The sequence below is a fragment of the Streptacidiphilus sp. BW17 genome (assembly GCF_041262485.1).
GTDB lineage: Bacteria > Actinomycetota > Actinomycetes > Streptomycetales > Streptomycetaceae > Streptacidiphilus.
In genome coordinates, this window is record NZ_JBGCCR010000007.1 from 57,041 (window position 1) to 287,726 (window position 230,686).

Below are 230,686 nucleotides of genomic sequence, written 5' to 3' on the forward strand. Positions count from 1 at the left end.
TCCACGGCTATCCGGCCGCCGTAGGGCGCGATCGTCTCGACCTGCGTGCAGAGCGCCAGATGCCGACCGACCAGCTCCTCGCCCCGGCAGAAGAACTGCACGTCGACATGGCTGCACGGCTCCAGCCGGGCGCCGAACTTCGACTTCGTCTTGCGCACACCGCGCGCGACGGCACGGACCCGGCCGTGCTCCCGGGTCAACAGGGTGATGATCCGGTCCGCCTCGCCCAGTTTCTGGGTGCGCAGCACCACTCCGTCATCCCGGATCAGACTCATGGGACCATTCTGGACCCTGCTGGAGACCTACCGGTTCAGGAGGCCTAACGGTTCAGGAGCGCGGGGTCCGGGCGGCGGCGGCCAGGGTGGCGTCGATCTCGTCGCTGCTGAGCCCGAGGCACTGCCCGACCGCCCGCAGCGTGGCCCGCTCGTCGGGCCGGTAGGGCCCGTCGGCGAGCGCGATCACCGCGCCCTGGGTCAGTAGCCGGGTCAGCCCCGGCCCGAGCAGGTGCGGCGCGAGCGGCTCGATCGCGGTGTGCAGTTCGACGACGAGGGCGCTGCCGCAGCCACAGAGTTCGCCGAGCAGGTCGTCCCCGTCCTCGTCCAGGTCTGCGCCGCCCTCCCCGTCGCCCTCGCCGTCCGACTCGGCCATCCCGGCCAACCCGGCCAACCCAGCCAGCAGCCCGTCCGCGTCCAGGTCCGTGAAGCCCGCCTCGCGCAGCCCCGCCAAAGCCGCGTCCCGCACCGCGGGCGCGGCGGAGTCGCCGCCGGACGCGGCCAGGACCGCGAGCGCGACGGCATGGTGGGCGTTGCGCAGCATCGACAGCAGCTGGCTGGAGGTCGGATGCGCCAGGGTGTCCAGCCCGTAGCGCGCCCGGCACGAGGTGCACTGGAGCGTCGCGGCCGCCCGCCGCAGCGGCAGCAGCGGGATCCCCGCCACCCGCAGCCAGTTCCGCCCGCGCTGTCTGCGGTAGTTACGGTCGCCTCCGCAGGCGAGGCAGTAGAACTCCCCAAGAAGCTCGGTGTGCCACCGGGCTGAGACAGCGACCACGTGCGTCACGGCGCGCTCCCGACTGCGTCGGCCGACCTCGATGTCGGTTGACCAAAGATGCTGCCACGCGGATGACGGCCTGTCAGTACCCCGGGAACGCTTTGGGACGGCAGGTCTCGGGCCTTGTGTCGCCCCGCCCGGACGCGCACCAGGGGCGCGGGACCGCGCGGTGTGCGGGATCCCACGCCCCTGGTGCGGGCGTACGTACGGGGTGACTACCGCTGTGCGCGGTTGACCGCAGAGACGATCGCCTTGATCGACGCGCGGACGATGCTGGTGTCCATGCCGACGCCCCAGACGACCTTGCCGTCGACCGCGCACTCCCAGTACGCCGCGGCGCGGGCGTCCGCGCCCTGGCTCATGGTGTGCTCCGCGTAGTCCAGGACCCGTACGTCGACGCCGACCTGGGCCAGCGCGGCGACGAACGCGTCGGCCGGGCCGTTACCCGTGCCGGACAGGGTGATGTCCGCGCCGTCGACCGTCGCGTCCACGGTGATGGTGTCGGTGCCGTCGGCCGTCGAGGACGCCTGGTGCGAACGCAGCTGGATCCGGCCCCAGGGGGTCGCCGGGGTGGGCAGGTACTCGTTCTCGAACGAGTCCCAGATCTGCGTCGGGGTGACCTCGCCGCCCTCGGCGTCCGTCTTGGCTTGGATGATCCGCGAGAACTCGATCTGCATCCGGCGCGGCAGGTCCAGGCTGTGGTCGTTCTTCAGGACGTAGGAGACGCCGCCCTTGCCCGACTGGCTGTTGACCCGGATGACCGCCTCGTACGAGCGACCCACGTCCTTCGGGTCGATCGGCAGATACGGGACGCCCCAGGTGTGCTCCCCGACCGGGTGGCCCGCCGCCTTGGCGTCGGCCTCCAGCGCGTCGAAGCCCTTCTTGATCGCGTCCTGGTGCGAACCGGAGAAGGACGTGTAGACCAGGTCGCCGACGTACGGGTGGCGCTCGGCGATCGACATCTGGTTGCAGTACTCCCAGGTGCGCCGGACCTCGTCGATCTGCGACAGGTCGACCTCGGGGTCGACTCCCTGCGAGAACAGGTTCAGCGCGACGTTGACCAGGTCCAGGTTGCCGGTCCGCTCGCCCTGCCCGAACAGGCAGCCCTCGACGCGGTCGGCGCCGGCCATCACGGCCAGCTCGGCGGAGGCGACACCCGTACCGCGGTCGTTGTGCGGGTGGGTGGACAGCGCGACGAACTCGCGGCGCGACAGGTTGCGCGACATCCACTCGATCTTGTCGGCGTAGACGTTCGGCGTGGAGCGCTCGACCGTGGTCGGCAGGTTCAGGATGATCTCGCGGCCCTCGCCGGGCTGCCAGACGTCCATGACGCCCTCGCAGACGTCCAGTGCGAAGTCCAGCTCGGTGTCGATGAAGATCTCCGGCGAGTACTGGTAGCCGAAGATCGTGTCGTCGCCCAGGATCTTCTCGGCGTACTCCATCACCAGACGGGTGCCGTCGACGGCGATCTGCTTGATCTCGTCCTTGGAGGCGTGGAAGACCACCCGGCGGAACAGCGGCGAGGTGGCGTTGTACAGGTGGACCGTGGCCCGGGGCGCGCCGCGCAGCGACTCCACCGTGCGCTCGATCAGCTCCTCGCGGGCCTGGGTCAGGACGGAGATGGTCACGTCCTCGGGGATCGCGCCCTCCTCGATGATGGAGCGCACGAAGTCGAAGTCGGTGGCGCCGGACGAGGGGAAGCCGACCTCGATCTCCTTGTAGCCCAGCTTGACCAGCAGGTCGAACATGGCCCGCTTGCGCGCCGGCGACATCGGGTCGATCAGGGCCTGGTTGCCGTCCCGCAGGTCCGTGGACAGCCAGCGCGGCGCCTTGGTGATGACCTTGCCCGGCCAGGTGCGGTCCGGCAGGTCGACGGCGCCGAACGGTACGTAGCGCTGGAACGGCATCCCCGAGGGCTGCTGCCGGACGGTCGCGGCGGTGATCGGGGTGGGGCGCTCGTTGAAGGGCTGCTGGGTCATGGTGGGTTCGTCTCCTGTGGCGTCTGTCGCTCCGAGAGGCGGCCGACGAGCTGCGGAGTCACAAACGCGCAGCACCCACCCCCGCGGCGAGGGAGTCGGCCTCGATCAACTCGGGCCCTCGCCGCGGCAGCTAAGAAGAAGCAGCCCGTAACGCATGATGCAGCCCAGAGTAACCCAACGACTTCGCGACACCGAGTTCATGAGGCGAGCGTTCCGCTCTGTGAGACGCCCGTCCGGAACGGTCAAGCGGTGAGCGAGTCCTGAGCGATTGGTGATCGAGTGATCACTCAGCAAGAGTCAAGGCCTTTCGGGGCTCCATTTTCGTTGCTGCACGGAGCACACTGATTACTATGCGCATCTTGGTCACCCGTACGGACGGGTCCGCCGCGAACGAGCACCGGGCCCTGCTGGACACGGAGGGGCGGCCGGATGCCCCGCACATCCACGCCATCGTCCGGGAGGCCCTCGGCGCCTGCACCCGCAACCCGATCCTGGCCGGGCCGCACGGCTACCAGTACGCCATCACGGTGGACGGCCGCCCCACGGGCTACTGCACGGAGCCACAGCTGACGGAGAGTCAGCGCTCCCTGATAGGACTGGTCCTGAGCACCGTCTGATCCGGAGGGCCCTGGAGAACTCCGCACAACTCCGGAGAACGCGAGAGGTGGAACCGGAACCGGTCCCACCCCTGGGCCAGGCACTGCTCAGGGACGGGTCCGGTCGCCGGGCGTCAAACCCGGGAGAGGCACCTCCGGGGTCGTCTCCCCGTCATCCTTTCGTGCTCCCCCGCACTTCGCCAAACCGGCTGCGCAGCAGCGGTTTTGACCGTGCGTCAGAAGCCGAGCTTGCGCAGCTGCTTCGGGTCGCGCTGCCAGTCCTTGGCGACCTTGACGTGGAGGTCCAGGAAGACCGGCGTGCCGAGGAGGGCCTCGATCTGCTTACGGGCGACCGTGCCGACGTGCTTGAGCCGCGCGCCCTTGGCACCGATGACGATGGCCTTCTGGCTCTGCCGCTCGATGTAGACGTTGGCGTGGATGTCGAGCAGTGGGCGGTCGGCGGGACGGTCCTCGCGCGGGAGCATCTCCTCGACCACGACGGCGAGCGAGTGCGGCAGCTCGTCGCGGACGCCCTCCAGCGCGGCCTCGCGGATCAGCTCCGCGACCATGACCTGTTCGGGCTCGTCTGTCAGGTCGCCGTCCGGGTACAGCTGCGGGCCCTCGGGCAGCAGCGGGACCAGGAGGTCGACGAGCAGGTCGACCTGGTGGCCGTCCTTGGCGGAGACGGGGATGATCTCGGCCCACTCGATGCCGAACTCCGCGCCCAGCTGCGCGACGGCGAGCAACTGCTCCGCCAGGCGCTTGGAGTCGACCAGGTCCGTCTTGGTGACGATGGCGACCTTCGGCCGGCGCTTGATCCCGGCGATCTCCTTGGCGATGAACTTGTCGCCGGGGCCGATCTTCTGGTCGGCGGGCAGGCAGAAGCCGATGACGTCGACCTCGGCCCAGGTCGCGCGCACCACGTCGTTGAGACGCTCACCGAGGAGTGTGCGGGGCTTGTGCAGGCCGGGCGTGTCGACCAGAACGAGCTGCGCCTCGGGGCGGTGCACGATGCCGCGCACGGTGTGCCGAGTGGTCTGTGGACGGTCGGAGGTGATCGCAACCTTGGTGCCGACGAGCGCGTTGGTCAGCGTCGACTTGCCGGCGTTGGGCCGCCCGACGAAACAGGCGAATCCCGAGCGGTGCTGCTGGGTGGAGCTAGAACTCATGCGGCCATTGTCCCCTACGCGGGGAGCGGACGTGATCAGAGCCGCCAAGGCGCCGACCGGAACACCCGCCGAGGCACCGGCTACTTCCCCCGCCTACTTCCCCCGCTGGAAGAGGGAGACGAGCGTGAACAGGGCGACCGCGATCGACGCCGCGAGCCAGCCCCAGTTGTGGTTCTGCTGCCAGTGGCCCATGCCCATGAGCACGAACAGCACTCCGCAGACGATCCCGACGCCCCGCACCCGTCCCCCTCGCCGACCGTCACCGACACCGAGCCACACTGGAAATAAGCCGCACTGACACCGAGCCATCGGCCCCGACCCTGAACGGACCGGGGCTCCCGACAAGAGACCTACACCGGACTCGCCCTACTCCACGACGACCGTCTGCCGCACCACGGCGTCGGTACCGGCCAGGAAAACGGACGTCCCGGCACCGCCGAGGTCGCGGACCGCGGCGACGTCCTCGTCGGCCGGGTGATTGGCGTCGGAGACGACCGCGGCTGCCTCCAGGCCCTTGGCGCCGCTGGCGACGGCCATGGCCACGGCCGTCTGCAACGCGCTGAGGTGCAGCGACGGCAGCGCGACCGTGCCGGCGACATAGGTGCGGCCGGTCTCGTCACGGACCGCCGCGCCCTCGGCGACGCCATTACGGGCCCGGGCGGACCGGGCCAGAGTGATGATCTTCTTGTCTTCTGCGTCAAGCTCGACGGGCTGCTCGCTCATGGCACGAGAATACGGGCATGACTGACCTTCGGATCGGTGTGATGTTCGACCGCTCGTGGGACCCGGCCGGGTTGGCCGCCTTCGCCCGCGATGCGGAGGCGCTCGGGGTGGACGATCTGTGGGTGGTCGAGGACCTGGGCTGGAACGGCGGTATGACCGCCGCAGCCGTGGCGCTGGGGGCGACCGAACGCATACGGGTCGGGCTCGGCATCGCGCCTGCACCCCTGCGCAGCCCCGCCCTCCTGGCCATGGAGATCGCCACGCTAGCGCGCGCCTTCCCCAGGCGGTTCACGGCCGGGATCGGGCACGGCGTCCGCGAGTGGATGCGGCAGGTCGGCGTCGCGCCGCGGTCACCGCTCGCGCTGCTGGAGGAGACGGTGACCGCCGTCCGAGGACTGCTGCGTGGCGAACGGGTGACCGTCGACGGCCGGGAGCTCCGGATGGACGGTGTCGAGCTGGTCCACCCGCCCGCGCCGGACGCGATGCCGCCGGTGCTGGCCGGCGTGGTCTCGCCCAAGTCGCTGGAGCTGGCGGGCCGGGTTGCCGACGGGACGCTGGCCGTCGAGGGCATGGGCCCGGACGACCTGCGCGCCGCCCGTGCCCTCGCCGAGCGCGGCGGCGCGGGACCTGCGTACCTGCTGGCCGTCCTGGCCTACCTCGGCGTCGGCGCGGACGCCGAGACCGAGCTCCACCGCGCCGTGGCCGAGCACGCCGCCTGGCTCGGACGCCCGGTGGAGCAGACCTTCGCCCTCTCCGGCACCCCGGCCAAGGCCGCGGCAGGGGTCCGCGCGCTCGGCGCGGCGGGCGCCGGAACGGTGGTGCTGCGGCCCGTCGGCCCCGACCCGCTCGGGCAGGTCGCCACCGTGCTCAAGGAGCTGCGCGGCTAGGCCCAGGCACTAGCTCTCGCGACTGAGCCGACCGAGCGCGAGCTGGGCCAGCAGGGCGGCGCCGTCGGCGAGGACCGAGTCGTCGAAGAGCGCCTCCGGCGAGTGGTTGTAGGCGGCCGTCTCCGGGTCGCCGCCCGGCGGGCAGGCGCCGAGGAAGAAGTACGCGGACGGGACCCGCTCGCAGACGAAGGAGAAGTCCTCCGCGCCCGCGAGCGGCTGCGGCATCGGCCGGAAGCGGTCCTCGCCGAGCAGCTCACGGACGGTCCGGGCGGCGAACTCGGCCTCGGCCGGGTCGTTCATGGTGACCGGGTAGAGCCGCTCGTAGCGCGCGTCCACCTCCAGCCCGTGCGCGGCGGCGACCCCGCGCACCACCCGCAGCGTCTCCTCCTCGGCCCGGGCCCGTGCCTCGGGTGAGAAGGAGCGGACGGTGGCCTCGAACGACGCGTCGTCCGGGATGACGTTGTTGATGGTGCCGCCCTGGATGTGTCCGACGGTGACGACGACCGGGTCGAAGGCGTCGAACCGCCGGGTCACCATCGTCTGCAGCGCGGTCACCGCCTCGCAGAGCGCCGGGATCGGGTCCAGCGCGGCCTGCGGGGCCGAGCCGTGGCCGCCGCGACCGCGCATGGTGACGTAGAGGCTGTCGGCCGCCGCCATCGCCGGTCCGGGGCGGCCGGAGACCACACCGCCGGGCAGCACCCCGGCGACGACGTGCAGCCCGTAAGCGGCGACGACCTCGACCCCGGCCGCGTCGAGCAGGCCCTCGTCGAGCATGATCTTCGCGCCGCCCTGACCCTCCTCGCCGGGCTGGAACATGAAGACCACCGACCCGGCCAGCTCCTCCCGCCGCTCCGCCAACAGCCGCAGCGCGCCCACCAGTCCGGCCACATGCAGGTCATGACCGCAGGCATGCATCGCGCCCGCGATCTGCGAGGCGAACGGCAGACCACTCGTCTCCTGCACCGGCAACGCGTCCATGTCCCCGCGCAGCACGACCGCAGGACCCGGACGCCCGCCACGCAGCACCGCCGTCACGCTGCTGAGCTTCTGACCCAGCGTCACTTTCAGGCTGTGCTGGTCCAGACCCAGTCCCGCGATCGCCGCGAGGATCCGGGCCTGCGTCTTCGGCAGGTCGAGGCCGATCTCCGGCTCCCGGTGGATCTCCCGCCGCAGCGCGGCCAACTCCGGCTGCAGCGAGGCGGCGGACTCGCGAAGGGCGGCGGTGGGTGTCGTGGTCATGGACGGACCTCCCGAGCTCGATGATCACATCGATTCCGAGGCTAGCCCTCGCGGGCCCGGAGGGACACGGTTCGTGCAGGGACACCGTTCGAGTGTGGACACCGTTCGTGCGGGGACACGGCAGTACGGATCGGCCATCATGGCGGCTGTGATCGACGAACTGGACCTGGCCCTGGTCGACGCGCTGCGGGCCGACCCGCGGGCGCCGTGGTCCCGGCTGGCCGGGCCGCTCGGCGTCGACCCCGCGACGCTGTCCCGGCGCTGGGCCCGGCTTTCCGCCGACGGCGACGCCTGGGTGACCTGCTACCCGTCCGCAGAGCGGATCGGCAGGGGCCTCACGGCACTGGTCTCGGTGGAGTGCCGGGCCGACGCCGTCACCCAGGTGGCCGCGACGCTGGCGAGGGACCCGCAGGCGCCGACCGTCGACCTGGTGAGCGGCGGCGCGGACGTGATCGTCACCGTGGCCGCGCTGACCCCGCATCAGCTCACGGCCTACGTGCTGGACCGCGTCAGCCACGTCCCCGGCGTGCTGCGCACCCGGACCGCCTTCGTCGAACGCACCCTGCGCGAGGGCAGCACCTGGCGCGACGGCGCACTCGACCCGGAGCAGCGCGAGGCCATCGGCGACCGGCCCGACGGGGACCTGCTCGACAGCGAGCGGCCCGCGACCGACGGCAGCCCCGCACGCCTCGGCCCGACCGACCGGGCGCTGATGCAGGCGCTCGGCGCGGACGGCCGGATGACCTTCGCCGAGCTGGCGGAGCGGACCGGGCTGCCGCCGACCACGGTCCGCCGCCGCGTCGACGAACTGCGCCGCTCCGGCCGCCTGGTGCTGCGTTGCGACGCGAGCCCGCGCCTGGGCGGCCACGCGGTCGGCACCACGCTGTGGCTGGACGTCCCGTCGGCGGACCTCGACGCCGCCTGCCGCTGGCTCGGCGACCTCGCCCAGACCCGGATGTGCGGCGTGGTCGCGGGCGCGGAGGCCAATGTGGTGGCGTATGTGATGACCCACCAGGTCGGCGAGGCCCGCCGGGTGGAAGCCGCGTTCGGCCACGCGTTCCCGACGGCCCGGGTGATCGACCGTCAGGTCACGCTGCGCACGGTCAAACTCGTCGGCCGCCTCCTCGACCCCGAGGGACGCGCGGTCGGCTATGTGCCGATCGACGCCTAACCCGACCTCAACGCCTGTCTGACCTCGGCGGCTAACCTGGCCCCAACGCCTGGACTGACCTCGGCGGCTAAGCCAAGCGGTCGAAGGCCAGCGCGGCGAGCAGCGCGGCGCCGTCGGCCAGGACGCCGTCGTCGAAGGCCGCCTCCGGGGCGTGGTTGTAGGGGGCCGCGAGGGGATCCCGGTCCGCCGGACACGCGCCCAGCATCACGTACGCGGACGGCACCAGCGCGCCGATGACGCCGAAGTCCTCGGATCCGGCCACCGGGTGCGGCATCTCGGCGTACCGGCCCTCCCCCAGCGTGCTCGCCACCGTCCGGGCGGCGAAGGCGGCCTCGGCCGGGTCGTTGACGGTGACCGGGTAGCCGGGCTCGATCTCGGCCTCCACGGTCAGCCCGTGCGCCTCGGCCACGCCGCGCACCACGCGCAGCGACTCCTCGAAGACCCGTGCCCGCGCCTCGACCGAGAACGAGCGGATGGTCGCGGCGAAGGTCGCCGTCTCCGGGATGACGTTCTCCACGCTGCCCGCGTGGAATGTGCCCACGGTCAGCACCACCGGGTCGAAGGCGTCGAACCGCCGGGTCACCATCGACTGGAGCGCCAGCACCGCCTCGCACGCCGCCGGGACCGGATCCAGGGCGGAATGCGGGCTGGAACCGTGCCCGCCGCGACCACGCAGGGTGACCTGCAGCTTGTCGCACGCGGCCATGATCGGCCCGGGACGCCCCGCCACCCACCCGGCCGGGAGCAGCGCGGCGGCGACGTGCAACGCGTAGGCGGCGACCACGCGTTCGCCTGCCGCGTCCAGCACGCCCTCGTCGATCATCTGCTGCGCGCCGCCCTGGCCCTCCTCGCCGGGCTGGAACATGAAGACCACCGACCCGGCGAGCTCCTCCCGCCGCTCCGCCAACAGCCGCGCCGCGCCCACCAGTCCGGCCACATGCAGGTCATGACCACAGGCATGCATCGCCCCCGGGATCTGCGAGGCGAACGGCAGACCGCTCGTCTCCTGCACCGGCAACGCGTCCATGTCCGCCCGCAGCAGCACCGCAGGACCCGGACGCCCGCCACGCAGCACCGCCGTGACGCTGCTCAGCTTCCGCCCGAGCGTCACCTCAAGGCTGTGCTCGTCCAACCCCAGACCGTCCAGCGCCGCGACGATCCGCGCCTGCGTCTTCGGCAGGTCCAGGCCGATCTCCGGCTCCCGGTGGATCTCCCGCCGCAACGCGGCCAACTCCAGTTGCAGGAAGGCTGCGGACTCGGCAAAGGTGGGGGCCATGGACGTCTCCGGCGACTCGTGCTGACTGCTCGTGCGGCTGCTCGTGCAGGCACATGCTCCTCCGCCGCCCATCGGGCACCACCTCTGTGCACGGATCAACCGGACGAGGCCGCCACATGCACGGATCAGCCCGCGAGCGGCCGGAACGTCGAGCGGCGGCCCTCCGGGGAGGCGAGCCACTCCAGCTTGGCCATGGTGTCCGTGCCCGGGACCGCGTTGTGCAGCACGACGGTCAGGTCCGGCCGCTCCGGCACCCGCAGCTGGGTGCTCTCGAAGTGCAGGTCGCCGACCAGCGGATGGTCGATCAGCTTGGAGCGCGTGCCCGGACGGCGGACGTCGCCGCGTGCCCAGAGCGCGGCGAACTCCTCGCTCGTTCCCGCCAGTTCCTCGACGATCTGGAGGAACCCCTCGTCCCCGGGGAACTCCGCCGCGACCGCTCGGTACTCGGCCGCGGCAGCCGCCGCGTCCTGGTCCCAACCGACGTTCCGGGCGCGGTAGATGGGGTTGGTGAAGTACGCGATCAGGCAGTTGCGCCAGGAGTCGGTCATGTCGAAGACGGACCCCGCCGCGTCGTTGACCGCGATGCTGTTCCAGTACCGGTCGATGACGTTGGCCGGCATCGGCATCCAGGAGTCGATCAGCCGTCGGATCGACTCGGCCACCGGCGTGTTCGTCTCCGGGACCGCCTCCAGCGGCGGGTTGATACCGGCCAGCACGTAGAGGTGCCGCCGCTCCGGCTCGTCCAGGCGCAACACCCGCGAGACCGAGTCGAGCACCTGGCCGGAGACGGTGATGTCGCGGCCCTGCTCCAGCCACTGGTACCAGCTCACGCCGACCCCGGCCAGCACCGCGACCTCCTCGCGGCGCAGCCCCGGCGTCCGCCGCCGCGCTCCGCCGTCCGGCAGCCCGGCCTCGGCGGGGCTGACCCGCGCCCGTCGGCTCATCAGGAACTCGCGCAGATCCGCCCGGCGGCGTGCGTCAGCAGTACTGGTACGAACGTCCACGGACTCCCCTGTTCCCCCATGCCGTCCGGCTGCGTGCCCAGACTAACCGACCCTGGTTGCCTGGTGTTCCCACCAACAGGACAAGCGCCCTCTCTCCACCACCTGTTGAACCGCAGCACGATGCTGGTCATGGCGATCGACTCGACACTCTCCCGCACCAGTGGCCCTCTGACCGAAGACGCTCTCACCGAAGACCCCTTCGCTCCGTCCACAGGCAGGCTCTCCGGACGGACCCGGCTGGTCCTCTTCGTGCTCTGTGCCGCCCAGTTCGCGGTGGCGCTGGACTTCTCCATCCTCAACATCGCGCTCCCCACGCTGGGCCGCGCGCTGCACCTGTCGCAGGCGAACCTGCAGTGGGGCATGACCGCCTTCGCGCTGCCGTCCGGCGGGTTCCTGCTGCTCTTCGGGCGGATCGCCGACTCGGTCGGCCGACGCCGGATCTTCCTGACCGGGCTGTCGCTCTTCACCGCGGCGTCCGTGCTGGCCACCCTCGCCTGGTCACCGACCAGCTTCCTGATCGGCCGGGCGCTCCAGGGACTCGGCGCGGCGGCGATCGTACCGTCCGGGATGGCACTGCTGACCACGACCTTCCGTGAGGGCCCGCAGCGCGACCGGGCGCTCGGCATCATGGGCAGCCTGATGGCGATCGGCTTCACCTGCGGCATGGTGCTGGGCGGGGTGCTGACCCAGCTGCTGACCTGGCGGTCGACCATGGGCCTGAACGTGGTGATGGGCGCGGCCGTGCTGGTCGCCGCGCCGCTGCTGCTGACCGAGTCGCGCAACGAGGTGCGTCCGCGGATCGACGTGCCCGGCGCGGTGACGGTCACCGGCGGCCTGCTGTCGCTGATCTACGCCCTCTCCACGGCCGCGCAGCACGGCTTCGGTGACACGTCCGTACTGGTCACCCTGATCGCGGCGGCCGTGCTGCCGACCGCCTTCGTCGTGATCGAGGCCCGTACCGCCGAGCCGCTGGTCTCGCTGCGGATCCTGCGTCGCCCGACCGTGGCCTTCGGCAACCTCGGCGGCCTGGCCACCCTCGCGTCCATGCCCGGCGCGGTCTTCCTCGGCACGCTCTACCTGCAGCAGGTCAACCACCTGTCGCCGGTGCTGACCGGGCTGGTCTTCGGCGCCCTCGGCGTGGTCTGCGCGGTCACCGGGACGGTGGCACCGCGTCTGGTCTCCCGTCACGGCTCCGCCAAGGTCCTGGTCGGCGGCCTGCTGCTGCAGGCGGCGCTCACCTTCGGGCTGCTGGGCATCAGCGCCGGAACGCGCGGCACCTGGCTGTTCCTGACGGTCATCTCGCTGGCGGGAATCGGCCACATGGCGGCGATCGTCGGCTACAACGTCACCGCGACCTCCGGCCTGCCGGACGCCGAGCAGGGTCTCGCGACCGGACTGGCCACGACCACGCAGCAGGTCGGCATGACCGTCGGCATCCCGCTGCTGAGCGCGCTCGCCTCGACGCACGCGGACGTGCTGGGCGGCGTCAAGCTGGGCCTGGGCGCGGACGCCGTGGCGCTGGCCGTCCTCGCCCTCGCGGTGGCCGCCGGCCTGGGCGCCGCGGCCCGCAGGAAGTGATCAGTCCGCGTCGGCGCCGGATTCGGCCTCGTCCGCGAAGTGGTGGGCCGCCCGCAGGACCGGGGACGCCAGCAGCGTCCCGATCCGGTTGCGGCGGCCCGCCGTGCTCTCCGCAGTCAGGCGGATCGCCGCGATCGGCAGCCCGTCTGCGGCAGGGACCAGGACCTCGGCTTGGGAACCGGGGATCGGGACCCTGCCCAGAGCCTTGGCCAGCAGACCGCCGACGGTCTCCACGTCCTCGTCGTCGAGTTCTATACCGAACAGCTCGCCCAGCTCCTCCACGGGCAGCCGGGCGGTGATCCGGTAGGAGCCGTCCGGGAGGGGCTCGACCGGCGGGGCCTCGCGGTCGTACTCGTCGGTGATCTCACCGACGATCTCCTCCAGGATGTCCTCGATGGTGACCAGACCCGCCGTCCCGCCGTACTCGTCGATGACGACCGCGACGTGGATCCGGTCCCGCTGCATCTCCCGCAGCAGGTCCGCGACCGGCTTGCTGTCCGGGACGAAGGTGGCCGGGCGCATCACCTGGCCGACCGGCTCGGATTCCGCGTCACGGTTGGTGTGGGTACGGCGGACCAGGTCCTTCAGGTAGGCGATGCCGACGACGTCGTCCTCGTTCTCGCCCACCACCGGTATCCGGGAGAAGCCGCTGCGCAGCGCCAGCGTCAGGGCCTGCCGGACGTTCTTGCCGCGCTCGATCAGCACCAGGTCGGTGCGCGGCACCATCACCTCGCGGACGATGGTGTCGCCCAACTCGAAGACGGAGTGGACCATGCGCCGCTCGTCGTCCTCGATCAGGTCGTCCTTCTCGGCCAGGTCGACCAGGGCACGCAGCTCCGCCTCGGATGCGAACGGGCCCTCGCGGAAGCCCTTGCCCGGCGTCAGCGCGTTGCCGAGCAGGATCAGCAGCCGCGGGATCGGGCCCATCACCCGGGCCAGCGGCACCAGCACGTAGGAGGCCGCGGTCGCCGAGTTCAGCGGGTGCTGGCGGCCGATGGTGCGCGGCGAGACGCCGACGGCGACGAAGGACACCAGCACCATCGCGCCGATCGACACCAGCACCGCCTGCCAGGTGTGGTGGAAGCCGCGCACGCAGACCACGGTGACCAGCACGGCCGCCGCCATCTCGCAGGTGACCCGGATCAGCGTGGCCAGATTGAGGTAGCGGATCGGGTCACGCGCGAGCGCCAGCAGCCGCTCCGACCCGCGCTTGCCCGCCCGGACCGCCTCCTCCGCCCGGAACCGGGAGACCCGCGAGATACCCGCCTCGGCGCACGCGGCCAGCCACGCGCAGATGACGAGCAGCACCGCCCCGACGAGGAAGCTGGTACTGAAGCCGCTCATGTCCGACTACCCCGCGTTATCGGGTGGTCGGAGCCGGGGACGGGCCGGTCTCGCCGCGTGCGGCGCGCCAGTCGTCCAGGATCCGCTTCTGGAGGCCGAACATCTCGCGCTCCTCCTCCGGGTCCTCGTGGTCGTAGCCGAGCACGTGCAACACCCCGTGGACCGTGAGCAGTTGCAGCTCCGCGTCCATCGAGTGCCCGTTGGCGGCGCCCTGCGTGGTCGCCACCTCCGGGCAGAGCACGATGTCGCCGAGGAGACCCTGCGGCAGCTCCTCGTCCTCCTTGCCGGGCCGCAGCTCGTCCATCGGGAAGGACATCACGTCCGTCGGGCCGGGCTCGTCCATCCACTGCACGTGCAGGGCTGCCATGGCCTCCTCGTCGACGACGATGACGGAGAGCTCGGACAGCGGGTGGATGCGCATCCGGTCCAGCGCGAAGCGGGCGACGTCGAGGAGCGCCTCCTCGTCGACCTCCGTGCCGGATTCGTTGTTGATGTCGATCGCCATGGCGGGTGCGGGTCTCGGCTTTCTGAGTTCTCGTCGGGAAGCGGGGTGGTGCCTGGGTTGTGTGTTGTGGCGGTGCTGTTCGTTGTGCCGGGGCTACTTGGAGTGCCGGGCCTGGTGCGGCGCGGCGCCGTTCGTGCCGGGTCGACCTGACTCGCCCAGCGCGTCGTAGCGGCTGTAGGCGTCGACGATCCGGCCGACCAGCTTGTGACGGACGACGTCGGCGCTGGTCAGGCGGGTGAAGTGGATGTCGTCCACATCGGCCAGGATGTCCTGGACCACGCGCAGACCGCTGGTCGTACCGCCCGGCAGGTCGATCTGGGTGATGTCACCGGTGACCACGATCTTGGAGTTGAAGCCGAGACGGGTCAGGAACATCTTCATCTGCTCGGCGCTGGTGTTCTGCGCCTCGTCGAGGATGATGAACGCGTCGTTGAGGGTCCGTCCACGCATGTACGCGAGCGGGGCGACCTCGATGGTCCCGGCGGCCATCAGCCGCGGGATCGAGTCCGGGTCGATCATGTCGTGCAGCGCGTCGTAGAGCGGGCGCAGGTACGGGTCGATCTTCTCGTAGAGCGTGCCCGGCAGGAAGCCGAGCCGCTCGCCGGCCTCGACGGCCGGGCGGGTCAGGATGATCCGGTTGACCTGCTTGGCCTGCAGCGCCTGGACCGCCTTGGCCATGGCCAGGTACGTCTTGCCGGTACCGGCCGGGCCGATGCCGAAGACGATGGTGTGCCGGTCGATGGCGTCGACGTAGCCCTGCTGGTTGAGCGTCTTGGGGCGGATGGACCGGCCCCGGTTGGAGAGGATGTTCGCCGTGAAGACGGCGGACGGACTCTCGTGAGCCTCCGGGCTGTTCGGGTCCTCCACCGCCTTGCGCAGCATGGCGATCGAACGCTCCACGGTGTCCTCGGTCAGGGGCTGGCCGGTGCGCAGCACCAGCATCATCTCGTCGAACACGCGCTGGACGAGAGCCGTCTCGGCCGGGTCACCGGTGGCGGTCACCTCGTTGCCACGGGCATGGATGTCGACGGCGGGGAAGGCTTTCTCGATCACGCGGAGGAGTGAGTCCCCGGTGCCGAGCACGGTCACCATCGGGTGCTTTTCCGGAATGACGATGCGTGCCTGGTTCTGCTTCGGCTGCGCATCCGTCTTGGTGCGAGTCTCGCCAGTTTGAGAAACCATGGGTCGGCCGCTCGGGCCTGCCTCATCCCATTTCACTGTCGGGTCCGTCTGATAGGGAAAGGGTACGACGGACGGAACGGCCGGGAACAATGATGCTGCGCTGCTCAGCGCGGATTCGCCAGTGGTTTACGGCCCGTTGTACGGGCGGGAACCGGCACCCGCATCAGGTCCTCGGCGACCACGATCTCGCCGTCGAAGTGCTTGCGGGCCTCGGTGAGGTGACCGTCCAGGTCCGGGTAGCGCTGCGAGAAGTGCGTCAGCACCAGCGTCCGCACGCCCGCCTCGGCGGCCACGCGGGCGGCCTGGGCGGCGGTGAGGTGGCCGTGCTCCTCGGCCAGGTGCGCGTCCGCGTCCAGGAAGGTCGCCTCGATGACCAGCAGGTCTGCTCCCTCGGCCAGGGCGTGCACGCCGTCGCAGAGCCGGGTGTCCATGACGAAGGCGGCCCGCTGCCCCGGCCGGCCCTCGCTGACGTCGTCCAGCGTCACCGGTGCCTGGCCGTCGCGCTGGAGCCGGCCCTCGCGCTGGAGCTGCCCGACCTCGGGACCGGCGATCCCCAGCTCGCGCAGCCTCCCGGGCAGCATCCGGCGGCCGTCCGGCTCGACGAGGCGGTAGCCGTAGGACTCGACCGGGTGGGAGAGCCGGATCGCCTGGAGCTCGAAGCGCGGGCCGGGGAAGGCCGCTCCCTCGCCCGCGACCGGCTCGGACCCCAGCGGCACCGTCTCGTGGAAGGCGCTCGCATGCCGGAGCCGCTCGAACCAGTGACCGCCCGACTCCGGGTAGTAGGCCGTGACGGGGTGCGGGACCCTGTCCAGGTTGATCCGCTGGATCACGCCGGGCAGGCCCAGGCAGTGGTCGCCGTGGAAGTGGGTGACGCAGATCCGGGTGATCTGGTGGGCGCTGACCCCGGCGTGCAGCATCTGCCGCTGCGTGCCCTCGCCCGGGTCGAACAGCAGGCCCTCGCCGTCCCAGCGCAACAGGTAGCCGTTGTGGTTCCGGTGGCGCGTGGGCACCTGGCTGGCCGTGCCCAGCACGACCAGCTCACGAGCCGACACCCCGTCAGACCAGCCGCTCGTGCAGCTCGCCGTTGCCGCCGCCCAGCACGTGCACGTGGGCGTGGAAGACGGTCTGCCCCGCGCCGCTGCCGGTGTTGAAGATCAGCCGGTAGCCGCTGTCGGCCACCTTCTCGTCCCCGGCCACCCGCCCGGCCTCGGCCAGCACCGTACCCGCCAGCGCCGGGTCCGCCTCGGCCAGCGCGGCGGCGTTCGGGTAGTGGGCCTTCGGCACCACCAGCACGTGGGTCGGCATCTGCGGGTTGATGTCACGGAAGGCGAGGGTGTGCTCGGTCTCGCGCACCTTGGTGGACGGGATCTCGCCCGCCACGATCCTGCAGAACAGGCAGTCCGCCTGGACCTCGCCGATCATCCCGCACGCTCCTCGCGTCAGCAGTCCTCGCTACGCGTGCATCGTACCGAGGACTGCCGACAGACTGGGCCGGAGCTCCGAAGAGGCTGCCTGAGGTCTGAAGGGACTAGAGCTCCGGCAGGGCCGGGGGTTGGGCCGCCGGGTGCTCCGTCAGGGCGGCGAGGGCGATCCGGACCGCCTCGTCCAGCTGCGGGTCGCGTCCCGCCACCCAGTCCTGCGGGGTGCAGACGACCTCGACGTCGGGGTCGACGCCGTGGTTCTCCAGGCCCCAGCCGTAGCCCTCCATCCAGATCGCGTAACGCGGCTGGGTCACACCCGTGCCGTCGACCAGCTGGTAGCGGCCGTCGATGCCGACCACGCCGCCCCAGCTGCGGACGCCCACGACCGGACCGAGTTTCAGCGCCTGGAAGGCCGCCCCGACGATGTCCCCGTCCGAGCCGGCGTACTCGTCCGTCACCGCCACCATGGGTCCCCGCGCGGCGTCGAACGGGTACGTGGTCGGGACGCTGTCGCGCGGGAAGTCCCAACCGACGACCCGGCGGTGGAGCTTCTCGATCACCAGCTGCGAGGTGTGGCCGCCGCGGTTCTCACGGACGTCCACGACCAGGCCCTCGCGCCCGATCTCGGTGCGCAGGTCGCGGTGCAGCTGCGCCCAGCCGTTGCTCACCATGTCCGGCACGTGCAGATAGCCGAGCCGTCCGCCCGAGACGGCGTGGACGTGGGCCCGGCGGTCCGCGACCCAGGCGTGGTAGCGCAGCGGCTCCTCGTCCGCCAGCGGGACCACGACCACCGTGCGGGAGTCGCTCTCACCGCTGCGCCGGACGGTCAGCCCGACCGGCTTCCCGGCCGTGCCGACCAGCAGCGGGGCCGGGCCGGTGACCGGGTCGACCGCCCGACCGTCGACCGCGAGCAGCGCGTCCCCGGCCCGTACCGCGACGCCGGGGGCGGCCAGCGGGGACCGCGCCTCCGGGGCGGAGGACTCGGTGGGCAGCACCCGGGCCACCCGCCAGACGCCCTGCTCGTCACGGGCGAGGTCGGCGCCGAGGAATCCCTGCCGACGCGCCTTGTCCGGTCCCTGCCCGCCTCGTGCCCCACCGCCCGGCGGGGTCACGTAGGCGTGCGAGGTGCCCAACTCACCCTGGAGTTCCCAGAGCAGGTCGACCAGGTCGCCGTGGCTGCCCAGCCGCTCCACCAGCGGTCGGTAGCGGGCCTGGACCGCGTCCCAGTCGACGCCGCCGAGGTCGGCGCGCCAGAAGTTGTCGCGCATCAGCCGGGCGGCCTCGTCGAACATCTGCCGCCACTCGGCGGTCGGGTCGACGGTCACCCGGATCCGGCCGAGGTCCACCGCGACCCGGTCGTCCTTCTCGTCCTTGTCGACCTTGCGGTCGGCGGGCAGCACCGTCAGCTCACCGTGGTCCCTGACCACCAGTCGGCTGCCGTCACCGGAGACCGCGTAGCCGTCCAGCGCGTCGACCAGGGTCTCGACCCGCAGCTTCTCGAGGTCGAACCGCTCCAGCGAGCTGCGCTCGGCGCTCGCATCCGGCGTGGCCCTGCCGGTGCCCAGGCTGCCGACCAGTGGGTGGTGCAGCCAGGCGACGCCGCCCTTGACCGCCTTCAGCTCTCCGTAGCGCCCGGACGGCACCGGGAACGGCACGATCCGGGCCGCAAGGCCGTCGGTGTCGACCACCGTGTCGGCCGCGGTGGCTGCCACGGTCCGGGGCGCGGCGCTGTCGCCGTCGCTTCCGGCGTCGGCCGTGGCGTCCGCTCCCCCGCCCGTGGCCCGGCCGTCGGGCTGCGGGCCGAACGGGGACAGCGTCTCCGCGGCCAGCGTGAGCAGGTACGGACGGGCGGCCAGCGGGAACGACAGGTCGAAGACGTGCTGGTCGTAGACCGGGTCGAAGTCACGGGCGGAGAGGAAGGCGAGGTGCTTGCCGTCCGCGGTGAACGCGGGCGACCAGTCGCGGAACCGGACCGGCGTCACCTCGATCGGCTCGGTCGACTCGCTGCCACCGACCGTGCGCGCCAGCCGGATCTGACGCATCATCCCCTCGGCCGCGGTCGAGTGCGACCAGGCCAGCCAGCGTGAGTCGGGCGAGAAGGCGAGCCCCTCGGCCTGCTCGAAACTGCTGCGGTCGACCTCGCGCAGCGCCTCCGGCTCCGCGACCGGGACGAGCAGGATCCGGCCGAGCCGGTCCGCCACCGCCAGCAGGCTGCCGTCCGGGGAGACGGCCAGCTCCTCGACCCGCCCCAGCCGCCCGCCCAGCACGCGACGGCCGTCGGAGAACTCCAGCGCGTCGTCGCCCTCGGCGTCGGTGACCCACACCGACGAGCCGTCAGGAAGCAGCTGCGGCAGCCGGTTGCGCACACCCGACGTGACGGCCAGCGCGCGGCTCGGGCCGTCACGGTGGGTCAGCAGGTGCACGGTGCCGCGCACCTCGACCACGCTGGCCCGCGCCTGCGCGTCCGGGGCGACCGTGCCGAGGTGGTCGGACGCGGCGATCGGGTACGGCTGCCGATCGGTCCGCGGCCCGCCCAGGGCGATCTCCAGCCGCTGCGGCCGGGTGCCCTCGTCGAGGTCGTTCAACAGCCAGAGCTCACCGGCGCAGTGGTAGACCACGCGACCACCGTCGGTGGCGGCGTTGCGGGCGTAGAAGCCGTGCTCGGTGTGGCAGCGCAGATCGCTGCCGTCCGGCAGGCTGGACCAGAGCCGGCCCACCGGCTCGCCGTCGTCCTCGCCGGCCGCGTGGTCGGAGAGGAACGCGATGCGGTCGCCGACCCACATCGGCGAGTCGATGTTGCCGTCCAGCTCCGCGTGGATCCGGCTGAACTCGCCGTCCTCCCCGGCGGAGATCCAGAGCCTGCCCGCCGTGCCGCCGCGATAGCGCTTCCATTGCGCGGGCTCGCGTCCCATCCCGGCCGAGGCCAACAGCACGCCGCCGGCCCCGAAGGCCACGCCGCCCACGCGGCCGTAGGGCAGCGTCCGGGCCGGGCCGCCGTCCAGCGGGACCGCGTGGGCCCAGGTGTGCGCCCGGGAGCGCCGGCCCTGAGTGCTCAGTGCCAGCACCTCGCCGGTCTCGCTCCAGCCGACGACGCTGGTCTTGGCGCTGCCCCAGTGGGTCAGGCGTCGGGCCGGGCCTCCGGCAACGGGCGCGACGTGCACCTCCGGCGCGCCGTCGCGGGTCGACGCCCAGGCCAACTGGGTTCCGTCCGGCGAGAAGCGGGGCCGAGCCGCCGGAACCCGGTCGGCGCTGACCCGCCAGGCACGGCCGCCCCCGACCGGCGCCAGCCAGATGTCGTCCTCGGCGACGAAGGCGACCAAGCCACCGTGGATGTCCGGGTAGCTGAGATATCCGTCTGTTGTAAGCATCACGCGCAAGCTAGCCGAGGCACCCGCTCCGCGCACGCGCATTTAGCGCACGCGAGTTGCCGCACGCGTAGTCGGCGGTTACCCCCAGCGCCCGCTGCGCCCCAGCAGCAGCGCGCCGGCGGCCACGCCCGCCGTGGAGGTGCGCAGCACGGACGGCCCGAGCAGGTACGCCCCCGCACCGGCGGTGGTGAAGGCGTCCAGCTCGTCCGGGGAGACGCCGCCCTCCGGCCCGACGACGAGGACCACCGAGCCCAAGACCGGCAGCGGCGCGGAGGCGAGCGCAGCGGCGCCCTCCTCGTGCAGGACACCCGGGACGGTGGCCGAGGCGAGCAGCGCGCAGACCTGACGGGTCGTCATCAGGTCCTGCACCACGGGGAAGCGCAGCCGACGCGACTGCTTGCCCGCCTCGCGCGCGGTGGCCCGCCACTTGGCCAGCGACTTGGCGCCCCGGTCGCCCTTCCACTGCGTGATGCAGCGCGACGCGGCCCACGGCACGACCTCGTCGACGCCGACCTCGGTCATCAACTCGACGGCCAGCTCGCCCCGGTCGCCCTTGGGCAGCGCCTGGACGACGGTGATCCGCAGCTCCGGCTCCGGCTCGTCCAGCACCTCAGTGACGGTGACGGCAAGGACGTCCTTGCCCTCCACCGAGGCGACGGCGCCGCGCACGCCCCGGCCCGCTCCGTCGGTGAGGACGACCTCCTCACCGACGGTCAACCGCTTGACCGAGACGGCGTGCCGCCCCTCCGCCCCGTCCAGGCGGACCAGCCCGCCCACGGGTGCGAAGCGGTCGGCGTCCAGCAGGAAGACGGGCGCGGTCACGTGCGTGCTCTTTCCGACGTGCTTCTTGAGGGTTGGTCAGCGACCGTTGAACGCGTCAGCGACCGTTGAATGCGTCTTTGAGGCGCGAGAAGAGGCCCTGCTGACCCGGTGCGAACTGGCCCGACGGGCGCTCCTCGCCGCGGAGCTTGGCGAGCTTGCGCATCAGGTCCTCCTGCTCGGCGTCGAGCTTGCTCGGCGTCAGGACCTCGACGTGCACTATCAGGTCGCCGCGTCCGCCGCCGCGCAGGTGCGTGATGCCCCGGCCGTGCAGCGGGATGGACTGGCCGGACTGGGTGCCGGGACGGATGTCGATCTCCGCCGCGCCGTCCAGCGTCTCCAGCGGGACCTTGGTGCCGAGCGAGGCCGCCGTCATCGGCAGGGTCACCGTGCAGTGCAGGTCGTCGCCGCGCCGCTGGAAGATCTCGTGGGCGTTCTCGGAGATCTCGACGTAGAGGTCACCGGCCGGGCCGCCGCCGGGGCCGACCTCGCCCTCGCCGGCCAGCTGGATCCGGGTGCCGTTGTCGACACCGGCCGGGATCTTGACGGTCAGCGTGCGGCGGGCGCGGACCCGGCCGTCGCCGGCGCACTCCGGGCAGGGGGTGGGCACGACGGTGCCGAAGCCCTGACACTGCGGGCACGGACGCGAGGTCATGACCTGGCCCAGGAAGGACCGGGTCACCTGGGAGACCTCACCGCGACCGCGGCACATGTCACAGGTCTGCGCGGAGGTACCGGGGGCCGCGCCCTCGCCGTTGCAGGTGTTGCAGACGACGGCGGTGTCGACCTGGATTTCCTTGGTGGTGCCGAAGGCCGCCTCCTCCAGATCGATGTCGATCCGGATCATGGCGTCCTGACCGCGCCGGGTCCGCGACCGCGGGCCGCGCTGGTTACCGGCTGCGCCGAAGAAGGCATCCATGATGTCGCTGAAGCCGAAGCCCGCGCCGGTCCCGAAGCCGCCGGCCCCACCGGCGGCGCCCGTGGACGAGAGCGGGTCGCCGCCCAGGTCGTAGACCTGGCGCTTGCTCGGGTCCGACAACACCTCGTAGGCGGCGTTGATCTCCTTGAACCGCTCCTGGGTCTTCGGGTCCGGGTTGACGTCAGGATGCAGCTCACGCGCCAGTCGGCGGAAAGCCTTCTTGATCTCGTCCTGACCCGCGTCCCGTCGGACGCCGAGTACCGCGTAGTAGTCCGTGGCCACCAAAATGCTCCGCTGTTCTCCGTCTGAGGCTCGTGCGCCTGCCGTGCGCCTGCCGTGCACCTGCGTGCTACTGCCGTGCTGCCACTAGGACGCGGCCAGGATCTGACCCACGTACCGTGCAACCGCCCGGACGGCCCCCATGGTTCCCGGGTAGTCCATCCGAGTCGGCCCGACCACCCCGAGCTTGGCGACGGTCTCCTCGCCGGAACCGTAGCCCACCGAGACGACGGACGTGGAATTGAGCCCTTCATAGGCGTTCTCGTGACCGATCCTGACCATCACACCAGGATCAGCGGTCTCCCCGAGTAGTCGAAGGAGTACCACCTGTTCCTCCAGCGCCTCGAGCACCGGCGCGATCGTGAGCGGGAAGTCGTGCGGGAACCGGGTCAGGTTGGCCGTGCCGCCCATCACCACGCGCTCCTCGGTCTGCTCGACCAGCGCCTCGTAGAGAGTGGAGAGCACGGTCGTGACGGAGGCCCGGTCCTGGAGCGCGAAGGTCTCGGGCAGGTCCTGCAGCAAGGTCGGCACCTCGGCGAAGCGCTGTCCCGCCGCCCGGGCGTTGAGCCTGGTCCGCAGGTCGGCCAGCATGACCTCGCCCACCTGCCCCGGGCAGTCGACGATGCGCTGCTCGACCCGGCCGGTGTCGGTGATCAGCACCAGCATCACCCGGGTCGGCGTCAACGGGACCAACTCGACGTGCCGCACCGTGGAACGGGTGAGCGAGGGGTACTGGACCACCGCCACCTGTCTGGTGAGCTGCGCCAACAGCCGGACCGTGCGCGCCACGACGTCGTCCAGGTCGACGGCGTGGTCGAGGAAGTTGGTGATGGCCCGGCGCTCGGCGACCGACATCGGCTTGACCTCCGTCAGCCGGTCCACGAACAGCCGGTACCCCTTGTCGGTGGGCACCCGGCCGGCGCTGGTGTGCGGCTGGTGGATGTAGCCCTCCTCCTCGAGGACGGCCATGTCGTTGCGGACCGTGGCCGACGAGACACCGAGGCTGTGCCGGTCCACCAGCGCCTTGGAGCCGACCGGCTCCTCCGTGCCGACGTAGTCCTGGACGATGGCCCGCAGCACCGCAAGCTTGCGGTCGTCGAGCCGGCGCTCCTCGGGCACGGTACGCACCTCCAGTCGGTCCGGTCGGCTTGCTGTGCTTGTCGCAGCGCTGCTCTTGCTGCAAGCACCGCTCGTACTGATCTCGTCACTACATCAGCTCTGGCACTCTGGACATACGAGTGCCAGGATCGGTCAGCTGTCAGTGTAAAGCGCGACGGTCCGCGACCGGAACGACTGGACCTCGTCAGACGTACCACATACCGAGGGCGGCCCACATACCGAGTGCGGCAAGGCAGAATTGCAGCCGCAGTTCACCGCCCAGGAGGGACACCATGTCCAGGACTCGTTTCGCGCCGGACCGCGGCCTGACCAGCCGCATGCTGATCACGATGTTCTTGATCGGCCTGCTGTTCGTGGTCTTCGTGGGCGTGCTGCTGGTCGTGCTGCGTGGCGCGTGGCCGATCGTCGTCATCATCGCGGGCGGCCTGTTCGTGGTGCAGTTCTGGTTCAGCGACAAGATCGCCGCGTTCAGCATGGGCGCGCGCGAGGTGTCGCCACAGGAGTACCCGGAGCTGCACGGGGCGGTCGACCGCCTGTGCGCACTGGCCGACATGCCCAAGCCGCGCGTCGCCGTGGCCCAGAGCGACATGCCCAACGCCTTCGCCACCGGCCGCAACGAGAAGAACGCTGTGGTGTGCGTCACCACCGGTCTGCTGCGGCGCCTGGAGCCGGAGGAGCTCGAGGGCGTCCTCGCGCACGAGCTGTCCCATGTCGCGCACCGCGACGTCGCGGTGATGACCATCGCCGGCTTCCTCGGCGTGCTGGCCGGCATCATCACCCGCGTCGGCCTGCAGTTCGGCATGTTCGGCGGCTTCGACCGCCGGGACAACCGCGACAACGACAACACCGGCATGGCAATTCTGGCCGTGATCGCGGTCAGCGCGATCGTCTACGCCATCAGCTTCCTGCTGACCCGCCTGCTCTCCCGCTACCGCGAGCTCTCGGCGGACCGCTCGGCCGCGCTGCTCACCGGCAAGCCGTCGGCGCTGGCCTCCGCGCTCACCAAGGTCACCGGCGACATCGGCGCCATCCCGACCCAGGATCTGCGCAAGTCCCAGCCGTTCAACGCCTTCTACTTCGCCCCGGCCCTCTCGGCCCGCGAGGCGGTCGGCAACGCCTTCTCCAGCCACCCGACGCTGGACCAGCGCCTGGAGCAGCTCGGCAAGATCTCCGCCGAGCTGGGCCGGAGCTGAACACTCCTGACTGCACTCGCGTAGTAGAGAGGACCACTGAGCGATGGGTTTCCTGGACGCCCTGCTCGGCCGCACCAAGCCGGTCAAGCCGGATCTGGACCAGCTCTTCGGCCTGCCCTCGGCGGCCATCACCCTGGAGGCCGCGGCCGGCTACAAACCCACCGGCGTCGGTTCGGTCTGCTTCGCCCCCGCTGAGGGCGGGGCGTTCGCCGAGGTCCAGCAGGAGGTCCAGGCCCTGCTGGACGCCGACACGGGCCGTGGCCGCCGCCCTGTGGAGGTCACCCCGCGCGACTCGTACGGCTACTCCTGGATCACCGCCCGCCAGGACCCGGACGACATCGTCTCGCTGGTCAACGACGTCCATGCGGTCAACTCGGCGCTGGAGTCCCAGGGGTTCGGCCCGCAGCTGCTCTGCACCCTCGTCAACTTCGAGAACGCGCAGGGCCGCCGGTTCGCCCTGGTCTACCTCTACAAGCGCGGCGCCTTCTACCCGTTCGCCCCGCTCCCCGGCGAGAAGCGGGACAACCCGCTGGAGCTGCAGATCAAGGCGATGATCGGCAACGACCTCCGGATCGAGCAGGACCTGACCCGCTGGTTCCCGGTCTGGGGCGCGCCCGGTCTGTAATGATCGTCCCGTGAGCCGTTACGACGCCCGTGGCATGACCGATCTGACGCCCCCGTGGAAGCGCCCGAGCGCGGTGCCGGAGGTCCCCGCCGAACGGGACCTGGTGGTGGAGGAGCCGTCCACGGGCTTCTGCGGCGCGGTCGTCCGCTGCGAGAAGACGGCGGAGGGCTTCACGGTCACCCTGGAGGACCGCCACGGCAAGCACCGCGTATTCCCGATGACGCCACGCGGCTTCCTGATCGACGGCCGACCGGTCACCCTGGTCCGCCCGACGGGCGGCTCGGCTCCGGGTCCCGCGGGTGGTTCCGCAGGACCCGGCCGGACCGCGTCCGGGTCGGTCGCGGTCCGGGGCGCGAAGGCACGGGTCGCGCTGCCGAGCCGGATCTACGTCGAGGGCGTCCACGACGCCGAGTTGGTGGAGAAGGTCTGGGGCGACGACCTGCGCATCGAGGGCGTCGTGGTCGAGTACCTCCAGGGCATCGACGATCTCCCCGCCATCGTCGCCGAGTTCGGCCCCGAACCGGGCCGCCGCCTCGGCGTGCTGGTCGACCACCTGGTCCCCGGCTCCAAGGAGTCCCGGATCGCCGCCCAGGTGACGGGCGACCACGTGCTGGTCGTCGGCCACCCCTTCATCGACATCTGGGCGGCCGTCAAACCCGCCGCTGTCGGCATCCCCGCCTGGCCGGACGTCCCGCGCGGTGAGGACTGGAAGACGGGCATCTGCTCCCGCCTCGGCTGGCCCCTCGACACGTCCGCCGCCTGGAAGCGCATCCGCGGCTCGGTCCACTCCTACAAGGACCTCGACCCGGCCCTCCTCGGCCGGGTCGAGGAGCTCATCGACTTCGTCACCAGCTGACCCCTGGCTCCCTACTCACCCTCTTCGGCGGCCAAGGACTCCCAGTAGTCCACATAGGCCCGCTCGTGCGCGGCGGCCAGCGTGAGGATGCGCCGCCGGGCAAGGCTCTGCTCGCCGTCGTGCTGCGCCGCCTGGTCGAGCTCGGCGAGGCGGCCCTCGTAGAGGTCGAGCCAGCGGCGGTGCTGGGCCGCGCGGGCCTTCGCCAAGGCGACGACGTCGCCAGGGCCGCCGAGATCGGCGAAGAAGAGCTTCAGCTGGGCCGGGTCGCGCGTCTCCGGCTCCGGCGCGTGCGGGTTCGCCAGCCAACGGGCCAGCGCGGCGTGTCCGGCGTCGGTCAGGTGGAAGACCCGACGTCGGCGCCCGTCCTCCTCCGCCTCCTCGTGCAGCAACCCGAGCTCGGCGAGCCGCGCCGGGATGCGGTAGAGCTGCGCGTGCGGGATCGGCCAGAAGAACTGGACGCTCTCCTCCGTCCGCGCCTTGAGCTCGTACGGCGTCATCGGCCCGTGCCGGGCGATCAGACCCAGGACGACGTATCCGGAGGGGCTGCACTCCTCCTGCTCATCCGCTGCCACGCTGCCTCCTCCTACCCCTTCGATAACCTCATTGACACCGTATCATTGAGACCATAGTCTCGATATCAGCGCGACCGTATCAGTGAGACTATTCAACGACCGCGGAGGCTGACAGCCGTGATGTCCTACGTTCACCCCGAGCTCGCCCCTGTCCTGGACAAGCTCCCCGAGCGTCCCGAGAACCCCGTTGTCGACATCCAGGCGACCCGGGACGGATTCAAGGCATTGATGGCACCGTGGATGGAGGCGGTCGCCGCCGACACGACCGTCGAGATCGAGGAAGCGGCCTGCACCGGGCCCGACGGCAACCGGATCGACCTCCAGATCGTGCGACCGACAGCACTGCCCCGCGACGCGGCGAACCCGCTCCCCGCTGTGCTCTACATCCACGGCGGCGGCTTCTCCTTCGGCGAGCTGGATGGACCGAGCCCGATGGCCCGTCAGGCAACCGTCGCTGCAGGCGCGGTGGTCGTCAACGTGCACTACCGGCTCGCGCCGGAGCACCGCTACCCGGCCGGGGTGGAGGACTGCTACGCCGCGCTGGTCTGGATCGCCGCCCACGCGCAGCGGCTCGGTATCGACCCCGACCGGATCGCCGTCACCGGGGCGTCGGCCGGTGCCTCACTGACGGCGGCGGTCTGCCTGATGTCCCGCGACCGGGACGGCCCGGCGGTCGCCTTCCAGGGCCTGCTGATCCCGCTCCTGGACGATCGGGACGACTACCCGTCCCGGCGGCGGGTGACCGACCGGCGCTTCACCAACGGCCCCGGCATCCCCCGCACTTGGGACACCTACCTCGGCGCGGACCGCGGCGACGCCCCCGCCTACGCCGCACCCGCCCGTGCCACCGACCTGCGCGGCCTGCCCGCCGCCTACGTGCTGACCTGCGGCCTGGATCCGCTCCGCGACGAGGGCCTCGACTTCGCGCGCCGCCTCATCGAGGCGGACGTCCCGGTCGAGATCAAGGACGTCCCCGGTGCGTGGCACCTCTTCGAGGCCTACGCGCCGGAGACGTCTGTCACCCGACGGACGACGGCGCACTGGTTGCGCGCCCTGCGCGACGCGCTCAACCCTGCCTGATCCCGCTCGATCCCGCCTGGTCACGCCCAATCCCGCCTGCTCAGTCGACCAGGTCGCGGACGACGGCATCGGCAAGGAGGCGACCGCGCAGGGTGAGGACGGCGCGGCCCTGAGCGAAGGGCTCGGGCTGCAGCAGGCCGTCGGCGAGGGCGCGGTCCGCCGCAGTGCGGCCGTCCGGCTGGAGGAGGTCCAGCGGGCAGCCCTCGGAGAGGCGGAGTTCCAGCAGGATCCGCTCGACGCGGCGGTCCTCCGACGCGAGCCGCTCGCGTCCCTGCGCCGGAGTTTCACCCGCCGCGAGGGCTGCGGCGTAGGCGGCGGGGTGCTTGCGGTTCCACCAGCGGACGCCGCCGACGTGGCTGTGCGCGCCCGGTCCGGCGCCCCACCAGTCCGCGCCGGTCCAGTACAGCTCGTTGTGGCGGCAGCGCGCGGCCTTCGAGGTGGCCCAGTTCGAGACCTCGTACCACTCCATTCCGGCAGCGGTGAGCCGCTCCTCGGCCTGGAGGTAGCGGTCGGCGTGGACGTCGTCGTCCGTCATCGGGATCTCCCCGCGCCGGATCCGGGCCGCCAGTCGGGTCCCGTCCTCCACGATCAGCGCGTAGGCGGAGATGTGGTCCGGCTCCGCCGAGAGCGCCGCGTCGAGCGAGGCGGCCCAGTCGTCGTCCGACTCCCCCGGCGTGCCGTAGATCAGGTCGAGGTTGACGTGCTCGAACCCGGCTTCCCGTGCCTCCGCGACACAGGCCTGCGGACGCCCGGGAGTGTGGTGCCGGTCGAGCAGCTGCAGCACGTGCGGGCGGACGCTCTGCATCCCGAAGCTGAGCCGGTTGAAGCCGCCTTCGCGCAGCTCCGCCAGGTACGCGGGGTCCACCGACTCCGGGTTGGCCTCGGTGGTCACCTCGGCTCCGGGCGCGAGGCCGAACTCCTCGCGGATCGCGGCCAGCATCCGGACCAGGTCGGCGGCGGGCAGCAGCGTCGGCGTGCCACCGCCGAGGAAGACGGTTTCCACCGGCACGTCCGCGTCCCCGAGCAACGTGCGCGCGAGGCGGATCTCGGCGACCAGATGCTCGGCGTACGTCTCCTGCGACGCCACTGTGCCGGAGGAGCGCAGCTCCGTCGCGGTGTAGGTGTTGAAGTCGCAGTACCCGCAGCGGGTGGCGCAATAGGGCACGTGGACGTAGAAGCCGAACGGACGCGTCCCGAGCCCGGCGAGGGCGGTTTCGGGAAGCGAACCGTCAGCCGGGACGGCTTCGCCGTCAGGCAGAGCGGAAGGCATGACACCCATTGTCCGTGATCACGCGCGTGGACATGCCGACGGGCCGCTCCCCGAGGAGGTGGGACGGGGGTTTCCGCCCCACCGGGCCGGGCTCAGGCCTCGCGCGAGCCCTCGTACATCGCCTCGATCAGCGCCGCGTTCTCGCGCTCCACGACCGGGCGCTTGACCTTCAGGCTCGGCGTCAGCTCGCCGTGCTCGATGTCCAGGTCGCGCGGGAGGACGGTGAACTTCTTGACCGTCTGCCAGCGCTGCAGCTGGCCGTTGAGCTCGTCGACGTAACCGCCGATCAACGTGTGCGTCTGCGGCGAGGTGCAGACGTCGGCGTAGTCCTTGCCGGCCTGGCCGTTGTCCGCCGCCCACTGCATGATGGCCGGCTCGTCCAGGGTGATCAGCGCGGCGCAGAAGTTGCGGCCGTTGCCGATGACCAGGATGTTGCTGACGAACGGGCAGACCGCCTTGAACCGGCCCTCGACCTCACTCGGGGCGACGTACTTGCCACCGGAGGTCTTGAACATGTCCTTCTTGCGGTCGGTGATCCGCAGGAAGCCGTCCTGGTCGAGCTCGCCGATGTCGCCGGTGTGGAACCAGCCGTCGGACTCCAGGACCTCGGCGGTCTTCTCCGGCTGGTTGTGGTAGCCGCGCATGACGCCGGGGCCGCGGAGCAGGACCTCGCCGTCCTCGGCGATGCGGACCTCGGTGCCCGGGAGCGGGCGACCGACCGTGCCGACGCGGTAGCCCTCGCCGGGGTTGACCGTGGAGCCGGCGCTGCTCTCGCTCAGGCCGTAGCCCTCGAGGATGTGGACGCCGACACCGGAGAAGAAGAAGTTGATGTCCGGTGCCAGCGCCGCCGAGCCGGAGACGCAGGCGCGGAGCCGACCGCCGAACGCGTCGCGGATCTTTGCGTAGACGAGCTTGTCCGCGACCGCGTGCTTGGCCTGGAGCGGGAAAGGAACGGTCCGCGAACCGGTGGCGATCTGGTTCTTCTGCGCCGTCTCGGCGTACTCGCGGGCGACACCGGCCGCCCACATGAAGATCTTGTACTTGGCGCCGCCCTCGGCCCGGGCCTTGCTGGCGATGCCGTTGTAGACCTTCTCGAAGATGCGCGGCGCGGCAGCCATGTACGTCGGCTGGACCGCCGGCAGGTTGGTGATGATCTTGTCGACGCGACCGTCGACGGCGATCACCGAGCCCTGCTGGATGTGACCCGAGGTCAGCGTCTTGCCGAAGACGTGCGACAGCGGCAGCCACAGGTACTGCACGTCGGTGTCGTCGGTCAGGCCCAGGGAGCTCTGCGCCGCGGCCTGGTAGGACCAGCAGTCGTGGACCAGGCGGACGCCCTTGGGGCGACCGGTGGTGCCGGAGGTGTAGATCAGCGTGGCCAGCTGCTCGCGCTTGATCGCGGCGACGGCGTCGGTGACCTCGTCCGGATGGTCCTTGAGGTGGGCGGCCCCGCGCTCCTCGAGCTCGGACAGGCCGAGCACCTCGACGCCCGCGGCAGCGGCGGCGGAGGCCGCCTCGGCGTCGGGCTTGCTGCCGTCGATGGTGACGACCGTCCGCAGCTCGGGCGTCTCGGCCAGCACGCTGAGGATCTTGGCCAGCTGCTTGGCGTCCTCGACGACGATGGCGCGGCTGCCGGAGTCGGAGACGATGAACGCCGTCTCCTCGGCGTTGGTGCTCGGGTACACCGCGGTGACCGCCGCGCCCGCGCACATGATGCCGAGGTCGGCGAGGATCCACTCGACCCGGGTGGAGCAGGAGATGCCGACGCGCTGCTCCGGCTCGATCCCCAGGGACATGAGCCCGGCCGCGATGTGCTGCACGCGCTCCGCAGCCTGGCCCCACGTCATCGGCCGCCACTGCTCCGCGCCCGGGGCACCGTCTGCGGCATGCTCGTCCACCGGCACGGGGTAGCGGTAGGCGACCCGGTCCGGGGTGGCTGCCACGCGGGCCAGGAAAAGCTGGGCAACGGACTCGGGGCGGTTGTCCAGCAGGGGTTCTGCGACGAGCGGCTTCAAGCTCACGGCTTCCTCCGGTGCCCGTCCGGCCGGTATGGGGCGGCGGGAGGGCTGATGCGGTGCGGACGGCGGGGGCGTTGCTGAGGTGGGGCGGTACTACGTAAGGCGGTGCCGAAGTGAGGCGGTGTGATCCCGGGCTGACCCCGAGGATGCTGTGCCTGCTGATGTTTATTTAACTCACCAGTAACTGGCAAGCAACGATCAGAGTAGGCCGTTATCGCCCCGTACGTAAGGGGGGAATTGTGGTGTGGACCACATTGCTTGCCGGTCGGCAGGTAAGCTATCTACGATGAGCCGCCGCGCACCGGAATCCGACCGTACACCGCGCGCACGTAGCATGCGCTCCCGCGAGGCGCAATAAATGCATAGCCGCCCGCCCGTCAACCGGGTACGGTGTACGCAGATGGGGATCGCTCCATCGGCCCCGTGTGACATCCACACAAACTCCGCCCACCGGCTCCACGAGCAGCACGCCCGAAATGCCTGAACTGTCTGAGCTTCCTGAACCGCCCGCACGCCCCATACGCCCGAGCACTACCGAGCTTCACTGAGAGACCCGAGTGCTGATCCGACTCCTGCGCGCCCACCTGAGGCCCTATTCCAGGCCGATCACCCTGCTGGTACTGCTCCAGCTGGTCCAGACGATCGCGACCCTCTACCTTCCCACCCTCAACGCCGACATCATCGACAACGGCGTGGTCAAAGGCGACACCGGCTACATCCTGCAGACCGGCGGCGTGATGATCGGGGTCACGCTGGCCCAGGTCGTCTGCGCCATCGGCGCGGTGTACTTCGGCGCCCGTACCGCCATGGCCCTCGGCCGCGACATGCGCGCCTCCGTCTTCACCCGGGTCCAGGAGTTCTCGACCCGCGAGGTGGGCCAGTTCGGCGCGCCCTCGCTGATCACCCGCAGCACGAACGACGTGCAGCAGGTGCAGATGCTGGTGCTGATGACCTTCACGCTGATGGTCTCCGCGCCGATCATGTGCGTCGGCGGCATCATCATGGCGCTCAACCAGGACGTCCAGCTGTCGACGCTGCTGGTGGCCATCGTCCCGATCCTGGGCATCATGATCGGCATCATCGTCAGCCGGATGCGTCCGCTGTTCCGCTCGATGCAGGAGCGGATCGACACGGTCAACCGGGTGCTGCGCGAGCAGATCAGCGGTCTCCGCGTGATCCGGGCCTTCGTCAAGGACACCCACGAGAAGGACCGCTTCCGTGCCGCCAACGACGACCTGACCGACACCGGTCTGCGCGTCGGTCGGCTGATGGCGCTGATGTTCCCGCTGGTCATGATGGTGGTGAACCTGTCCAGCGTGGCCGTGATGTGGTTCGGTGCGCACCGGATCGACAGCGGCGGCATGCAGATCGGCGCGCTGACCGCGTTCCTCAGCTACCTGATGCAGATTCTGATGTCGGTCATGATGGCCACCTTCATGTTCATGATGGTGCCGCGCGCCGAGGTCTGCGCCGAGCGCATCCAGGAGGTGCTGGACACCGAGACCACGGTCGTCCCGCCGAGCAGCCCGGTGCGCGAGCTGTCCCGTCGTGGCTTCCTGGAGCTGCGCGGTGCGGAGTTCCGCTACCCGGGCGCCGAGGCGTCGGTGCTGCGTGACGTCAGCTTCACCGCGCGTCCGGGCGAGACCACGGCGATCATCGGCTCGACCGGCGCGGGCAAGACCACGCTGCTCAACCTGATCCCCCGGCTCTCCGACGCGACCGACGGCTCGGTCTTCGTCGACGGCGTCGACGTGCGCGAGCTGGAGCCGGCGCTGCTGGCCCGGACGGTCGGGCTCGTCCCGCAGAAGCCGTACCTCTTCAGCGGCACCGTCGCCTCCAACCTCCGCTACGGCAACCCGGAGGCGACCGACGAAGACCTCTGGGCCGCGCTGGAGACCGCGCAGGCGCGGGACTTCGTCAGCGCGCTGCCCGAGGGTCTCGACGCCCCGATCGCGCAGGGCGGGACGAACGTCTCCGGTGGTCAGCGGCAGCGCCTGGCCATCGCCCGCGCGCTGGTCCGCAGGCCGGAGATCTACCTGTTCGACGACTCGTTCTCGGCGCTCGACTACGCCACCGACGCCCGACTGCGGGCGGCGCTGTCGAACGAGACCTCCGAGGCGACCGTCGTCATCGTCGCCCAGCGGGTGAGCACGATCCGCGACGCGGACCGGATCATCGTCATGGACGAGGGCGCGGTCGTCGGCGAGGGCACGCACCACTCACTGATGGACGACAACGAGACGTACCGCGAGATCGTCCTTTCGCAGCTGACCGAGGAGGAGGCCGCATGAGCGCGGGGGGCGACGAAGCCAAGGCGGCGGCGAGCCGCCGACCCGGACCGGCCATGGGCCCCGGGCGGTGGATGGGCGCGCAGCCCGCCGAGAAGTCGATGAACTTCAAGGTCTCGGGCAAGCGGCTGCTGGGCCGCCTGCGGCCCGAACGGCCGCTGATCCTGGGCGTGCTGGCGCTGGCGACGGTCGGCGTCGCGCTTCAGGTGATCGGTCCGAAGATTCTCGGTCACGCGACCGACCTGATCTTCGGCGGCTACATCGGCAAGCTGCTCGGCAAGCACCCGTCCGGCGCGCCGGGCGCCACGGCCGGGCACCCGCCGACGCACCAGCAGCAGGAACTGCTCTCCACCATCCACTTCACGCCGGGTGTGGGCATCGACTTCGGCGCGGTCGGCACGGTGCTGCTCTGGGTGGCGCTGATCTACGCGGTCGCGGGCCTGTGCGGCGTGATCCAGGCGCGGCTGGCCAACGTGGCGGTGCAGCGTGCCGCCAACCGGCTGCGCAGCGACATCGAGGACAAGCTGTCCCGGCTGCCGCTGAGTTACTACGACAAGCAGCCGCGCGGCGAGGTGCTGAGCCGGGTCACCAACGACATCGACAACATCGCCACGACGCTGCAGCAGACGATGTCGCAGATCATCGCCTCACTGCTGACCGTGGTGGGCGTGCTGGCGATGATGTTCTACATCTCCTGGCTGCTCGCGCTGATCGCGCTGGTGTCGATCCCGGCCTCGGCCGTGATCGCGGCCAAGGTCGGCAAGCGGGCGCAGCCGCAGTTCGTCCAGCAGTGGAAGTCCACGGGCAAGCTGAACGGCCACATCGAGGAGATGTACACCGGCCACTCGCTGGTCAAGGTGTTCGGCCGTCAGGAGGAGTCCGCGGCGCAGTTCCACGAGGAGAACGAGAAGCTCTACGCGAGCAGCTTCCGGGCGCAGTTCATCTCAGGTCTGATCCAGCCCTGCATGATGTTCATCGGCAACCTCAACTACGTCGCGGTCGCGGTGGTCGGCGGTCTGCGGGTGGCCTCCGGGGCGCTGTCGATCGGTGACGTCCAGGCGTTCATCCAGTACTCGCGGCAGTTCAGCCAGCCGCTGACGCAGGTCGCGGCGATGGCCAACCTGGTGCAGTCCGGTGTGGCCTCGGCCGAGCGCGTCTTCGAGCTGCTGGACGCACCCGAGCAGTCGCCGGAGCCGGAGCAGCCGGAGCGTCCGGAGATCGTCCAGGGCAAGGTGGCCTTCGAGCACGTGGCCTTCCGCTACGAGCCGGAGAAGCCGCTGATCGAGGACCTGTCGCTGGTCGCCGACCCCGGCCACACCGTGGCCATCGTCGGTCCGACCGGAGCAGGCAAGACCACGCTGGTCAACCTGCTGATGCGGTTCTACGAGGTGACGGGCGGTCGGATCACGCTCGACGGCGTGGACATCGCGGCCATGAACCGCGAGGAGCTGCGCAGCCACATCGGCATGGTGCTCCAGGACACCTGGCTGTTCGGCGGCAGCATCGCCGACAACATCGCCTACGGGTCCGAGGGCGCCACCCGTGACCAGGTCGTCGCGGCGGCGAAGGCCGCCCACGTCGACCGCTTCGTGCGGACCCTCCCGGAGGGCTACGACACCGTCATCGACGACGAGGGCACCGGCGTCAGCGCGGGCGAGAAGCAGCTGATCACCATCGCGCGGGCGTTCCTGGCGGAGCCGTCGATCCTGGTCCTGGACGAGGCGACGAGCTCGGTCGACACCCGCACCGAGGTGCTGATCCAGCGCGCCATGGCCAAGCTGCGCGCGGGCCGCACGGCGTTCGTGATCGCGCACCGGCTCTCCACGATCCGCGACGCGGACACCATCCTGGTGATGGAGAACGGTGCGATCGTCGAACAGGGCGACCACACCTCGCTGCTGGAGCAGGACGGCGCGTACGCCCGGCTGTACAAGGCGCAGTTCGCGCAGGCCGTGGCCGAGGTGGACTGACGCCACGTCACTTCCGTGACACCGCAGGACCGGTGCCCGCTTCCTTCCCGAAGGAGGCGGGCACCGGTGTTTGTGTACGGTCGGTGCACGAGCGACCCTTTCCGGAACCGCGTCTACCTGCGTAGCATTCAGGTGGCATGACCGCGCCACGGCTGCCGTGTCGCATGCCGGCGTGCCGTCAGTTCAGCGTTCTCGCAAGTGCTTTGCCGTCCTGCACGACGACACCACGGAGGCGCGACGCAATGAACACCCGTAACTTCCGGCACAGACACGGCCGTCGACTGGGAGTGGCCTCGACCCTGGTCGGGGCACTGCTCCTGCTCGCTCTCGCACCCACCGGCGCGGCGAACGCCGCCGCCCGGTCCCCCAGCGCCAAACTCCCGCGCGGCTCCGCGTACATGGGCATCGGCGTGCGCGCACACGGAGGCGGTGGCCGCGGCCGAACCGTCCAGCCGCTGGTGACGCAGACCGAAGGCGTCGACGTCTCCAGCTACCAAGGCACGGTGGACTGGACGACGCTGTGGAACAGCGGGGTCCGCTGGGCCTACACCAAGGCCACCGAGGGGACCTACTACACCAACCCCGACTTCGCCCAGCAGTACAACGGCCCGTACGACGTCGGCATGATCCGCGCCGCCTACCACTTCGCCACCCCGGACACCACGACGGGCGCGGCCCAGGCGGACTACTTCGTCGACCACGGCGGCGGCTGGTCGGCCGACGGCAAGACGCTGCCGGGGACGCTGGACATCGAGTGGGACCCGTACGGCGCGGCCTGCTACGGCCTGTCCCAGAGCGCGATGGTCAACTGGATCTGGAGCTTCGTCGACGAGTACCTGAACCGCACGGGCCGGTACCCGGTGATCTACACCGCGACCTCGTGGTGGACGGAGTGCACCGGCAACTACTCCGGCTTCGCCGCGAACGACCCGCTCTGGATCGCCGACTACAACGGCACGCCTGGCACCCTCCCGGCCGGCTGGGGCTACTACACGATGTGGCAGTACACCGACTCCGGGCCCACGGTCGGCGACCACGACAAGTTCAACGGCGACATCACCCGCGTCCAGGCCCTGGCACTGGGCTGAGCGGGCGTCGAGCCGAACCGGCAGCCGGGGCCCGCGCCATGGGGAGCGGGCCCCGCTGTGGCGTTCTACTTCTTGGCGGCGGCCTGGATCCGGACGGTGTTGCCCGAAGGGTCGTGGAAGGCGCAGTCGCGCGGGCCCCAGGGCTGGTCGATCGGCTGGCGCCCACGCCAGGTCGCGGCCACGTCACCCGACTTCTCGATTCCTGCTCATCCGGTCACCACCGCCGTGGCCGACGGGGGTGGCAACGGCGCAGGTCCGGACGGGTTTCCGCCGGTCCCGTGGGTGAGCAGCCAGGCGATCGCCGCAGCGGCGACCAACATCCCGCCGGCGCCCGCCAGGCGCGGGTCCAGCAACGGGTTGCGCGGGGACTCCGGCTCCTGCTGGTCGCGGGTGCTCCTGCCGGGGCTTCTGCTGTCCATGCCGTGAGGCTAGTGCGGACGGCCGCGCGTGTAACGGGCCGGGGAGACGCCGACGACGGCGGTGAAGTCGCGGGTGAGGTGGGCCTGGTCGGCGTAGCCGAGGTCGGCGGCGAGGGCGGCCCAGTCGATGTCGGCCTCCCCGTCCGCGCGCTGCGCGGCCTCGTGCAGACGGGCGCGGCGGAGGGTCCACTTCGGCGACACCCCGACGTACTCGGCGAAGAGCCGTTGCAGCGTGCGCGGTGAGGTGTTGAACCGGTCCGCCAGCTGCTCGACCCGGAGCAGGGCCCGGTCCCGCGTGATCTCGTCGACGACGGTGGCCGCAAGCGCCGCCTGCGGATCGGGGAGCGCGGTCGGGAAGGTCGGCACGGTCGGCAGGAAGTCCTCGACCAGCCGGACCATCTCGTCCGTTTCGGCGCAGGCGAGCACGCGCGGGCAGAGGGCATCGATCTCCGGGCCGAGGAAGCGGGCGGCCGGGAGCACCTGGTCGACCAGGTCCTGCACCGGCCGGTCGCTGAAGCCCCGGAATCCGCCGGGCCGGAACCTGACGCCGTGGACCTGCCCCGCGCCCGTCAGCCGTCGCGTGTAGACGCCCCGGATCACGCCGTAGACCAGCGGGCCCGACTCCTCGAAGACCAGGTGGACGTTGGGGTGGGAGAGCACCTGCTGCTCGTAGGGCGGCTGGCCGGTGACGTCCCAGCGGACGATCCAGTGGTACTCGAGGTAGGGCACGAGCGTCGGGCCCGGAGCCACGGGCGTCACCGTGAACCGGCTCGCCCCCTGCTCGGGATGGAGCACGCCGCGCCGCCCGCCGGTTTCCGCCGCTGCCACATGATCGAGCTTAGGGCTCAGCTGTCGCGTTTCTTCAAGACAGCAGCGTCACGGGTTCCTAGATTCGTGTGTATGGACGTGAATGACGCACAGCACGAGATGCACGAGCACCTGACCAACGCGGCGACGGAGACCGTCCGCGTCATCCGGGGCATCAAGCCCGAGCAGTTGGGCTCCCCCACTCCGAGCGCGGAGTGGGACCTGCGCGCCGTGGTGAACCACCTGACGCTGTGGACCGCGTACAACTTCGCGCTACGCGCCGAGGGCGGGTTGGTGCCGTCGGAGTGGTACGAGCGGGACTTCACCGCCGAGCCGGGCTGGGCCGAGGACTACGCAACGCAGGTGGAGAAGGCGCTCCAGGCGTGGTCCGAACCGGCCGTCTGGAAGAGGGAGATGAAGGTGGGCGACAGCACGATGCCCGCGACGGCGATCGCGGGCATGATGCTGCTGGAGTTCGCCCTCCACGGCTGGGAAGCCGCCCGGGGCTCCGGCCAGCAGTACGTGCTGGACGACGTGACGGTCGCAGCCGTGCTCGCGCAGGTCGAGCAGTACGCGCCGATGTTCCGGCAGTACGACGGCTTCGCCGAGGCGGTCCAGGTCGCGGACGACGCCCCGGCCTTCGACCGTGCGCTGGCCCTGTCAGGGCGGAGGCCCGGGTGGAGCCACTAGCAGTTGGAGCTGCTCCGGAGGGCCGGCCAGGTCTGCGGACCGACGCCGCCGTCGACGCTGAGGCCCATGCAGCTCTGGAAGTCCTCGACCGCCTGCTTGGTGCCATTGCCGAACTGGCCGTCGATCCCGCCGCTCGAGGTGATGATGCTCTGGTACCTGCCGCCGCGGTACCAGAGCAGGCACTGCACCTCCTGCACCCGGGCACCGGTCGTGCCCGGGTCGGTCTCAGCGCTGCCGGAGTAGTACGTGCATTTCTGGTCCCAGACGGGGGTCGGGGGCGGGGGCGGCGGGGTGTTGCCGCCGGAAGTGCCACCGGACGTCCCACCGCTGGCGGTCCCACCGCCCGAAGTGCCGCCACCGGACGTACTACCGCCGGAAGTCCCACCGCCCGAAGTGCCGCCGCCAGAGGTCCCACCACCCGAGGTGCTCCCACCGGTCTTGCCGCCACCAGAGGTGCCGCCCTGGGAGCCGGAGCCGGAACTGCCCGACGATCCTGACGCGGTGGATCCGCTCGGGCCCGGGTGGGTGGCCGACGGGGAGCCGGGCGAGGCGGACGCCGGGCCGGAGGCGGAACTGCTCGGCGCGGCGGAGCCGGAGGCCGTGTCGCTGCCCGCGCTGCCGCTCGGCGTGCCGCCGCCGGTGGTGACGGACGCGACGGGGTGATTGCCGGGGCTTCCGCCCGTCAGGGCGATCGCGGTACCGGTCAGCGCCCCCACGACAAGCACGGCGGCGACGGCGAGCAGCACGCCGCGTCGCTTGTTGCGGTTCGGCTGCTGCTCCGGCGGCGCGCCGTCGGGCGAGACGTGCACGTAGGCGGGCAGCACCGGTGCGGGGCCCTGGCCCGGCATACCGCCCTGGCCCGGGAAGCTCCCCTGCCCCGGCATACCGCCCTGCCCGGGGTAACCGCCCTGGCCCGGGAAGCTGCCCTGCCCGGGAAAGCTCCCCTGCCCCGAATAACCCGGCTGGGCCGGATAACCGGCCGCGGTCGGGGCGTGGTTGTCCACGACGGGAACGGTCGGCGGGGTGCCTTGTACCGGCGCCTGCGCGGTCGGCGGGGTGTGCTGGCCCATGTGCGGGGGCGTGTGCCCCATGGGGGGCGTGCCCGGCATGCCGAACGCCGCCGCTGCGCCGACCGCTCCCGCCGCTCCTGCCACGCCACCGGCACCCGCGTCGCCGCGACCGCCGAGCAGCATGGTGCCCTCCGGCGGCGCTGCCGGGAGCGGCAGTTGCTGCGCGGCGATGGCCACCTCGACGCGGGTCATGATCGCGCCGCTGAGCTCGGCCGACCAGGGCGCGGCCACCTGCCGCGAGGCCGCGCGCTCGACGACCGCCTCGGCGGTCGGGCGGCCGTCCGGGGTCTTGCTCAGGCAGGAGCGGACCAGTTCGGCCAACTCCTGGTCGATCTCGGCAAGTTGGCCGAGGATCTCCTCCTTCGGCTCCTCGAAGGCGACCCGGTGCAGCACGTCCACAGTCGTGCCGTCCCCGAAGGGGCCGTGGCCGGTGACCGCGAAGGCGAGCACGGAGCCGAGCGCGAAGATGTCCGAGGAGGTGGCGACCGACTGGCCGCGCACCTGCTCCGGCGACATGTAGGCGGGGGTGCCGACCTGCTGGCCGGTGGTGGTGATGGAGCTGGTGTCGGCGGCCTGCGAGATGCCGAAGTCGATGACCCGGCAACCGGCCGGTCCCAGAATGACGTTGGACGGCTTGATGTCGCGGTGGACCACCCCGACGCGCTCCATCGCGGAGAGCGCCTGGGCGAGTTCGAGGGCGACCCGCCAGGCCGCGGTGGAGCTGAGCGGACCGAAGCCTACGACGGCCTCGGAGAGGCTCGGGCCGGGGATATACTCGGTGGCCATCCAGAGCAGGTCGCCGTCGTAGCCACTGCCGAGCAGCACGGCCGCCTGCTCGCCGCGCACCCGGGCCAGGGCGGCGGACTCGCGCTCGAAGCGCTTGCGGAAGCCGGAGTCCTCGGCATACTCGGGACGGATCACCTTGACCGCAGCCAGACCTGACGACCCGTCAGTCGGGCGCCCCAGGTAGATGCGTCCCATCCCGCCGCCGCCCAGCAGCGCGAGCACGGAGTAGGGGCCGACCCGGCGGGGGTCCATCGCCCGCAGCGGGGACGCGCCGACGCGGTCGAGCCCGGTCGAGCCGAAGAGTCTGGGGTCGGCGAACACGTCCGGCGACATGTTGTTCGGCTCGGTCATAACGGCAGGCCCCCGGCTTGGGCGCGGCCCCTGCCGCGCGCGCTAACGGTCATACAGAAATACGGTCATTCAAGCAGGGGGAGGTTACCGCAGTCGTGCAGATCATCGGACAAAGGTGAGACCCCCGCACAACTTCCGTGCGGGGGTCTCACCAACGGTCCGGTACGAACGCTCCCGGCTACTTCTTCTTCTCGACGGCGGCAGCGTTGTCGTCGGTCGACAGCGCGGCGATGAAGGCCTCCTGGGGGACCTCCACGCGGCCGACCATCTTCATACGCTTCTTGCCTTCCTTCTGCTTCTCCAGCAGCTTCCGCTTACGGGAGATGTCACCGCCGTAGCACTTCGCGAGGACGTCCTTGCGCATGGCGCGGACGGTCTCACGGGCGATGACGCGCGAGCCGATGGCGGCCTGGATCGGCACCTCGAACTGCTGGCGCGGGATCAGCTTCTGCAGCTTTCCGGCCATCATCACGCCGTAGCTGTAGGCCTTGTCCCGGTGGACGATCGCGGAGAAGGCGTCGACCTGCTCGCCCTGGAGCAGGATGTCCACGCGGACCAGGTTGGCGCTCTGCTCGCCGATGGGCTCGTAGTCGAGCGAGGCGTAGCCGCGGGTCTTGGACTTCAGCTGGTCGAAGAAGTCGAAGACGATCTCCGCGAGCGGCAGGTTGTAGCGGATCTCGACGCGGTCCTCGGAGAGGTAGTCCATGCCCTGGAGCACCCCGCGTCGGGCCTGGCAGAGCTCCATGATGGCGCCGACGAACTCGTTGGGCGCGAGGATCGTGCCGCGCACGATCGGCTCGTGGACCTCGGCGATCTTGCCGCTGGGGAACTCGCTCGGGTTGGTGACCGTGTGCTCGGACTCGTCCTCCATGACGACCCGGTAGACCACGTTCGGGGCGGTGGAGATCAGGTCGAGGTTGAACTCGCGCTCCAGGCGCTCCCGGATGATCTCCAGGTGCAGCAGGCCGAGGAAGCCGCAGCGGTAGCCGAAGCCGAGCGCCACGGAGGTCTCCGGCTCGTAGACCAGCGCGGCGTCGTTGAGGCGCAGCTTGTCGAGGGCGTCACGCAGCAGCGGGTAGTCCGAGCCGTCCAGCGGGTAGAGGCCGGAGAAGACCATCGGCTTCGGGTCCTTGTAGCCGCCCAGCGCCTCGGTGGCGCCCTTGTGCATCGAGGTGATGGTGTCACCGACGCGGGACTGGCGGACGTCCTTCACACCGGTGATCAGGTAACCCACCTCGCCGACGCCGAGACCCTGGGACGGGATCGGCTCGGGCGAGATGACGCCGATCTCCAGCAGCTCGTGCGTCGCGCCGGTCGACATCATCTGGATGCGCTCGCGCTTGTTGAGCTGGCCGTCGATCACACGGACGTAGGTGACCACGCCGCGGTAGGCGTCGTAGACCGAGTCGAAGATCATCGCGCGGGCGGGGGCGTCCTTGACGCCGACCGGGGCCGGGACCTTCTCGACGACGGCGTCCAGGATGTCCTCGACGCCCAGGCCGGTCTTGGCACTGGCCCGCAGCACGTCGGTCGGCTCGCAGCCGATGATGCGGGCGATCTCGTCCGCGTACTTCTCCGGCTGGGCGGCCGGCAGGTCGATCTTGTTGAGCACCGGGATGATGGTGAGGTCGTTCTCCAGCGCCAGGTAGAGGTTGGCGAGGGTCTGCGCCTCGATGCCCTGCGCGGCGTCGACCACGAGGAGGGTGCCCTCGCAGGCCGCCAGCGAGCGGGAGACCTCGTAGGTGAAGTCGACGTGGCCCGGCGTGTCGATCATGTTGAGGATGTGCGTGGCGCCGGCGCTCGCACCCGTGCGCGGGGCCCAGGGGAGCCGGACCGCCTGCGACTTGATGGTGATGCCGCGCTCACGCTCGATGTCCATCCGGTCCAGGTACTGCGCCCGCATCTGGCGGGGGTCGACCACGCCGGTGATCTGCAGCATCCGGTCGGCAAGGGTGGACTTGCCGTGGTCGATGTGGGCGATGATGCAGAAGTTGCGGATCAGCGCCGGATCGGTGTTGCTCGGCTGCGGAACGTTGGACGGAATGGCGGACACTAAGGATCCAGTTCTTCTGATCGGCCGGGACAAGTTTTTCCCACCCATCGTCCCATGGCCCGGCCGTGCGGCAGAATCCTGGGCCATGATCATGGAATCCGCTCTGCTCGACGTCCGCCCCGGCCAGGAGGACGCCTTCCTCGCCTCGTTCGCTGAGGCCCGGCCGCTCATCGCGGTACAGCCCGGATTCCGGTCCCTGGAGCTGCGCCGCTGTGTGGACGAGAGGGCCGAGGGGAGCAGCGCACGCTTCCTGCTGCTGGTGGAGTGGGAGCGGCTCACCGACCACACCGAGGGCTTCCGCCGGTCGGCCGAGTACGAGCAGTGGCGCGCGCTGCTGCACCGCTACTACGACCCGTTCCCGCTGGTCGAGCACTTCGGCGAGTCGGTGCTCTGACCGAGTCACGTCTGACCGGGTCACGTCCGACCGGGTTGCGTCTGACCGGGTTACGGGGGCCCTGAACAGCTCTGGTATCGTGGAGCACCGTGTCTGTGCTGTGCCATGCCCTCTAACCTGGCCCGGCGCAGACGCAGTCCCGGAAGACAGAAGAATCAACTCAGACTGAGGCTCATTCGTGGCGAACATCAAGTCCCAGATCAAGCGCATCAAGACCAACGAGAAGGCTCGTCAGCGCAACAAGGCTGTCAAGTCCTCGCTGAAGACCGCCATCCGCAAGACCCGTGAGGCTGTGGAGGCCGGCGACTTCGCGAAGGCCGACGAGCTGGCCCGTGTCGCGTCCCGTGAGCTGGACAAGGCCGTCAGCAAGGGCGTCATCCACAAGAACCAGGCCGCGAACAAGAAGTCCGCGCTGGCCACCAAGGTTGACGCGCTCAAGGGCTGAAACTCCTTGATCGACCGCCCGACCGGACTGCGTTCCCTCTCAAACGCGCCGGACGGGCCGCACAACCAGCAGCCCACGCGGCCTGCGTTCGCCACGCGGGTGGGCTGCAGTAGCTGAAGCTGACGGAAGGGCCCCGTGATCCACTCGGATCACGGGGCCCTTCTGGTTTTCCGTCCGGGCGCCCCTACCGACGCGGCTACCGGCTCTGCGTGGAGCGGGCGGCGCGGGAGACGGCGACGACGCACTGCTCCAGTGCGTACGCCGGGTCGCCGGAGCCGCCCTTGACGGCGGCGTCCGCCTCGGCGATGGCGCGCAGCGCGGCGGCGACCCCGTCGCCGGTCCAGCCACGGACCTGCTGGCGGACCCGGTCGACCTTCCACGGCGGCATGCCGAGCTCGCGGGCGAGGTCGGCCGGGCGCAGCGAGCGGTCGGCGGTGGCCACGCGGCCGATGGCCCGGACGCCGGAGGCGAGCGCGAAGACGATGCCGGTGGGCTTCTCCCCCACCGCCAGCGCCCAGCGGAGCTGGCCCAGCGCGTCGGCGGTGCGTCCGGCGACGGCCAGGTCGGCGACCTGGAAGCCGGTCGACTCGGCGCGGCCGGTGTAGTAGCGGGCGACGACGGTCTCGTCGATGGTGCCCTCGGTGTCTGCGGCCAGCTGGCTGCAGGCCGAGGCCAGCTCGCGCAGGTCACCGCCGACGGCGTCGAGCAGGGCTCGGCAGGCGTCCTCGCTGGCGGAGCGGCCCGAGGCACGGAACTCGGCGCGGACGAAGGCGAGCTTGTCGGTGGGCTTGGTCAGCTTGGGGCAGGCCACCTCGCGAGCCCCGGCCTTCTTGCCCGCGTCGAGCAGTCCCTTGCCCTTGGCGCCGCCCGCGTGGACCAGCACCAGCATGACGTCGGGGGCCGGGTCGTCGATGTAGGCCTTGATCTCCTTGACCACGTCGGCGCCGACGTCCTGGGCGGCGCGGACCGCGATGACCTTGCGCTCCGAGAAGAGCGACGGGCTGGTCAGCTCGCTCAGCATGCCGGGCTGCAGTGTGCCGGGCACGAGATCCCGCACGTCGGTGTCCGCGTCGGCGGCCCGCGCGGCGGCGACGATCTCCGCCACGGCGCGGTCGAGCAACAGCTCCTCCTGACCGACGATCAGCGTCAGCGGGGAGAGCAGGTCTACGGTGGGTTTCCTGGCCATCGCACCCCACCCTATCCGGGGCCACCGACAGTCCGGCCCCGGACGGGGTTCGGTCCACCCGCTGGGTTCAGCTCTCCAGCCAGCCGTCGTGGTCGGCGGCGAGGGCGTCGAGCGCGGCCGGGGTCAGCCCGGAGGGGAGCGGCGCCTCCAGCACGACCAGCCACTGCGCGTCCTCGGCGTCGTCCTCACCTGCCAGCGCGTCGCGGTGCAGCTCCGGCTCGGGCAGGCCGGGGTACTCGGCGGCGAGCTTCTGCGCGAGCTCCCCGGCGACGTCGCGGTCGGGCAGCACCAGCACGTAGTGGTCATTCGAGTTCACAGGACTCATTCTCCGGCACGCGTCTACTCCTTCCGCACAGCGACCGCGAGGTGGCCGGAGGAGTCGAGGACGGCGAGGTCGCCGGAGACGTCGGTGCGCAGCACGGTCGCGCCGAAGGCGTGGAGCAGCTGGAGGGTGCTCGGCGCCGGGTGACCGTAGGTGTTGTCGGCGCCGACGGAGATCAGGGCGAGGCGCGGGTGGAGGGCCGCGAGGAGCGCCGGGTCCTGCTTGGCGGAGCCGTGGTGGGCGACCTTCAGCACGTCGACGTCGCGCAGTTGCGGGTAGGCGGGCAGGTCCGCGAGCAGGCGCTGCTGGGCGGGAGGTTCGAGGTCGCCGAGGAGGGCGATGCGCAGCGGCGGCAGGTGGGAGCCGGGGTCGCCGAGCGCGAGGGTGACCAGGAGGGCGACGGAGGCGTTGTTGGGCCCGTGCGGCGGAAGCCGGGCGGCGTCGGGCCAGAGGACCTGCCAGCGGAGCCGCCCCATGCTCCGGTTCTCCCCGCGCGAGGCGCGCAGCACCGGGACGCCGTCGGCCGCCGCCCAGCGGCGGACGCGGGCGTACTCGGCGGGCGGGTCGTCGACCGTGGTGGTCTCGATCGCGCCGACGTGGCGGTCCCGCAGCACGCCAGGCAGGCCCTCGACGTGGTCCGCGTGATCGTGCGTCAGGATCACCAGGGCGAGGGTGGTCACGCCGAGGGTGCGCAGGCAGGCATCGACGGCGTGGGGATCGGGACCGGCGTCGACCAGCAGCGCCGTGGACGGCTCGTCCCCCGACGACAGGACGAGTGCGTCCCCCTGGCCGACGTCACAGGCGACCAGCCGCCAGCCCTCCGGCGGCCAGCCGGTGGCGAAGCGGGTCAGCGGCGCGGGCCGGAGCAGGGCGAGCACCAGGGCCAACGCGAGCACGCCGGCGACCACCGGATGACGCAGCACGGTCGCGGCGGCGACCAGCGCGCAGGTGACGGCCACGAGCAGCAGCGCGCCCCACCAGCCGCCGGGCCAGGCGATCTCCGCGCCGGGCAGCGAGGCCCCGAACCGGGCCAGCGCGATGAGTGCGGCGACGGGAAGCGCCGCGAGCCTGGCGATCCACTGGGCGAGGGTGAGCGAGACGGGGGCTGCCGCGAGGGCGGCGAAGCCCAGCACGGTGGCAGGGGCGACGCAGAGCTCGGCCAGCAGGTTGCAGGGGATGGCGACCAGGCTGATCCGTGCCGCGCGCAGCACCAGCAGCGGACCGACCCAGGCCTGGGCCGCGGCCGCGGCGCCGAGGGGCTCGGCGAACCGCTCGGGCATGCCGTGCCGGTGGAGCGCAGCCGTCCAGCGCGGGCCGACGGTGATCAGCCCGGCCGTGGCCAGGGCGGACAGGGCGAAGCCGTAGGAGTGCGCCAGCGCCGGATCCGCGAGGATCAGCAGCAGCGTCGCGCCGGAGAGGGCGGGCAGCGGCGCGGCCCGGCGGCCGGTGGCGAGGCCCAGCAGCATCACCAGGCAGGTGGCGGAGGCCCGCAGCACGGACGGCTCCGGGCGGCTGAGGACGACGAAGCCGCCGATGAGCAGCACGCCGCCGACCGCGCCGACGCGCAACCGCAGGCCGAGCCGGGCGGCGAGGCCACCACGCTCCGGGGTCCGGGCGCGGGAGGCGCGTCCGATCAGCAGCACCATCAGGATCGACAGGTTGGATCCGCTGACGGCCACCAGATGGCTGAGGTCGGTGGCGGAGAAGACGTCGTCCAGGTCGGCGGTCATGGCGCTGGCGTCGCCGTCGACCAGGCCCGGAAGCAGCGCCCGTTCGTCCGGGTCGAGCGGCGCGACGGCGCGACGCAGTCCGGCGCGGAGTGATCCGGCGGCGCGCTCGACGACGTTGGGCGGGCCGAGCACGCGGGGCTGATCGGTCGTCAGCAGGGTGGCGACCAGGTCCGGTGTGGCGTTCGGACCGGGCGGCCGGGCACGGGCGGTGACGACGACCTCGGTGGACGGCAGCAGCCCGAGCCAGGCGCGGGCGGCCTGGCCGCGCACCACCACGGCGACGGGCGAGCGGGTGGCCGTCCCGCCGACGCGGACCACGGCCGCCCGCAGCGCGGTGGAGCCGTCGGCGTCGCGGGTGTGCGGGTCGGTGTTGACCAACAGCCGCACCTCGGCGGGGCGTCCGGTCCTGGCCAACTCCGCGACCGGGCCCCGGTGCAGCGCCACCCCGGCGAGGCCGGTACTGAAGCACGCGGCGGCGGCGCTGAGCAGCAGCGCGCCGACGGAGCGCCAACGCGCCCGTCGCAGCAGCAGGGCCGCGCCGACGGCGAACGCACCCGCGGCGACGAACATCGCGTCGGTGTGGGAGCCGTGGAGACAGAGCAGCAGGGCGGTCACCGCCCAGACGACGGCAGCGGGCCCGGTGAGCCGCAGGTCCAGCGGCGGCGGCTCGGCCTTCGCCGTCGCGCGGGTGGCCTTGCCGCGCGTGGCCCTGCCGCTCACAGCTTTGCCGCTCATGGGCGGAGCTGGGAACGGAGGTCCTCGAGTCGGCGCTCGCCAAAGCCGGGGACCTGGCGGAGCTGGTCGACGGACTGGAAACCGCCGTGCTGCTCCCGGAACTGGATGATGCGCCCGGCCAGCACCGGGCCGACCCCGGGCAGCGCATCGAGCTGGGCCCCGGTGGCCGCGTTGAGACTGAGCGGCCCGGAGGCGCGCGACGCTCCGGGCCCGCCCTGACCGGCCGGAGCGCCCGGGCCGACGATGATCTCCTCGCCGTCGTTGACCTTGCGGGCGAGGTTCAGCCCCGTCAGATCGGTGCCGGGGAGCGGGCCTCCCGCCGCGTTGATCGCGTCCTGGACCCGTGAGCCCGGCGGCAGCGTCCGCAGGCCCGGCGCGCGGACCTTGCCGGAGACGTCGACGACCAGCTCGGCGATGGCCGTCGTCGACGGCGCGGGCGATCCGGGCGGCCCGGGCTGCGCCGGCGGCACGGGCGCTCCCGCCGCCGGCGAGCTCGTCGAGGTCGGCGCCACCGCCACGGCCGCCCCCTCCACAGCCGGGGCAGGCACGGCGACCGGCTCCGGCCGCCCGGCCCAGAAGTGCTGCACGCCGTACCCGAGCGCCAGGACCAGCAGCACGGCCAAGCCGATGACGGCGCGCCGGTCCAGATCCCAGCGCTCCTTGAGCGCGAGCCCGAAGGAGAGACGAACGCGCGGTGAGGTGGGCGCATGCGGTGAGGTGGGCGAGTGGGGTGGTGACGGCGAGTGGGGAGGATCCGAGGTCGCCGGGCCCAGGGACGGCTGGGCGAGGGACGGCTGGTCGATGGGCGGGCTGACGGACGGGAGCGGCTGCTGCGGGCCGAAGAGGGTGTCGACGCGGTGGCGGACCAGCGCGGCCGTCTCCTCGCGACGGGCCCGGGCGGCGGGGGTGAGCAGGGTTCGCATGCCGCAGACGTTAGGAGCCGCGACCCCCGTTCCGGGCAGGTGAACTGACGGCCTGTGGACAACCTGGCCCTGTGGAAAACCCGCTCACCCGCAGGGGTGAGGAACGCGGGGAGAACGACTACAACACGGCGTCCTCCGGCAGGAACTGGCAGGCGCAGTGGCGGCAGTAGAGCTGCCGCTCCCAGTCGGCGCGGATCCGCCTCGCGCCGTCCACCGCACGGGACACGACGAAGCCGACCACCGCGCCGGTGAGCAGGAGCAGCATCCCGAGCACCGTGTTCCCCGAGGCGAAGGCGAACACGCCCAGCACGGCGACCGCAGCCGGACCGGCGTAGCCGACCGCACGGGTCGGCGGCGGCGCGAGGGCGGCCTTGAGTTCGGCGTCCTGCGCCAGCGACCGCCAGAAGGCGTCCAGTTTGAAGACCTGTCCGGGGAGACCGCACCGGGGGCAGGCGAAGGCCATGGGTTCCTCCCTCCTCCTGCGAGGAGGTTGCCCACTCCTGTGCCGCACGATGCGCACGGCGGGACGCGCAGCGCGCGAAGCGGCTCAGCGCGGGGAGACGACCACCGCGAGCAGCCCCGGGCCGACGTGCGCGCCGATGACCGCGCCGACCTCCGAGACCGTCAGCTCGCCGAGGTGCGGGATCTGCTCGCGCAGCCGTTCGGCGAGCGCCTCGGCACGCTCGGGGGCGGCGAGGTGATGGACCGCCAGATCGACCTCGGCGGCGCCCGCGTGGGCGACGGCGAGCTCCTCCAGGCGGGCGATGGCGCGGCCCGCCGTGCGGACCTTCTCCAGCGGCTGGATCCGGCCGTCGGCCAGGTGCAGCAGCGGCTTGACGGCGAGGGCGGAGCCCAGCATCGCGCGGGCCGCGCCGATCCGGCCGCCGCGCCGCAGGTACTCCAGGGTGTCCACGTAGAAGAAGCCCGCCGTGCCCTTGGCACGGGTGGACGCGGCCTCGACCGCCTGGTCGGCGGTGCCGCCGGAGCGGGCGACCTCGGCCGCCGCGAGGACGCAGAAGCCGAGCGCCATGGCGACCATCCGCGTGTCCACCACGCGTACCGGCAGCGGGGCGTCTTCCGCGGCCAGCAGGGCCGCCTCGTAGGTGCCGGAGAACTCCGCCGACAGGTGCAGTGAGACGATCTCCGTCGCGCCGCGTTCGGCCGCCGCGCGGTAGGCCGCCGCGAACTCCTCGGGGTTGGGACGCGAGGTGGTGACCGGTCCCTTGGCGCGCAGCGCGGCGGCGACCTCGCCGGGCGAGACCTCGGTGCCCTCCGCCAGGACCCGGTCGCCGATCACCACGCTGAGCGGGACGACGGAGATCCCGTAGCGGTCCACCGCGTCGGCCGGAAGGTACGCCGTGGAGTCGGTGAGGATCGCGAGGGACATGGCCTGGAGGTTACCCGCCGATGGACCGGAAGGGACAGGCGAACCTGCCCCTTCCGGAGGGATATTTATCGTTTTCTCCGACCGGCTTGCGACGGCCGGACACGAGATCGAACCGGCCGAGAATTCGAGCCGGACCGACGAGCGAGCCGGACGGGAGAGCGAGCCGGACGACTCAGATGACGATGTTGACCAGCTTCGGCGCGCGGACGATCACCTTGCGCACCTCCGCGCCGCCCAGGGCCGCGACGACGGCCGGGTCGGCCAGCGCCAGCGCCTCCAGCTCGGCGTCGCCGATCGCCGGCGGGACCTCCAGGCGGGCCTTGACCTTGCCCTTGACCTGGACGACGCAGGTCACCGAGTCCTCGACCAGGTACGCCGCGTCGGCCTCGGGCAGCTGGGCGTGGACCAGCGAGTCCTCGTGGCCCAGCTTCTCCCACAGCTCCTCGGCGATGTGCGGGGCCAGCGGGGCGACCAGCAGCACCGCCTGCTCGGCCACGGCACGCGGCGTCGAGCCGCGCTTGACCAGGAAGTTGTTCAGCTCGGTGGCCTTGGCGACCGCCGTGTTGAAGCGCAGGTTGGCCATGTCGGTGCGGACGCCGTCGATCGCCTTGTTCAGCGCGCGCAGTGTCTCCTCATCCGGAGTCTCGTCGGTGACGACGACCGCGCCGGTCTCCTCGTCGACCACGGTGCGCCACAGACGCTGCAGGAAGCGGAACGAGCCGACCACGGCGCGGGTGTCCCAGGGACGGGAGACGTCCAGCGGGCCCATCGCCATCTCGTACAGGCGCAGCGTGTCGACGCTGTACTCGGAGGTGACCTCCTCCGGCGCGACGACGTTCTTCAGCGACTTGCCGATCTTGCCGATCTCGCGGCTGACCGGCTTGTCCTCGAAGTACCAGACGCCGTCCCGCTCCTCGACCTCGGCGGCCGGGACCGGGAAGCCGCGCTCGTCGCGGTAGACGTAGGCCTGGATCATGCCCTGGTTGAACAGCTTGTGGAACGGCTCGCAGGAGCTGACGTGGCCCAGGTCGAACAGCACCTTGTGCCAGAAGCGCGCGTACAGCAGGTGCAGCACGGCGTGCTCGGCGCCGCCGACGTACAGGTCGACGCCGCCGGCCTGCTTGGCCTCGGTCGGGCCCATCCAGTAGGACTCGTTGACCGGGTTGACGACCTCGGTGTCGTCCTCCGGGTCCACGTAGCGCAGCTCGTACCAGCACGAACCGGCCCAGTTGGGCATGGTGTTGGTCTCGCGGCGGTACTGCTTCGGCCCGTCGCCCAGGTCCAGGGTGACGTTGACCCACTCCTCGGCGCGCGACAGCGGCGTCTCCGGCCGGGTGTCGGCGTCGTCCGGGTCGAAGGTGCGCGGCGAGTAGTCCTCGATCTCGGGCAGCTCGACCGGCAGCATCGACTGCGGCAGCGAGTGCGCGACGCCGTCCTCGTCGTAGACGATCGGGAACGGCTCGCCCCAGTAGCGCTGACGGCTGAACAGCCAGTCGCGCAGCTTGAAGTTGACGGTGCTTTCGCCGATGCCCTGGGAGTCCAGCCACTCGGTGACGGCCTTCTTGGCGTCTACGACGCCCAGGCCGTCCAGCGAGACGAAGTCGTTCTTGGAGTTGACGATGGCGGCGTCGTAGGAGTCGAACGAGTCGTCCCACGTCGACGGGTCGGTGCCGCGCTCGTCGCTCGGCTGGACGACGCAGCGCATCGGCAGCCGGAACGCGCGGGCGAAGGCGAAGTCGCGGCTGTCGTGCGCCGGGACGGCCATGATGGCGCCGGTGCCGTAGCCCATCAGCACGTAGTCGGCGATGAAGACCGGCACCTGCTCGCCGCTGACCGGGTTGACCGCGTAGGCGCCGGTGAAGACACCGGTCTTGACCTTGGCGTCGGCCTGGCGCTCGATGTCGGACTTGGCGGCGGCGGTACGGCGGTAGGCGGCGACGGCCTCGGCGGGTGTGGCGAAGCCGCCGGTCCACTCGGTCGGCAGGTTCCCCGACGGCTGCGTCGGCCACGCGGCCGGCATGATCGACTCGACCAGCTCGTGCTCGGGCGCCAGCACCATGTAGGTGGCGCCGAACAGGGTGTCAGGACGGGTGGTGAAGACGGTGATCGCCGCCTCGCCGTCCGCTGCGCCGTCGGCCCCGGCGGTCCGGTGGACCGTGAAGTCGACCTTGGCGCCCTCGGAGCGGCCGATCCAGTTGCGCTGCTGCAGCTTGATGGCCTCGGGCCAGTCCAGCAGGTCCAGGTCGTCGATCAGACGGTCCGCGTAAGCGGTGATCCGCATCATCCACTGGCGCAGGTTGGCCTTGAAGACGGGGAAGTTGCCGCGCTCGGAGCGGCCGTCGGCGGTGACCTCCTCGTTGGCCAGCACGGTGCCCAGGCCCGGGCACCAGTTGACCGGGGCCTGCTTGACGAAGGCCAGGCGGTACTCGCTCAGCACCTCGTCCCGCTCGGCCGGGGTCAGCGCGGACCACGCGCGGCCGTCCGGGGTGGCCTTGGCGCCGGAGGCGAACAGCTCGACCAGCTCGCTGATCGGGCGCGCCGAAGCGGCCTCGGGGTCGTACCAGGAGTTGAAGATCTGCAGGAAGATCCACTGGGTCCACTTGTAGTACGACGGGTCGATCGTGGAGATCGAGCGCCGCAGGTCGTGGCCCAGACCCAGGCTGCGCAGCTGCTCCCGGTACTTGGCGATGTTGGCCTCGGTGGTCACCCGCGGGTGGGTGCCGGTCTGCACCGCGTACTGCTCGGCCGGCAGGCCGAAGGCGTCGAAGCCCATGGTGTGCAGCACGTTGTGACCGGTCATCCGCAGGTGGCGGGCGTAGACGTCGGTGGCGATGTACCCCAGCGGGTGACCGACGTGCAGACCGGCGCCCGAGGGGTACGGGAACATGTCCATGATGAACGCGTGCGGACGCTCGGCGGTGTCGTGGCCGGCGGCCTCGGCCAGCGGTCCGACCGGGTTCGGGGCGGCGAAGACGCCGTCCTTCTCCCAGCGGTCCTGCCAGCGGGCCTCGATCTGCGCCGCCAGGGCGTGGGTGTACCGGTACGGAGCGGCGGCTGCCGCCTCGGGGGTGCTCTCGCTCATCGTCCTCAGACTCCAGGGGTGCCAGCTCGGAAAGAAGGATTTAGCCGGAAAACGAAAAAACCCCTCGCCCAGGAGGGGTCGCCACGCTGACTCCGGCCGTCTCTTCTTCCTGGCCGGTCCTTGTCAGCGCGGCCGGCTAAGGAGCAGGCGCGCGGTTCGCATGGCGCAAGGGTAGCAGGGCGGTCAGTTGCACAGTTTGGGGGCGCGGGGAACTGCGCGGGCCTCACGCCCCCAAACGACGTGCGGCTACCTCGCCGCGGGAACGCCCTTGCTCGCGCCGAAGGACGCCAAGTAATCCTGCGACGGGGAGCCGACGCCGGTGACCTCGTCGTAGCCCGCCGTCGCGTGGAGCGACGAGTCGTGGCCCAGCGCACGCAGCGACGTCACCGTGCCGTCCGTCGCGTCGACGCTGTTGCGGTAGTCGACGCGGACATCCGCCAGCTGGACGTTCTTGCCGTACGGGGTGTCGGTGACGTCGTGCAGCGCCTGCGTGCCGTACCGCTGGTAGATCGCCGGGTCGGCGAAACCGAGCGGGCGGCCGGCGGCCTGCTCGGCGAGGGCCTGCATGCCCGCGAACAGCGGGGCGGCCAGGCTCGTGCCGCCGATGCGGTACTCGCTGTAGGCGGTCGTGTTGTTGGGGAAGGTCTGGGTCTGGCCGACCACGAAGCCGGTGTTGGGGTCGGCGTCCGCCGCGACGTCGGGGACGGTGCGGTGGCCGCCGGCCAGGGTCGACGGGACCACACCCTGTTGCCAACTCGGCTCGGCCGTACGGGCGCTGACCCCGCCGCCGCCGCCGGAGAGGAACGCGCCAGGCAGGCTCGCCCAGGTCTTGCCGGACGCGGAGAGCAGCGCCTTGTCGGTGCCCCAGCCGGTCTCGAACTCGTACTGGCCGTTGGCGCCGACAGCGAGCGAGGTCCCGCCGACGGCGGTGACCCACGGGAGCGATGCGGGGACGTCCGTCTGCTTGGTGCCGGTCGCGGCCTGCTCGTCGCCGTTGTCGCCGCTGGAGAAGTAGAAGCCGACGCCCTCGTTGGCGCCGGTCTCGAAGATCTGGTCGTAGACGGGGTCCTGGGAGGGGTCGCTGGCGTTCTCCGGCTCGCCCCAGGAGTCGCTGACGATGGTCGCCAGCTTGCTGTCGACGATCTTGTTCAACGCGTCGACCAGGTCATTGTCCTGGCAGGAGGCCGCGCCGACGTAGGTGACACCGGCGGCGGGAGCCATCGCGTGCAGGGCCTCGACGTCGAGCGTCTGCTCGCCGTACCAGCCGGAGGCACCGCAGCCGTCGGGCGTCTTCGGGGTGTTGGGCTCGGTGTTGGTCCAGGTCGGCGCGTCGTCGCGGACCAGCTGGCCCGCGGTGTACGCGGCGTCGCCGTGCGCGGAGGCGTACCGCGCGGCGTCGGAGAGCAGCGTCGGGGAGTCGTAGGCGTCGACCACCGCGACCCGGACGCCCGCGCCGGTCAGGCCGCTCGCCGTGGCGCCGTAGGCACTGCGCAACTGGGCGCCGGTGTAGCCCTTGACCACGTACGGCATGGTGCGCCCGTACGCCTTGGGGGTGCTGCTCGCCGGGTTCTGCCCGTAGTAGGCGGACGTCGGCGGGGCGTTGACGAACGCGGTGGCCGGGCCGGGGAGGGTGTCGCGGCGGCCGTGCCGGACCTCGTGCGGGGAGGTGTCCAGACCGGTGACGGCCAGGACGTCGCCCGCGACGATGGCGGGGACGCTGGCCGGCCCGTCGGGAGCGGTCCAGACGTGGCCGTGCTTGCGATAGGCGTGCAGCCGGGCGCCGAAGGCGCGGAGCGCGGAGCCCGCGTCGCCGTGGACCGTCACGTAGTGGGCGTCGGTCGCGACGACGCGGAAGCCCGCGCCGGTGAGCCAGGCGCCGACCGCGTCGCGCTGGGCCTGGGTCGGCGCGTACCGCTGCTGGATCTGTTGCGGCGTCAGATAGTGCGCGTACATGTGCGATCGGGGATCGGAGACGGCGCGGGCGCGGGCCGCCAGCCCGGCACTGTCGCGATCGGCGAGGTAGACGCGGACGGTGACCGCGGAGGAGGCGGGGACCCGGCCCTCGTCGTGAGCCTGCGCCGCGGTCCAGGCGGGGGCGGAGCCGGGCAGCGGAATCCGCTCCGGGCGGGACGAGTCCGCGGCGGCGCCCGCGGGAAGCGCGGCAGCGGCCGTGACGCCCGCGCACACCAGGGCGGCCGTGACCGCCAGGAGCCTTACACGTCGCATGGGACGAACACCTCTCTTGTCGTGCAGGTCCGACCCGGTGCGGACATGCGATCGACTGGAGGATGCGCTTTGTGAGGGGGGTCGCTGCAGCGCTGCGGCTGATCGCGCCGATGATCGACTGATTATTCATCAGTTCGTGCTACTTGTCGGCCTGTCTGCACGGACGCTCCCGCAGGCCTGCCCGCACGCGCATCGGGACGCATGCCGGCACACATGCCGAAGGGCCGACATCCGTATCGGATACCGGCCCTTCGATCTCGTCTTGTGGAGCTATGGGGAATTGAACCCCAGACCTCTTGCATGCCATGCAAGCGCTCTACCAACTGAGCTATAGCCCCGCGTTTCCGCCTCCCGGCGATGCGCCTACTGTACACGTTCGCAGACACCGCCCACCAATCCGTTTCGGGCGCGAGGGAGCCGCCGCCGTCAGCTCCGTCGTGGTCAGATCCGCCGCTGTCAGTGGGGTCCGGCAGGATGGAGGGCATGACGACCGTCTCAGTCGATCGCCGCGCGCAGCTCGCCGAGTTCCTCAAGGCCCGACGGGCGCGGGTGACGCCCGAGCAGGTCGGGATGGCTCCCGGGCCGCAGGCGCGGCGGCGGACGCCGGGTCTGCGGCGCGAGGAGGTGGCGCAGCTCGCCGGGGTCGGGGTGACCTGGTACACGTGGCTGGAGCAGGGGCGGCCGATCAACGCCAGCGAGCAGGTGCTGGCGGCCATCGCGCGCACCCTCCAGCTGGACCTGGCCGAGCAGGCCCACCTCTTCCGGCTGGCCGGCCTGCGCCCGGACGTGCCGGACTCGGACGAGTGCGCCACGCAGCCCCAGGTGCAGGCGATCCTGGACGCGCTGGACCCGCTGCCCGCGGCGATCAGCAGCGCCCGCTACGACATCCTGCGCTGGAACGCGGGCTACGAGGCGATCTTCCCGGGCGCGACGCTGACCGACGCCTACCGCCGCAACGCGCTCTGGGCCGCCGCCGTGGTCCCGGAGTGCTGCAGCGTCTTCGTCAACCGCGACGAGGAGCTGCCGCGCATGATCGCGGTACTGCGGTCCGCCTACGGCGAGCACGTGGGCGAGCCGGAGTGGGAGCGGTTCATCGCCGACCTCACCGCCGCCAGCGCGGATTTCGCGCGGCTCTGGGCGCAGCAGGACGTCGCGCTGCAGTCGTCGCGGCTGAAGATATTCCGGCACCACGCCGTGGGCGAACTCCGGATGACCGCGACCAGCATGCAGGTGCTCGGCATGCCCACGGCCCGGATGGTCGTCTACACGCCCAACGACGCAGAGACGCAGGAGCGGATCACCTTCCTCCAGTCCCACCCCGGCCTGGCGAGGGTGGACCACACCCACTGAACGACAGCGCCCACTGGACGACCGCACCCGCCGAACGCAGAACCGCCCCCGGCGGGAGCCGGAGGCGGTTCATTCGCTGTGGAGCTATGGGGAATTGAACCCCAGACCTCCTGCATGCCATGCAGGCGCTCTACCAACTGAGCTATAGCCCCGTGAGGGTACCGACGATGTGCAATTGTTTTGCGTGGAGCTATGGGGAATTGAACCCCAGACCTCTTGCATGCCATGCAAGCGCTCTACCAACTGAGCTATAGCCCCGCGTTCCTGCGAACGAAGAAGACTTTAGCGGTTGTGGGGCCGAACTGTGAAATCCGACCCCGCCCGCGACCTGCGGAAGCTCTCAGGTGTCGTCGCCGATGACCGGCTCCGGGAGAGTCCCCGCGTTGTGCTCCTCCAGGCGCCAGCCGCGGTAGCCGCGGCCCAGCACCGACCAGCAGCAGTTGGAGAGGCCGCCCAGCGCCTCCCAACTGCTCGGCTCCAGGCCGATCATGCGGCCGATGGCCATCCGGATCGTGCCGCCGTGGCTGACCACGACGAGCGTGCCGCCGTCCGGCAGCCCCTCGACCGCGTCGGCGACCACCGGGACCGCACGGTCGGCGACCTCCGTGTGGAGCTCGCCGCCACCGCGGCGGACCGGCTCGCCCTGCTTCCAGAGCCGGTACTCCTCGGCGTACTGCGCCCGGATCTCCTCGTTGGTCAGGCCCTGCCAGGTGCCCGCGAAGGTCTCCCGCAGGCCGGGGTCGTGCTTGACCCCCAGGCCGGTGACCTCCGCCAGCTGCTGCGCCGTCGCGGCGGCCCGCTGGAGGTCGGAGGAGACGATCGCGTCCGGGTTCAGCGCGGCCAGCAGGCGCGCGGCACGGCGCGCCTGGGCCAGACCGGTCTCCGTCAGCGGGATGTCGGTGCTGCCCTGGAAACGACCTTCGAGGTTCCACGACGTCTGGCCGTGCCGCCAGAAGACGACACGGCGTCCGCCGTTCCGGCCGCTCAGCGCCGGACCTTCGCTGCCTCGGCGGCGAGCACCGCCTCGACGTGGGCGAACTCACTCGGCTGCTCGACCGGGGCCTCGTCCGACTCCTCGGCGCGCTTGCGGCTGGCCTTGGCGTCCTCCGGCAGCTCCAGCTCGGGGCAGTCCTTCCAGAGCCGCTCCAGGCTGTAGTAGGCGCGCTCCTCGGAGTGCTGGACGTGGACGACGATGTCCAGGTAGTCGAGCAGGATCCAACGACCCTCCCGCTCGCCCTCGCGGCGGACGGGCTTGGCCTGGTGGTCCTTGGCCAGCTTCTCCTCGATCTCGTCCGCGATGGCCTTGACCTGGCGGTCGTTGGGCGCGGAGGCGAGGACGAAGGCGTCGGTGATGGCGAGGACCTCACTGACGTCGAAGGCGATGATGTTGTGGGCCAGCTTGTCGGCGGCGGCCTGGGCGGCTGCCTCGACGAGTTCGAGGGCCCGGTCAGTTGCGGTCACAAGGATCTCTCCGCTAGGGGACACGATCTGTCCAGGATCTCACGAACCGCGGACAGCCCGCGAAGGCGTTGGCTCACACCCCGGTCCCCACCGGGAGGAGCAGCACCTTCGCGGGCATCCACGCGACCGTGGGCAGGCCCGTCGGCTCAGTCGCCGACCATGCCGACTTCGAACATCGGCTAACTGCCGACCTTGAAGTCGTGGCCCAGCACCACCAGCAGGTCGACCGACTGGCTGCCGGGGGAGACCTTCTTGATCGCCGTAGTGGACAGACCCAGGTAGTTGGCCAGGGTCTGTGCGTCCTTCAGGCGGGAGTCGTCGGTGTAGGTGATCTCCGAGCTGCTGCGCTCGGACTGCTTGCCGCCGCCGGGAACCAGGGTGAAGCCTCCGTTGGTGACCGCGGCGTCGGCGTTGGTCAGCGCGTTGGACTTCCCCGAGGCGTCGACGATCTGTACCCGGGCTGCGACCTGCGCGCCGTTCTGCTTGACCTTGCCCGCGAGCAGCCCGGAGACCATGGACGCCGCGTCGCCGCCGAGCGTCCCGTTGCCCTGCACCGGCAGGGTCTCGGTGGAGTATGAGCCGGAGCGGGCGTCCGTGGACAACCGGGCCAACAGCGCGCCCAACTGGCTGTCGGAGAACGACGGGTCGGCGACCGCGCCCATCTCGTCGATCTTCGTCGCGGCCGACGTCGGGTCGGTCGGCATCGCCTTGATCAGCGCGGCCAGCACCTGGCCGAAGCGGTTCAGCTGCGCCTGCGCCGGCTCGCCCTTGCCCTGGTAGGTGGCGTAGGTCATGGCCGCCTGGCCGTTGAGGAGGTTCTGGCCCGGCGTGGCGACCTCCTTGCCGTTGACGGTGATGGGGACGTCGTTCTGGACCTGGACCCCGCCGACCAGGTCGACCAGGTTCTGCAGGAACGGCTCGTAGACGTCCCAGGTGCCGGAGACGTCGGTGCCGAGCAGCGCGTTGATGCCGGTCCTGGTGGCGTCGGTGCCCTGGCTGTCGACGGCTGCGGAGAGCGGCAACAGCGTGCTGGACGAGTCCTGCGGGATGCCGAGCGTGCCGGGCAGCAGCATGGTCACGCCCTTGTCGGAGCTGGGCTCGGAGACCAGCAGGGCGCTGTAGACGTTCTTGTTCAGGTCGTGCAGGTGGACCGCGATGACCTCGCGCTGCGTGCTGGCTGCGACGGCGCCGGGCGAGGAGGAGAGGATCTTGCCGGTGGCCCAGAGGTAGCCGACGCCGCCGACGGCGATCAGGGCCAGCGCGACCAGGAGCGCCGTTCCCCTGCTGCGCATCTTGCGGCGCCGCTCGTCCCGGCGCTCGCCTCGGGTCTCGGAGAACTTGACCCAGTCGATGACGTCCTGGGAGTCCTCCTCCTCGTCGTCGACGAAGGTGAAGGAGTCGTCGGTGTAGGACTTGTCGTCGAGCGGCCCGGGGGCCTTGGGGGCCGCGGGGCCGGCGCTGGTCGGCGCGGCGGGGGGCTCGGGCTCGGTGACCCGGTACTGCTGCTCGGCGGTGTACTGCGGCTGCGCCGGCGCCTGCGGTGCGCTGACCGGGGGCGCGAACGAGCCGGTGTCGGCGGGACCGTAGTCCTGGTAGTAGTCCTGGCCCTGGTAGGACTGCTGGCCGCCGTAGCCGTTCTGCTCGCCGCCGTAGCCGCCCTGCCCGTAGCCCGGCTGCTGCTGGTAGGCCTGGCTGTAGCCGGGCTGCTGCTGGTAGCCGCCCTGCTCATGGCCCGACTGCTCATGGCCCGGCTGCGCGTACCCCTGCTGCCCGTGTCCCGGCTGCTCGTACCCCTGCTGCGCGCCGTACTGCACCTGCGCAGGCCGCTGCTGCTGCGAAGGGAAGACCCACTCGCCCGTGTAGGGGTCCTGGTACCCCTGCTCGTAGGAGTTCTGCTGCGGCACGCCGCCGTAGAACTCCTGGCCCTGGTCCCCCGGTCCCCTGCGGTCTGCGGTTCCGGTCACGCCGCCCCTATCCCAGTTCCCTTGTTCGGCCCGGTCGGCACTGTGTCTGCGTCCTCCTGGTCGAGATCGTCGACCAGGTCGGCGTAGAGGCGTCGCTTGTCGATGTAGCGCACCACGCCGTCGGGGACGAGGTACCAGACCGGTTCGCCCCGGGCGACCCGTACGCGGCAGTCGGTGGAGGAGATGGCCAGCGCCGGGACCTCCACCAGTGACACGCCGCCCTCGGGCAGACCGGGGTCCGTCAAAGTGTGCCCTGGCCGGGTCACTCCGATGAAGTGCGCCAGGTCGAAGAGTTCCTCGGCGTCGCGCCAGGAGAGGATCTGCTCCAGGGCGTCCGCGCCGGTGATGAAGAAGAGGTCCGCGTCCGGGTGCTCGCCCTGCAGCTCGCGGAGGGTGTCGATGGTGTACGTCGGCCCGCTGCGGTCGATGTCGATCCGGCTGACCGAGAACTGCGGGTTGGACGCCGTGGCGATGACCGTCATCAGATAGCGGTCCTCGGCGGGCGAGACCGGGCTGCCGGACTTCTGCCACGGCCTGCCGGTCGGCACGAAGACGACCTCGTCCAGCTGGAACAGGCTCGCCACCTCACTTGCGGCGACGAGGTGGCCGTGATGGATCGGGTCGAAGGTGCCGCCCATCACCCCGAGCCGCTTCTTCAGCGGCTCGACGGCACCGGCGGGAGCCTCGGCGTGCTCTCTCATAGGCGGCCACCCTACGCGATCCCGCCGGGCCACGACGCTGGGGTCTGTGGCCCGGCCCGGCGACCCTGCGGCGGGCCGCCGTCGCGGTGAACACGCCGTCAGGATCGCGCGAGGTTCTAGCGGTCCTTGTTGAAACGCGTGGTGATGAAGAGCAGCGTCAGCAGGATCAGCAGGGCGCCGCCACCGGTGAACCACGGCTGGAGCGAGTCGTGCATGCCATTGCCCTCGGCGAGCTGGGCGATCGCGGCTGTGGCGTGTGAGGTCATCTGAAGTCGGACTTTCTGACTCGGCGGCAGGTCTGGCTGGTGATGCTCATGCTACGCACTTCGCTCAGTCGCGGTAGCCGCGCAGCAGCACGAACGCCATGACGACCACTCCGACGATGGCAGCGATCACGAGCACCCGCAGGAACATGCCCGGACCGCTGCCGTTGGAGATGGCGGCGAGCTGGAGCAGCGCGTCGTTGGTGTGCATGGGGAAGCCCTTCGAACGGAGTGGTGGCGCCCTCCGAGAGTAGTCCTGGCCGACCGGGAACCCGACACCGGCCCGGAACGTCTCCCCCGTGAGGGGACGAGCAGTAGCGTGACCGCAGCGCACATGCAGCGAACACAAGTCGAGTCACAGGACGGCGGGGGCCGGTGGCAGAAACCGGGGTCCGCGGTCATGCCGGGAGGAACCAGCAGATGACCCAGCCCAACGACAGCAAGGTGCCGAGCCGCGCCCGCAAGCGCTTCCCCGGCATCTCCACCCGCGCCTGGGAGCACCCCGCCGACCGTTCGGCGCTGGTGGCCCTGCGCAAGCTGAGCGGTTTCGACGACATCCTCAAGAAGCTCGGCGGCTTCGTCTCCGAGCGCGCGGTCCGGCTGATGTTCCTGGCCTCCGCCGTCCGCGCCAGCGAGCGGCAGTTCCCGCAGCTGCACGAGATGGTGCGGGACGCCGCCTACATCCTGGACCTGGAGCAGATCCCGGCCCTCTACGTCACCCAGGACCCGCGCCCCAACGCCATGTGCATCGGCATGGACGCTCCGGTGATCGTGGTGACCACCTCGCTCGTCGAGCTCCTCGACGAGGAGGAGATGCGCGCGGTGGTCGGCCACGAGGTCGCGCACGCGATGTCGGGCCACGCGGTCTACCGGACCATGCTGCTCATCCTCACCAACATCGCCACCCGGATCGCCTTCATCCCGCTCGGCGGCCTGGCGATCGGCGCGCTGATCACCGCGCTCAACGAGTGGTTCCGCAAGGCCGAGCTCTCCTGCGACCGGGCCGGGCTGCTTGTGGGCCAGGACCTGCAGGCCTCGATGCGCGGCCTGATGAAGCTGGCGGGCGGCCACCACCTGCACGAGATGAACACCGACGCCTTCCTGGAGCAGGCCGAGGAGTACGACCGGGCGGGTGACCTGCGCGACGGCGTGATCAAGCTGCTGCAGGTGCTGCCGCAGCAGCACCCGTTCGCGGCCGTCCGGGTGGCGAAGATCAAGAAGTGGGCCGAGGGCGACGAGTACCGCTCGATCATGGCCGGCGCCTACCCGCGACGGGAGGAGGACTCCGACGCCTCCTTCCGCGAGCAGGCCAAGGCCGCGGCGGACTCCTACGCGCAGTCGTTCAAGGACACCAAGGACCCGCTGATGGGCCTGATCCGCGACGTCGCGGGCGGCACCGCCGACCTGGGCGGCAAGCTGCGGGACGTCTTCGCCGGCCGCACCTCGGGCCCGGCGTCGGGCCCCGAGGGCGACGGCGAAGCCCCCGTGGACGGCGACGGCACGCACTGACGCACCGCACGAACGAGGCCCTCCGGAGCTGCTCCGGAGGGCCTCGTTCGTGTCAGAGGTTGCCCTGGAGGGTGCCGCAGACGGTCCAGGCGTTGGACTGGTGGTCGAACGGGTCGATCCCGGTCGGGCTGGCGCTGGCGCTGGGGCGCGCGGTGGGCGACGCCTTGGCGGCCGAGCCGCTCGCGTGCTGCTGCGGGAAGAGCGGCTCCAGATAGGCGCTCTGGTCGACCTGGCAGCTGGTCGCACCGGCCTGGACGACGGAGTCGACCAGCTGGACCCGGCGGCTCATGATGTCGTCCGGCGTCAGCCAGTACGTCAGCGAGCGGCGCACCGCGAAGTAGACCACCGGCTGGACCTGCGGCTCGGCGGCCTTGGCACCGCCCGCCGCCGAAGCCCCCGCCGAACCGGACGCGCCCGGGGTCGACGACGCGGCTGCGGTGGACGACGGCGACGGCGTGACGGAAGGCGAGGCGGACGGCGAGGCGGAGGCGCTCTGCTTCGGGGTCAGCGCGTAGAGGAACGTGTAGTCGCTGGTCACCTGGAGCGTCTGGGCGTCGAGCTCGCTGTAGGTGATCTTGCCGGGGCCGACCAGCACCTCGTCGGTGGCCAGCTGCGTCGTCGTCGGGTCGAAGCGGACCATCCAGCCGGTGGCCTCGTGGCGCTGGTCGTCTGTGGGACGGCTGACGCTCTGGTCGAACTGCGGGTACTGACCCGGGGAGATCCAGAGCCGGACCGCGTCGGTGTCCTGGCCGGACAGCACCTCGGGGTCGAGCGAGGAGGCCTTCAGGTAGTCCTGGACGGTGGTGAGCGCGGCCAGCACCTGGTCGTGGGTGAAGTGGTCCGTGTGCCGGGTGTTGGGCAGGTTGAAGCCCTGGTCCCCCACCGCCAGGAACTCCTGACCCGGCAGCCCGGCGAAGGGCCCGGTGGTGTCCCCGCCGGACGGCGAGGCGGAGGCGGAGGCGGAGGGCGAACCGGAGCCGGACGCGGACGACGAGCCGCTCGGGCTGCCAGTCTTGCTGCCACCGGTGGGCTTGCTGCTGGTCGTCGGCTTACTACCGGTCGTGGCCGTGCCAGGGGGGAGGGTCGCCCGGCCGGTGGGGATGCCGTTCGGGCCCGGCTGCAGCGGGATGATCTGGACGCTCAGGTTGGCGGCCACGCCGGAGACCGGCGTCGGGTACGGATGACGCACGCCCATGTAGACGGCCGTGGCGAAGGCGAAGCCGATCAGGAGCATCAGCGCGAGCGCCTGGCGCGGCAGGCCGCCGCCACCGTGGCCGTGGTGGGTCGACCCCTCGCCGCTGCCGCCGCCCCGGCCGCTGCGGCGGCGAACCGCCCGCTGCCCGCTGGAGAGCCGCTCGCTGGCGGAGAGCTCCTGGATCCGGGCAGCACGGATGAACGATTCGTCGAACACGACGGATCGGAACTCGTCCTCGCCCCCGGCGTTGCCCTCCGGCCCGCCCTCGGGGGGCTCTGTCGGGCCGCCCATGAACCTAGAGTAAGTCGCTTCCGGTAAGTGGGAGATGCCCGGCCCGGCAAGTTCTCGGTGGGAACTGGCCTTGATTGTTCGTCAGCTGACGGACAAATGAGACATTCGCCACAAACGGGCCGTGGCCGGTGCGCTCGGATGTGCTCAGCTGTGCGCCAACGCAGCAGGTGAGCTGGACGAAGACGGCGCCGAGGGCCCCGGTCCCCGATTGGTGCCGGGGGCCGATCCGCCCGAGGCCCGGTAGACCGCGGCGGCCGCGCCCAGCACGGCCACGATCCCTATGACGACCAGCATCACCCGGGCCACCACCCGCTGCCAGCGAGCGGAGTGACGGTCGGCGTAGGGCAGCGGCTTGAGTTCGAGCGGCAGGCCGTCCGGGTCGTCTTCCTCGTCCACGTCGGCGTACTCGATCGGTGTGCGGGTGCCGGTCGCCAGGGTGCGCTCGGTCGCCGACGGCTCGTGCACCAGCGCCGCGCGGACGAAGGCCTCGTCGAACACCACGGCGGTGAACTCCCCGTTCACCAGGCCGTGGTCGTCGTCGCCTGCGCCGTCGAACGGATCGGCGTCGCGGTCGGGACCGTCGGACACAGCATCAGCCTAGGGCAGCGCGCCCGCTTTGTCTGCGGGTTGCGAGGCGCTTCGTGGTGCTGCGTCGGCCCCTCGGCGGCCCTTGGACGGCCTGCCGCCGCGCTGCCCTGTGCCAGGTCAGCGGCGGATGTGGCCGTCGCCGGTGACGATGTACTTGGTGGACGTCAGCTCCGGCAGCCCCATGGGGCCACGGGCGTGCAGCTTCTGCGTCGAGATGCCGATCTCCGCGCCGAAGCCGAACTGGCCGCCGTCGGTGAACCGGGTCGAGGCGTTGACCGCGACCGTGGTCGAGTCGACCAGCTGGGTGAAGCGGCGCGCGGCGGCCTGAGAGGTCGTCACGATCGCCTCGGTGTGACCGGAGGACCAGAGCCGGATATGCGCGACCGCGTCCTCCAGGGAGTCGACGACGCCGGCGGCGATGTCGTAGGAGAGGTACTCGGTCTCCCAGTCCTCCGGCGTGGCCGGGACCACGACGGCCTTGCTGCCCTCGCGCTCCGCCGCCGCCTGCACCCGCGCGTCGGCGTGGACGGTGACGCCCGCCTCGGCGAGCGCGGTCAGCGCGAGCGGCAGGAACGCGTCGGCGATGTCCTTGTGGACCAGGAAGGTCTCGGCCGAGTTGCAGACGCTGACCCGGTGCGCCTTGGAGTTGATCAGGATCTCCACGGCCATGGCCAGGTCGGCCTCGGCGTCGACGTAGACGTGGCAGTTGCCGGTACCGGTCTCGATCACCGGCACGGTGGACTGCTCCACGACGGTGCGGATCAGCGAGGCGCCGCCGCGCGGGATCAGCACGTCGACCATGCCGCGCGCCCGCATCAGCTCCTGCACGGAGTCGCGGCTCTCCCCCGGCACCAGCTGGACCGCGTCCGCGGGCAGCCCCGCGCCGCCGACGGCGTCGCGGATCACCTCGACCAGCTTCCGGTTCGACGCGATCGCGGAGGACGAGCCGCGGAGCAGGACGGCGTTGCCGGACTTCAGGCAGAGTGCGGCGGCGTCGACGGTGACGTTGGGACGCGCCTCGTAGATGATCCCGACCACCCCGAGCGGCACCCGCACCTGGCGGACGTCCAGCCCGTTGGGGAGGGTGTACCCGCGCACCACCTCGCCGACCGGGTCAGGCAGCCCGGCCACCCGCCGCACGTCCTCGGCGATGGCGGCGACCCGCTCCCGGGTCAGCGTCAGCCGGTCCACCACGGCCTCGTCCGTCCCCGCGGCCCGCGCCCGCTCCACGTCCTCGGCGTTCGCCTCGACGATCTCCCGCGTGCGCACCTGCAGCGCGTCCGCGACGGCGAGCAGCGCGTCGTCCTTCGGCGTCCGCGGCAGCGGAGCGAGGGTCGCGGCGGCGGCACGCGCCCGGTAGGCGGCCTGCAGCACCGGCGACTTCGGCAGCGGCGAGGGCAGGTCGGGCGAGGGGAACTCGACGGAGTGGCTGCTCATACGCACAGCGTAAGGCCTCCAGCGGGGGTGGCTGTTGGCACTTTCAGTGGGTGAGATCAGGTGGTTTCGGACGACGGGGAAGTCGCACTCACCTGAGGGGCACGGGGAGCGGCGCGGGTAACCACCCGGTGCGGATGGCCCTGCTCGTTCGGCGCACCACCCGGGTGGGTGGCTTGTCGCGCAGTTCCCCGCGCCCCTGACGTTTGCAACTCACCCTCAGTAGGGATGCACTCCCCCGAGGAACGCCGGAGGCTCCCCGTACCCCTCGGCGATGCGCTTGTGGTACGTCGGGCGGTCCACCACCTCCAGGCCCACGACCTCCCACGGAGGCAACTGCGCGCTGACCCGGTGCTCGCCCCAGAGCCTGAGCGCCAGCGCCGCCGCGTCCTGGAGGTCGTCGGCCTGTTCCCAGTAGCGGATCTCCGCGTGGTCCGCGGCGTAGCGGGCCGTGAGGAAGGGCGGGTGTTCGTGGGCCAGCTGTTCCAGGCCCTGCTTCAGCTGGGGCAACGGGGTGACCCGGCCGGCGACGTTGAGGACCACGTGCCATATCCGGGCACGCTGCCCGATCTCCGCCGCGCTGGAACCGGGCTGGACCCGGCCCGCATGCTCCGGCGCCTCCGCGCGGTCGTGATCGTCACGCGCGTCGGCGTCGGGCGCGCCCGCGCCGCCGGGGATGCTGGTCAGCACCGCCCGCGCGCGGCCCTCACCGCTTCCGCTGCCTCCGCTTCCCCCACTGCCCACGGGTCGCGCTCCCTGGCGCCTGCGTCCCACCGGCGGCCTCCCTGTCGGCGATTCGTCCCCGCGGTCTGAGCCCCTTTACCCCGGGCAGCCACCGTAGGCACCTCAGCCGGTCAGGACGACGAGGTCGTCGCGGTGCACGACCTCCCGCTCGTAGGCGGGACCGAGCTCGCGTGCCAGGTCCCGCGTCGACCGGCCGAGGAGCCGGGGAAGCTCCCTTGCATCAAAGTTGACCAGCCCACGCGCGACGATGTGGCCGTTTTCGTCAAGAAGGTCCACCGGATCGCCAGCAGCGAAATCTCCCTCAACTCCGGTCACACCAGCGGGGAGCAGCGATGTTCGCCGTTCCACGACGGCTGCGACGGCCCCCGCGTCGAGGGTGACCGCGCCCCGGGGCGAACTGGCGTGCTCCAGCCAGAGCAGCCGGTCGGCCGCACGCCTGCCCGTACGGTGGAAGAGCGTTCCCGTGTCCCGGCCCGCGAGCGCGTCCGCCGCGTGGCGGGCGGCGGTGAGGATGACGGGGATGCCCGCGCCGGTGGCGATCCGCGCGGCCTCGACCTTGGTGACCATGCCGCCGGTGCCGACCCCGGCCTTGCCCGCACTGCCGATCTCGACGCCGTCGAGGTCCTGCGGGCCGCGCACCTCGGTGATCCTGCTGGTCCCGGGCTTGCTCGGGTCGCCGTCGTAGAGGCCGTCCACGTCGGAGAGCAGCACCAGCAGGTCGGCACGGACCAGGTGGGCGACGAGCGCGGCCAACCGGTCGTTGTCGCCGAAGCGGATCTCCGCGGTGGCGACGGTGTCGTTCTCGTTGACGATCGGGACCGCGCCCATGGCCAGCAGCTGCTCCAGCGTCCGGTACGCGTTGCGGTAGTGGGCCCGCCGGGACGCGTCGTCGGCGGTCAGCAGCACCTGGCCGACGCGCAGTCCGTAGCGGGCGAAGGAGGCCGTGTAGCGGGCCACCAGCAGGCCCTGCCCGACGCTGGCTGCGGCCTGCTGCCGGGCCAGGTCGGAGGGGCGCTTCTCCAGGCCGAGCGGGGAGAGTCCGGCCGCGATCGCGCCGGAGGAGACCAGCACGATCTCCACCGGTCCGGCGTCCGTGCTGCGCTCGTGGGCCTTGGCCAGGACGTCGACGAGCGCGTCGACCCGGTCCGCGTCGAGGCCGCCGGACGCGGTGGTGAGCGAGGAGGAGCCCACCTTCACCACGATGCGCCGCGCCTGCAGCACGTCTTCCCGGAGGGTGGTGCCTGTCACGCCGTCGCTCCCGTAGCCGTGCGTCCGCTGCTGTCAGCGGCGGAGAGCCCCCACCGCTGGTCAGCAATCTACGCGAACCGGACCCCGTGGCTCACTCGGGTTTCAGCCCTCGGGACGGTACGGCGGGGTCAATCCCCAGCCCCACGCGGGCATCGGGGTGTGCACGACGCGCTGCGCACCCGGTGCGGAGAAGAGCAGGGCCATCCGCGTCCCCCATTCGAGGTAGCCCCGGAACGCGGCCCGGAACTCCGGGTCGGTCGGCAGGCCGACCTCGTCGGCGGCGTCCTCCAGCAGCCAGAGCCAGCGGCGGCGCATCGGCTCGGTCAGCGCCCGGCCGAGGTGACGGGAGATCATGTGCGGGTGGCCGCCGCGCTCGGCGCTGTAGGCGGGCGGGCCGCCCAGGACCTCGCCGAGGAAGAGCGCGACGTGCTGCGGGTGCTCCGGGTCCATGCCCGCGAAGACGGGCGCGAGCAGCTCGTCGGCCAGCACCTTGGCGTAGAAGACCTCGGTCAGCCGCGCCAGCGCGGGCGCCCCGCCGAGGTACTCGTAGAGCGTCGGGTCGGTACGCCCGGCCGCCGCGCCCTCGCCGACCACGCCGGTGGCGCGGTAGTGGCGCATCTCCTCGATGTCCTGGACGTACGGCTGGATCGCCGCGAAGAACTCCGTGAACTCCGGCGAGGCCCGGAAGCCCTCCAGGTGCGCCTTGGTGGAGGTCCACCGGATCCGCAGCACGTAGACCCCCGCCTCCTCCTCACACTCCGTCAACTCGTAGTCGACGCAGTACTCGGAGGCGGCGAGGGGAACGGCCGCCCGCCGGTACGCGGCTTCGAACGCGTCCCGGCGGTCGTGACCGATGCGGTAACGGATGTACTCGACTGTGGCCATATCGCCACTGTAGGCACGTCCCCGCCGGTGGTTCTCAGTACTCGTCGTCCGACTCGATCGCGTTGCGGCTCAGCGGGTCGAACTGCGCGAACTCCTCGGACGCGGCGTCCGCGCGCTTCGCCTCGCGCTCGCGGCGGCGGTCGACGGCCGGGCGCGGCGCCTCGAAGCGGTGGTCCTCGCCGCGGCGGCCCAGCATCTCCGCGCCGGAGGCCATGGACGGCTCCCAGTCGAAGACGACGGCGTTCTCGGTGGCGCCGATGACGACGGTGTCGCCCTCGCGGGCGCCGCGCTTGGTGAGCTCCTCCTCGACCCCGAGGCGGTTGAGGCGGTCGGCCAGGTAACCGACGGCCTCGTCGTTGTTGAAGTCGGTCTGCTTGACCCAGCGCTCCGGCTTGGCGCCGGTGACCCGGTAGAGGTCCTCGGTCTCGTCGTAGACGACCGAGAAGCCCGCGTCGTCCACGGCCTTCGGGCGGATGACGATCCGGGTGGACTCCTCGACCGGCTGCGCGGCGCGCGCCTCGGCGACGATCCCGGCCAGGGCGAAGCTCAGCTCGCGCAGGCCCTTGTGGGCGACCGCGGAGACCTCGAAGACCTGGTAGCCGCGCTCCTCCAGGGTCGGCCGGACCAGGTCGGCCAGGTCCTGGCCGTCGGGGATGTCGACCTTGTTGAGCACGACGATGCGCGGCCGGTCCTCCAGACCGCCGTACTGCTTGAGCTCGTCCTCGATGACGTCCAGGTCGGTGACCGGGTCGCGGTCGGACTCCAGCGTGGCGGTGTCGAGCACGTGGACCAGCACCGAGCAGCGCTCGACATGGCGCAGGAACTCCAGGCCCAGGCCCTTGCCCTGGCTGGCGCCCGGGATCAGGCCCGGCACGTCGGCGATGGTGTAGACGGTGGAACCGGCCGTGACCACGCCCAGGTTCGGGATCAGCGTGGTGAACGGGTAGTCCGCGATCTTCGGCTTGGCGGCGGAGAGCACCGAGATCAGCGAGGACTTGCCGGCGCTCGGGTAGCCGACCAGCGCCACGTCGGCGACGGACTTGAGCTCCAGGAGGATGTCCGCGCTGTCGCCGGGCTCACCCAGCAGCGCGAAGCCGGGCGCCTTGCGGCGCGCCGAGGCCAGCGCGGCGTTGCCGAGGCCGCCGATGCCGCCCGCGGCGGCGACGTAGGTGGTGCCGTGACCGATCAGGTCGGCCAGCACGTTGCCCTTCTTGTCCATGACGACGGTGCCGTCCGGGACGGGGAGCACCAGGTCCTGGCCCTCCGCGCCAGTGCGGTTGCCGCCCGCGCCCGGCTTGCCGTTGCCGGCCTTGCGGTGCGGGGTGTGGTGGTAGTCGAGCAGCGTGGTGACCTGCGGGTCGACCACCAGGGTCACGTTGCCGCCGCGTCCGCCGTTGCCGCCGTCCGGGCCTCCCAGCGGCTTGAACTTCTCGCGGTGAACGGAGGCGCAGCCGTGGCCCCCGTTACCCGCGGCGACATGCAGCTCGACGCGGTCAACGAAGGTGGTCATGATGCGGGCGCCTCTCGGTCGGCGGAAGGGAAGTCGACGTACCACGACGTAACCGTCGGAGCCGTCGGGAATGCTGAAATGCTCAGGTCTTCTCAAACACCAAGGGTGGACCGGAATGTTCCGATCCACCCTCAGTGAGGTACTGCTACGTCCTACGTGTCGTACGTCCTACGTGTCGGCCGAACTGCTCAGGCGACCGGGACGATGTTGACGACCTTGCGGCCGCGACGGGTGCCGAACTCGACGGCACCGGCCTGCAGCGCGAACAGCGTGTCGTCGCCGCCACGGCCGACGCCCGCACCCGGGTGGAAGTGGGTGCCACGCTGGCGGACGAGGATCTCGCCGGCGCTGACGACCTGGCCGCCGTAACGCTTCACGCCCAGGCGCTGGGCGTTCGAGTCACGACCGTTACGGGTAGAGCTTGCGCCCTTCTTGTGAGCCATGGTTCCCCTCGCCCCTTACTTCGCCGAGTCGATGCTGGTCACGCGAAGCGCGGTGTGGCGCTGACGGTGGCCCATGCGCTTCTTGTAGCCGGTCTTGTTCTTGTACTTCTGGATGCGGATCTTCTCGCCCTTGTGGTGGTCGACCACCTCGGCGCGGACCTTCACACCCGCCAGGACCCACGGGTCGCTGGTGACGGCCTCGCCGTCGACGACCAGGATCGTCGAGAGCTCAACGGTCTCGCCGACCTTGGCGTCGACCTTGTCAGCCTCAAAAACATCGCCGACGGCAACCTTGTGCTGCCGTCCGCCGCTACGCACGATCGCGTACACGTTGAACCCTTCTCGATTCGGTCGGAACCTCTGACGCCAGCCGCACCGGTACCAAACGCCCGGGGGCCTCCCCCGGGCGAGAAGGCCCAGGAGGTGTGTGTGCTCAGAAGCGGGCGCGACTCGCTGATTGCAAGCACGCCGAGGGTCAAGACTACGGAAGCCCGGACCCGGGGTCAAACCAGCCCATGGGGGCTCATCCGAGCCGGAACCCGGACGTCTGCGCAGCTCGGGGCCGGTCCGTCTCGATCGCTCGACACGGACCGGCCCCGGGCGTCACGCTCGCTACTCCGCGGCCTGCTCGGTGGCGGGCTCGCCCGCGGCGGCCTTCTTCGACGTGCGCTTGGCCGTCGTCTTCTTGGCGGTCGTCTTGGTCGCCGTCTTCTTCGCGGCGACCTTCTTGGCAGCGGTCTTGCGCGGCGCACGCTTCCGCGCGGGCGGAGCAGCCTCGGCCTCGACCTCCGCCTCGGCGGGCTCGGTCGGGGCGGCCTGCTCCGGCTCCGCGACGGGCGCGGGCGCGGCGGCCGGCTCGCCTGTGATGACCACGACGGCGGGCTCGGCGCCGACCGTCGAAGTCGCCTTGCGCACCGCGCGACGACGGGTGCGGCCACGCGGGGCGGAGGCCTCGATCATGCCCTCGACCATCGCCTCGGCCTCGGCCTGCGCGGCGGCGTCGACCACCTGCGCGGCCTCGGCGGCAACCGGTGCGGCAGCCTCGGTCGCGACCTCGACGACGGCCTCCACCTCGGGCTCGCGGGAGACCAGCTCGATCTCCTCGTGCTCGTGGTCAGCGTGCTCGTGCGCCTCGTGCGTCTCCGCCGGGGTCTCGTCGCCGCCGCGACCGCGACGACGGCGCTTGGAGCCGCCGCCCTCCTCGGCCGGAGCGGTCTCGGACTTGCCGCCGCCGACACCCGGCTTCGGGCCCGCGAAGCCCTTGGGCGCGGGCACGGCCTGCTCCATGTGCACGATCACACCGCGGCCGTTGCAGTGGACGCAGTTCTCGGAGAACGACTCCAACAGCCCCTGGCCGACCCGCTTGCGGGTCATCTGGACCAGGCCCAGCGAGGTCACCTCGGCCACCTGGTGCTTGGTCCGGTCCCGGCCCAGGCACTCCAGCAGACGGCGCAGCACCAGGTCGCGGTTGGACTCCAGCACCATGTCGATGAAGTCGATGACGATGATGCCGCCCAGGTCCCGCAGCCGCAGCTGACGGACGATCTCCTCGGCCGCCTCGATGTTGTTGCGGGTGACGGTCTCCTCGAGGTTGCCGCCCTGGCCGGTGAACTTGCCGGTGTTGACGTCGACGACCACCATCGCCTCGGTCTTGTCGATCACCAGCGAACCGCCGCTCGGCAGCCAGACCTTGCGGTCCAGCGCCTTCATCAGCTGCTCGTCGATCCGGTAGGTCGCGAAGACGTCGACCTCGGAGGTCCACTTCGTCAGACGCGGCGTCAGGTCCGGTGCCACGGACGAGACGTACTCGTGGACGGTGGACCAGGCGTTCTCGCCCTGGACGATGACCTTGGAGAAGTCCTCGTTGAAGATGTCGCGGACGACCCGGACCGTCATGTCCGGCTCGCCGTAGAGCAGCGCGGGGGCGTTGCCGCTGGTGGCCTTCTTCTGGATGTCCTCCCACTGCTGCTGCAGTCGCTGGACATCCCGGGTCAGCTCCTCCTCGGATGCGCCCTCGGCGGCGGTGCGCACGATGACGCCCGCGTCGTCCGGGACGATCTTCTTGAGGATGCTCTTCAGCCGGGCGCGCTCCGTGTCGGGCAGCTTGCGGCTGATGCCGGTCATCGAGCCCTCGGGCACGTAGACCAGGTAGCGGCCGGGCAGCGAGATCTGGCTCGTCAGGCGGGCGCCCTTGTGGCCGATCGGGTCCTTGGAGACCTGGACCAGCACGGACTGCCCGGACTTGAGCACCGACTCGATCCGGCGCGGGCCGTTCTTCAGGCCCAGACCGGAGAAGTTGACCTCACCGGCGTAGAGCACCGCGTTGCGGCCCTTGCCGATGTCGACGAAGGCGGCCTCCATCGACGGCAGCACGTTCTGCACCTTGCCCAGGTACACGTTGCCGACGTACGAGGTGGCCTGCTCCTTGTTGACGTAGTGCTCGACGAGGACGCCGTCCTCCAGCACACCGATCTGGGTGCGCTCGCCGGACTGACGGACCACCATCACGCGCTCGACGGCCTCGCGGCGGGCCAGGAACTCGGCCTCGGTGATGATCGGGACGCGGCGGCGGCCCTGCTCGCGGCCCTCGCGGCGGCGCTGCTTCTTGGCCTCCAGACGGGTCGAGCCCTTGATGGACTGGACCTCGTCCGGGTCGAACGGCGCCTCGGCGGAACGGCGGCGCGGCTCACGGACCTTGACGACGGTGCGCTCCGGGTCGCCCTCGCCGGACTCGGCCTCGGGGCCCGCGTCCCCGCTGCGGCGGCGACGACGGCGGCGGCGACGGCTGGAGGAGGACAGCGCCTCGCCGAGGTCGTCCTCGTCCTCGCCCTCCTCGTCCTCCTGGCCCTCGCCCTCCGCCTCGTCGGCGGCCTGCTCGTTCTCCTCGGCGTCACCACGGCGACGACGGCGACCGCCACGGCGGCGACGGCGGGACGGGCGGCCCTCCTCGCCGTGCTGCTCGGAGTCGGCCTCGTGGTCCTCGGACTCCTCGTCCTCGGCCTCGCGGTCCGACTCGGCGAGCTCCTCGCCCTCGGCGCCCAGCTCGGTGTCCTCGCTGACGACGTAGGCGGGCGCGGTGGAACGACGGCGACGACGGCGACGGCCGACGGACTCGGCGCCCTCCTCGTCCTCCTCCGCGAGCGTGAGCGGCGCGCGGGTGCTGACCTGCTCGAAGACGGCCTGCTCGGTCGGCGCAGCGGGCGCGGCGGGCGCGGTCGCGGGGCGACGCGTGCGACGACGGCCGCCGGTGGCGGCGGCGGTCTCCTCGCCCTCGGCAGCAGCACCCGGACCGGACTCGGCGGCGGACGCAGCGGGCGCGGTGGACGCAGCGTCGGCGACGGGAGCGGCAACCGGGGACTCGGCGCGGCGGCGGGTACGGCGCGCGGGCGCCTCGGGGGCCTCCTCGTCCGGCGCGGCGAAGGCGGCCGGAGGCGCACCGGCACGGCGACCGCCGGCGGCAGCGGCCTCACCCGGGGCGGCAGCCTCGGGCTGCTGGAAGACCGGGGCCTGGAAGATCGCGGTGGCCGGACGCACGGCGCGGCGACGGGCACGCGGGGCGTGCTCCTCGGCTGCGGCGGGCTGCTCGGCAGCGGCGGGGGCGGGCTGGGCGGCGGCGCGCTGCTGGAGCGCGGCGATGCGCCGCTCCAGCTGGCTGCCCGCCTCGACCTTCAGCGTGGCTCCGGCGCGGGACACCAGGTCGGCGACGAGCGCCTCCAGCTGCACACCGGTGACCGCACCGGACTCGACCTGCTGCTCGACCTGGTCCAGCTCGCCGAGCAGGGCCAGGCTGTCGTCGGCCTGCGGCGCGGCGGGAGCCTCAGTGGCCGGGTTCTCCGCCGTCGGGGTCTCGGCGACCGGCTCGGCCTCGGCCTTCTTGCGGGTGCGCCGTGCGCGCTTGCGCGGCTCGGGAGCCTCGGCGGGCTCAGCGGCAGCGGCCCCTGCGACTGCAGGCTCAGCGGCCGGGGCCTCGGCGGCCTGCGTGTCGGGGGTTGGGGCCTCGGCAGTCGGAGTCTCGGCGACCGACTCGGCCTCGGCCTTCTTGCGGGTGCGCCGTGCGCGCTTGCGCGGCTCGGGAGCCTCGGCGGGCTCAGCAGCGGCGGCAGGTGCCTCCGCGCTCTCCGTGCTCACCGCAGTCTCAGCGGCCTCGGCGACCGGCGGGCCCGCCGGACGGCTGGCGGCGCGGCGACGACGCGGAGCGGCCTTGGGGGCCGCACCCTGCGATTCGCTCGGCTCGTTGTTCTCGGTGTGTTCGTTGTCGTTCTCGGGCATGCGGGCGTTTCTCCCGTCACGCCCCCGGGCACCGCGCCGGATGGGCGGGCGCCGCACGGGGGCTCGCGTATGTCTTTGATGGCGTGCCCGCGGGGGTCGCGGGCTCGCCGAAGCTTCGGGTCGCGCTTTTGTCGACCGGGCCCCGGATGGCTCCCAGGACCCTGGTCGGGCGCCGACGGCGCTGCGTCGCCGTCCGGTCCGCCGCCGCTACGCGTGCTGCGGCTCGGTCGCCTCGGGTGTGAGGGCCAGTGCCGCGTCGCGGTCGGGCGCGAACGGGTCGGTCACCGCGCCGGTCTCCTCGTCGAGCGGCCCCTGCGCCAGCCTGGTCACCCCAGCGGGGACCGGCAGCGCGAGGTCGGCCGTCACACGAAGACCGGTGAGGACGTCGTCGGGTCGGACGGCGGGTGTGGCGTGCCGAACAACCAGGCGCAGTATCGCACAGGCACGGCCTGCGGGGATATCGGTCGTACTTTCCGGTAGTGCGAGTGCACCCGCGTCCACCTGCGGATCCACCACGTCGAGAGAGATCACCGCGCCGCGCGCGTCGAATGTACGCAGACCGTTCTTGGTCTGCCGCTCCACGGTGACCTCGTCCGCCGCAAGGAATGTGGCGACGGCGGCGCGGGCCGTCTCCGGCTCGACGCCGTCGAGGACGAGCCGCCAGCAGGAGGCCTCAAGGCGCTCCATGAAGTCCTTGCCGAGCGCCTCGACCGCGTCGACGACGTCCAGGCCGGGCGGCAGCGACTCGTCCAACTGGCTGCGCAGCAGCTCCGGCTCACGCCGCTCGCTGAGTGCCAGCTCCACGTACTCGGCCTCGCTGGCGGCACCGGTGGGCGCGGCGTTCATAAAGCTGATCTTGGGGTGCGGCGTGAAGCCGGCGGAGTACGCCATCGGGACGGCGGAACGACGCAGGGCGCGCTCGAGGGCTCGCTGGAAGTCGCGGTGGCTGGTGAAGCGGAGGCGACCACGCTTGGTGTAGCGGAGACGGATCCGCTGGACCGCAGGTGCGGGCGGCGGACCGTCGGGCGTGCGGCGTGCCAGTGCGCTCAGTCCTTCGGGAGTAGGGGCATTGTGCGTTTCCAAGGGTACGCGGCTGCGTCAGTCGATGGTTCCGGGCTCGGCCAGCCAGCGCGTGGGCAGATCGATGACGTTTCCCAGGGCGTGCAACTCCGCGTCGTAGTGGAGCAGCGTCAGGCCGTGCTGAGCGGCCGTGGCGACGAGCAGCAGTTCCGTCGTGCCGACCGTGCGCAACGCGCCCGCGTCCAGGAGCCGTTCCTGGATTTCGAGGGCCTGCCGGAACACCTTCTCGGGCATGGGCCACCGGTTGTAGACGGATTCCAGACCCGAGCGCAGCGACGCGAACTCCTCACGTGAGCGTGCTCCGCGGAGCACCTCCAGCGTGGTGACCTCGCAGATGCCGATCCGGCCGGAGGCGATCTGCTCCCGCCACCTCTCGATCACATCCGGGCGCATCATCCGGCCCACAGCGGAGGCATCGATCAGGAAGCCACCTGCTCCGGGCACGTCCGGGCACCTCCCCCGGCATGCATGGACGCGTCGAACGCGCCGGCCTCGTAGAGCCGAATCATCTGCTCCAGCGCCCGCTCACGCCTGGCCCGCGCCCCCACCTCGCGGAGCGCGGCATTGACGGTGTCCTTCTTGGTCCTGGTGCCGAGCGCCTCCGCTGCGAACGCCAGCGCCTCGTCATCCAGGTCGATCAGGGTTTTCGCCACGCTGTTCAGCATATTCCAACGGAGGCACTGCAGAAACATTTCCTCGGGCCCGATAGGTGCGCATCTTCGCCCGACTCCCACATACGGCCATGCTGCACCACCGGCCGCGCCCAGCCGGAGAACGGTCGTAGTAGAGCCAGCGGCAGTCCTCCGCCGCACAGGCCTTGAGCCGGAGCCAGTCCTTGCCGGAGGCCGCGATCGCAGCGGCGACCTGGGCGAACAGCAGTTCCGTGGGCGGGAGTCCGGGCGCAGGAACGAACTCCATGCTGCCGTCCAGGCGAGGCGCCAGCACCAGAGGGATAGCTGCGAGCTGCCAAATGAATATATCGAGTGAGCCAGCTGGTATATCCAGCCCCGCGTGCGCCATCCCCGCTTCACGCAGTCGCTCACGGAAGTCACGGACCCGCTCGACGTCGACGCCCTCCCCCACGAACGCCTCCAGCGCGTCCTCGCCCGTCTCCACGTCGAGCGTGTTGACGAGCTCCTGCACGAGCCGCAGTGGCCCCGGGGCGTCTCCCATGCTTGCGATGTTACCGATTGTGCGGCAGCATCCAGTAACGCCAGCAGTTACCCATAGACGGTATTAACAGGTAACGGAGACACGACATGATCGGCACCCTGCGGGCCTTCGCCCTCGACTGTCCCGAACCGCTCGCCCTGGCCGCCTTCTACGCCGAACTGGTCGGCGGAAAGGTCGACGCCGAGGACCACGAATGGGTGGAGCTCGTCGGCGACCACGGCACCAAACTCGCGTTCCAGCTGGTGGAGGACTTCCGCGCGCCCGCGTGGCCCGCTCAGGACGTTCCCCAGCAAGCACACATCGACATCGGCGTCACCGACATCGACGCCGCCCACACCCAGGTACTGGCCCTCGGCGCGACGCTGCTGGAGGACTGGGGCGGCACCAAGTCCTGGCGTGTGTACGCGGACCCGGTCGGCCACCCGTTCTGCCTCTGCGCCTGCTGAAGGACGCGACGAGGCCCGCCGATCCCTGATCGGCGGGCCTCGTTCGGCTCTGCGGTGGTGCGGTGGTACGACGCTGAGCGGCTAGCTGTTGACGACCGTCAGCGGCAGCAGCTTCTTGCCCGTCGGGCCGATCTGGATCTGGGTGTCGAGCTGAGGACAGACCCCGCAGTCGAAGCACGGGGTCCAGCGACAGTCGTCGACCTCGACCTCCTCCAGGGAGTCCTGCCAGTCCTCCCAGAGCCAGTCCTTGTCGAGGCCGGAGTCCAGGTGGTCCCAGGGCAGGACCTCCTCGTACTGGCGCTCGCGGGTGGTGTACCAGGCGACGTCGACGCCGGTGTCGGCCAGGGCCTTCTCGGCGCAGCGCATCCAGCGCTCGTAGGAGAAGTACTCGCGCCAGCCGTCGAAGCGGCCGCCGTCCTCGTAGACGGCGCGGATGACCGCGCCGATGCGGCGGTCGCCGCGGGAGAGGAGGCCCTCGATCAGGCCCGGCTTGCCGTCGTGGTAGCGGTAGCCGATGTTGCGGCCGTACTTGCGGTCGTTGCGGATCGCGTCGCGCAGCTTGAGCAGGCGCGCGTCGGTCTCCTCGACGCCCAGCTGCGGAGCCCACTGGAACGGCGTGTGCGGCTTGGGCACGAAGCCGCCGATGGAGACGGTGCAGCGGATGTCGTTGGTGCCGGTGACCTCGCGGCCCTTGGCGATGACGTTCTTCGCCATCTCGGCGATCTGCAGCACGTCCTCGTCGGTCTCGGTCGGCAGACCGGCCATGAAGTAGAGCTTCACCTGGCGCCAGCCGTTGCCGTACGCGGTGGCGACCGTGCGGATGAGGTCCTCCTCGGACACCATCTTGTTGATCACCTTGCGCAGCCGCTCACTGCCGCCCTCGGGGGCGAAGGTCAGACCGGAGCGGCGGCCGTTGCGGGAGAGCTCGTTGGCCAGGTCGATGTTGAACGCGTCGACGCGGGTGGACGGCAGCGAGAGGCCCACCTTGTCCGCCTCGTAGCGGTCGGCCAGGCCCTTGGCGACGTCGGCGATCTCGGTGTGGTCGGCGGAGGAGAGCGAGAGCAGGCCGACCTCCTCGAAGCCGGTGGCCTTGAGGCCGCGCTCGACCATCTCGCCGATGCCGGTGATGGAGCGCTCGCGCACCGGGCGGGTGATCATGCCCGCCTGGCAGAAGCGGCAGCCGCGGGTGCAGCCGCGGAAGATCTCGACCGACATCCGCTCGTGGACGGTCTCCGCCAGCGGGACCAGCGGCTGCTTCGGGTAGGGCCACTCGTCGAGGTCCATCACGGTGTGCTTGGACACCCGCCACGGCACGCCCGACTGGTTCGGCACGACGCGGGCGATCCGGCCGTCGGCCAGGTACTCGACGTCGTAGAACTTGGGGATGTAGAACCCGCCGGTGCGGGCCAGGCGCAGCAGGACCTCGTCACGGCCGCCGGGGCGGCCTTCGGCCTTCCAGGCGCGGATGATCTCGGTCATGTCGAGCACGGCCTGCTCGCCGTCACCGACCACGGCCGCGTCGAGGAAATCGGCGATCGGCTCCGGGTTGAACGCGGCGTGGCCGCCGGCCAGGACGATCGGGTCCTCGTCGGTGCGGTCCGCCGCCAGCAGCGGGATGCCGGCCAGGTCGAGGGCGGTGAGCATGTTGGTGTAGCCGAGCTCGGTGGAGAAGCTCAGGCCGAAGACGTCGAAGGCCTTGACCGGGCGGTGCGCGTCGACGGTGAACTGGGGCACGCCGTGCTCACGCATCAGCGCCTCCAGGTCCGGCCAGACGCTGTAGGTGCGCTCGGCCAGGACCCCCTCGCGCTCGTTGAGCACCTCGTAGAGGATCATGACGCCCTGGTTGGGCAGGCCCACCTCGTAGGCGTCGGGGTACATCAACGCCCAGCGGACGTCGCACGCGTCCCAGTCCTTGACAGTGGAGTTGAGTTCTCCACCGACGTACTGGATCGGCTTCTGGACGTGCGGGAGGAGGGCCTCCAGGCGCGGGAAGACCGACTCGACAGACGACATAGAGGCAGGACTTTCGTGAGAGCACCGGGGTGACCCTCAAGGTTACCGCAGGGCCTAAGGTAGGTGATTCGACCCGAATGTCCGGCCCAGTGAGAACCAGTGAGAAAGAGCGCTTCGTGCCCATACCCAAGGCGGAACTGCACCTGCACATCGAGGGCACGCTGGAGCCCGAACTCGCCTTCGCGCTGGCGCACCGGAACGGGGTCGACCTCCCCTACTCCTCCCCGGAGCAGCTGCGCGCCGCCTACGCCTTCGACGACCTGCAGTCCTTCCTGGACCTCTACTACCAGCTGATGGACGTGCTGCGGACCGAGGACGACTTCACCGAGCTGGCGGAGGCGTACCTGACGCGGGCGGCGGCGGCCGGGGTGCGGCACGCGGAGATCTTCTTCGACCCGCAGGCGCACACCGCGCGTGGCGTGGAGCTGGACGACGTGGTGCGCGGGCTGGACCGGGCACTGTCGCGGGCCGGCGAGCGGCACGGCATCAGCACCCGGCTGATCATGTGCTTCCTGCGGGACCTGCCGCAGGAGTCGGCGCTGGCCACGTTCGAGGCGGCCCGTCCGTGGTTCGGCCGGGCGATCACCGGTGTCGGGCTGGACTCGGCGGAGGTGGGCCACCCGCCGGCGAAGTTCGCCGACGTCTACGCCCTGGCCCGGGAGGCCGGTCTGCACCTGGTCGCCCACGCGGGCGAGGAGGGCGGCCCGGAATACGTGCGCGAGGCGCTGGACGTGCTGGGCGTGGAGCGGATCGACCACGGCATCCGCTCGATGGAGGATCCGGAGCTGGTCAAGGAGCTGGTGGCGCGGCGGATCCCGCTGACGGTCTGCCCGTTCTCGAACGTCCGGTTGCGCTGTGTGGACACACTGGCGGACCACCCGCTCCCGGCGATGCTGGAGGCCGGGCTGGTGGCGACGGTGAACTCGGACGACCCCGCCTACTTCGGCGGCTATGTGGACGAGAACTTCGCCGGGGTGGAGACGGCGCTGGGACTGACGGGGGATCAGCTGCGGCTGCTGGCGCGGAACTCGTTCGAGGCGTCGTTCCTGGAGGACGACGAGGAGCGGCGTGCGGCGCTGCTGGCCGAGGTCGACGCGTACCGGTTCCCCGCGCGGGGCTGAGCGCCCGCCCCGCGCAAGGCGCGGAGCGGGCGGGCGCGGAGCGGGCGGGCGTCCTCAGTCGTTGAGGCGGGCTCGCTTCTCCGGTTCGGACTGGCGGACCGTCGACGGCTGTGTCGTGATGGTCGTCCAGGCGTGGGTGCAGGAGACCGCGGTCGACCCGGTGGCGAAGTCGCAGGTGGTCGCATAGACCGTGCCGGTCGTGCTGATCGCGTCCACGAGGATCGTGTGGCCCTGGTCGGCCACGGCCACGCCACACGCCGAGGCACCCGTAGGCAGCGCCTGAAGGGTGGTCCAGGTGGTTGCGCCCGCGGGCATGGGGTTGACCTTCGCCGAGCCCACGTCGACGTGGCCGGGAGAGCCCTTGACCACGCCGGTGTAGAGGTAGTCGCCGTGAACCACCGAGTCGATGGTCAAGCAGGGACCCGCGGCACCGGTGGCTCCGGTCGCGCCAGTGGCACCCGCCGTACCAGGAGCACCGGTCGCGCCCGTGGCACCGGCCGTACCAGGAGCACCGGTCGCGCCCGTGGCACCGGCCGTACCAGGAGCACCCGTCGCACCCGTGGCACCCGCCGTACCCGGAGCACCCGTCGCACCCGTGGCACCCGTGGCACCCGCCGTACCCGGAGCACCCGTCGCACCGGTGGCGCCGGTCGCACCTTTAGCGCCCGTCGCCCCCTTGGCGCCCTTGGCGCCCGGAGGGCCCTTGGGGCCGCGGGGGCCGGGCGGGCACTTGCAGTGTTTGTGGTGGTCGTCGTCGCACTTGGGGGGCTTCGGCGGCTTGCCCCAGTCCGGGGTGACCGGCGTTGCCGCGTGGGACGCCGGCTTGACCGGCGCGGGGGCCGGGACCGGGTTCCTCAATGCCGCCGAGGTGTGCGTGGCGGCGAGGTCCGCGGCCATCGCCGTCACCTGCGGTGTGAGCAGCGCACCCGTGAGGGCGGCGACGCCGCCGACGCTCATGGCCACACGGGCGAATGTCCGCGGTACCGGTCTAGAGCCTCTGTGATCCGAATTCACTTCTGCCTCACACGTCATTGGTTCCGTTGTGTCGAGGCGTCAGATCCCACGCCCGAGGCGTCCTTACCACTATCGGATCGTCGTACAACTCGGTCAGCGTACAAGCACCAGCCGAAGGGCCGTCAGTTGGTTGAATCGGCGACAGGCAGCTCGCTGACGAACCAGCCGAGGTTGGCGCGGACCCTGTCCCCCTGCGGGTTGCCACGCAGCGCTCGGACGCCTGCCTGGAGGGCCTCCTCGTGGCGGCCGGAGTTGCCCAGGCAAACGGAGAGGAAATCCCAGGGCGCCCAACCGTGGTCCCGGCCCCGGACGAAGCCCTCGGTCGGCCGGGCCTGCGCCACGCTCGCGGCGCTGAAGAACGGGACCGCGCGCGCCCACTCGCCCTGCTCGTAGGGGATCATCCCGGCGACCATCCACGCCTCGGGACGGGTCGGGTCGAGCAGGATCGCCTGGACGGCCGTCTCCGCGCCCTCCCCGCTCCTGCCGATCGCGTGGAGGCACTCCGCCCGCGACAGCAGCGCGAAGTAGCGCTCCCAGGCCGGCTGCGGCACGTCCAGCACCTCCGCGTAGGCGTGGGCCGCCTCCTCGTGGCGGTCGGCGTCGCGCAACTCGTTGGCGCGGTAGTAGAGCGTGCGCGGCGAACGGTCGCCCTCGGCGTAGAGCTTCTCCAGGATCCGCAGATTGCGGCCCTCGTCCTGCGCGGCCTGCGCCGCGGTGCGGCGGTGCTCGACGACGAGCTGCGATTCCTCGCGGGTCCGCACCCCGGTGATGTCCACCACCTCGTGGATCGCCCCCGCCCAGCGCAGTCCGGCGGAGCGGCGCAGCACCCGCTCGCGCAGCGTGGTGAAGGTGGGCGCGTCGGTCTGCTCGTCGAAGCCGCAGTGGTACGGGGAGATCAGCGCGTCGACGCGGTCTCCGTCGAGAGCGGCCAGGACGCGGCTGAAGGCCTGCTGCGCAGCGGGCGGGACGCGGTCGTCGGCGTCGAGCCAGACGACCCAGTCGCCGGTGCAGGCGTCGAGGCTGGCGTTGCGGGCGGCGGCGAAGTCGTCGGTCCAGGGCACGTGCAGAACGACCGCGCCCGCTGCGGCGGCGAGCTCCGGGGTGCCGTCGGTGCTGCCGGTGTCGGCAACGACCAGCTCGTCGCAGAAGGCGGAGGCGTCGGCGAGGACGGCGCCGATCGACTCCGCCTCGTCCTTCACGATCATCGAAAGCGATACGTGGGCCACGCGACCGATTCTCTGCCGCCCGCGCCGCCAGAACGACGAGGCGAGGCAGGGTGTCCGGCCCGGTTCCCCCGCTTGCACTACGCAGGAGCGCCGCGTCCGTCGGACGGACGCGGCGCTCCTGGGCAGACGGGCGGACGGGGCAGACGGGGCAGACGGGGCGTCAGCCCGCCATCGAGCGCTGCATCTTCACCGACTGCAGGATCCCGATGCCGATCCAGATCGCGAACATCGACGAGCCGCCGTAGCTGACGAACGGCAGCGGGATACCGGCGACCGGCATGATGCCGAGGGTCATCCCGATGTTCTCGAAGCCCTGGAAGGCGAACCAGGTGACCACGCCGGCGGAGAGCACCGTGCTGTAGAGGTCGGGCGCCTCGCGGGCGATGCGGAAGCCGCGCCAGATGATGATGCCCAGCAGCACGATGATCAGCATGCCGCCGACGAAGCCCAACTCCTCACCGGCGACGGTGAAGACGAAGTCGGTCTGCTGCTCCGGCACGAACTGGCCCGTGGTCTGGGTGCCGTGGAAGAGGCCCTGCCCGGTCAGGCCGCCGGAACCGATGGCGATACGGGCCTGCGCGGTGTTGTAGCCGACGCCCGACGGGTCGAGGGTCGGGTCGGCGAAGGCCGCGAAGCGCGCGATCTGGTACTGCTTCAGCAGGTGCAGCTGGACGACCGCGAAGGCGCCCAGCGCACCGCCGGCGGTCAGCCCGAGCAGCCAGCGGCCGGGCGCGCCGGAGGCGAGCAGCAGGCCGAGGATGATGACGACCATGACCATGGTCGAGCCCAGGTCCGGCATCATCATGACGATCGCTATCGGGACCATGGCCAGGCTCAGCGCCCGCAGGATCGAGCGGCCGTCGGGCTGTTGCAGCTCGCCCGCGTCGACGCGTGCCGACAGTATCGTCGCCACGATCAGTATGATCGCGATCTTGCAGAACTCGGACGGCTGCACGGAGAAGCCGCCGCCGAGCACGATCCACGAGTGCGCGCCGTTGACGGTCGAGCCCAGCGGGCTGAGTACGGCCAGCACGCCGAGGATCGACAGGCCGTAGATGAACGGCACTGCGGTGCGCAGCCGGTGGTGGCCGAGCAGCACGACACCGACGCAGAGCGCCACGCCGATGCCCGTGTTGAGCAGGTGGCGGACCAGGAAGTACTGCGGGTCGCCCTGGTTGATGTCGCTGCGGTCGCGGGTGGCCGACCAGACCAGCAGCGAGCCGACGCCCGAGAGCGCCAGCGCCGCCAGCACCAGTGGCCAGTCCATCCGCCGCAGCGGCGAGTCGCGCTCGACCAGCCGCCGCACGCCCTCCTTGCGCGGGGTGTAGCGCGGCGCGGTCCAACTCGTGCTGCTCAGGCCTCCCATCCGTCCGCCCTCCGCTCGGGCGCCAGCGCCGCGACGTCGAGGGCGGGCAGGAGCGGCGCCTTGGAGCCGGTGGCCGGGAGGACCGCCGGGACCGCCGGGGTGACGTAGCCCGGCTGGCCGGGGACGGTGCCGTTCAGGGTGGCGCCGTTCGGCAGCGTGTAGGAGACCGGGCTGGTGACCGTGCCGTCCGGATGGAAGGACGGCAGCTGGGTGTCACCCGCCGGGGTGATCGCCTTGCTCGGGTCGATCGTGTTGTTCGCCTGGATGCCGTAGAGCGCGTTGTAGATGTTGCGCACGGCCGGACCGGCGCCGCCCGACCCGGTACCACCCTGGGAGATCGTCATCACGATCGCGTAGTCCTTGGTGTACGTGTCGAACCAGGACGTGGTCTGCTTGCCGACGACCTCGGCGGTACCGGTCTTGGCGTGCAGCTGGATCTTGTCCTGCGGCCAGCCCTGGAACTTCCACGCCGCCGTACCGCTGGTGACGACGTTGGCGGTGGCCTGGTCGATGTAGGAGATCATCTGCGGGGTGTCCGGCAGATGGCCCTGGACGACCGGCTTGATCTGCTGCACGACCTTGCCGCCCGGAGACACTATGGCCTTGGCCAGCTGCGGCTGGTAGATCGTGCCGCCGTTGGCCAGCGCCGAGTAGATGCGGGCCATCTGGATCGGGGTGACCAGCGTGTCACCCTGGCCGATCGCGTAGTTGACCTCGTCACCGGCTCGCAGCGTGGCGAAGTCGGCGCAGTCCTCGGTGGCGACCGCCTTGAGGTACGGATCGGTCTCGGTCTTGGCCTGCTGGCACCAGATGCCCTTCATCTCGTCGTAGTACGTCTGGTGCCAGGCGCGGTCCGGGACTCGGCCGGTGACCTCGCCCGGCAGGTCGATGCCGGTGGTCGTGCCGAGGCCGAACTGGTGGGCGGTCTTGTACAGCCAGTCCTTGGGGTTGGTCGGCTTGGTGCCGCCGTCCTTCAGCCACTGCTGGTAGGCGATGTTGTAGAAGACCGTGTCGCAGGAGACCTCGAGCGCCTTCGAGAGGTTGATCATGCCGTAGTTCTCGCCCTCGAAGTTCTTGAACACCCGGCCGCCGATGGTCATCGACGAGGTGCAGGGGAACGTCGAGTCGAAGCCGTAGCCCGCGTTGAGCGCGCCGGTGGTGCTTATCACCTTGAAGGTCGAGCCGGGTGCGCTCTGGCCCTGGATCGCCCGGTTCAGCAGCGGGAAGTCGGAGCTCGTGCTGTTCAGCGCCGCGTAGTCGGCGGCGGAGATGCCGCCGGTCCAGATGTTGGGGTTGTAGGTCGGAGCGCTGGCCATCGCGACGATCTGGCCGGTGTGGACGTTCTCCACCACGACCGCACCCGAGTCGGCCTTGAAGTACTCGTTGCTGACCGGGTCCCAGGTCTTGCGCAGGGTCAGCAGGGCCTGGTTGAGCTGCTGCTCGGCGATCCCCTGGATCCGGGCGTCGATGCTGGTGACCACGTCGTCGCCGGGGACGGCGGGGGTGCCGCCGGCGGTGCCCTGGACCCGGCCGAGGTTGTCGACCTCCAGGTTGGTGGCGCCGTCGGTGCCGCGCAGCGCCTTGTCGTACTGGTACTCGAGTCCGGCGCGGCCCGCGGTGTCGGAGGGCGCGAGCGTGGACTTGCCGCTGGCGTCGGTTGCGGCGTTGATCTCGTCCTGGGTCACCGGGGAGAGATAACCCAGTATCTGCGCCGCGTTGGCGCCGTCCGGACCCGGGTAGTAGCGGACCGCGGTCGGGCTGGCGGTGACGCCGGGGAAGTCCTCCTGGCGCTCCATGATCTGCATGGCCTGCTGCGTGGTCGCCGTCTCGGTGACCGGGATCGGCTGGTACGGCGAGCCGTTCCAGCACGGGGCGGGCGTCTGCGCGTCGCAGAGCCGGACCCTGTCGTGCATCTGCTGGTAGGTCATGCCGAGCACCTGGCCGAGCCGGGTCAGCACGGCGACGCCGCCGTCCTTCTGCTGCATCAGCACGGTACGACTGACGGTGACCACCAGCTTGGTGGTGTTGTCGGCCAGCGGCACGCCCATGTCGTCGAGGATCTCGCCGCGCACCGCGGGGTCGACGACCGTGCGGATGTGGTTGGACGAGGCCTGCGCCACGTAGGACGCGCCGTCGCGGATCTGCAGGAACCAGAGCCGCCCGCCCAGGGTGCCGAGCATCGAGAGGACCAGCACCTGGAGCACCAGCAGGCGGCCGGTGACTCTCCGGGTCCGACCCGTCTCCGGGATGTTCCCCACGAGTTCCCCTCCTTACTTCTGCCTGGCTGCCGCCGTGTCCCGCGCGGGAGGGCGACGGTGTCTCAGTTCTCGGCGGCGCTCACTTGGCGCCGCTCTTGGCGGTGCGGCTGAACCTGCTGCCGCTGCCGCTCTTGGCGGACTTGGACGACGGGTTGCCGAAGCCGGGCACCGTGCCCAGGCCGGCCGCGCCGCCGGTACGCGTACCGCGGTCGCCGAAGAAGGTGCCGCGGCGGTTGACGCCGATGCGGCGCGGCTTCGGCGTCCCGCCGCGGCTCTGCCCGTCGGCCGTCGGGTCGCTGACGGTGCGCCGGGCCAGCGCCATGACGGCGGGGACGACGAACGGGGCCAGCAGCACGTCGTAGACGACCGAGGAGATCAGCAGGCCGGTGAGGCCCACGTGCCGGGCGGCGGTGTCGCCGACCAGCGCGCCGACGCCCGCGTAGAGCACGGTCGCGCCGAACGCGGCGACCGCGACGACCGCCAACGGGCGGGTGACCGAGCGCAGGTGGCCGGTCTCCGGTCGCATCAGCCCGGCGGCGTAGCCGACCAGGCAGAGCACCAGCGCGTAGCGGCCGACCGCGTGGTCGGACGGCGGCGCGAGGTCCGCGAAGAGCCCGGCGAAGAAGCCGACCAGGCAGCCGGTGACGTGGCCGTAGACCAGCGCCAGACCGATCACGACGAGCAGCAGCAGGTCCGGCACCGCGCCGGGCAGGCCGAGCCGGGCCAGGATGCTGACCTGGACGACGACCGCGAGCACCACGAGGGCCGCGGAGAGCAGGGCGCGTTGGAACCACATGGCGTCAGTTCTTCTTCCCGGCGTGAGCGGACGTGGTCGCAGACGGGGCAGGCGCGGACGGAGTCGGGGCCGGCGCGGGCGGGGCCTGCTTGGGCGGCAGCACCGCGTACCGCGGGTCGGTGGCGGGCGGCTGGACCACGACGCCGACCAGGTCGAGCGTGGTGAAGCTGACGAACGGCTGGACCAGCACGGTCTTGGTCAGCTCGCCCGGGGTGTTGACGATCTGGGTGACCCTCCCGACCGGGACGCCCGGCACGAAGGGCTTGTCGTCCTCCGAGCCGAAGCTGACCAGCCGGTCGCCGACCTTGACGTTGGCATGGCCGTTGAGCAGCTCGACGCGCATCGGGGCGTCGCCCTCGCCGGTGGCGAAGCCGACCTCGCCGCTGCCCTCCATCCGGGTGCCGACGGTGAAGCGCGGGTCGTCGGCCAGCAGCACGGTGGAGGTGGTGGGCGCGACCGTGGTGACCCGGCCGACCAGGCCGTCGCCGTCGATGACGGTCATGTCACGCTGGATGCCCTCGTTGCTGCCGATGTCGATGGTGATGGTCCAGGAGAAGTCCTGGCTCGCTCCTATGGCGACGACCTGGGCGGCCTTGATGGTGTACTGACCCGCGCCGGCCTCGCCGAGCAGCTTGGTCATCTCGCCGTTCCGGCCCTTGACCTCGTCGGAGGAGGTCAACTGCTGCTTGAGCAGCTGGTTCTGCTGCTCGAGCGCCCGGATCCGGTCGCCCTGGCTGCCGGAGTCGCGCAGCGAGTGGAGACCGTCGGCGATCGGCCGGACCAGCCCGGAGACGCCGCTCTCGACGGGTCCGAAGACCGACGCCGCGGCGGACCGCGGACCGTTCAGCGGTGAGTCGTCACCGCCGCGGATGTCCACGGTGATCAGTGCGAAGGCGACCGCCACCAGCAGGATCAGCAGAAGCCGGCTCTCTCGTGTGTCCCTCACGACTCTCGGCAGGGCCCTTCAGTTCTTCGTGCTCAGTGGCTGGAGATGAAGAAGAGGTGCTGACGCGTCGTCAGCGGCGTGGCTGGGCGTCCAGGACCTGCTGGAGCGCCTCGAACTCCTCGACGCACTTGCCGGAGCCGAGTGCGACGGAGTCCAGCGGGTTCTCCGCGATGAGCACCGGCATGCCGGTCTCACGGCGTAGTCGCTCGTCCAGGTTGCGCAGCAGCGCGCCGCCCCCAGTGAGAACGATGCCGCGGTCCATGATGTCACCGGCGAGTTCCGGCGGGCACTGGTCCAGTGTCGTCTTGACGGCGTCGATGATGGTGGAGACCGGCTCCTCGATCGCCTCGCGCACCTCGGCGGCCGAGATCACCACGGTCTTGGGGAGCCCGCTGACCAGGTCGCGGCCGCGGATCTCGCTGTGCTCCTCCTTGTCCCCCTCGGTGGGGTAGGCGGAGCCGATGGTCATCTTGATCTGCTCGGCGGAGCGCTCACCCAGGAGGAGCGAGTACTCCTTCTTGATGTGCTGGATGATCGCGTTGTCGAGCTCGTCGCCGGCCACCCGGATGGACTGCGCGGTGACGATGCCGCCGAGCGAGATGACGGCGACCTCGGTGGTGCCGCCGCCGATGTCAACGACCATGTTGCCGGTGGCCTCGTGGACCGGCAGCCCGGCGCCGATCGCCGCCGCCATCGGCTCCTCGATGATGTGCACCTGGCGCGCACCGGCCTGGGCCGACGCCTCGATCACCGCGCGGCGCTCGACCCCGGTGATGCCGCTGGGCACGCAGACCACGACCCGCGGACGGGCCAGGTAGCGGCGGCGGTGGATCTTCAGAATGAAGTACCGCAGCATCCGCTCGGTGATCTCGAAGTCGGCGATGACGCCGTCCTTGAGCGGACGGATGGCCACGATGTTGCCGGGCGTGCGCCCGATCATCTTCTTGGCCTCGGCTCCGACGGCGAGGATCCCACCGGTGTTGGTGTTGACCGCCACCACCGACGGTTCGTTGAGGACGATCCCTCGACCCCTGACGTACACCAGCGTGTTGGCCGTGCCGAGGTCGACAGCCATGTCACGACCAATGAACGACATGTTGTTCGCCATGGGGATGAGGGGCCTTCCCGAGCTCGCGGATGAGGGGGCGACGGCGGCACATGGCCGGGCGGATACGCCGACTCACGGGCCATCAGCTAGTGCTACTGCGACCATGAACGAAGCTGCCGTCGAGCAGTCACCATGGTAGCGACGGGACCTTTGTCGCCATTGTCCGTGCAGACGATCGGATATCCCGCCATTGGGACGCCGTGTGTCGAAGTTCGGTTCCGGATGGCTCAAGCAAGTGCCGTACGGATCCGGTGAAGAAGCTGTGCGGTGAGAAAAGTCGAATGTGCCTGGGGCTCAGGCGTGTCGCGGAAAGAAGATCTTGATCTCGCGCTCGGCGGAGTTCTCCGAGTCGGAGGCGTGGATCAGGTTCTCGCGGGTGATGGTCGCGAAGTCGCCCCGGATCGTGCCCGGGCCGGCCTCCAGCGGGTTGGTCTTGCCGGCGAGCAGTCGGATGCCCTCGATGACGCTCTCGCCCTCGACGATCATCGCGACGGACGGGCCGGACGACATGAACTCCATCAGCGGCGCGTAGAACGGCTTGCCGACGTGCTCGGCGTAGTGCTGCTCCAGGGTGGCCGCGTCCAGGGTGCGCAGCTCCATGGCCGCGATCCGCCAGTTCGCCTTGCGCTCGATCCGGGAGACGATCTCGCCGACCAGACCACGGGCCACGGCGTCGGGCTTGAGCAGGACCAGGGTGCGCTGGGACGACGAGGACATGGGGACGGCTCCCTGGGTTGCGATGTGATGATCGACACGAACACTACCCGAGCGGTGTGTGATCTTCCGCAGCGGGACTGCCTGTTCCGAGGCTGGGCCGTGACGACGGCTCGACCGGGCAGAGCGGAGGGAAAATCACCCGGCAGAGTGGCCGGTCCGGTCGTGCCTGCGCCTGAATGCAGGGGTGTGCTAGGCGGTTGCGCTCTGCGCCGCCGGGGCCGCCTGGTCCGCTTGGGTCTCGCGGGCGGCCTTGATCGTGTCGATCTTGCGGCCGTAGTGCACGGAGCACCACCACAGGCCCGCGAAGATCACGCCGAGTGCGTACATCATCCCCACAATCGCCCCACTGGCGATCAACGCGATCTGCAGCGCCCACCCGACCGTCACCGCGCCCTTGCGGTTCAGCACCCCGCAGAGCAGGACGCAGAGCGCCATGGCCGCGCCCGAGACGGACCACAGCGTGCCGCTGGACACATCCGACAGATGCATGGCGACGAGCGCGGCGAAGCCGATGACCATGGCTTCGCTGATGAGGGTGGTGGAGCAGAGCGTACGCACGCGGCAAGCTTAATCGCCGGTCCTGAACGCCTTGCAGCCGGGGAGGTAGCAGCTACCTCAGGGGCGCGGGGAACTGCGCGAGCAACCACCGGCATGCGGATGGCCCTGCTCGTTCGGCCTGCCACCCTGCGTGGGTGGCTTGTCGCGCAGTTCCTCGCGCCCCTGACAGTGCAACCACCGGCGGCAGCCACAGCCCCCGCGCCCTGGATAGTGCAACTACTTGCCGAGCAAGAGGCGGGCCTCGCCGATGGTGATGATGGAGCCGGTGATGAGGACGCCCGCGCCGCCGAGGTCGCCCTCCTCCTCGGCGAGGGTCACCGCGGCGTCGATCGCGTCGTCGAGGCGGGGCTCGACGTGGACGCGGTCGGGGCCGAAGACCTCGACCGCCAGCTCGGTCAGGCGGTCGACGTCCAGCGCGCGATGGGTCGAGTTCCGGGTGACCACGATCTCCGCCAGGACCGGCTCCAGCGCCTCCAGAACGCCGGTGACGTCCTTGTCGCCGCTCGGCGAGAAGACGCCGACCAGGCGGGTGAAGGCGAAGGCTTCGCCGATCGCCTCCGCCGTGGACCGGGCCCCGGCCGGGTTGTGGGCGGCGTCGAGGACGATCGTCGGGCTGCGCCGGACGACCTCCAGCCGGCCGGGCGAGCTGACGTCGACGAACGCGGCGCGGACCTTGTCGATGTCGAGCGGCTGGTCGTGCGCCGCCCCGACGCCGAAGAAGCCCTCGACCGCGGCCAGGGCCAGCGCGGCGTTCTGCGCCTGGTGCGCACCGTGGAGGGGGAGGAAGACCTCCTCGTACTCGTGCCCGCCGATCCCGCGAAGCGTGACCAACTGGCCACCGACCGCGACGTCACGGCGCACCACGCCGAACTCCATGCCCTCGCGGGCGACCGTCGCGTCGATCTCGACCGCGCGACGGAGGATCACCTCGGCGGCGTCCAGCGGCTGCTGGGCGACGACGGCCAGGCCGCCCTTCTTGATGATCCCGGACTTCTCCCCCGCGATCGCCGCGGTGGTGTCACCGAGCTTGTCGGTGTGGTCGAGGGCGATCGGCGTGATCACGGAGACGACCGCGTCGATCACGTTGGTCGCGTCCCAGGTACCCCCTATCCCGACCTCGATGACCGCCGCGTCGACCGGGGCGTCCGCGAAGCAGGCGTAGGCCATCGCGGTGACGACCTCGAAGAAGGACATCGGGTTGGGCTGCTGCGCGTCGACCATGGCGACGTACGGCTTGATGTCCTCGTAGGTCTGGACGAAGAGCTCGGGGCTGATCGGCTGGCCGTCGAGGGAGATGCGCTCGGTGATCGACTCGACGTGCGGGCTGGTGTAGCGGCCGGTGCGCAGCTCGAAGGTGCGCAGCAGCTGCTCGATCATGCGAGCGGTACTGGTCTTGCCATTGGTCCCGGTGATGTGGATGGACGGGTAGGACAGCTGGGGCTGGCCCAGGATGTCCATCAGTGCCTTGATCCGCTCCAGGGACGGGTCGATCTTGGTCTCAGGCCACTTGGCCACCAGTTCCGCGGTTACCGCGGTCAGCTCAGTGTCGCTCACGTCGCAAGTCTACGGAGCGAACGAAGGACCTTGGTCCCTAGTCGTTTGACGGTTGTCTTATGCAAAGTGGGCCAGATGTCCACAGTCATCGACAACGCACCGTATACGGCATTTCACCGGCGTCTTGCGCTGGCCTGCTCAGGCGGGCCACTGCTCGACGGCTACATCCTCAGCATCGTCGGCGTCGCCGTCACCGGCATGCAGCCCGAGCTCGGACTCAGCACGGCGGCCGTCAGCCTGATCGGGGCCTCCGCCCTGATCGGGATGTTCGTGGGGGGCGCAGTCTTCGGGGTGCTGACGGACAAGATCGGCCGCGAGGTGATGTACACCGCCGACCTGCTGGTCATGGTGGTCTGCTCCGTACTCTCGTTCTGGGCGGACCAGGTCTGGCTCATCGTCGCGCTCCGCTTCGTGCTGGGCATGGCGGTCGCAGCCGACTATCCGATCGCCACCTCACTCCTGGCGGAGTGGCTGCCCATCAAGGAACGCGGCAGGCTGCTCGGCAAGCAGATCGTCGCCTGGTACGCGGGCTCCGTGCTGGCGTACGTCGTCGGCTACTTCTTCCAGCAGTTCGGCGGCAACGGCAGCTGGCGCTGGATGCTGGCGAGCTCGGCCGTCCTCTGTCTCTTCTTCCTGGTCATCCGGCGCGGCTCGCCCGAGTCCCCCCTCTGGCTGGCCCAGCACGGGCGCGGCGAGGAGGCCGTCGCCGTGGTCCGCAAGCACCTCGGCCGCGAGGTCACCGTCGCCGAGCTGACGTCCGGTGGGACGGACGAGGCGACGGGCGAGCGGATCGGCGCAGGCTCGCTGCGGGTCCTGTTCAGCCCCGCCTACCGTCGCCGGACGCTCTTCTGCGGCCTGTTCTTCCTGTGCCAGGTGGCGCCGCTCTTCGCGATGCTGACCTTCGGCCCGGCCATCCTGGGCTCCTTCGGCCTGCCCGGCGGCACTGTGATGGACACCCTCGGCACCGGGCTGATCAGCCTGGTCTTCCTGGTCGGCTGCTACCCGGCGCTGCGCGCCATCGACACGCGCGGCCGGCGGCCCACGATCATCCTGTCCTTCGCTCTGATGATCGTCCCGCTGGTCTTCCTGGGCGTCTGGCCCACCGCCCCGGCGGCGCTGGCGCTGATCGCGCTGTGCGCGTACGCGTTCCTCTGCGGCGGTCCGAACGTGCTGGACTGGACGTATCCGAACGAGCTGTTCCCCACTCAGGTGCGGGCGACTGCCGTCGGTTTCGCGACGTCGGTGAGCCGGATCGGCGCGGCCGTCGGTACGTACCTGCTCCCGCTCTCCCTCAGCGGGCTGGGCATCGGCCCGACCATGCTGATGGCTGCCGCCTTGACCGCCGTGGGCCTGCTGGTCTGCGTGCTGTGGGCGGAGGAGACGAAGGGCGTCGGCCTACAGACGTCGTCCCAGACCCCGGCTGAGCCGGAACTAGTCAACGCGTAAGTAGTTGCACTACCTCAAGGGGCACGGGGAACTGCGCGAGCAACCACCCTGTGCGAATGGCCCTGCTCGCTGAGCGACTCACCACACTGGGTGGCTTGTCGCGCCCACGCGGCGGAGCCGCACATCAGCAGAGCCCCGCGCCCCTAGATAGTGCAACCACCTGCGGCAGCACAAGCACCGCTAGGTGCTGCAACTAGCCCTGGGGAAGCGCCGCCAGCTGGGCGGTCAAGCGCTCGATGTCCTCGCCCGCCTTCGTCAGGCGCCCGCGGATCTTCTCCACCGCCGCCGGGGCCGCCTTCGCCACGAAGGCCTCGTTCGACAGCTTCGCGGTCGCCTGCGCCAGCTCCTTCTCCGCTGCGGCGAGGTCCTTGCCGAGCCGCTTGCGCTCGGCCTCGACGTCGATCGCGCCGGAGAGGTCCAGCGCGACCGTCGCGCCCGCGATCGGGAGGGTGGCCGTCGCGTGGAAGCCGTCCTCCGCCGGGGTGAGGCGGGCCAGGGAGCGGAGCGCGCCCTCGTGGGCGACCAGCGGGGTGCCGGCCAACTCCAGCTTGGCTGCCACCTTCTGGCCCGGCTTGAGACCCTGGTCGGCGCGGAAGCGGCGGACCTCGGTGATGACCTGCTGCAGCAGCTCGATCTCCTTCTCCGCCGTCGTGTCGCGGAAGCCGCTGTCGGACGGCCACTCCGCCACAACCACCGACTCCCCGCCGGTCAGCGTCGTCCAGAGCGTCTCCGTCACGAACGGCGTGATCGGGTGGAGCAGACGCAGCGTCACGTCCAGCACCTCGCCGAGCACGCGACGCGTCGCGTCCGCCGCCGGGCCGCCCTCGGCCAGCGTGGACTTGGTGAGCTCGACGTACCAGTCGAAGACCTCGTCCCAGGCGAAGTGGAACAGCGCGTCCGTCAGCTTGGCGAACTGGTAGTCGTCGTAGAGCGCGTCCACCTCGGCGACGGTGGTGTTCAGCCGCGACAGGATCCAGCGGTCCGCCGCGCTCAGCTGCTCCGCGGCCGGGAGCGGGCCCTCGACCGTCGCGCCGTTCATCAGCGCGAAGCGGGTGGCGTTCCAGACCTTGTTGCAGAAGTTGCGCGAGCCCTGGACCCAGTCCTCGCCGATCGGCACGTCCGTGCCGGGGTTGGCGCCGCGCGCCAGCGTGAAGCGGAGCGCGTCCGCGCCGTAGGCGTCCATCCAGTCCAGCGGGTTGACCGCGTTGCCGAAGGACTTCGACATCTTCTTGCCGAACTGGTCGCGGACCATGCCGTGCAGGGCGATGGTGTGGAACGGCGGGGTGCCGTCCATCGCGTAGAGGCCGAACATCATCATCCGGGCGACCCAGAAGAAGAGGATGTCGTACCCGGTGACCAGCACGGACGTCGGGAAGAACTTCTCCAGCGTGGGGGTCTGCTCGGGCCAGCCCAGCGTCGAGAAGGGCCACAGGCCGGAGGAGAACCAGGTGTCGAGGACGTCGGTGTCCTGGTGCCAGCCCTCGCCCGTCGGGGCCTCGTCGTTCGGGCCGACGCAGACGACCTCGCCGTTGGGGCCGTACCAGACCGGGATCCGGTGGCCCCACCACAGCTGACGCGAGATGCACCAGTCGTGCAGGTTGTCGACCCAGGCGAAGTAGCGGGACTCCATCTCCTTCGGGTGGATCTGGACGCTGCCGTCGCGGACCGCGTCACCCGCGGCCTTGGCCAGCGGGGCGACCTTGACCCACCACTGCATGGAGAGGCGCGGCTCGATGGTGGTCTTGCAGCGCGAGCAGTGGCCGACGCTGTGGGTGTAGGGGCGCTTCTCGGCGACGATCCGGCCCTCGGCGCGCAGCGCGCCGACGATCGCGGAGCGGGCCTCGAAGCGGTCCAGGCCGAGGAACGGGCCGTGGACCGTGATCACGCCGTGCTCGTCGAGGACCGCGATGGACGGCAGGCTGTGGCGCTGGCCGATCTCGAAGTCGTTCGGGTCGTGCGCGGGCGTCACCTTCACGGCGCCGGTGCCGAACTCCGGGTCGACGTGGACGTCGGCGACGATCGGGATCCGACGGCCCGTCAGCGGCAGCTCGATCTCGGTGCCGACCATGTGCCTGTAGCGCTCGTCGTCCGGGTGGACGGCCACGGCGGTGTCGCCGAGCATCGTCTCGGCACGCGTGGTGGCGACGACGATGCTGTTCTCGCCCTCGCCGTAGCGGATGGAGACGAGCTCGCCGTCGTCCTCCTGGTACTCCACCTCGATGTCGGAGATCGCGGTGAGGCAGCGCGGGCACCAGTTGATGATGCGCTCGGCGCGGTAGATCAGCTCGTCGTCGTAGAGCCGCTTGAAGATGGTCTGGACGGCCTGCGAGAGGCCCTCGTCCATGGTGAAGCGCTCACGCGACCAGTCCACGCCGTCGCCGAGGCGGCGCATCTGACCGCTGATCTGGCCGCCGGACTCGGCCTTCCACTGCCAGACGCGGTCGACGAAGGCCTCCCGGCCCAGGTCGTGGCGGGACTTGCCCTCCTTGGCGAGCTCGCGCTCGACCACGTTCTGGGTGGCGATACCGGCGTGGTCCATGCCGGGCTGCCAGAGCACCTCGTAGCCCTGCATCCGCTTACGGCGGGTCAGCGAGTCGATGATGGTGTGCTCGAAGGCGTGGCCCAGGTGCAGCGAGCCGGTGACGTTCGGCGGCGGGATGACGATGGTGTACGGCGGCTTCTCGCTCTTCTCGTCCGCCGCGAAGTAACCGCGCTCTACCCAGCGCTCGTAGAGCGGCCCCTCTACCTCGGCCGGCGTGTACTGCGTCGGCAACGTTTCGAGGGCGCTTTCGTCCCCGGTCTGGGCGGGGCGCTGGTTCATGTCGGTCACGACGGCAAGTTTAGGGGGCTGCCGAGCCTGGTCACGAACCGCAGGGAAGTAACGGAGAGCCTCGTTCGTGCGCCGTGGTCCGACCCGTCACACTGGTGTGCTGACATTGGTCGGCCGGCGGGCACAGCCGTGGCGGCACAACGGTGAGGAGCAAAGGTGAGCGAGGACCCGGGCGCGGCGCGTCGGGCGCGGATGGATGCGTTGCGCGCCCAGGAGGCGGCCAGGGCACAGCGGCAGAAGCTGCTGATCTTCGGTGGCGGGGGCCTGGTGGTCCTGGTCGTCGTCGGTCTGGTGCTGTGGCTGACCCTGGGCAACTCGTCCAGCAGCAAGAGCAGCACGGCGAGTGCCGCCAGCAGCGCCGGGTTCTGCGGGAACGTCGCCGCAGGCAGCCCGAACAACAAGCAGTGGCCGAACCCGCCTGCGCTGAGCATCGACACCAAGGCGACCTACACCGCCACCCTGAAGACCTCCTGCGGCGACATCGGCGTCAAGCTGGATGCGCAGCACGCGCCGCAGACGGTCAACAGCTTCGTCTTCCTGGCGCAGCAGGGCTTCTTCGACCACACCAAGTGCCACCGTCTGACGACGGCCGGCATCTACGTGCTGCAGTGCGGCGACCCGACCGGCACCGGCACGGGCGGCCCCGGCTACAAGTTCAACGACGAGTACCTGAGCGACCCGGCGATCCAGGGCGGCACGTACCCGGCGGGCACGCTGGCCATGGCCAACTCCGGTCCGAACACCAACGGTTCGCAGTTCTTCCTGGTCTACAAGGACAGCCAGCTGTCGGCGAACTACACGCCGTTCGGCACCATCACCAGCGGGCTGGACATCCTCGACCACGTCGGCGCCGACGGCAGCGACAACTCCAACGGCCAGGGCGACGGTCATCCCAACGACAACGTCGTGATCAACAGCGTTACGGCGGTCAAGCAGTAACAGCCGGGTGCGGCAGGAAGGGCCCGGGGCGTTTCGCCCCGGGCCCTTCTTGCTGTGCCTGTTACGCGCTACGCGCTCTTCTCGCGGCGCTCACGCTGGCCGCGGATGTCGCGCGGGACCAGCGTCGGGTTCACGTGCTCCAGCACGACCTGCTCGTCGACGACCACGCGGGCGACGTCCTTGCGCGAGGGGACCTCGTACATCACGGACATCAGCACCTCCTCCATGATCGCGCGCAGGCCGCGGGCGCCGGTGGAGCGCTTGATCGCCTGGTCGGCGATGGCCTCCAGGGCCTCGGCGGTGAACTCCAGCTCGACGCCGTCCAGCTCGAACAGCCGCCGGTACTGCTTGACCAGGGCGTTCTTCGGCTCGGTCAGGATCTGCAGCAGCGCCTCGCGGTCCAGGTTGTGGACCGAGGTGATCACCGGCAGACGGCCGATGAACTCGGGGATCATGCCGAACTTGACCAGGTCCTCCGGCATGACCTCGCGGAACATGTCGCTGGAGTCGATCTCGTGCTTGGAGCGGATGGTCGCGCCGAAGCCGATGCCCTTCTTGCCGGCCCGGCCCTCGATGATCCGCTCCAGACCGGAGAAGGCACCGCCCACGATGAACAGCACGTTCGTCGTGTCGATCTGGATGAACTCCTGGTGCGGGTGCTTGCGCCCGCCCTGCGGCGGCACCGAGGCCGTCGTGCCCTCCAGGATCTTCAGCAGCGCCTGCTGCACGCCCTCGCCGGAGACGTCACGCGTGATCGACGGGTTCTCGCTCTTGCGGGCGACCTTGTCGATCTCGTCGATGTAGATGATCCCCGTCTCGGCCTTCTTGACGTCGTAGTCGGCCGCCTGGATCAGCTTGAGCAGGATGTTCTCGACGTCCTCGCCGACGTAACCGGCCTCCGTCAGCGCGGTGGCGTCCGCGATGGCGAACGGGACGTTGAGCATCCGGGCGAGGGTCTGCGCCAGCAGCGTCTTGCCGGAGCCGGTGGGGCCCAGCAGCAGGATGTTGGACTTGGCGAGCTCGATGCCGTCGTCGCGGCCGTGCTTGCCGTTCTCCCCTGCCTGAACGCGCTTGTAGTGGTTGTAGACAGCCACCGAGAGCGACTTCTTGGCCGACTCCTGGCCCACCACGTAGCCGTCGAGGAACTCGTAGATCTCGCGGGGCTTGGGCAGCTCCTCGAAGCGGACCTCCGAGGTCTCCGCCAGCTCCTCCTCGATGATCTCGTTGCACAGGTCGATGCACTCGTCGCAGATGTACACGCCGGGCCCGGCAATGAGCTTCTTCACCTGCTTCTGGCTCTTGCCACAGAACGAGCACTTGAGCAGGTCGCCACCGTCACCGATGCGTGCCACGAGGTGCTTCCCCTTCGCCAACGGCTCCCTGGGGGACGGAGCCTGGTGCTTGGTATCCGACGGTACTCCGCCAGGACCCCCGATTCGCCGTCTTCGGCGGTTCCCACTTCCGCCCTGGGCGAATATCCGGCTCACGACCGGACAACGGAACGACGGAACGATAAGTCGGTACTGACGATGGTGCCAGGCCCTGCCCCCGGCTCCAAGAGCCGGGGGCGGTCTGGCTGCGTGGTACTGGTCTCAGCTACCCGCTGCTGCTCAGTCCTGCAGGGAGTTCTTGCGAGTGGAGACGATCTGGTCGACGAAGCCGTACTGGAGCGCCTCCTCGGCCGTGAGGATCTTGTCGCGCTCGATGTCCTCGCTGATCTCCTGCTGGGTCTTCTTGGAGTGCTTGGCCAGCAGCTCCTCCAGCAGTTCGCGCATGCGCTGGATCTCGTGCGCCTGGATCTCCAGGTCGGAGACCTGGCCGCGGCCGGTCTCGGTGTACGGCTGGTGGATCAGCACGCGGGCGTTCGGCAGCGCCATGCGCTTGCCCGGCGTACCGGCGGCCAGCAGCACGGCGGCGGCCGAGGCGGCCTGGCCCATGCAGACCGTCTGGATGTCGGGCTTCACGAACTGCATCGTGTCGTAGATGGCCGTGAGCGCGGTGAAGGAGCCGCCGGGCGAGTTGATGTACATGGAGATGTCCCGGTCCGGGTCCATCGACTCCAGGCAGAGCAGCTGCGCCATGATGTCGTTCGCCGAGACGTCGTCGACCTGGGAGCCCAGGAAGATCACGCGCTCCTCGAAGAGCTTGGCGTACGGGTCGTACTCACGGATGCCCTGCGAGGTGCGCTCGACGAAGCGCGGAATGATGTAGCGGCCCTCGGCACGCATGTCCTCCATGCGCGCCTTGGCACTGTCGAGGCTGGGGATGTTCATCGGGTCTTCCGTCCTCCGGAACGATGGTCTGTGGTGGTTGGTGCGACCGACGCGGCGCTCAGGCGCCGGTGCCGCCGCCACCGGGGACGTCCGCGGCGCTGTGCATGATGTTGTCGATCAGGCCGTACTCCTTGGCCTCGACCGGCGTGAACCAGCGGTCGCGGTCGGAGTCCTTGGTGATCTGATCCGTCGTCTGACCGCTGTGCTCGGCGATCAGTTCGGCCATCCGGTGCTTGAGGCGGACCAGCTGCTGGGCCTGGATGCGGATGTCCGTCGCGGAGCCGCCGAGGCCCGCCGAGGGCTGGTGCATCAGGATCTCGGCGTTCGGCAGCGCGAAGCGCTTGCCCTTGGCGCCGGCGGTGAGCAGGAACTGGCCCATCGAGGCGGCCATGCCCATCGCGATGGTGACCACGTCGTTCTTGATGTACTGCATGGTGTCGTAGATCGCCATGCCGGCGGTGACCGAGCCGCCCGGAGAGTTGATGTAGAGGAAGATGTCCTTTTCCGGGTCGGCCGCGAGCAGCAGGAGCTGCGCGGTGATCCGGTTGGCGATGTCGTCGTCGACCTGCTGGCCGAGGAAGATGATGCGCTCGTTGAGCAGACGGTTGTAGACCTGGTCCCCCAGTCCGCCACCGCTGATGTCACCGGCGGCACGGGGAGTCACAAGCCCGGGCATCGAGATCTGCGGAATCGTCACGTATCCACCTGCTCGTTGTTGGCACGACAGCTGATCGTCGAAGACAGCCGTCACAGCGTTTCCACCGACCCTAACGCGCGGGACTTGCCTGGCCATCCCTCACACCGACCTGTTCGCTTTGAGCGTCACGTGTGCGGACCAGCGCGTCGCGCTTCGGGCCTCCGGATCGGATACGGCAGGGCCCGGACCGCGCACTGCGGTCCGGGCCCTGCCGGTGTTCGTCAGGTACTGACGTCCAAGGGGGCTCAGGCCTCCTCGGTCTCCTCAGCCTCGACCACGACGGTCTCGACGGCCTCGGAGATCTCGTCGTCGGCGTCCTCGTCGTCCTCGAAGTCGACGACCTCGCCGTTGGTGTCGACGACCTTGGCGGCCTCGACCACGGACGCCAGCGCCTTTCCACGGACGACCTCACCGACGAGCAGCGGCACCTGGCCACCCTGGACGACCTGCTGGGCGAACTCGTCCGGGGTCATGCCGGAACCGGCGGCGCGGCGCAGCAGGTGCTCGGTGAGCTCCTCCTGGCTGACGTTCAGCTCCTCCTTGGCGGCGATCGCGTCGAGGACGAACTGGGTCTTGATGCCCTTCTTGGCCTGCTCGTCGAGCTCGGCGTCGAACTCCTCGGCGGTCTTCTCCTGCAGCTTCAGCCAGGCGTCCATGTCGATGCCCATCTGGGGCAGCTGGTGGTGCTCCAGGTTGTGCTTGCGGGTCTCGATCTCGTCCGCGAGCAGCTTCTCCGGGTACGGCATGTCGACGAGCTCGAGCAGCGCGTCGAGGACCTTCTCCTGGGCCTGGGTGGCCTGGTCGAACTCCTTCATGCGGGCGAGCCGCTTGCGGGAGTCGTCCTTCAGCTCGTCCAGGGTGTCGAACTCGCTGGCCATCTGGGCGAACTCGTCGTCCAGGGCGGGGAGCTCCTTCTCCTGCACCGCGGTGACCGTGACGGTGACCTCGGAGTCCTTGCCCGCGGCGGAACCGCCCTTGAGCTCGGTGGTGAAGGTGGCGGTGCCGCCGGCCTCGAGGCCGATGACGGCCTCGTCGATGCCGTCCAGCAGGCGGCCGGAGCCGATCTCGTAGGTCACGCCGGTGGCGGTGCCGTCCTCGGGGACGTCACCGTCGACCTTGGCCGTCAGGTCCACGACGACGATGTCGCCCTCGGCAGCGGCGCGCTCGACGGCGTTGACCGAGGCGAAGCGCTCGCGGAGCTGCTCCAGGCTCTTCTCGAGGTCCTCGTCGGTGACCTCGATCGCGTCGACGGTGACCTCGATGGTGTCGAACTCGGGGAGCGTGACCTCGGGACGGATGTCCACCTCAGCGGTGAACTTCAGGTCGCCGCCGTCGGCAAGCTTCTCGACGCCCTCGATCTCGGTGATCTCCGGCTGGCCGAGGACGTCGATCTTGCCCTCTTCGACAGCCTGACCGTAGAACTTCGGCAGCGCGTCGTTGACGGCCTCCTCCAGCACGGCACCGCGGCCGAAACGCTGGTCGATGACGCGAGCCGGGATCTTGCCCTTACGGAAACCCGGAACCGTGACCTGCTGGTTGATCTTCTTGTACGCCGCGTCGAGGCTGGGCTTGAGCTCCTCGAAGGGCACCTCGACGGTGAGTCGAACCCGGGTCGGGTTCAGAGTCTCCACGGCGCTCTTCACGGTTGGGTCTCCTTGGGGGCTTTACGGGTCGGTGTGTCCGCCCCGGCCCGCATTCTCGGGCGCGCGGCGAGACGGGTGATGCGTCTTGGTGACTATCGCCCGCCGGGCAGGTGGTTGGTTCGCCTTCGCAGACGCCACCAGCGTCCCATCCTACCGGCTACCACATGCGCCTTCGCCCCGGTGTCAGCGGAGACCATCGCCGCTGCGTTTTCGCAGCTCAGCGGGGGTGGGAAGGAGAATCCCAGAAAATTGGTCGGGGTGACCGGATTCGAACCGACGACCTTCCGCTCCCAAAGCGGACGCGCTACCAAACTGCGCCACACCCCGTACGTCTTTCGCTTGGCGAGACGTAGCGTACATGGTCGACCACGTCGTCCCGAGCGATTTACCGCGCACCGCGGCGCGGGTCTTCGCGGGGGCCGTTCCGCAGGTCGCCGCGCATGTCGTTGCGCAGGTCGTTGCGCATGTCGTTGCGCATGCCGTCGTCCATGTCGCGGAAAGGGTCGTCGCGCATGTCGTCGATCAAGTGGTGTGCATGGGCCGCCCCGCGTCCGCTACCCTGTTCCCCGAACGGCACTCGCGGGCGTAGCTCAATGGTAGAGCCCTAGTCTTCCAAACTAGCTACGCGGGTTCGATTCCCGTCGCCCGCTCCAACAGGATCGGCCCCAGCTCAGCGACTTGATCGCTGGACTGGGGCCGATCTTCGTTCCGGGATCTACTCCCCCGGCGTGCGCGTTGCGTGCCCCCTGCGTGCCCGTTCCGGCCGGGGCCGCGCTTCATACCGTCGACGATCCGTGCGTTCAGCGCGTCGGCGATGGCGCGCTGCCGTTCCTCGGTGTCGTGCTGGTGGATCAGCGCGGCCCGGGTGGTGCTGTGGCCGAAGCGGGCCATCAACTCTTTGATGCAACTCTTTGGTGCTGGCTCCGGTCGAAGCAGTAGGGGTGTTCTCGGTGTGCCGAAGGGCGACGCCGGAAGCGCTCCAAAGTGCCGAACTGTTCGGCGACCTGAATGACGGTCAGCAGGCGATCAGCCGATGAGCGAGACCGTGGACGCTTCGGCGGCGGATGCCGTGGACGACCAGTTGACCGGGATGCGAAGCGCCGCCAGGACAGGCCGGCAGTGGACCTTGCTCAGAGGCGGCGGGCCGTGTTGGGGCTGATGTTGGGGAAGACGGCCCCGAAGACGGGGGCGAGGACCAACCCCATCATGTTGGTGAAGCCGAGGTGATCGTGCCACACCGTCAGTGCGGCAGCGCTGTGGTGGAGAAGGATGTCGAAGGGGCCGACGCCAAGATCCTTCGCAGTGAGCAGCGCAAAGCCCGCGTACTGGCCCAGAAACGTTGCGGCCAGTGAGCATGCGGAGCTCACCGCTGACGTCACGACGCCGCCGCAGCCACGGCGGTTGACCGCTGTGCCGATCGCTCCACCAATGATTGCGCCTATCCATCCATAGATGGTTTGGGTGGTATCGATGACGAGCGCATAGGCCACGGCGCAGAGCACCATGGAGACCAAGGCGGTGACCACACCCATGGCGACGTTGCCCTTGGTCGCCACTGGAGGGGGGATAGGGGCAGCTGTGGCCTTGCTTCTAACGCTCTCGCTCATTGGTTGTCTCCGTGGGACTTGTGACCGGGCGGCGGCATGTTAGCAGCGAGAGGCGAGCTTGATCACCGGGTTTTCTGCGCGATGAGCGGCCAAGTGTCTGTGCCAGGAGAACCGATCCGACTGGGGCACTGGGTCGTGCCATTCACGTGCCAGAAGCAGCGGGGAACGCCGGGGCACGGCAGAGATCACCGGGGAGCAGACATGCGAAAGGCCCTGGACCGATTTTGCTGTTCACAGGGCCTTCCGGCTTCCACGTGGCGGGTGCAGGGTTCGAACCTGCGTAGCTTGCGCGACAGATTTACAGTCCGATCCACCTGAGCACTGGACGAGCAGCTGACCTGCGCGGTCATGCTCGCGACTGCCTACGCAGGGCCGTGCCGTCCACCACACGTCCAGATCTTGCTCCGTCCAACTCCGCTTCGCCGCAAGCCCAGCCCACTCAACTCACCTCTGCCAACGCCGTCAGGATCCCCGCCTGGCTTCAGTCGGTAGCTCCATCGCCGCCGGCAACCAGCTCCGCGTCCCCTACTACCTGTTGCAGATCCGCACCTGGAGCCGCAGTCTCAGGCCAGTCGCCCCTGGTCCGCACCACAAATGTCCTCTCAATGTCCTCCCAATAGGCACTTTCTGTGATCCACGTCACACCACAGCGCCCTCCTTTTGGTAGGACACTGCGCGGTGATCGCCGGCACGCGAAGTGCCCACCGGCTAGACCTGGGCCTTGCTCTCGACGACGGGCGTTGTTGCCGCCGGACAGTCGAGGCTATTTGTAGGAACCCGACAGGACATTCAAAGGACCTCAAGAGGACTTTCTTTCTTTATCGAGGTCGATGGAAGATCACTTCATTGCGGACCTGTCGAGAGTCGCTAAGGTGATAGCGAACGGCCATGGGGCGCTGAGAGATTGAGCGGCCCCCCGTCCTACCGGGAGGCCGCTCATGCACCCGCACTGACATCACTCAGGAGGCGCTCCCTATGACCGTACGACCCTCCGACCCTCAGGACCAGCCTCACTGGCCCTCGGGTCCGACCCTCCTCGTCATCACGGCCAGCATGCTCGCATTCGTGCTTGCCTTGCTCATCCCGATCCTTGGAACGCCACTGGTCGCAGCGACAGGCGTTGCCGTGGCTGCTCGCAAGCGAGACTGATCCACCAACTGTGCGGGTGGGGCGGTCGGTGTGACCGCCCCACCGTGTGCCCGCAGGGTGGCGGCACCGTTGCTGGACTGCCGGTTCAGGCCTCTGAGCCATCGTGAACCAGTACTGCGGCGATCCGGCTCGGAACGGCCCGGTCATCGCCAGGCCCTCAGCTGGATCGCCTTCTCCGCAACCGCCAGCGCGCTCGGGTCGGCGGCACTTACCCTCGCGTTCCACGCTCTGGTCAGCGTAAGGGCTGTTGCAGGACCTGCGAGAGCACCGATGAGCGGAAAGCCAGGCGTGCAACTCGGTGGCGGTGCGCACACGCCACCACCATCATCGTGGAATGGCAGAACCTGATTACGCCCAAGGACTTGAGCGCTTGCACGCCCTCATCAGTGGGGACCTGCACGAACACATCGACCCCCTGAGTCGCCCGGCCATCGTCGGCTGGGGTTGGTTCTTTCAGATCGTCCACCAGCTCTACGCCGTGCAGCGAGGCCATCAAGATGGGCACTGCGGCTCCGGCGCGCCCAATCGCCGTTCCGCGTTCGAGCATGCGCTTTCGCTGTTCTGGCTCGTTGACTTGGGAGACGACGCGGTCGACATCCTCAATCGGGCGCTGCAGGAGGACCAGAAGCAGCTAGCGAACCTCGTCAAGGCTGCAGGGCTAGAGCAGAAGGTCTCCGAGGAGGCTTACCAGGTCTTGTGGGGAACGATCGCAGAGTCCATCCCCTCGCACCCCGAAGAGGGAACCCGGAAGATCAGCCAGCTGTTGAAGAAGTACGACCTCAAGGAGCTGGCCACGTACTACTGCGTCGAGTCCCGCTTTGCTCATCCGACGCTGAGCAGCGCGCAGATGTTCTTCGCTGACAGGGGCGAGACTTATGAACTGCATCAGTTGCCCCGGTTCGAAGAAGCCATCCCGTGCCATCAGTTCTGCGTTCAGATTCTCTTTGACTCGATGCACGCCTTCAACCGGCTGATGCTCGGACAGCCCTGGTCTGCTGCACTGCAGGAGATTGCGGAGGAGTACGGGCTCACGCTTCCGATCTACGGCGACGCCCAGACCCCCGACGCTTAGCAGGAGGCCCGACACCTGCAGTCGGCACACCGACCCCATCCCACTTGTGCTCAACGAGCCGTCCGGGTGGAGTCCCTAACTTCTGCCTCGCTTCGGCTGACCGCCCCTCAGCACTATACGCCGTTCGTCGTGGCAGGCGCAGTCGCAGCCGGTGACGTAGTCGCGAATGCGATACACGCCGACCGGGCACACGTGCTTCTGGACGGTGTCCGCTGCCGCATGGCACTCGCCGAAGAACGATTGCGCTGGGGCCTCCCAGGTTCGTTCCTCGCCCAGCTCGGGGAGCGTGAATTCGCCGACCGGCGGATACGGCGGCCGCGGCACGATCGTCCTCGGCTCCTGGTCCCGTCGCGGTCCCGCGCTCACGGGTTGACCTCCAACGGCCGGGCCATCGCGAACAGCTCGGCCCGGCGGGTGAGCATGTCCTCGGCGTCTTGGCGGTCGTCGAACGCCAACGGGTAGCCATCGCCGTCCGCCATCAACTTGCCGCCCTCGCGGACACGGAACGTGTTCCAGCGTTCGTCGTACTCCACGGTGGCGCTCACGTCGCGCCCACCTCCCCCTCGGCCTGGTGGCAGGTGCAGCCGCAGGCGACAGGCACCCAGCCGAGCGCGTGGTACCGGTAGCCGGGTGCCCCGCACTGTTGGTGCAGGTCGGGCCAACGGCCTGCGCCGACCTTGCAGGCGGGTGTCAGGTACGGGCGCGGCAGAGGGCTCGAACTACGTGGAGCTGCGGGCGCTGGGTCCGCCAGGGAGGAAGCGGTAACCGTCATGCCTCGGAAGGTAGAAGCGGCCGAATTGAGCCCTCAACGAACTTGCGGCGACTTGCGCGTGGTCACCCCAGAGCCTGAATCGCTGCCCCGATCAGCTTCCGCGCGTTGCCGCCGAACACAGCCATCCGGGACAGCTCCTGAAACGTCGTCGAGTACATCTCGACCTCGTGCGGCTGCGTGATTGTCAGGAATGCCGACACGAGCTCCACGTTCACTTGCTCCTGGTCGAAGACCCAGAAGTCCTCGACTGGCCAGAGGCCGGAGCGGTCTGCGGAGAACGGCACTACGCCGAGGCTGACCGACGGCAGCGCGGCCACAGCGAGGAGGTGCCCGAGTTGCTCAGCCATCGTCTCCTGCGAGCCGATGCGGTGCCGCAGGACGCCCTCTTCGAGGATGACCGCGAACCGTCTTCCGCCGGCGCGGAGTACGTCGGCCTTGGCCACCCGCACGCGCACGGCCTCGTCCAGGTCGTCGGGCAGTTGGCGGCGGTCGCGGATCGCGGTCAGCAGCGCCCGGATGTACGCCTCGGTCTGCAATGGGCCGGGGATCAGCCAGGAGGCGTACGCGCGGAAGTGCCGAGTGCGTTCCCACAGCGGGAGAACGGACTCCTGGGCGCGCTTCAGGCCGGTGCGTTCCATGCGGCGCCACTCGACGTACATGCCCTCGATGCCGCGCGCCACGGCGATCAGATCCGGGGTCTGGTCTGAGACGTGGCAGTGGGTGGCCCAGGCCCGCAGATCCTCGTCCGAGGGCGTCATCTTGCCGTGCTCGATACGGGAGGACTTCGACTCGTGCCAGCCACACAGGGCGGCCAGTGCCCGCGCGGTGAGCCCGGCGTCGAGCCGGAGTTCGCGCAGACGCTGGCCGAGGGCCTCGCGTGCCTGATTGACGCTGCTGGACGATGACACGGGTTCAGCTTGTCGTCCCGCCTACCGCGGGTGGTAGTCCTCGTGGGGAGTAGCGCGCTCCCACACGGCCTCGAACGCCACCTTGCACAGGGCGACCGTCTCCGGCTCGGTGACGAGTTCCTCGCCCGTCATCGTGCCGTCGCCGGCGAACAGGTTGAACAGGACCGTCTCGCCGTCGAACAGCCAGTAGTCGTTCCCCGGCAGCGCGAGCCCAGAGGCCAGTTGGCGGGGCAGCCAACGTACTTGCTCACCGGCCTTGATGTTGTGGCCGGCGGTGACGTCGTACTCATAGCGGATGTAGTCGCTGACCGGCTCCGACACGATCCGCGCCCGTCGGATCTCTACGCCTCGGACAGTGGTCTGCGCGACCAGGTCGAACCAAGAACACCACCGCTCGGCTGGGTCGAAGCGCCGGCCCTGGTTCCAGTCCTCGAAGTCCGCGTCCCGCGAGTACTCGTCCCTCATCTCCAGGTGCACGGCGGAGTGGCGGGCGGCGCGGAACAGGGCTTCAAACTGCGCCACCGTTGACCTCCGGGAAGAACTGCATCATGCGCTTGGGGAACTCGATGACGTCCTCGTGGCCAGGGATGTTCATCTGCGCGCGCCTGGCGGGGTCGGTGACCTTCCAGCCTTGCAGCAGGTAGTTTCCTGTCTCGTCGTCGAAGTAGACGGTGGGGCTACCGTTGTTCGGGCTGTCGGGGTCCTTGCCGAGCATGTGCAGGGCCATGACGGTGCCTCCGCTCTGGTTCGGGGTGTGTGATCGAGCTTGCACCCTGCGTGCTTGGCGGGCCAGGAGTATGCGGAAACTTGCGGCATCGAGCGCTGGCGCGGCGTTGCCTACTGTCCGGGTGACCCTGGCGCGCCCTACTACGAGCGGACCGGCATCGGGGTCCGAGTCGACCGCCTCACCGGCGTGTACAAGAACGTAGCGCGGGGCGTTGTGGCGCTGGTGTTCCTCTGCCACCCCGAGGGCGGGCAAGCCCAACTGTCCGACGAGTCCACTGCGGTGGAATGGCTCATTCCAGCAGAGGTGATCAACAGGATGGGGACGGTGTTCGCCATCCGGGTTCTCGATGCCATCGCCGAGGGCGAGAGTGCTGTGATCCGGACGCATGACGGGCGAGTCATTCTCGACTGATCCGGGCCGTGATCCGGGAGCTGTGATGACTTTCTCTACTTAATCAAGACGACCACACCGCGCACAGCGCGGCGCGGCCCGCCCCCGCCGCTCGGGCGCGCTCCTGTCTTCGCCCCACACGCCCGGCGGCGAGGCGGCCCGCCGTACAACGACGAGGCCACCCCAGTAGGAAACCCCTGCGAGGGACGGTCGCTGACGCGCTCTGGCAGGCCGATGTGCCAGTGCCTCCGGCGGGGATCTCAGGCTCCGGGATGGCCACGCCCGTGCCAAAAGTGCCGGCCGTTGTGGGCTGAGGAGGGGACTGCCATCCCGCCAGCCATCGACCCAGGCAAAAGCCGAGCAGACTTGCCCCTTGGGGTCCAGGTCGTTCGTACAGTGGCGCGCTCCACCTGGACCCCAAGGGGCAAGCCCGCTCCACGAATGTGTGGGTCGACGGCAGACGGGATGGCAACAGGCACGGGTGTGGCGAATGTGCAGGGCTCGGCGAAACGTCACCCCGGGGAGGGAGGTATTTCCGCAAAAGGCAGAATCCGGGCCTTGTTCGGCGGCCCGATTGGAGCCCCGACTCTGGTCAAAGGCTTGTCCTGGAGCTCACCGATCAGTTGGATGATCTGCATGTTCAGTCAGTTCAATCAGCCTCACAGAGGCACCTTTGAGCAGCGCATCAGCCCCTATCCGATGTGGACACCCCGGAGCAGGTTGGAGCGCTTCAATCGGGCGAAGACAGACTCCGGTTGGCCACTGTTGATCGCCAACCTCCTGTGCTCTGGCGCATGCGCTGTCCTCTTCCTAGAAGTAGCCAAGCCGATCAGCCTCTTGTGCTACGTCGCCAGCATGGGCCTCATGGCAAACGGCCTCAGGACTATCTACGTCATGATTTGCGTCGCTAGAGGCGAAACTGACCGCTTGGCACCAGGATGCACCCCAGCCCCGGCTGAGGATGTAGCGCCGTAGAGCCGAAGAGAGAGGGGTGGTTTTGGAGCTGCACGAAGCCCTGGCACATCGTGCGGAGGCCTCTTCTGAGCCACCCCCCTTGATCGCGTCGCACCTTTTCTGAGGCGGCTGTCCGATCGATCGAGCGCCACCCTAGACGTTGCCTCTGACACTGCCGCCAAAAGCCCGGAGGCCGCCGCTCGGTGCCGTGCCATTCACGTGCCAGAAGCAGCGGGGAACACCGGGGTGTGACGGAGATCATCGGGGAGCGGACATGCGAAAGGCCCTGGACCGATTTTGCTGGTCGCAGGGCCTTTCGGCTTCCACGTGGCGGGTGCAGGGTTCGAACCTGCGTAGCTTGCGCGACAGATTTACAGCCTCATGTGAGACGGTGGCTCAGCCTGCCTTAGCTGCGTACACGTCGGTCAAGACCATCGTCAGGATCCACGCAGCCGAAACCGCGAGGATGCCGTACTTGACGACGCGAGTCCGGAGTCGCCCCAGCCGAGCCACTTCCTCACTTCCTCGGACCTCGGAAGGCTTCGGATCACGCCACCACATCGTGATCAGCCAGATCCCAACCAGCACGAGAACCAGGTACACCGTGTAGCTGCCCTCTCGCTGCCCGAGCTCATAAGCAGATACCTGCCAACCGCCGATCGTGATCACCGGCGCATCCTACGATAAGGGCCGTGGAATGCCCGCTGAGCGCCTGGACATGGTGTAGACAGGCTTTGGGGTCTGAGTGGCATCCTGACCCCTGGAAGTCCCGTTCTGGCGGCGTACGGCCAGGCTCGCGGCACCACCCACCCCGTGCCCGTTGCATGCCCGTTCCTGCGGGGAACCACGGGGAAGAGCGGGCAGGCAGAGGGTGACTCAGGCGAATGGCCAGGTCAGCGAGTTCCCAGCTCATCATGGTGCCGTCGGCGGAGACTTCCAAACTAGCTACGCGGGTTCGATTCCCGTCGCCCGCTCCAACGCCGAAGGCCCAGGCCAGGGACATGCTCCCCGGTCTGGGCCTTCCGCTTTGAGGGGACGATCCCGTCGCACGAGGAAGGCCGAGGCGCATGGCGAATGGCTGGATGCCGCCCGAGGAGTACGTCCGGACGCTGCCAAAGCAGACCGGGTACGCGTGTCTCTACTTCACCGACGAGCACGGCAACCCGCTCCAACTGCGGTCCGTGCACGCCGAACACGCCGAGGTGTGGCAGTGGCCCGGTGGCAACCTGGATGCGGGCGAGACGCCATGGGCGGCGGCTGTCCGGGAGTGCCGGGAGGAGACCGGGCTCGACTTCCGGGGCGAACCGCGGCTGCTGCTCACGCACTTCGTCACGCCGCGGGCCACCTGGCCCTGCCCGCACGTCGGCTTCGTCTTCGACGGAGGGACGCTCACCGCACGCGAGCTGGCGGCCATCACGCTCGATCCCGCCGAGCACGGCGAGTGGGCCGTGCGCTCACCGGAGGCGTGGCGCGACGACATGGACGACTCGACCTACCGCCGCCTCGCCGCCGCCGTCGAGGCGCGCCGCACCGGGGTCGCCGGGTACCTGGAAACCCTTAACCGTAGCGGCGATTGAGCGCACTCAGGGGTTCGCCACGGCGCGGAAGCGTTCGAGGAGGACGAGGGTGGCGTTGTCCACCGTGAAGGCCGGGTCGTCCCGTTCGGCGACGCACTCCGGACTCAGCCAGAACTCCGTGTGGTCCGCGCGCCATTCGGCGATCGAGGTGAAGCCCTCGCCCTCGTCGACGCAGTGCGCCAGGTCCACCTCGCCGAGCGGCACGACGCGGACCTCCGTGGTCTCCAGCACCGCCACCCGCCGACCGTCCGAGTCCACCACGGCGCCGCGCCTGCCGACGACCGGAAGCTCCTCGCCCGGCCGGTAGTCGGCGAAGAGCGAGGTCGTGGAGGTCTTGCTGCCGTCGAGAACCGCCGCGACCAGGCGGTCGCGGAGCGGACCGGGGAAGGCGAACTCGACGATCGGCAGCGTCATTTGAGACCGAGCCACGTGCGGCCTGGTCACTTGACGATGCTGTTGACCGTGTTGGCGATCTGGTCGAGGAAGCTCTGGATGGGCGTCGCCGCCGACGTCTTCGCCAGGAAGAACCCGAAGAGTATGGCCAGGATCGTGTACCCCATCTTCATCGACTTGTTCCTGATGAAGACGACGAGCAGGATGCCCAATAGGACAACGGCGGAGATGGAGAAGGTTGTCACGGGCCCCTACTTCCTCGATCGAGCGTGACAGCAACGGCTGTTACGGCTGAGGGACGCTCGACAGCCGGGGACACGCGCCGTGATCACGACACCACCCCCTGCGCACGATCGCCCGCTTAGTCAGTCTCTCCGGATCAACGCGCTCCGTAAAGCACTTCTGGCTCACACCCACCGCGAGGGTTCCATATCAGCCGAGATTGTCCGAAGATCGTGTGATGGATGGTACAAGTGAGGCCGTTGATAAGGCCATTCGGCCCAGGTCCGCCACGTGAACGCCTCGCGCAGCACCTGTGCGCCGCCCGTGCGCCCCGCCTGAACCGTCAGCCGTGCGGCGTCCGCGGGGCCCGCAGCATCACCCCGGCGTCATTCGCGCCAGAGCAGCAGCAGTGCCCGGTCGTCGCTGCGGTCCTTGGCGACCGCCTCGATCAGGCGCCAGGCGCAGCCGGAGAAGGTGGTGGCCAGCAGGCGGTCGGCCTCGCCCATCAGTCGGTCCATACCGTCCGTCAGGTCCCGTCCCGGGGCTTCGACCATGCCGTCCGTGCAGAGCATCAGCACGTCGCCGCGGCCCAGTACGCCGCGGACGCCCTCGAACTTGGCGCCGTCGTAGATGCCGAGCAGCGGGCCTTCGGCCTCCTTGGTCTCCCAGCGGCCCAGGCCGCTGCGCCGCTGCATCCCCGGGAGGTGACCGGCCGACAGCAGCTCGAATTCGCCGGTGTCCAGGTCCAGCACCAGGTGGACGGCGCTGGCGAAGCCCTCCTCCCAGCCCTGGCGCAGCAGGTAGCCGTTGGCGGCCGGGAGGAAGTCGTGCGGCGGCAGCGAGCCCACCAGTCCGCCGAACGCTCCGGAGAGCAGCAGTGCCCGCGAGCCGGCGTCCATGCCCTTGCCGGAGACGTCGGCGAGCACCACCTCCAGCACGCGCTTGCCGTCGCCGGTGCGCGCGGCGACCACGAAGTCGCCCGAGAACGACTGCCCGCCGGCCGGACGCAGCGCCATCTCCGCGTGCCAGCCGTCCGGCAGCGCCGGGATCCGGCTCTGCACCTTGAGCCGCTCACGCAGGTCGAAGAGCATCGACCCACCGCGCCGCCACGGCACGCCGACCCGGGCCCGGAACTGGGCCAGCAGCAGCCCGACCGCGCCCACCGCGCCCACCACCAGCACGCAGCCGGGCGTGACCCGGCCCGGCCCGGCGTCGTAGGGGCCGAGGACGACGGACTCGACGGCGAGGGCGGCGGCCGCCGCGGAGTAGAGCAGCACCAGGCTGCTGGGCCGCAGCAGCAGCGCGCCGGAGATGACGGGGATCACCAGCGCGGTCGGTGGGCACCACGGCGGCGCCAGCACGGTGAGGAAGGCCAGCAGCGGCACGAGGGCGGCGATGACGACGAAGGCCATCCAGTCCGCGCCGTCGCCGCGGAAGTAGTCGACCCCGCCTCGGCGCACCCGACGCCAGACCCGGCGTTGCGCCCTGCGCCACCGGGCCGTGCGGGTGTCGACCGGGTGTCGACCGGTCTCGCGACGTGCCATTCCGGGAGACCCTACCGACCCGGACGGCCCATAGTCGATGCGCTTCGGGTGCGAGATGCAACCGATCCGAGCACGGACGTCGACTTCCGGCCGACGTCGACGCACGTGTCGGCGCAGGTGTCGACCCAGGCGCTGGCGTAGGTGCCGGCGTAGGTGTCGACCCAGGTGTCGCCGACGCTCCGTCCGTGCGCGCACGGGCCCGCCGATAACCGTTCGCTTCGCGTTCGCGACACTGCTAGGCAGGTCGTATGAGCCTTTCGAGCGAGTCTTCGCGCGCACCAGGGAACGCCCCGTCATCCCCATCCACTGTCTCCCCCGAGCTGCGGACCGTCGACCCCGACGGCTTTGATGCCTGGTACGACGCCCTGCTGGACGCGTTCGGCGGCGTGCCCGAATCCCCCGAGGAGCGGGCGCTGTGGCGCGAGCTTACCGAGCACGACCGCTCGATCGGCGCATTCGACGCGAAGTCGGTGGTCGGCTCGGCCGCGGCGTTCACCTTCGGGTTGGCCGTTCCCGGCGGGTCGGGCGAACATCGCACATCCGCGCGGGGGCTGGTGCCGGCGGCGGGCGTGACCATGGTCGGCGTGCGCGGCACCCACCGGCGACGCGGACTGCTCACCGCCATGATGCGGCGTCAGCTCGACGACGTACGTGAGCGCGGCGAGCCGCTCGCGGTGCTGACGGCGTCGGAGCCGTCCATCTACGGCCGGTTCGGCTACGCCGTGGGCACCTCGAAGGTGGGGCTGGAGATGGACCGGCACCGGGTGCGGATCGCCGAGCAGGCGATCGACGCGACCGGGGCGGCGGAGGTCCGGCTGCGGCGGGTCGACCCGGCGGAGTCGCTGGCGCAGTGCGAGGAGCTGTACACCCGGGTCGGGCAGCAGCGTCCCGGCTGGCTGCGCCGGCCGGAAGGCTGGGAGCAGCAGGCCCTCCTGGACCCGCCGTCGGAGCGCGAGGGGAACTCCCCGCTGTTCTGTCTGCTCGCCGAGCACGCCGACTCCGGCGAGTTGCTGGGCTACGCCCACTACACCGTCAAGCCCGACTGGGAGCGTCAGGGCCCGAAGGGCACCGTCAACGTCCGCGAGGTCTATGCGGCGACGCCGGGCGCGACGGTCGCGCTCTGGCGGCACCTGCTCGACGTCGACCTGACGGACCGGGTCGAGGTGCGCAGTCGTCCGGTGGACGACCCGATCCTGCACCTGGTCGACGACGTCCGCCGGTGCAACGCGACGATCACTGACAGCCTGCACGTCCGCCTCATCGACGTCGGCGCGGCGCTGTCGGCGCGGGCGTACTCGCGTCCGGTGGACGCGGTGGTGGAGGTCACCGACGCGTTCTGCGGCTGGAACACCGGCCGTTGGCGGCTGAGCGGCGACGAGACCGGTGCGTCCTGCGCGCGCACGACGGATCCGGCGGACGTCTCGCTGACCGTCCGCGAGCTCGCGGCGTCGTACCTCGGTGGCACGACGCTCCGGGCGCTGGAGCAGGCGGGCCGGGTCGCGGAACGGCGGGCGGGCGCGCTGGGGGCGCTCTCCGTGGCGTTCGCGACGGACGTCGCGCCGTGGCTGCCGCGCGGGTTCTGACGGGTTTCTGGCGGATTTCTGATTATCCGTCAGTCAGGCCTGGGCTGTCAGGCCTGGCAGCGCGGGCACCAGAAGAGGTTGCGCGCCGCGTGCTCCTCGGTGCGGACCTCGGTGCCGCAGACCAGGCAGGACTGGCCGGCCCGCCGATAGACGTAGACCTCTCCGCCGTGGTCGTCCTGGCGGGGAGGCCGCCCCATCGCCTCGGGCGTGTGCTCGGGCCGGACCGTGTCGATCCGGCCCACCCGCACGCCCTCGCGCATCAGCGGACGCAGATCCGCCCAGATCGCGTCCCACTCGGCGCGGTCCAGACTGCGGCCCGCACGGTACGGGTTGACGCCCTGTCGGAACAGCACCTCGGCGCGGTAGACGTTGCCGACGCTGCAGAGGACCTTCTGGTCCATCAGCAGCGCGGCGATGGTGGTCCGGCTGCCGCTGATCCGCTTCCACGCGGCGTCGCCGGTGTCCTGCGGACGCAGCGGGTCCGGGCCGAGACGCGCCTCGACCTCCTGCTTCTCCCCCGCGTCGACCAGCAGGCACTTGGTCGGCCCGCGCAGATCGCAGTACGCGTCGTCGGTCGCGATCCGCATGCGGACCTGGCCGACGGGCTCGGGAGCAGGGCCGTGCCCCCAGAAGACCTTGCCGTAGAGCCCGAGATGGATGTGCACCCACCTCCCCGAATCGACCCCGTCGAACCCGAGGAAGAGGTGCTTGCCCTTGGCGTCGGTCTCGGCGAGAACGCGTCCGTCCAGGCGGGCGGCGGCGTCCGCGAACGGCCCCTGCGGAGAGGAGACAGCAACGGCCTGGCCGCCGAACACCCGGTGGTATTCGGCGGCCAGTCGGTGGATGGTGTGGCCTTCGGGCACGAGTCGATGGCTCCGGCGGACGGGATCAGCCCTGGGGGTGGTGGGCCGGGATCGGCGGGAGCTCGCCCGTGGTCTCGTAGTCGGTCAGCATGTCGATCCGCCGGATGTGGCGCTCCCCCTCCGAGAACGGGGTGTTGAGGAAGGCCTCCAGGAACGAGGTCGCCTCGTCGGCGCTGTGCATGCGGGCGCCGACGCTCAGCACGTTGGCGTTGTTGTGCTCACGGCCGAGCTGCGCCGTCTCCACGCTCCACGCCAGCGCGGCGCGGACACCCTTCACCTTGTTTGCGGCGATGGCCTCACCGTTGCCGCTGCCACCGATGACGACGCCGAGGGCCTCGGCGTCCGCAGCGGTGCGCTCGGCGGTCCGGAGGCAGAAGGGCGGGTAGTCGTCGACGGCGTCGTAGATGTGCGGACCGCAGTCGATCGGCTCGTGTCCGGCCTCGGTCAGCCACTTCACGAAGTGCTGCTTCAGTTCGAAACCGGCGTGGTCGGATCCCAGGTAGACGCGCATGCGGAGAGTATGGCAGGAGAGAAAGTTGGTCTACCTCAGGGGCACGAGGAACATCCGCTACGCGTCCTTGCGGCCCACCAGACGCCACGCCGCGGGCAGCAACCCCATCGCCAGGGCGATCTTCACCGCGTCGCCGATCAGGAACGGGTACAGACCCAACTCCGCCGCACGCGTCAGCGACACGTGGAGCGAGACGGCCAGCCACGGCACGCCCACGGCGTAGATCGCGAGCTGGCCGAGCGCCATCGCACCCGCCGTCCGCAGGACACCCCGATCCGCGCCCCGGCGCGCCAGCGCGCCGACGAGCCCGGCCGCGAGGACGAAGCCGACGACGTAGCCGAAGGTCGCGCCCGTACCGGAGGTACCGCCCGTGAACCACGGGACGCCGGCCAGGCCCGCCAGCAGGTACAGGCCCAGCGCGGCCACACCCCGCCGCGCGCCCAGCGCCGTGCCGACCAGCAGCGCGGCGAGCGTCTGCCCCGTCACCGGGACCGGCGAGCCCGGGATCGGGACGGCGAGCTGCGCGGCCAGGCCGGTGAACGCCGCGCCGCCGAGCACGAGTGCCGCGTCACGGACGAGCGCGCGTGCGCGACCGTCTTCGGCTGTCGGCAGCAGGTCGGCGAGGACGGCGCCGGGACGGACTATCGGAGTGGCGGCGAGGCTCACTGCAGGCTCCTGAGCTGGGGTCTTGTCGGATCTTGTCGATGAACGAACGTCAATGAACGTTTGCGAACCTATCCGTTCGAGCACCGTCCCACTCTGCGGACATCCCACAAAAGGTCCGCCGCCCGCTTGGGCGATCCGCACGCCAGGGCCACAGCGGAACCACAGAGTGCGTGCCCGCGATCGACAGAGAGTCACAGAGATTTCCGCATGGTGGCGGGCGGGTCCGGCTTCTCGACATATCGGGCACCCTTGACCGAATAGTGGGCTGGTCGGTCCAACATTCGAACCGACCGGTCCTTTTCGCGCTCTTGTGCGCCGACCTGTACGACCCGTAGAACCGTGCACGACCTGCCCGCCGAACCTCTGGATCCCGCCCATGAGCGTCACCACCCCTGAGCAGCCGGAGACGGCCGCATCCACGGCCACGCCCAGCGTTGCCTCTCCGGGCCTCTCCCACGGGCTCAAGCAGCGGCACCTGTCGATGATCGCCCTCGGTGGCGTCATCGGCGCGGGCCTCTTCGTCGGGTCCGGCGCGGGCATCGCGGCGGCGGGACCGTCGATCATCCTCGCCTTCGCGGCATCCGGCCTGCTGGTCATGCTCGTCATGCGGATGCTCGGTGAGATGTCCGCGGCACGACCCGCCTCCGGCTCGTTCTCGGTGCACGCGGAGAAGGAGATCGGCGTCTGGGCGGGGTTCACCTCCGGCTGGATGTACTGGCTGATGCTCTGCGTGGGCGTCTCGGCCGAGGCGACCGCCGCCGGCGGGATCATGACCAACTGGCTGCCCGGCACGCCCACCTGGATGTGGGTGGCGCTGTTCATGGCCTTCTTCTGCGGCAGCAACCTCGCCGCGGTGAAGAACTTCGGCGAGTTCGAGTTCTGGTTCGCCGCGATCAAGGTCGCCGCGATCGTCGGCTTCCTGGTGCTGGCGCTGCTCGCGATCTTCGGCGTGATCGGCCACGGCGCACCCGGCCTGACCAACCTGACCGGCCACGGCGGCTTCCTGCCGCACGGCATGTCCGGCCTGGTCGTCGGCCTACTGGCCTCCGTCTTCGCCTACGGCGGCCTGGAGACGGTCACCATCGCGGCGGCCGAGTCCGAGGACCCGGTCCGCAACGTCGGTCGCGCGGTGAAGACCGCGATGTGGCGGATCGCCGTCTTCTACATCGGGTCGATGGCGGTCATCGTGACGCTGCTCCCCTGGAACGACCCGAACGTCGTCAAGAGCGGCCCGTACATCGAGGTCCTGGACCACATCGGCATCCCCGCGGCGGGACAGCTGATGAACGTGGTGGTGCTGATCGCGCTGTTGAGCGCGATGAACGCGAACATCTACGGCTCGTCGCGGATGGCGTACTCGCTGGTCCAGCGCGGCCTGGGCCCGAAGGCGCTGGCCCGCGTCAGCGGGGGCGTGCCGCGGCTCGCGGTGCTGGCCTCGTCGGCGTTCGGGTTCTTCGCGGTGCTGCTGAACTTCTGGTGGCCGACGACGGTCTTCCAGTGGCTGCTGAACGTGGTCGGCGCGTCGGTCCTGGTGGTCTGGGCGTTCATCGCCGTCGCACAGCTGCGGATGCGGCGGCGGTTGGAGCGCGAGGCGCCGGAGAAGCTGACGGTCCGTATGTGGGGCTTCCCATACCTCACGTGGGTGGCGCTGAGCGGGGTCATCGCGGTGCTGGCCCTGATGCTGCAGAGCCACGGCAACCGCGTGCAGCTCGCCTGCACGCTGGGCGCGACGGTCGCGCTGAGCGCTGTGGGGTTCCTGCGGAGCAGGCGCGCGCAGGGCGCGTAACTCGCGCACTGACGGAAGTTGCAGCACGTCAGGGGCGCGGGGAATCTGCAGGCGAGCAGCCATGCACATCGGGGGCGCGGGGAACTGCGCGAGCAACCACCCCGATGCGGATGGCCCTGCTCGTTCAGCGACTCACCACACACGGTGGCTTGTCGCGCAGTTCCCCGCGCCCCTGGACAGTGCAACGGACCGGCGATTACTCGAAGTTCGGACCTTCGGTCCGCGTGCGCTTGATCTCGTAGAAGCCCGGCGTCGAGGCGACCAGCAGCGTGCCGTCCCAGAGGCGGGCGGCGGCCTCACCGCGCGGGGCCGGGGTGACGACGGGGCCGAAGAAGGCGACGCGCTCGCCCGTGACGCCGGGGACGGCGATGACGGGGGTGCCGACGTCCTCGCCGACGAGGCCGATGCCCTCGGCGTGGGACTTGCGCACGGCCTCGTCGTACTCCGTCGAAGTCATCGCGTCCGCAAGGGACTTCGGCAGGCCCGCTTCCTCCAGCGCGGACTCGATCGTCGCGCGGTCGCGCGGCTGCTGGCCGTTGTGGAAACGCATGCCCAGCGCGGTGTAGAGCGGACCCAGTACGTCGGAGCCGTGCGCCTGCTCGGCGGCGATGCAGACGCGGACGGCGCCCCACGCCTCGTCCATCAGCTCGCGGTACTTCTCCGGCAGGTCGCGGCCCTCGTTGAGGACGGCCAGGCTCATCACGCGCCAGCGGACGTGGACCGGGCGAACCTTCTCGACCTCCAGCATCCAGCGGGAGGTCATCCACGCCCACGGGCAGAGCGGGTCGAACCAGAAGTCGGCGGTCACGGGCTCGGCGGCAGCGACGTCGGCAGTCATGGGCGGGGCTCCTCGATCGATGATCAGGCATGCGGAATAGGCGGGACAAGCAGGAAAAGCAGGTCATGCGGGTCGAGCGGGTCAGACTGAAGGGCCCGCGCGGAACCAGACGCGCGGGTCGTCCGTCAGACGCAACGACGTGCCCGGCCGCTCCATTCCCCGGCGTTCCGGACCTTCCCGATCCCCGACCGTCCGTTCGGACGGTCCGCCCGCCCGGCTGCCAGGACGCATGAAAGGATGCCGGAACAGGTAGACAGGTAATCCAGGTAGACCACGGTTCTGCGGCGCGACCACCCCCACGCGCCCGCTACGTACAAGGGAGTACGGACGTGCCCGGCACGAATCTCACCCGCGACGAGGCCCGCGAGCGGGCACGGCTCCTCGATGTCGACAGCTACGCCGTCCAGCTCGACCTGCGCAGTGCCCTGGGCGAGACGGGCGTCTTCCGGTCGCGCACCACGCTGCGGTTCCGCTGCGCCGAGCCGGGCGCCGACTCGTTCGCCGACCTGCTGGCCCCGAAGGTCCACCGCGTCACGCTGAACGGGCGTGAGCTGGACCCGGCCGAGGTGTTCGACGGTTCGAGAGTCGCGCTGCCGGGTCTCGCCGCCGAGAACGAGCTCGTCGTCGACGCCGACTGCGCCTACAGCCACACCGGCGAGGGCCTGCACCGCTTCGTCGACCCGGTCGACGGCGAGGTGTACCTCTACACCCAGTACGAGCCGGCCGACGCGCGCCGCGTCTTCGCCAACTTCGAGCAGCCGGACCTCAAGGCGCCGTTCTCCTTCACCGTGACCACGCCCGGCCACTGGGAGGCGTTCTCCAACTCCGCCACCGGCGGCGACCCGGTCCGCAACGAAGACTCGTCCCTGACCTGGATCTTCAGCCCGACGCCGCGCATCTCCACCTACATCACCGCCGTCGCCGCCGGTCCGTACCACGTGGACCGCGACAGCTGGAGCCGTGAGCTGCCCGACGGCCGGCTGCTGGAGATCCCGCTGGGCGCGCTCTGCCGCAAGTCCCTGGCGCAGTACTTCGACTCGGACGAGATCTTCACCGTCACCAAGCAGGGCCTGGACTTCTTCCACGACGAGTTCGACTACCCGTACCCGTTCGGCAAGTACGACCAGGCCTTCGTGCCCGAGTACAACATCGGCGCGATGGAGAACCCGGGCCTGGTGACCTTCCGCGAGGAGTACATCTACCGCTCCAAGGTCACCGAGGCCGCGTACGAGGGCCGGGCCAACGTCATCCTGCACGAGATGGCGCACATGTGGTTCGGCGACCTCGTCACCATGCAGTGGTGGGACGACCTGTGGCTCAAGGAGTCGTTCGCCGACTTCATGGGCGCGTTCTCGCAGGTCGAGGCCACCAAGTACCAGGCGGGCTGGATCACCTTCGCCAACCGCCGCAAGGCGTGGGCCTACCGGCAGGACCAGCTGCCGACCACACACCCGATCACCGCGGACATCCGCGACCTCGAGGACGCCAAGCTCAACTTCGACGGGATCACGTACGCCAAGGGCGCCTCGGTGCTCAAGCAGTTGGTCGCGTACGCCGGGCGGGACGCGTTCCTGGAGGGCGCGCGCCGGTACTTCAAGCGCCACGCGTTCGGCAACACCACCCTGGACGACCTGCTCGCCGTCCTCGCCGAGACCAGCGGTCGCGGCACCGAGGCGATGGCCGAGTGGTCCCGCGCCTGGCTGCAGACGGCGGGCGTCAACGCGCTCACGCCCGAGCTGACGGTGGACGCCGAGGGCCGGATCACCGACTTCGCCGTGCTGCAGGAGGCCGCCGAGGAGCAGCCGACGCTGCGTCCTCACCGGATCGGCATCGGGTGCTACGACCTGGTGGAGGACGGCCGCCTGGTCCGCTCCGCGCGGGTCGAGGTGGACGTGCAGGCGGCGGCGCGGACCTCCGTACCGGACCTGGTCGGCAAGCCGCGCCCGGCGCTGGTGCTGGTCAACGACGACGACCTGACGTACTGCAAGATCCGTTTCGACGCGGAGTCGCTGGACACGCTGCGCGCCTCGCTCGGCGACATCGAGGACCCGCTCGCCCGTGCGCTGTGCTGGTCGGCGGTGTGGAACATGACCCGCGACGGTCTGATGCCTGCCCGCGACTACCTGGACCTGCTGCTCCGCTTCGCCGGTCGGGAGACCGACATCGGCGTGCTGCAGCAGCTGCACGTCCAGGCCCAGCTGACGCTGGAGCAGTACGTCGCGCCGGAGGGGCGCGAGGCCGCGGCGCAGGCCCTGGCTGAGGGCGCGCTGAACGAGCTGCGCGCCGCCGCTCCCGGCGGGGACCACCAGTTGACCTGGGCACGGTTCTTCGCGAAGACCGCGCACAGTGAGGAGGACCTGCGTCTGGTCTCCGGCCTGCTGGCCGGGACCGCGCGGATCGACGGCCTCGACGTGGACCAGGAGCTGCGCTGGGCGCTGCTCGCGGCGCTGGTCGTGGGCGGCGCCGCGGGCGACGCCGAGCTGACGGCGGAGCTGGCGCGCGACAACACCGCCAGCGGCAAGCGCCTGGAGACCGCCGCCCGCGCCTCCGCGCCGACGGCCGAGGCCAAGGCCGAGGCCTGGCGCCTGGTCGTGGAGACCGACGAGCTGCCCAACGCGCTGGTGGAGGCGGAGATCGCCGGTTTCCAGCAGTCCTCGCAGCGGGGGCTGGTCGCGCCGTACGCGGAGCCGTACTTCGAGGTGCTGGAGAAGGTCTGGGCGGAGCGGTCGATCGAGATCGCGCTGCGCATCGTCAAGGGCCTCTACCCGTACCTGGTCGACTCGGACGCGACGCTGACCCGCACGGACGAGTGGCTGACCGAGCACGCGGACGCGGCCCCCGCGCTGCGCCGCCTCGTCCGCGAGTGCCGCGACGACCTGGCCCGCGCCCTGCGTGCCCAGGCCTGCGACGCGCGCTGACGGTCGGTCGATAGTCAGCCGGTAAGTCGGTCGCTCGGTCGGTAGGTCGGTCGGCAAGCAGGACCGGGGAGTCGTTCGCTCACCATCCGTTCGCAGGCGGACGGTACCAGGCGGGTAACGGCTCCCCGTCCGATCGACGGTCACCTCCGGCCCGCTTTCACACGACCTCTACCATGGCTCGCGGGGGCGGGCCGCCTCGATCTCCCTTCCCCGCGCTGACTGAACGCCAGTCGGTGGGTGACGCAAGGAGGACGGGGGCATGACCGACCAGACGCCGGACAACGGCGCCGCGGAAGAGCCGAAGGGCGCAGACCCGAGACCTGGGCAGGCACCTGCACAGGTACCTGGACAAGCACAGCAGCCTGAGGGCCCGGAGTTCGCGCCCACGTCGTACGCACTGCAGGCACCGCCGACGATGTCCACGTCGTACGCGCTGCAGGCACCGCAGATCCCGCAGGACGGCGCGCCGTCGCTCGAGAAGAGCGCGCCGCCGGCCGGCGCTCCGTCGGGTGCGCCGGGTGGTGCACCCGGTGGTGCGCCCGGCGGTGCGCCCGGCGGTGCGCCCGGCTACGGGTTCCCGAACCCGAACGTGCCTCCACAGCAGCCCGCTCCCGGGGCGGGCTACGGCTATCCCAACCCGCAGCCGCAGCAGGGCATGCCGCCGATGGGACAGCCGGGGATGCCGCCGATGCAGGGCATGCCTCAGCAGCAGCCGCCGTTCGGCCAGCCCGGCTACCCGCAGGACCATTACCAGCAAGGCCATTACCAGCAAGGCCAGTACCCGCAGGGCCAGTACCCGCAGGGCCAGTACCAACAGGATCCGTACCAGCAGGGCCAGTACGCGCCGCAGGGACCGTACCCGCAGGACCCCTACCAGCAGGTCCCCAGCCAGCCGGACCCGTACCAACTGCCGCCCATGGCCCAGCAGATGCCGCCGATGCAGGGCATGCCGCCCATGCAGGGCATGCCTCCCGCGCGGACCGGTGCGTCCAAGGGTCTGCTCTTCGGCCTGATCGGCGGCGGCCTCGCGCTGATCCTGATCATCGTCGTCGCGGTCGTCGCGCTCGGTGGCAGCGGCGGGGGCGGCGGAGGCGGAGGCGGCAACAACGGCACGCCGGCGCTCGCCGTCGGCTGGAAGACGGCCAACGGCACGGATTCGGGGAGCCTGATCGGCAGTTGGATCACGGACAAGGACCTGATCCGCGTCGGTGACACCGCGTCTGCCTACAGCCTCGCGGACGGCAGCGTCGCGTGGACCGTGGCACCGCCGTCCGGGGCCTCGGTGCCCTGCGGCATGTCCCCGACCGTGTCGTCCTCCGGCATCGGCACGATCGCCTTCGGCACCGACGACCACAGCTGCACGAACGTGGTCGGCGTGGACACCACCACGGGCCGCGAGCTCTGGAACCTCAAGCTGAACATCCCGCAGGGCGGCTCGGCGTCGGAGGTCAACACCTTCATCAGCGGCACCGTCGCCACCGTCACCGGCAGTGGCGTGATCGGCGGAGTCGACCTCACCAGCGGTAACACCGTGTGGCAGTACAAGCCCCGCGGCCAGTACTGCAACGACGACGCCTACGCCGGTGGCGGCGTCGTCCTGGTCAACGAGTTCTGCGCCGACGTCAACCCGACCTACGTGCTCACCGCGCTGGACGGGGCGACCGGCAAGCAGCTGTGGCAGAAGACCGAGTCCGACAACGTCATGTTCACCTCGGTCCTCAACGGCAACCCGCTGGTCGCGCAGCAGGACGGCAGCGGGGGCCAGCCGGTCACCAACATCTACGACAGCAGCGGCAACCCGACGCCGCTGACCGGCGGAGACACGATCCGGGCCAACGGCTCGGCGCGCAACACGCTCGTCGTGCGGATGCTGAACAGCACGACCATGCTGACCGAGTCGCAGAACAGCTCCAGCAACCCCGGCGTCGAGGCCGTCAACGTGTCCACCGGACAGGCCCTCTGGACGTACTACGGCCAGAACAAGTCCGGTGCCACGCTGGCTCTCCTGTCCCAGACGAACGCCAGCGGCCCGATCTACGCGATCTCGCAGCCCTCGGACTCGTACAACGGCGCCGGTGGCTCCCTCGTCCAACTGGACCCGACCACGGGCAAGGCGACGGTCGTCGCCAGCTTCCCGTCGTCGACAGACTCGACGTACTTCCTGGGCGAGACCGCTCTGGTCGCGCCCGGCACCGGGAGTGAGCGCCCCCGGGTGTACCTGGTCAACGAGGGCTCGGAGCTCCCGGAGATCCAGGAGCTGAGGTAACCCAGGCTCAGCTCAGCTCAGTTCAGGTTCGGGAAGGTCTGCCCCAGGCTCCTGGGGCAGACCTTCCCGCTTGTGGCAACGGATGGTTGACGCACTTGCGTTCGGTCACTATCCGTGTAGGTGCTGGTCACTGGGCGTGGTAGCGTCGGCTGCATACCAATCGAATAGTTGACCCCGGCAGCGCGCCAACGCTCCGGGGTCCGGCAGCAGGAGCAGACACTCCCGTGCAGATTCATCGTAGCCCGCATATGCGCGGCTTCACGTCATTGCCCAACTACCTGTTGCAGGACCGCCGCCTGTCATACCGGGCCCGGGGCGTCCTGACCGACCTGCTCTCCCGCCCGGACGGGTGGCGTGAGGACGGCCGACTACTGGCCGACTCCTGCGTCGAGGGACGCGGCTCCGTCGCCAGGGCCCTGCGTGAGCTTGCCCGCGCCGGGTACTACCGCGTCGAGAAGGTCCGCAAGCCGGACGGCAGCATCATCAGCGTGGCGCACGTGTACGACAGCCCACAGCCTCCGGTGCCGGGTGCCAAAAAGACGGGCTCCGGCAAGGTGAAGTCCGACGCACCTGACGGCCAATCAAAGAACCAGGGAAAGAACCCCACCCTCCCCTCCCTCCTCCCGGCCGAGCCCGCCGTGAGCGAGGCCGACGAGGCGTCAGTAACGGAAGACAACGCGGCATCCGAAGCCGCCGCGCTTCCCGCCGCGCCTCCCGCTTCGGCTCCCGCTCCCGCTCCCGCCAAGGAAGTGCCGCCGGAAGTGCGGGAGGCGGCAGCCACGCTCTTCCGCGTGCTACGCCCCGAGCCACGCCTACGGCTCGGCATGACCGAAGCCCTTGCCCTGGCGCCATTGGTCGCCGAGTGGCTGGAACTCGGCGCGACCGAACAGGACCTGACGGTGGCGTTGTTGCCCGGCCTACCCCAACCCGTCCACGCCCCGGCCGCCCTCCTCCGCAACCGCCTCACCCGCAAACGCCCACCAGCGCCTGCCACTTCGCAGCAGCCCGCCGCCCCGGCCCGGCGCTGGCACGAGTGCGCCGAGTGCGCCGACCCCATCCCCCAACCCGGCATCTGTCGCACCTGCGCAGGCCTGGCCGCACCCCCACCCGCCATCAGCATCGCCTCAGCCGTGGCCACTCGCGGCGCCGCCCTGGCCCGAGCCGCCCTCCACGGCATCACACCGGCTGCGGCAACAGCCGCCTGACCTGCCGCGCATCCCAACGGGCAGGTATGGAGAGGCCCTTGGGCGATCACGAAACGCTGGGCCGACGGCCTGGCCGCTTGGTAGCGTGCCCCTGACGGCCTGTGGGGAACGGCAGTTCGGGGGCGGGGTCCGACATGAGTCAAATAGCCAAGGCGATCTCGGAAGCGGCGCAGAAGGCCGGCAAGAGTCTGGCGGAGGACTTCGCCAAGGCGTACCGCAGCATCCTCAAGGACACCGAGAGCGGCGCGAAGAAGGCCTCGGAGAACGCCGCCAAGAACGAGGCGGAGACTGCGGAGAACCTGGCCAAGTCCGCTGAGAAGGACGCGCACGCACCCCACGCGGAGGATCCGCATGCCCCCGGGGGCGGTGGTCCGTCCGATCACCCAGGCGAGGAAGGGCCGGGGGCCGGCCGTCAGCAGGCGTCCGATCCGCACGACGCGGGGCGTAGTGAGGACGCCGTGTGCCCCGGCGGTGAGCCGGTGGACATGGCCACGGGCCGGATGTTCATCGACCAGACCGACGTGCTCCTTCCGGGGTCGCTGCCGCTGAAGTTCACGCGCTGCTTCGAGTCCGGCTACGGCGCGGGTCGGTGGATGGGTCGACGCTGGGTGTGCACGTTCGACGAGCGCCTGGAGATCGACGAGCAGGGCGTTGTGCACCTCGGCGCCGACCGGGTCACCCAGGCCTACCCGCATCCGGAGCCGGGCCTGCCGGTGCAGGCGAGCGCCGGGCGGAGGCTCGACCTGGAGGTCGACAGCCGGGGCCGCGCGTACTCCTTGACAGACCGTCACAGCGGCGTGGTCCGGGAGTTCACCGTCCAACCAGGCGGACGTGCCGCTCTCCTGACCCGCGTCCGGGACCGCTCCGGCCGCTCCTACACGCTGGAGTACGACCGCGCCGGCACCCCGCTGGGCATCGACCACAGCGGCGGCTACCGCCTGCGGGTCACCGTCGCCGACGGGCGGATCACCGAACTGTGGCTGGCGGACGGCGCACCGGACGGCGGCGACCAACTCCTGCTCCGCTACGGCTACGACCGCGGTCACCTGACGCAGGTGTGGAACTCGTCGGGTCTGCCGATGGTGTTCGCCAACGACGCCGCCGGACGGATCACCTCCTGGACCGACCGCAACAACAGCCAGTACTGGTACGTCTACGACGAGCGCGGCCGGGTCGTGGACGAGGGCGGCGCGGACGGCAGCCTGCGCTTCCAGTTCCACTACGGCGAACCCGACCCCGAGACCGGCCTTCGCGTGACCACCGAGACGAACGCGCTCGGCCACACCACGCAGTATCACGTCAACGCCCGCTCCCAGATCGTCGCGATCGTCGACCCGCTCGGCAACACCACCCGCTACGAGCGCGACGAGTTCAACCGCCTCCTCGCCGAGACCGATGCGCTCGGCGCGACGACCCGGTACGAGTTCGACGCGTTCGGTGACCTCATCACCGTCACCCGACCCGACGGCGAGCAGACGACCGCCGCGTACGCCGGCGAGCTGAGCCTACCGACGGTCGTCACCGAGCCAGACGGCGCGGTATGGCAACAGACCTGGGACGAAGCGGGCCGACGTGCCTCGGTGACGGACCCGCTGGGCGTAACCACCCGATTCAGCTACGACGAGCAAGGCCATCTCGCTTCCATCACAGACGCGTTGGGGCAAACCACCCGCGTCGTCTGCGACCCGGCCGGACTGCCCGTCGAAATCACCGACCCTGGCGGCTCGGCCACGCGCATCGAACGCGACGCCTTCGGCCGCTCGATCGCGATCACCGACCCGCTCGGCGCAACCACCCGGATGACCTGGACCGTCGAGGGGCATCCGGCCGCACGCACCGGCCCGGACGGCGCGACCGAGCGTTGGGAGTGGGACGGCGAAGGCAACTGCCTCACGCACACCGACCAACTCGGCCAGACCACCACCTTCGAGTACACCCACTTCGAGACCCTGGCAGCCCGTACCACCCCCGACGGCGCGCGGGTCGCGTTCGCGCACGACGCGAACATGCAACTGGTCACCATCACCGACGCGTTGGGGCGGACTTGGGAGTACGACTACGACCTGGCCGGGCGCCTGACTGGCGAGAAGGACTTCGAAGGCCGCCGCCTCCGGTATGAACTCGACCCCATAGGCCGCCCGACTGCCCGTACCAACGCGGCCGGGGTGCGCACCACCTACCGCTACGACGTCCTCGGCTGCCTCATCGGCAAGGATGCCGGTGGGCAGACCACCCAGTACGCCTACGACCCGGCCGGTCGCCTGGTGCATGCGGTGGGCACTGACGCCGAGATCGCCCGCACCTACGACCCGCTCGGCAACCTCCTCGTCGAGACGGTCAACGGACGCTCCCTCACCCAGACGCACGACGCGCTCGGCCGCCGCACCCGCCGCGTCACCCCTGCCGGGCACGCCACCGACTGGACCTACGGCCTCGCCAGTCGCCCCACTCGCATTGCCACCCTGGCGGGCACCCTCGACTTCACTCACGACGCCGCGGGCCGCGAGCACACCCGTACCGTCGTCGCCACCGCTGTTGACCCGACCGGCCTGACCCTGACGAGTAGCTGGGACACCGCCGGACGCCTCATCGACCGTACCGTCCATGCCGGCGAACAGGTCCTCCAGCGCCGAAGCTGGCACTATCGCGCCGACGACAACCTCATCGGGATAGACGACTCGCTGACCGGTCCACGCAGCTTCGACCTCGACCCGGCCGGTCGCGTCACCGCCGTCCACGCCCGCGACTGGACCGAGACCTACGCCTACGACCCGGCCGGCAACCTCACCGAAGCCCACTGGCCCGCCACTGACGCCACTCGCCCCGCCGAAGGCCGGCGCACCTACACCGGCACCCAACTCACCACCGCCGGACGTGTCCGCTACGAGTACGACACCGCCGGGCGTATGACGCTACGTCAAGTCACCCGACTGTCACGCAAACCCGACACCTGGCGGTTCACCTGGAACGCCGACGACCGGCTCACCGATGTCACCACACCCGACGGTACCCTCTGGCACTACCTCTACGACCCACTCGGCCGCCGCATCGCCAAGCACCGCCTCGCCGAGGACGGGCACACCGTCGTCGAGCGCACCGACTTCACCTGGGACGGCCCGCAACTCGCCGAGCAGAGCACCCACGCCCCCTACCTGCCCGGCCCGCACACCCTGAGCTGGGACCACCACGGCCTGCAGCCCCTCGCCCAGACCGAGACCATCACCGCTCAGGACCAGATCGACCGGCGCTTCTTCGCCATCGTCACCGACCTCGTCGGCAGCCCCACCGAACTCCTCGACCCCACGTCAGAATCTGTCGCCTGGCGCGCCACCAGCACCCTGTGGGGCTCCACCACCTGGCCCGCCGCCAGCAGCACGTACACCCCGCTGCGCTTCCCGGGCCAGTACTTCGACCCTGAAACCCGCCTCCACTACAACGTCAACAGGTACTACGACCCTGAAACTGCCCGCTACACCTCCCCCGATCCTCTCGGCCTCACACCTGCCCCCAATCCCGAAACGTATGTCGAGAACCCCCACACCTGGGCCGATCCCTTCGGACTCTCCCCACACGTCGTTGCGGAGAACGACGCAGGTCGATTCGGAGATATGGATCCTGGCGTGGTGGGCGACGGGCTGACACCCCACCACATTCCGCAGGATGCGCTCCACCACATGCCGAGGGATGAGGGTGGTGCAATTGTGATGAAGGAGGCAGACCACGCTCTCACCAGGACGTATTGGAAGCTTGGGAAGATCACCAAGGCCGCGGATCAGAACCTGCCCTGGCGTACAGTAGTCGCGATGGACCTCTGGGACATGCGCCGGATCGGTCAGTTGCAGTACGGCGATCCCAGTTATTTCAACACCGGCATTCTTCGACTGCTTGCTTACTATCGCAAGGTTGGGAAGATGTAACAGTGGAGTGTTTCCATGCGTCGTGAGGTAGAAGATTTCGTCAGCGCCGGACCTATCCCTTCGGAGGATGCTTCTGACGAGGAGATCGACAGGTGTGGTGAGCAGTTGAAGCGAATTACCCCGCCGGTCTCGGACGATGAAGCCCAAGCTTTGGCGACGGCCTTCGGTCCCGACGACTGCTTCGGTCTTGCTTGGACGTTGTTGCACCTGATCGAGACGGCTCCCGGGGCAGCGACGGCTGACTATCAGCGGGATCCTGACAACTACTGGGTGAAGCGGCTCAATGCGCGCGTGGAGAACACTCGTGGCACGCGCGACACAGGCTGAGCCGTGTGCCCACTCGCTTTGAGGGAATCCGTGCGGACTTGACGCAGGGTCGGAAGGACTAGGCGAATGTGGAAGGAACTGGCCCGAGAGGTGTATCCGGAGTCCGGCTTCGTCGAACCTGCCACGCCGTCAGCTCTGAATGATGCCGAGCGAGTGCTGAGTGAGTCGCTGCCCGAGGAGCTGCGGAGCCTCCTGGCGGAGACCAACGGGATCCTGGCTCATACGAGTTCTCGTGCGGTGTGGCCGGTCGAGGAGATTGTGCGGCGCAACGTCAGTCTCCGGCAGGACGAGTCGTTGACTGCGCTCTACATGTCCTTCGACCCCTTCCTGTTCTTCGGGGACAATGGCGGTGGTGATCTGTTCGCCTTCGTCATCCGACCGCAGCGACCCGACATTTTCGTCTGGCAGCACGAGAGCGACAGCCGGAAGTGGGTCGCCCGCAATTTGCAGGACTATCTGCGGCGCCGCCTGGTACAGGGTGGCGATGACTGGTATGAGGGTTACTGACGCCTCCCGGAGCCTGCGCCAGTCCCTCCCGGAACGGTTCCGCCGCTGGCGAGGGCGGGGCCGAGCAGACAAGTCGACCTCTACGATGATGCCCCGCGCCGACTGATCGTCAGTCGGTGCGTGACGCAAGGAGGACGGGGGATGACCGACCAGACGCCGGGCACCAGCGCTGCGGACGGGAAGAGGGGCGCGGACCACCGTCGCGAACTTGCCGACCTCCGCCATGGCCGTCGATTTCCGCAATGGCACCCCGGTCGTCGTGCCGGCCGGCGGCTTCGCGCACCCCTCGCTGTACTTTCTCTCGTCCGGCACGGTGCATCCGGGCGTGCAGGAGTACAAGTGACTCTGAGCTGACGGGAGATTCTCGTCCGCTTCTAGCTCATGACGGCCCCGCGACAGTTCGGTCGCGGGGCCGTTTGCTGCGTCGACGGCCTCGCCAACGGGCGAACTTGGGAAAACAATTGGCCGATCTCGAAACGGCGGGCCGCTGACCCGACCGCTTGGTAGCGTGCCCATGACGGGAACGGTCGTTCGGGGGCGGGGTCGGCGTGAGTCAAATAGCCAAGGCGATCGCGGAAGCGGCCCAGAAGGCTGGCAAGAGTCTGGCGGAGGACTTCGCCAAGGCGTACCGCAGCATCCTCAAGGACACCGAGAGCGGCGCGAAGAAGGCCTCGGAGAACGCCGCCAAGAACGAGGCAGAGACCGCCGAGAGCCTGGCCAAGTCCGCTGAGAAGGACGCGCACGCACCCCACGTGGACGATCCGCATGCCCCCGGGGGCGGTGGTCCGTCCGATCACCCGGGCGAGGAAGGGCCGGGGGCGGGCCGTCAGCAGGCGTCCGATCCGCACGACGCCGGACGCAGCGAGGACGCGGTATGCCCCGGCGGCGAACCCGTCGACATGGCCACCGGCCGGATGTACATCAACCAGACCGATGTCACGTTGCCCGGCTCGCTGCCGCTGAAGTTCACGCGTTGCTTCGAGTCCGGTTACGGCGCGGGCCGGTGGATGGGTCGACGCTGGGTCTGCACGTTCGACGAGCGCCTGGAAATCGACGAGCAAGGCGTTGTGCACCTCGGCGCCGACCGAGTCACCCAGGCCTACCCGCATCCGGAGCCGGGCCTGCCGGTGCAGGCGAGCGCCGGGCGGAGGCTCGACCTGGACATCGACGCGCGAGGGCGTTCCTATTCTCTGACGGACCGCCAGAGCGGCATTGTGCGGGAGTTCACCGTCCAACCCGACGGGCGCACCGCTCTCCTGACCCGCGTCCGAGACCGCTCCGGCCGCTCCTACACACTGGAGTACGACCGCGACGGAACCCCGCTGGGCATCACCCACAGCGGCGGCTACCGCCTGCGCGTCACCGTCGCCGACGGGCGGATCACCGAACTGTGGCTCGCCGACGGCGCACCCGACGGCGGCGACCAACTCCTGCTCCGCTACGGCTACGACCGCGGCCACCTCACGCACGTCTGGAACTCCTCCGACCTGCCGATGGTGTTCGCCAACGACGCCGCCGGCCGGATCACCTCCTGGACCGACCGCAACAACAGCAGCTACTGGTACGTCTACGACGAGCGCGGCCGGGTCGTGGACGAGGGCGGCGCGGACGGCAGCCTGCGCTTCCAGTTCCACTACGGCGAACCCGACCCCGAGACCGGCCTTCGCGTGACCACCGAGACGAACGCGCTCGGCCACACCACGCAGTACCACGTCAACACCCGCTCCCAGATCATCGCCATCGTCGACCCGCTCGGCAACACCACCCGCTACGAGCGCGACGAGTTCAACCGCCTCCTCACGGCGACCGATCCCCTGGGCGCCAATACTCGCTACGACTACGACGCGTTCGGCGACCTGATCACCATCACCCGACCCGACGGCGAGCAGACGACCGCCGCCTACGACGGCGAGCTGAGCCTGCCGACAGTCGTCACCGACGCGGCCGGCGCGGTATGGCAACAGACCTGGGACGAAGCGGGCCGCCGCACCTCAGTGACAGACCCGCTGGGCGCGGTCACCCGCTTCGGCTACGACGAACTCGGCCATCTCGCCTCCGTCACCGACGCGCTGGGGCACACCACCCGCGTCGTCTGCGACCCGGCCGGGCTGCCTCTCCGAACTGCCGACCCGACCGGTGCCATGACGAGCATCGAACGCGACGCTTTCGGCCGCCCGGCCGCCATCACCGACCCGCTCGGCGCGACCACGCGGATGACCTGGACCGTCGAGGGTCATCCGGCCACCCGCACCGGTCCGGACGGCACGACCGAGAGCTGGGAGTGGGACGGCGAGGGCAACTGCCTCACGCACACCGACCAGCTCGGCCAGACCACCTCATTCGAATACACCCACTTCGAGACCCTCGCCGCCCGCACCACCCCCGACGGCGCACGGGTCGCCTTCACGCACGACGCGAACATGCAACTGGTAAGCGTGACCGACGCGTTGGGCCGTACCTGGGAATACGACTACGACCAGGCAGGGCGGTTGGTCGGCGAGCAGGACTTCCACGGCCGCCGCCTCCGGTATGAACTCGACCCCGCCGGACGCCCATCGAACCGCACCGACGCGGCCGGGGTGCGCACCACCTACCGCTACGACGTCCTCGGCCGCGTCATCGAAATGGAAGCCAACGGGCAGGCCACCCGGTATGCCTACGACCCGGCCGGTCGCCTGGTGCACGCGACGGGCGCTGATGCCGAGATAGCCCGGACCTACGACCCTCTCGGCAACCTCCTCACCGAGTCAGTCAACGGACGCAGCCTCACCCACGCCCGCGACGCCCTCGGCCGCCGCACCCGCCGCACCACCCCGGCCGGGCACGCCACCGACTGGACCTACGACCCGGCCGGTCGCCCCACCGGTGTTGCCACGGCGGCGGGCACCCTCGGCTTCACTCACGATGCCGCAGGCCGCGAGCACAGCCGCACGGTCGCCGCCGCCCTTGCCTCGACCGGCCTGACCCTGACCAGCCGGTGGGACGCTTCAGGACGTCTCACCGACCGCACCGTCAGTGGTGGCGAACAGGTGCTGCAACACCGTGACTGGCACTACCGCGCCGACGGCAACCTGATCGGGATCGACGACTCGCTGACCGGTCCGCGCAGCTTCGATCTCGACTCGGTCGGTCGCGTCACCGCTGTCCATGCCCGCGACTGGACCGAGACCTACGCCTACGACCCGGCCGGCAACCTCACCGACGCCAACTGGCCCGCAACCGACGCCACCCGCCCCGCCGAAGGCCCCCGCACCTACACCGGCACCCAACTCACCATCGCCGGACGTGTCCGCTACGAGTACGACACCGCCGGACGTATGACGTTGCGTCAGATAACCCGGCTGTCCCGCAAGCCCGACACGTGGCGCTTCACCTGGAACGCCGAGGGCCGACTCACCCACGTCACCACCCCCGACGACACCCTCTGGCACTACCTCTACGACCCACTCGGCCGCCGCATCGCCAAACACCGCCTCGCCGACGACGGACACGGCGGCCATACCGTCGTGGAACGCACCGACTTCACCTGGGACGGTCCCCAACTCGCCGAACAGACCACCTACGCCTCATACCTCCCCGGCCCCCACACCCTCAGTTGGGACCACCGCGGCCTGCAGCCCCTCGCCCAAACCGAGACCGTCGCCACTCAGGAGCAGGTCGACCGGCGCTTCTTCGCCATCGTCACCGACCTCGTCGGCACCCCCACCGAACTCCTCGACCCGGCCACCGCCACCGTCGCCTGGCGTGCCACCAGCACCTTGTGGGGCTCCACCACATGGCCCGCCACCAGCACCACCTACACCCCATTGCGCTTCCCCGGGCAGTACTTCGACCCGGAAACACGGCTTCACTACAACGTCAACCGGTACTACGACCCCGAGACAGCCCGCTACACCAGCCCCGACCCCCTCGGTCTTACTCCCGCTCCTAATCCCGACTCGTACGTCGGCAATCCGCATACCTGGTCGGACCCCCTTGGGCTCTCCCCACACGAGGACGACTCAACGAAGGCCGCAGACTGGCAGTCGGAGTTCGACAACCTCGACGCAGGGAAGCAATCGCACGTGCGAGAAGCCTCGTCCACCGAGGACATGCGGACCATGTTCGACCGCTGGACCGCTGGTGCTGAGCAGCTCCCTGCGCGTGGCCCCAAGATCCCTGATGTCTATAAGCTGAGCGATGGAACTGTGATGCAGTGGCGTGTTGCATCCAGGTCCGGAGGAGAAACGATCGACATTTTTCCAGCCGCTGGAAAGGCACTCAAGGTTCACTTGCCATGATCAGGGAAGAAATCATCAAAGAGCTGGTCCTCGAAGGCCTGGACGACTGGGTCCCTGTGGATCGGGTCCTCGACCTTGTGCGCGAGACCCTTCCAGCATCCAACGATGCTTTCAAGAAGGAGGTCGGGGCTGTCATCGAGGAGCTTCTTTCTCAAGAGATCATGACCGTGGGTGATATCGGAGAAACTGGCTTCGAACCCTGGGCGACTACAGGAGCCGATCGAACAACTGAGGTGCTGCGCAAGCTTGAGGCCGCTCAGTGGTTGCCGCAAGGGGGCGCTTGCTGGCTTGCGAACACCCCTGAGGGAGATCGCCTGGCCACGGCCAGTTCGTAGAAATTCGGCCCGGCCTCGGCCCCGAGGAGATCACAGTCCGCCTCGGTGACCGCGACGTGTTCCGGACGCCCGCGCCACAACTGGCTGGACGAGCTGGAGGTGGAAGGCCGGACAGTCGTGCGCGAGACCGGCTACGCCTACGTCCCTCGACTGTCGCTCGGCCCGTTAGCTTGCGGCACCTCCCTCTGCGGGCTCGTGTCAGCCGAGGGTTTACACACAGGAGTTCGGTAACTGTTCGTGTAGGAGATAGCAACAGAGCGTGGTAACGTCCAGATCACCTAACCGAATAGATGACCCCGGCAGCGCGCCAACGCTCCGGGGCCCGGCACCAGGAGAACAACCTCCGATGCAGATTCATCGTACGCCGCATATGCGCGGCTTCACGACATTGCCCAACTACCTGTTGCAGGACCGTCGTCTGTCGTACCGGGCGCGGGGCGTCCTGGGCGACCTGCTGTCCCGTCCGGACGGCTGGCGCGAGGACGGCCGCACGATGGCCGACTCCTGCATCGAGGGACGCGGCGCCGTCGCCAAGGCCCTGCGCGAGCTCAAAGCCGCCGGGTACTACCGCGTCGAGACCATCCGCAAGCCCGACTGCAGCCTCATCAGCGTGTCGCACGCCTACGACACCCCGCAGCCACCACTGCCGGGTACCAAGAAGGCGGGCTCCGGCAGGAGGACGTCCGGCGACGCTGACGGCCAATCAAAGAACCAGGGAAAGAACCAAATCCCCTCCCTCCCCTGCCCCGAGGCCGGGCCCGCGAGCAACGACACTGACCCGTCGTCACCAACGGGAGGCGTCACCGCTCCTCCCGAACCCACTCCTCCTCCAGCTCCTGCGAAAGACGTCCCGCCGGAAGTCCGGGAGGCGGTGGCCACGCTCTTCCGGGTGCTACGCCCCGAGCCGCGCCTACGGCTCGGGGAACGCGAGGCGCGATCCCTGGCACCCCTGGTCGCAGAGTGGTTGGCCCGCGGCAGCACCGAAGGCGACCTGACGATCGCACTGTTGCCCTGCCTGCCCGTACCCCTCCACTCCCCCGTCGCCCTCCTTCGCGACCGCCTGACCCGCAAGCTCCCGCCCATGCCGGAAGCCGCGCCTGAGATCACGCCAGAGCGCAGCGCCGTCCCGCCAGAATGCGAGGACTGCGGCAAGCCGGTCTGCAACCCCGGCCTCTGCCGTGCCTGCGCTGGCCTCCCCGCGCCCCCGTCACGCGTCGCCTTCGCTCTTCCAGCAGCCGCGCGCGGCGCGGCCCTGGCCCGCGCTGCCCTACGCGGCGTCAGCCCAGTTGCTGTGGCGGCTGCCTGACCCGGCTCGGGGGCCCCGTGGACCGATGGAATGCCCCTCCTGCCTGCCCTCTACGATGGCCCGCGGGACGGGCCGCAAGATCGCCGTCCCCACGCTGACTGAACGCCAGTCGGCGCGTGACGCAAGGAGGACACGGGGGATGACCGAACAGACGCCGGGCAACGGCGCCATGCCCGCACCGGGTGGGCCCGGCATACCGGGCTACGGATACCCGAGCCCGAACGTGCCGCCGCAGCAGCCGCCTGCGGCGGGGGCGGGTTACGGCTACCCCACCGCGCCGCCGCAACAGGGCATGCCGCCCGTACTGCCGCAGGGTCAGCCCGGCCAGCAGGGCATGCCGCCCATGCCACCGCCGATGGGCCAGCCCATGCCGCAGCAGCAACCGTTCGGCCAGTTTGGCCCCTACCAGCAGGTCCCGTACCAGCAGGGCCAGTTCGTGCCGCAGGGGTCGTACCCGCAGAGCAGCCCCTACGCACAGGGCCAGCCCATGCCCGGCCAGCCCGGCCCCTACCAGCAAGTCCCCGGCCAGCAGCCGACCATGGCCCCGCCGATACAGGGCATGCCACCGATGCCGCCCGCAGGTCAGGGCGGCCCGAAGAAGGGCCTGCTCTACGGCGCGATCGGCGGCGGCCTCGCGCTGATCCTGATCATCGTCGCGGTCTTCGTGTTCGGCGGTGGAGGAGGCGGAGGACCCCTCGGTGGTGGCGGCAGCGCTCCCGCGCTGGCCACTGGCTGGCACACCAACGTCGGCCCTCAGCAGGATTCCCTGGTCGGCAATTGGCTAACGGACAAGTACGTCGTCCGTGGGTCAGTCGACGGGGTAAAGGCATACGACCGCGCCAGTGGCACCCTCGCATGGACCGTACAGCCGCCCACGGGTGCCAATGTGCCGTGCAGCATGTCGCCCACGGTGTCCTCGTCCGGGATCGGCACGATCGCCTTCGGCACCGACGACCACACCTGCACAACAGTGGTCGGCGTGGACACCAGCACGGGCCACGTGCTCTGGAACACCCCGCTGACCCTCTCTTCCAGCTCTGGTGCCACGCCGTCCGATGCGACCACCCTCATCAACGGAAACGTCGCCGCAGTCCTCTCCGACGGCCTGATCGACGGAGTCGACGTCAGCAGCGGTACTCCTGTGTGGACTTACAAGCCCCGCGACCAGTCCTGCAGCTTCAGCCTCGCTGGCGCAGGAAGCACCATCCTGTCCTACGACTTCTGCCCCAACGCCAGTCAGCCCTACATGATGACGGCTCTGAACGCGGCGACCGGCGCGCAGCTCTGGCAGACGCCCGGCAGCGACCAGAAGACGGTGGAGGCCGTCCTGTCGAGCAGCCCGTTGATCGCGCAGGTCCAAGGCGCCGACGGCACCAACAGCACCAACCTCTACGACAGCAGCGGCAACCCGACCCCCGTCAGCGGCGGGAACTCGATCGAGGGCGGCGGCACGCCGATCGTGCAGATGGTGGGTAGCACGACCTTGGTGGCCGAGACGACGGCCGGCTCTTCAGGCGACACGGCCGGCGTCGAAGCCATCGACGTGACGAGCGGAAAGGTCCTCTGGACCTACCTCGGTGACAACAAGGCCGGGGCCGACCTGGCATTCGCCCCCGGTACGAGCGGCACCGCGATCTACGCCCTCTCCTCTCCGCCCAGCATGGGAGGGAGCGGCAACGGAGCGCTCGTCACGCTGAGCCCGACGACGGGCGCAGCGACCACGCTCGCGACCCTGCCCTACTCGTCAGGAACCGACATCTTCGCCGCTCGTGGGCCGCTGATCGTTCCCGGCAGCGGATCTGCACACTCTCAGGTGTACCTCATCAACTACGGCTCTGTGGTGCCGGGCATCCAGGTGTACAAGTAGCGGCGAACTGATCAATTAGGCCTGCCTGCTTCAGACGCAGAACGACCCCGCGACCGATTTGGTCGCGGGGTCGATCGCTGCCTGGCAGCGGGGAGTTGCCGCACTAACAGCTGGTCACTGTCTGCGCAGGCGCAAGCCACGGGGCGTGGGGGCAGCGCCTGTCCGACTGTGCTGTCGTCAACTACTGCTGATGCGGCGGCTGGCCCTGCTGCTGGTACGGGTTGTTCGGCATCTGCTGCTGCGGCTGACCACCGTACTGGCCCGTCGGCGGCTGGTAGGGCTGCTGCTGTCCCGGAGCATTCGGGTACTGCGGGGCAGTCGGGTAAGCCGGCTCGCCGCCACCGCTTCCGCCACGGCGGCGAGAACGAGCGATGACCACGCCGATCACGATCAGCAGCACCACACCGCCGACTGCACCGAGACCAATCGCCATCCCGTTGCTGGACGAGCCGCTGCTCGAACTGCTCCCGGTCGTCACGGGTGCCGAGCTGGAGGAAGACGAATCCGACGGCGCACCAGACGCCTGCGGCAGCGGACCAACCGCCGGGCCAGCCGGTACGTTCGTAGTGAAGTCCGGCGAGGCAACGCCGTAGCCGTAGGCAGCGTCAGGAGCCACCAGGCCCTTGGGCAGGATCGCCGTCTTGATGATGCGATTGATGACCTGGCCAGCCGTCAGGTCCGGGTATGCGGACCGGAAGAGAGCTGCGATGGCCGAGACATAGGCGGTGGCGAAGCTGGTGCCATTGGCCTGCCCAAGCGATGTATCACTGGCCGCAGTGTCAACAACGATGTTGACCCCGGCCCCCATCACAGTGATGTTGCCAGAATCGGACTGCGGCCAGACCGTGGCACTCTCGTCTACAGCACCAACCCTGACCACACCAGGGTAGGAAGCGGGATACACCGGAAACGTGCCGCCGTCGTTTCCGGCGGCAGCAACAAGGACCACATTGTGCTGCTCGGCATAGGCAACGGCCTGCTCTTCGGTCGGGTCATCAGTCGAACCACCGATCGACAGGTTGATGACCTCAGCGCCATGATCGACGGCATACCGGATGGCTTCGCCCACAGTCTGAGGCTGGACTGAGTTATCTGCGCCCGTTCCGATACCGATTGGGAGGATCTTGGCGCCCGGCGCCAAGCCCATGATGCCGTCCCCGCCATTCGAGCCGTGCCCGTGACCAGCAATAATGCTAGACACAGCAGTGCCGTGGCTCTCCGGAGAGTGATCGGTCCAGCCATTCCCGCCGAAGACGAAGTCCTTCCCCGGGAGCACCTGCCCAGTCAGATCGACGTGGGTCGCACGGACACCGGAGTCAACGACGGCAACTGTGATCCCCTTGCCGGTGGAGTGATTCCAGACCAGGTTTTGCGTGGCGCCGTATTGCTTCAACGGCCACTGGGCCGCCCGCGCGGCATCCGCCTGTGCCACTGGCGACACGCCAATGACGAGGGCTCCAGCGAGCGCTGCCCCTCCGATTGCTTGCAGTGCTCGCTTGAAGCCCATCCCGCCACCCCGCTCGCGTACGTTCAACAGACGAGCAGGACACTACTTGAATCTCAGAACGTAATCACGCCCGGGTTCACTGGAGTGTCAACGCCCCAGGTCTCCTCATCCTCGACGAGGTACTCGGCACGAGACTTGCGCTGCTTCTTCTTGCCGGCAGCGTTGGCCAAGCCACCCAGGCCACCCGCACCCATGCCGGACTCGCCTCCGGCACCGGCAGCGCCTTCACCCTCACCGGCCATCGCGCCTTCTTCAGACACACCTGCGGCCTCGCCTGAAGCACTGCCAGAGCCGGTGCCACCGGTCATCCCGCCGGCACCAAGGCCAGACATGCCGACCATGCCTCCGCCACCGAGGCCGACGCCACCAGCTCCACCGCCGACACCCAGCCCACCGACGCCGCCAACACCGCCGCCTCCGCCGAAGCCACCACCGGCTCCGAGACCGCTGTGCAGCCCGCCCGACACACCGTCGAGCTTCCCGCCGATACCCCAGCCGTTACCGCCCGGCGCACCACCGTGGATTCCGCCGACGCCGCCACCACCGGGCAGCACCGAACCACCATTGTTGACACCAGGGGTGAAGGTGCCACCAGTTGCGTTGCCGCCGGTGATGGGCTTGAGCGGGACATTTCCGGCCTGGCCTGGTCCAGATGGCGTGCCGGTAACAGTGCCGCTCGGGGGGCCAGGAACCTGCGTCACCGGAGGAGCGGGCCACGTTCCAACATCACCGAGCGTTCCGCCCCCAGGGGTCGACGAGAGCTTCAGGGTCGACTGGTTGTACTGCGTACCAAGACCCTCCATGACGACGACCGCCTGTTGGTGTACCTGCTCCCAGACACTCAGCTGGCCGCCGTCCATCTGTACGGCCTTCGCCAAGCCGTACTTGGCTGCATCATTCTCGAACTGAATGTTGCTGGAACCGCCCAAGGAGCTGCCGATCTGGGCCATTTCACTCGGAGCGTGCGGGAAGTTGTCCTTTGCGATTCCCAGAGCGGTGCTTGCGGAGGTCATGGCCTCCTTCGTGTTCGAGGCGTAGCCAGCACCGTTCACCAGGCTTGTGTGCAGTTGGGTCGCATTGTGCCTGAAGGCGTCCGCCGTCTGGCCGGTCCAGTGCTCCAGGACGTCGTTGACGATCCCGCCAAGCTGCTTCGCCGTGTCGTGAAGGTTGTCTGCGATGTAGCCCCAGTTGAGCGCCGCCTGGCTGATTGCACCCGGATCGGCGTCCCGAACCATCGCCTGAAGGGCTTCGAATCCCTTAGCGGCCTCGAAGTTAGTGGTGAAGCCGGCATCCCCGGTCTGCCCACCGGCGTTCGCCTGCAGGGCCTTCTTCCACTGAGCGTCTGCTGCCTTCTGCTCCTTCTGCTGCTCCTGGTAGGCCTGCTGCTCGTAGTAGTAAGAGTCGCCTGCCATCAGGAAGCCCTCCTGTTGAACCCGTTCGCGGTGCTCGTCTCCTGGTTGGCGTACGCAGCGTGGGCGCTGCCCGTCTTGGTCTGAAGCTCCTGAACCATGGACTGAAGCACCGAGATCATCGAGGTGATCTCACTCTTCATCGTCTCGTGTGCCTTGTACAGGGCATCGGCCTCCAGGAAGCCGTCGCCGCCTATCTGATTCTTCGTCAAGTTCGTCGAGTACTTGGCCTTGCTGGTCGGAGCGTCCATGGAGGACACCAGACCATTGAGTTGCGTGACTGCCTGCTGGAGGTAGCTGAGGTCTACCTCGTAACCGTTCCCGGATCCCATCTCTGAGACCGCCTCCCCGTGTGTTCGTTCTGGCCCATGTACATGATAGGGATGATCGCCGACAAGGTCGCTACCGGATACGGCCAGAAACCCAGCTCTGCAACGCCGTCACCAGCGGAGGGATGACCTCCGCCTCGGACTTGCGCACCGCGAAGGCGTGATTGCCTGCCGGGAGCGCGATCAGACGGTGCGTCTGCTTCGGGAGCGGAGGGAACTCGTCCGGGCTGCCGAAGGGGTCGCGGGCGCCCTGGATGACGAGCGTCGGGATGCCTGTGGCCAGCAGTTCGTCGGCCCGCGAACGGTCCGGCTTGCCTGGTGGGTGGAGCGGGAAGGCCAGGGCCACAACGCCCGCCGCACCCGTCCCAGCGCCCGTGCGGCAGGCAACCCGCGCGCCCGCGCTGCGCCCACCGACGAAAACCGGAACGTCCGGCCCGACCGCCTCCCGCACATGCGCGACGACCGGGAGCCAGCCCACGTCCAGCGTCTTCGGTGCAGGCGCAAGGCGCTTTCCGGCCACGCGCCATGGCTGTTCGACCAGCCCGACCGCGACAGAGTCGACGCCCGCCGCGATCGCCTGGAGGTCCGGGGCCTCGATGCCGCCGCCCGCGCCGTGGCCGAGCAGGAGGACGCCGTGCGGGGCGCGGTCGCGGTGGTGCCAGGTGATGCGGGCGTCGCCCGCCGCAGTCGGGACGAGTTCGATCGGCATACGCCCAGCCTAGGACCCCTCGCGCTGCTGCTTTTCGCGGCGCATCCGGCGATTCTCCGTCAGGTTGCGGAAGGGGTTGGTGGTCGCCGTCACCGCCGCCGCCCGGACGTCACCGTCCGACCAGGTGCTGAAGCGTTCCAGGTAGGCGAGGACGACCAGGCGGGAGAGGCGGGGGTCATGGACGACGACTTCGTAGACGGCGGTCGGGCCGGCGTTGCGGACGAGGTCGAAGCCCGGCGATGTCGGGCCGGTGCAGCGGATGTGGGCGGAGAAGATCGCGTCCTCTACGCTTCGGCCACGGCCGCCCAGGCCGAACCCTGGGGCGAACTCGTCCAGCAGCCGGAATGCAGTACGCGCCGCACGGCGGCCGCCATTCAGTTCCTGGCGCACCGCGGTGAGCGTTTCAGGGAGACCCTGCTGCACGATCGGTGCCGCGTCGAAGTCGAGGCGTCGGCCGTTCGGCCTCGTCCCGCCCACCAGGACCTGCCCGGCGTCCCAGGCCTGCCCGAGTTTGACGTAGCCGAGCAACTGCTGCGGACCGAACGCCGGGTAGACGTAGTACGGCCGGACGTGCACGTCGTACGGATAGTCCTTGTGCATGCGCACGATCGGCTGCTGCTGCCCGGCCGGGTACACCAGAAAAGTGGTGTGACCGCGGCCGTAGTCGACCAGGACGGTGAATGCCGTCAACGACTGCAACAGATCCGACGAATCCGACGGAACGCCCATCGACGTGTCCCCCGCGTCCATATCGTCCCCCTTCACACCGACATACGGCCACACACCGTACCGGTGGGTACCGGGCACCACCATCGCGCTCCGCGTAATGCACCCGGTGACCCCGGCAGGACGTGCAAAGATGCCAGCGAAGACCGAAGACAGAGTCAATGACGTCAATGACGACAGTCGACAAAGGAGTCACGCAGCGTGCCTGGCACCAACCTGACCCGTGAGGAGGCCCGGACCCGGGCCGCGCTCCTGCACGTGGACGCCTATGAGATCGAGCTCGACCTGAGCGCGGCGGCGGAGGGAGGCACGTTCCGGTCCACCACCGTCGCCCGGTTCACCGCCGCCACCCCGGGTGCATCCAGCTTCATCGACCTGATCGCGCCCGCCGTGCACGAGGTCACCCTGAACGGGGTGGCGCTCGACCCGGCCGAGGTGTTCGCGGACAGCCGGATCACGCTGCCGTCGCTCGCGGCCGAGAACGAGCTGCGCGTCGTAGCGGACTGCGCCTACAGCAGCACCGGCGAGGGCCTGCACCGCTTCGTCGACCCGGTCGACCAGCAGACCTACCTCTACACGCAGTTCGAGGTCCCGGACGCGCGCCGCGTGTTCGCCTCGTTCGAGCAGCCGGACCTCAAGTCCACCTTCCAGTTCACCGTCACGGCCCCGACCGGCTGGAAGGTCATCAGCAACGAGGTCTCCCCCGAGCCGGAGAAGGGCGAGGTGGAGAACACCGAGGTGCACCGGTTCCCGGCCACGCCGCGGATGTCCACGTACATCACCGCGCTGATCGCCGGTCCGTACTACGGCGTCTTCAGCGAGTACGTGAGCCCGGACGGCGAGCAGCGGGTGCCGCTGGGCATCTACTGCCGTCCCTCGCTGTCGCAGTTCCTGGACGCGGACCACATCTTCGACGTGACCCGCCAGGGCTTCGACTACTTCCAGGACAAGTTCGACTTCGCCTACCCGTTCTCCAAGTACGACCAGCTGTTCGTGCCGGAGTTCAACGCGGGCGCGATGGAGAACGCGGGCGCAGTGACCATCCGCGACCAGTACGTCTTCCGCTCCAAGGTGACGGACTCCGCCTACGAGGGCCGGGCGACCACGATCCTGCACGAGCTGGCGCACATGTGGTTCGGCGACCTGGTCACCATGGAGTGGTGGAACGACCTCTGGCTGAACGAGTCGTTCGCGACCTTCGCGGAGACCGTCTGCCAGGCCGAGGCCGAGGGCACCCGCTGGCCGAACATCTGGACGACGTTCGCCAACGAGATGAAGACCTGGGCCTACCGCCAGGACCAGCTGCCGTCCACCCACCCGATCATGGCGGAGATCAACGACCTGGAGGACGTCCAGGTCAACTTCGACGGCATCACCTACGCCAAGGGCGCGTCGGTGCTGAAGCAGCTGGTCGCCTACGTCGGCCAGGACGCGTTCTTCGCGGGCGTGCAGGCGTACTTCAAGCGGCACGCGTGGGGCAACACCCGCCTTTCCGACCTGCTGACCGCGCTGGAGGCGACCTCCGGACGCGACCTGAAGGCCTGGTCGAAGGCGTGGCTGGAGACAGCCGGTATCAACATCCTCCGTCCCGAGCTGGAGGTCGGCGCCGACGGTGTGATCACCTCCTTCGCCGTCCGCCAGGAGGCCCCGGCGCTTCCGGCGGGTGCCCGGGGCGAGGCGGTGCTGCGTCCGCACCGGATCGCGATCGGCCTCTACGAGCTGGACGGCGCGGCGCTCAAGCGCGTCGAGCGGATCGAACTGGACATCGAGGCGGCCGAGCTGACGGAGGTTCCGCAGCTGGTCGGCCGCGACCGTCCGGCGGTGATCCTGCTGAACGACGACGACCTCACCTACTCCAAGATCCGCCTGGACGAGGTCTCGCTGGCCAACGTCACGCAGCACATCGCGGACTTCGCCGACTCGCTGCCGCGCGCCCTGTGCTGGGCCGCCGCCTGGGACATGACCCGTGACGGCGAGATGGCCACCCGCGACTACCTGGAGCTGGTCCTGCACGGCGTCAGCCGCGAGACGGACATCGGCGTCGTCCAGTCGCTGCAGCGTCAGGTCAAGCTGGCCGTCGAGCTCTACGCCGCGCCGGAGTGGAAGGCCACCGGCCGGGCCAAGCTGGCCGAGGCCGCCGAGCAGCTGCTGCGCGGCGCGGAGCCGGGCAGCGACCACCAGCTGGCGTGGGCGCGGGCGTTCGCCGCTTCGGCGTCGAGCGTCGAGCACCTCGCGCTGCTGTCCGGCCTGCTGGACGGCTCGGTCGAGATCGAAGGCCTGGCCGTCGACACGGAGCTGCGCTGGGCACTGCTCGGGCGGCTCTCGGCCGCCGGTGTCGCCGACGAGGCCGCGGTGATGGACGAGCTGGAGCGCGACGCCACGGCCGCGGGTGAGGCGCACGCCGCCACCTGCCGTGCGGCGCGCCCGACGGCGGAGGCCAAGGCCGCCGCCTGGGCCTCCGTGGTGGAGGCGGAGACGCTCTCCAACACCGTGCAGGAGGCCGTGATCCGCGGCTTCATGCAGACCGAGCAGGCGGACCTGCTGGCGTCCTACACGGAGAAGTACTTCGCCGCGATCAAGGGCATCTTCGAGCAGCGCTCGCACGAGATGGGCCAGCAGATCGTCGTCGGCCTCTACCCGACGATCCAGGTCTCCACGGACACCCTGGAGGCCACGGACGCGTGGCTCGCGGCCAACGACCCGGCCCCGGCGCTGCGCCGCATGGTCGTCGAGTCCCGCTCCGGCGTCGAGCGCGCGCTGCGCGCCCAGGCGGCGGACCACGCCGCGGGGGCGTGAACCCGGTTCGGTAGTGGCTGACCGCTGACCGACGGAGCACGACAGAGAACGACGGAGGGTGGTGCCGGGCGCTTCACGCGCCGGGCACCACCCTCCGTCGTGTTTCCGACGGGTGGTCAGTGACCGCCTGCCGCCTGCTCCTGGAGCAGACCGGCGATCCGGCCAAGGTCGTTGATGCCGTCGATGACACCGTTGATGTCCGGCGTAGCGCCGCCGTTCATGACCAGGTAGTAGGTGTAGTAGTGGCCGGCGCAGACCTCCATGTAGCCGCCGATGGCCAGACCGCCCTCCGCGATCTGCGTGTTGAGGGCGTCCTCGGTGGCCGTCACGCCGGTCTTGCCCCAGACCTTGCCCTTGCCGGGACAGGTGGGGCTGCCCAGGCAGACGTCGGCGAGCCCGCCGTTCACACCCAGCAGCGGCAGCGCGTCGCGGAAGACCTTCGCGTCCGGGGTGTGCAGCCAGTAGTGCAGGATCTCGTTGATGCCCTTGGGCGTGACCCGGTCGGTGGGGTTGCCGCCGCGCCCGTCCAGCAGCTGGAACTGCATCGGATCGATCCCGGCCTGCACCAGGAACCGGTGGAGCACCGGGAAGCCGTCACCGCACTGGTGGCTGTGCGCGGAGACCGCCTGGAGACAGACCGCCAGGTTGGCCCCGAGATTGTGGCTGACCTTGAAGATCAGCTTCACGTACTGGGAGAAGACCGGCGACACGTAGGCGGCGACGGTCGGCCCGCTGTAGGAGCCGGGCAGCAGCCGGACCGGGTTGGGTCCGGTCGGGGCGGCGCTGACGGTGACCCCCGCGCGCCGGAGCGCCTCGATCAGGGCGGTGCGCCCGAAGGCCGCCGGGTTCTGGATGTTGGAGATGCGCAGCTGCGGCTGCGAGCCCGCGGCGATGGTGCCGGAGAGGTGGATCCGGGTGCCGTCGGGTGACGCGGTCACAGCGATGTTCGTCGTGCCGCCCGCAGCCACGGTCCGCACGCTGGAGGTGACCTGGTACGGCGCGACCTGAGGACGCCAGAGCAGCTTGGCCGCGTGGCCCGGCGTGGTCGCGGTCGAGAGCAGGTCGATGACGTTGTCGTTGATGATCAGCGGATCCGGCGCCGGGTCGAAGGCCGGGAACGTGGTGAAGAGCCGGTTGTCGACGACGACGTTGCCCTGCACGTGGGTGATGCCCGAGTGGCGGACCTGCTGGGCGATCTGGTCGATGCCCGCGAGCGGGTCCTCCGGGGTGAGCTGCGCGCCGGGGACGTCGTTGGCGTAGGTGTGGTCGACCGGGCGGTAGTCCACCGTCCCGTCCGGGCGCGTCCGGCCGCCCATGGTCAGGTCACCCTTGGCCACCAGGGACAGCGCCCCGTCCAGAGTGGACCCGTGCCGCGTGCCGAGTTGCCGCACGGGCGTGCTGAACCGGTAGTCGGCACCCAGCACGTGCAGCGCCCCGGAGACGGCCACCAGCTTGGCGGTCGATCCGGGGACGAACATCTGGTCGGGGTACTGGGAGTGGATGACCCGACCGGTCTGGTCGTCGATCTCCAGCAGGCCCCACTGCGCGTGCGCGTAGGCGGGCTTGTGCATGATCGCTTCGATGTCGGGACTGAGGGCGGCGTCCCGGTGCGCGGCGGCGGGGCCCCCTGCCGCTGTCGTCAACGCGGTGACCAGCGCCGCGGTCAGGGCCGTGGCCCAGCGACGCCAGGGTCTGGCGGTCAGACTCATCCATTCACCTGTTCCGGCCCGTGCCGACGGCATGGCCCTGCGTGCGGAGGTGCGTGCGGTGCTCCGAGCGGTGCTCCGAGCAGAGCTCCGAGCGGAGCTGCGTGCGGAGCTGCGTGCGGAGCTGCTGTGAGCACCTCAGTGGTACCTCGGCCGGGACGGCTCCCTACCTCCGTTCCCGGCCTTTCACTCGCCCGTGGCAGCAGGGGAGGTGATGATGCGTCAGTTGCGCGTGGCCGCCGGGCTGCCACCGGGGCTCACCCCTCCCGCAGCACCGCGCCCAGCTCCGCCGTCCGCTCCGCCGAGGCGAGGCTTTCCAGGGTGGTCGGCTTGCCGTCGGCGTCCGCGATGGGAAGGCGCCAGTTGGGGTACTCCGTCGAGGTGCCCGGCAGGTTCTGCGGGCGGGGGTCGCCGACCGTGTCCGGGAGCCAGACGCCGACCAGCTTGGCGGGGGTGCGCAGCAGGTAGCGGTGGAGGGCGCCGACGGCGTCGGGGAGGTGGCGGCCGTCCGGGGGCTCCAGCAGGTCGGCGGCCGGGCCCTCGCCGTAGGGCGGGACGGTCATCAGGCCCTCGCGGGCCAGCTCGCCGAGCCACTCCTCGCGCTCTTCGTCGTCCTCCGCCTGCTCCTCGGCCAGCGGCTTGTTCAACAGGCCGAGGCGATGCCGCAGTTCGACGTGCTCGCCGCTGAGCCGGGCGGCGGTGCTGGGCAGGTCGTGGGTGGTCAGCGTGGCCAGGCACTGCTCGCGCCAGCGGTCGGGCGGGAGCGGCGAGCCGCCGCCCTTCTCGGACCAGTCGCGTTCGAACCAGAGCACCGACGTGCCCAGCACGCCCCGGCCCTCCAACTCCTCGCGGACGCCCGGCTCGACGGTGCCGAGGTCCTCGCCGATCACGATCGCGCCCGCGCGCTGCGCCTCCAGCGCCAGGACGCCGAGCATCGCCTCGGGGTCGTAGCGGACATAGGTGCCCTCCGTCGGCGGGCGGCCCGCCGGCACCCACCAGAGCCGGAACAGGCCCATGACGTGGTCGACCCGGAGCCCGCCCGCGTGGCGGAGGTTGGCGCGCAGCAGGTCGGCGAAGGGCGCGAAGCCCGCGTCGGCGAGGGCGTCCGGGCGCCACGGCGGCAGGCCCCAGTTCTGGCCGTGCGCGTTGAACGCGTCCGGCGGCGCGCCCGCGCTGATGCCGTCGGCCAGGCAGTGCTGCAACGCCCACGCGTCCGCGCCGTCCGGGTGGACGCCGACGGCGAGGTCGTGGACCAGGCCCAGCGGCATTCCGGCCGCGCGCGCCGCGTCCTGGGCGGCGCCGAGCTGTTCGTCGACCAACCAGGCCAGCCAGCAGTGGAAGTCGACGCGTCCGGCCAACTCGGCGCGGGCGCGCAGCACCGCCGCGCTGCCGGGATCGCGCAGCCCGCCGGGCCAGCGTCGCCAGTTCGGCCCGTGCACCTCCGCGAGCGCGCACCAGGTCGCGTACTGGAGCAGGCCGTCGCCCTCGCGGCGCAGGAACGCCTGGTAGGCGGCCTCGCGGCCGACGCTGCGCGGGACGGCGTGGAGCACCCGCAGCGCCTCGCTCTTGGCGGCCCAGACCGCGTCGCGGTCGATCAGCGCCTCCTCGACCAGCACCTCCTCGCGCAGCCGCGCGCCGCGCAGCGCGGCGTCCCGTACCCGTTCGCGCTGTTCGGCCGTCAGGTACGCGTACTCGGGGACGGCCTCGACGCGCAGGTGCGCCGGGTCGGCGAAGCGGCGCGAGGAGGGGCGGTAGGGCGAGGGGTCCGAGTGACCGTCAGGTCCCGGCGGCATGCCCGCGTGCAGCGGGTTGACCTGGACGAAGCCCGCGCCGAGGGTGTGGCCGGACCAGAGCGCGAGGTCTGCCAGGTCGCCGAGGTCGCCCATGCCCCAGGAGCGCTCGCTGAGCAGTGAGTAGAGCTGGACCAGGAAGCCCCAACTGCGCTGCTCCGGCCCGGCCAGCCGGTCCGGGGCGACCAGCAGCGGCGCGGCGGCGGAGAGCCGGTCGCCGAGGCGGGCGCAGAGGGTGTGGCGGCCGACGGGCAGGTCCGCCGGGATCGGCCGGGTCTCCCCCGCTTCCCCGCGGTGGGCGCCGCGGGGGAAGGGCGTCGGCAGGGTGACGCTGCCGCCGTCCTCCAGCTCGACCCAGGCCTCGGCCGCGCCGGGCAGCGCCACCTCCTCGGTGCGTCCGGCGCGGACCACGACCGCGCGCGGAAGCAGCCGCTGCGCGCGCCGGGCGTACAGGCCCTGGAGCGCCTCGTCGGCCCGCGCGGTGTCCCCGGCGTCGACGCCCATCGCGGCCAGCACCGCCACCAGGGTCGTCTCGGGCACGGGCCGGCCCTCGAACTCGGTGTCCACCCCGTAGGCGTGGGCGAGCATGTGAAGCGCGCCTGCGCCAGGGGAGTTCGGAGGTTGGGCGGCGGCCACGTGGTCTCCTCGTTGCGCGGTGTCGGACCCTGTGTGCAGGGTGTCGCAGGACGCGGGCGGCGCGGCGTCGCGACACGGACCGCGCTTCCGGCCCGGCGGGGCACCTTGTCACCTACCCAGGCGGGTGGCTCTTCGACACCGGCAAACGGGTGGTGACGCGCGCGGCACCGGGCGGTTGCCAACACGCCCGTACGTTGACATGTCGTGGCCGGAGATGGTGGGGTTGAACCCGTTCGGCGGAGTTCAGCCAGGCGGTTCCAGGGGCGCGTGCGACTCTTCGCCAATCTCCTGGCCCGCGTACGGGCGCGAGCGACGCCTGCGACGCTCGGAGGCTGTCGGCTGGATCGGCCCGGCTCCAACGGGCGCGACCGCTGCACGCTTCCGACCAGGCATCAGGAGTCCCCGTGGAGGACCACCGGCCCGCTCCGGCCAACGACGGGATCGTCGCGGCCCTCGGCAGCAGTCTGCGGCGGACCATCGCCGAACACACCGGCCTCCAGAACCTGTTCGGCTCCGCGCCCGCGCTGAGCGCCCGCCGGACCGCCGCCCGCACCGCGCGCCGTCTCGCGCCGGAGACGGCGGACCGGCTGATCTCCCAGTTCAAGGGCACCGCACCATTGCTGGCGCTGAGCAGCCGGATGAGCGCGCAGGTGGGCGCGCAGATGCGCAACCGCAGTGCGGCGCTACGGGCCAGTGCCGCGTTCACCGTCGCCGCCGTGGTCGGCGGCGGGCTGGTCGGCTCGGCCGGACCGGCCGCCGCCCTCACGCCCAACGCCGTTGCCAGGACCGTCGGCGTGGGAGCCACCACCGGCGGCGCGCGGAGCGGCAACGCCGGCAACACGGCCAACGCGAGCAACACGGGCAATACGGCCAACACGGCCGGACTCTCGCACGCCACCTCGGGCGCGCCGAGCGGCGGCGCGGACGTCTCCGGGCCTGCCATCTACCCGCGCCCGCAGCGCGAGCACACCCAGGGCACGGCCGTCGCCAAGCCGGCCCGGGTCGCGCTCGCCGCCGCGCCGCACGCCGACCCGGGCGCTCTCGCCGTGCTGAAGGCGGCGCTCCAACTCGCGGGCGTGCGCAAGGTGGACACCGTCTCCCCCGACACCGACCCGCAGCCGGGCGTGCTGACGATCTACCTCGGCGGCGGCGCCGAGGGCGCGAGCGGCGGCACCGACCGCGCGCTGCGCACGCTCTCGACCCCCACCTCGGCCGTCCCCTCGCCCAGCGGCCTGCCCGCCGGCGGCTACGTGCTCGCCACCGGCAGCGCCACCGTGGGCACGCCCGGCAAGACCGCGCCGGCCGGCATCGCCGTGCTGGCCGGAGTCGACGCGGACGGCACCTTCAACGCGGTGCAGTCGTTCCGGCAGATCCTCGGCCAGGGCGGCGCGCTGCCCGGCCTGGTCGTCCAGGACTGGCCCTCCTCCGTCCGACGCGGCGTCAGCGAGGGCTTCTACGGCACGCCGTGGACCACCCAGCAGACCGTCGACATGCTCGACTTCATGGGGCGGACCAAGCAGAACTACTTCCTGTACGCGCCGGGCGACGACCCTTACCGCTCGACGCTGTGGCGCAACCCCTACCCCGCCTCCCAGCAGGCCGGGCTGCGGACGATCACCCAGGCCGCCGCGGCGGACCACATCACCGTCGCCTACTCGCTCTCGCTCGGCGGCTCGCTCTGCTACACCTCCAACCAGGACCAGAACGCCCTGGTCGCCAAGCTGCAGCAGCTGTGGTCGCTGGGCGTGCGCTCCTTCCAGCTCGACTTCTCCCAGGCCACCTACTCCCACTGGCACTGCCAGGCCGACGCCGACGCCTACGGCCACGGCCCGGAGGCGGCGGCCCGCGCGCAGGCGGACCTGGTCGACGTGGTGCTGCGGCGGTTCATCACCCAGCACCCGGACGCCAACGCGCTGACCCTGCTGCCCAGCGAGTACTACCAGGACGGCAGCACCCCCTACCGCACCGCGCTGGCCAAGGAGTTGGACCCCAGCGTCCTCGTCGTCTGGACCGGCGTCGGCGTGCAGCCCGCCACCATCACCGCGAGCGACCTGACGGGGGCCCAGCAGGCGTTCGGCCACCCGCTGGTCACCGAGGACAACTACCCCGTCAACGACTCCGCGCAGGACCGCCTCTACCTCGGCGCGTACGAGGGCCGCGACCCGTCCGTGGCCAGCGACGCCGCCGGACTGCTGGTCAACGCCATGCAGCAGCCCGTGGCCTCGCGCATCCCCCTCTTCACCGCGGCCGACTTCGCCTGGAACCCCGGCGGCTACCAGCCGCAGGGGTCCTGGCAGGCCGCCGTCGCCGACCTGGCGGGCCAGAGCGGCCTATCGGGGCAGGACAGCGCATCCGGGCAGGACGGCGCATCCGGGCACGGCGGTGCATCCGGCCAGGACTCCCGGAAGGCCCAGGCCTCGCAGGCCGCCGTCGCCGCGCTCTCCGCACTGGCGGGCAACAGCGCCTCGTCCCCTCTCGGGCAGACGGAATCCGCCTACCTGCGCCCGTTGTTGGACGCCTTCTGGTCAGCGTTCGAACCGGCCTCGCCCCGGCCGAACTCCGACGATCCTGCTGCGACGGCCGCCCGCTCCCAGGCCGCCGCCCAGCTCCGTGCCGCGTTCACCACCATGGCACAGGCCACTGACAATCTGGCCCAGGTCGACGGCGGACAGCTGGAGTCCGAGGACGACGCCTGGGTCGCCCAGCTCGCGGGCTACGGCCAGGCCGGGCAGACCGCCGTCGACATGCTGAGCGCCCAGCGCGCGGGCGACAACGCGACCGCCTGGAAGCTCCGGCTGAGCCTCGCCCAGCAGGAATCCGCTCTGGACGACAACGGCGTCACCGTCGGCGACGGCGTGCTGGACCCGTTCCTGGACCGCGCGCTCAAGGCCTCCGACAGCTGGGCCGGGCTCGACACCGGCCAGCTGACCGCGACCAGCAGCATGGGCACCGCGCAGAACGACGACCCGGCCCTGATGGTCGACGGCGACCCGAACACCTACTACTGGTCCGCCGACCCGCCGCAGACCGGGGACAGCTTCGGCGTCGACCTCGGCAGCGCCACCCCGGTGCGCAGCGTCCACATCCTGATGGGCGGCCCGGCGGGCGACGTCGCCGCGGGCGACATCATGCAGGACGCGGTGCTGGAGTACGCCACCGACGACAGCGGCTGGCAGACCATCGGCACGTACCACGGTCAGTCCGAGATCGACGCGACGCTGCCCTCCGGCGTCGTCGCCCGCTACCTGCGGCTGCGCTCGACCGGCACCCAGGACAGCTCGGTCGCGGTCCGCGACTTCAGCGTCACCACGGCGTTCACCACGCCGATGACGGCCGACGGCCCCGCCGCCGCGTCCGGCTACCCGCTGGCCAACCTGGTCGACGGCGACCTCGACTCCCCCTACCGTGCGGCGTCCGCCGCGCAGCCGGGCGACGCGGTCACGGTGACACTGGGTCAGACTCGCCCGCTGAACCGGGTCGTGGTGCTGACGGATCCGAGTACGTACGCGCCCGGCACCGTCGAGGTGCACAGCGCGGACAAGGGCTGGACCGCGATAGGAGCGGTCGCCCGCGACGGCTACACCGAGCTGGACGCCGACCCGAAGCTGAAGGTCGACCGGATCCGGATCGCCTGGACCGGCGGCGCGAACAGCCCCGCGGCGGTCGTCTACCAGGTCGTCCCCTGGTACGCGGACACGCCTCCGGCGACGCTGCAGCTCGCCCAGCAGAGCGTCGACCTGCAGTCGGGCGGCGGCTCGGTGCCGGTGGGCGGGGTGCTGCAGGCGCAGGGCGTCGGCGGAGCGACGGGCACGGTGACGGCCCAGCTGCCCGCTGCCGCGAAGGGCCTGACCGTCAGCGGCACCGGCCCGGTCGCGCTCCCCCGCGGCGGCGCGGCCGACGTCCCGCTGGGCTTCGCGGCGGCGGCGAACACGCCGACGGGGACGTACACGGCGCACGTCGTCTTCACCGTCGGTGGGCGGGTCGCGACGCAGGACGTCACGGTCCACGTCTACCCGAAGACCGGCGGCCCGGACCTGGCCCTCACCGCGACGGCGTCCTCCTCGGCGGACGAGACCGCGGACTTCCCGGCCACCAACGTCAACGACGGCGATCCGACCACGCGGTGGTCCTCGCCCGCGGACGACAACGAGTGGGTCCAGCTGCAGTTGGCGCAACCGGCGGTGATCGGCGAGGTCGGCCTGCAGTGGCAGGACGCGTACGCGTCGAAGTACCAGATCCAGACCTCGATGGACGGTCAGAACTGGACCACCGTCGCCACGGTGAACAACGGCCAGGGTGGCGCCGAGACCGTCCGGTTCGGCGCGGTGAACGCGCTGTACGTGCGCATGCAGGGCGTGGCACGGGCGACCAGGTTCGGCTACTCGCTGTGGGGCATGAACGTCTACGCGGTCACCAACCCGCCGGCGTCCCTCACCCCACCGCCGGGGTCGACCGCGAGCCCGTCCCCGAACCCGTCGAGCACGCCGAGCCCGTCCCCGACGGACACGGCAACGCCGGACCCGACGGACACCTCGACCCCGGATCCGTCCGCCTCCGCGACCCCCTGAGCAGATCTTTCAGACCAGGCACGCGGGGAAGTCGCACCATCCAGGGGCGCGGCAGCACAGGCTCGGCCTCTCGCGCGCACGCGGCGGAGCCGCATATCGGCAGAGCCCCGCGCCCCCGGGTAAGTGCGACGTCCCGTCTGCCCGGGGTAACGAAAAGGCCCCGGGGAGACGCGCGCGTCTACGCGCTGAGCTCCACCGGGGCCCCTGGGGGCGCTCCGCCGGCTTGATGAAGGGCTTGGACTGGCGCGAGATGCGCCAACTCCTCCGCCGTTCCGTAGGGCTCCAGGTACGGGCGCCAGCGCGGGTCGCGGTGGCCCGTGCCGATGATCCGCCAGGCGAGGCCGGTCGGAGGGGCAGGGGTCCGCTTCATCCGCCAGCCGAGATCGGCGAGGTGGCGGTCCGCCTTGACATGGTTGCACCGGCGACACGCGGCGACGACGTTGTCCCACGCGTGCTGCCCGCCACGGCTGCGCGGAATCACGTGGTCGACGCTGGTTGCGACGCCACCGCAGTACACGCAGCGCCCGCCGTCGCGGGCGAACAGCGCCCTGCGGGTCAGCGGGACCGGGCCACGGAACGGGACTCGGACGAAACGGGTCAGCCGGACGACGGACGGCGCCGACATGGCTGAGGTCGCACTGTGCATGAGTACCCCGGTGTCCTCGAGGCTCACCGCCTTCTTGTCGAGGACGAGGACCAGGGCGCGTCGTAGTGACACGACACCCAGTGGCTCGTAGGACGCGTTCAGGACCAGAACTTGCGGCACGAGGGCCTCCCTTTCCGCCGACGGCGCGTGGCTCGCGCCGGGACGACTGATCACCCGGACGGGGTGATCTCCTGACAGTGTCGCCGCCCGAGGTGCCGGGGCGCCACCATGTCCTGAGGTCCGACCGGGTGTGTGCTCCCCCACACCGGAAGCCCACATCGCCATCATGCCCACAGTCACCGCAGGTGAAGCACGGTAACGGCGGGTCAGCGGAGTGATCCACACACCCCTCTCGCGCCCCCTCGGGTTTGCCTCGGGTTCGGGGCCGGTGGCTACTCTGGGGCGATGCCCAGCCAGACCTCTACAACTTCCACTCCGACCTCCCCCACGGTCTCCCTGCACGACGCGGGCCAGGCCGTCGGCTACGTCAGCCAGCACTGGCAGGCCTGGGTCACCGACGCCCTGCGCATCATCTTCATCGCGGTCATCGCGCTGGTGGTGCGCGCCGTGGTGGTGCGGCTGATCGACAAGATGGTCGAGAAGATGGCCAACAGCACCTCGCACCACCACTCGGAGAGTGCGTGGATGTCGGGCCTGCTGGCCAACGCGGAGCGACGGCGGCAGCGGTCCCAGGCGATGGGGTCGGTGCTGCGCAGTGTCTCTTCCTTCGTGATCCTCGGCACAGCGGCGATCACCATCCTGCCGGTGCTGGGGATCAACCTGGCTCCGCTGCTGGCCAGCGCGGGCGTCGCCGGTGTCGCGATCGGTTTCGGCGCGCGCAACCTGGTGACGGACTTCCTCTCCGGCGTCTTCATGATCCTTGAGGACCAGTACGGCGTCGGCGACCAGATCGACACCGGGGTGGCCACCGGCACCGTGCTGGAGGTCGGCCTGCGGGTGACCAAGCTGCGCGGGGCGGGCGGGGAGATCTGGTACATCCGCAACGGCGAGGTGAAGCGGATCGCCAACCTGAGCCAGGGCTGGGCGACCGCCAGCGTGGAGATTCCGCTCGGCTACCACGAGGACCTGGACCGGGTGAAGGAGCTGATCCTGGCCGCCGCGGAGGAGATGGACAAGGAGGAGGAGTGGGCCGAGACGCTGATCGAGCCGGTCAAGGTGCTGGGCGTCGAATCGCTGGCCGCCGACTCGATGATCGTCCAGGTCTCGGTCAAGGTGCTGCCCGGCAAGTCGCTGGGCGTCGCGCGTGAGCTGCGCCGCCGGATCAAGATCGCCCTGGAGCAGGCGGGCATCCGCCTCGGGGTCACCGTGCCCGTCGAGGACGCCGTTCCGGCCCAGCGCGCTGCTGCGGACATCAACGCACCGTCGGTCCTCGGCGACCCGATGAGCGCGCAGTCGCGCGGCACCGCGCCGATACCGGGCCTGGACGACCCGTCGCAGAAGTAGTCACCCCACAGACACCTGGACGCGAGGGCGCGGGCACGACCGTTCACCGGTCGGCCCGCGCCTTCTGCGTCTGCCGACGTCTGCCGGCGCCTGCCGGCGCCTGCCGATGTCTACCGGCGCGTGCCGGCGCGTGCACGTTTGCCGGCTCAGGCAATCCGTTGTAAAGTACAACTTAAGTCTTAGTTGTAAATGCCAACTGCTTTCCTGGGGTGATCATGTCCGCCACCGCCGCGCCCTCCGAACGCGCCGTACTCCGGCGCGTCCTCACGCACCTGCTACTGCCGCTGCTCATGTGCCTCGGCATGGGTCTCGCCTACGAGAGCGCGTTCCACGCGCCGTCGCCGCACCACATGAAGGTCGCGGTCATCGGCACCACCCCGCAGGCGGACGTATTGGCCCAGACGATCAAGGACCAGGCCGGCGACGCGCTCGACGTCACCACCCTGCCGAGCACGGACGCGGCCAAGGCGCAGATCATGAACCGCTCACTGGTCGCCGCCTACCAGCCCAGCGCCACCGGCTCCGCCTCCCCGCAGTTGTACGTCGCCACCGCCAACTCCGGCACCGACGTCGAGGTCGCCACGAAGATCTTCACCACCGTCGCCTCGCTCCAGCACCAGCCGCTGGCCACGGTCGACCTGACCCCGATGCCGACACAGGACCCGACCAACCAGGCGCTCTTCTTCCTGCTGGTGGCGATCAGCATCGGCTCCTACGGCAGCGTGGCCGTGATCGGCGGCGCGGGCGCGGCGCTGCAGGTGCGGACACAGGCGGCGCTGTGCGTCGGCGTCTCGTTCACGGTCGCGGTCATCGGGACGGTTCTGGCCGGACCGGTCTTCGACTTCGTCCACCACGACCTGGCCAGGCTCTTCGCACTCGCCTGGGTCTACTCCTTCGCGGTGGCCGGGATCGGAACCGTGCTGCACCACTTCCTGGGCCTCTGGACCACGCTGGGCACGATGCTGCTCTTCGTGATGCTGAACTTCACCTCCTCCGGCGGCGTCTTCCGCCCCGACCTGCAGAACGGCTTCTTCGGTTCACTGCACTCGTTCTGGATCGGCTCGGGCTTCGTCGAGGGCGCGCGGAGCATGATCTACTTCGACGGCCGCGGCGGCTTCGCCACCGACGTGTGGATCCTGATCATCTGGGCGCTGGTCGCCGTCGTCGGACTGGGCGTCACCGGCCTGGTCAAGTCCCGGAAGTCGCAGGCCCCGACGCTCGTCACGGCGTCGAACGTCTCGGCTGCGGTTCCGGCCCAGGCCGTCCGCAGCAACGTCCCGGAGGGCGACGTCCCGGAGGGCGACGTCCGGGAGGAAGAGGAGGAGGCCGTCTCGGTCTGATCCACTCCCGCTCCCCAGGGACGAATGCCCCGGGTAACGCTTCGGTCTCCAAGAGAATCGAGGCGTTCCCGGGGCATTGACATCCCCTCGCCCGCAGCCGTACGTTCCTGGCCAACCGTTAGGAAAGTTTCCTTCCAGTTCAGGGGCTCAGTCGTCCTCGCTGAAGGCGACGCGAGGAGAGTGAGGGAACGCCATGGCGACCGGCCGCAGCAACCCCTCGCAGCCCGGCACCCCGAGGCTGCTGCGAGCAATCAACGACCGGGCCGCGCTGGAGCTGCTGCTCGAAGAGGGCCCCCTGTCCCGGAGCCAACTCGGCGCGCTGACCGGGCTGTCCAAGCCCACCGCCTCCCAACTGCTCGCCCGGCTGGAGAGCGCCGGACTGGTCGTCCCCGTCGGCACCACCGCCGGACGGCCGGGGCCCGGCGCACAGCTCTACGAGATCAACCCGCGTGCCGCCTACGTGGCCGGGCTGGATGTCAGCCCCGAGCGGGTCCGGGTCTCCATCGCGGACGTCACCGGACACGTGGTCACCGAGCACCGGCTGCCGCAGCACGCGGACGACCCCGGCCAGGCCGTGGAACAGGTCGGGCGCGCCCTCGACGTCGCCACCACCGCAGCGGGCCTCGACCGGAGCGACCTGCGCGCCGTCGTCATCGGCACGCCCGGTGCGCTCGACCCGGCCACCGACGAACTCCGGTACGCCGCACACCTTCCCGGCTGGCACTCACCCCGCCTGCTGGAGGAGCTGACCGCGGACCTCGGTGTCCCGGTCGCGCTGGAGAACGACGTCAACCTGGCCGCCGTCGCCGAACAGCGCGTAGGACTGGCAAGGGGCGTCCAGGACTTCGTGCTGCTCTGGGTCGAGGCGGGCATCGGCGCCGCCCTGGTCCTGGGCGGCCGGATGCACCGCGGCCACACCGGCGGCGCGGGCGAGATCGGCTACATGCCGATGCCGGGCGCGCCGCTGATCAAGAACCCCGAGCTGGAGACCGCGAACTCGGGCGGCTTCCAGGAACTGGCCGGTGCCCCGGCCGTGTTGGACCTGGCCCGGGAGCACGGACTCGACAGCGACACGGCGCAGGCCGCCGTCGCCGACGCGGTCCGACGCGCGGAGGCAGGCGAGGACGCGGAAGCGGGGGACGCCAGGGACCTGGGGGACGCGGGGGACGCGTTCCTGCGCACCCTCGCCGAGCGCCTGGCCACGGGCCTCGCGGCGGTCGTCGCGGTGGTCGACCCGGAGCTGGTCGTGCTGAGCGGCGCGGTCCCGCGCGCCGGGGGCGAACGCCTGCGGGCGCTGGTGCAGGAGGAGTTGTCGGGGCTGGCCGTGCCCCGGCCACGCCTGCTGCAGAGCGAGCTGTCCGGCTCCCCCGTCGTCATCGGCGCGCTGCAGACCGCGTTGGCGACCGCGCGAGAGCAGGTCTTCTCCACCCACTGACCCACCCGCTGACCCACCCACCGAACCACTCACTGACCCACCCACCGAACCACTCACTGACCCGCACGACAGGCACCACCGGCACCAATCTCGCACCGCCGCACCATCGGCACCTCGCAACGGACCGGCACCCGCACCCGCACCTGGCCGCGCCCGTAGCCCCGTGCATCCACCACCGGTCCGAACCCACTGGAGTCCCCGTGTCGACTGCCCTCCCCCGCAGAGGACGCCGCGCCCTGGCGGCCCTCGCCGTGACGGCCTCGCTCGCACTCACCGCCGCCGCCTGCACCGGCCAGCCCAACACCGGCGCGCAAGGCGGCACCGGGACCGACAACAAGCCGGTCACCATCACCTTCTGGCACGGCTGGAGCCAGCCCAACGAGCTCGCCGCGATCAACACGGACATCGCCGCGTTCGAGAAGCTGCACCCGAACATCAAGGTCAACGCGGTCAAGGCGGTGTCCGGCGACACCATCACCCAGGGCCTGCGGGCCACCGGCGCCAGCGCGCCCGACGTGGTCTCCGACTTCTCCACCACCGACGTCGGCAAGTTCTGCTCGACCGGCGCGTTCGTCAACCTGGACCCGCTGATGGCGAAGGACGGGATCGACCCGAAGACCACCTTCTCGCCGACCATGCTCAGCTACACCCAGTACAAGGGCGACCAGTGCTCGCTGCCGCTGCTGGGCGACGCGTACGGCCTCTACTACAACGTCGACATGTTCAAGGCCGCGGGCATCGCCTCGCCGCCGAAGACCTTCTCCGAGCTGGCCGCCGACGCGGTCAAGCTGACCAAGGGCGACGGGTCGCAGCAGCTCGGCTACATGCCGCTGTGGGACTACTACGAGCAGAACACCGGCTACGTGGGCGGCCAGTACAACCCGACGTACTTCACCCCGGACGGCAAGTCCGCCCTTTCGAGCGACCCGACCTGGCCGGCGCTGTTCTCCTGGCAGAAGAGCCTGGTCAGCCAACTGGGCGGCTACGCCCACCTGGAGAAGCTGCGCACCGGTTACGGTGACGAGTTCGCCGCCAACGCCTTCGACAAGGGCAAGGTCGCGATGCAGCTGGACGGCGAGTGGCGCATCTCCAACCTGCAGCAGGACAACGTCCCGTTCCACTGGGCCACCGCGCCGTTCCCGGTCCCGGACAGCATGGCGGCCGACTACGGCATGGGCTTCCAGACCGGAACCATCATCGGCATCAACCGCAACAGCCAGAAGCAGGCCGCAGCCTGGGATTTCGTGAAGTTCATGACCACGGACACCAACGCCCTGGTCACCTTCGCCAACGCGATAGACAACGTGCCGAGCACCCTGGCCGCGCTCAAGTCGCCCGACCTGAAGCTGCCGAGCACCTTCCAGACCTTCCTGAACGTCGCGGCCGACCCCAAGTCGGTCACGCAGCCCGCCACTCCGGACGGCGACAACTACGTCACCATCCTGCAGAACCTGGGCCTGGATCTGCAGTCCGGCAAGCAGACCGACGTGACGGCCGGGCTGAAGAAGGCCGACACGGACATCGACAACTCGCTCGCCCAGGCAGGGGCGCAGTGACCTCCACCAGTTGACGCTCCGTCAACGTCCGCCGACCCGTCAACATCCGGCCCGGTCGAGACGCGTCCCGCCTCGACCGGCCCGGCCGGCAGCGCCCGGAACCCGCCCCAACTCCTCCCCCGTCACCCGGTGGTGAACGTCATGAGCAGCACGACAGCCGAGACCGGCCTGTCCCCCACCCCGCGCCGGGCGCGCGCAAGCAAACCCCCGGTCGCGCCCGCGCTCAAGCGCAAGCGCCGCCGCGAGCTGCGGGTGGCGCTGGCCTTCCTCTCCCCCTGGCTGATCGGCTTCGCGATCTTCTTCGCCTACCCGCTGATCTCCACCGTCTACTTCTCCTTCATGCACTACGACGGCTACAACCCGCCGAACTTCGTGGGCCTGAAGAACTGGAACTACGTCCTCACGGAGAACCCGTACTTCTGGCAGGCCATGCGGAACACGCTGTGGCTGGTCGTGGTCATGGTCACGCTGCGGGTGATCTTCGGGCTCGGCATCGGGATGCTGATCACCAAGATCAAGACGGGCGCCGGTTTCTTCCGTACCGCCTTCTACCTGCCGTACCTGGCCCCGCCGGTGGCGGCCACCATCGGCTTCGCCTTCCTGCTCAACCCCGGTACCGGGCCGGTCGACCACCTGCTCGGCAAGCTCGGGCTGCCGCAGCCCGGCTGGTTCAACGACCCGAACTGGTCCAAGCCCTCGCTGGTGCTGCTGGCGGTGTGGGGCATCGGCGACCTGATGGTCATCTTCATGGCGGCGCTGCTGGACGTGCCGACCGAGCAGTACGAGGCGGCGTCGCTCGACGGCGCGGGCCCGTTCCAGCGGTTCCGGTACGTGACGCTGCCGAACATCACGCCGATCATCATGTTCGCCGTGGTCACCGGCGTGATCCAGACGCTCCAGTTCTACACCCAGGCGATCGTCGCGGGGCAGGTCGCCTCCGGCGTGATCAGCGGCGCGGGAACGAACTACGTCCCCGGCTACCCCAGCGGGTCGACCTGGACCGTTCCCCAACTCGTCTACAACCTCGGCTTCCAGAGCAACGACGACATCGGCTCGGCCTGCGTGGTCTCGCTGGTCCTCTTCGTGCTCGCGATGGCCTTCACCTCCCTGCTGATGCGCCGGCGCTCCGGCCTCATGGGCGACGACTGAGCAGGAAAGGGGCCCATCAGACCATGAGCGAGACACTGACTCTCGACACCCCCGCGAGCGCCCCCGCGCCCGCGCCGCGAACGGCCGCGCACCGCCGGGCCGTTCGCAACCGCAGGCTCAACTGGATCGCCGTGCACTCGCTCGGCATCGCTGCGGCGCTGTTCTTCCTGCTGCCGTTCGTCTTCCTCTTCCTGACCTCGCTGATGAGCGACAACCAGACGCTCAGCGCCAACCTCTGGCCGCAGCACTGGGTCTGGAGCAACTACGTCAACGTGTTCAAGGTGCCGGGCTTCACCAGCTGGTGGAAGAACAGCATCATCTACTCCGTGGCCGGGACGGTGCTGACCGTCGTCTCCTCGGTCCCGGTCGCCTACGCGCTGGCCAAGTTCCGCTTCCCAGGGCGCCGGGTGGCGATGATGGCGGTCATCTCGATGATGATGCTGCCGCCGCAGGTGATCATCGTCCCGATGTACCTGGTCTGGACGAACCAGCTGCACCTGACCGGCACGCTGTGGCCGCTGATCATCCCGATGGCCTTCGGCGACGCGTTCTCCATCTTCCTGCTGCGCCAGTTCCTGCTGACCATCCCCAAGGAGTACCTGGACGCGGCCAAGGTCGACGGCTGCGGCGAGCTGCGCACGCTGCTCCGGGTGATCCTGCCGATGATCAAGCCCGCCATCTCGGCGGTCGCGCTGTTCCAGTTCTTCTACTGCTGGAACGACTTCTTCGGCCCGCAGATCTACCTGGCGCAGAACCCCGCCTCGTGGACGGTCTCCTACGGTCTGCAGACCTTCCACAGCGCGCACCACACCGACTGGAACCTGACCATGGCCGCCACGCTGCTGGTGATGGCGCCCGTGATCATCGTGTTCTTCTTCGCACAGAAGGCCTTCATCGAGGGCGTGACGCTGACGGGAGTCAAGGGCTGATGAGCCTCAAACTGGTCGTGGTCGGGGGCGGCTCGACCTACACGCCGGAGCTGATCGACGGCTTCGCGAGACTCCGGGACACCCTGCCCGTCGGCGAACTGGTCCTGGTGGACCCGGCTGCGGAGCGGCTGGAGCTGGTCGGCGGTCTGGCCCGGCGGATCTTCGCCAAGCAGGGCCACCCGGGCACCGTCACCACCTCCAGCGACCTCGACGCGTCCGTCCAGGGCGCGGACGCGGTGCTGCTGCAGCTCCGGGTCGGCGGGCAGGCCGCCCGCAACGAGGACGAGACCTGGCCACTGGAGTGCGGCTGCGTCGGCCAGGAGACGACCGGTGCGGGCGGGTTGGCCAAGGCGCTGCGCACCGTCCCGGTGGTGCTGGACATCGCCGAGCGGGTCCGCCGGGCCGCGCCGGACGCGTGGATCGTCGACTTCACCAACCCGGTGGGCATCGTCACCCGGGCGCTTCTGACGCACGGTCACAAGGCGGTCGGGCTCTGCAACGTGGCCATCGGCTTCCAGCGCAAGTTCGCCGGGCTGCTCGGCGTCGCGCCGGAGCGTGTGCAGTTGGACCACGTCGGGCTCAACCACCTCACCTGGGAGCGGGGCGTCCGACTGGACGGCAAGGACGTGCTGCCGGACCTCATCTCCGGCCACGGCGAGGCGATCGCCGAGGATCTGGAGCTGCCGCTGTCGCTGGTACGGCAGTTGGGCGTGGTGCCGTCGTACTACCTGCGCTACTTCTACGAACACGACGCGGTCGTGGCCGAGTTGAAGAAGCAGGGCTCGCGCGCCGCCAAGGTGGCGCAGATCGAGCGCGAGCTGCTGACCATGTACGCGGACCCGTCGCTGGACGAGAAGCCGGAGCTGCTGGCGCAGCGCGGCGGCGCGTTCTACAGCGAGGCGGCAGTGCAGTTGGTCGCGTCACTGCTGGGCACCCAGGGCGGCGCGCCGTCCGAGCAGGTGGTCAACCTGCTCAACCGGGGCACCCTGCCGTTCCTCCCGGACGACGCGGTGATCGAGGTCCCGGCGCTGGTCGACGCGGGGGGCCCGCGCGCGCTGCCGGTCGCGCCGGTCGAACCGCTCTACGCCGGGCTGATCGGCCATGTCACCGGCTACGAGCAGCTCGCCCTGGATGCGGCGCTGCGCGGCGGCAGAGACCGCGTCTTCCAAGCCCTGCTGGCCCACCCGTTGGTCGGACAGATCGATCGGGCCGAACAACTGACGGACCGTCTGATATCCCACAACCACGCGCACCTGGCCTGGGCGTGACGACCTTCATGACCGCCGATCACCGCGACGCCGATCCCTCGGACGACGGCGAAGCCGGGAATCCCCTCGGCGCCGGCACGGTCGGCGCCGAGGGCAACGAGCTGGTCGCGGGCGTCCTCGCGATCGACGCGGGCAACAGCAAGACCGACGTGGCCATCGTGACCGCGACCGGCACCGTCCTCGGCACCGCACGCGGGGAGGGCTTCCGGCCCTACCTGGCCGGGCCGGACGCCGCGATCGACCGGCTGGCGGAGATCGTCGCCGAGGCGGCTGCAGCGGCGGAACTCCCCCTCGACCACGGCCCGTTGGTCACGCACGCGTCGGCGTGCCTGGCCAACGCGGACCTGCCGGTCGAGGAGCGGGAACTCCAGCAGGCCATCGCGGCCCGTGGCTGGTCCCGGACCACGGTCGTGGCCAACGACACCTTCGCCCTCCTCCGCGCCGGCACGGACGCGCCGCGCGGCGTCGCGGTCGTCTGCGGTGCGGGCATCAACTGCGTCGGCCTGCTCCCCGACGGCCGAACGGCGCGGTTTCCCGCGCTCGGCCAGATCACCGGGGACTGGGGCGGAGGCGGGGGCATCTCGCTTGAGGTGATGTGGTCCTCCGTCCGTGCGGAGGACGGCCGCGGCGCGGCCACCACGCTGGCGGCGGCGGTCGCGGACCACTTCGGCCTCGACAGCGCCGGCGCGGTCGCCGAGGCGGTCCACCTCGGCGAGCTACCGGAGGGCCGCCTGCACGAACTGGTCCCGGTCCTCTTCCGCTGCGCGGAGGCGGGCGACGCGATCGCCCTGGAGCTGGTCCACCGCCAGGCGGAGGAGATCACCACACTGGCGGGCGTCGCCCTGCAACGCCTGGACCTGCTGGACACCCCGGCCGACGTCGTCCTCGGCGGCGGTGTGCTGGCGGCGAGACAGCCGCTGCTGCTGGACGCCGTCGCGGAACTCCTGGCAGTGCGGGCGCCGTTGGCACGGCCACGCGTGGTCACCACCCCACCGGTGGTGGGCGCGGCGCTCCTGGGACTGGACCACTTGGCCGCAGCGCAGTTGGGCGGCGGTCCTGCGGCGCAGGCGAAGCTGCGGGCAGCGTACGGCGAATAACTGGTGCCCCGCCCGCTCGGGGCGCCAGGCCCTAAATCCCTTGCGGCGCCGAGAACGGGACAACTACCGTGCCCGGCGATCGACAACTGCCAAGGGGGATGACCGTGCCCGTACCGTTCGACGCCGAGCTGCAGCGCGTCTACGACGCCATCATGGCGGAGGAGGAGCCGCCGATCAGCGTCGAGCGGCTGGCGGACATCCGCGCCGAGGACACGGCCGGGGTGCCGTCTCACGAGGCGCTGAGCCGCGACGGCCGATTCGCCGTCACCGAGCGGACGGTGCCGGGACTGCCCGGCGATCCCGAGATCGCGCTGCTGATCTGCACGCCGGTCGACTCACCCGCGTCGCGGCCGGTGCTCTACTACAGCCACGGCGGCGGCACCTTCTGCGGTGACCACCGCATCGCCCTCGATCCGATGCTCGACACGGCCGAGCTGCTCGGCGCAACACTGGTCTCGGTCCGCTACCGGCTGACGCCCGAGCACCCGCACCCCGCGCCGATCGACGACGTCTACGCCGGCCTGCTGTGGACGGCGGAGCACGCGGCCGAGCTCGGGATCGACCCGGAGCGGATCGTCGTCGCCGGCCCGAGCGCCGGTGGCGGCCTCAGCGCCGCACTCGCCCTGACCGTGCGGGACAAGGGCGGCCCGCGACTGCGCGGCCAGCTGCTGATGAGCCCGATGCTCGACGACCACAACGACAGCGCCTCAGTGCGGCAGATGGACGGCCTCGACATCTGGGACCGCAGCGACAACGGGTTCGGCTGGGACAGCCTGCTCGGCAGCGCCTGCGGTGGCCCGGACGTCTCCCCGTACGCCGCGCCCGCCCGCGCCACGGACCTGTCCGGGCTGCCGCCCGCCTTCATCGACGCCGGCTCCGCCGAGTGCCTGCGCGACGAGGCCGTCACCTACGCCACCCGCATCTGGGCGGCCGACGGCGAGGCCGAGCTGCACGTCTGGACGGGCGGCTTCCACTGCTTCGACCGGGTCGTGCCCGACGCCGGGATCAGCCGCGCCGCCCGCGAGGCCCGCCACTCCTGGCTGCGCCGCGTCCTGGCCACCGGCTGAGGCCTGCATCAGACGTGCGCGGGTTGCCAGGACTCCCCTGCAACCCGCGCCGGGCGCGGCCGAGAACCTACCGGCGTCCCTTCTCCCCGTAGCGCGGCAGCCCGGTCGTGTCGATGGTGGCGAGGTCGCCGATCCGGATCACGTCCCCGTAGGGATAGGACGTCCGGAGCAGGTACTCGGGCCCCTGGCCCTTGGAGCCGACCTCGGTGGCGTACAAGCAGGTGCCGTCGCGCGGATCGACGATCAGATAGTGCTCGATGCCCATGGCCGCGTAGTCGGCCATCTTCCTGACGTAGTCGTTGTCGGGATTGGACCGGGAGACGATCTCGACGGCCAGGACGAGCTCGCGCGCGTCGACTGCATCCTCGTCGGTGTCGAACGCGGCACGTGGAGCCACCATGATGTCCGGCATGCGCAGCTTGCCGAGGCTGGCGTCATCGGTGTCGGTGTTCTCGACGGCCAGGAGCGGTTCGGGCAGTTGGGCGTCGAGCTGCCGGACCACGTCCTTGGCAGCGAGCCCGTGCTTGGGCACGGGCGACATCATCATGACGATCTCGCCACCGCTGATCTCGGAGCGGACCTCGCGCGGCAGGCCGTTGAACAACTCCGCGCGCATCTCCCTCAGGTGTCGGTAGATGGCGTCCTGGTGACTCATGGAGCCGCTCCTTCGGTCACAACGCCCCGGCCGTCGTCGTCTCCTCCATCCTATGCGGGCGTACTCGCGTCAACCGGGGCACCGGGCCGGGCGGGCTCAGTTCGCCCACGGCGGCGCGAGCCGGGAGCCGTCGGGCAGGACGGCCTCCAGGCCGACCGACGTGCAGGTCCACATCGCCGCCGGGGCGTCGCCCTCGTTGTCGACGCAGAGTGTGCTGCCCGCGTTGACGATCAGGACGTCGCCGGGCGCGAGCTCCGCGCGCTCGCCGTCGAGGGTGACGGTCAGGCGGCCGGCGAGCAGGTGGACGATCTCCTCCTTGGTGACGGTGTGGGCGGTTCCGGCCGTCCCGGCGGGGATCTCACCGCGCCAGGCGGCGAGCTCCTTGGCGCCGGTGGACGGGTTGGCGTACCCCAGGAAGCGGGCGCCGTGGATCTCGTGGGGCTGGGCCTCGGTGCTGCGGATGACGGGCATGACAGGTTCCTTCCTACAGAGATAGACAAGTGGCTTGTCTATTGCGATACAGACAAGCTACTTGTCCATTGCGCTAGGGTCAACCCATGGACAGCAGCAGCGACGCGACCAGCCTCTCCTTCTCCGCGCTCGTCCTCGCCCTCGCGGGCGAGCTCGTGGAGGGCATCCACCAGCGGGTGGTCGACGCGGGGTTCGACGACCTGCGGCCGACGCACGGCTTCGCCTTCGCGCGGATCTCGCACGGCGGCGCCACCACCGCCGACCTCGCGGCGCACCTCGGGGTGACCAAGCAGGCCGCCGCCCAACTCGTCGAGGAACTGGTGAAGAAGGGGTACGTCGAGCGCCACCCGCACCCCACCGACGCCCGCGCGCGGCTGCTGCAGCTGACCGAGCGCGGCTGGGCCTGCACCCGCGCCGCGGACGCCGCGGCCGTCGCCGCCGTCGCACCCTGGCGGGAGACCCTCGGCGCGGAGCGATTCGCCGACCTGACCAGGGATCTGGCGGCGCTCAACCCCAAAGGCCCGATTCGTCCTGCTTGGTGACACCCGATCCGATGATCCCACCCTGCTGACGACTTGTGTCACAGGTCTGCCGCGAAAGCCCAAGATCGCAGCATCAGGGGTGTGCCGGTCGGAGTGGGCGGCCATACTGCTTGCGATACAAGCACAGGCTAGAGGCACAGACAGAGGCACAGCCGTCGGCGGACCGTCCCTAGGCGGATCACGAGGCGCCCAGGGGGAAGGGGGACGCGCACAGTATGGCCACCACGCTGCAGGAACGACCCGTCCAAGGCCGGACCCAAGGCCCGATGCAAGGCCCACCCCAGGGCCGGAGAGTGCGGGAGCGGGCGACCGCCGTGCTGACCGGCACGCCGCCGAGGCGCCTGCGGTCCGGCGCGGTCGGACTGGCGCTGCTCGCGCTGTTGTTCGGCGTGCTGACGGTCTGGCAGGTGGACTCGCGGACCACCGCCGCCGACAACGTCGTCAACCACAGCCAGCCGCTCAGTGACGACGCCGCGCAGATCTTCCGGTCGCTCGCCGACGCCGACACCACCGCCGCGACCGGCTTCCTGCAGGCGGGGGCCGAGACCGCGACCGTGCGCGACCAGTACAACGCCGACATCGCCACCGCGTCCAAGCTGCTCACCCAGGCCGCCGCGCAGACCGATCCGAACGATCCCGGCCAGCAGTGGATCCAGCAGCTCAACACCCAGCTCCCGGTCTACGCGGGCCTGGTGGAGACGGCCAAGGCGGACGACCGGCAGGGCCTGCCGCTCGGCGGCGCGTACCTGCGGTACGGGTCCGGCCAGATGCAGGGTCAGATGCTGCTGGAGGCCCAGAACCTCTACAACGCCGAGACCGCACGGCTGCACGCGGACTACGCGGACGCCCGCTCGCTGCCCTGGGCCGCGCTCGGCCTCGGGGTGGTGCTGCTGATCCTGCTGGTCCGCGCGCAGGTGCTGCTCTACCGGCGGACCAACCGGGTCTTCAACATCGGGCTGGTGCTGGGCACCGCGTGCGCGACGGTCGCGCTGCTGTGGCTGGCGGCCGGTCAGAGCGTCGCCGCGTCGTACCTCTCCGACAGCGACACCCAGGGCGCCGCGCCGCTCCAGGTGCTGAACGAGGCGGGCATCGAGGCGCTCAAGTGCCGTGGCGCGGAGAACCTCAACCTGGTGGCCCGTGGCTCGACCACCGTCTACGAGGACACCTGGGAGAAGGAGAGCGCGGCCCTCGGCAACGCGAACGCGACCAGCGGCTACCTCCCCACCGCCCGCAGCATGACCACGGGTGACGCGGTGGCCCAGCAGTCGCTGACCGCCGCACTGAGCGACTGGCACACCTGGCAGTCGCGGCACGACACCGCCTACACCGCCAACCAGGCGGGCGACTACCAGACGGCGCTGAACGACACCATCGGCACCGGGAGCACCACCATCAACGCCTCGTTCACCGCGCTGGAGAGCAGCCTCAACAGTGCCGCCACGCACGAGCAGGCGCAGTTCACCAGCCTCGCCGACGACGGCCGCAACGCCACCACCCTGCTCGCGCCGGGCGCGGGTCTGCTGGCGGTGCTGGCGGCGGTCGGCGCGGTGGCGGGCATCAACCGACGCGTGGCCGAGTACCGGTAGGGAGGAGAGCAGTGATGAGAACCACCGACCGACCGCGCGCCGGACAGGCGTTGCGTACCGGGCAGGCGTTGCGTACCCGACAGGCGTTGCGCATCCTCCGGCGTCCCGGGGTCTGGGCCGCGACCGTGGCGCTGCTGCTGGGCGGCTTCGCCTTCGCGGGCAGCTCGGCGGCGGAGACAGGCGGGCTGCCCGCCGACGCACCCGTGCTCGTCGCCCACGCGCCCGCCCACACCCCGGCGGACACGAGCAGCGGCTGCGACCAGCAGGCCAGCCAGACGCCGAGCACCTCGGACAGCGGCCCTGACATCCAGAAGATCCTGCAGCGCGGCAAGTTGGTCGTCGGCATCGACACCAACAGCTACCTTTGGGGCTTCCGCGACCCGAAGTCGGGTCAGCTGGAGGGCTTCGACATCGATCTCGTGCACGCCATCGCCCAGGCGCTGTTCGGCGACCCGAACGCGGTCGACTTCCTGGCCGTGCCGACGGACCAGCGGATCAACGCCCTGGAGAGCGGCGAGGTCGACATGGTGGTGCGCGCCATGACCATCACCTGCGACCGCGAGCAGCAGGTCTCCTTCTCCGCGCCGTACTTCACCACCGGTCAGCAGCTGATCGTGCCGGGCACCTCCCAGGTGACCGGGTTCGACGCCTCGCTGAAGGGCCAGCGGGTCTGCACCGCCACCGGCTCGACCGGAGAGGCGCAGCTGCAGGCGAGCCCGTACAAGTCGCAGGAGGTGCCGGTCGCCAACCAGCTGGACTGCCTGGTGCTGATGCAGCTGGGCCAGGTCGACGCGACCATCACCGACGGCGCGCTGGCGGCGGGTCAGGCCGCGCAGGACCCGACGCTGAAGCTGCCGGGCGCACTGCTGGACACCGAGTACTACGGCGTCGCCGTCAAACACGGTGCCTGGGACCTGGTCGCCCGGGTCAACGCGGTGATCCAGTCCTACGAGTCGAGCGGCGGCTGGCAGGCGAGTTACCAGCACTGGCTCAAGCAGGGCACCTCGAAGGACGGCACGCCGCCCGTGGCGCACTGGGTCAACGAGCAACCGTGAGCAGCCGTCGCCGAAACCGGCTCACCGCAGCGCTGACCACCGCGCTGACCTGCGAGGACAGGCACACCCGTAGCGAAGACGTCAAGGAATCGACAAAGACCGGCCCCGACTCCCCGACGGCGATCCGCATCTGACAATCTGACCACTGGCACGACCCACAGGGAGACAAGCAAGCATGGCGTTGACCGGACCAGGCGGTCCCGTGATGACCCGCGAGGAGGTGGACCGCGCACTCGCCCGACTCGGCACCGAGCGCGAGGCCGTCGAAGCCTCCCTGCTGGCACTGCAGGACCACCCGGGTCGACGTCTGCTCGAGGGCGCGGAGCTCACCGGCCGTACCCGGGAGCGGTGGGAGGCCGCCGCACCGGGCCTGCAACTGCTGTGGACCTGCTTCGACACCTACTCCGAGGCGTTGGCCGCCGCCCGCGCGGTCCGCTCCCGGCGCAACCGGCCCAGCCAGTCCGAGCTGATCGAGCTGACCGAGCTGCTGCGCGGCAGCGGGGTCACCGTCTCCGGCAGCCAACTGCCGGCCACGGCAGGCTCGCTGACGGGCGGGGCACGGCTCAGCGAACAGGTCAGCCTGGGCGAGCTGGTGGCCCGGATGAACGACTGGTACGCCCGGATCATCGAGGTCGCCTCGGCCGCCGACGCGGTCTGGTCGGCGCTGCCCGCCCGGATCGACCTGCTGCTGGCCGAACTCGGCCGGGTGCAGGCGCTGGCCGGCTCGGTCGGCGTCCACGCCGGCGAGCACCCGGCCGGTGACGCGCTGCACAAGATCGGCAAGGAACTCGCCGCGCTCCGCAGCGAGGTGGTCACCGACCCGCTCGCCTTCTGGACGCCGCGTCCGGCGGCCATGTCCGCGCCCGGCCGCGAGCCGGTCGGCGGGACGGTGGAGACCGGCCGCTACGACCGGGCCGCGCGGACCGTCGACGACATCCGGCTCGAACTCACCGACCTGCTCCGGCTCCGCGACGACGCGGACGAACGGCTGGAGCGCGTCGGCGAGACCCTGGCCCGCGCCGACGCCACCCTGGCCGAGGCGCGCCGGGCCCGTGGCGAGGTGCTCGCGAAGATCGCCGCCACCGAGGTGCCGACGGTGCCGGGACCGGCCAGCGCGATGCGCGAACGGCTGGCCCAGGCCGACCAGTTGCGCCAGCACGGGCAGTGGCACCGGCTGGCGCCGCTGCTGGACACCCTGGAGTCCGCCTCGCTGCGCGAGCTGGAACGCGCCAGGGAGTCGCTCACCGCGGTGACCGCCCCGCTGGCGGTCCGCGCGGAGCTGCGCGGTCGGCTGGACGCCTACAAGGCGATGGCCGCCCGGCGCGGGATGTCCGAGGACCCGGAGCTGATCGAGCGTTACGACCAGGCCCGGCGGATGCTCTGGAGCGCACCCTGCGACCTGCGCGCCGCCGACTACGCGGTGCAGCGCTACCAACAGGCGCTGCACACGGCCCACCAGCAGGCGTCCCAACAGCAGGCGCCCCAGCAGCACGCCGCGCCGCCCGGCGGCGGGCCGGTGGACGGACGGCCCTACGGTGCCTGACAGTCCATGAGGGTAGACAGGGTGAGTACGCACCACCACGCGCAGTACGCCCAGTACGAACAGCGCACACAGCTCGACACGTTCGACAAGCTCAACACGTTCGACAAGTGGAACCAGACGACTTTTGCGGCCCAGACCGCAGGGGGATGGCGGGGATGAACGCGGTACCGTGCACACGGCCGGACTGCACCGGCTCGGGAGTCATCGACGCGGACGGCTACTGCACCGAGTGCGGGCTGGCCCCGCTCCCGGTCGCGACCGGCGTCGGCGGCCGGGCGGGTGGCTCGACGGGCGCCGCGCCCGCATCGGGAGCCGCCGCAGCGTCCGCTGCCCAGGCCCCGGGTGGACCGGGCGCGCCCTGCGTGCGGCCGGACTGCACCGGAACGGGCGTCATCGACGACGACGGCTACTGCAACGAGTGCGGCCTCGCGCCGATGCCGGTCGGGACCGCGCCCATCCCGCCGCAGCACGGCTCGGGCGGCTCCGGCAACACCTCGCGCAGCACCAGCACGTCCCGCAGCTCGCGCAGTTCCCGTTCGATGTCCGGACGTTCACGGTCCAGCCGGACCGGGCGCGGAGGCTCCGTCTCGGTGCGCAGCACCCGCAGCACCAGCCAGGGCACCCGGGGCGCGCTCGGGGCCGGGCTGGTCACCGTGCCGCCGATCCCGCGTCCGGACCCGCGGACGGCGGTGCTGCAGAACCCGGAGGTCCCGGAGCGCAAGCGGTTCTGCAGCAAGTGCGAGTCCCCGGTGGGCCGTTCCCGCAACGGCACGCCGGGGCGTACCGACGGCTTCTGCGCCAAGTGCGGCACCGAGTACTCGTTCACCCCGAAGCTCTTCGCCGGTGACCTGGTCGGCGGCCAGTACGAGGTGCTCGGCTGCCTCGCGCACGGCGGTCTGGGCTGGATCTACCTCGGCATCGACCGGCGCGTCAACGACCGCTGGATCGTGCTGAAGGGCCTGCTGGACACCGGTGACGAGGAGGCGCTGGCGGTCGCCATCGCCGAGCGCCGCTACCTGGCCGAGGTGGACCACCCGAACCTGGTCCGCATCATCAACTTCGTCGAGCACCCGGACGCGCGCAAGGGCACCCGTGACGGCTACATCGTCATGGAGTACGTCGGCGGCAAGTCGCTCAAGGACATCGCCGACGCCCGCCGTACGCCCGACGGCCGCCGCGAGCCGCTGCCGGTCGAACAGGCCATGGCCTACGCACTGGAGGCGCTGCCCGCGCTCGGCTACCTGCACAGCCGGGGCCTGATCTACTGCGACTTCAAGCTGGACAACGTGATCCAGTCCGAGGACCAGCTGAAGATCATCGACATGGGCGCGGTCCGCCGCCAGGACGACGACGGCGCGATCTACGGCACCATCGGCTACCAGGCCCCGGAGATAGCCACGGACGGCGTCTCCCCCGCGTCCGACCTCTACACGGTCGCGCGGGCGCTGGCGGTCATGTCCTTCGACTTCCAGGGCTACTCCACCGTCTACCGCGACTCGCTCCCGGGGCCGGAGGAGGTCGAGGTCTTCGACCGCTACGAGTCGTACTACCGGCTGCTGGTCCGCGCGACCGACGCCGACCCGGGCCGTCGGTTCGCCTCCGCGCAGGAGATGGCCGAGCAGCTGACCGGCGTGCTGCGCGAGGTGCTGGCGCTCCAGGACGGCAAGGCGCGTCCGGCGCTGTCCACCCTGTTCGGCCCGGAACTGCGGGTCGTGGACACCGAGTTGCTCCATGCCGAGCTGGGCGCGCCGGACTCGCTGCGCGGCGGGCGGAAGCGCAAGGGCGCAGCGGCGCTCCCGGCCGCCGCCGTGGCAAACCCGGTTGCCAACCCGGCCGCCGCGCCGCAGGTGCTGCCGCTGGACACCCGGGCGGCGGCGCTGGCGCTGCCGGTGCCGCGGATCGACCCCGGCGACCCCAACGCCGGTTTCCTGGCCGCGCTGATGGCGACCGCCCCGGCCGAGGTGCTGGCCGCCCTGCAGACCGCGCCGGTCAACTCCGTCGAGCTGCGGCTGCGCGGCCTGCGCACGCTGATCGAGGTGGGCGACCTGACGGCTGTGCAGACCGCGCTGGCCGAGCTGTTCGTGGACTTCCCCGACGACTGGCGGGTCGTCTGGTACCGGGGTCTGGCCGCGCTGGTCGCCTCCGCCCAGCCCAACGGCCCCGAGGCACGGGCCGCCCTGCAGACGGCGGCCGAGGCCTTCGACGCGGTCTACGACGCCTTCCCCGGCGAGGCCGCACCCAAGCTGGCGCTCGGCGTCTGCGCCGAGGCGCTCGGTGAGCGCGAGGACGCGGCCGAGTTCTACCGGCTGGTCTGGACGACCGACCGCGCCTACGTCAGCGCGGCGTTCGGGCTGGGCCGGGTGCTGCTCGCGTCCGGCGACCGGACCGGGGCGGTGGCCGCCCTGGAGTCGGTGCCCGAGGCGTCCACGCACTACGTCGCCGCGCGCGTCGCCTCGGTCCGGGCCCGGCTGCGCGACCGCGCGGCGCAGGAACCGCTCCGCGAGGACCTGGACGCGTGCTCCCGCCAGCTGACCGGGCTGGGCCTCGACGCGCGCCGCCGCGAGGAGTTGACCGTCGAGGTGCTGGGCAAGGCACTCGGCTGGGTCCTCGCGGGACGACCCGACGGTCCGGCCGCCGCCGGGCCGGTGAACCTGCTGGGCCACTCCGCCGAGGAGCGCGACCTGCGCTTCGCGCTGGAGCAGTCCTACCGGGTTCTGGCACGACTGTCCGACAGCGCCGACCAGCGCATCGCATGGGTGGAGCGGGCCAACCGCACCCGCCCCAGGACCTGGGTGTGAGAGATCAGGCATGGACCAACTGACGCTTTCCTGCCCGCGCTGCGCCCAACCGGTCGCCGAGGGCGACCTGTTCTGCGAGGAGTGCGGCGCGGACCTCGTCGCCGCGCGCTCCGGCGCCGGTGACCCGCGCGCGGCGGTAGCCGCTCCGTCGGCTCCGGCGGCCGTCCCCGCTCCCGCCCCGGCGCCCGCTGCCGCGTGGCCGGTCGCGCCCCTGGGCGCGGACGAGCAGGGACCCGAGCACTGGGACGACCTCAAGACCGGGCACGGCGCCGACGACTTCGCCCTGGGCGGATCCGGCGTATCCGGCCCGGCGACGGCCCCGGCCACCGCCGGGCCCACGACCGCCGGTACCGGTCAGACCGGCGACTTCGTGCTCGCCGCGCCGCTGCTGGCCACCGAGCTGCCCGACGCCTCCGCCGAGGACGACGGCGTGCCCGCCGGGCCGCCCCACCCCGCCGCCGAGCCGCGCGTCGGCACGCCCGTGGTGCCGGACACCCGGCTCTGCGTCGGCTGCGGGGCGCAGCGGATCGACAACGACGGCTACTGCGAGCTGTGCGGTCGCGCGCAGCCGCGTCCGAGGGACCATCAGGAGCGGGCGCTGGCCAGCGTCTGCGGCGTCAGCGACCGGGGCCACCGGCACCACCGCAACGAGGACGCCTTCGCGGTCGCCGCGACCTCGCGTCCGGGCGGCGGGTCCGCCGTGGTCGCCGTGGTCTGCGACGGCGTCTCCTCGGCGACCCGGCCTGACGAGGCGTCACAGGCCGCCGCCGACTGCGCCAGTGAGTCGCTGCTGGAGCAACTGGAGTCCGGCGCGGCACCGGAGACGGCCATGCACACGGCCATCCTCGCCGCCGCCGAGCGGGTGGACCGGCTGGCCGAGGAGTTCGAGCGCGAGCCCAGCCGCAACTCCCCGGCCTGCACCATCGTCAGCGCGATCGCCACGGACGGCCAGGTGACCCTCGGCTGGGTCGGCGACAGTCGCGGCTACTGGTTCCCCGACGACCGGTCCCGCTCGGTCCGGCTCACCGTGGACGACTCCTGGGCCACCCGGATGGTCTCCGCCGGACTGATGTCCGAGGCGGAGGCCTTCGCCGACCCGCGCGCCCACGCGATCACCGGCTGGCTCGGCGCGGACGCCGTCGAGGTCGAGCCGCACACCCTGAGCTTCGCCCCCGACGCCCCGGGCGTCGTGCTGATCTGCACCGACGGCCTGTGGAACTACTCCGAGGCCGCACCCGACCTGGCCAAGATCGTCCCGCCGGACGCGCGGACGCGTCCGCTGGAGGCGGCGCAGACCCTGGTCCGCTACGCCTGCGACCGGGGCGGCCACGACAACGTGACCGTCGCGGTGCTGCCGCTACAGCCCGCACCGCACCCCGAGGTCGAACCGGACCACGCTCCGACGCTGGTCCCCGGAAGCCTTGACGCACCCACCATTCAGCTACGCGAGGGGGAGAGCTGACGCCATGCCCGCCAACTTCACCAAGTCCGACCTTCCGCAGTTCTCCGTCGACATCTTCCAGAACGAGTACCTGGCGCAGGGCGCGAACGAGGTCAACGCCATCGTCACGGTGACCTCCACCGGCGGCGCGGTCGGCGGCGGCCCTGTCGACGCCCCGGACGCGGCCGTGGTCATCGCCGTCGACTGCTCGGGCTCGATGGACTACCCGCCGACCAAGATCCGCAACGCCCGTGAGGCGACCGCCGCCGCGATCGACGCGGTCCGCGACGGCGTCTGCTTCGCGGTGGTCGCCGGGACGCACGAGGCCAAGGAGGTCTACCCGGGCGGCGGGCAGCTCGCGGTGTCCAGCCCGGGCACCCGCGAGGAGGCCAAGCAGTCGCTGCGCCGCCTCACCCCCGGCGGCGGCACCGCCATCGGCACCTGGCTGACCAAGGCCGACCAGGTCTTCTCCACCCGCCCTGACATCTCCATCCGCCACGCCATCCTGCTGACCGACGGCCGCAACGAGCACGAGAAGCCGGAGCAGCTGCAGCGCACCCTGAACCGGGTGCAGGGCAGGTTCACCGCGGACTGCCGTGGCGTCGGAACCGACTGGGAGGTCGAGGAGCTGCGCCGGATCTCCTCCGCGCTGCTCGGCACCGTCGACATCGTCGCCGACCCGTCCGGCCTGGCCGAGGACTTCCGGTCGATGATGGAGAACGCCATGGGCAAGGCCCTGGCCGACGTGGCGCTGCGGGTCTGGACGCCCGCGAACGCGCAGGTCAAGTTCGTCAAGCAGGTCGCCCCGACCGTCGAGGACCTGACCGGCCGCCGCAAGGAGGCCGGTCCGCGCGCCGGCGACTACCCCACCGGCTCGTGGGGCGACGAGAGCCGCGACTACCACGTCTGCATCGAGGTGCCCCCCGCGGGCGTCGGCGACGAGATGCTGGCGGGCCGGATCAGCCTGGTCGTGCCGCAGGCCGACGGCAGCTCCGAGGTGCTGTCCCAGGGTCTCGTCAAGGCGGTCTGGACGGACGACCTCAACGCCTCCACCAAGATCAACCCGCAGGTGGCCCACTACACCGGCCAGGCGGAGCTCGCCGGGGCGATCCAGGAGGGTCTGGAGGCCCACCGGCGCGGCGACCTGGACAGTGCCACGGCCAAGTTGGGCAAGGCGGTCCAGCTCGCCGCCGAGTCCGGCAACGAGGACACCTTCAGGCTGTTGTCCAAGGTCGTGGACGTGGTCGACGCGAAGGAAGGTACCGTTCGCTTCCGTAAGAACGTGACCGAGGAGGACTCGATGACCCTCGAGACCCGCTCAACGAAGACCGTCAGGGTGAAGAAGTAGCGTTACCCGAGACGGAGAGCGTCCGCTCCCCACCACCTCCTTCGAGCCAGACCTACGAGCCAGACCCTGAGGGGGCTCCCGTAATGCCCATCTGCCCGCACGGCCACCAGTCGCAGACCGCCGACTACTGCGACTACTGCGGCATGCCCATGGGCGCGCCGCCGGCCCCGCACCCGATGCCGGGCGGACAGCCGGGCCCGGGCCCGGGCGTGCCGACGCCGACGGCCGGGTTGCCGATGTGCCCGATCTGCTCCACCCCGCGCACCGGCCAGTACTGCGAGGAGTGCGGCTACAACTGGGACCTGGCGCCGGTGGGCGGCGGTGGCGGGATGCAGCCGCCGCCCCTGCCCACGCCCGAGCCGCAGCCGCGGGTGACGCCCCAGCCGCCGTACCCCGGGGCGCACGTCCCCGGGCTGCAGGTCCCCGGGCCGCAGGTGACGAACCAGCCGCCGTACCCCGGGCCGCAGGTGACGGCTCCTCCGGTCCCGCAGCAGCCGCTCCCGACGCCCCCGGTCCAGGGCACGCCGATGGCGCCGCCGCCCGAGGGCCGGCCCGGTGGTGGTTTCGGCGGCGGCTACGGCAACTACGTGACCGGTGACACCAGCGGTGGTGCGGGTACGGAGTACTTCCTCGCCCCGCCGCAGGGCCCTGGCCAGCCGGGTCAGCCGGGTCAGCCGGATCCGGACTACGGGCATCCGCAGCCCGGCCCCGGCGCTGCTCCGGTGGCCGCGCCGCCTGCCCGGCGCGGCACCTGGATCGCGGTGGTCACCGCCGACCGCGAGTACTTCGGCGACATGATGGCCCGCAGCGGACCGGAGGCGGGCGGCCTCTACTTCCCGCCGTTCTCGCCCGAGCGCCGGGTGCCGATGACCGGGCAGGGCCAGCTCCGCATCGGCCGCCGCAGCCACCAGCGCGGTACGGTCCCGGAGATCGACCTCTCCATCGCACCGGAGGACCCGGGCGCGTCCCACCAGCACGCGCTGCTCCAGGAGCAGCCGGACGGCAGCTGGGTGGTCATCGACCAGGACTCCACCAACGGCACCACCCTCAACGGCGCGGCGGAGTCGCTGTCGCCGTTCGTCCCGGTCGAGCTCCACGACGGCGACCGGATCCACGTCGGCGCCTGGACGACGATCACCGTCCACTGCGCCTGAGTCCGCTGCGTCTGAGGCCGGCGTGCCTGAGCCTGCCGCCCGGGGCCCTTCGACCGGCCCCGGGCGGCGGCGGTGTGCGCGGTCTCGGTCCGGCTGTTCCGTTGGGACGACACGTGACGGTGCCGGTCTGAGAGGATGGACAGGTGGAGATCAGACGAGGCACGCTTTCGACCGAGACCTTCTACGAGCAGGTCGGCGGGGAGCCGACGTTCCGTCGTCTGGTCCGCCGGTTCTACGCCGGTGTCGCCGAGGACCCGATCCTCCGCCCGATGTACCCGGAGCAGGACCTCGGTCCCGCCGAGGAGCGGCTGGTCCTCTTCCTGATGCAGTACTGGGGTGGCCCGACCACCTACAGCGAGGAGCGCGGTCACCCGCGGCTGCGGATGCGGCATGCGCCGTTCACCGTGGACCGCGCCGCGCACGACGCGTGGCTGTCGCACATGCGCGAGGCCGTCACCGAGCTGGGCCTCAGCCCGGAGCACGAGCAGCAGTTGTGGGACTACCTCACCTACGCCGCCAAGTCGATGATCAACACCCCGGAGTAAGTGACCGCCCAGGCGGCCGCGTCAGTGCCCGGGTACGTGCGCGGGCGAGCGGCCGGGTGAGCGGCCAGATAGGTGATCGTGCACCGTCACGCCCACCTCTTCCGTCACCACTGCCACGCGTGACAGGATCGCCCGCGAACATCCGGGGATCAGGTCGTGCACGGAGGCGGGGGACAGCGCGTGGGGGGCTTCGTTCTGCGTCGGCTGCGTGCGCACCGACTGCTGGTCGTCGCCGCGCTGCTGACCATCCTGCTGACCGCCGCCGCCGTCTCCACCCTCGCGGCCTTCAGCCCGGCCGTCGCCGCGGCGGGCGTCCAACGTGCCTTCCAGGTCACCGACCGGAGCCAGACGCCGCTCGTGATGACGGAGTCCACCGGCCGGTCCGGTCTCGACTCCGCGCGCTCCGCGGCGACCGCGACCGCGCACTCCGCGTTTCCCCAGCTTCCGGTCACGCTGGGGCAGTTGGCCGTCTCCGACTCCTACGGCCTGCCGCTGCGGCACGGCCAGAACGCGCAGACCGCCGACCTGACCCTGCTGGCGGACCTCGATCCGTCACGGGTGCGGCTGGTCTCCGGCGCCTGGCCGACGGCCGTCGGCGTCGGCGCTCCCGCCGGTGCTCGCGCCACAGCCGCCGTCGACGTCGCGGTGCCGACGGCGGCCGTGGCGCGACTCGGCGGCGTCGGCACCGTACTGGACCTGACGGACCGTTACACCAGTCACTCGCAGCTGCTCCGCATCGTCGGCGTCTACCTGCCCAGGGCCACCACCGACCCGTACTGGCGGCTCGACCCCCTGGCCGGGCACGGGCTGCAGCCCGGCAGCACCGGCACCAACACCCTCTACGGCCCGCTGCTGGTCCCGGGCAGTGACTTCGCCGGTGGCGCGGTGCCGCAGCAGTCGGTCACCTTCGAGGCCACCGCCGACTTCGGCCGGATCACGGTCGGCCAGCTCGACGCCGTGTCGCGGGCGACCGCAGCCGCCGTCGCCGCGTCCAGCGGCAGCGGCAGCGGGGGCGCAAGCCCGCTGCAGACGACCAGTCAGCTGCCGCAGCTGATCACCCAGGTCCAAAGCGGGCTGCTGGTCGCCCGCGCCGCGCTGCTGGTGGTCTCGCTGCAACTGCTGCTGCTGGCCGCGATGACGCTGCTGCTGGCGGCACGGCTGCTCGCGGAGGAGCGGGAGACGGAGAACGCGCTGCTGCGCGCCCGGGGCGCGGCGCCGCGACGGATCGTGCTGCTGGCAGCGGCCGAGGGGCTGGTCCTCGCTGTCCCCGCCGCCGTCTGCGCACCGCTGCTGAGCGGACCGCTGCTGCGGCTGGTGGACCTGAGCGGCCCGATGCGCCGCGCCGGACTCGACCTGACCGCACCGCCACTCACCTCGGTCTGGTGGGCCGCCGGCCTTGCGGCGCTGGTCGGCGCACTGCTGGTGACCGCGCCGACGCTGGCCCGCTACCGGAGCTTCACCGAGGCCGGCCCGTTGGCGGCCCAGCGCACCCGGCGCGGCGCGCTCCCCGGCGTGCTGCGCGGCGGAGCGGACCTGGCGCTGCTGGCGCTGGCCCTGCTCGGCTATCTGCAGCTGCGGCACTACGGCGACAGCCCCACCGGGTCCGGAGTGATCACCGCGTCGGCCTCGGGCGTCGCGGGCATCGACCCGGTGCTGGTGGCCGCGCCCACGCTGGCCCTCGCGGCCGGGGCGGTGCTGACGCTACGGGTACTGCCGCTGCTCAGCCGCCTCGGTGAGCGGCTGGCCACCCGGGGCCGGGGGCTGCCCGCCGCACTGACGGGCTGGCAGCTGGCCCGGCGTCCGCAGCGCGGGGCAGGACCGGTGCTTTCGCTGGCCCTGGCCACCGCCATCGGCGTGCTTGCGCTCGGGCAGAACAGCAGCTGGCTCCAGTCGCAGAACGACCAGGCCGCCTTCCAGACCGGCGCCGACCTGCGGGTCACCGGCGAGCTGGCCCCCGGCTTCGGCCAGGGCGGCGAACTCGCCGCGCAGCCGGGCGTCTCGGCGGCGCTGCCGGTCCAGCGGGAGACGTTGGCCATGGCCAACGGCAAGATCGCCGAGCTGCTGGCGCTCGACGCCAGGAGCGAGACCGGCCGACTCCCGCTGCGTGCCGACCTGATCGCAGGACCGAAGGGCGCCGACGCCGGCGACCTGCTGCGCTCGCTCCCCGATCCGGCCGTGCCCGCCGACCGGGGAGGCGTCCAACTTCCGGGCCGACCACAGATGTTGACGCTGACCCTGCGGCTCACCACCCGCTCCGGCTCCGCGCAGATCACCCGGGGGCAGGGCCCCGACCCGGTGAGCGTCGACCTGACCGACGGGACCGGCGTGGTCTGGAACTTCCCGCTCGGCTCGGCCCCCGAGGACGGCGTCGCGCACAGCTACACGCTGGACCTGGCCGGTGCGGCGGGCAGCGGCAGTCCGGCGTACCCGCTCACGCTCAGCGGCCTCTCGATCAGCATGCCCTGGGACCTGGACGGCCCCACCTACGACCCGACCGCCACCCCGGGGAACGCCGACAGCTCCGGGCCGCCGCAGGCCCAGGGCCGGACCGTCACCGCCGCCCTGCTCTCGGTCGGCACCGACGCCGGACCGGCGAACTTCCCGTCAGGGCTGGTCTGGCGCAGCCAGGTGGACTGGGGTCTGTCCGGCCTCTACGACCCCTCGCTCTGGTGCAGCCAGGGGGCGGTGCGGACGGCGGCGCCGACCACCGCCGTCCCCGTCCAAGCGACCGTGGCGGGCGGAGTCTGCCGAGGCCTGGTGGTCGAGCAGATCGGCGCGACGCCGACCGCTCAGGTGTCGCTGACGCCGGCTCCGGCCCCGGGCTCGGGCTCGGGCTCTGGCTCGGGCGGGCCGTTGGCCGCCGTGGTCGACCAGCAGTTCCTGACGGCCACGCAGAGCCGGATCGGCTCGGTGGTCGCGCTGCCCGCCGACCTGCCGGGGCTGCGGATCCGGGTGGTCGGTGTGGTCTCCAGCCTCCCCGGCACCGGCAGTGCGGCCGAGCAGGGCCTCGGCGGGTCCGGCGGCTACGGCGCCTCCGACAGCGCGGACGACGCCGGGGCCGTCCTGGTCGACCTGCCCTCCTACGACCACCGTTACCTCGACTCCGGTCCCAACGGCACGGTGTCCGCCGACCCGCAGCCGACCGAGTGGTGGCTGGCCGCCGCGCCCGGCGCCTCGGGGCGGGTCGCCGCCGAGCTGCGCGCGCGTCCCGACACCGGACAGGTCTTCGCCCGGGACGAGGTGGTCGCGGCCGAGTTGGGCGACCCGCTCGGCAGCGGGCCGCAGGCCGCCCTCTTCGGGACGCTGGCCCTGTCGATCGTGCTCTCCGCGATCGGCTTCGGCGTGGACGCGGCGGGCGCCACCCGACGCCGCGCGGGCGAGTTCGCGCTGCTGAGCGCCCTCGGACTCCGCCGCCGCGCGATGGCACGGGCGACGGCGGTCGAACTGGCGCTGCCCGTGGCGCTGGGCGTCGGCGTCGGCCTGCTGCTCGGCGAGTTGCTCACCCGGCTGATCGTGCCGCTGCTGGTACTCACCCCGGCGGCGACCCGGCCCACCCCGCCGGTCCAGGTGTCGGTGCCAGGAGGCTCGTTGCTGCTGCTGACCGCTTCGATCGCGGCGGTGCCACTGCTGGTGGCCGTCCTGGCCGGGCTCCGCGGCGGGGACCCCGCCCGCCGCCTGCGCGGATCGGAGGAGTCGTGATGCGGTCCTCGGTCCCGTGGCTGTGGCCCCGGTTGCGTCACCGTCCCGCCGCCACGGTGTGGACGGGGGTACTGGTGGCCGCACTGGTCTTCCTGACCACCGCGCTGCCGCTGACGCTCGCCCGCTACCAGGACACCGCGCTCGACACGACGCTGCGTCAGGCACCGGTCACCGGCCGGTCGGTGGAGGCCTCGCCCCCCGAGGGCGTGGGCATCGGGATCGTCCCCGGCGAGACCGCGCAGACCACCGTCGGCCCGGCCGGCGGAGCGGCCATGCAGGCGGCCATGGCGACCGCAGCCGACCAGGTCGAGGCACAGATCGGCGCACCGCTGCGGATCGACACGTCCCAGGTCAGCTGGGGCATCCAGGCGGTCCAGCACGCGGGCAACGAGACCGGCGCGGCTGTCTCGGCCCCACCCGGCCAGTCCCCCGGCCCCGCGCCGGACGGCGTTCCGCCGCATCTGTCGGTGGTCTGGCAGCCGACCGGTCAACTGACCCTGATGACAGGACGGTTGCCCGCTGCTCCCACCGGGGCCGGTGCGGGCAGCCTGGAGGTGGCTGTCAGCCAGGCGACCGCGCGGACCATGGGCTGGCACGTCGGCACCCGGCTGCTCGTCCCGGTGCCCTCCGTCTACCGGGGCCAGGAGCAGCTCACCGTCGTCGGGACCTTCCGCGACCCGACCGCAGCGGAGTCCCGACTCCCGTACTGGGCGGGCGCGTCGCTGCTCGGCGCTCCCTCCCTGTACAGCATCCCCGCCCCGGGCCAGACCCTGCACTACTGGGAGGCGGAGGTCCTGGTCGCGCCGGGCGCGGTACGGGCGCTGCCGCAGATCGCGCCGCCCGAGCCCTACTGGTGGTTCCCGGTGGCCTCCGGGTCGCTGAACGCCGGTCAGGTCGGCCCGGCGCTGGACATGCTGGCCTCGCTCACCAACGGCGACCGCGCCTCCACCCTGCTGACCACCGACGATCCCGTCTCCAGCGGTCTCACGGTCCAGTCGGACCTGACCGGGCTGCTCACCCAGTTCAGCGCCCAACGCGACGCGCTGGAACCGGTGGTGACCATCGGCGTCGCCGGAACCGCCGGGACGGCCGCGGCGGTGCTGCTGATGGTCTTCGGTCTCGCCACCGAACGCCGGACCGCCGAACTGGCCCTGCTCCGGGCCCGGGGAGCGGGACTGCGGCTGCTCTTCGGGCGCCTGACCGTCGAGAGCGCCGCCGCCACCGTTCCGGGCGCGCTGGTCGGGATCGGCGCGGCGCTGCTGCTCCTGCCCAGCCGGGTCTGGGCTACCGCCCTCGGCTACGGCCTGGCCGTCCTGCTTGCGGCCACGCTCGCCGGACCGATGCGCATGCTGGCCCGTCACCGTGGCCTGCGACCGGCCCGGACGGACCTGCGGACGGATCTGGTGCGGGCCAGGCCCTCGCGGCGAAGGACGGTCGTCGAGCTGTTCCTGCTGGTGCTGACGGTCGCGGCCGTGGTCGCGCTGCGCAGCCGGGGGCTGGCCCCGACCGGCGGCGGGCTGGATCCGCTGACCGCCGTGGCCCCGGTACTGCTGGGGCTGACCGGCGCGCTGCTGCTCGTCCGCTGCTACCCGCTGCCGTTGCGCCTGGCCGCCCGCCCGGTGACCCGCCGGTCCGGCGCGGTGGGCTTCCTGGGCCTGGCCCGTGCGGGACGAGGAGGCGCGACCGGCAGCCTGCTGCCGCTGCTCGCCCTGCTGTTGGCGCTGACCACCACGGTCTTCGGCGCCACGGTGCTGAGCGGCGTCACCGAGCGCCGCGCCGCGCTCACCACGCAGCTGGTCGGCGCGGACGTCCGCGTCGACGCGGTCGGGTCCGGCGTCCCCGCGCAACTCGCCACGGCGCTGCAGCGGCTGCCCGGAGTCCGAGCCGGGACGGGCGTGCTGACGGACCCGCTGGCCCAGCTCGGCACCGGCCAGACGGTCGTCCCGCTGGGCCTGGTCGACCCCGCCTCCTACGCCAGGGTGTCGGCGTCGATCGGCCTCGGGCCCTTCGTTCCGTCGCTGCTGACCGCCCGCACCGCCGGAACAGGCAGTGCGGGCGCTGTCCCGGTGCTGGCCTCGCCCGGAGCGGCGGCCGAGATCGGCTCGGCGCCCACCACGCTCACCAGCCTGTTCGGCACGATGCGGATCCGGCTGGCCGGGGTGCTGCCGTCCACGCCGTTCACGCCCGGCGGGGACTTCGTGATCGCCGCCCAGAGCCCGGCCCTCGCCGCCGTGCACTGGTCCTCCGCCGCCGCGGCCACCCCGAGCGCCGTGCTGCTGACCGGACCGGTGCAATCCTCCGCCGTCAAGGCGCTGATCGCCGCCTCCGGGGCGCAGAGCCAGGTCGACGTGCTGGACCGGAGCGACGCCGAGGCCTCGCTGGACGCGCAGCCGCTGCCGTCCGGCGCCGTCTCCCTCTACCAGGCGGCGGCGCTGGCCGCGACGCTGCTGGCGCTGCTGGCGGTGGTGCTGGCGCTGCTCCAGGCCGCGCCGGAGCGGGCCGCGCTGCTGGCCCGGCTGCGCACGATGGGTCTGCGCCCGCGGCAGGGCTACGCGCTGATCCTGACCGAGACGCTGCCGATGCTGCTCCTGGCCGCCGTCGCCGGATCGGCGCTCGGGGCGGCGTCGGTGCCGCTGCTCGGCTCCGCCGTGGACCTGGGCCCGCTGGTCGGCTCCCTGGACGGAACGGCGGCGGTCACCCACGCGAGCCCGGCGCTCCAGCTGCTGCCGGTCGTGCTTCCGGCGGCCGTACTGCTGGTCCTGGCCGTCGCGGTGGTGCTGGCCGAGGCGGCGGTGATCGGACGACGCCAGATCGGCGTCCAACTGAGGGCAGGTGACGAGGCATGAGTACCGGGATGGATGACCTCACACTGGACGAGCTGCGCCGTCAGGTGGCCAGTGACCAGGGCCGTCCCCGGTTCGGCCAGGACGCGCTGATCGTCTGCGAGCGCGTGGTCCGGATCTACCAGGCCGAGGGCGTCGAGGTACAGGCGCTCCAGGGCCTGGATCTGACCGTCGCCAAGGGTGAGTTGATGGCCCTGGTCGGCGCGTCCGGCAGCGGCAAGTCGACGCTGCTGCAGATCCTGGCCGGCCTCGACGTCCCGACGGCGGGCAAGGCGCGGGTCGGCGAGAGCGACCTGCTCGCCATGGACGCGAAGGTACGGCTGCGCTACCGCCGCGAGGTGGTCGGCTTCGTCTGGCAGCAGACCGCACGCAACCTGCTGCCGTTTCTGACTGCACGTCAGAACGTGCAGCTGCCGATGCAGTTGGCCGGAACGCACAGATCCGGCGGGCGGCGGGCTGCGCGGGCACGTGCGGTGGAGCTGCTGGAGCTGCTCGGCGTCGCCGAGTGCCGCGACCGCCGACCACACCAGATGTCCGGCGGCCAGCAGCAGCGCGTCGCGATCGCGGTGGCCCTGGCCAACCGCCCCGACGTGCTCCTTGCGGACGAGCCGACGGGCGAGCTGGACTCCGAGACCGGCGCGCTGATCTTCGACGCCTTCCGCACGGTGAACGCCGAGCTCGGCGCGACGGTGGTGATCGTCACCCACGACCCGATGGTCGCCGGCGAGGTCCGCAGGACCGTCGCGGTCCGCGACGGCCGCGCCGCGACGGAGGTGCTGCGTCGCACGGCGACCGAGGCGGACGGCACCGAGACGGTCACCGAGCACGAGTACGCGATGCTGGACAGCGCGGGGCGCGTGCAGTTTCCCCGGCAGTTCCTGGAGGCTCTCGGGATGGAACACCGGGTGGAACTCCTGCTGGAACGGGACCACATCCAGGTCCGGCCGGAGGAGAGCCAATGATCAAAGGGCCAGTTGCAAACGTCTAGGGGCGCGGGGCTCTGCTGATCTCCGGCTCCGCCGCGTGGGCGCGACAAGGTGCCTGTTGGCTGCGGCAGGTGGTTGCACTATCCAGGGGCGCGGGGAACTGCGCGACAAGCCACCCACACAGGTGGAGCACGGAACGCGCAGGGCCATCCGCATGTCAGTGGTTACTCGCGCAGTTCCCCGCGCCCCTGGACGTTTGCAACTGGCCCTTCTGTAAAAGATTCAGGAAACGAGGTGGGCGTTCACCGCCCGCGCCTCAGCGGCAAGCTCGGGCAGTTCCAGCACCGTCGCGCCCGCGGCGGCAAGCAGTTCGACCCCCTGGCAGTCCGCGACGAACAGCGCGGGCTCCCGCCACGCCAGCACCACGCGTCCCACCCCCGCCGCGCGGATCAGCTCGGCGCACGGGGACGGGCGGGACGCGCGGACCGAGCACGGTTCCAGCGTCGAGTAGATCGTCGCCGTCCGCAGTCGCGGATCCGAAGCGTCCAGCTTCCCCAGCGCCGACTCCTCCGCGTGGACTTTGTCGTCGCCGCCCTCGCGCGAGAAGCCCCGGGCCAGCTCCGTGCCGTCGGCGGCGACGACGATCGCGCCGACCGAGTACGCCGTCTCCGAGCGCGGACAGCTGTGCGAGAGCTCGATCGCCCGCCGCATCCAGGCGATGTCGTCCCGCGTCACCACGTCCGCGTCGCTGCGCCGGGCGGCGTAGCGCAGCACCACGATGTCGCCGCCCAGCACCTCCGTGCCGAGCAGGGTCATCCGGCGCAAGGTGTCCTGCGGGAACACGACGCCCGCACGGGGCGGAGCGAAGCGCGGCGCCTCGGCGTCGCCGACGAAGAACGGGGCGACGGCGAGCTGGATCTCGTCGACCAGTCCCGCCGTCAGGAACAGCGACTGGATCGCGCCGCCGCCCTCGACCATCAGCCGCCGGACGCCCCGTTCCGCCAGCGCGTCCAGGACGCGGGCAGGGTCCAGCTCCGGGCCGGTGCCGAGGACCTCCGCCCGCGCGCCGAGCTGCGTGCGCAGCGCCGGGGCCGCCGCGTCCGGGGCGAGGACGAGCTTGTCGCCGCCGCTCTGCCACAGGCGCAGCTCCGGGTCGAGGCCGCCGTGGCCGACCAGGGCCACCTTGAGCGGGTGCTCCGGCAGCCCGCGCCCCTGCCGCGCGCCACGGCGCTCGGCGGAACGGACCTCCAGGCGTGGGTCGTCCGCACGCAGGGTGCCCGCGCCGACGAGGATCGCGTCGCCCGCCGCGCGCAGCTCGTCCACCCGGTCGAAGTCCTCCGGGGAGGAGAGCAGCAGCCGTTCAGGTGACGTGTCGTCGATATGGCCGTCGACGGACATCGCCGCGCTGACCAGGACGTGCGGCCGGCGCGCGGGACGGTCGCCCGGCGCCCCTGCGGTGGCCGCTGCGGCGGACTCGGTGTTCATGACCTGCTCCAACGACCGATGCGGCCCCGGTAATCCCCGGCCACCGTCCGTGCTCGGCCGAACGTGGGTTGTTACGTGTGGCGCACACCTTCATCGGGGACGTTCGGCAGGTCACCCGCCCGACGAGCGTCGTCATGTCGCACCACGCAGTCATACGAGCACATGACATGACCAATCGTCAGCCGGATGCCGTCGCAGAGGACCGACCGAACGGGGGCCGTACGTGCGTTGGCTGATCTCGTCGAGCCTGCGGCTCGCCGCCGCGGTCGTGGTCGCTGCCCTGGTCGTGATGGCCCTGGGCATCGGCTCGCTGCGCCATGCCGCAGTGGACACGCTGCCGGAGTTCCTCCCACCCCAGGTCCAGGTACAGACCGCAGCGGTGGGCCTGTCCACCAACGAGGTGGAACAGCTGATCACCGTGCCGATGGAGGACCAGCTCAACGGGGTGGCCTTCCTGGACCACATGCGCTCCCAGTCGGTCCCCGGCCTGTCCACGATCCAGCTGACCTTCAAGCCGGGCACCGACGTCTACCAGGCCCGTCAGCTGGTCCAGGAGCGGGTCACCCAGGGCCCGGCCGTGGTCAACGTCGGCACGCCGCCGGTGATGATCCAGCCGCTCTCCGCCGAGTCGCGGGCCATGATGATCGGGCTCTCGTCCACCTCGGTCAGCCCGCTCAACCTGTCCACGCTGGCGCGTTGGCGGATCCGCCCACGGCTGCTGGCCGTGCCGGGCGTCGCCAACGTCACCATCTGGGGCCAGCGCGACCAGCAGCTCCAGGTCCTGGTCGACCCCGCGAAGCTGCACGCCCACGGAGCGACGCTCACCCAGGTCATCAACACCGCCAGCGACGCGATGTGGACCTCGCCGCTGACCTTCGTCGAGGCCTCGACGCCGGGCGCGGACGGCTTCGTCGACACACCCAACCAGCGCCTGTCCGTCCAGCACATCCTGCCCATCTCCACCCCGCAGCAGCTGGGCCGGGTCCCGCTGGAGGTGGACACCGGCATCAGCAAGCTGAAGCTGGGCGACATCACCACCGTGGTCGAGGACCATCCGGCGCTGGCCGGTGACGCGGTGCTCACCACGCAGGCCGGAGCCGGGACCGGGTTCCTGCTGGTGGTGGAGAAGTTCCCCGGCGCCAACACCCTGGCCGTGGACCGCGGCGTGCGGCAGGCCATGTCCGAGCTCTCGCCGGGCCTGTCCGGCGTCACCGTGGACACGCAGGTCTACCGGCCGGCCTCCTACCTCGACTCCGCCCTGCGCAACCTCGGCTGGGCCGCGGTAGCCGGGCTGGTCCTGCTGATGCTCTGGCTCGGACTGGTCTGGCGCTCCTGGCGGGTCGCCGTGGTGGCGTTCGTCGCCATCGGGCTGCCGCTGGTCGTCGCCGCCTGGGTGCTCGAACTGCGCGGCGAGACGTTCAGCCTGCTGACCCTGTCCGGGCTGGCCGTCGCCCTGGCCGTCGTGGTGGACGACGCGGTCTCCGCCGTCGCCGCGCTGCGGACAGGGCTCGACACCGCCGGAGCCGACGCCGCTGTGCCCGATACCGACGGGCGCGACGGGCGGGCGCACGCGATCACCGAGGCGCTGCTCGGTGTGCGGCGGCCGCTCGGCTTCGCGCTGGCGGTGATCCTGCTGGCGGGCGTGCCGCTGCTGCTCGTGCCCGGCAGCAACGGCGAGCTGACCCGGCCGATGCTCTTTACCTACCTGCTCACCGTCGTCGCCGCCACGGCGGTCGCGCTGACGGTCACCCCGGCGCTCAGCCTCCTGCTGCTGCGCCGCACGCCCGAGCAGCGCGGGGCGCCTCCCGTGGTGCGCTGGATCCACACCGGATACGACCGGGTCGGCCCCGCCCTCGCGGGCAAGCGCGGTGCGGCCGTCGGTCTGGCCGTGGTGCTCGGGCTGGCCGCGCTGGCGATCATTCCGCAGTTCGGCTCCGGCGGACTGCTGCCGGTGCTGCAGGACCGCACCCTGATCGTCCAGTGGAGCGCCGCGCCCGGCACCTCACTGCCCGCGATGCGCCAGGTCACCCAGACCGCCGGGGCCGAGCTGCAGCAGGTCGGCGGCGTCACCGACGTCGCCAGTGACATCGGCCAGGCGCTGATGGGCGACCAGATCGTCGACGTCGACACGGCCCAGACCTGGATCACCGTCTCCGGCAACGCCTCCCTGGAGCGCGCCAGGGACGCGATCCAGACGGTGCTCGGCCACTACCCGTCGCTCAGGCACCAGTTGCTCACGTACTCGCAGAGCGCCGTGGCCCAGGCCCCGCGCTCGGACACCGGCCCCGGCGGCTCCGCGCCGCTCACCGTCCGGCTCTACGGCACCGACTGGACCACCCTCAGCACGGAGGCGCAGAGGCTGGCGGGCGTCGTCGACCGCGTCCCCGGGGTCAGCGGGGCGACGTTCCGCACGCCCATCCAGGAGCCGTCGATCCTGATCGACACCAATGTGGACAACGCCGCCAAGTACGGCCTCAAGCCGGGCGACGTGCGGCGCGCGACGGCGGTGCTGATCTCCGGCATCCCGGTCGGCAGCTACTACCAGCAGCAGCAGATCTTCGACGTCGCGGTGTGGAGCGTCCCGACGGTCCGGGCCAACCTCGGCGACATCCAGAACCTGCTGCTTGACACCCCGAGCGGCGGCGTGGTCCCGCTCAAGGACGTCGCCTCGGTCACCATCGCGCCGGCCCCCAAGGAGATCGACCACGACCAGGCGTCCCGCTACCTGGACATCACCGCGAACGTCCACGGCCAGGACCTGGGCACCACGGTGTCCCGGGTGCAGAACGCGGTGCAGGGCGTCGCGCTGCCGCTCGGCTACCACGCCGAGGCGTCCAGCGGGCTGAGCGAGCAGCAGAACGGCGCACTGCGGATCATCCTGGTCGCCCTCGGCTGCCTGATCGGCACGCTGCTGCTGTTCCAGGCCGCTTTCCGGAACTGGAGCCGGGCCGCGCTGCTGCTCCTCTCCCTTCCGCTGTCGCTGGCCGGTGGTGCGCTGACCGCGCTGTTCGCGGGCCGGACGCTGACGACGGGCACGCTGATCGGGTTTCTCGGCGTCTTCGCCTTCGCGGTCCGGGGCGGGCTTCTGGTGCTGCGCCGCGCCCAGCAGTTGGACGGCCAGGGCCGCCTCGAGCCGGCCCTGGCCGCGGCCCGGGAGGCCTCGGTGCCGCTGGTCGCCTCGGCGGTCGGGCTGATCCTGCTGGTGCTGCCGTTCACGGTGCGCGGGGACGTCGCCGGGACCGAGCTGGTCCGCCCGCTGTCGCTGGTGCTGATCGGCGGCGTGATCACCGCAACCGTGGTGACACTCCTGCTGCTGCCGGCCTTCGCGGGTCGGGGCCGCCGCGACGAGGTCGGCCTGCCGCCCGGCGGCGGCTTCGGCGGGAGCTTCGGCGGCGCGACCCCGGCCGTGGCCGGTACGGGGCAAGCGGGTGCCGGGCAGACAGGCACGGGCTACAGCAACGGGTCGGACGGCCGGAGCGCGACCGCGCTGGGTGGCCGACCCGGTGACGGATCCGGTGGCTTGCCCGGTGACGGATCCGGCGAGGGCAGAGTCGACCGATCCGGCGCGGAACCCGACGGTCCGCAGGGCACGGAAGGCAAGCGGCGGTGACCGCCCGAACGGTGATCAGCCGTCAGGTCCGGACGCACCAGGCGCGGACATCCCGTAGCCGCGTGTTGGCCGCGGTCGGATGCGCCGTGCTGAGCTTCGCCCTCGCCGCGTGCGGGCCCAAGAACGACCCCCCCGCCGAACCCGACCCCGCCTCCCTGGCGCCCGCGCCGTCCATGCCCGGCGTGACCACCGCGAACAACGTCCACCGGGTCGTGCTGACCCCGCTGGCGGCGCGGCAGATCGGCGTGCGGACCGTGCCGGTGCAGGCGGCGAGCGGCGGCAAGGGCGAGCAGGTCCCGATCACGGCGGTGGTCTACGACCCGGAGGGCGTCCCCTGGGTCTACGTCCCCGACGGGAAGCTGACCTACCTGCGCCGGCCCATCACCGTCCAGGGCTACGACGGCGACACGGTCGTGCTGTCCACCGGTCCGGCCGTGGGCACCCCGGTGGCCGTGCAGGGAGTCGCCGAGCTGCTCGGCACCGAGTACGGCGTGGGGGAGGAGTAGTCGTGGCGCGCACCGCACAACCGCAGACGGCGGGCGGCCGGGGGCCGCGCGGCGGCGTGATGCGGGCGATCGTGGCCTGGAGCCTGAACTTCAGGTTCCTGGTCGTCGCCGCGGCGGTCGCACTGATGACCGTCGGCATCGCCACCATGCCCAGCACGCCGATGGACGTGTTCCCCGAGTTCGCTCCCCCGCAGGTGGAGATCCAGACCGACAGCATCGGTCTGTCCACCTCGGACGTGGAGAGCCTGGTCACCGTGCCGCTCGAGTACGCCATGAACGGGATGCCCGGCCTCACCCAGCTGCGCTCCACCTCGGTGCCGCAGCTGTCGGACATCGTGATGGTCTTCTCCCCGAACACCGACCTGCTGCACGCCCGGCAGCTGGTGCAGGAGCGGCTGACCAACGTCCGGCCCTCGCTGCCCTCCTGGGCCAGCCCGCCGGTCATCCTGGCCCCGGTCTCCGCCACCGCGCGCGCGGTCCAGATCGGCATGACCGCCAGCGGCAACGGGCCCAACGGCAAGCCGCTGACGCCGATGGACCTGTACCAGCAGGCCTACTGGACCGTCCGGCCGCGGCTGATGCACGTGGACGGGGTCGCCGACGTGTCGATCTGGAACGACCGCTCGGAGACGTTCCAGGTCCAGGTGGACCCGGCCAAGATGGCGGCGCAGAAGGTCACCCTGGACAACGTCGAACGGACCACCGCCGACGCCCTGGACTCCGGCGCGCTGCAGTTCTCCAACGGCGCGGTGGTCGGCTCGGGAGGCTTCCTCGACGGCATGCCGCAACTGCCGAACCAGCGGCTCTCGATCGTGCACCAGCTCGCCGTGCAGTCCCCCGCCGACCTCGCCAGGATCCCGCTGGAGGACCAGGCTGCCAACGGCCAGAACCTGCCGCTGAGTCAGATCGGCACCGTCACCGAGGGCTACATGCCGCTGATCGGCGACGCCATCATCAACGGCCAGCCGGGCATCCTGCTCGTGGTCGAGAAGTTGCCCTGGGGCAACACGCTCAAGGTCACCGCGGGCGTCGACCAGGCGCTGAAGGCCCTGCAGCCCGGCATGCACGGCATCACCTTCGACGCGCACATCTTCCGGCCGGCCGACTTCATCAACGACTCCATCCACAACCTGCTGGACTCGCTGCTGCTGGGCTTCGTGCTGGTCGTGGTGATCCTGGTGCTCTTCCTCTTCGAGTGGCGGGTCGCGCTGATCAGTCTGATCACCATCCCGCTCTCGCTGACGGCGGCGGTGCTGGTGCTGCGGGCGCTCGGGACCACCGTCAACACCATGGTGCTGGCCGGTCTGATCATCGCCCTCGGCGCGGTCGTCGACGACGCGATCATCGACGTCGAGAACATCCTGCGCCGACTGCGCATCGCCCGGCACACGGTTGCCGAGGGCGGCCAGGCGCCGTCGACCGCGCAGATCATCCTGCGCGCCTCGATCGAGGTCCGCAGTCCGATCGTCTACGCCACCCTGATCATCGTCGCCGCTGCCGTCCCGATCTTCATGCTCCAGGGTCTGACGGCGGCGTTCTTCCGTCCGTTGGCCTTCGCCTACACACTCGCCATCCTCGCCTCCATGGCCGTCGCCCTGACGGTCACCCCGGCGCTGACGCTGATCATGCTGCGCCGGGCGCCGCTCAAGCGGTTCCAGTCGCCGCTGGTGCGGTGGCTGCGGCGCTGGTACGGCCGGTTTCTGCGGCGGATCATGGCCAGGCCGCGCGCCGCCTACGCGGTCTTCGCCGCCGTGGTCGTCTGCGGTGCGCTGATCGCCCCGCAGTTGGGCCAGTCGCTCTTCCCCACCTTCCAGCAGCGCGACCTGCTGATCCACTGGGACTCCATCCCCGGCACCTCCGACCAGGAGGTCATCCGGACCACCACCCAGCTCTACAACCAGCTCAAGGCGATTCCCGGCGTCGAGGACTTCGGCACGCACATCGGCCGTGCCCCGCAGGGTGAGGAGATCGTCGGCATCGACGCGGCCGAGACCTGGATCCACATCTCGCCGAACGTCGACTACAACGCGACGCTGGACAAGGTCCGCGCCGTGGTCGACAGCTACCCGGGCCTCTACCGGGATGTCGAGACCTACCTCAACGAGCGCATCGAGGAGGTGCTCAGCGGCTCGAAGGAGGCCATCACCGTCCGCGTCTACGGCCAGGACCTGACGCAGATGCGGACTACGGCCCAGTCGGTGCTGACCCGGGTCGCCTCCGTCCCCGGCGTGGTCGACCCACACATGGACCTCTCCGTCGACACCCCGCAGGTCAACGTGGAGGTGAACCTGGCCAAGGCCGCGCAGTACGGGCTCAAGCCCGGCGATGTCCGCCGCCAGGCGGCGACGATTGTGGCCGGGACGGAGGTGGGCAACGTCTTCGAGGACAACCACGTCTACGGCGTGGACGTGTGGAGCATCCCGTCCGCGCGCAACAACGCAGGCGCGATCAGCAACATGCAGTTGGACACCCCGGGCGGCGGCCACGTCCGCCTCGGCGACCTGGCCGCGGTCAGCTTCGGTCCCGACCCCTACCAGATCACCCGTCAGGACAGCTCCCGCTACATCGACGTGGGCGCCAACGTCCAGGGCCGCGACCTGGGCACGGTGGTCAACGACATCCAGGGGAAGCTGAAGTCGGTCACCGTCCCGCAGGGTTCGCACTACTCGCTGCTCGGCGAGTACCAGGAGCGCCAGCAGGCGCAGAACAGCCTGCTGACCACCGCGCTGCTGGCGGGGGTGGCGATCCTGTTGCTGCTGCAACTCTCCTTCGGCTCCTGGCGGCTGGCCGCGCTGCTCTTCGTGACCCTGCCGATGGCGTTGATCGGCGGCCTGATCGCGATCTGGTTCGGCGGCGCGCAGGTCACCATCGGTGCGCTGGTCGGCTTCTTCACGGTCTTCGGCATCGCCGCCCGCAACGGCATTCTGATGATCAACCACTGCCAGCACCTGGAACGTGAGGAGGGCATGGAGTTCGGCCCCGACCTCGTGGTGCGCGGCGCGAGCGAACGGCTCGCCCCGATCCTGATGACCTCGCTGGCGACGGCCCTGGCCCTGGTCCCGCTGGTCGTCGCGGGCAACCAGCCCGGCCGGGAGATCGAGTACCCGCTGGCCGTCGTCATCCTCGGCGGTCTGGTGAGCTCGACGCTGCTGACGCTGTTCGTGGTCCCGTCGCTCTACCTGCGCTTCGGACGGCGCGGGCGCCCGGACCGGCCGGCAGCGCCGACCGCCGCTCCGGGGACATCACCGGGAGGGTCACCGGGGGCCTCGCCGGGAGGGTCCCCTGGGGCGTCCCCGGCAGCCCCGTAGGAGCAGGGTGAGGGTTTCGCCCGGTCGGCGTTTCGGGCGGGAACGCTTGGTTGACTGGTGGCCATGACCTCCGCCGACTTCGAGACCACCACGCCGGATCCGATCGTCTACCTGGACCGGGTCGCGGCCACCGATCTGGGCCGCGCCTACAAGACCAGGATGCTGGACGAACTGGACGCGCGCCCCGGCCAGACCGTGGTCGACCTCGGCTGCGGCCCCGGCACCGACCTGGACGCCCTGGCCGACGCGGTCGTCGACGGCGGGTCCGGGGCCGAGGGCGCGGGGGTCGGGAGTGTTGTGGCCGGGAGCACGGCGATCGGGAGCACGGCGGTCGGGAGTGTTGTGGTCAGGGGCGCGGTGGTCGGGGTGGACCACGACCAGGCCGCGGTCGCCAAGGCGCGGGAGCGCACGGCCGGACGGCCCGGCGTGACCGTCCAGCAGGCGGACCTCCACCATCTGCCGCTGCCCGACGGCTTCGCCGACCGGGCCCGGACCGATCGGGTCCTCCAGCACGTCGCCGACCCCGCGCAGGCGCTGCGCGAGATGCGCCGCGTGCTGCGTCCCGGCGGGCGGATCGTGCTGGGCGAGCCGGACTGGGCGACGCTGGCCGTCGACCACCCCGAGAGCGAACTCTCCGACGCCTACACGCGGTTCGTCAGCACCCAGGTGGTGCGGAACGGCCGGATCGGTCGGCAGCTCCCCCGGCTGGCCGTCGAGGCCGGGTTCCGCGTGCCCGCCGTCCTGCCGGTCACCCCGGTCTTCCGGGACGTGCGCGAGGCCGACGCGATCCTGGGCTTGGAACGCACCACCCGACGGGCCGTCACCGCGGGGTACTTCACCGAGGACGAGGCGCAGCGCTGGCTCGACCACCTGACCCGCGGCCCGTTCCTGGCCACGGTGACCTTCCAGATCGTCGTCGGAGCCCGCTGAGCGTGCTCTTACCGTGCGCCGTAGGCGGGGAGCGGTAGCTGCGACAGGGCGAGCAGCTTCAGCGTCGCGTCGCCCGCCTCGGACGGCGTCCAGCGCGCGCCCCAGTCGACCGTCGGGCCGGGACGCCAGCCGTCCATGACGGTGATCCGCCCGCCCTCGACCTCGAAGACCCGGCCGGTCACACCCTCGGACGCGTCCGCGCCCAGCCAGACGACCAGCGGCGAAACGTTCTCCGGCGCCATCGCGTCGAAGTCGCCCTCCCCCGGAGTGGCCATCATGTCGGCGAAGGTGTGCTCCGTCATCCGGGTCCGGGCGGCGGGCGCGATGGCGTTGACGGCCACGCCGTAGCGGCCCATCTCCGCCGCCGCGACGAGGGTGAGGCCGAGGATCCCGGCCTTGGCCGCGCTGTAGTTGCCCTGTCCGACGGAGCCCAACAGGCCTGCCCCCGAGCTGGTGTTGACCACGCGGGCGACAACCTCCCTGCCGGTCTTGGCCTCTGCACGCCACCACGCCGCCGCGTACTTCAACGGCAGGAAATGGCCCTTGAGATGGACCCGCATCACCGCGTCCCAGTCGTCCTCGTCGAGGTTGACCAGCATCCGGTCGCGCAGGAAGCCGGCGTTGTTGACCAGGGTGTCTATTCGCCCGAAGGTGTCGACCGCCGCCGCGATCAGCGACTCGGCACCCGCCGAGGTGGCGATGTCACCGCCGTGGGCGATCGCCTCGCCGCCCGCCTCGCGGATCTCGGCCGCCACCTGCTCGGCGGGCGAAATCGCACGTCCCTCCGTGCGTCCGTCCATGCCCCCGTCCGTGCCTCCGTTCAGCCCGACGCCGAGGTCGTTGACGACGACCTTGGCCCCCTCTGCGGCGAAGGCCAACGCGTGTGCCCGACCGAGCCCGCGACCCGCTCCGGTGACCACGACGACCCGGCCCGCAACCAGTCCTGATGTCACGTCATATCTCCTTTTTCGTTTCGCGAGTGACAGTGGCTTCGCCCTCAGCCGCCTGTGTATCGGCCGTGTTCACCGTCGCGGCGTCCAGGAACGCGGGGCGTTCGCCGCCGCCGTGGACGTGCAGGGTCGCGCCCGTGACGTAGGCGGCGCGGTCCGAGGCCAGGAAGACGCAGGCGTCCCCGACCTCGTCGGGCTGAGCCAGGCGGCCGAGCGGGACCGTCCGGCCCACGGCGGCGACGCCCTCCTCGTCGCCGTAGTGCAGGTGCGCCAACTCGGTCTGCACCAGGCCCAGTACGAGGGTGTTCACTCGGACCTCCGGGGCCCACTCGACGGCCATGGACGCCGCCAGGTTCGCCAGCCCCGCCTTCGCCGCCCCGTAGGCGGCCGAGCCCGGTGACGGACGAGTGCCACTGACACTGCCGACCATGACCACCGATCCGCGACTGCGCCGCAGCAGCGGCCGGGCGGCGAGCGAAACCGTCAGCGGGACCAGCAGGTTGAGCTCGATCACGCGCGCGTGCCGGGCCGCGTCGCCGTCGTCGAGCAGCCGGAACGGCGTCCCTCCCGCGTTGTTGACCAAGAGGTCGAGCCGTCCGAACCGCGACGCGACGGTGTCGAAGAACGCTGTCACCGCCGCCTGATCACGCAGGTCCACCGGTACGTACTCGGCCCTGCGCCCCTCGGCGTCGACCACCGGCGCGACCGGCGGTCTGCGGGCGCAGACCAGGACCTCCGCTCCTGCCTGCAGCAACGCCCTTGCGATGCCCGCACCGACGCCGCGCGTCCCGCCGGTGACGACGGCGACGTGACCGGCCAGATCCACCGTGATGCTCAAGCGATCCCCTCCCCGCGACACCTGCAGCCGACTCCGACTACAGCCTCTCGATGATCGTCACGTTCGCCTGGCCGCCGCCCTCGCACATGGTCTGCAGACCGTAGCGGCCGCCGGTGCGCTCCAACTCGTGCAGCAGCGTCGTCATCAGCTTCACCCCGGTGGCACCCAGCGGGTGGCCCAGGGCGATCGCACCGCCGTTCACGTTGACGCGGGCCGGGTCCGCTCCCGTCTCCTTGAGCCAGGCCAGCACCACCGGGGCGAAGGCCTCGTTGATCTCCACCAGGTCGATGTCGTCCATCGACATGCCCGTCTTCTTCAACGCGTACGCCGTCGCCGGGATCGGCGCGGAGAGCATCCGGATCGGGTCCTCACCGCGCACCGAGAGGTGGTGGATCCGGGCGCGAGGGGTCAGCCCGTGCTCGCGGACCGCCCGCTCGGAGGCGATCAGCATCGCCGCCGCGCCGTCGGAGACCTGCGAGGAGCAGGCCGCCGTGATCGTGCCCTCCGGCAGGACCGGGGCCAGCGTGGCCATCTTCTCCAGCGTCGTGTCGCGACGCGGGCCCTCGTCCGTCGTCACCGCACCGAGCGGGACCAACTCCCGCTCGAAACGGCCCTCGTCGATCGCCCGGACCGCGCGCTGGTGCGAGCGGAGAGCGAACCGCTCCATGTCCTCGCGGGTGATGCCCCACTTCTTCGCGATCAGCTGGGCGCCGTGGAACTGGTTGACTGGAGCGTCACCATAACGGGCCTGCCAGCCCTGGCTGCCCAGGAACGGACCCTCCGTCAGCCCCAGCGGCTCCCCTGCTTGACGGCTGGCGAAGGCGATGGGTATCTGGCTCATGTTCTGCACCCCGCCGGCCACCACGAGGTCCTGCGTACCGGACATGACGCCCTGCGCCGCGAAGTGCACCGCCTGCTGCGAGGAACCGCACTGCCGGTCGACGGTGACACCGGGCACCTCCTCCGGCAGCCCGGCCGCCAGCCAGCAGGTGCGGGCGATGTCGCCCGCCTGCGGACCGACCGCGTCGAGGCAGCCGAAGACGACGTCCTCAACGGCCGCCGGGTCGACGTCGCTGCGACTCATCAGGGCGGACAGCACGTGTGCGCCGAGATCGGCGGGGTGGACGGCCGCCAGGCCGCCGTTACGGCGTCCGACGGGGGTGCGCAGCGCATCGATGATGTAGGCCTCGGCCATGACGGCAGCTCCTCGGGCAGGTAGCGAGGTTCAGCCGACGGATCAGTCGGCTGATGGACCACCCCGTGCGGCGATGCCGTCCAGCACCATCGAAAGGTACTGCCGGGCGATCTCCTCGGGGCTGTGGTGACCTCCGGGGCGGTACCAGGACGCCGCGACCCAGACGGTGTCGCGAACGAATCGGTAGGTGAGCCGGATGTCGAGGTCGGCGCGGAAGATCTGGGCCTCCACGCCGCGTTCCAGCGTGCGCAACCAGGCCTTCTCGAACTTCTGCTGCGAGTCGGCGAGGAAGGCGAACCGTGGCTGGGGCGCCAGGTGTTTGGACTCCTTCTGGTAGATCGCGACGGCGGCACGGTGCCGGTCGATCTCCCGGAAGGACTCGGTGACCAGGGCCGCCAAGGTCTCCCTCGGGCCCAGATCGGATTCCAGTACGGCGTCGTAGCCTGCCCAGAGTTCGTCCAGGAAGGCAGCGAGGATCTCCTCCAGCATCGACTCCTTGGAGTCGAAGTGGTAGTAGAGGCTGCCGGCGAGCATGCCGGCCTGATCGGCGATCTTGCGGACGGTGGTGGCGTCGTAACCCTGCTCGGCGAAGACCTCGGCGGCAGTGTCCAGCAACTCCCGCCGCCTCGCCGGTGAGGCACTCACGTCCTGCTTCTTCGTGGACTTGCTGGTCGGCTTGTCGGTCGGCTTGCTCGGCGACTTGTCGGTCGACTTCTTGGTGGACCTGCTTGTGGTCCTGTTCGTACTCGGCACCGTCTCATTCTCGCCTCACCGCCCGGCCGAGCTCCCAGGGCTCGGCGTAGAGCCCTCGGAGCAACCTGTCGACGTCTGTCATGCGGGTACGTTAACCTACCAAACACTTGTTAGGGAAGGAGCCACTGATGCCCGCCACCCGAACTGATGACCAGCAAGATCCGGTTGACGCCTCAGGACCGGAACGGCCCGACACCGCCCGGCCGGCCGACGCGCCGCCCGCGGAGCAGGTCGTCCTCTACGACCGCCGCGGCCCGGTCGCCTACGTCACCATGAACCGCCCGCGCTACCGCAACGCACAGAACTCGGCGATGACCTACGCCCTCGACGCCGCCTTCTACCGCGCCGCCGAGGACGGCGACGTCAAGGTCGTGGTCCTGGGCGGCGCGGGCGACCACTTCTCGGCGGGCCACGACATCGGGACGCCGGGCCGCGACGCCCATCTCCCGTTCGAGCGCCGCGCCGGGCTCTGGTGGGACCACTCCGACAAGCAGGGCGCCGAGTCCCGCTACGCCCGCGAGTCCGAGGTCTACCTCGGCATGTGCCGCCGCTGGCGCGAGCTGCCCAAACCCGTCGTCGCGTCGGTGCAAGGAGCCTGCGTCGCAGGCGGGTTGATGCTGGCCTGGGTCTGCGACCTGATCGTCGCCGCCGACGACGCCTTCTTCGCCGACCCGGTCGTGCGGATGGGCATCCCCGGCGTCGAGTACTTCGCCCACCCCTGGGTGATGCCGCCCCGGATCGCCAAGGAGTTCCTCTTCACCGGCGACCGCATGAGCGCCCAGCGCGCCCATGAGATCAGCATGGTCAACCGCGTCGTCCCCCGTGCCGAACTCGCCGACCGCACCCGCGAACTCGCCGAGCAGATCGCCGAGATGCCCCGCCTGGGCCTCGCCCTCACCAAACGCGCCGTCAACCAGGCGGAGGACCTCCAGGGCCTGCACGCCGGCATGGACTCGGTCTTCGGTCTGCACCACCTCGCCCACGCCCACAACGCGGAGGTCGCCACCGACTCGCTCGGCGGCATGGACATCGCCTCGATGAAGAAGAAGGCCGGCGCCTAGTGGACCTGCGACACTCCCCCGAGGTCGAGGCCTTCCGCGCCGAGGCCCGCGCCTGGCTGCGCGCCCACGTCCCGACCGTCCCGCTGCCGTCCCTGGAGACCCGCGAGGGCTTCGCCGCCCACCGCACGTGGGAGGCCGAACTCCACGCCGACGGCTGGTCGGTGGTCTCCTGGCCGCAGGAGTTCGGCGGTCGTGGCCTCGACATCATGCACTGGCTGGTCCTCGAGGAGGAGTACTACGCCGCCGGTGCGCCGGGTCGGGTCTCCCAGAACGGCATCAACCTGCTCGCCCCCACCCTCTTCGACCACGGCACGGCCGAGCAGCGGGCCCGCGTCCTGCCCGCCATGGCCAGCGGACAGACCATCTGGGCGCAGGCCTGGTCCGAGCCCGAGTCCGGCTCCGACCTGGCGTCACTGCGCTCCGTCGCCGAACGGACCGACGGCGGCTGGCTGCTCAGCGGCCAGAAGACCTGGTCCTCCCGGGCCGCCTTCGCGGACCGCGCGTTCGGCCTCTTCCGCAGCGAACCGGGCCTGCCCAAACCGCACCAGGGCCTCACCTACCTGATGTTCGATCTTCGCGCACCGGGTGTGACGGTCCGTCCGATCGGGCGGCTGGACGGCAAACCGGCCTTCGCCGAGCTCTTCCTCGACCAGGTCTTCGTCCCCGACGAGGACGTCATCGGCGCTCCGGGTCAGGGCTGGCGCGTCGCGATGAGCACAGCGGGCAACGAGCGCGGCCTGACGCTCCGCTCCCCCGGCCGGTTCCTCGCCTCCGCGCAGCGGCTGGCCGCGCTGTGGCGGGAGAGCGGCGATCCGGAGCTCGCACCGCGCGTCGCGGACGCGCTGATCGGCGCCCGCGCCTACCAGCTTTCCACCTACGCCAACGCCTCACGCTTCGCCGCAGGCGCGGAGATCGGCGCGGAGTCCAGCCTCAACAAGGTCTTCTGGTCCGAGTTCGACATCGCCCTGCACGAGACCGCACTCGACCTGCTCGGCCCCGAGGCCGAACTGGCCTCCGGGCCTTGGGCGGAGAGCTGGGTCTTCTCCCTGGCCGGGCCGATCTACGCAGGGACCAACGAGATCCAGCGCGACATCATCGCCGAGCGGCTGCTCGGCCTGCCGAAGGGACGGCGGTAGCTGTGCGGTTCCTCCTCGACGACCAACAACGCGACTTCGTCCGCTCCCTGGACGCGCTGCTGGCCGCCTCCGACACCCCGGCCGTCGCCCGCTCCTGGGCGCTCGGGGACACGGCTCCGGGCCACGCGCTCCGGCTCCGGCTCGCCGACGCCGGCGTCTTCGCCCTGGCGGTGCCGGAGGAGTTCGACGGCGTCGGCCTCCTGCCGGTGGAGACGGCCCTGGCCTTCGAGCGCTTGGGCCGCCACGCGGTGCCGGGCCCGGCGGTCGAGACGGTGGCATCCGCCGTACTGCTGGCCGAGTTGGGCGATCCGGACCTGGGAAAGAGCTGGCTGCCGCGTCTCGCCTCCGGCCACGCCTCGGCCACGCTACAGCTGTCCCACGGTTCTGACGCTGCGCCATTCCCCTTCGCCTCCGCCTGGGCGCTCGACGCCGACTCGGCAGACGTCGTGCTGCTGGTCCGTGGCCACGAGCTGTTCCTCGCCACGCCCTCGGGCGCCGCCCTCGCCTCGCTGGATCCGACGCGTCGGCTCTTCGCGGTCGAGCCCGCCGGTCCGGCCGTGGCGTCCGGCCCACGGGTTCGAGTCGCCGCCGAACGGGCGGGCCGCTGGGCCGCGTTGGCGACGGCAGCGCAGTCGCTCGGCGTCGGCCGTGCGCTGCTGGAGCAGACCGTCGCCTATGCGGGCCAACGCCGTCAGTTCGGCACTGCGATCGGCTCGTTCCAGGCGGTCAAGCACCGGCTCGCTGACGCGCTGCTCGCGCTGGAGTTCGCGCAGCCGCTGGTCCACGCCGCCGCGCTCTCTCTCGACCCCATCGACATCGCCATGGCCAAGGTCGCCGCGGGCGAGGCCGGATACACCGCGGCCCGCGCCGCCCTGCAACTGCACGGCGCCGTCGGCTACACCGAGGAGCTTGACCTCTCACTCGGGCTGCGCAAGTCCCGACCGCTGCGCGACGCCTGGGGCGCACCCGCCGCCTGCCGCGCGCTGGTCCTCGCCGCCGGTCCGACGGAGGTCCGCGCGTGAGCGGAAACGACATGGCCGCCGGTAGGGGCACGGCCGGTGGGGGCACGGCCGGTGGGGGCACGGCCGGTGGGGGCACGGCCGGTGGGGGCATGACCGGTGGGGGCATGACCGGAGGCGATCCGACGCTCGACGGCAAGGTCGTGGTGATCACCGGGGCCGCACGCGGTCAAGGCGGGGTCGAGGCCCGGCTCTGCGCTGAGTCCGGCGCCCGGGTGGTGCTCACCGACGTGCTGGAGGAGCAGGGCCGGGCGACGGCCGCCGAGCTCGGCAGGGCCGCCGTGTTCGTCCCGCACGACGTGACCGACGCGTCCGGGTGGGCGGAGGTCGTCGCGACCGCCCTCGCGACCTTCGGCCGGGTGGACGCGCTGGTCAACAACGCCGCGCTGTGGCGGACGGCTTCGGTCGAGACCCAGACCCGGGCCGGCTTCGAGCAGCTGCTCCAGGTCAACCTGATCGGCCCGTTCCTCGGTATCCAGGCCGTCGTACCGGAGTTGAAGCGGGTCGACGGCGGGTCGATCGTCAACATCTCCTCCACCGCCGGGCTGGTCGGCATACCCGGCCACGCGGCTTACGGCTCCAGCAAGTTCGCCCTGCGCGGCCTGACCCGCTCCAGCGCCCTCGACCTCGGCCCGCACGGGATCCGGGTCAACTCCGTCCACCCGGGCGCGATCCGGACGCCGATGGTCGGCGAGGCGGTCGCCGGGCGCGACTGGTCGCACCTGGCCCTCGGGCGGATCGGCCAACCCGAGGAGGTGGCGGGCCTGGTGCGTTTCCTGGTCTCCGACGCGGCCTCCTACATCACCGGAGCCGAGTTCACCGTCGACGGAGGGATGACCACGGCATGACCCCCACTCCCGATCTGCTCTCCCCCACCGCCCGCGTGCTCTGCGACGCCATGGCCGCCCGCTTCCCCGACCCGGCCCGGGCCCCGCTGTCGGTGGCGTCCATGCGTGCCGCGTCCAAGGCCGGTGCCGCGCCTGGAGAGAAGCCGCCGGGCCCGGAGCTTGCCGAGGTCCGCGACCTGGTCCCCGGCGGCCCGGAGGACGTGCCGGTCCGGATGCGGCTGTACCGGCCGAACGGGCCGAGCGCAGGCGCCTCCGTCGGCGGGCCGCTGCTGCTCTTCTTTCACGGCGGCGGCTTCGTCATCTGCGACCTGGACACCCACGACCGCACCTCCCGGGAGTTGGCCCACCGCAGCGGCGCGACGGTCCTCTCCGTGGAGTACCGGCTGGCGCCCGAGCATCCCTTCCCCGCCGCGACGGAGGACGCCCGCGCCGCGCTGGCGTGGACGCTGTGCCACGCCGATGAGTTGGGCTGCGACCAGTCCCGGATCTTCGTCGGCGGCGACTCGGCGGGCGGCAATCTGGCGGCGGGCGCGGCGCTGAGCCTGGCCGTTGAGCGTAGGCAGGACGGCCGGCGCGGCCCTGCTCTGGCCGGCCAACTCCTCATCTACCCCTGCGTCGAGCAGCGTCTCCTCGGCGAGTCCGCCGAACTCTTCGGCGAGGGCTACTTCATGACCCTCGACCACCTGCGCTGGTTCACCGAGCAGTACCTGGGCCCGGCGGCGACGGGTCCGGCCGCACTCGGACCACTCGCCTCCCCGGGCCTCGCCCCGGACCTGTCCGGCATGCCGCCCGCGCTCCTCGTCGTCGCCGACTGCGACGTCCTCCGCGACCAGAGCCTCGCCTACGCACGCCGCCTGGCCGCCGTCGGCGTCCCGGTGGAGGTCCACCTGTATCCCGGTGCCTTCCACGGCTTCCTCGGCGTCCTCGACCACCTCCCTGCGGCGGACACCGCCCTCACCGACGCGGCGACCTGGCTGCGCGAACGGGGAGCGTAGCCCCCCAGGCCCTGTCGTCAAACTCCCGCCGGGCCCGGCTCGCCTGGCACGGGCCGCTGCTGCGTTGTCGGATCGCCCAAGTACGGCCCAGTACGAGGGCGATCCTCCGCCTTGCAGCTGTCCGCACCAGACGACCCGGGCTGACCCGACGCGAGTTTGACGACAGGGCCCAGCCCCCCGTTCAGCGGGTCTCCTCTTCCGTCCTCGCCGTCGCTGGGCCACCATGGGAGCACGAACCGTCACCAGCAGTTCAGACACGACACCGGGCAAGGAGTCGTCATGAGGTTGGGCAAACTGGTCGCAACGGGCGTCGCGGAGGACGTGCTCGTCGAGGAGACGCACGAGGAAGCCCCGCAGCTCGACACCGCTGAACAGCTCAGCAGTACCCGTCCGGACGCTGTTCCGGAGACCGTCCCGGCGCGGGCGGGTTCGAGCGCGGAGCAGTGAGTCCTTTCGGCCGGTCCCGTACTCCCCGCGAGTCCCCGGACCGGCCGCCCGTCGGCTACAAGATCGCCCGCCCGCTGCTGTCCGCCGACGGCGCCAGGCTGGGTTTCCGCGGGGTGTCGCTCGGCGCGGACATCGTCTACGGTCCCGTCGACGACGCCCGCTGCGGCTACGAGCGACGTCACAAGCCACCGTCACGCTGGTGCGCCTGCGGCTTCTACGCCGTGCACGACCTGGCCACCGCCTTGGAGCTGGGCTGCGCCACGGAGTACCGGGAGACCGTCGTGCTCGAGGTGGCGGTGATCGGCGCGTACCTGCGCCACGAGCACGGACTGCGCTTCGAGCGCCAGCGCGTGCGCCGGATCCTGCTGCCGCGCTGCGTGTGCGGCCGTCCGTCCGAGGGCGTGCTGGACACCGGCGAGGGCCTGATCGGCTGGCGCGCGATCACCGGCAGTTGCGCGGTCTGCGCCGCCAACCGCCCGCTGCTGCGCTTCGACGCCTACGCCCGCCTGGCCGGGCGCGGGGTCACGGCGGCGTACGACGAACGCATCGCGCCCCCGATCCGCTCCCCGTTCGCGCCGCCGCCGCTCACGCCCGGCCCGTTCGACGAGTCGGTGACCGGCACGGACGCGGTCGTGCCGCAGCTCGCGGCGGAAGCCGCCCTGCTCCAGGCCCGCCTGGACTGGTTCCAGCTCCAGATCGACCGCCTGACCGGCACCGCCAACGACTGACGTCGACGGCCTGGACGCCTGCACGCCTGCACGGCCCCATCGGGCGCGCCTGGATCCGTCAGACCCCCGCGCTAGGGTTTCCCCATGGTGGACACGGCGGACACGACGGTGCAGAGCGCGCCCGTACGGGTGGATGCGTGGATCTGGTCGGTACGGCTGGCCAAGACCCGTTCCGCCGCCGGTGCCGCCTGCCGGGCCGGGCATGTCCGGGTGAACGGCGAGCGAGCCAAGCCCGCGCAGCCGGTCAAACCGGGTGACGAGGTCCGACTCCGCCAGGAGGGCCGCGAGCGGATCGTGGTCGTCACGAGGACGATCAGCAAGCGCGTCGGTGCGCCCGTCGCCGCCGAGTGCCTCGTCGACAAGAGCCCGCCGCCCCCGCCCCGCGAGCTGCTCGCCGCGGTCCCGGTGCGGGACCGCGGCGCCGGCCGTCCGACCAAGCGGGACCGCCGCGAGATCAACAAGCTCAGAGGATCGTGACAGCTCAGACAGTCTTGTTCAGGGGCCCTTGCTCAGGGGCCCTTGTTCGGAGGCCCTTGTTCAGCGGGTCTTGACCGACACCGACGCGTAGCCGGCGACCTCCTCGCGGGTGATCGTCAGGTCCTCCTCGTCGACGCCCTCCCCGTCGGCCTGCCACTCGTTCAGGGCGACCACGCCCGGTCCGACCGGCTGCCAGCCGGGGCCCAGCGCAAAGCGTTCCACCTCGTCGTGCGATCGCGACATGATGTGCATGCCGGACGCGGCGTAGACCTGGGTCACCGCCTCGGCCACCTCGGGCGAGACGTAGTCGCCGCTGCCGTGTGAGAGGATCAGCATGCTGCCGGGCGCCAACTCCCGCTTGTAGCGGTCCAGCAGGCCGTACGGGTCGTCACTCTCCGGCAGGAAGTGCAGCAGTGCGACCACCAGCACCGCGACGGGCTGCCCCAGGTCGAGCAGCTCCTTGGTCGCCGGGGCGTTGAGGATCGCTGACGGGTCGTGGAAGTCGGCGTCCACGTACGCGGTCCGGCCCTGGGGTGTGCTGCTGAGCAGCGCCCTGGCGTGGGTCAGCACCATCGGGTCGTTGTCGACGTAGACCACGCGCGCGTCGGGTGCGACCTGCTGGGCGACCTCATGGGTGTTGTTGGACGTCGGGATACCGGTCCCGATGTCGAGGAACTGACGGATGCCCGCCCGTGCCGCATGCCTGACGGCGCGTCCCAGGAACCGGCGGTTGGCGCGGGCCGCGGTCGGTGCACTCGGCAGCAGCCGGACGACCTGCTCGGCAGCGGCGCGATCCGCCGGGAAGTTGTCCTTGCCGCCCAGGTAGTAGTCGTACATCCGCGCCGGATGCGGCACGTCCGTCCGCAGCTCGGGTGTCCGCTCCACGTCCCCGTCCGGTCCCTCCGCCCAGTCCCAGCTCTTGTCCTGCATCACGTGAGCCCCCTCTCTCGTGCGCTCAGACTACTCAGAGCACCCCGACAGCAGCACCCCGACACGTGGTGACATTCCATCGCCCCGCCGGTCCAAATCATGCTATCTGTGGGCGGCAGACTGAGAGCATGGATCACGGATCATTCACCCCCGGCCAACTCCGGTCCTTCTGTCTCGAATTCAACGGCGCAGAGGAAACATTCCCGTTCAATCCGGAGACCTCGGTCTTCAAGGTGGGCGGCAAGATCTTCGCCATCTCCGAACTCGACGCCGCACGGCTGCAGATCAGTCTCAAGTGCGACCCCGAGCTCGCCGTCCGGCTGCGCGCCGAGCACCCGGAGATCACCGGCGGCTGGCACCTCAACAAGAAGCACTGGAACACGGTCAAGTTGGACGGCTCGCTGAACGACCCGCTGGTCAGGGAGATGATCGAGGACTCCTACGACCTCGTCGTCTCCTCGCTCCCCCGCAGACAGCAACTCCTCCTCGACTGGCCGGGACTTCGCGCGAAGTGACGGAACCGTCCCGGTCCTGCCACAGTGCGCGCGGGTGACAGCACCGGGGGTGACTGCGCGCGGATTCGGGGGCACGCTAACGTGCGGAGCAGAGAACGTGCGCAGCAGAGAGCGTGCGCAACAGCGACAGACACCAGGTCCAGGACAAGGGGGGCAGCCACCATGCAGGCTGATGTCAAGGGCAGCACTCTGCCGGTGCTCGAGGTGCAGTTGGCACCCGGGGAGCTGGTCGTCACGCCGCACGGCGAGCTCTCGTGGATGTCGGCGAACGTGCAGATGACGCAGACCGTCGGCGGCCAGCAGGGCGGCGGTGGCGGCTTCATGGGCGCGATGAAGCGCGTGCTCGGCGGCGGCGGGCTGTTCCTGACGCAGTATCAGGCCCAGGGGGGACCGGCACTGGTGGCGTTCGCCGCCAAGGTGCCCGGCCACATCGTGCCGGTGGACATCATGCCCGGCCGCAGCTTCATGGTGCACCGTCACGGCTGGCTCTGCGGCACCCCCGGCATCACGCCCTCGGTCGGCCTGCAGCAGTCCTTCCGTGGCGGCCTCTGGGGCGGCGACGGCTTCGTGCTGCAGAAGCTGGAGGGCCAGGGCCGCGCCTGGATCGAGCTCTCCGGTGAGCTCACCACCTACACCCTCGGCCCCGGCCAGACCATGCTGGTGCACCCGGGCCATGTCGGCATGTTCGAACAGTCGGTGTCGTTCACCATCACCCGGATCCCCGGTATCGCCAACAAGATCTTCGGCGGCGACGGCTACCACCTGGTCGCCCTGACGGGTCCGGGCCAGATCTGGCTGCAGAGCATGACCCTGCCCGGCCTCGCCCACGCCCTGGCTCCCTACATGCCCGCCAACGAGGCCGCTCCGGCCGCAGGCGGCGGCATCGTCGGCAGCATGCTGCGTTCCTGACGAGCGATCAGCAGACGCCCCCAACCTTCCCTCACCTTTCCCTCCAACGCGTCTGATCCCGCGACACGCACGGTGCCGGTCCGGTGCCCCGCCCCTGAAGGAGCGGTCGGCACCGGACCGGCTCTGCGTCAGACGCGCACGCAGTCCACGTCGGGAGCACGGGACGACGCGTTGGAGAACTCGATCGTGTTGGCGCTGCCCGCGCTGAGCGTGACGTCGACAGTGACCGTCTGCGGCTGCGCCGCGCTGAACGTCCCCTTCGGCGGCACGCCCACCGTGTGGGCGACGCCGTCGACCGTCACCGTGACGCTGCGGGTGCTGCTTGCGCCGTTGATCAGACTGATCGCCAGCGGATAGGTGCCGTTGGCGACGGCCTTGACCCCCGTGATGGTCAACGTGCCCGACCCGGACGTGCCCGTGCCGATGTAGCCGACCCGCGCGCCGCCGGAGCAACCGCTCGCGCAGGTCACGACACGGGCGCCGCCCGCGAGGGTGTTGCCCGACGCCTCGGCCTCGTAGAGCGTGGGCTGCTGCGTGGGCGTGGGGCTGGGGCTCGGGCTGGCCGAACTGGAGGGCGAGGGAGTGGAGTTGGTGGCGGCCGGGTTCCAGTAGTCACCCGCCATCACGATGTAGACGATCATCTTGATCGTCTCGCCGTAGTAGGCGTCCCCGAACGGGTTGGTCGCCAACTGCTTCCAGATGGCGTCCGTCCAGGCCTGGTCGCCGGCGGCCATGGCGGCCGGACCGACCGAGTCGCCCGCCTCCTCCGCCTGGGTGTCGTTGGAGATGTTGGCGTTGGCGCAGTTCAGCTTGATGTGCGGCTGGACGTCGGCCGGATTGCCACCGGAGAGGCTCTTGGTGCAGGCCGACTCCTTCTTCGCGGTCTGGTAGGAGACCGACGCCGTGGTCGAGCCGTAGAGCAGCGCGTCGGTGCCCAGGTGCCAGGGCACGCGGATGGAGTTGTAGCCGACGATGTTGTCCGGCTGGTCCTCCTGGTAGTTGGCCGGAGCCGGGGAGGGGGAGGTGGTGTCGGCGTGGATGACGAAGTCCGACAGCAGGCCCGCGCTCGACGAGTACGTCGCGGTGTACTCACTGACGACCGCCTGCATCCGGTTCACGACCTTGGACCAGTCGTGGGCGGTGTCGTAGGCGGCGAAGGCGCGCAGGTGGTCGAGCATGTTGTCGGACGGACGGGTGTCGGTGTTCGGCCCGTCGTCCTCGCACTTCAAGTGGCCGTCGGGGGCAACGTCGTTGGCGTAGACCTTGGCCAACCAGGCCTTGGCGTCGGCCGTGTAGCCGCCCCATTGCTTGTCGGCCAGGATCAGCCCGTAGCCGATGTCGAGGTCCCCGTCGGTGGCCGCGTCGGGGGTTCCGGAGCTGTAGTACTTGCAGGTCTTGCCGTCCAACTGCCATTGCATCAGGCCCCACTGGTCCAGGTGGTCCTTGACCAGCTGCCAGAGACCGTTGAACTCGGTCTGGGCGTTGGAGTCGTAACCCGCCATCAGCGGCACGATGTTCATTCCGTAGCCCTGGGCCTCGGAGACCGTGCCGTTGTTGGTCGCGTCGTCGTCGCCCTTGGTGGAGACGTAGTACTCGTTCGAGGCGCAGCCGTGGACGAGGTAGGTGCTCTTCCACGAGTTGAACTGCTTCTCCACGGCGGCGTCGCGCGCGGACTGCGACGCGGAGGGCATCACGCCGACCTTGTACGTCTGGTGCTGCGGGAACGGCATCGCCGGCGTGGCGGCAGCGGTGGCGCTGCCCCCGCCCACAGCCACACCCACGGCGACGGTGGCCAGGGCGGCCACGCTCACAAGAGCGCGTTGCGGAGTACGGACCATCGACACTCCTTGCACGAGGAGTTTAAAGTTAGGAAAGTTTCCTAACCTGTTTTCCCGGGAGTCTTTCGCTTGGCCGTGAGCGCGTCAAGATGTCCCGCAAGATCCTCTACGGACGACTCACCCGATAGGCTCACTGAGCAGTCGAGTCCTCGGAATCGATCGCGGAATCACTCGCCGAGCGAGTCGCTGAGCCACTCGCTGAGCCGCTCGCCGAGCCACTCGCAGACGGAGGCAGCCGCCCATGCCCGACATCGCCCTGCTCACCGGTCGCACCATGCCCCGGGACGTCCCGGAGAACGACCTGCTGGTGGACGAGCTGCGACAGCTGGGCATCCGGGCCGAGGTCCACCCCTGGGACGAGCCGCTGGACTGGCCCTCCTTCGGCCTGGCCCTGGTCCGCACCACCTGGGACTACTGGGACCGCCTTGAGGAGTTCCTCTCCTTCGCCGACCACGCGGACGGCCGGACCGCCCTGCGCAACCCCGCCCAGGTGATCCGCTGGAACTGCCACAAGGGCTACCTGGTCGAACTCGCCGGACACGGCGTCCCGTCCATACCGACGCAGGTGCTCCGCCGGGGCGCCGACGGCAGGGCGGTCGACGCGGCGCTCGCCGCCTTCCGGGAGCAGCACGGCGAGGTGGAGGTCGTCGCCAAGCCCGCCGTCTCCGCCGGGGCGCGCGGCGCCCTTCGCGCGCTCCCCTCCGCGCCCGGCACAGCCGCCCATCTCGCGGACCTGCTGGAGCGCGGCGACGCCCTGCTGCAGCCGCTGGTCGAGTCGATCCTGACGCGGGGCGAGACCTCCCTGATCTTCTTCGGCGAGGAGTACAGCCACGCGGTCCGCAAGGTCCCCGCGCAGGGCGAGTACCGGATCCACGAGCACCACGGCGGCACGGTCCAGGCGCACAGCCCCTCCGACGCCGAACTCGCGACCGCACGCGCCGCGCTGGCCGCCGCCCCGGCGGCGACCGCATACGGGCGGGTCGACCTGGTCGAGCTGCCGTCCGGCCCGGCCGTGATGGAGCTGGAGCTGATCGAGCCCGAGCTCTTCCTGCCCTACGCGGACGGCGCGACCACGCGCTACGCCCGCCATCTCGCGGCCCTGCTGCCGTGACCACCAACCCGTCGGGCCCCGCGGCCGTCGACGTCGACCTCTGGCTGATCGACGCCCGCGCACCGGAGGCCGCCCCCGGCGCCGCCTCCGACCTGCTGGACGACGACGAACGCCAGCGGGCCGAGCGCTTCGTCCACGCGGCGGACCGACTGCTGTACGAAGTGGCGCATGTGACGCTCCGTCAAGTCCTGGGCTCGCACCTCGGCGTCGACCCCGCAGCGCTGGCCTTCGAGCGCGAACCCTGCCCCTGCTGCGACGCGCTCCACGGTCGGCCGCGGGTGGCCGCCAGGTCCGTTCCCGCTGGCCGGTCGCTGCCGCACTTCAACCTTTCCCACGGCGGCGACCTGGTGATGCTCGGGCTGGCCACCGTGCCGATCGGTGTCGACGTCGAACAGACCGCGTCCGCACGTGCGGTGGGCGAGGTCCGCGGCCTGCTCCACCCTGCCGAGCAGCAGGAGCTCGCCGCCGAGCGGACGTCGACCGAAGGCGAGGCCTTCTCCCGGATCTGGACCCGCAAGGAGGCCTACCTCAAGGGCCTGGGCACCGGCCTCGGCCGCGACCTGTCCGAGGACTACCTCGGCACCACCGGCGCCGCGCCCGGACCGTCCGGTTGGACCGTCCTCGACATCCCGGCCGGCCCCGACCATGCCGCCGCCGTCGCCGTCCAGGCTCCCGCCGCCCGCTACACACTGCGGCGCAGCGTCTCCGCCTGACGCGCCGCTCCCGCCGCTCCGTCTGCGGAGCCCCGGCGACCTCAGCGGATGCCGGGACCCCCTCCGGCCGGAGGGGCGCTGGGCACCTCGATGCCGATGCCCGGGAAGCCGTCCTCGGAAGAGATCCTTACCAGCCAGCAGTCGCCGTTTTCGAACGTTTGTTTCCAGCCAAATCCGGATTTCTTCGGTTCGCACACGTCACGCGCCCGTGCGGGCGCGCCCGCACGCGGACGCACCGCTCCCACCACGGGCCCTTCCCGCTCCCGAACGGCTCAGACCGTGCTGTCGCCCGCTCCTCAGGCCCACAGAGGATGGACGCGCTCGGCGTGCCGCCAGGGCCGCCGAGGGGTTAGGTGGAACCTGGAAGGAGGAGTGAACCGTGGGCATTGAGCTGTCGCGCGAGCGAGCCGCAGACCACATCCACGGAGTCTGCTTCAAGACCGGCCCGCCCCGGCATGTGGGTGTCGAGCTCGAATGGCTCGTGCACGACCGCAACCGGCCGCACAGTCCGGTCACCCTGGAGCGACTCGACGCCGCGCTGGCGCCGATCACCGAGGGAACGACCGCAGGAGGGCCGGCCCGGGCGGCGAACGGATCCCGTCACAACGGCGTCCGCCCCGGCGGTGTCCGTTCCGGCGATGTTCGTTCCGGCGGCGGACTTCCGCATCGCACCGCCCTGACCCGTGAGCCGGGTGGGCAGTTGGAGCTCAGCGCTCCGCCCGCCCCCGACGTGGTCGCCTGCGTGGCCACCGCGGCGGAGGATCTGGACGTGGTCAGGCGCACGCTCGCAGACAAGGGTCTGCAACTCCGCGGCTACGGGCTCGACCCGTTCCGCAACCCGCCGCGGGTACTCGACCATCCCCGCTATGCGGCGATGGAGACCTATCTCGACCGCATCGGCCCGTGGGGCCGGATGATGATGCGCGCCACGGCCGCCGTCCAGGTCAACTTGGACGCGGGCACCGAGGGCGCGGGGCCGACCGGGTATCGCGAGCGGTGGCAACTGGTGCACCGGCTCGGGCCGGTGCTCGTCGCCGCCTTCGCCAACTCCCCGCTCTGGCACGGGAAGCCCACCGGTTGGCGGTCCACCCGCCAGGCCGCCTGGGAACACCTCGACCCGAGCCGTACCCGTCCGCCGGGACCGGCCGTGAACGGTGAGCGCCCGGTCGGCGGGTGGCACGGCGGGCCGTCCGACGAGGGGCCGGACGGGGATCCGCGCTCCGCATGGGTGCGGTACGCGATGAGCGCCGGGCTGCTCTGCCTGCGCCGCGACGCCCCGAAGGACTGGACCTCGCCGCCCGGACACACCTTCGCCTCCTGGTTGGCGGGCCGCATCGCCGAACGTCCGCCGACCCTGGACGACCTCGACTACCACCTCAGCACCCTCTTCCCGCCGGTCCGACCGCGCGGGTACCTGGAGCTGCGCATGATCGATGCCCAACCCGGGGACGGCTGGATCGTCCCGGCGCTGGTCGCGGCCACCCTGATGGACGACCCGGCCGCCGCGCAGGTGGCCTGGGCGGCGACCGAGCCGCTCTGCCCGAACGGCTCCACGATGCCGCCGCGCACGATGTGGACCCGCGCCGCACGCATGGGCCTGTCCGCACCCGAGCTCGCCAAGGCCGCTCTGACCTGCTTCGCCGCCGTGGACTCGGCGCTGTCCCGCCCCGATGTCCCCACCGCACTGCGCGGTGCCGTCGCGGCCTTCGCGCAGCGCTACCCCGAACGCGGGCGATGTCCGGCCGACGACCTGCTGGACGACCGCGTGGCCCGGCCGAACCGCCTGGAAGGAAGCCACCGATGACCGACACCTTCCCGACTTCGACCAACAGCCCGACGCCGGATAGCCAAGCGAAGCCCGATCAGAATCTGACATCCGGCCAGGAGCTGACGCCGGATCAGCAGTCGACGCCGGCCGCCGACACCGAAGCGCTGCGGGCCCGTGCCCGCGAGGCGCTGGAGCGGGCGCGCCGCCGCACCCTCGCGCTCACCGACTGCCTCGACGACGAAGGGCTGAGCGCCCAGCACTCGCCGCTGATGTCCCCGCTGGTCTGGGACCTGGCGCACATCGGCAACCAAGAGGAGATCTGGCTGGTCCGCGAGGGCGGCGGCCGTCCCGCACTGCGACCCGATCTCGACCCGCTCTACGACGCGTTCCAGCACCCGCGCGCCGACCGTCCGGCGCTGCCGCTGCTCCCGCCCGACCCGGCCCGCCACTACACCGCCGCCGTCCGCCGGCAGGCGTTCGAGGTCCTGGACGGCGCGGACCTCGGGCCGGAGCAGGATCCCTTGCTGGCACGGGGGTTCGTCTTCGGCATGCTGGCCCAGCACGAGCAGCAGCACGACGAGACCATGCTGGCCACCCACCAACTGCGGCGCGGCCCCGCCGTGTTGCACGCGCCCGCACCGGCGCCCGCTCCGGCCGACACCGCCTCGCTCCCGGCCGAAGTCCTCATCCCCGGCGGCCCGTTCACCATGGGGACCGGCGGCCCGGAGACGCGTGGCGGCTCGTTCCACGCGTCCGACGACGCCGCCGACCCGTGGGCGTTGGACAACGAACGTCCCGCGCACCAGGTCCAGGTGGCCTCGTTCTGGCTGGACACGGTCCCGGTGAGCAACGCTGCCTACCAGCGGTTCATCGCCGACGGCGGTTACCACGAGGCCCGTTGGTGGTCCACCGCCGGCTGGGCGCACCGGCTCCAGGCCGGTCTCGAAGCACCGCTGTTCTGGTCCCGTGACGACAGCGTTCCCGGCGGCTGGGTCCGCCGTCGGTTCGGCGTCACCGAGCCGGTGCCGGACGACGAGCCGGTCATGCACGTCTGCTGGTACGAGGCCGACGCGTACGCGCGTTGGGCCGGACGACGACTGCCGACCGAGGCCGAGTGGGAGAAGGCCGCCCGGCACGATCCCGCCACCGGCCGCTCGCGCCGCTACCCGTGGGGTGACGCCGACCCGACCCCGGAGCGGGCCAACCTCGGTCAACGCCACCTTCAGCCGGCTCCGGTCGGCAGCTATCCGGCGGGCGCATCGCCGTACGGGGCACGGCAGTTGATCGGAGACGTCTGGGAGTGGACCTCCGGCGACTTCCTGCCGCACCCGGGCTTCGTCGCGTTCCCGTACAAGGAGTACTCGGAGGTCTTCTTCGGCCCCGACTACAAGGTGCTGCGCGGCGGCGCATTCGGCGTCGGCCCGGTGGCCTGCCGCGGCACCTTCCGCAACTGGGACTACCCGATCCGCCGCCAGATCTTCTGCGGCTTCCGGACGGCGCGGGACGCCGGAACGGACAGCCTGCGGGCCGACGAGCTTCCGAACCAGCCCGAGGAGCACATGCCCTGATGTGCCGTCATCTCGCATACCTCGGCCCGTCCGTGACCCTGGAGGCGCTGCTGCTGCGGCCCGGTCACGGGCTCTACCAGCAGTCCTGGGAACCACGACGGCAGACCCACGGAACCGTCAACGCCGATGGCTTCGGCGTCGGTTGGTATCCGGACATCGCGGCACCGGGCGTGGCGGAGGAAGGTACGGCCGAGGCGGGCGCGGCCGAGGAGGGCGCGGACGCGCCCGTCCCTTCCCGCTACCGGCGGTCCGTGCCGATCTGGGCCGACGCCAACCTGCCCGACCTGGTCCGCTCGGTCCGCAGCCCCGCCGCGCTGGCCGCGGTCCGCTCGGCCACGGCGGGCACCAGCCCGGACGAGTCCGCTGCCGCACCCTTCCGCGACGGCCGCCACTTGTTCAGTCACAACGGCGCGGTCCCCGAGTGGACCCGGCTCCCCGACGCGATCGCGGCGGGTCGCGGCCCGGGCGCGGGCGCCCCGCTGGGTGCCGCCGACCTGCTCGCCCTGGAGGCCCACAGCGACGCGGCGCTGCTCTGGGCCATGCTGGTCCGCCGCCTGCGCCGTGGCGAGCCCGCGGGCGGAGCGCTGGCCGCGCTGGTCCGGCAGGTGGCGTCGGTCCGCCCTGAGGCGCGGTTGAACCTGCTGCTCACCGACGGCGAGGCCATCGCCGCCACCCGCTTCGGCGACACCCTCTGGTACCGGCACGCGCCGGGCCGCGTGCTCGTCGCCTCCGAGCCGGACGACGAACCGGCGAGCGCGACCACGGGCCACTGGCAGGAAGTCCCCGACCGCTCCCTCCTGCTCGCCACCCGGGCGCGGGTCCGCATCGTCCCGCTCAGGCCCGTCAGACGACCCCGACGAACCCTCGTCAGGAACGAACCGGAGACGCACCGCATGATCACGGATCGCCCGCGCTTCACCCTGGACAACCGGCTCCCGGCCGATCACCTCACCAACGCCCTGCGCAAGGACGTCACCGAGGGCCTGACCGCCCGTCCGAAGACGTTGCCGCCCAAGTGGTTCTACGACGCGCACGGGAGCGAGCTGTTCGAGCAGATCACCGGGCTCCCCGAGTACTACCCGACCCGCGCCGAGCAGGAGATCCTCACCCGCCGCGCGCCCGAGATCGCGGCCCTGACCCGCGCCGCGACCCTCTTCGAACTCGGCTCCGGCTCCTCACGCAAGACCCGGCTCCTGCTCGACGCGCTCACCACGGCGGGGACGCTCTCCTGTTACGCACCGCTCGACGTCAGCCCGAGCGCGCTGGAGCAGGCAGGGGCCGCCCTGGTCCGCGACTACCCCGGGCTGCGCGTCGCCGCGACCGTCACCGACTTCGAGGCCGACCTCGCCCTCCCGCCGGACGCACCCGGGCCTCGCTTGGTCGCGTTCCTCGGCAGCACCATCGGCAACCTCGACCCGGAACAGCGCGCATCCTTCTACCGCTCCCTGCGCCGCACGCTCAGTGCCGACGACGTGCTGCTCCTCGGCGCCGACCTGGTCAAGGACCGGGGCGTGCTCGTCCGCGCGTACGACGACAGCGCGGGCGTGACGGCGGAGTTCAACAAGAACGTGCTCAACGTCATCGACCGTGAGCTCGAAGCCGACTTCGACCCCGACGCCTTCGCCCACGTCGCGCTCTGGAACGCACAGGAGGAGCGCATCGAGATGCACCTGCGCTCCCTGCGTGCCCAGTCCGTCAAGGTGCCCGCGCTCGACCTCTCGGTCGACTTCGCACCGGACGAGCTGATGCGCACGGAGATCTCCTGCAAGTTCCGCCGCGACTCCCTCACCGCGGAGCTGGCCGCCCAAGGCCTCACCGTCCGCCACTGGTGGACCGACGAGGCCGAACGCTTCGCCCTCCTCCTGGCGGTCCCCAGCCGCTGACCCCTGCCCGCACGCCGGCAGCCCGACGGGAAGGCCAGATGGGAAGGGCCCGGCCGGAGATTCCGGCCGGCCCTTGCGCCGTTCTCCGGGGTTCACGGGTTCCGGAGTTCCGGGTCTCCCGGAACTCCCCGCCGTCCGGCGGGAACTGTGCGGGAACCGTATTCCGTTTGACATCCGACTGCCCCTGTTGCCAGTGGCACACGTTTGGTAATGTACACGCCAGCGCAGTTCAACCCCTGAACTGCGGAAACGTCGCCATGATCGCGCAACTGCCCAGGGGTTGTTTCAGTGCGCCCCCGGCAGGACTCGAACCTGCGGCCAAGTGCTTAGAAGGCACCTGCTCTATCCACTGAGCTACGGGGGCTTGGCGTGGAGCCTGGCGTGGGCCGGATCCTGTCGTGGGACAGGATAAGCAGGCCAGGGCTCACCACCGGGTGCCTGCGACCGGGTCGTTCGGGCGAACCTGCCGCAGGGCGGTCTGATAATCGCAGGTGGTGTGCGGCGGGCGCAGCGGTCGCGTAGCAATGGAACGCTGCTGTTGTTCAGTCGTTACTGCGCTGCTGCCTCAGCCGTTATGCAGTCGTACGGTCGGACGGGCTCCGGTTGCCAGACAGCAAAGTGCACCCGTTCGGGTGGTGCGGTTTTCCACAGGCGCAGGTTGTCCACAGGGCGAGCGTTCCGCTGCGGCGGATGTACCCGGCCCGGAGCAGGGTGGTCCCCACGAAGGCCCCGACGGGGCCGTGCCCAACAACGATGCTTGGGGGCTGCACGATGATGATGAACGGCGCGATGGTCACGCTGGTCGGCGTCGCGGTGAGCCAGGTGCGGTATTCGACGACCGCGGGCGGCGTCCCGGTGGCCCACTTCCGGCTGGCGGCGACGGAACGACGCTTCGACCGGCCCCGGCAGGTCTGGGTGGAGGGGGACACCAGCTTCTTCACGGTCTGGGCCTGGCGCAGCCTGGCGGAGAACGCGCTCACCTCGATCGGCTGTGGCGATCCCGTCCTGATCACGGGCCGCATGCGGATCCGCGAGTGGGATCGGACGGACGGCCGCCCCAAGGGGGTGTCGGCGGAGATCGAGGCCATGGCCCTCGGCCACGACCTGGCCCGCGGCACGACGATCTTCCATCGCACCGTCCGCGGACGCCCGGAGCTGGTGGCGTCACGCACGGAGCGTGCCCGGATGAGCGAGCGCCCACAGGACAAGCAGGCGGCGGACCAGCGCGTCAAGGAGACGACGGGGGCGCGGCAGACCGGCGGCCCGCGCCCCGGCCCCCGGCCGAACCGTCCCTCGGCCTCGGAGCCCCGACCGGACGGGCCCGTGACGCCCGTCCTCACCCTGGCGGCGCTGGATCGACGGCCGAGCGGGCCGAGTGGGTCGAGTGGGTCTCCCGCACGAACGTCGTCCGACGAGACGCCCGACCGCGAACCCCTCGCCGCCGTCGGTACGGTCGTCGGTACCGCCGCCGGCACCCCTGTCGGCGCGGAGCAGTCGTAGGCCCGGTCCGTCGCGGCGGACGCGCCACCCGGCGGGGAGGGCGTTCGGGCCGCCCCCCCGGGTGCGGCACAATGGAAGGCTGTAGCCACACCCCAACCACGACGCCGGACGGTTCATCTTGGCTGAGTACATCTACACCATGCGCAAGACGCGAAAGGCGCACGGCGACAAGGTCATCCTTGACGACGTGACGCTCAGCTTCCTGCCTGGAGCGAAGATCGGCGTCGTCGGGCCGAACGGCGCCGGTAAGTCCACGGTGCTCAAGATCATGGCCGGGCTGGAGCAGCCGTCCAACGGCGATGCCTTCCTCTCCCCCGGTTACTCCGTGGGCATGCTCCTGCAGGAGCCCCCGCTCGACGAGTCCAAGACCGTGCTGGAGAACGTCCAGGACGGCGTCGCCGAGACAAAGAAGAAGCTGGACCGCTTCAACGAGATCGCCGAACTGATGGCGACGGACTACTCCGACGCCCTGCTCGACGAGATGGGCAAGCTCCAGGAGGACCTGGATCACGCCAACGCCTGGGACCTCGACGCCCAGCTCGAGCAGGCCATGGACGCCCTGGGCTGCCCGCCCGGCGACTGGCAGGTCACCAACCTCTCCGGTGGCGAGAAGCGCCGCGTCGCGCTCTGCAAGCTGCTGCTCGAGGCCCCCGACCTGCTGCTCCTCGACGAGCCCACCAACCACCTGGACGCCGAGTCGGTCCAGTGGCTGGAGCAGCACCTGGAGAAGTACGCGGGCACCGTCGTGGCCGTGACCCACGACCGGTACTTCCTCGACAACGTCGCCCAGTGGATCCTCGAGCTGGACCGCGGGCGCGCCTACCCCTACGAGGGCAACTACTCCACCTACCTGGAGACCAAGCAGTCCCGCCTCAAGATCGAGGGCCAGAAGGACGCGAAGCGCGCCAAGCGCCTCAAGGACGAGCTGGAGTGGGTCCGCTCCAACGCCAAGGGCCGCCAGGCCAAGTCCAAGGCCCGTCTCGCCCGTTACGAGGAGATGGCGGCCGAGGCCGACAAGATGCGGAAGCTGGACTTCGAGGAGATCCAGATCCCGCCGGGCCCGCGTCTGGGCTCCATCGTCATCGAGGCGGAGCACCTGGCGAAGGCCTTCGGTGACAAGGTCCTGGTCGACGACCTGAGCTTCACCCTGCCGCGCAACGGCATCGTCGGCGTCATCGGCCCGAACGGCGCCGGCAAGACCACGCTCTTCAAGATGATGCTCGGTCTGGAGTCGACGGACGCCGGCAACGTCAAGGTCGGCGAGACGGTCAAGGTCTCCTACGTCGACCAGAGCCGCGCCAACATCGACCCGAACAAGACGCTCTGGGAGGTCGTCTCCGACGGCCTGGACTGGATCCATGTCGGCCAGGTCGAGATGCCGTCCCGCGCCTACGTCTCCGCGTTCGGCTTCAAGGGCCCGGACCAGCAGAAGGCGGCCGGCATCCTCTCCGGTGGTGAGCGAAACCGCCTCAACCTGGCGCTGACCCTCAAGGAGGGCGGCAACCTGCTCCTCCTCGACGAGCCCACCAACGACCTCGACGTCGAGACGCTGAGCTCGCTGGAGAACGCCCTGCTCGAGTTCCCGGGCTGCGCCGTGGTCATCTCCCACGACCGCTGGTTCCTGGACCGGGTCGCCACGCACATCCTCGCGTACGAGGGCGACTCCAAGTGGTTCTGGTTCGAGGGCAACTTCGAGTCCTACGAGAAGAACAAGATCGAGCGCCTGGGCGCCGACGCGGCCCGTCCGCACCGCGCCTCCTACAAGAAGCTGACCCGCGACTGAGCGGCGTCCGCTGAAGCACCACCACCGCACGACAAGTGCCCCGGGGTGGGCCGGAGTTCCAGCCGGACCGCGCTGCCCTCGCCCGCCCCGGGCGCTGCAACCGACGGAGACCCCGTGGCTCGCCACATATACGCCTGCCCGATGCGCTGGTCCGACATGGACGTGTTCGGGCACGTCAACAATGTGAACTTCCTCCGCTACCTGGAGGAGGCCCGGATCGACTTCACCTTCACCACGGCCGGCGAGGTCGGGGAGAAGGCCTTCTCCGAGGGCTCGGTGGTGGCGCGGCACGAGATCGACTACCTGATCCCGCTGGTCTACCACCCCGAGCCGGTGACGATCGAGACCTGGATCAGCAAGCTCGGCCGCGCGTCCTTCACCGTCACCTATGAGGTCAAGGACATCGGCGCGGGCCCCGACGGCGCGGACAGGGTGTACGCGCGGGCCAGCACCGTCTGCGTGCCCTACGACCTGGCCGAGGCCCGGCCGCGTCGGCTGACGCCGGGCGAGCGCGCCTTCCTGGCCGAGTACCTGGAATCCGAGACGGTCGCGGCATGAGGACCGCGGTCGAGCCGCTGCGCTTCGCGGAACCGCAAGAGGTCGCGCCGCTGGCGGACTTCCTCACCCGGCTGCTCCGCTACGACCGGGCCGCGGCCGTTCGACTGCAGACGGCGGGCGCGACCCTGGCCGTCTTCGCCCGCATCCCCCTCGGTGAGGCGGGCCCGCTGGTGATCCGCACGGCCCGGCTGGCACAGGCCCATCCGCTGGACGTGACCGTGTCGGCGGGCCAGTGGTTGGAGGAGCTCAGCCGCGAGCCGCAGGAGTCCGGGTCTGCGAACGAAGGCGAGCGCCTGGGCAAACGCGAGGACCTGGGCGCACGCGAGGACCTGGGCGAGGACGAGGACGGTCTGGTGCTCCCTCCGTCCATCACAGGCCCGGCCTGGGCCGGTCTGCTCCCGCCCCGCAGCGGCTGGGAGCACGTCGCGGACCTGCCGACGGCGCCGCTCGGCGCAGCCGTGGCGGCGGCCGTGGCGGAGTTCCGGCGCGCCGGCCAGCCGGACATGGGCGGTGCTGACGGCGCGGACGGCGCGGAGTCTGCAGGCGGAGCCGGTGGCGACGCCCTGGCGGAGGCCATATGGTCCCGTCGCGTCCACCCCTCGGGCCTGACGCTGCGGGCCCTGCATGCCGCATATCTGACCGGCCTGCTCCGCCAGGCCCCGCAGCTGGCACTGCATCAGCACCCAGCCTGGCTGCGGCTCACCGCACCGCGCGGTTCGGTGATCGTCCGGCGCGCCTCCACCCCCGGAGCCGGCCTCGGCCTCTCCTTCGGCCCGAGCCTCGGCGGCCGGTCTCCGCGCTGACACAGCGCCGGTAGCCACCGCCTACCTTGGCCGTCCCCTCCTCGCCCGCCTCCTTCTCGCCCCGTCCCCTCCTCGCCCGCCTCCTCACGCACCGACCGTTGTCAGTGCCGGGGTGCAGGATGCGAGCAGACGGATCGGCTCCGAACGAAGGCAGACACAGGTGAAACTCCGGCTCTCCCGCGAAGCACTGGCCGAGGCGGTCGCCTGGGCGGCGCACGCACTGCCCGCACGGTCCACGGTCCCGGCCCTGTCCGGGCTGCTGTTGACGGCGGAGCAGCGAGGCGACGGGGGCGTGCTTGCCGTGTCCGGGTTCGACTTCGAGGTGTCGGCGCGCTTCGAGAGCCGGGCCGAGGTTTTCGAGCCGGGGGCCGCGCGCGTGCCCGGACGACTGCTCGCGGATCTGGCGAAGGCACTGCCGGTCGGCCACGACGTCGAGCTCAGCACAGCCGGGGCGGACGCGCTGCTGACCTGCGGTCCGGCGCAGTTCGAACTCCCGCTGCTCCCCTTGCAGGAGGGTCCACGACTGCCCGAACTCCCGCCCGCGCTCGGCTCGGTGGACGGCGCGCTCTTCGCCGAGGCGGTCTCCCAGGTCGCGGTGGTGGCCGGGCGGGACGAGGCGCTGCCGTTCCTCACCGGTATCCGCCTGGAGCTCCACACCGACACGCTGCGGCTGGTGGCGACCGATCGCTATCGCCTCGCCGTCCGGGAATTTCCCTGGCTGCGAACCACTGATGAGACACTGCCCGGCGCACCCGTGGTCGCGCTGGTCCCGGCGCGCACCCTGCACGAGATCACGCGCTCCCTGACCAAGGACGAGCAGATCCGGATCTCCCCCAGCGTCGAGGACGGCAACGGCACCAGCAGCGGCAACGGCGGCCTGATCGGCTTCACCGCAGGCTCGCGTGAGGCCACGACCCGGCTGCTGGCAGCGGACTTCATCCGGTACGAGGCGATCTTCCCGTCCGCCTTCACCGGGAGCGCGCTGATCGAGCGCCGCCCGCTGCTTGACGCGGTCAAGCGCGTCGCTCTGGTGACCGAACGGCATCGTCCGCTCCGGCTCTCGTTCGAGCCGGGCCGGCTTGTCGTCGACGCCGGCGGCAGCAGCAAGGCACGTGGGCGGCAGACCCTGGACGCGCTCTTCGCCGCCGAGCCGATCGTGCTCTCCGCCAACGCGGGCTATCTCCTCGACGGCCTGGGCGCGCTGACGTCCCGTTACGCCGAGCTCAGCTACACCACGCCCACCAAGCCCGCCGTCCTCACCGGCCGCGAGGAAAGCACGACCACCCAGGCGTCCGAGGACACACCGTCCTATCGCTACCTCTTCATGCCACTGCGCGTCGGCTGACATCCGACGCGCAGGCCGTTGGGGGCGACCACCTGAGCAGGGAGGCTACCTGGTCTGCTCCCACTCCCTGCGGTACTCGGTGAAGATCTCCTTGAGGTGGTGGCCCGATCTTCAGGTAGTCGAGGTCGTCCAGGTTGGCCAACGAGACGCGGACCGACCACTGCGGCCCTTCGAAGCCACCGCCGTTGAGGAGCACCACGCCCGTCTGCTCGGCCAGCCGGAACAGCGGCTCCGTCGGCACGTAGTTCTCCTGGAAGTAGTCCGCGAACGGACGCCCGCCCACACGCTCGGCCTCGGCCAACAGGTCGAGCTCGATGTAGTAGCCGGCCCGGGTCGGGTCCCAGCCGGCCACGGCGGTGCCCGAACCGGTTTGTCAGTGACGGCTGCTACGTTCGCGTCAGCGAGAACAGACAGAAGACCGAAGCGAACGACAGCAGCTGCAGCAGCAGCGGCATCAGCAACAACGACATCAGCGACAGCAGGGACGAGGGCGTGGCCGAGCAGCGCATCGCGGTCGATGCGGACCAGGACGGTCCGGGCGGGCGACTGCAGCCCCTGCGTGAGGACGGGCATCAACTCGGTCTGCCCGAGCGGGTGCGGGATCTGGCCGCGGCCATGGCCGAGCGGGAGCATGCGCAGCACCCCCGGTGGGTCTGGGCCGCCACGGAGGACGTCTACCCCCGGCTGCTGCCGCGCCTGCCGGAGAGTCGGCTAGGGCGCTGCCACGACGTCAAGCTGGTGGAACCGCTGCTCCTGGCCCACGAGGGGCGATACGGCGAGCCGCGCTCGCTCGGCGCGGCCTGGGCCAGGCTGAAGGGCCTGCCGGTCCCCGAGGATCTCCGGCTCGGGCTCGCCGAGGCGGAGTCCGACGCGCACGCGCAGGACGCACTGTTCGCGCCGGACCGCAGCCGCCTCGGCCCGGGCGTGGATCCGCTCGCCGCCCTGGTCGCGGTCCACGCCGAGCAGCAGCGACGCCTCGCCGCGCTCCCCGAGCCGACGCGGCGCGGGCTGCGGCTGCTCAGCGCCGCCGAGTCGGCGGGCGGCCTGGTTGCGGCGGAACTGACCTACGACGGCCTGCCCTGGAGCACGGCGGTCCACGACGCGCTGCTGGACGACCTGCTCGGCTCCCGCCCGACCTCCGCACAGGCGGCCGGCGGAGCACGCCCGCCCAAGCTGGCCGCACTCGCGGTCGAGCTCCAGGAGGCGCTCGGGGGGCGACCGCTCAACCCCGACTCCCCCGGCCAGGTGCTGCGCGCCTTCGCCGAACAGGGCATCAGCCTGCAGTCGACCAGGAACCACCTGCTGCGCCAGGTCGACCACCCGGCCGCACCGCTGCTGCTGCGCTACAAGGAGGTGTCGCGGATCTACGCCGCCCATGGCTGGGCCTGGCGGGACGCGTGGGTGCGCGGCGGGCGGTTCCGGCCGGAGTACGTCGTCGGGGGCGTGGTCTCCGGCCGCTGGGCCAGCCGGGGCGGCGGTGCGCTGCAGATCCCGCGAATCCTGCGCGGCGCGGTGGTGGCCGACCCGGGGTGGCGCCTGGTGGTCGCGGACGCAGGCCAGTTGGAACCCCGCGTGCTGGCCGCGCTGTCGAACGACCCGGGCCTGATCCGGGCTGGAGCGGCGGGCGACCTGTATGCGGGGCTGGCTGCCGAGGCCTTCGGCGGGGACCGGGCCCGGGCGAAGCTGGGCCTGCTCGGCGCGATGTACGGCCAGACCAGCGGCGAGGTGGGCCCTCTGCTGGCGGTGCTGCGCCGTCGCTTCCCGCAGGCGATGGGCCTGGTCGAGGCGGCGGCCCGGACGGGCGAGTCGGGCGGCGTGGTCGAGTCGCGACTGGGCCGGGTCTGCCCCCCGCCGTCGGCCTCCTGGCAGGAGGCCGGTTTCGCCGATCCCTCGCCCTCGGGCGAGCTCGGCGAGGACCGCACGGGGTCGGCGGCGCGCTCCCGTGGCCGGTTCACCCGCAACTTCGTGATCCAGGCGAGCGCGGCCGACTGGGCGCTGGCGCTGATCGCGGCACTGCGCCGCCGCCTCGGCGAGATCCCGCCCGGCCCGGACGGCGCGCGACCGAGACTGGTCTTCTTCCAGCACGACGAGATCGTGGTCCACAGCCCGCTGCCGCTCACCGGGACGGTCTCGGCGGCGGTGGCCGCCTCGGCCGACGAGGCGCGTCGGCTGGTCTTCGGCGACACTCCCGTCCACTTCCCGATGGACACCCACATCGTCGAGCGCTACGCGGACGCGAAGGACGGCGGCGACGCGCAGGACACCGAGACGGACGAGGACGACGGGTTCTGAGCCCCGGTGCCGGAGGCCCCGGCGCCAAAAGCACCAACACCGGGCTTCCCACCTGCCCCACTTGAGATGTGTTCGTCTCACGTCATACACTCATGGATGTTCGTCCATCATCGAACATTCCCGAGGGGGATCCATGCGCGCCATCGCATTCGAGCAGCTCGGACAGCCCGACGTGCTCCAGGTCGTGAACGTTCCCACCCCGGAGCCGGGGCCCGGCCAGGTGGCCGTCGACGTCGCTTGGGCCGGCGTCAACTTCGCGGACGCAAAGGCCCGCTCGGCCGGCTACCGGGTGCCCCAGTTCCCGTTCGTCCCGGGGCTGGAGGTCGCCGGCACGGTCCGCGCGCTGGGGCCGGGCGTGACCGGGCTGACGGTCGGTCAGCACGTCACCGCGATGCTCGCCAGCGGCGGCTACGCCGAGACCGTGATCGCCCCGGCGGACGCCACCTTCGCCGTTCCGGGCGCGCTCGACCTGCGCGACGCGGCCGCGCTGACCACCGTGCTCGCCACCGGGTACGGCCTGCTCCACGACGTGGCCCGGCTGCGCGAGGGCGAGACGGTGCTGGTCCAGGGTGCGGCCGGTGGCGTCGGCACGGTCACCGGCCAGCTGGCGCGGGCCGCTGGGGCGGGCCGCGTGTTCGGTGTCGTCTCCCGGCCCGACAAGGCCGAGTACGCCCGGAAGTTCGGCTACGACGAGGTCTTCGTCGGCGCGGACTTCGACGAGCAGGTCCTGAAGGCGACCGACGGACGCGGCGTGGACGTCGCGCTCGACCCGGTGGGCGGCGACAGCTGGCGGCGCAGCGTCGCCTCGCTGGCCCGCTACGGCCGCGCCGTGTCCTTCGGCAACGCTGGCGGCGAGACCCCGTGGTCCGCGGGCTTCGGCGACCTGTCGCCCAGGGGGATCTCGGTGGCCGGATTCAGCATCCTCACCATCGGCGCGACGGACCCGGAGCAGCTGCGCTCGCTGGCCGAGCGCGCCTTCCGCGAGGCCGAGCGGGCCGGGGTCACCCTCCCGGTCACGGCCGAGTTCCCGCTCGACGAGGCCGCCCGAGCCCACGAACTGCTGGAGAGCCGGTCCAGCACCGGCAAGCTGCTGCTGCGTGTGCGCTGACACGGTGGGATAGTCGGCGGATGCTGCTCACCACCCCCCGCCTCCGGCTCGTCCTGGCGGCCCCTCCGTTCGACCCGTCGGTCCACGACTGGGTCGCGGAGGCGCCCGGCCCCGGAGTCTGGGAGCTCGCCGGGATCACCGCCCGGGCGGCAGAGGTGGGCTGGTACCTGCCGCCATGGGGGCTGTTCGTCGTCATCCGTTCGGTTGACGACCGGGCCGTCGGCGGCGTCGGCTTCCACGGTCCGCCCGGAGCGGACGGCTCCGTCGAGATCGGCTACGAACTGGCGCCGAGCGCCCGCGGCGCGGGCTACGCCACTGAGGCGGTCCGGGCCGTCTGCGAGCTGGCGCTCGCCGATACCGAGGTCAGGGCAGTCACCGCCCGGACTCTGCCGGACAACACGGCATCCCAGGCGGTGCTGCTCCGCTGCGGCTTCCACCAGGTCCCGGTGCCGCCGCCGGACGGGATGGCCCACTTCCGGCTGACCCCGCCCGCGGTGTAGCCGGCCCTGACGATCTGGTGCGCGACAGCGAGCCAGATCGTTGCACCGCACGGCGGCCGAACCGTCGGCGCCCGTGACAGCCGGATAACGGTTCGACAAGCGCCGTCCCCCCTTGCGTACGCTTGTCTGCGCAATGGGAACCCAGCAGCAGAACACCGCCACCGCCCGCCCGCGCCGCCGTCGGCCTGCTCCGACCGGCGAGGCCGCCGCGCTCGCCGCGCGGCTCGGCGGGATATCGCTCCGCGACGAGGACCGACTCGGGCGTCGGCTCGAAGGCCTGCGCAAGGTCCGCGAGCCGGAGAAGCGCGAGCGGCTGCTCGCGACGCTCACCGACGAGCTCGACGCGGCCGAGCTGCGCCTGGAGAACCGCAGAGCGGCTGTCCCGACGCCCGCGTATCCCGAGAACCTGCCGGTCAGCGCCCGCAGGGACGACATCGTGGCCGCGATCCGCGACCACCAGGTCGTGATCATCGCCGGTGAGACCGGCTCCGGGAAGACCACCCAGATCCCCAAGATGTGTCTGGAGCTGGGGCGCGGCGTACGCGGCCTGATCGGGCACACCCAGCCGCGCCGGATCGCGGCACGCACCGTCGCCGAGCGCGTCGCCGAGGAGCTCGGCACCGAGCTCGGCAGCACCGTCGGCTGGAAGGTCCGGTTCACCGACCAGGTCGGCGAGAACACGGCCGTCAAGGTGATGACGGACGGCATCCTGCTGGCCGAGATCCAGAACGACAGGCTGCTGCGCCAGTACGACACGCTGATCATCGACGAGGCGCACGAACGCAGCCTCAACATCGACTTCATCCTCGGCTATCTGCGGCAGCTGCTGCCCAAGCGTCCCGACCTCAAGCTGGTCATCACCTCGGCGACCATCGACCCGGAGCGGTTCGCCCGCCACTTCGCCGATCCGACGACCGGCAAGGACGCCCCGATCATCGAGGTCTCCGGGCGCACCTACCCCGTCGAGGTCCGCTACCGCCCGATCGTCGACGACTCGGTGGCCGACGAGGACGACGACTTCGACGACGGCGGCCGGAACGCCGGCGGTGACCGGGACCGCGACCAGGTCCAGGCGATCTGCGACGCGGTCGCAGAGCTGGGCCGCGAGGGCCGGGGCGACGTCCTGGTGTTCCTCTCCGGCGAGCGGGAGATCCGCGACACCGCCGAGGCGCTGGAGAAGCAGAACCTCCGGTCCACCGAGATCGTCCCGCTCTACGCCCGGCTCTCCTCCGCCGAGCAGCACCGGGTCTTCCAACCGCACTCCGGCCGCAGGATCGTCCTGGCCACCAACGTCGCGGAGACCTCCCTGACCGTCCCGGGGATCCGGTACGTGATCGACCCGGGCACCGCCCGCATCTCCCGCTACAGCCACCGCACCAAGGTCCAGCGACTGCCCATCGAGGCGGTCTCGCAGGCCAGCGCGAACCAGCGCAAGGGCCGCTGCGGCCGTACCAGCGACGGCATCTGCATCCGGCTCTACTCCGAGGAGGACTTCCTCTCCCGCCCGGAGTTCACCGACCCGGAGATCCTGCGCACCAACCTGGCCTCGGTCATCCTGCAGATGACCGCCGCCGGGCTGGGCGACATCACCGCGTTCCCCTTCATCGAGCCGCCGGACCGCCGCAACATCAAGGACGGCATCGACCTGCTCCAGGAGCTGCACGCCCTGGAGTCCGACACCACGCAGCAGGGCCTGCGGCTCACCCCGACCGGCCGCAAGCTGGCCCAGCTGCCGGTCGACCCGCGTCTGGCCCGGATGGTGCTGGAGGCGGAGAAGAACGGCGTGATCCGCGAGGTCATGGT

Annotated in this window: 188 protein-coding genes, 6 tRNA genes and 2 pseudogenes (2 of these 196 cut by a window edge); 90 read left to right on the forward strand and 106 right to left on the reverse strand. The window is 70.9% G+C overall.

The features are described 5' to 3' along the window. The 3 genes from recO to leuA form a co-directional block, all read right to left on the reverse strand. On the reverse strand, window positions 1-275 hold the 5' end (the start) of the coding sequence (recO, locus tag ABH940_RS10920; protein ID WP_370063485.1) for a DNA repair protein RecO. The gene continues 472 nt to the left of window position 1, outside the view; 275 of the gene's 747 nt are visible here — the first part of the coding sequence; the start codon lies at window positions 273-275; the stop codon falls past the left edge of the window. A gap of 52 nt (window positions 276-327) precedes the next feature. Continuing rightward, window positions 328-1,056, reverse strand: a complete 729-nt coding sequence (locus tag ABH940_RS10925; RefSeq protein WP_370063483.1) for a TerB family tellurite resistance protein — start codon at window positions 1,054-1,056, stop codon at window positions 328-330. Between the two features lie 206 nt (window positions 1,057-1,262). Beyond that, the gene (gene leuA, locus ABH940_RS10930) at window positions 1,263-3,026 is read right to left on the reverse strand and encodes a 2-isopropylmalate synthase (protein ID WP_370063481.1); all 1,764 of its coding nucleotides are present in this window, start codon (window positions 3,024-3,026) and stop codon (window positions 1,263-1,265) included. Between the two features lie 350 nt (window positions 3,027-3,376). On the opposite strand from leuA, the gene ABH940_RS10935 reads away from it, so the two are divergent. Continuing rightward, entirely contained in the window at window positions 3,377-3,643 is a 267-nt protein-coding gene (locus ABH940_RS10935; RefSeq protein ID WP_370063479.1) for a hypothetical protein, read from the forward strand. Window positions 3,644-3,858: 215 nt separating this feature from the next. Here ABH940_RS10935 and era read toward each other — a convergent pair whose 3' ends face one another. Beyond that, complete coding sequence (era, locus tag ABH940_RS10940) at window positions 3,859-4,791, reverse strand: GTPase Era (protein ID WP_370063477.1); 933 nt, start codon at window positions 4,789-4,791, stop codon at window positions 3,859-3,861. A gap of 366 nt (window positions 4,792-5,157) precedes the next feature. Then, window positions 5,158-5,514 carry a cytidine deaminase gene (locus tag ABH940_RS10945; RefSeq protein ID WP_370063475.1) on the reverse strand — a complete coding sequence of 119 codons (357 nt, stop codon included), beginning with the start codon at window positions 5,512-5,514 and terminating at the stop codon, window positions 5,158-5,160. A 17-nt stretch (window positions 5,515-5,531) separates the two neighbouring features. Here ABH940_RS10945 and ABH940_RS10950 point away from each other — a divergent pair, with 17 nt between their 5' ends. After that, window positions 5,532-6,401 (forward strand): LLM class flavin-dependent oxidoreductase, encoded by an 870-nt coding sequence (locus tag ABH940_RS10950; protein ID WP_370063473.1) that lies wholly within the window; start codon window positions 5,532-5,534, stop codon window positions 6,399-6,401. A 9-nt stretch (window positions 6,402-6,410) separates the two neighbouring features. On the opposite strand, the gene ABH940_RS10955 is transcribed toward ABH940_RS10950, so the two are convergent. Beyond that, the gene (locus ABH940_RS10955; RefSeq protein ID WP_370063471.1) at window positions 6,411-7,640 is read right to left on the reverse strand and encodes a M20 family metallopeptidase; all 1,230 of its coding nucleotides are present in this window, start codon (window positions 7,638-7,640) and stop codon (window positions 6,411-6,413) included. A gap of 139 nt (window positions 7,641-7,779) precedes the next feature. On the opposite strand from ABH940_RS10955, the gene ABH940_RS10960 reads away from it, so the two are divergent. Continuing rightward, entirely contained in the window at window positions 7,780-8,811 is a 1,032-nt protein-coding gene (locus ABH940_RS10960) for an Lrp/AsnC family transcriptional regulator (RefSeq protein ID WP_370063469.1), read from the forward strand. Window positions 8,812-8,878: 67 nt separating this feature from the next. Here ABH940_RS10960 and ABH940_RS10965 read toward each other — a convergent pair whose 3' ends face one another. Both ABH940_RS10965 and ABH940_RS10970 read right to left on the reverse strand, forming a co-directional pair. Continuing rightward, window positions 8,879-10,087 (reverse strand): M20 family metallopeptidase, encoded by a 1,209-nt coding sequence (locus ABH940_RS10965; RefSeq protein ID WP_370063467.1) that lies wholly within the window; start codon window positions 10,085-10,087, stop codon window positions 8,879-8,881. Window positions 10,088-10,212: 125 nt separating this feature from the next. Further along, on the reverse strand, window positions 10,213-11,091 hold the full coding sequence (locus ABH940_RS10970; protein WP_370063465.1) for a helix-turn-helix transcriptional regulator: 879 nt from the start codon (window positions 11,089-11,091) through the stop codon (window positions 10,213-10,215). A 129-nt stretch (window positions 11,092-11,220) separates the two neighbouring features. Here ABH940_RS10970 and ABH940_RS10975 point away from each other — a divergent pair, with 129 nt between their 5' ends. Beyond that, a complete protein-coding gene (locus ABH940_RS10975) occupies window positions 11,221-12,669 on the forward strand; it encodes an MFS transporter (RefSeq protein ID WP_370105134.1) in 1,449 nt (482 codons plus the stop codon). Here the strand turns inward: ABH940_RS10975 and ABH940_RS10980 are convergent, their stop codons facing one another. The 9 genes from ABH940_RS10980 to hrcA all read right to left on the reverse strand — a co-directional run bounded on the left by ABH940_RS10980 (window position 12,670) and on the right by hrcA (window position 23,625). After that, on the reverse strand, window positions 12,670-14,013 hold the full coding sequence (locus ABH940_RS10980; RefSeq protein WP_370063461.1) for a hemolysin family protein: 1,344 nt from the start codon (window positions 14,011-14,013) through the stop codon (window positions 12,670-12,672). A gap of 16 nt (window positions 14,014-14,029) precedes the next feature. Continuing rightward, a complete protein-coding gene (gene ybeY / locus ABH940_RS10985) occupies window positions 14,030-14,518 on the reverse strand; it encodes an rRNA maturation RNase YbeY (protein ID WP_370063459.1) in 489 nt (162 codons plus the stop codon). Window positions 14,519-14,611: 93 nt separating this feature from the next. Continuing rightward, window positions 14,612-15,700, reverse strand: coding sequence for a PhoH family protein (locus ABH940_RS10990; protein ID WP_370105135.1), 1,089 nt, complete (start codon window positions 15,698-15,700; stop codon window positions 14,612-14,614). Between the two features lie 104 nt (window positions 15,701-15,804). Further along, on the reverse strand, window positions 15,805-16,752 hold the full coding sequence (locus ABH940_RS10995; RefSeq protein ID WP_370063455.1) for a ribonuclease Z: 948 nt from the start codon (window positions 16,750-16,752) through the stop codon (window positions 15,805-15,807). 4 nt (window positions 16,753-16,756) lie between these two features. After that, complete coding sequence (locus ABH940_RS11000) at window positions 16,757-17,122, reverse strand: histidine triad nucleotide-binding protein (RefSeq protein ID WP_370105136.1); 366 nt, start codon at window positions 17,120-17,122, stop codon at window positions 16,757-16,759. Window positions 17,123-17,228: 106 nt separating this feature from the next. Beyond that, window positions 17,229-20,489 carry a PDZ domain-containing protein gene (locus ABH940_RS11005; protein WP_370105137.1) on the reverse strand — a complete coding sequence of 1,087 codons (3,261 nt, stop codon included), beginning with the start codon at window positions 20,487-20,489 and terminating at the stop codon, window positions 17,229-17,231. A gap of 78 nt (window positions 20,490-20,567) precedes the next feature. Further along, the gene (locus tag ABH940_RS11010; protein WP_370063449.1) at window positions 20,568-21,311 is read right to left on the reverse strand and encodes a 16S rRNA (uracil(1498)-N(3))-methyltransferase; all 744 of its coding nucleotides are present in this window, start codon (window positions 21,309-21,311) and stop codon (window positions 20,568-20,570) included. A 55-nt stretch (window positions 21,312-21,366) separates the two neighbouring features. Beyond that, window positions 21,367-22,509: a molecular chaperone DnaJ gene (gene dnaJ, locus ABH940_RS11015; protein WP_370063447.1), complete on the reverse strand. Its 1,143-nt coding sequence runs from the start codon at window positions 22,507-22,509 to the stop codon at window positions 21,367-21,369. Between the two features lie 84 nt (window positions 22,510-22,593). Further along, entirely contained in the window at window positions 22,594-23,625 is a 1,032-nt protein-coding gene (gene hrcA, locus ABH940_RS11020) for a heat-inducible transcriptional repressor HrcA (RefSeq protein ID WP_370063445.1), read from the reverse strand. 272 nt (window positions 23,626-23,897) lie between these two features. Here hrcA and htpX point away from each other — a divergent pair, with 272 nt between their 5' ends. The 3 genes from htpX to ABH940_RS11035 are packed head-to-tail and all read left to right on the forward strand — an operon-like array spanning window position 23,898 to window position 26,299. Continuing rightward, window positions 23,898-24,818: a zinc metalloprotease HtpX gene (gene htpX / locus ABH940_RS11025; protein ID WP_370063443.1), complete on the forward strand. Its 921-nt coding sequence runs from the start codon at window positions 23,898-23,900 to the stop codon at window positions 24,816-24,818. 43 nt (window positions 24,819-24,861) lie between these two features. Continuing rightward, window positions 24,862-25,443: a hypothetical protein gene (locus ABH940_RS11030; protein WP_370063441.1), complete on the forward strand. Its 582-nt coding sequence runs from the start codon at window positions 24,862-24,864 to the stop codon at window positions 25,441-25,443. A gap of 34 nt (window positions 25,444-25,477) precedes the next feature. Next, window positions 25,478-26,299, forward strand: coding sequence for a DUF3097 domain-containing protein (locus tag ABH940_RS11035; RefSeq protein ID WP_370105208.1), 822 nt, complete (start codon window positions 25,478-25,480; stop codon window positions 26,297-26,299). Window positions 26,300-26,310: 11 nt separating this feature from the next. Here the strand turns inward: ABH940_RS11035 and ABH940_RS11040 are convergent, their stop codons facing one another. Next, complete coding sequence (locus ABH940_RS11040) at window positions 26,311-26,871, reverse strand: PadR family transcriptional regulator (RefSeq protein WP_370105138.1); 561 nt, start codon at window positions 26,869-26,871, stop codon at window positions 26,311-26,313. Window positions 26,872-26,991: 120 nt separating this feature from the next. On the opposite strand from ABH940_RS11040, the gene ABH940_RS11045 reads away from it, so the two are divergent. Then, window positions 26,992-27,951 (forward strand): alpha/beta hydrolase, encoded by a 960-nt coding sequence (locus ABH940_RS11045; RefSeq protein WP_370105209.1) that lies wholly within the window; start codon window positions 26,992-26,994, stop codon window positions 27,949-27,951. A 40-nt stretch (window positions 27,952-27,991) separates the two neighbouring features. Here ABH940_RS11045 and hemW read toward each other — a convergent pair whose 3' ends face one another. Continuing rightward, a complete protein-coding gene (gene hemW, locus ABH940_RS11050; RefSeq protein WP_370105139.1) occupies window positions 27,992-29,221 on the reverse strand; it encodes a radical SAM family heme chaperone HemW in 1,230 nt (409 codons plus the stop codon). Between the two features lie 92 nt (window positions 29,222-29,313). Continuing rightward, window positions 29,314-31,242, reverse strand: a complete 1,929-nt coding sequence (locus tag ABH940_RS11055; RefSeq protein WP_370063435.1) for a long-chain fatty acid--CoA ligase — start codon at window positions 31,240-31,242, stop codon at window positions 29,314-29,316. 554 nt (window positions 31,243-31,796) lie between these two features. Here ABH940_RS11055 and ABH940_RS11060 point away from each other — a divergent pair. From ABH940_RS11060 to ABH940_RS11070, 3 genes are all read left to right on the forward strand, one after another. Then, window positions 31,797-33,530, forward strand: coding sequence for an ABC transporter ATP-binding protein (locus tag ABH940_RS11060; RefSeq protein WP_370063433.1), 1,734 nt, complete (start codon window positions 31,797-31,799; stop codon window positions 33,528-33,530). Next, window positions 33,527-35,497, forward strand: a complete 1,971-nt coding sequence (locus ABH940_RS11065; protein ID WP_370063430.1) for an ABC transporter ATP-binding protein — start codon at window positions 33,527-33,529, stop codon at window positions 35,495-35,497. The genes ABH940_RS11060 and ABH940_RS11065 overlap by 4 nt, the downstream gene beginning before the upstream one ends. Before the next feature lie 242 nt (window positions 35,498-35,739). Beyond that, on the forward strand, window positions 35,740-36,585 hold the full coding sequence (locus ABH940_RS11070) for a lysozyme (RefSeq protein ID WP_370063428.1): 846 nt from the start codon (window positions 35,740-35,742) through the stop codon (window positions 36,583-36,585). Between the two features lie 206 nt (window positions 36,586-36,791). Here the strand turns inward: ABH940_RS11070 and ABH940_RS11075 are convergent, their stop codons facing one another. Both ABH940_RS11075 and ABH940_RS11080 read right to left on the reverse strand, forming a co-directional pair. Then, complete coding sequence (locus ABH940_RS11075; protein WP_370063426.1) at window positions 36,792-37,004, reverse strand: hypothetical protein; 213 nt, start codon at window positions 37,002-37,004, stop codon at window positions 36,792-36,794. 9 nt (window positions 37,005-37,013) lie between these two features. Further along, window positions 37,014-37,832 carry a DUF6597 domain-containing transcriptional factor gene (locus tag ABH940_RS11080; protein WP_370105140.1) on the reverse strand — a complete coding sequence of 273 codons (819 nt, stop codon included), beginning with the start codon at window positions 37,830-37,832 and terminating at the stop codon, window positions 37,014-37,016. A 72-nt stretch (window positions 37,833-37,904) separates the two neighbouring features. On the opposite strand from ABH940_RS11080, the gene ABH940_RS11085 reads away from it, so the two are divergent. Continuing rightward, window positions 37,905-38,501 (forward strand): TIGR03086 family metal-binding protein, encoded by a 597-nt coding sequence (locus ABH940_RS11085; protein ID WP_370105141.1) that lies wholly within the window; start codon window positions 37,905-37,907, stop codon window positions 38,499-38,501. On the opposite strand, the gene ABH940_RS11090 is transcribed toward ABH940_RS11085, so the two are convergent. Continuing rightward, window positions 38,498-40,708: a protein kinase gene (locus ABH940_RS11090; RefSeq protein WP_370063420.1), complete on the reverse strand. Its 2,211-nt coding sequence runs from the start codon at window positions 40,706-40,708 to the stop codon at window positions 38,498-38,500. The two genes, ABH940_RS11085 and ABH940_RS11090, sit on opposite strands and share 4 nt — an antisense overlap. 178 nt (window positions 40,709-40,886) lie before the next feature. Then, window positions 40,887-42,761: a translation elongation factor 4 gene (gene lepA, locus ABH940_RS11095; protein WP_370063418.1), complete on the reverse strand. Its 1,875-nt coding sequence runs from the start codon at window positions 42,759-42,761 to the stop codon at window positions 40,887-40,889. An 85-nt stretch (window positions 42,762-42,846) separates the two neighbouring features. Between lepA and ABH940_RS11100 the strand changes: the two genes are divergently transcribed. Together ABH940_RS11100 and rpsT are read left to right on the forward strand one after the other, a co-directional pair. Beyond that, entirely contained in the window at window positions 42,847-43,155 is a 309-nt protein-coding gene (locus ABH940_RS11100) for an antibiotic biosynthesis monooxygenase (protein WP_370063416.1), read from the forward strand. A 178-nt stretch (window positions 43,156-43,333) separates the two neighbouring features. Further along, a complete protein-coding gene (rpsT, locus tag ABH940_RS11105; RefSeq protein WP_111500226.1) occupies window positions 43,334-43,600 on the forward strand; it encodes a 30S ribosomal protein S20 in 267 nt (88 codons plus the stop codon). A gap of 196 nt (window positions 43,601-43,796) precedes the next feature. Here rpsT and holA read toward each other — a convergent pair whose 3' ends face one another. The 9 genes from holA to ABH940_RS11150 form a co-directional block, all read right to left on the reverse strand. Continuing rightward, entirely contained in the window at window positions 43,797-44,786 is a 990-nt protein-coding gene (gene holA, locus ABH940_RS11110) for a DNA polymerase III subunit delta (RefSeq protein ID WP_370105143.1), read from the reverse strand. Window positions 44,787-44,853: 67 nt separating this feature from the next. After that, window positions 44,854-45,111 (reverse strand): hypothetical protein, encoded by a 258-nt coding sequence (locus tag ABH940_RS11115; RefSeq protein ID WP_370063411.1) that lies wholly within the window; start codon window positions 45,109-45,111, stop codon window positions 44,854-44,856. A 14-nt stretch (window positions 45,112-45,125) separates the two neighbouring features. After that, the gene (locus ABH940_RS11120; RefSeq protein WP_370063409.1) at window positions 45,126-47,573 is read right to left on the reverse strand and encodes a ComEC/Rec2 family competence protein; all 2,448 of its coding nucleotides are present in this window, start codon (window positions 47,571-47,573) and stop codon (window positions 45,126-45,128) included. After that, window positions 47,570-48,496, reverse strand: coding sequence for a helix-hairpin-helix domain-containing protein (locus ABH940_RS11125; protein ID WP_370063407.1), 927 nt, complete (start codon window positions 48,494-48,496; stop codon window positions 47,570-47,572). The genes ABH940_RS11120 and ABH940_RS11125 overlap by 4 nt, the downstream gene beginning before the upstream one ends. Before the next feature lie 118 nt (window positions 48,497-48,614). Then, a complete protein-coding gene (locus tag ABH940_RS11130; RefSeq protein ID WP_370105144.1) occupies window positions 48,615-48,959 on the reverse strand; it encodes a hypothetical protein in 345 nt (114 codons plus the stop codon). Between the two features lie 84 nt (window positions 48,960-49,043). Further along, a complete protein-coding gene (locus tag ABH940_RS11135; RefSeq protein ID WP_370063403.1) occupies window positions 49,044-49,883 on the reverse strand; it encodes a DegV family protein in 840 nt (279 codons plus the stop codon). A gap of 172 nt (window positions 49,884-50,055) precedes the next feature. Further along, window positions 50,056-52,965 (reverse strand): leucine--tRNA ligase, encoded by a 2,910-nt coding sequence (gene leuS / locus ABH940_RS11140; protein ID WP_370063401.1) that lies wholly within the window; start codon window positions 52,963-52,965, stop codon window positions 50,056-50,058. A gap of 246 nt (window positions 52,966-53,211) precedes the next feature. After that, window positions 53,212-55,191 carry a protease pro-enzyme activation domain-containing protein gene (locus ABH940_RS11145; protein ID WP_370105145.1) on the reverse strand — a complete coding sequence of 660 codons (1,980 nt, stop codon included), beginning with the start codon at window positions 55,189-55,191 and terminating at the stop codon, window positions 53,212-53,214. 265 nt (window positions 55,192-55,456) lie between these two features. Next, a tRNA-Ala gene (locus ABH940_RS11150) sits at window positions 55,457-55,529 on the reverse strand. 145 nt (window positions 55,530-55,674) lie between these two features. On the opposite strand from ABH940_RS11150, the gene ABH940_RS11155 reads away from it, so the two are divergent. Continuing rightward, window positions 55,675-56,541, forward strand: coding sequence for a helix-turn-helix transcriptional regulator (locus tag ABH940_RS11155; protein ID WP_370063397.1), 867 nt, complete (start codon window positions 55,675-55,677; stop codon window positions 56,539-56,541). Between the two features lie 79 nt (window positions 56,542-56,620). On the opposite strand, the gene ABH940_RS11160 is transcribed toward ABH940_RS11155, so the two are convergent. From ABH940_RS11160 to ABH940_RS11195, 8 genes and pseudogenes are all read right to left on the reverse strand, one after another. Further along, window positions 56,621-56,693, reverse strand: a tRNA-Ala gene (locus tag ABH940_RS11160). A 33-nt stretch (window positions 56,694-56,726) separates the two neighbouring features. Continuing rightward, window positions 56,727-56,799: transfer RNA gene (locus ABH940_RS11165), tRNA-Ala, on the reverse strand. 82 nt (window positions 56,800-56,881) lie between these two features. Then, window positions 56,882-57,529, reverse strand: coding sequence for a histidine phosphatase family protein (locus ABH940_RS11170; RefSeq protein ID WP_370063804.1), 648 nt, complete (start codon window positions 57,527-57,529; stop codon window positions 56,882-56,884). After that, window positions 57,526-58,002, reverse strand: coding sequence for a ribosome silencing factor (gene rsfS / locus ABH940_RS11175; protein WP_370063395.1), 477 nt, complete (start codon window positions 58,000-58,002; stop codon window positions 57,526-57,528). Before rsfS ends, ABH940_RS11170 begins: the two co-directional genes overlap by 4 nt. A gap of 179 nt (window positions 58,003-58,181) precedes the next feature. Further along, window positions 58,182-59,966, reverse strand: coding sequence for a LytR C-terminal domain-containing protein (locus ABH940_RS11180; RefSeq protein ID WP_370063394.1), 1,785 nt, complete (start codon window positions 59,964-59,966; stop codon window positions 58,182-58,184). Between the two features lie 83 nt (window positions 59,967-60,049). Further along, a pseudogene (nadD, locus tag ABH940_RS11185) lies at window positions 60,050-60,667 on the reverse strand (nicotinate-nucleotide adenylyltransferase); the annotation flags it as partial. Window positions 60,668-60,783: 116 nt separating this feature from the next. Next, window positions 60,784-60,933, reverse strand: a complete 150-nt coding sequence (locus ABH940_RS11190) for a hypothetical protein (protein ID WP_370063393.1) — start codon at window positions 60,931-60,933, stop codon at window positions 60,784-60,786. A gap of 64 nt (window positions 60,934-60,997) precedes the next feature. Next, on the reverse strand, window positions 60,998-61,141 hold the full coding sequence (locus tag ABH940_RS11195; RefSeq protein WP_370063392.1) for a hypothetical protein: 144 nt from the start codon (window positions 61,139-61,141) through the stop codon (window positions 60,998-61,000). Between the two features lie 209 nt (window positions 61,142-61,350). Here ABH940_RS11195 and ABH940_RS11200 point away from each other — a divergent pair, with 209 nt between their 5' ends. Beyond that, the gene (locus ABH940_RS11200; protein WP_370063391.1) at window positions 61,351-62,439 is read left to right on the forward strand and encodes a M48 family metallopeptidase; all 1,089 of its coding nucleotides are present in this window, start codon (window positions 61,351-61,353) and stop codon (window positions 62,437-62,439) included. A gap of 52 nt (window positions 62,440-62,491) precedes the next feature. On the opposite strand, the gene ABH940_RS11205 is transcribed toward ABH940_RS11200, so the two are convergent. From ABH940_RS11205 to ABH940_RS11270, 14 genes are all read right to left on the reverse strand, one after another. Continuing rightward, entirely contained in the window at window positions 62,492-63,925 is a 1,434-nt protein-coding gene (locus ABH940_RS11205) for a hypothetical protein (RefSeq protein WP_370105146.1), read from the reverse strand. Between the two features lie 144 nt (window positions 63,926-64,069). Beyond that, window positions 64,070-64,513, reverse strand: a complete 444-nt coding sequence (locus ABH940_RS11210) for a hypothetical protein (RefSeq protein WP_370063389.1) — start codon at window positions 64,511-64,513, stop codon at window positions 64,070-64,072. A 117-nt stretch (window positions 64,514-64,630) separates the two neighbouring features. Then, window positions 64,631-65,950, reverse strand: a complete 1,320-nt coding sequence (locus ABH940_RS11215; RefSeq protein ID WP_370063388.1) for a glutamate-5-semialdehyde dehydrogenase — start codon at window positions 65,948-65,950, stop codon at window positions 64,631-64,633. Window positions 65,951-66,166: 216 nt separating this feature from the next. Continuing rightward, complete coding sequence (locus ABH940_RS11220; protein ID WP_370063386.1) at window positions 66,167-66,721, reverse strand: hypothetical protein; 555 nt, start codon at window positions 66,719-66,721, stop codon at window positions 66,167-66,169. A 72-nt stretch (window positions 66,722-66,793) separates the two neighbouring features. Next, the gene (gene proB / locus ABH940_RS11225) at window positions 66,794-67,912 is read right to left on the reverse strand and encodes a glutamate 5-kinase (RefSeq protein WP_370063802.1); all 1,119 of its coding nucleotides are present in this window, start codon (window positions 67,910-67,912) and stop codon (window positions 66,794-66,796) included. Between the two features lie 129 nt (window positions 67,913-68,041). Beyond that, window positions 68,042-68,824 (reverse strand): group II truncated hemoglobin, encoded by a 783-nt coding sequence (locus ABH940_RS11230; RefSeq protein WP_370063384.1) that lies wholly within the window; start codon window positions 68,822-68,824, stop codon window positions 68,042-68,044. A gap of 34 nt (window positions 68,825-68,858) precedes the next feature. Further along, complete coding sequence (gene obgE, locus ABH940_RS11235; RefSeq protein ID WP_370063382.1) at window positions 68,859-70,334, reverse strand: GTPase ObgE; 1,476 nt, start codon at window positions 70,332-70,334, stop codon at window positions 68,859-68,861. A 188-nt stretch (window positions 70,335-70,522) separates the two neighbouring features. Beyond that, window positions 70,523-70,777 (reverse strand): 50S ribosomal protein L27, encoded by a 255-nt coding sequence (rpmA, locus tag ABH940_RS11240; RefSeq protein WP_370063380.1) that lies wholly within the window; start codon window positions 70,775-70,777, stop codon window positions 70,523-70,525. 15 nt (window positions 70,778-70,792) lie between these two features. Next, window positions 70,793-71,107 (reverse strand): 50S ribosomal protein L21, encoded by a 315-nt coding sequence (gene rplU / locus ABH940_RS11245; protein WP_196195531.1) that lies wholly within the window; start codon window positions 71,105-71,107, stop codon window positions 70,793-70,795. 282 nt (window positions 71,108-71,389) lie between these two features. After that, complete coding sequence (locus ABH940_RS11250) at window positions 71,390-75,046, reverse strand: ribonuclease E/G (protein ID WP_370105147.1); 3,657 nt, start codon at window positions 75,044-75,046, stop codon at window positions 71,390-71,392. A 207-nt stretch (window positions 75,047-75,253) separates the two neighbouring features. Next, entirely contained in the window at window positions 75,254-76,087 is an 834-nt protein-coding gene (locus tag ABH940_RS11255; protein WP_370063800.1) for a TIGR03936 family radical SAM-associated protein, read from the reverse strand. A gap of 57 nt (window positions 76,088-76,144) precedes the next feature. Next, window positions 76,145-76,570 (reverse strand): PIN domain-containing protein, encoded by a 426-nt coding sequence (locus ABH940_RS11260; protein WP_370063375.1) that lies wholly within the window; start codon window positions 76,568-76,570, stop codon window positions 76,145-76,147. After that, window positions 76,546-76,779 (reverse strand): type II toxin-antitoxin system VapB family antitoxin, encoded by a 234-nt coding sequence (locus tag ABH940_RS11265; protein ID WP_370063373.1) that lies wholly within the window; start codon window positions 76,777-76,779, stop codon window positions 76,546-76,548. Before ABH940_RS11265 ends, ABH940_RS11260 begins: the two co-directional genes overlap by 25 nt. Then, window positions 76,751-77,299, reverse strand: coding sequence for a CGNR zinc finger domain-containing protein (locus tag ABH940_RS11270; RefSeq protein WP_370063371.1), 549 nt, complete (start codon window positions 77,297-77,299; stop codon window positions 76,751-76,753). The genes ABH940_RS11265 and ABH940_RS11270 overlap by 29 nt, the downstream gene beginning before the upstream one ends. 86 nt (window positions 77,300-77,385) lie before the next feature. Here ABH940_RS11270 and ABH940_RS11275 point away from each other — a divergent pair, with 86 nt between their 5' ends. Continuing rightward, on the forward strand, window positions 77,386-77,745 hold the full coding sequence (locus ABH940_RS11275) for a VOC family protein (protein WP_370063369.1): 360 nt from the start codon (window positions 77,386-77,388) through the stop codon (window positions 77,743-77,745). 81 nt (window positions 77,746-77,826) lie between these two features. Here ABH940_RS11275 and ABH940_RS11280 read toward each other — a convergent pair whose 3' ends face one another. Beyond that, a complete protein-coding gene (locus tag ABH940_RS11280) occupies window positions 77,827-79,758 on the reverse strand; it encodes a TIGR03960 family B12-binding radical SAM protein (RefSeq protein ID WP_370063367.1) in 1,932 nt (643 codons plus the stop codon). A 116-nt stretch (window positions 79,759-79,874) separates the two neighbouring features. On the opposite strand from ABH940_RS11280, the gene ABH940_RS11285 reads away from it, so the two are divergent. Beyond that, window positions 79,875-80,879 (forward strand): adenosine deaminase, encoded by a 1,005-nt coding sequence (locus ABH940_RS11285; protein ID WP_370063365.1) that lies wholly within the window; start codon window positions 79,875-79,877, stop codon window positions 80,877-80,879. Between the two features lie 54 nt (window positions 80,880-80,933). Here ABH940_RS11285 and ABH940_RS11290 read toward each other — a convergent pair whose 3' ends face one another. From ABH940_RS11290 to ABH940_RS11335, 10 genes are all read right to left on the reverse strand, one after another. Then, window positions 80,934-81,842, reverse strand: a complete 909-nt coding sequence (locus ABH940_RS11290) for a hypothetical protein (RefSeq protein WP_370105148.1) — start codon at window positions 81,840-81,842, stop codon at window positions 80,934-80,936. Window positions 81,843-82,015: 173 nt separating this feature from the next. After that, the gene (locus ABH940_RS11295) at window positions 82,016-83,119 is read right to left on the reverse strand and encodes a glycosyltransferase (RefSeq protein ID WP_370063361.1); all 1,104 of its coding nucleotides are present in this window, start codon (window positions 83,117-83,119) and stop codon (window positions 82,016-82,018) included. Window positions 83,120-83,279: 160 nt separating this feature from the next. Beyond that, a complete protein-coding gene (gene rodA / locus ABH940_RS11300) occupies window positions 83,280-84,485 on the reverse strand; it encodes a rod shape-determining protein RodA (protein ID WP_370063358.1) in 1,206 nt (401 codons plus the stop codon). Further along, window positions 84,473-86,743 (reverse strand): penicillin-binding protein 2, encoded by a 2,271-nt coding sequence (gene mrdA / locus ABH940_RS11305; RefSeq protein ID WP_370063356.1) that lies wholly within the window; start codon window positions 86,741-86,743, stop codon window positions 84,473-84,475. Before mrdA ends, rodA begins: the two co-directional genes overlap by 13 nt. 79 nt (window positions 86,744-86,822) lie before the next feature. After that, window positions 86,823-87,539: a rod shape-determining protein MreD gene (mreD, locus tag ABH940_RS11310; protein ID WP_370063354.1), complete on the reverse strand. Its 717-nt coding sequence runs from the start codon at window positions 87,537-87,539 to the stop codon at window positions 86,823-86,825. A 4-nt stretch (window positions 87,540-87,543) separates the two neighbouring features. Next, complete coding sequence (mreC, locus tag ABH940_RS11315; protein ID WP_370105149.1) at window positions 87,544-88,485, reverse strand: rod shape-determining protein MreC; 942 nt, start codon at window positions 88,483-88,485, stop codon at window positions 87,544-87,546. Between the two features lie 70 nt (window positions 88,486-88,555). Next, window positions 88,556-89,581 (reverse strand): rod shape-determining protein, encoded by a 1,026-nt coding sequence (locus ABH940_RS11320; protein WP_370063798.1) that lies wholly within the window; start codon window positions 89,579-89,581, stop codon window positions 88,556-88,558. A 306-nt stretch (window positions 89,582-89,887) separates the two neighbouring features. After that, on the reverse strand, window positions 89,888-90,310 hold the full coding sequence (ndk, locus tag ABH940_RS11325; protein ID WP_370063350.1) for a nucleoside-diphosphate kinase: 423 nt from the start codon (window positions 90,308-90,310) through the stop codon (window positions 89,888-89,890). Window positions 90,311-90,499: 189 nt separating this feature from the next. Next, complete coding sequence (locus ABH940_RS11330; protein WP_370105150.1) at window positions 90,500-90,868, reverse strand: DUF4233 domain-containing protein; 369 nt, start codon at window positions 90,866-90,868, stop codon at window positions 90,500-90,502. A 216-nt stretch (window positions 90,869-91,084) separates the two neighbouring features. Further along, window positions 91,085-92,422 (reverse strand): folylpolyglutamate synthase/dihydrofolate synthase family protein, encoded by a 1,338-nt coding sequence (locus ABH940_RS11335; RefSeq protein ID WP_370063346.1) that lies wholly within the window; start codon window positions 92,420-92,422, stop codon window positions 91,085-91,087. A 75-nt stretch (window positions 92,423-92,497) separates the two neighbouring features. Between ABH940_RS11335 and ABH940_RS11340 the strand changes: the two genes are divergently transcribed. Continuing rightward, on the forward strand, window positions 92,498-93,868 hold the full coding sequence (locus ABH940_RS11340) for an MFS transporter (protein ID WP_370105151.1): 1,371 nt from the start codon (window positions 92,498-92,500) through the stop codon (window positions 93,866-93,868). A gap of 193 nt (window positions 93,869-94,061) precedes the next feature. Here the strand turns inward: ABH940_RS11340 and ABH940_RS11345 are convergent, their stop codons facing one another. Next, a complete protein-coding gene (locus ABH940_RS11345; protein ID WP_370063795.1) occupies window positions 94,062-96,689 on the reverse strand; it encodes a valine--tRNA ligase in 2,628 nt (875 codons plus the stop codon). Window positions 96,690-96,854: 165 nt separating this feature from the next. Between ABH940_RS11345 and ABH940_RS11350 the strand changes: the two genes are divergently transcribed. After that, window positions 96,855-97,637, forward strand: a complete 783-nt coding sequence (locus tag ABH940_RS11350; RefSeq protein WP_370063342.1) for a peptidylprolyl isomerase — start codon at window positions 96,855-96,857, stop codon at window positions 97,635-97,637. Window positions 97,638-97,705: 68 nt separating this feature from the next. On the opposite strand, the gene clpX is transcribed toward ABH940_RS11350, so the two are convergent. The 6 genes from clpX to ABH940_RS11380 all read right to left on the reverse strand — a co-directional run bounded on the left by clpX (window position 97,706) and on the right by ABH940_RS11380 (window position 102,764). Next, window positions 97,706-98,989 carry an ATP-dependent Clp protease ATP-binding subunit ClpX gene (clpX, locus tag ABH940_RS11355; protein ID WP_196195550.1) on the reverse strand — a complete coding sequence of 428 codons (1,284 nt, stop codon included), beginning with the start codon at window positions 98,987-98,989 and terminating at the stop codon, window positions 97,706-97,708. 258 nt (window positions 98,990-99,247) lie between these two features. Continuing rightward, window positions 99,248-99,910, reverse strand: a complete 663-nt coding sequence (locus ABH940_RS11360) for an ATP-dependent Clp protease proteolytic subunit (protein WP_370105152.1) — start codon at window positions 99,908-99,910, stop codon at window positions 99,248-99,250. Window positions 99,911-99,968: 58 nt separating this feature from the next. Further along, the gene (locus tag ABH940_RS11365) at window positions 99,969-100,586 is read right to left on the reverse strand and encodes an ATP-dependent Clp protease proteolytic subunit (RefSeq protein WP_196195730.1); all 618 of its coding nucleotides are present in this window, start codon (window positions 100,584-100,586) and stop codon (window positions 99,969-99,971) included. 266 nt (window positions 100,587-100,852) lie between these two features. Then, window positions 100,853-102,250 carry a trigger factor gene (gene tig / locus ABH940_RS11370; protein ID WP_370063337.1) on the reverse strand — a complete coding sequence of 466 codons (1,398 nt, stop codon included), beginning with the start codon at window positions 102,248-102,250 and terminating at the stop codon, window positions 100,853-100,855. 250 nt (window positions 102,251-102,500) lie between these two features. Beyond that, window positions 102,501-102,577, reverse strand: a tRNA-Pro gene (locus ABH940_RS11375). A 58-nt stretch (window positions 102,578-102,635) separates the two neighbouring features. Beyond that, entirely contained in the window at window positions 102,636-102,764 is a 129-nt protein-coding gene (locus ABH940_RS11380) for a hypothetical protein (protein WP_370105153.1), read from the reverse strand. A gap of 65 nt (window positions 102,765-102,829) precedes the next feature. Between ABH940_RS11380 and ABH940_RS11385 the strand changes: the two genes are divergently transcribed. Further along, window positions 102,830-102,903: transfer RNA gene (locus ABH940_RS11385), tRNA-Gly, on the forward strand. Here the strand turns inward: ABH940_RS11385 and ABH940_RS11390 are convergent. After that, window positions 102,872-103,141 (reverse strand): hypothetical protein, encoded by a 270-nt coding sequence (locus ABH940_RS11390; protein WP_370105154.1) that lies wholly within the window; start codon window positions 103,139-103,141, stop codon window positions 102,872-102,874. The two genes, ABH940_RS11385 and ABH940_RS11390, sit on opposite strands and share 32 nt — an antisense overlap. A 239-nt stretch (window positions 103,142-103,380) precedes the next feature. Next, window positions 103,381-103,806, reverse strand: coding sequence for a hypothetical protein (locus ABH940_RS11395; RefSeq protein WP_370105155.1), 426 nt, complete (start codon window positions 103,804-103,806; stop codon window positions 103,381-103,383). Between the two features lie 1,534 nt (window positions 103,807-105,340). On the opposite strand from ABH940_RS11395, the gene ABH940_RS11400 reads away from it, so the two are divergent. Then, complete coding sequence (locus ABH940_RS11400; protein ID WP_370105156.1) at window positions 105,341-106,078, forward strand: DUF5677 domain-containing protein; 738 nt, start codon at window positions 105,341-105,343, stop codon at window positions 106,076-106,078. A gap of 362 nt (window positions 106,079-106,440) precedes the next feature. Here the strand turns inward: ABH940_RS11400 and ABH940_RS11405 are convergent, their stop codons facing one another. The 4 genes from ABH940_RS11405 to ABH940_RS11420 form a co-directional block, all read right to left on the reverse strand. Beyond that, window positions 106,441-106,623: a hypothetical protein gene (locus ABH940_RS11405; RefSeq protein WP_370105157.1), complete on the reverse strand. Its 183-nt coding sequence runs from the start codon at window positions 106,621-106,623 to the stop codon at window positions 106,441-106,443. A gap of 289 nt (window positions 106,624-106,912) precedes the next feature. Further along, window positions 106,913-107,758 (reverse strand): helix-turn-helix domain-containing protein, encoded by an 846-nt coding sequence (locus ABH940_RS11410; protein WP_370105158.1) that lies wholly within the window; start codon window positions 107,756-107,758, stop codon window positions 106,913-106,915. 21 nt (window positions 107,759-107,779) lie between these two features. Then, the gene (locus ABH940_RS11415) at window positions 107,780-108,223 is read right to left on the reverse strand and encodes a DUF6879 family protein (RefSeq protein ID WP_370105210.1); all 444 of its coding nucleotides are present in this window, start codon (window positions 108,221-108,223) and stop codon (window positions 107,780-107,782) included. Window positions 108,224-108,266: 43 nt separating this feature from the next. Next, complete coding sequence (locus ABH940_RS11420; RefSeq protein ID WP_370105159.1) at window positions 108,267-108,485, reverse strand: hypothetical protein; 219 nt, start codon at window positions 108,483-108,485, stop codon at window positions 108,267-108,269. Between the two features lie 54 nt (window positions 108,486-108,539). Between ABH940_RS11420 and ABH940_RS11425 the strand changes: the two genes are divergently transcribed. Next, the gene (locus ABH940_RS11425; protein ID WP_370105160.1) at window positions 108,540-108,896 is read left to right on the forward strand and encodes a hypothetical protein; all 357 of its coding nucleotides are present in this window, start codon (window positions 108,540-108,542) and stop codon (window positions 108,894-108,896) included. Window positions 108,897-110,225: 1,329 nt separating this feature from the next. Here ABH940_RS11425 and ABH940_RS11430 read toward each other — a convergent pair. Then, on the reverse strand, window positions 110,226-110,498 hold the full coding sequence (locus tag ABH940_RS11430) for a hypothetical protein (protein WP_370105161.1): 273 nt from the start codon (window positions 110,496-110,498) through the stop codon (window positions 110,226-110,228). Between the two features lie 398 nt (window positions 110,499-110,896). Here ABH940_RS11430 and ABH940_RS11435 point away from each other — a divergent pair, with 398 nt between their 5' ends. Then, complete coding sequence (locus tag ABH940_RS11435) at window positions 110,897-111,406, forward strand: NUDIX domain-containing protein (protein WP_370105162.1); 510 nt, start codon at window positions 110,897-110,899, stop codon at window positions 111,404-111,406. 6 nt (window positions 111,407-111,412) lie between these two features. On the opposite strand, the gene ABH940_RS11440 is transcribed toward ABH940_RS11435, so the two are convergent. From ABH940_RS11440 to ABH940_RS11450, 3 genes are all read right to left on the reverse strand, one after another. Beyond that, on the reverse strand, window positions 111,413-111,820 hold the full coding sequence (locus ABH940_RS11440; protein ID WP_370105211.1) for an ASCH domain-containing protein: 408 nt from the start codon (window positions 111,818-111,820) through the stop codon (window positions 111,413-111,415). A 26-nt stretch (window positions 111,821-111,846) separates the two neighbouring features. Then, entirely contained in the window at window positions 111,847-112,044 is a 198-nt protein-coding gene (locus tag ABH940_RS11445; RefSeq protein ID WP_196195557.1) for a hypothetical protein, read from the reverse strand. A gap of 363 nt (window positions 112,045-112,407) precedes the next feature. After that, window positions 112,408-113,565 carry a PP2C family protein-serine/threonine phosphatase gene (locus ABH940_RS11450; RefSeq protein WP_370063330.1) on the reverse strand — a complete coding sequence of 386 codons (1,158 nt, stop codon included), beginning with the start codon at window positions 113,563-113,565 and terminating at the stop codon, window positions 112,408-112,410. Between the two features lie 248 nt (window positions 113,566-113,813). Between ABH940_RS11450 and ABH940_RS11455 the strand changes: the two genes are divergently transcribed. Next, window positions 113,814-115,148: a GNAT family N-acetyltransferase gene (locus ABH940_RS11455; RefSeq protein ID WP_370105163.1), complete on the forward strand. Its 1,335-nt coding sequence runs from the start codon at window positions 113,814-113,816 to the stop codon at window positions 115,146-115,148. Window positions 115,149-115,195: 47 nt separating this feature from the next. Here ABH940_RS11455 and ABH940_RS11460 read toward each other — a convergent pair whose 3' ends face one another. Genes ABH940_RS11460 through ABH940_RS11470 form a run of 3 tightly spaced genes read right to left on the reverse strand, consistent with a single transcriptional unit; the run spans window position 115,196 to window position 117,188 of the window. Then, a complete protein-coding gene (locus ABH940_RS11460; protein ID WP_370105164.1) occupies window positions 115,196-116,011 on the reverse strand; it encodes an Fpg/Nei family DNA glycosylase in 816 nt (271 codons plus the stop codon). A 25-nt stretch (window positions 116,012-116,036) separates the two neighbouring features. Beyond that, complete coding sequence (locus ABH940_RS11465; RefSeq protein ID WP_370063324.1) at window positions 116,037-116,522, reverse strand: ribose-5-phosphate isomerase; 486 nt, start codon at window positions 116,520-116,522, stop codon at window positions 116,037-116,039. Window positions 116,523-116,579: 57 nt separating this feature from the next. Then, window positions 116,580-117,188 carry a biotin transporter BioY gene (locus ABH940_RS11470; RefSeq protein ID WP_370063322.1) on the reverse strand — a complete coding sequence of 203 codons (609 nt, stop codon included), beginning with the start codon at window positions 117,186-117,188 and terminating at the stop codon, window positions 116,580-116,582. 376 nt (window positions 117,189-117,564) lie between these two features. Between ABH940_RS11470 and ABH940_RS11475 the strand changes: the two genes are divergently transcribed. Beyond that, the gene (locus tag ABH940_RS11475; RefSeq protein ID WP_370105165.1) at window positions 117,565-118,974 is read left to right on the forward strand and encodes an amino acid permease; all 1,410 of its coding nucleotides are present in this window, start codon (window positions 117,565-117,567) and stop codon (window positions 118,972-118,974) included. A 196-nt stretch (window positions 118,975-119,170) separates the two neighbouring features. On the opposite strand, the gene ABH940_RS11480 is transcribed toward ABH940_RS11475, so the two are convergent. After that, window positions 119,171-119,812 (reverse strand): DsbA family protein, encoded by a 642-nt coding sequence (locus ABH940_RS11480; RefSeq protein WP_370063318.1) that lies wholly within the window; start codon window positions 119,810-119,812, stop codon window positions 119,171-119,173. Window positions 119,813-120,141: 329 nt separating this feature from the next. Between ABH940_RS11480 and pepN (ABH940_RS11485) the strand changes: the two genes are divergently transcribed. The 11 genes from pepN (ABH940_RS11485) (at window position 120,142) to ABH940_RS11535 (ending at window position 138,740) form a co-directional block, all read left to right on the forward strand. Beyond that, window positions 120,142-122,730: an aminopeptidase N gene (pepN, locus tag ABH940_RS11485; RefSeq protein ID WP_370105166.1), complete on the forward strand. Its 2,589-nt coding sequence runs from the start codon at window positions 120,142-120,144 to the stop codon at window positions 122,728-122,730. Between the two features lie 259 nt (window positions 122,731-122,989). Beyond that, complete coding sequence (locus ABH940_RS11490; RefSeq protein ID WP_370105167.1) at window positions 122,990-124,996, forward strand: PQQ-binding-like beta-propeller repeat protein; 2,007 nt, start codon at window positions 122,990-122,992, stop codon at window positions 124,994-124,996. Between the two features lie 224 nt (window positions 124,997-125,220). Continuing rightward, window positions 125,221-126,201 (forward strand): hypothetical protein, encoded by a 981-nt coding sequence (locus ABH940_RS11495; RefSeq protein ID WP_370105168.1) that lies wholly within the window; start codon window positions 125,221-125,223, stop codon window positions 126,199-126,201. Window positions 126,202-126,335: 134 nt separating this feature from the next. After that, window positions 126,336-130,118, forward strand: a complete 3,783-nt coding sequence (locus ABH940_RS11500; RefSeq protein WP_370105169.1) for an RHS repeat-associated core domain-containing protein — start codon at window positions 126,336-126,338, stop codon at window positions 130,116-130,118. 15 nt (window positions 130,119-130,133) lie between these two features. Then, on the forward strand, window positions 130,134-130,445 hold the full coding sequence (locus tag ABH940_RS11505; RefSeq protein ID WP_370063308.1) for a hypothetical protein: 312 nt from the start codon (window positions 130,134-130,136) through the stop codon (window positions 130,443-130,445). Window positions 130,446-130,511: 66 nt separating this feature from the next. Next, window positions 130,512-130,952 (forward strand): SMI1/KNR4 family protein, encoded by a 441-nt coding sequence (locus ABH940_RS11510; RefSeq protein ID WP_370063306.1) that lies wholly within the window; start codon window positions 130,512-130,514, stop codon window positions 130,950-130,952. A gap of 208 nt (window positions 130,953-131,160) precedes the next feature. Further along, window positions 131,161-131,295, forward strand: coding sequence for a hypothetical protein (locus tag ABH940_RS11515; protein WP_370063304.1), 135 nt, complete (start codon window positions 131,161-131,163; stop codon window positions 131,293-131,295). A 205-nt stretch (window positions 131,296-131,500) separates the two neighbouring features. Next, window positions 131,501-135,232, forward strand: a complete 3,732-nt coding sequence (locus tag ABH940_RS11520) for an RHS repeat-associated core domain-containing protein (protein WP_370105170.1) — start codon at window positions 131,501-131,503, stop codon at window positions 135,230-135,232. Continuing rightward, window positions 135,229-135,567 carry a hypothetical protein gene (locus ABH940_RS11525; protein ID WP_370105171.1) on the forward strand — a complete coding sequence of 113 codons (339 nt, stop codon included), beginning with the start codon at window positions 135,229-135,231 and terminating at the stop codon, window positions 135,565-135,567. Before ABH940_RS11520 ends, ABH940_RS11525 begins: the two co-directional genes overlap by 4 nt. A gap of 346 nt (window positions 135,568-135,913) precedes the next feature. Beyond that, the gene (locus tag ABH940_RS11530; RefSeq protein ID WP_370105172.1) at window positions 135,914-136,873 is read left to right on the forward strand and encodes a hypothetical protein; all 960 of its coding nucleotides are present in this window, start codon (window positions 135,914-135,916) and stop codon (window positions 136,871-136,873) included. Window positions 136,874-137,012: 139 nt separating this feature from the next. Beyond that, on the forward strand, window positions 137,013-138,740 hold the full coding sequence (locus ABH940_RS11535) for a PQQ-binding-like beta-propeller repeat protein (RefSeq protein WP_370105173.1): 1,728 nt from the start codon (window positions 137,013-137,015) through the stop codon (window positions 138,738-138,740). 181 nt (window positions 138,741-138,921) lie between these two features. Here the strand turns inward: ABH940_RS11535 and ABH940_RS11540 are convergent, their stop codons facing one another. The 5 genes from ABH940_RS11540 to ABH940_RS11560 form a co-directional block, all read right to left on the reverse strand. Beyond that, window positions 138,922-140,247, reverse strand: coding sequence for a S8 family serine peptidase (locus ABH940_RS11540; protein ID WP_370105174.1), 1,326 nt, complete (start codon window positions 140,245-140,247; stop codon window positions 138,922-138,924). A gap of 53 nt (window positions 140,248-140,300) precedes the next feature. Next, window positions 140,301-141,659 carry a WXG100 family type VII secretion target gene (locus tag ABH940_RS11545; protein ID WP_370105175.1) on the reverse strand — a complete coding sequence of 453 codons (1,359 nt, stop codon included), beginning with the start codon at window positions 141,657-141,659 and terminating at the stop codon, window positions 140,301-140,303. Beyond that, the gene (locus ABH940_RS11550) at window positions 141,659-141,988 is read right to left on the reverse strand and encodes a hypothetical protein (RefSeq protein ID WP_370105176.1); all 330 of its coding nucleotides are present in this window, start codon (window positions 141,986-141,988) and stop codon (window positions 141,659-141,661) included. Before ABH940_RS11550 ends, ABH940_RS11545 begins: the two co-directional genes overlap by 1 nt. Window positions 141,989-142,058: 70 nt before the next feature. Then, window positions 142,059-142,694: an alpha/beta family hydrolase gene (locus ABH940_RS11555; protein ID WP_370105177.1), complete on the reverse strand. Its 636-nt coding sequence runs from the start codon at window positions 142,692-142,694 to the stop codon at window positions 142,059-142,061. 9 nt (window positions 142,695-142,703) lie between these two features. After that, entirely contained in the window at window positions 142,704-143,444 is a 741-nt protein-coding gene (locus ABH940_RS11560; RefSeq protein ID WP_370063288.1) for a hypothetical protein, read from the reverse strand. Window positions 143,445-143,621: 177 nt separating this feature from the next. Here ABH940_RS11560 and pepN (ABH940_RS11565) point away from each other — a divergent pair, with 177 nt between their 5' ends. Next, window positions 143,622-146,216 (forward strand): aminopeptidase N, encoded by a 2,595-nt coding sequence (gene pepN / locus ABH940_RS11565; RefSeq protein WP_370063286.1) that lies wholly within the window; start codon window positions 143,622-143,624, stop codon window positions 146,214-146,216. Window positions 146,217-146,332: 116 nt separating this feature from the next. Here pepN (ABH940_RS11565) and dacB read toward each other — a convergent pair whose 3' ends face one another. Both dacB and malQ read right to left on the reverse strand, forming a co-directional pair. Then, window positions 146,333-147,925, reverse strand: a complete 1,593-nt coding sequence (gene dacB / locus ABH940_RS11570) for a D-alanyl-D-alanine carboxypeptidase/D-alanyl-D-alanine-endopeptidase (RefSeq protein ID WP_370105178.1) — start codon at window positions 147,923-147,925, stop codon at window positions 146,333-146,335. A 254-nt stretch (window positions 147,926-148,179) separates the two neighbouring features. Then, on the reverse strand, window positions 148,180-150,300 hold the full coding sequence (malQ, locus tag ABH940_RS11575) for a 4-alpha-glucanotransferase (RefSeq protein ID WP_370063791.1): 2,121 nt from the start codon (window positions 150,298-150,300) through the stop codon (window positions 148,180-148,182). A 452-nt stretch (window positions 150,301-150,752) separates the two neighbouring features. Between malQ and ABH940_RS11580 the strand changes: the two genes are divergently transcribed. Then, window positions 150,753-154,916 carry a beta-N-acetylglucosaminidase domain-containing protein gene (locus ABH940_RS11580; protein WP_370105179.1) on the forward strand — a complete coding sequence of 1,388 codons (4,164 nt, stop codon included), beginning with the start codon at window positions 150,753-150,755 and terminating at the stop codon, window positions 154,914-154,916. A gap of 178 nt (window positions 154,917-155,094) precedes the next feature. Here the strand turns inward: ABH940_RS11580 and ABH940_RS11585 are convergent, their stop codons facing one another. Next, window positions 155,095-155,682, reverse strand: coding sequence for an HNH endonuclease (locus ABH940_RS11585; protein ID WP_370063280.1), 588 nt, complete (start codon window positions 155,680-155,682; stop codon window positions 155,095-155,097). A 285-nt stretch (window positions 155,683-155,967) separates the two neighbouring features. Between ABH940_RS11585 and ABH940_RS11590 the strand changes: the two genes are divergently transcribed. The 9 genes from ABH940_RS11590 to ABH940_RS11630 all read left to right on the forward strand — a co-directional run bounded on the left by ABH940_RS11590 (window position 155,968) and on the right by ABH940_RS11630 (window position 166,867). After that, window positions 155,968-157,026, forward strand: a complete 1,059-nt coding sequence (locus ABH940_RS11590) for a mechanosensitive ion channel family protein (protein ID WP_370105180.1) — start codon at window positions 155,968-155,970, stop codon at window positions 157,024-157,026. Window positions 157,027-157,241: 215 nt separating this feature from the next. After that, a complete protein-coding gene (locus ABH940_RS11595; protein ID WP_370105181.1) occupies window positions 157,242-158,366 on the forward strand; it encodes a hypothetical protein in 1,125 nt (374 codons plus the stop codon). A gap of 193 nt (window positions 158,367-158,559) precedes the next feature. Continuing rightward, window positions 158,560-159,801 (forward strand): ROK family transcriptional regulator, encoded by a 1,242-nt coding sequence (locus ABH940_RS11600; protein WP_370105182.1) that lies wholly within the window; start codon window positions 158,560-158,562, stop codon window positions 159,799-159,801. Between the two features lie 200 nt (window positions 159,802-160,001). Beyond that, on the forward strand, window positions 160,002-161,357 hold the full coding sequence (locus tag ABH940_RS11605) for an extracellular solute-binding protein (RefSeq protein WP_370105183.1): 1,356 nt from the start codon (window positions 160,002-160,004) through the stop codon (window positions 161,355-161,357). Between the two features lie 141 nt (window positions 161,358-161,498). Beyond that, entirely contained in the window at window positions 161,499-162,506 is a 1,008-nt protein-coding gene (locus tag ABH940_RS11610; RefSeq protein WP_370063269.1) for a carbohydrate ABC transporter permease, read from the forward strand. Window positions 162,507-162,529: 23 nt separating this feature from the next. Beyond that, window positions 162,530-163,435 carry a carbohydrate ABC transporter permease gene (locus ABH940_RS11615; protein WP_370063267.1) on the forward strand — a complete coding sequence of 302 codons (906 nt, stop codon included), beginning with the start codon at window positions 162,530-162,532 and terminating at the stop codon, window positions 163,433-163,435. Then, window positions 163,435-164,703: a 6-phospho-beta-glucosidase gene (locus tag ABH940_RS11620; RefSeq protein WP_370105184.1), complete on the forward strand. Its 1,269-nt coding sequence runs from the start codon at window positions 163,435-163,437 to the stop codon at window positions 164,701-164,703. The genes ABH940_RS11615 and ABH940_RS11620 overlap by 1 nt, the downstream gene beginning before the upstream one ends. Window positions 164,704-164,711: 8 nt before the next feature. Further along, window positions 164,712-165,800 (forward strand): N-acetylglucosamine kinase, encoded by a 1,089-nt coding sequence (locus tag ABH940_RS11625; protein WP_370105185.1) that lies wholly within the window; start codon window positions 164,712-164,714, stop codon window positions 165,798-165,800. 98 nt (window positions 165,801-165,898) lie between these two features. After that, window positions 165,899-166,867 carry an alpha/beta hydrolase gene (locus ABH940_RS11630; protein WP_370063261.1) on the forward strand — a complete coding sequence of 323 codons (969 nt, stop codon included), beginning with the start codon at window positions 165,899-165,901 and terminating at the stop codon, window positions 166,865-166,867. 67 nt (window positions 166,868-166,934) lie between these two features. Here the strand turns inward: ABH940_RS11630 and ABH940_RS11635 are convergent, their stop codons facing one another. Further along, window positions 166,935-167,522 carry a Uma2 family endonuclease gene (locus tag ABH940_RS11635; protein WP_370063259.1) on the reverse strand — a complete coding sequence of 196 codons (588 nt, stop codon included), beginning with the start codon at window positions 167,520-167,522 and terminating at the stop codon, window positions 166,935-166,937. A 96-nt stretch (window positions 167,523-167,618) separates the two neighbouring features. Then, on the reverse strand, window positions 167,619-167,993 hold the full coding sequence (locus ABH940_RS11640; protein WP_370105186.1) for a cupin domain-containing protein: 375 nt from the start codon (window positions 167,991-167,993) through the stop codon (window positions 167,619-167,621). A gap of 86 nt (window positions 167,994-168,079) precedes the next feature. Between ABH940_RS11640 and ABH940_RS11645 the strand changes: the two genes are divergently transcribed. From ABH940_RS11645 to ABH940_RS11710, 14 genes are all read left to right on the forward strand, one after another. Beyond that, on the forward strand, window positions 168,080-168,535 hold the full coding sequence (locus ABH940_RS11645; protein ID WP_370105187.1) for a MarR family winged helix-turn-helix transcriptional regulator: 456 nt from the start codon (window positions 168,080-168,082) through the stop codon (window positions 168,533-168,535). Between the two features lie 266 nt (window positions 168,536-168,801). Further along, a complete protein-coding gene (locus ABH940_RS11650) occupies window positions 168,802-170,121 on the forward strand; it encodes a hypothetical protein (protein WP_370063253.1) in 1,320 nt (439 codons plus the stop codon). Window positions 170,122-170,135: 14 nt separating this feature from the next. Next, window positions 170,136-171,176 carry a glutamate ABC transporter substrate-binding protein gene (locus tag ABH940_RS11655; RefSeq protein ID WP_370063251.1) on the forward strand — a complete coding sequence of 347 codons (1,041 nt, stop codon included), beginning with the start codon at window positions 170,136-170,138 and terminating at the stop codon, window positions 171,174-171,176. Further along, window positions 171,173-171,310, forward strand: coding sequence for a hypothetical protein (locus tag ABH940_RS11660; RefSeq protein WP_370063249.1), 138 nt, complete (start codon window positions 171,173-171,175; stop codon window positions 171,308-171,310). The genes ABH940_RS11655 and ABH940_RS11660 overlap by 4 nt, the downstream gene beginning before the upstream one ends. A gap of 41 nt (window positions 171,311-171,351) precedes the next feature. Further along, the gene (locus ABH940_RS11665) at window positions 171,352-172,719 is read left to right on the forward strand and encodes a hypothetical protein (protein WP_370063247.1); all 1,368 of its coding nucleotides are present in this window, start codon (window positions 171,352-171,354) and stop codon (window positions 172,717-172,719) included. 21 nt (window positions 172,720-172,740) lie between these two features. After that, window positions 172,741-172,878: a hypothetical protein gene (locus ABH940_RS11670; protein ID WP_370063245.1), complete on the forward strand. Its 138-nt coding sequence runs from the start codon at window positions 172,741-172,743 to the stop codon at window positions 172,876-172,878. Beyond that, window positions 172,875-175,517 carry a tetratricopeptide repeat protein gene (locus ABH940_RS11675; RefSeq protein ID WP_370063243.1) on the forward strand — a complete coding sequence of 881 codons (2,643 nt, stop codon included), beginning with the start codon at window positions 172,875-172,877 and terminating at the stop codon, window positions 175,515-175,517. The genes ABH940_RS11670 and ABH940_RS11675 overlap by 4 nt, the downstream gene beginning before the upstream one ends. A gap of 10 nt (window positions 175,518-175,527) precedes the next feature. Continuing rightward, on the forward strand, window positions 175,528-176,979 hold the full coding sequence (locus ABH940_RS11680; RefSeq protein WP_370063241.1) for a PP2C family serine/threonine-protein phosphatase: 1,452 nt from the start codon (window positions 175,528-175,530) through the stop codon (window positions 176,977-176,979). Between the two features lie 4 nt (window positions 176,980-176,983). Then, window positions 176,984-178,306, forward strand: a complete 1,323-nt coding sequence (locus ABH940_RS11685; protein ID WP_370063239.1) for a VWA domain-containing protein — start codon at window positions 176,984-176,986, stop codon at window positions 178,304-178,306. Window positions 178,307-178,389: 83 nt separating this feature from the next. Then, window positions 178,390-179,460 carry an FHA domain-containing protein gene (locus tag ABH940_RS11690; RefSeq protein WP_370063237.1) on the forward strand — a complete coding sequence of 357 codons (1,071 nt, stop codon included), beginning with the start codon at window positions 178,390-178,392 and terminating at the stop codon, window positions 179,458-179,460. 143 nt (window positions 179,461-179,603) lie between these two features. Then, window positions 179,604-180,005, forward strand: a complete 402-nt coding sequence (locus ABH940_RS11695) for a globin (RefSeq protein ID WP_370063235.1) — start codon at window positions 179,604-179,606, stop codon at window positions 180,003-180,005. 180 nt (window positions 180,006-180,185) lie between these two features. Then, window positions 180,186-183,704: an FtsX-like permease family protein gene (locus ABH940_RS11700; protein WP_370105188.1), complete on the forward strand. Its 3,519-nt coding sequence runs from the start codon at window positions 180,186-180,188 to the stop codon at window positions 183,702-183,704. Further along, a complete protein-coding gene (locus ABH940_RS11705; protein WP_370105189.1) occupies window positions 183,704-186,550 on the forward strand; it encodes an FtsX-like permease family protein in 2,847 nt (948 codons plus the stop codon). The genes ABH940_RS11700 and ABH940_RS11705 overlap by 1 nt, the downstream gene beginning before the upstream one ends. An 8-nt stretch (window positions 186,551-186,558) precedes the next feature. Next, window positions 186,559-187,509 (forward strand): ABC transporter ATP-binding protein, encoded by a 951-nt coding sequence (locus ABH940_RS11710; RefSeq protein ID WP_370105190.1) that lies wholly within the window; start codon window positions 186,559-186,561, stop codon window positions 187,507-187,509. A 246-nt stretch (window positions 187,510-187,755) separates the two neighbouring features. Here ABH940_RS11710 and ABH940_RS11715 read toward each other — a convergent pair whose 3' ends face one another. Next, window positions 187,756-188,958 (reverse strand): dihydrofolate reductase family protein, encoded by a 1,203-nt coding sequence (locus ABH940_RS11715; protein WP_370105191.1) that lies wholly within the window; start codon window positions 188,956-188,958, stop codon window positions 187,756-187,758. A gap of 223 nt (window positions 188,959-189,181) precedes the next feature. On the opposite strand from ABH940_RS11715, the gene ABH940_RS11720 reads away from it, so the two are divergent. The 4 genes from ABH940_RS11720 to ABH940_RS11735 all read left to right on the forward strand — a co-directional run bounded on the left by ABH940_RS11720 (window position 189,182) and on the right by ABH940_RS11735 (window position 197,312). Further along, window positions 189,182-192,568, forward strand: a complete 3,387-nt coding sequence (locus tag ABH940_RS11720) for an efflux RND transporter permease subunit (protein WP_370105192.1) — start codon at window positions 189,182-189,184, stop codon at window positions 192,566-192,568. 62 nt (window positions 192,569-192,630) lie between these two features. Further along, window positions 192,631-193,074, forward strand: a complete 444-nt coding sequence (locus tag ABH940_RS11725; RefSeq protein ID WP_370063223.1) for a hypothetical protein — start codon at window positions 192,631-192,633, stop codon at window positions 193,072-193,074. A gap of 2 nt (window positions 193,075-193,076) precedes the next feature. Further along, entirely contained in the window at window positions 193,077-196,382 is a 3,306-nt protein-coding gene (locus ABH940_RS11730) for an efflux RND transporter permease subunit (RefSeq protein WP_370063221.1), read from the forward strand. Window positions 196,383-196,445: 63 nt separating this feature from the next. Then, window positions 196,446-197,312, forward strand: a complete 867-nt coding sequence (locus ABH940_RS11735) for a methyltransferase domain-containing protein (protein ID WP_370105193.1) — start codon at window positions 196,446-196,448, stop codon at window positions 197,310-197,312. A gap of 8 nt (window positions 197,313-197,320) precedes the next feature. On the opposite strand, the gene ABH940_RS11740 is transcribed toward ABH940_RS11735, so the two are convergent. Genes ABH940_RS11740 through ABH940_RS11755 form a run of 4 tightly spaced genes read right to left on the reverse strand, consistent with a single transcriptional unit; the run spans window position 197,321 to window position 200,940 of the window. After that, window positions 197,321-198,265 carry an SDR family oxidoreductase gene (locus ABH940_RS11740; protein WP_370063217.1) on the reverse strand — a complete coding sequence of 315 codons (945 nt, stop codon included), beginning with the start codon at window positions 198,263-198,265 and terminating at the stop codon, window positions 197,321-197,323. 1 nt (window position 198,266) lies between these two features. Then, window positions 198,267-199,100: an SDR family oxidoreductase gene (locus ABH940_RS11745; RefSeq protein ID WP_370105194.1), complete on the reverse strand. Its 834-nt coding sequence runs from the start codon at window positions 199,098-199,100 to the stop codon at window positions 198,267-198,269. Window positions 199,101-199,137: 37 nt separating this feature from the next. Next, window positions 199,138-200,295 (reverse strand): acetyl-CoA C-acetyltransferase, encoded by a 1,158-nt coding sequence (locus ABH940_RS11750; RefSeq protein ID WP_370105195.1) that lies wholly within the window; start codon window positions 200,293-200,295, stop codon window positions 199,138-199,140. A gap of 42 nt (window positions 200,296-200,337) precedes the next feature. Further along, window positions 200,338-200,940: a TetR/AcrR family transcriptional regulator gene (locus ABH940_RS11755; protein ID WP_370063789.1), complete on the reverse strand. Its 603-nt coding sequence runs from the start codon at window positions 200,938-200,940 to the stop codon at window positions 200,338-200,340. A gap of 236 nt (window positions 200,941-201,176) precedes the next feature. Between ABH940_RS11755 and ABH940_RS11760 the strand changes: the two genes are divergently transcribed. The 8 genes from ABH940_RS11760 (at window position 201,177) to ABH940_RS11795 (ending at window position 207,759) form a co-directional block, all read left to right on the forward strand. Continuing rightward, the gene (locus tag ABH940_RS11760) at window positions 201,177-202,109 is read left to right on the forward strand and encodes an enoyl-CoA hydratase (protein ID WP_370063211.1); all 933 of its coding nucleotides are present in this window, start codon (window positions 201,177-201,179) and stop codon (window positions 202,107-202,109) included. Further along, window positions 202,109-203,245: an acyl-CoA dehydrogenase family protein gene (locus ABH940_RS11765; protein ID WP_370105196.1), complete on the forward strand. Its 1,137-nt coding sequence runs from the start codon at window positions 202,109-202,111 to the stop codon at window positions 203,243-203,245. The genes ABH940_RS11760 and ABH940_RS11765 overlap by 1 nt, the downstream gene beginning before the upstream one ends. Before the next feature lie 2 nt (window positions 203,246-203,247). Further along, window positions 203,248-204,267, forward strand: coding sequence for an acyl-CoA dehydrogenase family protein (locus ABH940_RS11770; RefSeq protein WP_370105197.1), 1,020 nt, complete (start codon window positions 203,248-203,250; stop codon window positions 204,265-204,267). Window positions 204,268-204,371: 104 nt separating this feature from the next. Further along, the gene (locus ABH940_RS11775; RefSeq protein WP_370105212.1) at window positions 204,372-205,112 is read left to right on the forward strand and encodes a glucose 1-dehydrogenase; all 741 of its coding nucleotides are present in this window, start codon (window positions 204,372-204,374) and stop codon (window positions 205,110-205,112) included. Beyond that, window positions 205,109-206,107, forward strand: coding sequence for an alpha/beta hydrolase (locus tag ABH940_RS11780; RefSeq protein ID WP_370063205.1), 999 nt, complete (start codon window positions 205,109-205,111; stop codon window positions 206,105-206,107). Before ABH940_RS11775 ends, ABH940_RS11780 begins: the two co-directional genes overlap by 4 nt. 279 nt (window positions 206,108-206,386) lie before the next feature. Further along, window positions 206,387-206,554: a hypothetical protein gene (locus ABH940_RS11785; protein WP_370063204.1), complete on the forward strand. Its 168-nt coding sequence runs from the start codon at window positions 206,387-206,389 to the stop codon at window positions 206,552-206,554. Then, entirely contained in the window at window positions 206,551-207,282 is a 732-nt protein-coding gene (locus ABH940_RS11790) for a hypothetical protein (protein WP_370063202.1), read from the forward strand. Before ABH940_RS11785 ends, ABH940_RS11790 begins: the two co-directional genes overlap by 4 nt. Window positions 207,283-207,366: 84 nt before the next feature. Then, on the forward strand, window positions 207,367-207,759 hold the full coding sequence (locus tag ABH940_RS11795) for an RNA-binding S4 domain-containing protein (protein ID WP_370063200.1): 393 nt from the start codon (window positions 207,367-207,369) through the stop codon (window positions 207,757-207,759). 60 nt (window positions 207,760-207,819) lie between these two features. On the opposite strand, the gene ABH940_RS11800 is transcribed toward ABH940_RS11795, so the two are convergent. Further along, on the reverse strand, window positions 207,820-208,689 hold the full coding sequence (locus ABH940_RS11800) for an SAM-dependent methyltransferase (protein WP_370063198.1): 870 nt from the start codon (window positions 208,687-208,689) through the stop codon (window positions 207,820-207,822). Window positions 208,690-208,817: 128 nt separating this feature from the next. Between ABH940_RS11800 and ABH940_RS11805 the strand changes: the two genes are divergently transcribed. After that, window positions 208,818-209,204 (forward strand): MmcQ/YjbR family DNA-binding protein, encoded by a 387-nt coding sequence (locus tag ABH940_RS11805; protein ID WP_370063196.1) that lies wholly within the window; start codon window positions 208,818-208,820, stop codon window positions 209,202-209,204. A gap of 162 nt (window positions 209,205-209,366) precedes the next feature. Then, complete coding sequence (locus tag ABH940_RS11810) at window positions 209,367-210,113, forward strand: AIM24 family protein (protein ID WP_370063194.1); 747 nt, start codon at window positions 209,367-209,369, stop codon at window positions 210,111-210,113. Window positions 210,114-210,241: 128 nt separating this feature from the next. Here ABH940_RS11810 and ABH940_RS11815 read toward each other — a convergent pair whose 3' ends face one another. After that, window positions 210,242-211,951 (reverse strand): glycosyl hydrolase family 8, encoded by a 1,710-nt coding sequence (locus ABH940_RS11815; protein ID WP_370063192.1) that lies wholly within the window; start codon window positions 211,949-211,951, stop codon window positions 210,242-210,244. A gap of 241 nt (window positions 211,952-212,192) precedes the next feature. Between ABH940_RS11815 and ABH940_RS11820 the strand changes: the two genes are divergently transcribed. The 5 genes from ABH940_RS11820 (at window position 212,193) to egtD (ending at window position 218,994) form a co-directional block, all read left to right on the forward strand. Then, window positions 212,193-213,062 carry a RimK family alpha-L-glutamate ligase gene (locus tag ABH940_RS11820; protein ID WP_370063190.1) on the forward strand — a complete coding sequence of 290 codons (870 nt, stop codon included), beginning with the start codon at window positions 212,193-212,195 and terminating at the stop codon, window positions 213,060-213,062. After that, the gene (locus ABH940_RS11825) at window positions 213,059-213,775 is read left to right on the forward strand and encodes a 4'-phosphopantetheinyl transferase superfamily protein (RefSeq protein WP_370063188.1); all 717 of its coding nucleotides are present in this window, start codon (window positions 213,059-213,061) and stop codon (window positions 213,773-213,775) included. The genes ABH940_RS11820 and ABH940_RS11825 overlap by 4 nt, the downstream gene beginning before the upstream one ends. A gap of 379 nt (window positions 213,776-214,154) precedes the next feature. Next, complete coding sequence (gene egtA, locus ABH940_RS11830; RefSeq protein ID WP_370063186.1) at window positions 214,155-215,579, forward strand: ergothioneine biosynthesis glutamate--cysteine ligase EgtA; 1,425 nt, start codon at window positions 214,155-214,157, stop codon at window positions 215,577-215,579. After that, window positions 215,576-217,111 (forward strand): ergothioneine biosynthesis protein EgtB, encoded by a 1,536-nt coding sequence (gene egtB / locus ABH940_RS11835; protein WP_370105198.1) that lies wholly within the window; start codon window positions 215,576-215,578, stop codon window positions 217,109-217,111. Before egtA ends, egtB begins: the two co-directional genes overlap by 4 nt. A gap of 893 nt (window positions 217,112-218,004) precedes the next feature. Beyond that, window positions 218,005-218,994, forward strand: coding sequence for an L-histidine N(alpha)-methyltransferase (gene egtD, locus ABH940_RS11840; RefSeq protein ID WP_370063785.1), 990 nt, complete (start codon window positions 218,005-218,007; stop codon window positions 218,992-218,994). 291 nt (window positions 218,995-219,285) lie between these two features. Here the strand turns inward: egtD and ABH940_RS11845 are convergent. Then, a tRNA-Arg gene (locus ABH940_RS11845) sits at window positions 219,286-219,358 on the reverse strand. Window positions 219,359-219,765: 407 nt separating this feature from the next. Between ABH940_RS11845 and ABH940_RS11850 the strand changes: the two genes are divergently transcribed. From ABH940_RS11850 to dnaN, 5 genes are all read left to right on the forward strand, one after another. Next, complete coding sequence (locus ABH940_RS11850) at window positions 219,766-220,494, forward strand: single-stranded DNA-binding protein (RefSeq protein ID WP_370105199.1); 729 nt, start codon at window positions 219,766-219,768, stop codon at window positions 220,492-220,494. A gap of 118 nt (window positions 220,495-220,612) precedes the next feature. Beyond that, on the forward strand, window positions 220,613-222,277 hold the full coding sequence (ettA, locus tag ABH940_RS11855; RefSeq protein ID WP_370063054.1) for an energy-dependent translational throttle protein EttA: 1,665 nt from the start codon (window positions 220,613-220,615) through the stop codon (window positions 222,275-222,277). A gap of 114 nt (window positions 222,278-222,391) precedes the next feature. Next, the gene (locus ABH940_RS11860) at window positions 222,392-222,835 is read left to right on the forward strand and encodes an acyl-CoA thioesterase (protein ID WP_370063052.1); all 444 of its coding nucleotides are present in this window, start codon (window positions 222,392-222,394) and stop codon (window positions 222,833-222,835) included. Then, complete coding sequence (locus tag ABH940_RS11865; RefSeq protein WP_370063050.1) at window positions 222,832-223,638, forward strand: hypothetical protein; 807 nt, start codon at window positions 222,832-222,834, stop codon at window positions 223,636-223,638. Before ABH940_RS11860 ends, ABH940_RS11865 begins: the two co-directional genes overlap by 4 nt. 160 nt (window positions 223,639-223,798) lie before the next feature. Continuing rightward, a complete protein-coding gene (gene dnaN, locus ABH940_RS11870) occupies window positions 223,799-224,983 on the forward strand; it encodes a DNA polymerase III subunit beta (RefSeq protein ID WP_370063048.1) in 1,185 nt (394 codons plus the stop codon). 45 nt (window positions 224,984-225,028) lie between these two features. Here the strand turns inward: dnaN and ABH940_RS11875 are convergent. Continuing rightward, window positions 225,029-225,323, reverse strand: a pseudogene (locus ABH940_RS11875) (aspartate 4-decarboxylase); the annotation flags it as partial. A gap of 152 nt (window positions 225,324-225,475) precedes the next feature. On the opposite strand from ABH940_RS11875, the gene ABH940_RS11880 reads away from it, so the two are divergent. The 4 genes from ABH940_RS11880 to hrpA form a co-directional block, all read left to right on the forward strand. Then, the gene (locus ABH940_RS11880; RefSeq protein WP_370063046.1) at window positions 225,476-227,275 is read left to right on the forward strand and encodes a bifunctional 3'-5' exonuclease/DNA polymerase; all 1,800 of its coding nucleotides are present in this window, start codon (window positions 225,476-225,478) and stop codon (window positions 227,273-227,275) included. 133 nt (window positions 227,276-227,408) lie between these two features. Next, window positions 227,409-228,383, forward strand: a complete 975-nt coding sequence (locus ABH940_RS11885) for a zinc-binding alcohol dehydrogenase family protein (protein WP_370105200.1) — start codon at window positions 227,409-227,411, stop codon at window positions 228,381-228,383. Between the two features lie 20 nt (window positions 228,384-228,403). Beyond that, window positions 228,404-228,883 carry a GNAT family N-acetyltransferase gene (locus ABH940_RS11890; RefSeq protein WP_370063042.1) on the forward strand — a complete coding sequence of 160 codons (480 nt, stop codon included), beginning with the start codon at window positions 228,404-228,406 and terminating at the stop codon, window positions 228,881-228,883. Between the two features lie 133 nt (window positions 228,884-229,016). Next, window positions 229,017-230,686 carry the beginning of an ATP-dependent RNA helicase HrpA gene (hrpA, locus tag ABH940_RS11895; protein ID WP_370105201.1) on the forward strand. The gene runs 2,371 nt beyond the window's last position, so the window shows 1,670 of its 4,041 coding nt (coding positions 1-1,670); its start codon is at window positions 229,017-229,019; its stop codon lies beyond the right edge, outside the window.

What these genes read in the sequence shown, in the direction of transcription:
- ABH940_RS11885 (WP_370105200.1), top strand. Translation starts at nt 227,409, where the DNA reads ATGCGCGCCATCGCATTCGAGCAGCTCGGACAGCCCGACGTGCTCCAG.
- ABH940_RS11600 (WP_370105182.1), top strand. Translation starts at nt 158,560, where the DNA reads ATGGCGACCGGCCGCAGCAACCCCTCGCAGCCCGGCACCCCGAGGCTG.
- ABH940_RS11705 (WP_370105189.1), top strand. Translation starts at nt 183,704, where the DNA reads ATGCGGTCCTCGGTCCCGTGGCTGTGGCCCCGGTTGCGTCACCGTCCC.
- ABH940_RS11635 (WP_370063259.1), bottom strand. Translation starts at nt 167,522, where the DNA reads ATGAGTCACCAGGACGCCATCTACCGACACCTGAGGGAGATGCGCGCG.
- ABH940_RS10990 (WP_370105135.1), bottom strand. Translation starts at nt 15,700, where the DNA reads ATGGTTTCTCAAACTGGCGAGACTCGCACCAAGACGGATGCGCAGCCG.
- ABH940_RS11250 (WP_370105147.1), bottom strand. Translation starts at nt 75,046, where the DNA reads ATGCCCGAGAACGACAACGAACACACCGAGAACAACGAGCCGAGCGAA.
- ABH940_RS11510 (WP_370063306.1), top strand. Translation starts at nt 130,512, where the DNA reads ATGTGGAAGGAACTGGCCCGAGAGGTGTATCCGGAGTCCGGCTTCGTC.
- ABH940_RS11690 (WP_370063237.1), top strand. Translation starts at nt 178,390, where the DNA reads ATGCCCATCTGCCCGCACGGCCACCAGTCGCAGACCGCCGACTACTGC.
- ABH940_RS10980 (WP_370063461.1), bottom strand. Translation starts at nt 14,013, where the DNA reads ATGAGCGGCTTCAGTACCAGCTTCCTCGTCGGGGCGGTGCTGCTCGTC.
- ABH940_RS11620 (WP_370105184.1), top strand. Translation starts at nt 163,435, where the DNA reads ATGAGCCTCAAACTGGTCGTGGTCGGGGGCGGCTCGACCTACACGCCG.
- ndk (WP_370063350.1), bottom strand. Translation starts at nt 90,310, where the DNA reads ATGTCCTCGTCGTCCCAGCGCACCCTGGTCCTGCTCAAGCCCGACGCC.
- ABH940_RS11270 (WP_370063371.1), bottom strand. Translation starts at nt 77,299, where the DNA reads ATGGGAGACGCCCCGGGGCCACTGCGGCTCGTGCAGGAGCTCGTCAAC.
- ABH940_RS11665 (WP_370063247.1), top strand. Translation starts at nt 171,352, where the DNA reads ATGGCGTTGACCGGACCAGGCGGTCCCGTGATGACCCGCGAGGAGGTG.
- ABH940_RS11820 (WP_370063190.1), top strand. Translation starts at nt 212,193, where the DNA reads ATGCCCGACATCGCCCTGCTCACCGGTCGCACCATGCCCCGGGACGTC.
- ABH940_RS11070 (WP_370063428.1), top strand. Translation starts at nt 35,740, where the DNA reads ATGAACACCCGTAACTTCCGGCACAGACACGGCCGTCGACTGGGAGTG.
- ABH940_RS11390 (WP_370105154.1), bottom strand. Translation starts at nt 103,141, where the DNA reads ATGGCCCGCTTCGGCCACAGCACCACCCGGGCCGCGCTGATCCACCAG.
- ABH940_RS11435 (WP_370105162.1), top strand. Translation starts at nt 110,897, where the DNA reads ATGGCGAATGGCTGGATGCCGCCCGAGGAGTACGTCCGGACGCTGCCA.
- ABH940_RS11735 (WP_370105193.1), top strand. Translation starts at nt 196,446, where the DNA reads ATGACCTCCGCCGACTTCGAGACCACCACGCCGGATCCGATCGTCTAC.
- ABH940_RS11100 (WP_370063416.1), top strand. Translation starts at nt 42,847, where the DNA reads ATGATCATGGAATCCGCTCTGCTCGACGTCCGCCCCGGCCAGGAGGAC.
- ABH940_RS11590 (WP_370105180.1), top strand. Translation starts at nt 155,968, where the DNA reads ATGCCCAGCCAGACCTCTACAACTTCCACTCCGACCTCCCCCACGGTC.
- htpX (WP_370063443.1), top strand. Translation starts at nt 23,898, where the DNA reads ATGTCCAGGACTCGTTTCGCGCCGGACCGCGGCCTGACCAGCCGCATG.
- ABH940_RS11340 (WP_370105151.1), top strand. Translation starts at nt 92,498, where the DNA reads ATGTCCACAGTCATCGACAACGCACCGTATACGGCATTTCACCGGCGT.
- ABH940_RS11775 (WP_370105212.1), top strand. Translation starts at nt 204,372, where the DNA reads ATGACCGGAGGCGATCCGACGCTCGACGGCAAGGTCGTGGTGATCACC.
- ABH940_RS11205 (WP_370105146.1), bottom strand. Translation starts at nt 63,925, where the DNA reads ATGGGCGGCCCGACAGAGCCCCCCGAGGGCGGGCCGGAGGGCAACGCC.
- holA (WP_370105143.1), bottom strand. Translation starts at nt 44,786, where the DNA reads ATGGCCAGGAAACCCACCGTAGACCTGCTCTCCCCGCTGACGCTGATC.
- ABH940_RS11865 (WP_370063050.1), top strand. Translation starts at nt 222,832, where the DNA reads ATGAGGACCGCGGTCGAGCCGCTGCGCTTCGCGGAACCGCAAGAGGTC.
- ABH940_RS10965 (WP_370063467.1), bottom strand. Translation starts at nt 10,087, where the DNA reads ATGGCCCCCACCTTTGCCGAGTCCGCAGCCTTCCTGCAACTGGAGTTG.
- mreD (WP_370063354.1), bottom strand. Translation starts at nt 87,539, where the DNA reads ATGTGGTTCCAACGCGCCCTGCTCTCCGCGGCCCTCGTGGTGCTCGCG.
- ABH940_RS11800 (WP_370063198.1), bottom strand. Translation starts at nt 208,689, where the DNA reads ATGCAGGACAAGAGCTGGGACTGGGCGGAGGGACCGGACGGGGACGTG.
- egtB (WP_370105198.1), top strand. Translation starts at nt 215,576, where the DNA reads ATGACCGACACCTTCCCGACTTCGACCAACAGCCCGACGCCGGATAGC.
- ABH940_RS11195 (WP_370063392.1), bottom strand. Translation starts at nt 61,141, where the DNA reads ATGCACACCAACGACGCGCTGCTCCAGCTCGCCGCCATCTCCAACGGC.
- ABH940_RS11535 (WP_370105173.1), top strand. Translation starts at nt 137,013, where the DNA reads ATGACCGAACAGACGCCGGGCAACGGCGCCATGCCCGCACCGGGTGGG.
- ABH940_RS11780 (WP_370063205.1), top strand. Translation starts at nt 205,109, where the DNA reads ATGACCCCCACTCCCGATCTGCTCTCCCCCACCGCCCGCGTGCTCTGC.
- ABH940_RS11505 (WP_370063308.1), top strand. Translation starts at nt 130,134, where the DNA reads ATGCGTCGTGAGGTAGAAGATTTCGTCAGCGCCGGACCTATCCCTTCG.
- ABH940_RS11610 (WP_370063269.1), top strand. Translation starts at nt 161,499, where the DNA reads ATGAGCAGCACGACAGCCGAGACCGGCCTGTCCCCCACCCCGCGCCGG.
- ABH940_RS11065 (WP_370063430.1), top strand. Translation starts at nt 33,527, where the DNA reads ATGAGCGCGGGGGGCGACGAAGCCAAGGCGGCGGCGAGCCGCCGACCC.
- ABH940_RS11345 (WP_370063795.1), bottom strand. Translation starts at nt 96,689, where the DNA reads ATGAACCAGCGCCCCGCCCAGACCGGGGACGAAAGCGCCCTCGAAACG.
- ABH940_RS10955 (WP_370063471.1), bottom strand. Translation starts at nt 7,640, where the DNA reads ATGACCACGACACCCACCGCCGCCCTTCGCGAGTCCGCCGCCTCGCTG.
- ABH940_RS11525 (WP_370105171.1), top strand. Translation starts at nt 135,229, where the DNA reads ATGATCAGGGAAGAAATCATCAAAGAGCTGGTCCTCGAAGGCCTGGAC.
- ABH940_RS11785 (WP_370063204.1), top strand. Translation starts at nt 206,387, where the DNA reads ATGAGGTTGGGCAAACTGGTCGCAACGGGCGTCGCGGAGGACGTGCTC.
- obgE (WP_370063382.1), bottom strand. Translation starts at nt 70,334, where the DNA reads ATGACCACCTTCGTTGACCGCGTCGAGCTGCATGTCGCCGCGGGTAAC.
- ABH940_RS11595 (WP_370105181.1), top strand. Translation starts at nt 157,242, where the DNA reads ATGTCCGCCACCGCCGCGCCCTCCGAACGCGCCGTACTCCGGCGCGTC.
- ABH940_RS11230 (WP_370063384.1), bottom strand. Translation starts at nt 68,824, where the DNA reads ATGGCCACAGTCGAGTACATCCGTTACCGCATCGGTCACGACCGCCGG.
- ABH940_RS11360 (WP_370105152.1), bottom strand. Translation starts at nt 99,910, where the DNA reads ATGAACATCCCCAGCCTCGACAGTGCCAAGGCGCGCATGGAGGACATG.
- ABH940_RS11030 (WP_370063441.1), top strand. Translation starts at nt 24,862, where the DNA reads ATGGGTTTCCTGGACGCCCTGCTCGGCCGCACCAAGCCGGTCAAGCCG.
- ABH940_RS11475 (WP_370105165.1), top strand. Translation starts at nt 117,565, where the DNA reads ATGAGCGTCACCACCCCTGAGCAGCCGGAGACGGCCGCATCCACGGCC.
- ABH940_RS11085 (WP_370105141.1), top strand. Translation starts at nt 37,905, where the DNA reads ATGGACGTGAATGACGCACAGCACGAGATGCACGAGCACCTGACCAAC.
- malQ (WP_370063791.1), bottom strand. Translation starts at nt 150,300, where the DNA reads ATGCTCGCCCACGCCTACGGGGTGGACACCGAGTTCGAGGGCCGGCCC.
- ABH940_RS11450 (WP_370063330.1), bottom strand. Translation starts at nt 113,565, where the DNA reads ATGGCACGTCGCGAGACCGGTCGACACCCGGTCGACACCCGCACGGCC.
- ABH940_RS11380 (WP_370105153.1), bottom strand. Translation starts at nt 102,764, where the DNA reads ATGCGCGACGACCCTTTCCGCGACATGGACGACGGCATGCGCAACGAC.
- ABH940_RS11550 (WP_370105176.1), bottom strand. Translation starts at nt 141,988, where the DNA reads ATGGGATCCGGGAACGGTTACGAGGTAGACCTCAGCTACCTCCAGCAG.
- ABH940_RS10935 (WP_370063479.1), top strand. Translation starts at nt 3,377, where the DNA reads ATGCGCATCTTGGTCACCCGTACGGACGGGTCCGCCGCGAACGAGCAC.
- ABH940_RS11710 (WP_370105190.1), top strand. Translation starts at nt 186,559, where the DNA reads ATGGATGACCTCACACTGGACGAGCTGCGCCGTCAGGTGGCCAGTGAC.
- ABH940_RS11810 (WP_370063194.1), top strand. Translation starts at nt 209,367, where the DNA reads ATGCAGGCTGATGTCAAGGGCAGCACTCTGCCGGTGCTCGAGGTGCAG.
- leuS (WP_370063401.1), bottom strand. Translation starts at nt 52,965, where the DNA reads ATGAGCGAGAGCACCCCCGAGGCGGCAGCCGCCGCTCCGTACCGGTAC.
- ABH940_RS11815 (WP_370063192.1), bottom strand. Translation starts at nt 211,951, where the DNA reads ATGGTCCGTACTCCGCAACGCGCTCTTGTGAGCGTGGCCGCCCTGGCC.
- ABH940_RS11135 (WP_370063403.1), bottom strand. Translation starts at nt 49,883, where the DNA reads ATGTCCCTCGCGATCCTCACCGACTCCACGGCGTACCTTCCGGCCGAC.
- hemW (WP_370105139.1), bottom strand. Translation starts at nt 29,221, where the DNA reads ATGCCTTCCGCTCTGCCTGACGGCGAAGCCGTCCCGGCTGACGGTTCG.
- ABH940_RS11715 (WP_370105191.1), bottom strand. Translation starts at nt 188,958, where the DNA reads ATGAACACCGAGTCCGCCGCAGCGGCCACCGCAGGGGCGCCGGGCGAC.
- ABH940_RS11850 (WP_370105199.1), top strand. Translation starts at nt 219,766, where the DNA reads ATGATGATGAACGGCGCGATGGTCACGCTGGTCGGCGTCGCGGTGAGC.
- ABH940_RS11890 (WP_370063042.1), top strand. Translation starts at nt 228,404, where the DNA reads ATGCTGCTCACCACCCCCCGCCTCCGGCTCGTCCTGGCGGCCCCTCCG.
- leuA (WP_370063481.1), bottom strand. Translation starts at nt 3,026, where the DNA reads ATGACCCAGCAGCCCTTCAACGAGCGCCCCACCCCGATCACCGCCGCG.
- ABH940_RS11400 (WP_370105156.1), top strand. Translation starts at nt 105,341, where the DNA reads ATGGCAGAACCTGATTACGCCCAAGGACTTGAGCGCTTGCACGCCCTC.
- ABH940_RS11760 (WP_370063211.1), top strand. Translation starts at nt 201,177, where the DNA reads ATGCCCGCCACCCGAACTGATGACCAGCAAGATCCGGTTGACGCCTCA.
- ABH940_RS11130 (WP_370105144.1), bottom strand. Translation starts at nt 48,959, where the DNA reads ATGGCCTTCGCCTGCCCCCGGTGCGGTCTCCCCGGACAGGTCTTCAAA.
- ABH940_RS11650 (WP_370063253.1), top strand. Translation starts at nt 168,802, where the DNA reads ATGCAAGGCCCACCCCAGGGCCGGAGAGTGCGGGAGCGGGCGACCGCC.
- ABH940_RS11530 (WP_370105172.1), top strand. Translation starts at nt 135,914, where the DNA reads ATGCAGATTCATCGTACGCCGCATATGCGCGGCTTCACGACATTGCCC.
- era (WP_370063477.1), bottom strand. Translation starts at nt 4,791, where the DNA reads ATGAGTTCTAGCTCCACCCAGCAGCACCGCTCGGGATTCGCCTGTTTC.
- rpmA (WP_370063380.1), bottom strand. Translation starts at nt 70,777, where the DNA reads ATGGCTCACAAGAAGGGCGCAAGCTCTACCCGTAACGGTCGTGACTCG.
- ABH940_RS11625 (WP_370105185.1), top strand. Translation starts at nt 164,712, where the DNA reads ATGACCGCCGATCACCGCGACGCCGATCCCTCGGACGACGGCGAAGCC.
- ABH940_RS11000 (WP_370105136.1), bottom strand. Translation starts at nt 17,122, where the DNA reads ATGATCGGCGAGGTCCAGGCGGACTGCCTGTTCTGCAGGATCGTGGCG.
- ABH940_RS11645 (WP_370105187.1), top strand. Translation starts at nt 168,080, where the DNA reads ATGGACAGCAGCAGCGACGCGACCAGCCTCTCCTTCTCCGCGCTCGTC.
- ABH940_RS11155 (WP_370063397.1), top strand. Translation starts at nt 55,675, where the DNA reads ATGACGACCGTCTCAGTCGATCGCCGCGCGCAGCTCGCCGAGTTCCTC.
- ABH940_RS11555 (WP_370105177.1), bottom strand. Translation starts at nt 142,694, where the DNA reads ATGCCGATCGAACTCGTCCCGACTGCGGCGGGCGACGCCCGCATCACC.
- ABH940_RS11540 (WP_370105174.1), bottom strand. Translation starts at nt 140,247, where the DNA reads ATGGGCTTCAAGCGAGCACTGCAAGCAATCGGAGGGGCAGCGCTCGCT.
- ABH940_RS11035 (WP_370105208.1), top strand. Translation starts at nt 25,478, where the DNA reads ATGACCGATCTGACGCCCCCGTGGAAGCGCCCGAGCGCGGTGCCGGAG.
- ABH940_RS11465 (WP_370063324.1), bottom strand. Translation starts at nt 116,522, where the DNA reads ATGCGCGTCTACCTGGGATCCGACCACGCCGGTTTCGAACTGAAGCAG.
- rodA (WP_370063358.1), bottom strand. Translation starts at nt 84,485, where the DNA reads ATGGGAGGCCTGAGCAGCACGAGTTGGACCGCGCCGCGCTACACCCCG.
- ABH940_RS11685 (WP_370063239.1), top strand. Translation starts at nt 176,984, where the DNA reads ATGCCCGCCAACTTCACCAAGTCCGACCTTCCGCAGTTCTCCGTCGAC.
- ABH940_RS11640 (WP_370105186.1), bottom strand. Translation starts at nt 167,993, where the DNA reads ATGCCCGTCATCCGCAGCACCGAGGCCCAGCCCCACGAGATCCACGGC.
- dacB (WP_370105178.1), bottom strand. Translation starts at nt 147,925, where the DNA reads ATGAGTCTGACCGCCAGACCCTGGCGTCGCTGGGCCACGGCCCTGACC.
- ABH940_RS11280 (WP_370063367.1), bottom strand. Translation starts at nt 79,758, where the DNA reads ATGTCGTCTGTCGAGTCGGTCTTCCCGCGCCTGGAGGCCCTCCTCCCG.
- ABH940_RS11115 (WP_370063411.1), bottom strand. Translation starts at nt 45,111, where the DNA reads ATGAGTCCTGTGAACTCGAATGACCACTACGTGCTGGTGCTGCCCGAC.
- ybeY (WP_370063459.1), bottom strand. Translation starts at nt 14,518, where the DNA reads ATGGCGATCGACATCAACAACGAATCCGGCACGGAGGTCGACGAGGAG.
- ABH940_RS11200 (WP_370063391.1), top strand. Translation starts at nt 61,351, where the DNA reads ATGACCCAGCCCAACGACAGCAAGGTGCCGAGCCGCGCCCGCAAGCGC.
- ABH940_RS11190 (WP_370063393.1), bottom strand. Translation starts at nt 60,933, where the DNA reads ATGACCTCACACGCCACAGCCGCGATCGCCCAGCTCGCCGAGGGCAAT.
- ABH940_RS10950 (WP_370063473.1), top strand. Translation starts at nt 5,532, where the DNA reads ATGACTGACCTTCGGATCGGTGTGATGTTCGACCGCTCGTGGGACCCG.
- ABH940_RS11275 (WP_370063369.1), top strand. Translation starts at nt 77,386, where the DNA reads ATGATCGGCACCCTGCGGGCCTTCGCCCTCGACTGTCCCGAACCGCTC.
- egtD (WP_370063785.1), top strand. Translation starts at nt 218,005, where the DNA reads ATGATCACGGATCGCCCGCGCTTCACCCTGGACAACCGGCTCCCGGCC.
- ABH940_RS11675 (WP_370063243.1), top strand. Translation starts at nt 172,875, where the DNA reads ATGAACGCGGTACCGTGCACACGGCCGGACTGCACCGGCTCGGGAGTC.
- ABH940_RS10975 (WP_370105134.1), top strand. Translation starts at nt 11,221, where the DNA reads ATGGCGATCGACTCGACACTCTCCCGCACCAGTGGCCCTCTGACCGAA.
- ABH940_RS11480 (WP_370063318.1), bottom strand. Translation starts at nt 119,812, where the DNA reads ATGACTGCCGACGTCGCTGCCGCCGAGCCCGTGACCGCCGACTTCTGG.
- ABH940_RS10945 (WP_370063475.1), bottom strand. Translation starts at nt 5,514, where the DNA reads ATGAGCGAGCAGCCCGTCGAGCTTGACGCAGAAGACAAGAAGATCATC.
- ABH940_RS11125 (WP_370063407.1), bottom strand. Translation starts at nt 48,496, where the DNA reads ATGCGAACCCTGCTCACCCCCGCCGCCCGGGCCCGTCGCGAGGAGACG.
- ABH940_RS11420 (WP_370105159.1), bottom strand. Translation starts at nt 108,485, where the DNA reads ATGGCCCTGCACATGCTCGGCAAGGACCCCGACAGCCCGAACAACGGT.
- ABH940_RS11075 (WP_370063426.1), bottom strand. Translation starts at nt 37,004, where the DNA reads ATGGACAGCAGAAGCCCCGGCAGGAGCACCCGCGACCAGCAGGAGCCG.
- ABH940_RS11215 (WP_370063388.1), bottom strand. Translation starts at nt 65,950, where the DNA reads ATGAGCAGCCACTCCGTCGAGTTCCCCTCGCCCGACCTGCCCTCGCCG.
- ABH940_RS11795 (WP_370063200.1), top strand. Translation starts at nt 207,367, where the DNA reads ATGGTGGACACGGCGGACACGACGGTGCAGAGCGCGCCCGTACGGGTG.
- ABH940_RS11320 (WP_370063798.1), bottom strand. Translation starts at nt 89,581, where the DNA reads ATGTCGTTCATTGGTCGTGACATGGCTGTCGACCTCGGCACGGCCAAC.
- ABH940_RS11680 (WP_370063241.1), top strand. Translation starts at nt 175,528, where the DNA reads ATGGACCAACTGACGCTTTCCTGCCCGCGCTGCGCCCAACCGGTCGCC.
- ABH940_RS11560 (WP_370063288.1), bottom strand. Translation starts at nt 143,444, where the DNA reads ATGGACGCGGGGGACACGTCGATGGGCGTTCCGTCGGATTCGTCGGAT.
- ABH940_RS11045 (WP_370105209.1), top strand. Translation starts at nt 26,992, where the DNA reads ATGTCCTACGTTCACCCCGAGCTCGCCCCTGTCCTGGACAAGCTCCCC.
- ABH940_RS11440 (WP_370105211.1), bottom strand. Translation starts at nt 111,820, where the DNA reads ATGACGCTGCCGATCGTCGAGTTCGCCTTCCCCGGTCCGCTCCGCGAC.
- ABH940_RS11090 (WP_370063420.1), bottom strand. Translation starts at nt 40,708, where the DNA reads ATGACCGAGCCGAACAACATGTCGCCGGACGTGTTCGCCGACCCCAGA.
- ABH940_RS11490 (WP_370105167.1), top strand. Translation starts at nt 122,990, where the DNA reads ATGACCGACCAGACGCCGGACAACGGCGCCGCGGAAGAGCCGAAGGGC.
- ABH940_RS10960 (WP_370063469.1), top strand. Translation starts at nt 7,780, where the DNA reads ATGGCGGCTGTGATCGACGAACTGGACCTGGCCCTGGTCGACGCGCTG.
- ABH940_RS11750 (WP_370105195.1), bottom strand. Translation starts at nt 200,295, where the DNA reads ATGGCCGAGGCCTACATCATCGATGCGCTGCGCACCCCCGTCGGACGC.
- ABH940_RS11120 (WP_370063409.1), bottom strand. Translation starts at nt 47,573, where the DNA reads ATGAGCGGCAAAGCTGTGAGCGGCAGGGCCACGCGCGGCAAGGCCACC.
- ABH940_RS11615 (WP_370063267.1), top strand. Translation starts at nt 162,530, where the DNA reads ATGAGCGAGACACTGACTCTCGACACCCCCGCGAGCGCCCCCGCGCCC.
- ABH940_RS11630 (WP_370063261.1), top strand. Translation starts at nt 165,899, where the DNA reads ATGACCGTGCCCGTACCGTTCGACGCCGAGCTGCAGCGCGTCTACGAC.
- ABH940_RS11500 (WP_370105169.1), top strand. Translation starts at nt 126,336, where the DNA reads ATGAGTCAAATAGCCAAGGCGATCTCGGAAGCGGCGCAGAAGGCCGGC.
- ABH940_RS11545 (WP_370105175.1), bottom strand. Translation starts at nt 141,659, where the DNA reads ATGGCAGGCGACTCTTACTACTACGAGCAGCAGGCCTACCAGGAGCAG.
- ABH940_RS11455 (WP_370105163.1), top strand. Translation starts at nt 113,814, where the DNA reads ATGAGCCTTTCGAGCGAGTCTTCGCGCGCACCAGGGAACGCCCCGTCA.
- ABH940_RS11805 (WP_370063196.1), top strand. Translation starts at nt 208,818, where the DNA reads ATGGATCACGGATCATTCACCCCCGGCCAACTCCGGTCCTTCTGTCTC.
- ABH940_RS11005 (WP_370105137.1), bottom strand. Translation starts at nt 20,489, where the DNA reads ATGCTTACAACAGACGGATATCTCAGCTACCCGGACATCCACGGTGGC.
- ABH940_RS11145 (WP_370105145.1), bottom strand. Translation starts at nt 55,191, where the DNA reads ATGCGACGTGTAAGGCTCCTGGCGGTCACGGCCGCCCTGGTGTGCGCG.
- ABH940_RS11415 (WP_370105210.1), bottom strand. Translation starts at nt 108,223, where the DNA reads ATGAGGGACGAGTACTCGCGGGACGCGGACTTCGAGGACTGGAACCAG.
- ABH940_RS11365 (WP_196195730.1), bottom strand. Translation starts at nt 100,586, where the DNA reads ATGCCCGGGCTTGTGACTCCCCGTGCCGCCGGTGACATCAGCGGTGGC.
- ABH940_RS11655 (WP_370063251.1), top strand. Translation starts at nt 170,136, where the DNA reads ATGAGAACCACCGACCGACCGCGCGCCGGACAGGCGTTGCGTACCGGG.